At 66.2% G+C, this 224,220-nt stretch carries 215 protein-coding genes, 12 tRNA genes, 1 other RNA gene, 2 pseudogenes and 1 riboswitch (2 of these 231 only partly in view); of the genes and pseudogenes, 127 read left to right on the plus strand and 103 right to left on the minus strand.

The features are described 5' to 3' along the window. From ribBA to HWX36_RS07835, 6 genes are all read right to left on the minus strand, one after another. Window positions 1-783, minus strand: partial view of a bifunctional 3,4-dihydroxy-2-butanone-4-phosphate synthase/GTP cyclohydrolase II gene (ribBA, locus tag HWX36_RS07810; RefSeq protein ID WP_175951592.1) — the 5' portion only. It extends 360 nt beyond the left edge of the window; only the first 783 of its 1,143 coding nucleotides appear in the window; it begins with the start codon at window positions 781-783; the stop codon falls past the left edge of the window. Between the two features lie 193 nt (window positions 784-976). Beyond that, window positions 977-1,495, minus strand: a complete 519-nt coding sequence (locus HWX36_RS07815; RefSeq protein ID WP_175951593.1) for a DUF1993 domain-containing protein — start codon at window positions 1,493-1,495, stop codon at window positions 977-979. Window positions 1,496-1,650: 155 nt separating this feature from the next. Next, the gene (locus tag HWX36_RS07820) at window positions 1,651-3,999 is read right to left on the minus strand and encodes a tetratricopeptide repeat protein (protein WP_175951594.1); all 2,349 of its coding nucleotides are present in this window, start codon (window positions 3,997-3,999) and stop codon (window positions 1,651-1,653) included. Beyond that, complete coding sequence (locus HWX36_RS07825; RefSeq protein ID WP_175951595.1) at window positions 3,996-5,396, minus strand: tetratricopeptide repeat protein; 1,401 nt, start codon at window positions 5,394-5,396, stop codon at window positions 3,996-3,998. The genes HWX36_RS07820 and HWX36_RS07825 overlap by 4 nt, the downstream gene beginning before the upstream one ends. 29 nt (window positions 5,397-5,425) lie before the next feature. Then, entirely contained in the window at window positions 5,426-6,523 is a 1,098-nt protein-coding gene (gene serC, locus HWX36_RS07830) for a 3-phosphoserine/phosphohydroxythreonine transaminase (RefSeq protein WP_175951596.1), read from the minus strand. A 16-nt stretch (window positions 6,524-6,539) separates the two neighbouring features. Next, the gene (locus HWX36_RS07835) at window positions 6,540-7,508 is read right to left on the minus strand and encodes a phosphotransferase (RefSeq protein WP_175951597.1); all 969 of its coding nucleotides are present in this window, start codon (window positions 7,506-7,508) and stop codon (window positions 6,540-6,542) included. A gap of 542 nt (window positions 7,509-8,050) precedes the next feature. Between HWX36_RS07835 and HWX36_RS07840 the strand changes: the two genes are divergently transcribed. Then, a complete protein-coding gene (locus tag HWX36_RS07840) occupies window positions 8,051-9,403 on the plus strand; it encodes a sulfotransferase (RefSeq protein ID WP_175951598.1) in 1,353 nt (450 codons plus the stop codon). Window positions 9,404-9,482: 79 nt separating this feature from the next. On the opposite strand, the gene HWX36_RS07845 is transcribed toward HWX36_RS07840, so the two are convergent. The 4 genes from HWX36_RS07845 to HWX36_RS07860 form a co-directional block, all read right to left on the minus strand. Then, window positions 9,483-10,508 carry a dienelactone hydrolase family protein gene (locus HWX36_RS07845; protein ID WP_175951599.1) on the minus strand — a complete coding sequence of 342 codons (1,026 nt, stop codon included), beginning with the start codon at window positions 10,506-10,508 and terminating at the stop codon, window positions 9,483-9,485. 212 nt (window positions 10,509-10,720) lie between these two features. After that, entirely contained in the window at window positions 10,721-11,842 is a 1,122-nt protein-coding gene (ribD, locus tag HWX36_RS07850) for a bifunctional diaminohydroxyphosphoribosylaminopyrimidine deaminase/5-amino-6-(5-phosphoribosylamino)uracil reductase RibD (RefSeq protein WP_175951600.1), read from the minus strand. A gap of 15 nt (window positions 11,843-11,857) precedes the next feature. After that, entirely contained in the window at window positions 11,858-13,141 is a 1,284-nt protein-coding gene (gene hemL, locus HWX36_RS07855) for a glutamate-1-semialdehyde 2,1-aminomutase (RefSeq protein ID WP_175951601.1), read from the minus strand. A gap of 177 nt (window positions 13,142-13,318) precedes the next feature. After that, a complete protein-coding gene (locus HWX36_RS07860; RefSeq protein WP_175951602.1) occupies window positions 13,319-13,783 on the minus strand; it encodes a hypothetical protein in 465 nt (154 codons plus the stop codon). 247 nt (window positions 13,784-14,030) lie between these two features. On the opposite strand from HWX36_RS07860, the gene HWX36_RS07865 reads away from it, so the two are divergent. Then, window positions 14,031-15,248 carry a Bcr/CflA family multidrug efflux MFS transporter gene (locus HWX36_RS07865; protein ID WP_175951603.1) on the plus strand — a complete coding sequence of 406 codons (1,218 nt, stop codon included), beginning with the start codon at window positions 14,031-14,033 and terminating at the stop codon, window positions 15,246-15,248. Between the two features lie 95 nt (window positions 15,249-15,343). Here the strand turns inward: HWX36_RS07865 and HWX36_RS07870 are convergent, their stop codons facing one another. The 3 genes from HWX36_RS07870 to zwf form a co-directional block, all read right to left on the minus strand. Further along, complete coding sequence (locus HWX36_RS07870; protein ID WP_175951604.1) at window positions 15,344-17,272, minus strand: bifunctional transcriptional regulator/glucokinase; 1,929 nt, start codon at window positions 17,270-17,272, stop codon at window positions 15,344-15,346. Continuing rightward, entirely contained in the window at window positions 17,250-17,930 is a 681-nt protein-coding gene (pgl, locus tag HWX36_RS07875; RefSeq protein ID WP_175951605.1) for a 6-phosphogluconolactonase, read from the minus strand. Before pgl ends, HWX36_RS07870 begins: the two co-directional genes overlap by 23 nt. An 88-nt stretch (window positions 17,931-18,018) precedes the next feature. Continuing rightward, window positions 18,019-19,488: a glucose-6-phosphate dehydrogenase gene (gene zwf, locus HWX36_RS07880; RefSeq protein ID WP_175951606.1), complete on the minus strand. Its 1,470-nt coding sequence runs from the start codon at window positions 19,486-19,488 to the stop codon at window positions 18,019-18,021. Window positions 19,489-19,919: 431 nt separating this feature from the next. Between zwf and HWX36_RS07885 the strand changes: the two genes are divergently transcribed. From HWX36_RS07885 to ugpC, 4 genes are all read left to right on the plus strand, one after another. After that, the gene (locus tag HWX36_RS07885; RefSeq protein WP_175951607.1) at window positions 19,920-21,167 is read left to right on the plus strand and encodes an ABC transporter substrate-binding protein; all 1,248 of its coding nucleotides are present in this window, start codon (window positions 19,920-19,922) and stop codon (window positions 21,165-21,167) included. Between the two features lie 138 nt (window positions 21,168-21,305). Beyond that, window positions 21,306-22,244 carry a sugar ABC transporter permease gene (locus tag HWX36_RS07890; RefSeq protein ID WP_175951608.1) on the plus strand — a complete coding sequence of 313 codons (939 nt, stop codon included), beginning with the start codon at window positions 21,306-21,308 and terminating at the stop codon, window positions 22,242-22,244. Further along, a complete protein-coding gene (locus HWX36_RS07895; protein ID WP_011544828.1) occupies window positions 22,234-23,091 on the plus strand; it encodes a carbohydrate ABC transporter permease in 858 nt (285 codons plus the stop codon). Before HWX36_RS07890 ends, HWX36_RS07895 begins: the two co-directional genes overlap by 11 nt. A gap of 112 nt (window positions 23,092-23,203) precedes the next feature. After that, window positions 23,204-24,322, plus strand: a complete 1,119-nt coding sequence (gene ugpC, locus HWX36_RS07900; RefSeq protein ID WP_175951609.1) for a sn-glycerol-3-phosphate ABC transporter ATP-binding protein UgpC — start codon at window positions 23,204-23,206, stop codon at window positions 24,320-24,322. A gap of 86 nt (window positions 24,323-24,408) precedes the next feature. On the opposite strand, the gene HWX36_RS07905 is transcribed toward ugpC, so the two are convergent. The 3 genes from HWX36_RS07905 to trxB all read right to left on the minus strand — a co-directional run bounded on the left by HWX36_RS07905 (window position 24,409) and on the right by trxB (window position 26,898). After that, window positions 24,409-25,032, minus strand: coding sequence for a trimeric intracellular cation channel family protein (locus HWX36_RS07905; protein WP_124613300.1), 624 nt, complete (start codon window positions 25,030-25,032; stop codon window positions 24,409-24,411). Further along, entirely contained in the window at window positions 25,019-25,798 is a 780-nt protein-coding gene (locus HWX36_RS07910; RefSeq protein ID WP_175951610.1) for a Smr/MutS family protein, read from the minus strand. Before HWX36_RS07910 ends, HWX36_RS07905 begins: the two co-directional genes overlap by 14 nt. A 137-nt stretch (window positions 25,799-25,935) precedes the next feature. Beyond that, on the minus strand, window positions 25,936-26,898 hold the full coding sequence (gene trxB / locus HWX36_RS07915; RefSeq protein WP_175951611.1) for a thioredoxin-disulfide reductase: 963 nt from the start codon (window positions 26,896-26,898) through the stop codon (window positions 25,936-25,938). A gap of 439 nt (window positions 26,899-27,337) precedes the next feature. Between trxB and HWX36_RS07920 the strand changes: the two genes are divergently transcribed. The 3 genes from HWX36_RS07920 to HWX36_RS07930 all read left to right on the plus strand — a co-directional run bounded on the left by HWX36_RS07920 (window position 27,338) and on the right by HWX36_RS07930 (window position 31,867). Further along, entirely contained in the window at window positions 27,338-29,647 is a 2,310-nt protein-coding gene (locus HWX36_RS07920; protein WP_175951612.1) for a DNA translocase FtsK, read from the plus strand. Between the two features lie 46 nt (window positions 29,648-29,693). Further along, entirely contained in the window at window positions 29,694-30,383 is a 690-nt protein-coding gene (gene lolA / locus HWX36_RS07925) for an outer membrane lipoprotein chaperone LolA (protein WP_105817564.1), read from the plus strand. Between the two features lie 173 nt (window positions 30,384-30,556). Then, window positions 30,557-31,867 carry a replication-associated recombination protein A gene (locus tag HWX36_RS07930; protein WP_089445121.1) on the plus strand — a complete coding sequence of 437 codons (1,311 nt, stop codon included), beginning with the start codon at window positions 30,557-30,559 and terminating at the stop codon, window positions 31,865-31,867. Window positions 31,868-31,912: 45 nt separating this feature from the next. Here the strand turns inward: HWX36_RS07930 and HWX36_RS07935 are convergent, their stop codons facing one another. Then, window positions 31,913-32,179: a DUF2164 domain-containing protein gene (locus HWX36_RS07935; RefSeq protein WP_114176381.1), complete on the minus strand. Its 267-nt coding sequence runs from the start codon at window positions 32,177-32,179 to the stop codon at window positions 31,913-31,915. 263 nt (window positions 32,180-32,442) lie between these two features. Between HWX36_RS07935 and serS the strand changes: the two genes are divergently transcribed. The 4 genes from serS to HWX36_RS07955 all read left to right on the plus strand — a co-directional run bounded on the left by serS (window position 32,443) and on the right by HWX36_RS07955 (window position 36,816). Continuing rightward, on the plus strand, window positions 32,443-33,744 hold the full coding sequence (gene serS, locus HWX36_RS07940; RefSeq protein WP_175951613.1) for a serine--tRNA ligase: 1,302 nt from the start codon (window positions 32,443-32,445) through the stop codon (window positions 33,742-33,744). Window positions 33,745-33,880: 136 nt separating this feature from the next. Continuing rightward, window positions 33,881-33,971, plus strand: a tRNA-Ser gene (locus HWX36_RS07945). A 230-nt stretch (window positions 33,972-34,201) separates the two neighbouring features. Then, complete coding sequence (locus tag HWX36_RS07950; protein WP_244136338.1) at window positions 34,202-35,134, plus strand: phosphatase PAP2 family protein; 933 nt, start codon at window positions 34,202-34,204, stop codon at window positions 35,132-35,134. A 146-nt stretch (window positions 35,135-35,280) separates the two neighbouring features. Beyond that, window positions 35,281-36,816, plus strand: coding sequence for a methyl-accepting chemotaxis protein (locus HWX36_RS07955; protein ID WP_175951614.1), 1,536 nt, complete (start codon window positions 35,281-35,283; stop codon window positions 36,814-36,816). Window positions 36,817-36,918: 102 nt separating this feature from the next. Here the strand turns inward: HWX36_RS07955 and HWX36_RS07960 are convergent, their stop codons facing one another. Beyond that, window positions 36,919-38,079: an alkane 1-monooxygenase gene (locus HWX36_RS07960; protein WP_175951615.1), complete on the minus strand. Its 1,161-nt coding sequence runs from the start codon at window positions 38,077-38,079 to the stop codon at window positions 36,919-36,921. A gap of 658 nt (window positions 38,080-38,737) precedes the next feature. On the opposite strand from HWX36_RS07960, the gene HWX36_RS07965 reads away from it, so the two are divergent. From HWX36_RS07965 to HWX36_RS07985, 5 genes are all read left to right on the plus strand, one after another. Beyond that, entirely contained in the window at window positions 38,738-39,250 is a 513-nt protein-coding gene (locus HWX36_RS07965; RefSeq protein ID WP_174968547.1) for a GNAT family N-acetyltransferase, read from the plus strand. Between the two features lie 169 nt (window positions 39,251-39,419). After that, window positions 39,420-40,193, plus strand: a complete 774-nt coding sequence (minC, locus tag HWX36_RS07970) for a septum site-determining protein MinC (protein ID WP_175951616.1) — start codon at window positions 39,420-39,422, stop codon at window positions 40,191-40,193. Window positions 40,194-40,252: 59 nt separating this feature from the next. After that, complete coding sequence (gene minD, locus HWX36_RS07975; RefSeq protein ID WP_042978309.1) at window positions 40,253-41,068, plus strand: septum site-determining protein MinD; 816 nt, start codon at window positions 40,253-40,255, stop codon at window positions 41,066-41,068. A 12-nt stretch (window positions 41,069-41,080) separates the two neighbouring features. Continuing rightward, window positions 41,081-41,335 carry a cell division topological specificity factor MinE gene (minE, locus tag HWX36_RS07980; protein WP_006400798.1) on the plus strand — a complete coding sequence of 85 codons (255 nt, stop codon included), beginning with the start codon at window positions 41,081-41,083 and terminating at the stop codon, window positions 41,333-41,335. Window positions 41,336-41,495: 160 nt separating this feature from the next. Continuing rightward, entirely contained in the window at window positions 41,496-41,897 is a 402-nt protein-coding gene (locus HWX36_RS07985) for a YXWGXW repeat-containing protein (protein WP_175951617.1), read from the plus strand. Between the two features lie 116 nt (window positions 41,898-42,013). Here the strand turns inward: HWX36_RS07985 and HWX36_RS07990 are convergent, their stop codons facing one another. Next, the gene (locus HWX36_RS07990) at window positions 42,014-43,564 is read right to left on the minus strand and encodes a chloride channel protein (RefSeq protein WP_175951618.1); all 1,551 of its coding nucleotides are present in this window, start codon (window positions 43,562-43,564) and stop codon (window positions 42,014-42,016) included. A gap of 177 nt (window positions 43,565-43,741) precedes the next feature. On the opposite strand from HWX36_RS07990, the gene waaC reads away from it, so the two are divergent. Further along, window positions 43,742-44,737 (plus strand): lipopolysaccharide heptosyltransferase I, encoded by a 996-nt coding sequence (waaC, locus tag HWX36_RS07995; RefSeq protein ID WP_175951619.1) that lies wholly within the window; start codon window positions 43,742-43,744, stop codon window positions 44,735-44,737. 15 nt (window positions 44,738-44,752) lie between these two features. Here the strand turns inward: waaC and HWX36_RS08000 are convergent, their stop codons facing one another. From HWX36_RS08000 to rph, 9 genes are all read right to left on the minus strand, one after another. Beyond that, complete coding sequence (locus HWX36_RS08000; RefSeq protein ID WP_175014032.1) at window positions 44,753-44,932, minus strand: hypothetical protein; 180 nt, start codon at window positions 44,930-44,932, stop codon at window positions 44,753-44,755. Window positions 44,933-45,036: 104 nt separating this feature from the next. Further along, entirely contained in the window at window positions 45,037-46,347 is a 1,311-nt protein-coding gene (locus tag HWX36_RS08005; RefSeq protein ID WP_175951620.1) for an MFS transporter, read from the minus strand. A gap of 293 nt (window positions 46,348-46,640) precedes the next feature. Then, window positions 46,641-47,132: an energy transducer TonB gene (locus HWX36_RS08010; RefSeq protein WP_175951621.1), complete on the minus strand. Its 492-nt coding sequence runs from the start codon at window positions 47,130-47,132 to the stop codon at window positions 46,641-46,643. Between the two features lie 297 nt (window positions 47,133-47,429). Further along, window positions 47,430-47,723 carry a hypothetical protein gene (locus HWX36_RS08015; RefSeq protein ID WP_175951622.1) on the minus strand — a complete coding sequence of 98 codons (294 nt, stop codon included), beginning with the start codon at window positions 47,721-47,723 and terminating at the stop codon, window positions 47,430-47,432. Window positions 47,724-47,854: 131 nt separating this feature from the next. After that, window positions 47,855-48,250 carry a hypothetical protein gene (locus HWX36_RS08020; protein ID WP_175951623.1) on the minus strand — a complete coding sequence of 132 codons (396 nt, stop codon included), beginning with the start codon at window positions 48,248-48,250 and terminating at the stop codon, window positions 47,855-47,857. A gap of 142 nt (window positions 48,251-48,392) precedes the next feature. Continuing rightward, window positions 48,393-48,480 (minus strand) — tRNA-Ser (locus tag HWX36_RS08025). A 44-nt stretch (window positions 48,481-48,524) separates the two neighbouring features. Further along, complete coding sequence (gene hemW, locus HWX36_RS08030; RefSeq protein ID WP_175951624.1) at window positions 48,525-49,739, minus strand: radical SAM family heme chaperone HemW; 1,215 nt, start codon at window positions 49,737-49,739, stop codon at window positions 48,525-48,527. 34 nt (window positions 49,740-49,773) lie between these two features. Next, window positions 49,774-50,400 (minus strand): RdgB/HAM1 family non-canonical purine NTP pyrophosphatase, encoded by a 627-nt coding sequence (rdgB, locus tag HWX36_RS08035; protein ID WP_027788105.1) that lies wholly within the window; start codon window positions 50,398-50,400, stop codon window positions 49,774-49,776. Window position 50,401: 1 nt separating this feature from the next. Beyond that, on the minus strand, window positions 50,402-51,133 hold the full coding sequence (gene rph, locus HWX36_RS08040) for a ribonuclease PH (protein WP_175951625.1): 732 nt from the start codon (window positions 51,131-51,133) through the stop codon (window positions 50,402-50,404). Window positions 51,134-51,305: 172 nt separating this feature from the next. Between rph and HWX36_RS08045 the strand changes: the two genes are divergently transcribed. From HWX36_RS08045 to HWX36_RS08060, 4 genes are all read left to right on the plus strand, one after another. Then, on the plus strand, window positions 51,306-52,229 hold the full coding sequence (locus HWX36_RS08045) for a YicC/YloC family endoribonuclease (protein WP_175951626.1): 924 nt from the start codon (window positions 51,306-51,308) through the stop codon (window positions 52,227-52,229). A 6-nt stretch (window positions 52,230-52,235) separates the two neighbouring features. Then, on the plus strand, window positions 52,236-52,919 hold the full coding sequence (gene gmk / locus HWX36_RS08050; RefSeq protein ID WP_089439459.1) for a guanylate kinase: 684 nt from the start codon (window positions 52,236-52,238) through the stop codon (window positions 52,917-52,919). Window positions 52,920-52,977: 58 nt separating this feature from the next. Next, window positions 52,978-53,181: a DNA-directed RNA polymerase subunit omega gene (rpoZ, locus tag HWX36_RS08055; protein ID WP_006025620.1), complete on the plus strand. Its 204-nt coding sequence runs from the start codon at window positions 52,978-52,980 to the stop codon at window positions 53,179-53,181. 63 nt (window positions 53,182-53,244) lie between these two features. Then, entirely contained in the window at window positions 53,245-55,611 is a 2,367-nt protein-coding gene (locus tag HWX36_RS08060; RefSeq protein ID WP_175951627.1) for a bifunctional (p)ppGpp synthetase/guanosine-3',5'-bis(diphosphate) 3'-pyrophosphohydrolase, read from the plus strand. Between the two features lie 200 nt (window positions 55,612-55,811). Here the strand turns inward: HWX36_RS08060 and HWX36_RS08065 are convergent. The 3 genes from HWX36_RS08065 to HWX36_RS08075 all read right to left on the minus strand — a co-directional run bounded on the left by HWX36_RS08065 (window position 55,812) and on the right by HWX36_RS08075 (window position 56,168). Beyond that, window positions 55,812-55,888 (minus strand) — tRNA-Arg (locus tag HWX36_RS08065). Window positions 55,889-55,948: 60 nt separating this feature from the next. After that, window positions 55,949-56,025 (minus strand) — tRNA-Arg (locus HWX36_RS08070). 66 nt (window positions 56,026-56,091) lie between these two features. Further along, window positions 56,092-56,168: transfer RNA gene (locus HWX36_RS08075), tRNA-Arg, on the minus strand. A gap of 129 nt (window positions 56,169-56,297) precedes the next feature. On the opposite strand from HWX36_RS08075, the gene greB reads away from it, so the two are divergent. Further along, window positions 56,298-56,861 (plus strand): transcription elongation factor GreB, encoded by a 564-nt coding sequence (greB, locus tag HWX36_RS08080; RefSeq protein WP_175951628.1) that lies wholly within the window; start codon window positions 56,298-56,300, stop codon window positions 56,859-56,861. An 83-nt stretch (window positions 56,862-56,944) separates the two neighbouring features. On the opposite strand, the gene HWX36_RS08085 is transcribed toward greB, so the two are convergent. Beyond that, window positions 56,945-58,090, minus strand: coding sequence for a porin (locus tag HWX36_RS08085; RefSeq protein ID WP_175951629.1), 1,146 nt, complete (start codon window positions 58,088-58,090; stop codon window positions 56,945-56,947). Between the two features lie 501 nt (window positions 58,091-58,591). Then, a complete protein-coding gene (locus HWX36_RS08090) occupies window positions 58,592-58,864 on the minus strand; it encodes a hypothetical protein (RefSeq protein ID WP_175951630.1) in 273 nt (90 codons plus the stop codon). A gap of 393 nt (window positions 58,865-59,257) precedes the next feature. Here HWX36_RS08090 and HWX36_RS08095 point away from each other — a divergent pair, with 393 nt between their 5' ends. Beyond that, a complete protein-coding gene (locus tag HWX36_RS08095) occupies window positions 59,258-59,461 on the plus strand; it encodes a cold-shock protein (protein ID WP_011351289.1) in 204 nt (67 codons plus the stop codon). A gap of 141 nt (window positions 59,462-59,602) precedes the next feature. Then, a complete protein-coding gene (locus HWX36_RS08100) occupies window positions 59,603-60,739 on the plus strand; it encodes an exonuclease domain-containing protein (RefSeq protein ID WP_175951631.1) in 1,137 nt (378 codons plus the stop codon). Between the two features lie 34 nt (window positions 60,740-60,773). Here the strand turns inward: HWX36_RS08100 and HWX36_RS08105 are convergent, their stop codons facing one another. Then, window positions 60,774-61,367 (minus strand): chorismate mutase, encoded by a 594-nt coding sequence (locus tag HWX36_RS08105; RefSeq protein WP_175951632.1) that lies wholly within the window; start codon window positions 61,365-61,367, stop codon window positions 60,774-60,776. Between the two features lie 224 nt (window positions 61,368-61,591). After that, entirely contained in the window at window positions 61,592-61,738 is a 147-nt protein-coding gene (locus tag HWX36_RS08110; protein ID WP_175606914.1) for a hypothetical protein, read from the minus strand. Window positions 61,739-61,935: 197 nt separating this feature from the next. Here HWX36_RS08110 and HWX36_RS08115 point away from each other — a divergent pair, with 197 nt between their 5' ends. From HWX36_RS08115 to HWX36_RS08125, 3 genes are all read left to right on the plus strand, one after another. Continuing rightward, window positions 61,936-62,325, plus strand: a complete 390-nt coding sequence (locus HWX36_RS08115) for a DUF2946 domain-containing protein (protein ID WP_175951633.1) — start codon at window positions 61,936-61,938, stop codon at window positions 62,323-62,325. Window positions 62,326-62,449: 124 nt separating this feature from the next. Beyond that, on the plus strand, window positions 62,450-64,789 hold the full coding sequence (locus tag HWX36_RS08120; protein WP_175951634.1) for a TonB-dependent receptor: 2,340 nt from the start codon (window positions 62,450-62,452) through the stop codon (window positions 64,787-64,789). Between the two features lie 83 nt (window positions 64,790-64,872). Then, window positions 64,873-65,289 carry a TlpA family protein disulfide reductase gene (locus tag HWX36_RS08125; RefSeq protein ID WP_244136345.1) on the plus strand — a complete coding sequence of 139 codons (417 nt, stop codon included), beginning with the start codon at window positions 64,873-64,875 and terminating at the stop codon, window positions 65,287-65,289. 79 nt (window positions 65,290-65,368) lie between these two features. On the opposite strand, the gene HWX36_RS08130 is transcribed toward HWX36_RS08125, so the two are convergent. The 3 genes and pseudogenes from HWX36_RS08130 to HWX36_RS37735 all read right to left on the minus strand — a co-directional run. After that, window positions 65,369-65,623, minus strand: a complete 255-nt coding sequence (locus tag HWX36_RS08130) for a GlsB/YeaQ/YmgE family stress response membrane protein (RefSeq protein WP_114176412.1) — start codon at window positions 65,621-65,623, stop codon at window positions 65,369-65,371. Between the two features lie 261 nt (window positions 65,624-65,884). Continuing rightward, on the minus strand, window positions 65,885-66,097 hold the full coding sequence (locus HWX36_RS08135) for a hypothetical protein (protein WP_175951828.1): 213 nt from the start codon (window positions 66,095-66,097) through the stop codon (window positions 65,885-65,887). 33 nt (window positions 66,098-66,130) lie between these two features. Then, window positions 66,131-66,303: pseudogene (locus tag HWX36_RS37735) on the minus strand (LuxR family transcriptional regulator); the annotation flags it as partial. Window positions 66,304-66,538: 235 nt separating this feature from the next. Here HWX36_RS37735 and HWX36_RS08145 point away from each other — a divergent pair. Beyond that, window positions 66,539-67,291, plus strand: coding sequence for a KilA-N domain-containing protein (locus HWX36_RS08145; protein ID WP_175951635.1), 753 nt, complete (start codon window positions 66,539-66,541; stop codon window positions 67,289-67,291). 274 nt (window positions 67,292-67,565) lie between these two features. On the opposite strand, the gene HWX36_RS08150 is transcribed toward HWX36_RS08145, so the two are convergent. From HWX36_RS08150 to pepN, 3 genes are all read right to left on the minus strand, one after another. Continuing rightward, window positions 67,566-67,641, minus strand: a tRNA-Thr gene (locus tag HWX36_RS08150). Between the two features lie 207 nt (window positions 67,642-67,848). Continuing rightward, window positions 67,849-68,862 carry a class 1 fructose-bisphosphatase gene (locus HWX36_RS08155; RefSeq protein ID WP_175951636.1) on the minus strand — a complete coding sequence of 338 codons (1,014 nt, stop codon included), beginning with the start codon at window positions 68,860-68,862 and terminating at the stop codon, window positions 67,849-67,851. Window positions 68,863-69,141: 279 nt separating this feature from the next. Continuing rightward, a complete protein-coding gene (gene pepN, locus HWX36_RS08160) occupies window positions 69,142-71,835 on the minus strand; it encodes an aminopeptidase N (protein ID WP_175951637.1) in 2,694 nt (897 codons plus the stop codon). Between the two features lie 187 nt (window positions 71,836-72,022). On the opposite strand from pepN, the gene HWX36_RS08165 reads away from it, so the two are divergent. Continuing rightward, window positions 72,023-72,721, plus strand: coding sequence for a DUF4136 domain-containing protein (locus tag HWX36_RS08165; protein ID WP_175951638.1), 699 nt, complete (start codon window positions 72,023-72,025; stop codon window positions 72,719-72,721). Window positions 72,722-72,775: 54 nt separating this feature from the next. Here HWX36_RS08165 and HWX36_RS08170 read toward each other — a convergent pair whose 3' ends face one another. The 8 genes from HWX36_RS08170 to HWX36_RS08205 form a co-directional block, all read right to left on the minus strand. After that, entirely contained in the window at window positions 72,776-73,348 is a 573-nt protein-coding gene (locus HWX36_RS08170; RefSeq protein ID WP_175951639.1) for a TMEM165/GDT1 family protein, read from the minus strand. Window positions 73,349-73,426: 78 nt separating this feature from the next. Then, window positions 73,427-73,564: riboswitch (yybP-ykoY riboswitch) on the minus strand. 162 nt (window positions 73,565-73,726) lie between these two features. Further along, window positions 73,727-75,043, minus strand: coding sequence for a guanine deaminase (guaD, locus tag HWX36_RS08175; RefSeq protein ID WP_175951640.1), 1,317 nt, complete (start codon window positions 75,041-75,043; stop codon window positions 73,727-73,729). Then, the gene (locus HWX36_RS08180; protein ID WP_175951641.1) at window positions 75,040-75,387 is read right to left on the minus strand and encodes a hypothetical protein; all 348 of its coding nucleotides are present in this window, start codon (window positions 75,385-75,387) and stop codon (window positions 75,040-75,042) included. The genes guaD and HWX36_RS08180 overlap by 4 nt, the downstream gene beginning before the upstream one ends. A gap of 27 nt (window positions 75,388-75,414) precedes the next feature. Further along, a complete protein-coding gene (locus HWX36_RS08185) occupies window positions 75,415-76,440 on the minus strand; it encodes an adenosine deaminase (RefSeq protein ID WP_175951642.1) in 1,026 nt (341 codons plus the stop codon). A gap of 18 nt (window positions 76,441-76,458) precedes the next feature. Next, the gene (gene xdhC, locus HWX36_RS08190) at window positions 76,459-77,463 is read right to left on the minus strand and encodes a xanthine dehydrogenase accessory protein XdhC (protein ID WP_175951643.1); all 1,005 of its coding nucleotides are present in this window, start codon (window positions 77,461-77,463) and stop codon (window positions 76,459-76,461) included. Between the two features lie 575 nt (window positions 77,464-78,038). Beyond that, window positions 78,039-78,551 carry a disulfide bond formation protein B gene (locus tag HWX36_RS08195; protein WP_175951644.1) on the minus strand — a complete coding sequence of 171 codons (513 nt, stop codon included), beginning with the start codon at window positions 78,549-78,551 and terminating at the stop codon, window positions 78,039-78,041. Between the two features lie 139 nt (window positions 78,552-78,690). Beyond that, window positions 78,691-80,067, minus strand: coding sequence for an amidase (locus HWX36_RS08200; RefSeq protein ID WP_175951645.1), 1,377 nt, complete (start codon window positions 80,065-80,067; stop codon window positions 78,691-78,693). A gap of 7 nt (window positions 80,068-80,074) precedes the next feature. Further along, a complete protein-coding gene (locus tag HWX36_RS08205) occupies window positions 80,075-80,755 on the minus strand; it encodes a GntR family transcriptional regulator (protein ID WP_175951646.1) in 681 nt (226 codons plus the stop codon). Between the two features lie 268 nt (window positions 80,756-81,023). On the opposite strand from HWX36_RS08205, the gene HWX36_RS08210 reads away from it, so the two are divergent. Together HWX36_RS08210 and HWX36_RS08215 are read left to right on the plus strand one after the other, a co-directional pair. Beyond that, on the plus strand, window positions 81,024-82,199 hold the full coding sequence (locus HWX36_RS08210) for a type 1 glutamine amidotransferase (RefSeq protein ID WP_175951647.1): 1,176 nt from the start codon (window positions 81,024-81,026) through the stop codon (window positions 82,197-82,199). Window positions 82,200-82,314: 115 nt separating this feature from the next. Then, window positions 82,315-83,007: a DUF2968 domain-containing protein gene (locus tag HWX36_RS08215; protein ID WP_175951648.1), complete on the plus strand. Its 693-nt coding sequence runs from the start codon at window positions 82,315-82,317 to the stop codon at window positions 83,005-83,007. A 74-nt stretch (window positions 83,008-83,081) separates the two neighbouring features. Here the strand turns inward: HWX36_RS08215 and HWX36_RS37050 are convergent, their stop codons facing one another. Beyond that, the gene (locus HWX36_RS37050) at window positions 83,082-83,339 is read right to left on the minus strand and encodes a hypothetical protein (RefSeq protein WP_244136339.1); all 258 of its coding nucleotides are present in this window, start codon (window positions 83,337-83,339) and stop codon (window positions 83,082-83,084) included. A gap of 1,038 nt (window positions 83,340-84,377) precedes the next feature. On the opposite strand from HWX36_RS37050, the gene HWX36_RS08225 reads away from it, so the two are divergent. After that, a complete protein-coding gene (locus tag HWX36_RS08225; RefSeq protein WP_175951650.1) occupies window positions 84,378-85,673 on the plus strand; it encodes an MFS transporter in 1,296 nt (431 codons plus the stop codon). A gap of 85 nt (window positions 85,674-85,758) precedes the next feature. Here HWX36_RS08225 and HWX36_RS08230 read toward each other — a convergent pair whose 3' ends face one another. After that, a complete protein-coding gene (locus HWX36_RS08230; protein WP_175951651.1) occupies window positions 85,759-87,672 on the minus strand; it encodes a tetratricopeptide repeat protein in 1,914 nt (637 codons plus the stop codon). A 58-nt stretch (window positions 87,673-87,730) separates the two neighbouring features. On the opposite strand from HWX36_RS08230, the gene HWX36_RS08235 reads away from it, so the two are divergent. Further along, complete coding sequence (locus tag HWX36_RS08235; protein WP_175951652.1) at window positions 87,731-89,374, plus strand: FAD-dependent monooxygenase; 1,644 nt, start codon at window positions 87,731-87,733, stop codon at window positions 89,372-89,374. Window positions 89,375-89,382: 8 nt separating this feature from the next. Here HWX36_RS08235 and HWX36_RS08240 read toward each other — a convergent pair whose 3' ends face one another. From HWX36_RS08240 to HWX36_RS08255, 4 genes are read right to left on the minus strand one after another with little or no spacing between them, the layout of a single operon-like run. After that, the gene (locus HWX36_RS08240; protein ID WP_175951653.1) at window positions 89,383-89,634 is read right to left on the minus strand and encodes a formate dehydrogenase subunit delta; all 252 of its coding nucleotides are present in this window, start codon (window positions 89,632-89,634) and stop codon (window positions 89,383-89,385) included. Window positions 89,635-89,641: 7 nt separating this feature from the next. Further along, window positions 89,642-92,593, minus strand: a complete 2,952-nt coding sequence (gene fdhF, locus HWX36_RS08245) for a formate dehydrogenase subunit alpha (RefSeq protein ID WP_175951654.1) — start codon at window positions 92,591-92,593, stop codon at window positions 89,642-89,644. Window positions 92,594-92,610: 17 nt separating this feature from the next. Then, window positions 92,611-94,188 carry a formate dehydrogenase beta subunit gene (locus HWX36_RS08250; protein ID WP_175951655.1) on the minus strand — a complete coding sequence of 526 codons (1,578 nt, stop codon included), beginning with the start codon at window positions 94,186-94,188 and terminating at the stop codon, window positions 92,611-92,613. Then, complete coding sequence (locus tag HWX36_RS08255; RefSeq protein ID WP_175951656.1) at window positions 94,185-94,685, minus strand: NAD(P)H-dependent oxidoreductase subunit E; 501 nt, start codon at window positions 94,683-94,685, stop codon at window positions 94,185-94,187. The genes HWX36_RS08250 and HWX36_RS08255 overlap by 4 nt, the downstream gene beginning before the upstream one ends. A 131-nt stretch (window positions 94,686-94,816) precedes the next feature. On the opposite strand from HWX36_RS08255, the gene HWX36_RS08260 reads away from it, so the two are divergent. The 3 genes from HWX36_RS08260 (at window position 94,817) to HWX36_RS08270 (ending at window position 97,027) form a co-directional block, all read left to right on the plus strand. Further along, window positions 94,817-95,923, plus strand: a complete 1,107-nt coding sequence (locus tag HWX36_RS08260; RefSeq protein WP_175951657.1) for a substrate-binding domain-containing protein — start codon at window positions 94,817-94,819, stop codon at window positions 95,921-95,923. A 101-nt stretch (window positions 95,924-96,024) separates the two neighbouring features. Further along, window positions 96,025-96,294, plus strand: coding sequence for a hypothetical protein (locus HWX36_RS08265; RefSeq protein ID WP_175951829.1), 270 nt, complete (start codon window positions 96,025-96,027; stop codon window positions 96,292-96,294). 385 nt (window positions 96,295-96,679) lie between these two features. Then, on the plus strand, window positions 96,680-97,027 hold the full coding sequence (locus HWX36_RS08270) for a DUF4148 domain-containing protein (RefSeq protein WP_175951658.1): 348 nt from the start codon (window positions 96,680-96,682) through the stop codon (window positions 97,025-97,027). A gap of 275 nt (window positions 97,028-97,302) precedes the next feature. Here HWX36_RS08270 and ssrA read toward each other — a convergent pair. From ssrA to ompA, 4 genes are all read right to left on the minus strand, one after another. Next, window positions 97,303-97,672: a transfer-messenger RNA gene (ssrA, locus tag HWX36_RS08275) on the minus strand. Window positions 97,673-97,689: 17 nt separating this feature from the next. Then, window positions 97,690-98,406, minus strand: a complete 717-nt coding sequence (gene gph, locus HWX36_RS08280; RefSeq protein ID WP_175951659.1) for a phosphoglycolate phosphatase — start codon at window positions 98,404-98,406, stop codon at window positions 97,690-97,692. 13 nt (window positions 98,407-98,419) lie between these two features. Next, on the minus strand, window positions 98,420-99,118 hold the full coding sequence (ubiG, locus tag HWX36_RS08285) for a bifunctional 2-polyprenyl-6-hydroxyphenol methylase/3-demethylubiquinol 3-O-methyltransferase UbiG (RefSeq protein WP_175951660.1): 699 nt from the start codon (window positions 99,116-99,118) through the stop codon (window positions 98,420-98,422). Between the two features lie 154 nt (window positions 99,119-99,272). After that, complete coding sequence (gene ompA, locus HWX36_RS08290; RefSeq protein ID WP_175951661.1) at window positions 99,273-99,941, minus strand: outer membrane protein OmpA; 669 nt, start codon at window positions 99,939-99,941, stop codon at window positions 99,273-99,275. A gap of 541 nt (window positions 99,942-100,482) precedes the next feature. On the opposite strand from ompA, the gene gyrA reads away from it, so the two are divergent. From gyrA to cysM, 16 genes are all read left to right on the plus strand, one after another. Further along, window positions 100,483-103,086, plus strand: coding sequence for a DNA gyrase subunit A (gene gyrA, locus HWX36_RS08295; RefSeq protein WP_175951662.1), 2,604 nt, complete (start codon window positions 100,483-100,485; stop codon window positions 103,084-103,086). A gap of 83 nt (window positions 103,087-103,169) precedes the next feature. Next, window positions 103,170-103,769 carry a DUF2059 domain-containing protein gene (locus tag HWX36_RS08300; RefSeq protein WP_021157463.1) on the plus strand — a complete coding sequence of 200 codons (600 nt, stop codon included), beginning with the start codon at window positions 103,170-103,172 and terminating at the stop codon, window positions 103,767-103,769. Window positions 103,770-103,925: 156 nt separating this feature from the next. Further along, window positions 103,926-105,008, plus strand: a complete 1,083-nt coding sequence (serC, locus tag HWX36_RS08305) for a 3-phosphoserine/phosphohydroxythreonine transaminase (protein WP_175951663.1) — start codon at window positions 103,926-103,928, stop codon at window positions 105,006-105,008. 33 nt (window positions 105,009-105,041) lie between these two features. Next, window positions 105,042-106,124: a prephenate dehydratase gene (gene pheA, locus HWX36_RS08310; protein WP_175951664.1), complete on the plus strand. Its 1,083-nt coding sequence runs from the start codon at window positions 105,042-105,044 to the stop codon at window positions 106,122-106,124. A gap of 182 nt (window positions 106,125-106,306) precedes the next feature. After that, window positions 106,307-107,233, plus strand: a complete 927-nt coding sequence (locus HWX36_RS08315) for a prephenate dehydrogenase/arogenate dehydrogenase family protein (RefSeq protein ID WP_175951665.1) — start codon at window positions 106,307-106,309, stop codon at window positions 107,231-107,233. Window positions 107,234-107,246: 13 nt separating this feature from the next. Continuing rightward, window positions 107,247-108,551 (plus strand): 3-phosphoshikimate 1-carboxyvinyltransferase, encoded by a 1,305-nt coding sequence (aroA, locus tag HWX36_RS08320; protein ID WP_175951666.1) that lies wholly within the window; start codon window positions 107,247-107,249, stop codon window positions 108,549-108,551. Window positions 108,552-108,564: 13 nt separating this feature from the next. After that, window positions 108,565-109,251, plus strand: coding sequence for a (d)CMP kinase (gene cmk / locus HWX36_RS08325; RefSeq protein WP_175951667.1), 687 nt, complete (start codon window positions 108,565-108,567; stop codon window positions 109,249-109,251). A 124-nt stretch (window positions 109,252-109,375) separates the two neighbouring features. Further along, window positions 109,376-111,106, plus strand: coding sequence for a 30S ribosomal protein S1 (gene rpsA / locus HWX36_RS08330; protein WP_319000483.1), 1,731 nt, complete (start codon window positions 109,376-109,378; stop codon window positions 111,104-111,106). Between the two features lie 22 nt (window positions 111,107-111,128). Further along, on the plus strand, window positions 111,129-111,452 hold the full coding sequence (locus tag HWX36_RS08335) for an integration host factor subunit beta (protein WP_006486894.1): 324 nt from the start codon (window positions 111,129-111,131) through the stop codon (window positions 111,450-111,452). A gap of 210 nt (window positions 111,453-111,662) precedes the next feature. After that, window positions 111,663-111,956, plus strand: a complete 294-nt coding sequence (locus HWX36_RS08340; protein ID WP_021157458.1) for a LapA family protein — start codon at window positions 111,663-111,665, stop codon at window positions 111,954-111,956. A gap of 53 nt (window positions 111,957-112,009) precedes the next feature. After that, window positions 112,010-113,182 (plus strand): lipopolysaccharide assembly protein LapB, encoded by a 1,173-nt coding sequence (lapB, locus tag HWX36_RS08345; protein WP_175951668.1) that lies wholly within the window; start codon window positions 112,010-112,012, stop codon window positions 113,180-113,182. A 90-nt stretch (window positions 113,183-113,272) separates the two neighbouring features. Next, complete coding sequence (locus HWX36_RS08350; RefSeq protein ID WP_175951669.1) at window positions 113,273-114,673, plus strand: UDP-glucose/GDP-mannose dehydrogenase family protein; 1,401 nt, start codon at window positions 113,273-113,275, stop codon at window positions 114,671-114,673. Window positions 114,674-114,680: 7 nt separating this feature from the next. Further along, complete coding sequence (rfaE1, locus tag HWX36_RS08355) at window positions 114,681-115,631, plus strand: D-glycero-beta-D-manno-heptose-7-phosphate kinase (RefSeq protein WP_175951670.1); 951 nt, start codon at window positions 114,681-114,683, stop codon at window positions 115,629-115,631. Window positions 115,632-115,694: 63 nt separating this feature from the next. Then, window positions 115,695-116,687: an ADP-glyceromanno-heptose 6-epimerase gene (gene rfaD / locus HWX36_RS08360; protein WP_175951671.1), complete on the plus strand. Its 993-nt coding sequence runs from the start codon at window positions 115,695-115,697 to the stop codon at window positions 116,685-116,687. A gap of 73 nt (window positions 116,688-116,760) precedes the next feature. Then, window positions 116,761-117,105, plus strand: coding sequence for a helix-hairpin-helix domain-containing protein (locus HWX36_RS08365; protein WP_175951672.1), 345 nt, complete (start codon window positions 116,761-116,763; stop codon window positions 117,103-117,105). A 198-nt stretch (window positions 117,106-117,303) separates the two neighbouring features. Then, window positions 117,304-118,206, plus strand: a complete 903-nt coding sequence (cysM, locus tag HWX36_RS08370; RefSeq protein ID WP_175951673.1) for a cysteine synthase CysM — start codon at window positions 117,304-117,306, stop codon at window positions 118,204-118,206. A gap of 79 nt (window positions 118,207-118,285) precedes the next feature. On the opposite strand, the gene mltB is transcribed toward cysM, so the two are convergent. Further along, entirely contained in the window at window positions 118,286-119,629 is a 1,344-nt protein-coding gene (gene mltB, locus HWX36_RS08375) for a lytic murein transglycosylase B (protein WP_175951674.1), read from the minus strand. Between the two features lie 43 nt (window positions 119,630-119,672). Between mltB and HWX36_RS08380 the strand changes: the two genes are divergently transcribed. Next, window positions 119,673-120,596 (plus strand): histone deacetylase family protein, encoded by a 924-nt coding sequence (locus tag HWX36_RS08380; RefSeq protein ID WP_011351344.1) that lies wholly within the window; start codon window positions 119,673-119,675, stop codon window positions 120,594-120,596. A 30-nt stretch (window positions 120,597-120,626) separates the two neighbouring features. Here the strand turns inward: HWX36_RS08380 and HWX36_RS08385 are convergent, their stop codons facing one another. Continuing rightward, a complete protein-coding gene (locus HWX36_RS08385) occupies window positions 120,627-121,547 on the minus strand; it encodes an alpha/beta hydrolase (RefSeq protein WP_175951675.1) in 921 nt (306 codons plus the stop codon). A 216-nt stretch (window positions 121,548-121,763) separates the two neighbouring features. Between HWX36_RS08385 and HWX36_RS08390 the strand changes: the two genes are divergently transcribed. The 6 genes from HWX36_RS08390 (at window position 121,764) to HWX36_RS08415 (ending at window position 128,084) form a co-directional block, all read left to right on the plus strand. Continuing rightward, a complete protein-coding gene (locus tag HWX36_RS08390; protein ID WP_175951676.1) occupies window positions 121,764-122,798 on the plus strand; it encodes a methionine ABC transporter ATP-binding protein in 1,035 nt (344 codons plus the stop codon). Next, window positions 122,788-123,441, plus strand: a complete 654-nt coding sequence (locus HWX36_RS08395; protein WP_006486982.1) for a methionine ABC transporter permease — start codon at window positions 122,788-122,790, stop codon at window positions 123,439-123,441. The genes HWX36_RS08390 and HWX36_RS08395 overlap by 11 nt, the downstream gene beginning before the upstream one ends. Window positions 123,442-123,470: 29 nt before the next feature. Beyond that, on the plus strand, window positions 123,471-124,265 hold the full coding sequence (locus tag HWX36_RS08400) for a MetQ/NlpA family ABC transporter substrate-binding protein (RefSeq protein WP_175951677.1): 795 nt from the start codon (window positions 123,471-123,473) through the stop codon (window positions 124,263-124,265). 228 nt (window positions 124,266-124,493) lie between these two features. After that, on the plus strand, window positions 124,494-125,243 hold the full coding sequence (locus tag HWX36_RS08405) for an electron transfer flavoprotein subunit beta/FixA family protein (protein ID WP_175951678.1): 750 nt from the start codon (window positions 124,494-124,496) through the stop codon (window positions 125,241-125,243). Between the two features lie 16 nt (window positions 125,244-125,259). Next, entirely contained in the window at window positions 125,260-126,195 is a 936-nt protein-coding gene (locus HWX36_RS08410) for an electron transfer flavoprotein subunit alpha/FixB family protein (protein ID WP_175951679.1), read from the plus strand. Between the two features lie 98 nt (window positions 126,196-126,293). Continuing rightward, window positions 126,294-128,084 (plus strand): acyl-CoA dehydrogenase, encoded by a 1,791-nt coding sequence (locus HWX36_RS08415; protein WP_175951680.1) that lies wholly within the window; start codon window positions 126,294-126,296, stop codon window positions 128,082-128,084. Between the two features lie 92 nt (window positions 128,085-128,176). On the opposite strand, the gene HWX36_RS08420 is transcribed toward HWX36_RS08415, so the two are convergent. Then, the gene (locus HWX36_RS08420; protein ID WP_175951681.1) at window positions 128,177-129,463 is read right to left on the minus strand and encodes a D-amino acid dehydrogenase; all 1,287 of its coding nucleotides are present in this window, start codon (window positions 129,461-129,463) and stop codon (window positions 128,177-128,179) included. Between the two features lie 145 nt (window positions 129,464-129,608). Between HWX36_RS08420 and HWX36_RS08425 the strand changes: the two genes are divergently transcribed. Together HWX36_RS08425 and HWX36_RS08430 are read left to right on the plus strand one after the other, a co-directional pair. After that, window positions 129,609-130,097, plus strand: coding sequence for an Lrp/AsnC ligand binding domain-containing protein (locus tag HWX36_RS08425; protein WP_175951682.1), 489 nt, complete (start codon window positions 129,609-129,611; stop codon window positions 130,095-130,097). Between the two features lie 90 nt (window positions 130,098-130,187). Beyond that, window positions 130,188-131,375 (plus strand): PA0069 family radical SAM protein, encoded by a 1,188-nt coding sequence (locus tag HWX36_RS08430; protein WP_175951683.1) that lies wholly within the window; start codon window positions 130,188-130,190, stop codon window positions 131,373-131,375. Window positions 131,376-131,424: 49 nt separating this feature from the next. Here the strand turns inward: HWX36_RS08430 and HWX36_RS08435 are convergent, their stop codons facing one another. Both HWX36_RS08435 and HWX36_RS08440 read right to left on the minus strand, forming a co-directional pair. Next, entirely contained in the window at window positions 131,425-131,892 is a 468-nt protein-coding gene (locus HWX36_RS08435; protein WP_039370986.1) for a TM2 domain-containing protein, read from the minus strand. Window positions 131,893-132,001: 109 nt separating this feature from the next. Further along, on the minus strand, window positions 132,002-133,141 hold the full coding sequence (locus HWX36_RS08440) for a PQQ-dependent sugar dehydrogenase (RefSeq protein WP_175951684.1): 1,140 nt from the start codon (window positions 133,139-133,141) through the stop codon (window positions 132,002-132,004). Window positions 133,142-133,294: 153 nt separating this feature from the next. Here HWX36_RS08440 and rpsP point away from each other — a divergent pair, with 153 nt between their 5' ends. From rpsP to HWX36_RS08470, 6 genes are all read left to right on the plus strand, one after another. Beyond that, the gene (gene rpsP / locus HWX36_RS08445; protein ID WP_006476550.1) at window positions 133,295-133,549 is read left to right on the plus strand and encodes a 30S ribosomal protein S16; all 255 of its coding nucleotides are present in this window, start codon (window positions 133,295-133,297) and stop codon (window positions 133,547-133,549) included. 42 nt (window positions 133,550-133,591) lie between these two features. Beyond that, window positions 133,592-134,269: a ribosome maturation factor RimM gene (rimM, locus tag HWX36_RS08450; protein WP_175951685.1), complete on the plus strand. Its 678-nt coding sequence runs from the start codon at window positions 133,592-133,594 to the stop codon at window positions 134,267-134,269. 1 nt (window position 134,270) lies between these two features. Then, complete coding sequence (gene trmD / locus HWX36_RS08455) at window positions 134,271-135,065, plus strand: tRNA (guanosine(37)-N1)-methyltransferase TrmD (protein WP_175951686.1); 795 nt, start codon at window positions 134,271-134,273, stop codon at window positions 135,063-135,065. A 133-nt stretch (window positions 135,066-135,198) separates the two neighbouring features. Next, window positions 135,199-135,591, plus strand: a complete 393-nt coding sequence (gene rplS / locus HWX36_RS08460) for a 50S ribosomal protein L19 (RefSeq protein WP_006753174.1) — start codon at window positions 135,199-135,201, stop codon at window positions 135,589-135,591. 87 nt (window positions 135,592-135,678) lie between these two features. After that, window positions 135,679-136,365, plus strand: coding sequence for a CoA pyrophosphatase (locus HWX36_RS08465; RefSeq protein WP_175951687.1), 687 nt, complete (start codon window positions 135,679-135,681; stop codon window positions 136,363-136,365). A 120-nt stretch (window positions 136,366-136,485) separates the two neighbouring features. After that, entirely contained in the window at window positions 136,486-137,424 is a 939-nt protein-coding gene (locus HWX36_RS08470) for a CobD/CbiB family protein (RefSeq protein WP_043181898.1), read from the plus strand. 64 nt (window positions 137,425-137,488) lie between these two features. Here the strand turns inward: HWX36_RS08470 and HWX36_RS08475 are convergent, their stop codons facing one another. The 3 genes from HWX36_RS08475 to HWX36_RS08485 all read right to left on the minus strand — a co-directional run bounded on the left by HWX36_RS08475 (window position 137,489) and on the right by HWX36_RS08485 (window position 140,068). Beyond that, window positions 137,489-137,806, minus strand: coding sequence for a hypothetical protein (locus HWX36_RS08475; RefSeq protein WP_011351362.1), 318 nt, complete (start codon window positions 137,804-137,806; stop codon window positions 137,489-137,491). 64 nt (window positions 137,807-137,870) lie between these two features. Beyond that, complete coding sequence (rsgA, locus tag HWX36_RS08480) at window positions 137,871-138,812, minus strand: ribosome small subunit-dependent GTPase A (protein WP_175951688.1); 942 nt, start codon at window positions 138,810-138,812, stop codon at window positions 137,871-137,873. Further along, window positions 138,809-140,068 (minus strand): M48 family metallopeptidase, encoded by a 1,260-nt coding sequence (locus HWX36_RS08485; RefSeq protein WP_175951689.1) that lies wholly within the window; start codon window positions 140,066-140,068, stop codon window positions 138,809-138,811. The genes rsgA and HWX36_RS08485 overlap by 4 nt, the downstream gene beginning before the upstream one ends. A 92-nt stretch (window positions 140,069-140,160) precedes the next feature. On the opposite strand from HWX36_RS08485, the gene orn reads away from it, so the two are divergent. Beyond that, on the plus strand, window positions 140,161-140,781 hold the full coding sequence (gene orn / locus HWX36_RS08490) for an oligoribonuclease (protein WP_175951690.1): 621 nt from the start codon (window positions 140,161-140,163) through the stop codon (window positions 140,779-140,781). A 32-nt stretch (window positions 140,782-140,813) separates the two neighbouring features. On the opposite strand, the gene mog is transcribed toward orn, so the two are convergent. Then, a complete protein-coding gene (gene mog, locus HWX36_RS08495; RefSeq protein WP_175951691.1) occupies window positions 140,814-141,431 on the minus strand; it encodes a molybdopterin adenylyltransferase in 618 nt (205 codons plus the stop codon). Next, on the minus strand, window positions 141,415-142,017 hold the full coding sequence (gene yjgA, locus HWX36_RS08500; RefSeq protein ID WP_279613070.1) for a ribosome biogenesis factor YjgA: 603 nt from the start codon (window positions 142,015-142,017) through the stop codon (window positions 141,415-141,417). Before yjgA ends, mog begins: the two co-directional genes overlap by 17 nt. Before the next feature lie 127 nt (window positions 142,018-142,144). On the opposite strand from yjgA, the gene pmbA reads away from it, so the two are divergent. After that, a complete protein-coding gene (gene pmbA, locus HWX36_RS08505; protein WP_011351368.1) occupies window positions 142,145-143,515 on the plus strand; it encodes a metalloprotease PmbA in 1,371 nt (456 codons plus the stop codon). Between the two features lie 82 nt (window positions 143,516-143,597). Here pmbA and HWX36_RS08510 read toward each other — a convergent pair whose 3' ends face one another. After that, entirely contained in the window at window positions 143,598-144,098 is a 501-nt protein-coding gene (locus tag HWX36_RS08510; protein WP_175951693.1) for a dihydrofolate reductase, read from the minus strand. 25 nt (window positions 144,099-144,123) lie between these two features. On the opposite strand from HWX36_RS08510, the gene HWX36_RS08515 reads away from it, so the two are divergent. Continuing rightward, window positions 144,124-144,378, plus strand: a complete 255-nt coding sequence (locus HWX36_RS08515; RefSeq protein ID WP_175951694.1) for a hypothetical protein — start codon at window positions 144,124-144,126, stop codon at window positions 144,376-144,378. Here HWX36_RS08515 and HWX36_RS08520 read toward each other — a convergent pair. Next, a complete protein-coding gene (locus HWX36_RS08520; RefSeq protein WP_175951695.1) occupies window positions 144,372-144,701 on the minus strand; it encodes a hypothetical protein in 330 nt (109 codons plus the stop codon). The genes HWX36_RS08515 and HWX36_RS08520 overlap by 7 nt on opposite strands. A 502-nt stretch (window positions 144,702-145,203) precedes the next feature. Between HWX36_RS08520 and HWX36_RS08525 the strand changes: the two genes are divergently transcribed. Together HWX36_RS08525 and HWX36_RS08530 are read left to right on the plus strand one after the other, a co-directional pair. Further along, complete coding sequence (locus HWX36_RS08525) at window positions 145,204-146,601, plus strand: sigma-54 dependent transcriptional regulator (protein ID WP_175035625.1); 1,398 nt, start codon at window positions 145,204-145,206, stop codon at window positions 146,599-146,601. 41 nt (window positions 146,602-146,642) lie between these two features. Next, window positions 146,643-147,614, plus strand: a complete 972-nt coding sequence (locus tag HWX36_RS08530; protein ID WP_175951696.1) for a thymidylate synthase — start codon at window positions 146,643-146,645, stop codon at window positions 147,612-147,614. Window positions 147,615-147,714: 100 nt separating this feature from the next. Here the strand turns inward: HWX36_RS08530 and HWX36_RS08535 are convergent, their stop codons facing one another. Both HWX36_RS08535 and HWX36_RS08540 read right to left on the minus strand, forming a co-directional pair. Further along, entirely contained in the window at window positions 147,715-150,198 is a 2,484-nt protein-coding gene (locus tag HWX36_RS08535; protein WP_175951830.1) for a DUF6600 domain-containing protein, read from the minus strand. A 162-nt stretch (window positions 150,199-150,360) separates the two neighbouring features. Then, entirely contained in the window at window positions 150,361-151,068 is a 708-nt protein-coding gene (locus tag HWX36_RS08540) for a helix-turn-helix transcriptional regulator (RefSeq protein WP_175951697.1), read from the minus strand. Window positions 151,069-151,260: 192 nt separating this feature from the next. Between HWX36_RS08540 and HWX36_RS08545 the strand changes: the two genes are divergently transcribed. Together HWX36_RS08545 and HWX36_RS08550 are read left to right on the plus strand one after the other, a co-directional pair. Beyond that, window positions 151,261-151,401, plus strand: a complete 141-nt coding sequence (locus HWX36_RS08545; protein WP_163008963.1) for a hypothetical protein — start codon at window positions 151,261-151,263, stop codon at window positions 151,399-151,401. Window positions 151,402-151,531: 130 nt separating this feature from the next. After that, window positions 151,532-152,044, plus strand: coding sequence for an acyl-CoA thioesterase (locus HWX36_RS08550; protein ID WP_039370920.1), 513 nt, complete (start codon window positions 151,532-151,534; stop codon window positions 152,042-152,044). A gap of 30 nt (window positions 152,045-152,074) precedes the next feature. On the opposite strand, the gene fumC is transcribed toward HWX36_RS08550, so the two are convergent. The 3 genes from fumC to HWX36_RS08565 all read right to left on the minus strand — a co-directional run bounded on the left by fumC (window position 152,075) and on the right by HWX36_RS08565 (window position 155,367). Next, window positions 152,075-153,469 (minus strand): class II fumarate hydratase, encoded by a 1,395-nt coding sequence (gene fumC / locus HWX36_RS08555; RefSeq protein WP_047850516.1) that lies wholly within the window; start codon window positions 153,467-153,469, stop codon window positions 152,075-152,077. Between the two features lie 155 nt (window positions 153,470-153,624). Then, window positions 153,625-155,013 carry a multidrug efflux MATE transporter NorM gene (gene norM / locus HWX36_RS08560; RefSeq protein ID WP_175951698.1) on the minus strand — a complete coding sequence of 463 codons (1,389 nt, stop codon included), beginning with the start codon at window positions 155,011-155,013 and terminating at the stop codon, window positions 153,625-153,627. Between the two features lie 135 nt (window positions 155,014-155,148). Continuing rightward, window positions 155,149-155,367, minus strand: a complete 219-nt coding sequence (locus tag HWX36_RS08565) for an RNA-binding S4 domain-containing protein (RefSeq protein WP_006486208.1) — start codon at window positions 155,365-155,367, stop codon at window positions 155,149-155,151. Between the two features lie 270 nt (window positions 155,368-155,637). Here HWX36_RS08565 and HWX36_RS08570 point away from each other — a divergent pair, with 270 nt between their 5' ends. After that, window positions 155,638-156,024, plus strand: coding sequence for a hypothetical protein (locus tag HWX36_RS08570; RefSeq protein WP_175951699.1), 387 nt, complete (start codon window positions 155,638-155,640; stop codon window positions 156,022-156,024). Window positions 156,025-156,147: 123 nt separating this feature from the next. Here the strand turns inward: HWX36_RS08570 and HWX36_RS08575 are convergent, their stop codons facing one another. The 8 genes from HWX36_RS08575 to fdxA form a co-directional block, all read right to left on the minus strand. After that, the gene (locus HWX36_RS08575) at window positions 156,148-156,930 is read right to left on the minus strand and encodes a DUF4088 family protein (RefSeq protein ID WP_175951700.1); all 783 of its coding nucleotides are present in this window, start codon (window positions 156,928-156,930) and stop codon (window positions 156,148-156,150) included. A gap of 161 nt (window positions 156,931-157,091) precedes the next feature. Next, a complete protein-coding gene (locus HWX36_RS08580) occupies window positions 157,092-157,430 on the minus strand; it encodes an AzlD domain-containing protein (RefSeq protein ID WP_104768634.1) in 339 nt (112 codons plus the stop codon). Then, window positions 157,427-158,194 carry an AzlC family ABC transporter permease gene (locus tag HWX36_RS08585; RefSeq protein ID WP_175951701.1) on the minus strand — a complete coding sequence of 256 codons (768 nt, stop codon included), beginning with the start codon at window positions 158,192-158,194 and terminating at the stop codon, window positions 157,427-157,429. The genes HWX36_RS08580 and HWX36_RS08585 overlap by 4 nt, the downstream gene beginning before the upstream one ends. A 122-nt stretch (window positions 158,195-158,316) precedes the next feature. After that, a complete protein-coding gene (locus HWX36_RS08590) occupies window positions 158,317-159,216 on the minus strand; it encodes an AraC family transcriptional regulator (protein ID WP_175951702.1) in 900 nt (299 codons plus the stop codon). A gap of 62 nt (window positions 159,217-159,278) precedes the next feature. Next, a complete protein-coding gene (locus HWX36_RS08595) occupies window positions 159,279-159,764 on the minus strand; it encodes a CreA family protein (protein WP_011351383.1) in 486 nt (161 codons plus the stop codon). A 112-nt stretch (window positions 159,765-159,876) separates the two neighbouring features. Further along, window positions 159,877-159,952: transfer RNA gene (locus HWX36_RS08600), tRNA-Asn, on the minus strand. Between the two features lie 75 nt (window positions 159,953-160,027). After that, window positions 160,028-160,103: transfer RNA gene (locus HWX36_RS08605), tRNA-Asn, on the minus strand. A gap of 101 nt (window positions 160,104-160,204) precedes the next feature. Next, window positions 160,205-160,528 (minus strand): ferredoxin FdxA, encoded by a 324-nt coding sequence (fdxA, locus tag HWX36_RS08610; RefSeq protein WP_011351384.1) that lies wholly within the window; start codon window positions 160,526-160,528, stop codon window positions 160,205-160,207. A 320-nt stretch (window positions 160,529-160,848) separates the two neighbouring features. On the opposite strand from fdxA, the gene pncB reads away from it, so the two are divergent. From pncB to rmuC, 5 genes are all read left to right on the plus strand, one after another. Then, on the plus strand, window positions 160,849-162,048 hold the full coding sequence (gene pncB, locus HWX36_RS08615) for a nicotinate phosphoribosyltransferase (protein ID WP_175951703.1): 1,200 nt from the start codon (window positions 160,849-160,851) through the stop codon (window positions 162,046-162,048). Window positions 162,049-162,136: 88 nt separating this feature from the next. Further along, window positions 162,137-162,799, plus strand: coding sequence for a lactate utilization protein C (locus tag HWX36_RS08620; RefSeq protein ID WP_175951704.1), 663 nt, complete (start codon window positions 162,137-162,139; stop codon window positions 162,797-162,799). 42 nt (window positions 162,800-162,841) lie between these two features. Continuing rightward, entirely contained in the window at window positions 162,842-164,272 is a 1,431-nt protein-coding gene (locus HWX36_RS08625) for a sodium:proton antiporter (protein WP_175951705.1), read from the plus strand. Window positions 164,273-164,353: 81 nt separating this feature from the next. Continuing rightward, a complete protein-coding gene (locus HWX36_RS08630) occupies window positions 164,354-165,343 on the plus strand; it encodes a D-glycerate dehydrogenase (protein ID WP_175951706.1) in 990 nt (329 codons plus the stop codon). Continuing rightward, a complete protein-coding gene (gene rmuC / locus HWX36_RS08635) occupies window positions 165,340-166,818 on the plus strand; it encodes a DNA recombination protein RmuC (protein ID WP_175951707.1) in 1,479 nt (492 codons plus the stop codon). Before HWX36_RS08630 ends, rmuC begins: the two co-directional genes overlap by 4 nt. A 90-nt stretch (window positions 166,819-166,908) precedes the next feature. Here the strand turns inward: rmuC and HWX36_RS08640 are convergent, their stop codons facing one another. From HWX36_RS08640 to HWX36_RS08665, 6 genes are all read right to left on the minus strand, one after another. Further along, window positions 166,909-167,394, minus strand: a complete 486-nt coding sequence (locus HWX36_RS08640) for a GNAT family N-acetyltransferase (protein ID WP_175951708.1) — start codon at window positions 167,392-167,394, stop codon at window positions 166,909-166,911. Beyond that, window positions 167,391-167,666: a hypothetical protein gene (locus HWX36_RS08645; protein WP_006401288.1), complete on the minus strand. Its 276-nt coding sequence runs from the start codon at window positions 167,664-167,666 to the stop codon at window positions 167,391-167,393. Before HWX36_RS08645 ends, HWX36_RS08640 begins: the two co-directional genes overlap by 4 nt. Before the next feature lie 39 nt (window positions 167,667-167,705). Then, entirely contained in the window at window positions 167,706-169,004 is a 1,299-nt protein-coding gene (glp, locus tag HWX36_RS08650; protein ID WP_175951709.1) for a gephyrin-like molybdotransferase Glp, read from the minus strand. A 112-nt stretch (window positions 169,005-169,116) separates the two neighbouring features. Beyond that, window positions 169,117-169,734 (minus strand): molybdenum cofactor guanylyltransferase MobA, encoded by a 618-nt coding sequence (mobA, locus tag HWX36_RS08655; RefSeq protein ID WP_175951710.1) that lies wholly within the window; start codon window positions 169,732-169,734, stop codon window positions 169,117-169,119. 28 nt (window positions 169,735-169,762) lie between these two features. After that, window positions 169,763-170,875, minus strand: a complete 1,113-nt coding sequence (moaA, locus tag HWX36_RS08660; protein ID WP_175951711.1) for a GTP 3',8-cyclase MoaA — start codon at window positions 170,873-170,875, stop codon at window positions 169,763-169,765. Between the two features lie 131 nt (window positions 170,876-171,006). Next, a complete protein-coding gene (locus HWX36_RS08665; RefSeq protein ID WP_175951831.1) occupies window positions 171,007-174,045 on the minus strand; it encodes an Rne/Rng family ribonuclease in 3,039 nt (1,012 codons plus the stop codon). Window positions 174,046-174,770: 725 nt separating this feature from the next. Here HWX36_RS08665 and HWX36_RS08675 point away from each other — a divergent pair. From HWX36_RS08675 to HWX36_RS08690, 4 genes are read left to right on the plus strand one after another with little or no spacing between them, the layout of a single operon-like run. After that, entirely contained in the window at window positions 174,771-175,775 is a 1,005-nt protein-coding gene (locus tag HWX36_RS08675; RefSeq protein WP_175951832.1) for an RluA family pseudouridine synthase, read from the plus strand. 5 nt (window positions 175,776-175,780) lie between these two features. After that, window positions 175,781-176,440: an HAD-IA family hydrolase gene (locus HWX36_RS08680; RefSeq protein WP_069620561.1), complete on the plus strand. Its 660-nt coding sequence runs from the start codon at window positions 175,781-175,783 to the stop codon at window positions 176,438-176,440. Further along, the gene (locus tag HWX36_RS08685) at window positions 176,437-176,856 is read left to right on the plus strand and encodes a Rieske 2Fe-2S domain-containing protein (RefSeq protein WP_175951712.1); all 420 of its coding nucleotides are present in this window, start codon (window positions 176,437-176,439) and stop codon (window positions 176,854-176,856) included. Before HWX36_RS08680 ends, HWX36_RS08685 begins: the two co-directional genes overlap by 4 nt. A 12-nt stretch (window positions 176,857-176,868) precedes the next feature. Beyond that, window positions 176,869-177,861 (plus strand): S49 family peptidase, encoded by a 993-nt coding sequence (locus tag HWX36_RS08690; RefSeq protein WP_175951713.1) that lies wholly within the window; start codon window positions 176,869-176,871, stop codon window positions 177,859-177,861. Window positions 177,862-177,931: 70 nt separating this feature from the next. On the opposite strand, the gene HWX36_RS08695 is transcribed toward HWX36_RS08690, so the two are convergent. Continuing rightward, entirely contained in the window at window positions 177,932-178,654 is a 723-nt protein-coding gene (locus HWX36_RS08695; RefSeq protein WP_175951714.1) for an SAM-dependent methyltransferase, read from the minus strand. Beyond that, on the minus strand, window positions 178,651-179,283 hold the full coding sequence (locus HWX36_RS08700) for a Maf-like protein (protein WP_175951715.1): 633 nt from the start codon (window positions 179,281-179,283) through the stop codon (window positions 178,651-178,653). The genes HWX36_RS08695 and HWX36_RS08700 overlap by 4 nt, the downstream gene beginning before the upstream one ends. 220 nt (window positions 179,284-179,503) lie before the next feature. Here HWX36_RS08700 and HWX36_RS08705 point away from each other — a divergent pair, with 220 nt between their 5' ends. The 22 genes from HWX36_RS08705 to nagZ all read left to right on the plus strand — a co-directional run bounded on the left by HWX36_RS08705 (window position 179,504) and on the right by nagZ (window position 199,311). After that, on the plus strand, window positions 179,504-180,142 hold the full coding sequence (locus HWX36_RS08705; protein WP_175951716.1) for a DUF177 domain-containing protein: 639 nt from the start codon (window positions 179,504-179,506) through the stop codon (window positions 180,140-180,142). A 98-nt stretch (window positions 180,143-180,240) separates the two neighbouring features. Beyond that, complete coding sequence (gene rpmF, locus HWX36_RS08710) at window positions 180,241-180,420, plus strand: 50S ribosomal protein L32 (protein WP_006051932.1); 180 nt, start codon at window positions 180,241-180,243, stop codon at window positions 180,418-180,420. Between the two features lie 129 nt (window positions 180,421-180,549). Next, the gene (gene plsX / locus HWX36_RS08715; protein WP_175951717.1) at window positions 180,550-181,656 is read left to right on the plus strand and encodes a phosphate acyltransferase PlsX; all 1,107 of its coding nucleotides are present in this window, start codon (window positions 180,550-180,552) and stop codon (window positions 181,654-181,656) included. Next, window positions 181,657-182,646 carry a beta-ketoacyl-ACP synthase III gene (locus HWX36_RS08720; RefSeq protein WP_175951718.1) on the plus strand — a complete coding sequence of 330 codons (990 nt, stop codon included), beginning with the start codon at window positions 181,657-181,659 and terminating at the stop codon, window positions 182,644-182,646. It abuts the gene before it with no gap. 83 nt (window positions 182,647-182,729) lie between these two features. Beyond that, window positions 182,730-183,662 (plus strand): ACP S-malonyltransferase, encoded by a 933-nt coding sequence (gene fabD / locus HWX36_RS08725; protein WP_089472412.1) that lies wholly within the window; start codon window positions 182,730-182,732, stop codon window positions 183,660-183,662. Window positions 183,663-183,698: 36 nt separating this feature from the next. Further along, on the plus strand, window positions 183,699-184,448 hold the full coding sequence (gene fabG, locus HWX36_RS08730; RefSeq protein WP_006476504.1) for a 3-oxoacyl-ACP reductase FabG: 750 nt from the start codon (window positions 183,699-183,701) through the stop codon (window positions 184,446-184,448). Between the two features lie 144 nt (window positions 184,449-184,592). Beyond that, complete coding sequence (gene acpP, locus HWX36_RS08735) at window positions 184,593-184,832, plus strand: acyl carrier protein (RefSeq protein ID WP_004197638.1); 240 nt, start codon at window positions 184,593-184,595, stop codon at window positions 184,830-184,832. A 167-nt stretch (window positions 184,833-184,999) separates the two neighbouring features. Further along, on the plus strand, window positions 185,000-186,232 hold the full coding sequence (gene fabF / locus HWX36_RS08740) for a beta-ketoacyl-ACP synthase II (RefSeq protein WP_175951719.1): 1,233 nt from the start codon (window positions 185,000-185,002) through the stop codon (window positions 186,230-186,232). 12 nt (window positions 186,233-186,244) lie between these two features. Further along, window positions 186,245-186,709: a hypothetical protein gene (locus tag HWX36_RS08745; protein WP_175951720.1), complete on the plus strand. Its 465-nt coding sequence runs from the start codon at window positions 186,245-186,247 to the stop codon at window positions 186,707-186,709. Window positions 186,710-186,800: 91 nt separating this feature from the next. Further along, window positions 186,801-187,400, plus strand: a complete 600-nt coding sequence (gene rpoE, locus HWX36_RS08750) for an RNA polymerase sigma factor RpoE (RefSeq protein WP_006490873.1) — start codon at window positions 186,801-186,803, stop codon at window positions 187,398-187,400. Between the two features lie 86 nt (window positions 187,401-187,486). Further along, window positions 187,487-188,104: a sigma-E factor negative regulatory protein gene (locus tag HWX36_RS08755; RefSeq protein ID WP_175951721.1), complete on the plus strand. Its 618-nt coding sequence runs from the start codon at window positions 187,487-187,489 to the stop codon at window positions 188,102-188,104. Between the two features lie 5 nt (window positions 188,105-188,109). Continuing rightward, window positions 188,110-189,162, plus strand: coding sequence for a MucB/RseB C-terminal domain-containing protein (locus HWX36_RS08760; protein WP_175951722.1), 1,053 nt, complete (start codon window positions 188,110-188,112; stop codon window positions 189,160-189,162). A 16-nt stretch (window positions 189,163-189,178) separates the two neighbouring features. Beyond that, entirely contained in the window at window positions 189,179-190,681 is a 1,503-nt protein-coding gene (locus HWX36_RS08765; RefSeq protein WP_175951723.1) for a DegQ family serine endoprotease, read from the plus strand. 7 nt (window positions 190,682-190,688) lie between these two features. Continuing rightward, window positions 190,689-190,931 (plus strand): glutaredoxin family protein, encoded by a 243-nt coding sequence (locus HWX36_RS08770; protein ID WP_175951724.1) that lies wholly within the window; start codon window positions 190,689-190,691, stop codon window positions 190,929-190,931. 194 nt (window positions 190,932-191,125) lie between these two features. Then, window positions 191,126-192,919: a translation elongation factor 4 gene (lepA, locus tag HWX36_RS08775; RefSeq protein WP_175951725.1), complete on the plus strand. Its 1,794-nt coding sequence runs from the start codon at window positions 191,126-191,128 to the stop codon at window positions 192,917-192,919. A 16-nt stretch (window positions 192,920-192,935) separates the two neighbouring features. Then, window positions 192,936-193,829: a signal peptidase I gene (gene lepB / locus HWX36_RS08780; protein ID WP_175951726.1), complete on the plus strand. Its 894-nt coding sequence runs from the start codon at window positions 192,936-192,938 to the stop codon at window positions 193,827-193,829. A 153-nt stretch (window positions 193,830-193,982) separates the two neighbouring features. After that, window positions 193,983-195,209 carry a ribonuclease III gene (gene rnc / locus HWX36_RS08785; RefSeq protein WP_175951727.1) on the plus strand — a complete coding sequence of 409 codons (1,227 nt, stop codon included), beginning with the start codon at window positions 193,983-193,985 and terminating at the stop codon, window positions 195,207-195,209. A 60-nt stretch (window positions 195,210-195,269) separates the two neighbouring features. Next, window positions 195,270-196,169 (plus strand): GTPase Era, encoded by a 900-nt coding sequence (era, locus tag HWX36_RS08790; RefSeq protein ID WP_069256156.1) that lies wholly within the window; start codon window positions 195,270-195,272, stop codon window positions 196,167-196,169. Further along, window positions 196,156-196,992 (plus strand): DNA repair protein RecO, encoded by an 837-nt coding sequence (gene recO, locus HWX36_RS08795; protein WP_011351416.1) that lies wholly within the window; start codon window positions 196,156-196,158, stop codon window positions 196,990-196,992. Before era ends, recO begins: the two co-directional genes overlap by 14 nt. Then, on the plus strand, window positions 196,989-197,765 hold the full coding sequence (gene pdxJ, locus HWX36_RS08800) for a pyridoxine 5'-phosphate synthase (protein WP_031400031.1): 777 nt from the start codon (window positions 196,989-196,991) through the stop codon (window positions 197,763-197,765). Before recO ends, pdxJ begins: the two co-directional genes overlap by 4 nt. Window positions 197,766-197,837: 72 nt before the next feature. Further along, window positions 197,838-198,266, plus strand: coding sequence for a holo-ACP synthase (gene acpS, locus HWX36_RS08805; RefSeq protein WP_175951728.1), 429 nt, complete (start codon window positions 197,838-197,840; stop codon window positions 198,264-198,266). 16 nt (window positions 198,267-198,282) lie between these two features. Continuing rightward, window positions 198,283-199,311, plus strand: a complete 1,029-nt coding sequence (gene nagZ / locus HWX36_RS08810) for a beta-N-acetylhexosaminidase (RefSeq protein WP_175951729.1) — start codon at window positions 198,283-198,285, stop codon at window positions 199,309-199,311. 189 nt (window positions 199,312-199,500) lie between these two features. On the opposite strand, the gene HWX36_RS08815 is transcribed toward nagZ, so the two are convergent. From HWX36_RS08815 to earP, 3 genes are all read right to left on the minus strand, one after another. Beyond that, window positions 199,501-200,886 carry a sigma-54 dependent transcriptional regulator gene (locus tag HWX36_RS08815; protein ID WP_175951730.1) on the minus strand — a complete coding sequence of 462 codons (1,386 nt, stop codon included), beginning with the start codon at window positions 200,884-200,886 and terminating at the stop codon, window positions 199,501-199,503. A 268-nt stretch (window positions 200,887-201,154) separates the two neighbouring features. Then, window positions 201,155-201,712 (minus strand): elongation factor P, encoded by a 558-nt coding sequence (efp, locus tag HWX36_RS08820; RefSeq protein WP_011351421.1) that lies wholly within the window; start codon window positions 201,710-201,712, stop codon window positions 201,155-201,157. A gap of 128 nt (window positions 201,713-201,840) precedes the next feature. After that, the gene (gene earP / locus HWX36_RS08825; RefSeq protein WP_175951731.1) at window positions 201,841-203,031 is read right to left on the minus strand and encodes an elongation factor P maturation arginine rhamnosyltransferase EarP; all 1,191 of its coding nucleotides are present in this window, start codon (window positions 203,029-203,031) and stop codon (window positions 201,841-201,843) included. Window positions 203,032-203,107: 76 nt separating this feature from the next. Between earP and uvrC the strand changes: the two genes are divergently transcribed. The 13 genes and pseudogenes from uvrC to HWX36_RS08890 all read left to right on the plus strand — a co-directional run bounded on the left by uvrC (window position 203,108) and on the right by HWX36_RS08890 (window position 212,524). After that, a complete protein-coding gene (gene uvrC, locus HWX36_RS08830) occupies window positions 203,108-205,141 on the plus strand; it encodes an excinuclease ABC subunit UvrC (protein WP_175951732.1) in 2,034 nt (677 codons plus the stop codon). A gap of 90 nt (window positions 205,142-205,231) precedes the next feature. Continuing rightward, complete coding sequence (pgsA, locus tag HWX36_RS08835; RefSeq protein ID WP_175951733.1) at window positions 205,232-205,819, plus strand: CDP-diacylglycerol--glycerol-3-phosphate 3-phosphatidyltransferase; 588 nt, start codon at window positions 205,232-205,234, stop codon at window positions 205,817-205,819. 135 nt (window positions 205,820-205,954) lie between these two features. Further along, window positions 205,955-206,030: transfer RNA gene (locus HWX36_RS08840), tRNA-Gly, on the plus strand. Window positions 206,031-206,083: 53 nt separating this feature from the next. Beyond that, window positions 206,084-206,159, plus strand: a tRNA-Gly gene (locus HWX36_RS08845). A gap of 52 nt (window positions 206,160-206,211) precedes the next feature. Further along, window positions 206,212-206,287: transfer RNA gene (locus HWX36_RS08850), tRNA-Gly, on the plus strand. 100 nt (window positions 206,288-206,387) lie between these two features. Then, window positions 206,388-206,461, plus strand: a tRNA-Cys gene (locus HWX36_RS08855). Window positions 206,462-206,816: 355 nt separating this feature from the next. After that, window positions 206,817-207,107: pseudogene (locus HWX36_RS37055) on the plus strand (DNA adenine methylase); the annotation flags it as partial. Window positions 207,108-207,610: 503 nt separating this feature from the next. Further along, window positions 207,611-208,063 carry a TadE/TadG family type IV pilus assembly protein gene (locus HWX36_RS08865; RefSeq protein WP_175951734.1) on the plus strand — a complete coding sequence of 151 codons (453 nt, stop codon included), beginning with the start codon at window positions 207,611-207,613 and terminating at the stop codon, window positions 208,061-208,063. A gap of 21 nt (window positions 208,064-208,084) precedes the next feature. Continuing rightward, window positions 208,085-208,534, plus strand: coding sequence for a TadE/TadG family type IV pilus assembly protein (locus HWX36_RS08870; RefSeq protein ID WP_175951735.1), 450 nt, complete (start codon window positions 208,085-208,087; stop codon window positions 208,532-208,534). A gap of 34 nt (window positions 208,535-208,568) precedes the next feature. Further along, complete coding sequence (locus HWX36_RS08875) at window positions 208,569-209,876, plus strand: pilus assembly protein TadG-related protein (RefSeq protein ID WP_175951736.1); 1,308 nt, start codon at window positions 208,569-208,571, stop codon at window positions 209,874-209,876. A 682-nt stretch (window positions 209,877-210,558) separates the two neighbouring features. Then, entirely contained in the window at window positions 210,559-211,620 is a 1,062-nt protein-coding gene (locus HWX36_RS08880; protein WP_175951737.1) for a TadG family pilus assembly protein, read from the plus strand. A gap of 38 nt (window positions 211,621-211,658) precedes the next feature. After that, window positions 211,659-211,949, plus strand: coding sequence for a hypothetical protein (locus HWX36_RS08885; RefSeq protein ID WP_175951738.1), 291 nt, complete (start codon window positions 211,659-211,661; stop codon window positions 211,947-211,949). Window positions 211,950-212,011: 62 nt separating this feature from the next. After that, complete coding sequence (locus HWX36_RS08890; protein ID WP_175951739.1) at window positions 212,012-212,524, plus strand: hypothetical protein; 513 nt, start codon at window positions 212,012-212,014, stop codon at window positions 212,522-212,524. Here the strand turns inward: HWX36_RS08890 and HWX36_RS08895 are convergent. Then, entirely contained in the window at window positions 212,482-213,030 is a 549-nt protein-coding gene (locus HWX36_RS08895; protein WP_175951740.1) for a GNAT family N-acetyltransferase, read from the minus strand. The two genes, HWX36_RS08890 and HWX36_RS08895, sit on opposite strands and share 43 nt — an antisense overlap. 58 nt (window positions 213,031-213,088) lie before the next feature. Next, the gene (locus HWX36_RS08900; protein WP_175951741.1) at window positions 213,089-213,712 is read right to left on the minus strand and encodes a helix-turn-helix domain-containing protein; all 624 of its coding nucleotides are present in this window, start codon (window positions 213,710-213,712) and stop codon (window positions 213,089-213,091) included. A gap of 148 nt (window positions 213,713-213,860) precedes the next feature. On the opposite strand from HWX36_RS08900, the gene HWX36_RS08905 reads away from it, so the two are divergent. Further along, window positions 213,861-214,097 carry a ParD-like family protein gene (locus tag HWX36_RS08905; RefSeq protein ID WP_175951834.1) on the plus strand — a complete coding sequence of 79 codons (237 nt, stop codon included), beginning with the start codon at window positions 213,861-213,863 and terminating at the stop codon, window positions 214,095-214,097. Continuing rightward, the gene (map, locus tag HWX36_RS08910; protein WP_175951742.1) at window positions 214,097-214,903 is read left to right on the plus strand and encodes a type I methionyl aminopeptidase; all 807 of its coding nucleotides are present in this window, start codon (window positions 214,097-214,099) and stop codon (window positions 214,901-214,903) included. The genes HWX36_RS08905 and map overlap by 1 nt, the downstream gene beginning before the upstream one ends. A gap of 152 nt (window positions 214,904-215,055) precedes the next feature. On the opposite strand, the gene HWX36_RS08915 is transcribed toward map, so the two are convergent. Next, entirely contained in the window at window positions 215,056-215,559 is a 504-nt protein-coding gene (locus HWX36_RS08915) for a GAF domain-containing protein (protein WP_175951743.1), read from the minus strand. Window positions 215,560-215,661: 102 nt separating this feature from the next. Beyond that, on the minus strand, window positions 215,662-216,579 hold the full coding sequence (locus HWX36_RS08920) for a LysR family transcriptional regulator (RefSeq protein ID WP_175951744.1): 918 nt from the start codon (window positions 216,577-216,579) through the stop codon (window positions 215,662-215,664). A 109-nt stretch (window positions 216,580-216,688) separates the two neighbouring features. On the opposite strand from HWX36_RS08920, the gene HWX36_RS08925 reads away from it, so the two are divergent. Continuing rightward, window positions 216,689-217,561, plus strand: coding sequence for a pirin family protein (locus HWX36_RS08925; RefSeq protein WP_175951745.1), 873 nt, complete (start codon window positions 216,689-216,691; stop codon window positions 217,559-217,561). A 124-nt stretch (window positions 217,562-217,685) separates the two neighbouring features. Beyond that, window positions 217,686-218,171, plus strand: coding sequence for a GNAT family N-acetyltransferase (locus tag HWX36_RS08930; protein ID WP_175951746.1), 486 nt, complete (start codon window positions 217,686-217,688; stop codon window positions 218,169-218,171). A gap of 22 nt (window positions 218,172-218,193) precedes the next feature. On the opposite strand, the gene HWX36_RS08935 is transcribed toward HWX36_RS08930, so the two are convergent. From HWX36_RS08935 to HWX36_RS08945, 3 genes are read right to left on the minus strand one after another with little or no spacing between them, the layout of a single operon-like run. Then, window positions 218,194-219,063, minus strand: coding sequence for a cytochrome c oxidase assembly protein (locus HWX36_RS08935; protein ID WP_175951747.1), 870 nt, complete (start codon window positions 219,061-219,063; stop codon window positions 218,194-218,196). A gap of 10 nt (window positions 219,064-219,073) precedes the next feature. Beyond that, the gene (locus HWX36_RS08940; RefSeq protein WP_175951748.1) at window positions 219,074-219,520 is read right to left on the minus strand and encodes a copper chaperone PCu(A)C; all 447 of its coding nucleotides are present in this window, start codon (window positions 219,518-219,520) and stop codon (window positions 219,074-219,076) included. Window positions 219,521-219,532: 12 nt separating this feature from the next. Then, complete coding sequence (locus HWX36_RS08945) at window positions 219,533-220,168, minus strand: SCO family protein (protein ID WP_175951749.1); 636 nt, start codon at window positions 220,166-220,168, stop codon at window positions 219,533-219,535. Window positions 220,169-220,449: 281 nt separating this feature from the next. Between HWX36_RS08945 and otsB the strand changes: the two genes are divergently transcribed. Together otsB and otsA are read left to right on the plus strand one after the other, a co-directional pair. Continuing rightward, on the plus strand, window positions 220,450-221,202 hold the full coding sequence (otsB, locus tag HWX36_RS08950; RefSeq protein ID WP_175951750.1) for a trehalose-phosphatase: 753 nt from the start codon (window positions 220,450-220,452) through the stop codon (window positions 221,200-221,202). Then, window positions 221,199-222,578, plus strand: a complete 1,380-nt coding sequence (gene otsA, locus HWX36_RS08955; RefSeq protein WP_175951751.1) for an alpha,alpha-trehalose-phosphate synthase (UDP-forming) — start codon at window positions 221,199-221,201, stop codon at window positions 222,576-222,578. Before otsB ends, otsA begins: the two co-directional genes overlap by 4 nt. A gap of 77 nt (window positions 222,579-222,655) precedes the next feature. Here the strand turns inward: otsA and HWX36_RS08960 are convergent, their stop codons facing one another. Then, window positions 222,656-224,220, minus strand: partial view of an ABC transporter ATP-binding protein gene (locus tag HWX36_RS08960; RefSeq protein ID WP_175951752.1) — the 3' portion only. It continues 268 nt past the right edge of the window; only the last 1,565 of its 1,833 coding nucleotides appear in the window; its start codon lies beyond the right edge, outside the window; the stop codon is at window positions 222,656-222,658.

Raw genomic sequence — 224,220 nt, forward strand, 5'->3', positions numbered from 1 at the left:
GTCGAGCACCGACAGCGGCTCGTGCACGCGCACCGGCGTATCGACGTCGGGCGACGGCGCACCGCGCACCAGCGCGATGTGCGGCGAGCCGCTCGGCTGGTCGCGGTACAGCACCGCGCGGAACGTGCCGTGCGCGGTCTGCATCGTGCGCTCGGCGATCCGCTCGATGATCGATTCGGTGCGGCTGCGGTACTGGATCAGGTCGGCGATCGTGCCGATCTTCAGGTTGTGTTCCTGCGCGAATTCGATCAGGTCGGGCAGGCGCGCCATCGTGCCGTCGTCCTTGATGATCTCGCAGATCACCGCGGCCGGCGTGAGGCCCGCGAGCGCGGTGAAGTCGCAACCGGCCTCGGTGTGGCCCGCGCGCACGAGCACGCCGCCGGGCTGCGCCATGATCGGGAACACGTGACCCGGCTGCACGATGTGCTCGGGGCGTACGTCGTGCGCGACCGCCGTGGCGATCGTGTGCGCACGGTCGGCAGCCGAGATGCCGGTCGTCACGCCTTCTGCCGCTTCGATGCTGACCGTGAAGGCGGTGCCGTACTGCGTGCCGTTGCGGTAGGTCATCAGCGGCAGGTGCAACTGCTTGCAGCGTTCCTGCGTCAACGTCAGACAAACCAGGCCGCGGCCGTACCTGGCCATGAAGTTGATCGCTTCCGGCGTGACGAATTCGGCGGCGATCACGAGGTCGCCCTCGTTTTCGCGGTCTTCTTCGTCGACCAGGATCACCATCCGGCCGGCTTTCAGCTCGGCGATGATGTCGAGCGTGGAGGCGAGCGTCATAAGGGGGCGAGAAAGAGGAAAGTGCGTATTTTACGCCAGCCGGGCGGCGTTTCGGCTGGCATGGGCCGCGCGCCGCCGGCAGGCGCTCCGGAAAGCGCTCCGGCCGGCTTGCGCGGCAGGCCCGGCGCCGCCGCCGCGCGTTGCCTGCACGCGGGTGCCGGCGGCGGCGGGCAGGGCATTGCCCCGCCGCGCGTCAGGCGTGCTGGTCGCGCCCGCCCAGGTAGTCGAGCTTGCCGAGCTCGACGCCGTTGTGGCGCAGGATGTCGTACGCGGTCGTCACGTGGAAGAAGAAATTGGGCAGCACGAAATTCAGCAGGTACGACTGGCCGCTGAACTCGATCGGGCCGACACGCATCTTCAGCACGATCTGGCGCGCCTCGCTGCCGTCGATCTGCGCGGCGTCGAAGCTTTTCAGGTAGTCGATCGTCTTCTGGATGCGCGCGTGCAGTTCGTCGAAGGTCTGCTCGACGTCCGGGAAGCTCGGGATCTCGACATCGGCGAGGCGCGCGGCGCAGCCCTTGGCCGTGTCCGTCGCGATGTAGACCTGGCGGACGAGCGGCAGCATGTCCGGGTACAGGCGGGCGCCGACGAACACCGACGGATCGATCTGCTTTTCGGCCGCGTGCGCCTGCGCCTTGCCGAGGATGTGCTGCAGGTTGGTCAGGCCACGGATCAGGACAGGCACGGAGGCCTGGTACATCGAAATGGACATGGGTTGCTTCCTCGAAAGGGGACAGTGTGCACGACGGCGCGTGCGGCAATGGCGCGGCGTGATCGCCGTTGCAACATCATAGCGCGGGCGCGCCGCGCGGTGCGCGACCGGCGGCTATACCGTTCGGCCAGTCCCCGGCCGGACGCGTGGGCCGGTCAGGCGCTGCACCACATGTGCCGGTACGCCGCCTCCATCTCGCGTGCGAAGCGCGCGCCGTCCATCAGCGGCGAGCGCGCGACGCGCGCACGCAGTTCGCCGCGCAGTGCGGCCAGCGCGGGCAGGTCGCGGGCGAGGCCGGCGGCGATGTCGACGAACGCGGCGTCGCTGCCGGCGGCAAGCGCCTGGAGCCCGAGGTTCGCGAGCTGGGACAGCCCGCCCCGGCCGACGGCGGTGCGCCCGACGCGCGACACGACCGGCACGCCCATCCACAGTGCATCGAGCGTCGTCGTGTGGCCGTTGTAAGGGAACGTGTCGAGTGCGATGTCGATGCCGCGATAGGTGGCGAGATAGTCGGCGCGTGGCCGGTACGGCACGCAGTCGACGCGTGCCGGCTCGATGCCGTGCGCGCGCAGCCGCTCGACCAGCCGGATCTGCCCCGCGCCCTGCGGCGCCATCACGACCAGCCGTGCATCTGGCAGGCGTGCGAACAGCCCGGCCCACAGGCGCAACGTGCGGTCGGTCAGCTTGCACGGATTGTTCAGGCAGCCGAACGTCACGTGGCCGGTGGCGAGCGCGGGCGGCGGCCCGACCGCCGGCGTGTCGGTCAGCGGGTCGTAGCACCAGAAGGTATCCGCGAGCCGGATCGAGCGTTCGCGATAGAAATCGTCATGCCCGGGAGGATCGAGATGGGGATCGGTCAGCCGGAAGTCGATCGACGCCAGGCCGCTCGTGCCCGGGTAGGCGAGCCAGATCGCCTGGATCGGCGCGGGCCGGTGCGCGAACAGGCCCGGCCGGCCTTCCGCCATGTGCATGGTCAGGTCGACGAGGATGTCGATGCCGTCGTCGCGGATGCGCTGCGCGAGGGCGTCGTCGTCGAGCCCATGCACGTCGCGCCAGCGATCCGCGTAGCCGGCGAGCCGCGCGGTGAGCGCGTCCGGCCGCGCGACGCTCGCGTAGCAGGTGATCTCGAACGAGCGGCGGTCGTGATGCGACAGCAGCGGCACGAGGAACAGCGCCTGGCAGTGCTCGCGGAAATCCGCGCCGACATAACCGATCCGCAGCCGCGCGTCCGGCGCCCGTGCGCGCGCCGGGGGTGTCGCAACCGCGCCGCGGGGCGTCTCGTGCCGTGCAGACCAGTTCAGCGCTTCCGCGAGCACTGCCTCCGGGTGTTCCGATTGGAAATTCAGTGCATAGACGAGGTTGCTGTGCGCGACTGCGTTGCCCGGATCGTCGGCAAGCGCGCGCCGGTAGCTGTCGACGGCGGCGTCGAGCGCACCGTCGTCCTTCAGCACGTTGCCGAGGTGGTTGTGTGTGGCCGAGTGGCCGGGGACGCTGGCCAGTGCGGCGCGCAGGTGCGCAATCGCGTCGTCGTGCCGGCCCAGCCGCCGCAGCAGGTTCGCGGCGTTGTTGTGCGCCGAGACGAAGCCGGGCCGCGCGTGCAGTGCGGCGTCGAACGCGCGGGCGGCCGCCGCGGTATCGCCGAGGCGCTCGCACACGGTGCCGAGATTGTTCAGCGCGTCGGCGTGACCGGGCCGCAGCGCAATCGCGCGCCGGTACTGGTCGGCGGCCTGCGCGTGGCGGCCGAGCCCCAGCAGCGCGTTGCCGAGGTTGTAGGCCGCGTCGGCGTCGTGCGGCGCGAGCGCCGCCGCGTGCGCGAGATGCGTGGCCGCCGCGGCGAACGCGCGCTGGGCGCACAGCGCCGCGCCGAGGTTGATCAGGCCGGCGGGTGCGTCCGGCGCGGCGCGTACGGCTTCGTGCAGCAGCATGAGCGCGTCGTCGTGCAGGCCGCGCGCGTCAAGCAGCGTGCCGAGGTTGGTCAGCGCGAGCGCGTGGGCGGGCTGCGCGGCGAGCGCGGTGCGGTACGCGCGTTCGGCCGCGTCGGTCGCGCCGAGCTGCCGGTGGCTGTTGCCGAGGTTGTTCGCGACATCCGCGTTCGACGGGGCGAGCGCGAGCGTGTGACCGTATGCATCGATCGCACCCGCGTGATCGCCGAGCGCCTGCAGCGCGTTGCCGAGCGCGGCGTACGTGTCCGCGTTCAGGGGATCGATCGCGAGCGCGGCGCGCAGCGCATCCGCCGCGCCGGCATGCCGGCCGAGCGTGTGCAGGACGTGACCGCGCGCCACATGGTGGCGGGCGTCGTGCGGCGCAAGCGCGACCGCGCGGTCGAGCTGTGCGAGCGCACCGGCGGCGTTGCCGCATTGCAGCTCGAGGATGCCGAGCCGCATCCGGAGTTCGTCATTGCCGGGATCGTCGGCGAGCAGCGCTTCGTAGAGCGTGCGGGCGCCGGACAGGTTGCCGGCGAGATGCTGCTCCCTGGCGTGGGCGAGCGTCGGGGCGGGTGTCATGGCTGGCCGGGTGCCGGATGGGAAGGGGGCGTGCCACAGCGCGCGTCGAGCATGCGCACGAATGCGTGCGCGATCCGCTCGATGTGCGGGTTCTTGTGCGCGAGCGGCCCGTCGGCCGCTTCGCGGTGGACGAGCATCGTCGCGTTCGCTTCGAAGACGACCACCCGGCCGTCGTCGGTCAGTGCGAAGTCGACGCCGCCGTAGTCGAGATCCAGTCGCCGGCCGATCGCGGCGAGCGCGCGCAGTGCCGTATCGCCGAGCGCCGCACGCGGCTCGTCGAGGAAGCGGCGCTCCTCGTCGAGCTTCCACCGCGCCGAGGTCATGTCGGCCGAGAAGTAGTGGACGAGCCAGTGCGAAGAAATCGCGAGGTGGTACGGGTAAGGCACGCGATCGACGAAGATCGCGCGGTACTTGCGGAAGTAGCCGTCGGCGTTGCGGGTGTCGCGGTAGGCCGTCGCGTAGGCCGGGCCGTCAAGCCGCGCGAGCGCGGCGGCGAGCGTGTCGGGCGCCACGTGCCGGGTCACGCCGTCGCCGCCATGCGCGCCGGCGGGCCGCAGCAGCAGCGGAAACGCGACGCCTTCCCGCGCGAGGCGGCGCAGTAGCGCGTCGAGCGGCGTGCGTGGGTCCGCGATGCGCACGCACGGCGGCACCCGCACGTCCGGCAACGCCGCGAGGCGTGCGGCGATGCGGTCGCGATGGGTGTGCGCGATCGCGCCGGGCGGGTTCAGCACGGGCACCGCGCTGCGGCTCGCGAAACGGGCGAGACGAGCGGCGAGCGGCGCGGCGATGTCCGGATCGCCGATCGCGTTGAATGCGAGATCGTGGGGCGGCAACAGCGCATCCTCGGCATCGGCCGCATAGTCGATCGCGTACTTGATGCGGGTCGTCGTGCGGAACGGCAGCAGCGCATCGAGCGGGACGTTGCCCGTGCCGCCGCCGACGCCGACGATCAGCAACCGCCGCGTGTCGCCATCGCCGTCGAGCGCCGGTTCGACGAACACGCGCTGCAGCCGGTACGCGTGTTCGCGATGCGCGCGTGCTTCGGTCGCGCGCCCGAGCGTCGCGTACAGCGCGGCGAGGTTCTGGTGCGCGCTCGCGAGTGCCGGGTTCACGGCGAGCGTGTGCCGGTACCAGCGCACCGCGTCGTCGTGGCGGCCTTTCATCGCGTAGATGGTCGCGAGGTTGTACAGCGCGAGCGCCCGGGTGGCGGGCGGCGTGCCGTCGAGCACATCGAGCGCGGCGACCGCTAGCTGGTGCGCGGTGAAGCCGTCATGGTCGCCGGCCGTCTGCAGCGCGTCGCGCATCCGCGCGTGCAGCGCGACGTCGAGCGGCGCCGCGTCGAGTGCGCGTGCCAGCGGCGCCAGCCGGATCGGCACGCCGGGAAAGGGCGATGACATCGGCGTGGCGGGGCGGCCGGCAGCGCGGTTCATGCGTGCGCGACGGCGAATTCGGTCAGCGCGTCGCACAGCGTGTCCACGGCGGCGGGCGTGACGGCGTTGTAAAGCGACGCGCGCAGCCCGCCGAGCGAGCGATGGCCGTCGAGCCCGATGATTCCGCGCTGCGCGGCAGCGGTGGCGAACGCATGGTCGAGCCGTGCATCGCCGAACGTGAACGCGGCGTTCATCCGGGAGCGCCACGGCCGCTCCGCGTGCACGGTGACGGCATCGCTCAGCGCGTCGAGCGTGCCGTACAGGCGCTGTGCCTTGCGATCGTTGATGCGCTGCATCGCCGCGAGCCCGCCGATCTCGTCGCGCAGCCAGCGCGTGACCAGCGTCAGCACGTAGATCGCGAACACCGGCGGCGTGTTGTAGTTCGAGCCGTGCGCGACGTGCGTGCGGAAGTCGAGGATGCCGGGCAGGTTGTCCGGAATCCGCTCGAGCAGCGCGCGGTCGATCAGTGCAACCGTGACGCCGGCTGGCCCGAGGTTCTTCTGCGCGTGCGCGTAGATCATCGCGAAACGGCTCGCATCGAGCGGCCGCGACAGGAAATCGGACGACATGTCGACGACGAGCGGCACATCGTGCGGCGCGGCCGCCGGCGGCTCGAACTGCAGCCCCTCGACGGTTTCGTTAGACACATAGTGCAGGTACGCGGCGTCGGGCGCGAGGGCGAGCTGCTCGAGCGCGGGCAGCCGGCGAAAGCCGCCGTTCTGCCCGCTCCATGCCACGCGCGCGGCGCCGACGCGCGCCGCCTCGGCGCTTGCGCGACTGCTCCAGTAGCCGGAATTCACATACTCGGGCGGCGCATGGCGGCGCGTCGCGAAGTTCATCGGGATCGTCGCGAACAGCAGGCTGCTGCCACCCTGCAGGAAGATCAGCGCATGGCGATCCGACACGCCGAGCAACGCGCGCAGGTTGCGCTCGGCTTCGTCGAGCAGCGCCTGGAACCAGTCGGAGCGATGGCTCATGCCGAGCACCGACACGCCGGTTTCCGGCAACGCGACGATCGCTTCATGCGCGTGGCGCAGCACGGCCTCGGGCAGGGCGCCCGGGCCGCCCGAGAAGTTCAGGGCATTGGGTGTCATCGATGGCATTCCGTTGTCAGCAGGTTTCGGCGGCGTCCAGCAAGGCCCGCGCCGCCGGTTCGAGCGTGCGGATCCGCCATGCGTCGCCGGCGGTTTCGGCCGCGGCGAGGAAACCCGTCGCCCACAGGCCCGCATAGAAGTACATCGCGCGGCGCGCATCGCCGGACGGTGACCAGCAGTCGACCAGCGCATCTCCGTACGCGCGGCCTGCGTCGCCGACATCGGCAGCCAGGTACGCGAGCGTCGTGCCGACCTGCAGCAGCGGATCGCCGTAGCAGACGAAATCGAGGTCGATGAAGCCGCTCAATGCGCCGTTGTCGACGATCACGTTGCGGGTCGTGAGGTCGTCGAGAAAGCACACCGGCGTGCGGGCTGCGAAGTAGGGCTCGAGTGTCGACCGCATCGCGCGCAACCGCGCACGCAGGTGATTCAGCGGGGTGGCCTCGAAGGCGGCGGGCGCGCTGGCCGGTGCGCCGAACAGGTCGGTCCAGCGCGCATGCGCTGCATCCCGGCCGATCGGCGCCCAGCCGAAGCCGCGGCTCGCAGGCAGGCCGGCGACGCGTTGCTGGCAGTCGGTCACGCGTTCGGCGACGGCGGCCATCTGATCCGGGCGCATGGCCGGCAGCGCGAACTTCAGGTCGAACCCGTCGAGCCAGTTCAGGATCACGAACGATTGGCCCGGCGCGGCGGGGCCGGCTGCCAGCACCTGCTGGACCGGCAGGCCCAGCACGCGCAGCGCGTCGAGGTTGGACGCGGTGTGCGCGAACGCGGCGGGCTGCGGGCTGACGCGCAGCACCACCGTTCGACCGTCCGCGAGCTCGACACGATGAATCGTGTTGCCGCTTTGCGTCAGCAGTTGCGGCACGAGGGCGACGGGTTCGATTTGCAGTGCGCGCCAGACCAGCGCCGCGGCGGTGTCGGCGCCGTCGGCGCGCATGTGTGGCGACGCGTCGTCGTGCGCCGTCGTTGCTGTCTGAATGGCCATGCCCCGATTTCCCCGTGCGTTTCAAGTGTCGCACCCGCCCGGCATCGCACCGGCGAGTGGCGCTGCATCGTGACAGCGCGTGGCGTCGGACTATAGGTCGCGCGGCTTTGGATCACCTTTCTGCCTGGATTACACGTATTACCGGCGATGACACGATGCGGGCCGGCGCGGTCGTCCGCATGCACGGCGTGACGGTGCATCACGCCTGACGACGAGGTGTCCATGAAGGGCGCTCGGGCCCGCCCGATCTGGCTGGCCGGGTCGGGTACGCGTGCGGGCCGCCGGGCTCGCAGGGTGCCGGCCCCGGTCGTGCCCGCCGGCCGTGCGTGTTACGTCGGTAATACGTCCGTATCGGTTCGTTACGCAGCGCGCGGGGAATTTCCCGATACTGCGGCCCTTTGACGGCCCGCCGCCGTCGCAGCGAATGACGACGCGGCCGCGTACCGGATTGAAAGGGGATCCCACATGAACGCAACCACAGTCTGGCGCGCCGGCGCACACGATGGCCCGCGCGCGCGGGCGATGCGCAAGCGCGGCCGCGCATGAGCGCGTCGGCCGATTCGCGCGATGCCGCGCGTGCCGCTGCGCTCGCGAGTGCGCAGGCGGCGCTGGCGCAGACGCCGGATGATGCGCAGGCATGGCATCGGCTCGGGATGGCGTGGGAAGAAGATCACGCGTTCGCCGAGGCGGTGGATTGCTACCGCCGCGCGACCGAGCTCGATCCGCACGCCGACGGTTCGTACAACAATCTCGGCAACTGCCTGAACGTGCTCGGCGAGCTCGGCGGCGCGCTGGCCGCGTGGCGCACCGCGATCGAACTGATGCCGGACAGCGCGGCGTACTACCGCAATCTGGTCCAGTTCACGACGCTCGCGGCCGACGATCCCTGTTTCGTGCTGCTCGAGCAGCAGGTCGCGCAGTCGGAGCAATGGCCGGCCGCCCGGCAGGCCGACCTGCATTTTGCATACGGGCAAGCGCTCACGGGAATCGGCGAGCCGGTGCGCGGCTTTACGTTCCTGTCGCGCGCGAATGCGCTCTACCGGTCGCTGACCCACTACGACGAAGCGGCGATGCTCGGCCTGCTCAAGCAGGTGAGCGGCGCGTTTGGTGCGGAACTGTTGCGTGCGAAAGGCGGCCTGGGCGATCCATCGGCGTCGCCGGTGTTCGTGTTCGGCATGCCGCGTTCGGGCACGACACTGGTCGAGCAGATTCTCGCGAGCCATCCGCGCGTATTCGGCGCGGGCGAAAGCGACGCGTTCGCGCAATGTCTCGTGCAGGCGGTGACGTCGGGCGCGGGCGCGCTGGCGCTCGATGCGCTCGACGCTGCGACGCCGGCGTCGCTGCGCGCGCTCGGCGCGGCGTATCTGCAGCGTGTCGCGCGCAACGCGCAGGGTGGCCCGTATGCGCGGATCGTCGACAAGTATCTGTTCAACTACATCAGCGCCGGCTACATTCATCTCGCGCTGCCGAACGCGCGCCTCATCCATGTGCGGCGCGACCCGGTCGACACCTGCCTGTCGGTCTTCGCGCGGCGTTTTCACGACGTGCCGTTCAGCTATGACCTCGGCGAGCTCGGCCGTTTCTATCGCGCCTATGACGCCTTGGTCGCGCACTGGCGCGCGGTATTGCCGCCAGGGGTGTTGCTGGAGGTTCGGTACGAGGATCTGGTCGAGGATTTCGAGGTCCAGGTGCGGCGGATGCTCGCGCATTGCGGGCTGGACTGGAGCGACCGGTGCATGGCGTTTCACGAGACCCGGCGACAGGTGACGACGGCGAGTGCTGCCCAGGTGCGCCGGCCGCTCTACCGTGACGCGCTGCACCCCTGGCGTCCCGATGCGGATACGTTGCGGCCGCTGCTCGACGCGTTGGGGCCGGCGCTGGCCGGCGGCGGCTGACCGGACGCGCCGTGCGCCGGCGAGCCTGCGGTGCATCGGCCGTGACGCCGGGTCGGCCGCACCGGGGCCGGTCAGAAGTCTATTGGAAAGCGGCTTTGAGAAACGCCGCGACCTCGGCCGGGGATTTCGCCTGCGCGTCGGGATCGCCGCCGAGCGTGACGCCCGTGGACAGGCAACGCTTCGACTCCGCCACGGCTGAAGCGCCCGAGAGCGTCTGGCCATTTTGAATCATCGTGAACGTCCGGCTGTCGAGATCATACGAGCCGTGACAATCTCGCGCGCTCGTCGCAAGCGGTATCGTGTGCACCCGTGTCGGTCGGTCGAATCCGTGCCAGGCATCCGGATATTCCTTCACGGCGACCCGGGCGCCTTCCGACCGGAGCTTGTCGGCATAGGCAATGCAGGGGGCCGCCGGCGTATAGTCGTCCTTGCCGCCTACCAGCATCAGGACGGGAGAACCGTCGAGATGCGCCGACTCGTAGGAGATGCCGCAGGACGGATAGAAAGCGACATGGGCGGCGAAGCGCAGGTTGCCTTCCATCGCGGCCAGGCGGAACGGCTCCAACACCGAGTACAGCGCCGCGACGCCGCCGCGCGAGAAGCCCATGACCGCGATTCGGTTCTGGTCGATACGCGGATCGGTCGCCAGCAGACGCAAGGCGGCGTACGCATCGGCGATATCGGCGGTCATCGCAAGCTGCGTCTGATCCTTTTCGGTGTTCCTGATACCGCGTCCGGTAAAGCTGTCCACGACGAAGCTCGCATAACCGAGCGCATTCATGCGCCGGGCCCAGACCCGTTCACCCTGATTCACGCCGCTGCTTCCGTGCAGGATGATCACGGCGGGCACGATGTGCGGCCCGTCGGCGGGCATGCTCAGCTCTCCGGTGACGACGACCTTTTCACTCGTGGCATGGTGCGAGAGATAGTCGCCGGTACTTCTGGGCGTGACCGACGCGAACGTGACGAGGCCGCTGCGACCGTCATCGAGGGACGTCGTGATCGCGGAGTCGACCGTAGCAGACGAACTGCACGCCGCCATCATGCCCGCGGCGAAAGCGGGCAGCAGGCGCAGCGCGGCGCGATGAACAGTCGTTGTATGCATGCGTGGCGCGTTGGCCGCAGATAGGGTTGGCGGGACGACAGTCGATAGTCGAGTCGTGAAAATAGCGCTATTTCAACGGCTTGTGGTCGTCCCTGGGTGAAGTGGTCATCCGCTCCACATACCGCGCAATCATGCCGACTTCGAGATTGACCTTGTCGACTCGATGCAACCGACAGCCGCGACAATCCCGGCAAACATCGTGACGATCCCGTTCAGTGAGTGCCGTCGGGCGGCGTGAAGCGCGCGAGGATCCGCAGATCGTCGCCGACCCGCTCGAACCCGTGGAACGACAGCCGCGTACGCGCCGCGAGGTTCGCCGGCGCGGCGAGGTCGAACATGCCGGCCGCATTGGCGCCCAGCAGGCTCGGCGCGAGGTAGACGAGCAATTCGTCGACGCACTGCTCGCGCAGCAGCGAGCCGTTCAGCTTGTGGCCGGCCTCGACGTGCAGCTCGTTGACGCCGCGCGCGCCGAGCGCCGCCAGCATCGCGGGCAGGTCGACCTTGCCTTGCGCATTCGCGATCGGCACGATTTCCGCGCCACGCGCCTTCAGCACGTTCGCGCGCACTTCGCCGGCGGCGTCGAGCCGGCCGCAGAAGATCAGCAGCGGCGCGCCTTCGAGCAGCCGTGCGTCGAGCGGCAGGTCGAGGCGGCTGTCCACCAGGATGCGCTGCGGCTGGCGCGGCGTGTCGATGCCGCGCACGGTCAGCAGCGGATTGTCTTCGCGTACGGTGCCGATGCCGGTCAGTATCGCGCAGGCGCGGGCGCGCCACGCGTGCCCGTCGAGGCGCGCGGCCTCGCCGGTGATCCACTGGCTTTCGCCGGACGGCAGCGCGGTGCGGCCGTCGAGCGACGCGGCGGTCTTCATCCGCACCCACGGGCGGCCGCGCGTCATCCGCGACACGAAGCCGATGTTCAGTTCGCCCGCTTCATGCGCGAGCAGCCCGCAGCGCACGTCGACGCCAGCATCGCGCAGCATGCCGAGGCCGCGCCCCGACACCTGCGGGTTCGGGTCTTCCATCGCGGCGACGACCTTCGCGACGCGCGCGTCGATCAGCGCGTTCGCGCACGGCGGCGTGCGGCCGAAATGGCTGCACGGTTCGAGCGTCACGTAGACGGTCGAGCCCGCGACCTCGTAGCCGCGCGAGCGCGCGTCCTTCAGCGCCTGCACTTCCGCGTGGTCCTGGCCGGCCGGCTGCGTGAAGCCTTCGCCGATCACGTCGCCGTCCTTGACGATCACGCAACCGACACGCGGGTTCGGTGCCGTCGTATACATGCCGCGCGCGGCGAGCGCGAGCGCACGCTGCATGTGGGCGAAATCGATATCGGAAAACATGCGCGCGGACCCGGGTCAGGCAGCGAGTGCCGTGAATGCGCGGCGCGCGGCCGCGAGCGTCGCGTCGATCACCGTGTCGTCGTGCGTGCTCGACACGAAGCCGGCCTCGTACGCGGACGGCGCGAAGTACACGCCTTCGTCGAGCATCAGGTGGAAGAAGCGGTTGAAGCGCTCGGTATCGCTCTTCGTGACTTCCGCGAAGCTGGTCGGCACGCGCTCGGCGAAGTAGAGGCCGAACATCGCGCCGATCGAGTCGGCCGCGAACGGCACGCCGGCCGCGCGCGCTTCGGCCGCGAGGCCGTCGGCGAGGCGCTTCGTCTGCGCGGTGAGCGCGTCGTAGAAGCCGGGCGCCTGGATCAGTTGCAGCGTCTTCAGGCCCGCGGCGACCGCGATCGGGTTGCCCGACAGCGTGCCGGCCTGGTAGACGCCGCCGAGCGGCGCGAGGTGGGCCATGATGTCGCGGCGGCCGCCGAACGCGGCAGCCGGCATCCCGCCGCCGATCACCTTGCCGAGGCAGGTGAGGTCGGCCGTGATCCCGTAGTAAGCCTGCGCGCCGCCGAGCGCGACGCGGAACCCGCACATCACTTCGTCGAAGATCAGCACGGCGCCGTGCTTCGTGCACAACGCGCGCAGCGCGTTCAGGAATTCGGGCGTGCCGCGCACGAGGTTCATGTTGCCCGCGACCGGCTCGACGATCACGGCGGCGATCTCGTCGCCGAACGCGCCGAACGCTTCTTCGAGCGCGGCGACGTTGTTGTATTCGAGGACGGTCGTGTGCTTCGCGATGTCGGCAGGCACGCCGGCCGACGTCGGGTTGCCGAACGTCAGCAGGCCCGAGCCGGCCTTCACGAGCAGGCTGTCCGCGTGGCCGTGGTAGCAGCCTTCGAACTTGACGATGCGGCTACGGCCCGTGAAGCCGCGCGCGAGACGCAGCGCGCTCATCGTGGCCTCGGTGCCGCTCGACACCATCCGCACCTGCTCGATCGACGGCACGAGCTTGCAGATTTCCTCGGCGATCTCGATCTCGGCTTCGGTCGGCGCGCCGAACGAGAAGCCGTCGGCGAGCACGTTCTGCACGGCCGACAGGACTTCCGGATGGACGTGGCCGACGATCATCGGGCCCCACGAGCCGATGTAGTCGATGTACTGCTTGCCGTCGGCATCCCAGAAATACGGGCCTTGCGCGCGCGCGACGAAGCGCGGCGTGCCGCCGACCGAACGGAATGCGCGCACCGGCGAGTTGACGCCGCCGGGAATGGTCTTCTGGGCGCGTTCGAAGAGGATCTGATTGTTGGACATGGACGAAACCTGCGAGAGAAGGGCGCGGGGGCCTGTGCACGGGCCGCGGCGCCTGGGCGGAACGATCCGTCCGATTGTACCGGAGACGCGCGCGGCGGGCCCGCGGCGCGGTCTGCGGCCTTTCGGCGCGTGAAGGATCGCGCAGTCCGGGACGGAAGACGGCGTGATTCGGCCCCGTTACCGACCCGGCAACGGTGGCGGCTTGCGCTTGCCGGTCAGCTCGGCCCAGCGCTTCTCGAGCGGGCCTTCGACCATCGGCTTGATCACCGTGCCGGAGCTCTGCGCATCCCAGGTCTGCACCGAGTACGGATGGACGCGCAGAGCGTCGCGCGCGATCACCACGTCCTGGTGCGCATCGACCAGCCAGTCGTACACGAAGTCGATGCACAGCCGGTAGCCGCGCTTCGTCGACGGATCGGGCACCTCGTACGGCGCGCGCGTCACGTAGCCGGAGCCGAATACGCCCTTGGGCGCTTTCGCGACGCGATGCAGGAACACGCGGTCGCCGGGCAGGATGCCGCGCGCGAAGCCGCAGCCCCACACGTCATGCACGGCCTCGCCGGCCTTCACGCGCGCAGCGACGTCGGGCAGCTCGGGCCATGGCCATTTCTTGGGGCTCCAGATCAACAGGAAAGCGGTCATCGGGTCGGTCGTGCGTCGAAGTGGTCAGACAAGAGGCGGGAAGAACTGCAAGCTTAATCGAATCCCGGCGCGCGATTCCGCGCGGCGGCCGTCGCACCGGTGTTTTCCCACCTGCCGCGCACTTGGCCACCGGCGCGTAAAAAAGTTGCGCGTACAATCATGGGCCTGGGCGCGCCGTTCGCGGCGCGGCTTCCCGTCTTCACCGCCACGCGCGCCCCGATGCGCGCGGGCTCCAATCCGGATACCCATGTCTCACGTCATCCGACGCCGGCCCGATGCCCGGCTGATCCTGTTGCTCGGCGCGCTCGCCGCCTGCGGGCCGATCGCTACCGACATGTACCTGCCGAGCCTGCCGTCGATCGCCGACGGCTTCTCCGTCAGCCCCGGCGCCGCGCAGCGCACGCTGACGAGCTTCATGGCCGGTTTCTCGGTCGGCATGCTGCTGTACGGCCCGCTGTCCGACACGTGGGGCCGACGCCCCGTGCTGCTCGGCGGCATCGCGCTGTTCACGCTTGCGAGCATCGGCTGCTTCGTGTCGACTTCGATCGACATGCTGATCCTCGTGCGCTTCCTGCAGGCGCTCGGCGCCGGCGCGGCGTCGGTGCTGTCGCGTGCGATCGCGCGTGATGCGCACGAGCCGACCGACGCGGCAAAGGTGCTGTCGATGGTCGCGATCGTCACCGCGGTCGGGCCGCTGCTCGCGCCGCTGATCGGCGGACAGATCCTGCGCTTCTCCGGTTGGCGCGGCGTGTTCGTCGTGCTGGCCGTGTTCGGCGCGGTGTGCGCGGCGACCGCGTACCTGCGCGTGCCCGAAACCTGGCCGAAGGAGCGGCGCAAGAGCGCGGCCGTGCTCGCGTCGTTTGCGTCGTACGGGCGCATCCTGTCCGATCCCGTTGCCTGGGGACACATGCTGTGCGGCGGGATGGCGTTCGCGTCGATGTTTTCGTACATCACCGCCACACCATTCGTGTACATCGAGTATTTCCACGTGTCGCCGCAGCACTACGGGCTGCTGTTCGGCCTGAACGTCGTCGGGATCATGATCGGCAACTTCACGAACACGCGGCTCGTCGGCCGCATCGGTTCGCTGCGCATCATCTCGGCCGCGTCGCTCGTGAGCTGCATCGCGTCGCTCGCGGTCGCGCTCGTCGCGCTGACCGGGTGGGGCGGGCTGTGGTCGATCGTCGTGTGCCTGTTCTTCGTGGTCGGCGTGGTCGGGATCCTGTCCGCGAACTGCACGACCGACCTCATGCATCGCTATCCGCACAACGCGGGCGCGTCGGCCGCCGTGTTCGGCGCGATGCAGCTCGCGCTCGGCGCGCTCGCGAGCGTCGCGATCGGCGCACTCGCGGACGGCACGCCGTTCGCGATGGGCGTGACGATCGGCGTCACGGGCGTGCTGTGTTTCGCCGGGCGCTACCTCGTGCTGCGCTGGCACGGGCGGCCCGTCAAAGCGGGCGCGTGAACCTTGGCCTGACGGCAGAATGAAAAACGCCACCGCGCGCTGCGCCGGTGGCGTTTTTGTTTCGAGCGGCGGAAAGCGGCTGCCGCCGAGCGGTGTCAGTCGCGCGCGACGTCCTTCGCCGCCGGCGATGCGCCGTGGCTCAGCCAGTCGAGCACGTCGGCCGTTTCGTCGTCGCTCGCGCGTGCCTTCGCCTGCGCGACGGCCTCGGGCAGTTCGCCGTTCGTCGACGCACGGCGGATCGCGACGCCGACCGCGAGGATGTCGATCATCAGCAGATGCAGGATCCGCGAGATCATCGACAGCTGCGATTCGCGCATCTCGATGTGGTCGGTTTCGAGCGCGACGGTCGCACGCTTGGCGAGCGGCGTGTTGCTCGACGTGATCGCGATCACCTTCGCGCCGGCCTGCATCGCGACGTCGAGCACGCGCAGCAGCTCGGGCGCGCGCCCCGACTTCGACACCGCGACGATCACGTCGCCCTTGCCGAGCAGCGCGGCCGACGCGGCCTGCATGTACAGGTCGCCGTACGCGATCGTCGGGATCCCGAAGCGGAAGAACTTGTAATGCGCGTCCTGCGCGACGATGTTCGAGTTGCCGAGCCCGTAGAACTCGATGCGCCGTGCGCCGTTCAGGATCTCGATCGCGTTCTCGACGTGCTCGAAATTCAGGTGCTCGCGCAGTTGCAGGATCGCGGACACGGTGTTGTCGAGCACCTTCGCGCCGAAGTCGGTGGCCGTGTCGCCGAGATGCACCTGGCTGTGGCTCATCGGGATCGTGCCGGTGAGGCCGGTGGCGAGCTTCAGCTTGAAGTCGGACAGCCCCTGGCAGCCGAGCGAGCGGCAGAAGCGGATCACCGTCGGCTGGCTCACGTCGGCCTTGCGCGCGATGTCGACGATCGGATCGTTGATGATCGAGCGCGGATGGTTCAGCGCGAGGTCGGCGACGCGGCGCTCGGCCGGCGTCAGTGCGTCGCGCATCTGGCGGATTCGCTCGAACACGGCCGACGACGCACCGCCCGAGCGGTTCGACAGCTGCTCCGCGAGGATTGCCGACACGCCGAGGAACGCCGGGTATTCGGCGGTGATCAGGTAGGTCGGGATGTTCTCGAGATAGTGCGTGAAACGGCCCTTCGCCTCGAAGCGCGCGCGGAACGACGAGCGCGTGAACAGTTCGCCGAGCTTCAGCGCGACACCGCCGCCGATGTACACGCCACCGAGTGCGCCGAGCGTCAGCGCGACGCTGCCCGCGAACGCGCCGAGAATCCCGCAGAAGCATTCGACCGTCTCGAGCGCGAGCGCGTCGCCCGCATGCGCGCGTTCGACGATCTCGACCGTGTCGACGGTCGCGGCGACGCGCTTCTTGTCGCGCGCGGCGAGCGCGCGATAGATGATCTCCATGCCGGGGCCCGCGCACACGCGTTCGAACGACACGTGCGGGAACTTCTTGCGCGCGTACTGCAGCACCAGGTCCTCGCGCTCATCCTGCGGCGCGAACGATGCGTGGCCGCCTTCGCTGCCGAGCGCGATCCAGCGGTCGTCGGCCGGAATCAGCCCCGACACGCCGAGCCCGGTGCCGGGCCCGAGCAGCCCGATCACGCTGTTCTGGCGGCGCGTGCCGCCGCCGACCTGCACGCGCTGCGCGTCGGTCAGGCCCGGCAGCGCCATGGCCAGCGCGGTGAAATCGTTGACGACGAGCAGCGTGTCGAAGCCGAGCGCGCGGCGCGTCGCCTCGATCGAGAAGCTCCAGTCGTGGTTGGTCATCGTGACCTGGTCGCCGTCGACCGGATTGGCGATCGCGATCGCCGCGTGGTTCACGCGGCTGATCTTCACGTCCTTCAGGTATTTGCGGATCGCGTCGGTGATCGTCGGATAGTCGGCGCCGGGATACACGCGGATCTGCGTGATCTCGCCCGGGCCGGTTTCCAGCGCGAAGCGCGCGTTGGTGCCGCCGACGTCCGCGAGCAGGCGCGGGCCGTCGGCATGCTGACCCGCGACGACCGCCTTACTTTGCGCACCAGTAGACATCGAGCTGGGTCCCCTTGTCGTTGGCCAGTTGGGAAATCGCGTTCTTCTGCAGCGATGCGGCCGCGGCGTCGAGCACCGCGCGCTTGCGTTCGCCCGCGATCAGCAAAAACAGCCGGTCGACGCGCTTGAGCGCATCGAGCGAAAAGCTTACGCGCGCGTGCGGCGCGGCGCCCGGATGCACGGCGACGAAACGCTCGGGCGTCGTGATCGCATGATCCCATTCGGGCGCATCGGCGAAGATCGACGCGGTATGGCCGTCCTCGCCCATGCCGAGCACCGCGACATTCGGCACGCGGTAGTCGGCGTTCGCGTTCAGCGCGGCGACGTGCGCGTCGAGCGCGGCGCGCGTGTCGACGAGCGGCAGGAAGCGGGCAGGGGCGGCTGCATGCAGCAGCAGCGTGTCGCGCACGAGGTGCGCGTTGCTGGCTGCGTCGTCCTCCGGCACCCAGCGGTCGTCGACCAGCGTCACGTCGACGCCGGCCCAGTCGAGCGCCGCGTGCGACAGCGTTTGCAGGAACGGGCGCGGGCTCGTGCCGCCGGACACCGCGAGCGTCGGGCGCGCGGGGCCGGCGAGCGCGGCGCGCAGCGCATCGCCGACGGCGCGCGCGAGCGCTTCGCTTTGCGCTTCCTGGGTGTCGAAAGCGTGGATCTCGATCACATCTCCTCCGGACTGCTTTGTCTGTTCAAATCGTACGAATCGTGGGGCACGTTGCCGCGGACGGTGGCGCGCGCGGCAACGGCTTGCATCAGTTTTCTTCTTCGAGCCAGCAGGTGTCGTGCTGCGCGAGCATCGCGCTCGCCGCGGCCGGCCCCCAGGTGCCCGCCGCGTACGGCTTCGGCGGTTTCAGCGAGCGCGCCCATTCGTTCAGGATCGGCTCGACCCAGCGCCATGCGGCTTCCTGTTCGTCGCGACGCACGAACAGCGCGAGCCGGCCGTTGATCACGTCGAGCAGCAGGCGCTGGTACGCCTCCATCTGCCCTTCCTTGAAGAACCGGTCGAACGCGAGGTCGAGGTGCACGCTCGCGAGGTTCATCCCTTCGCCGGGCTGCTTCGCGAGGCAGTACAGGCGGATCGTCTCGTTCGGCTGCAGCCGGATCACGAGGCGGTTCGAGCCGGGACGCAGCGCGGTGGGGCCGAGCGCCGAATGCGGCACCGGGCGGAAATTGACGACGATCTCCGCGACGCGGTCGGCAAGCCGCTTGCCGGTGCGCAGGAAGAACGGCACGCCGGCCCAGCGCCAGTTCTCGATCTCGACCTTCAGCGCGACGAAGGTTTCGGTCTGGCTGTCGGACTTCACGCCCGGCTCGGTCGCGTAGGCCGGCACCTGCGCGCCCTTGATCACGCCCGCATGATACTGGCCGCGCACGGCAACCTTGCCGATGTCGCGCGGATCGACCGGCTTCAGCGCGCGCAGCACGCGCAGCTTCTCGTCGCGCACCGAATCCGAATCCATCGAATGCGGCGGCTCCATTGCGACGATCGACAGCAGTTGCAGCAGGTGGTTCTGCACCATGTCGCGCAGTGCGCCGGTATTGTCGTAGAAATCGCCGCGCGCCTCGACGCCGAGCTCCTCGGCGATCGTGATCTGGATGCTCTCGACCCATTCGCGGCGCCACAGCGGCTCGAACAGCGCATTGCCGAAGCGCAGCGCGAGCAGGTTCTGCACGGGTTCCTTGCCGAGGTAGTGGTCGATCCGGTAGATCTGGCCTTCCGCGAAGATCTCGCCGACCGCGTCGTTGATCGCGTTCGACGACTTCAGGTCGTAGCCGAGCGGCTTCTCGAGCACGATGCGCGAGCCTTCGCTCAGGCCGACCGACGCGAGCGCGTTGCAGATCGGCACGAACAGCGACGGGCCCGTCGCGAGATAGAACACGCGGATGCCGGGCAGCGATGCGATCGCGTCACGCAGCACGGCGTAGTCTTCCGCGCGGCCGAGGTCGAGCTTCACGTACTGGATGCGCTGGAGAAAGGACTTCCACGCGGCTTCGTCGAAGGCCTTGCCGGCCGCCTTGACCGCATGCGGCTTCACATGCGTGTCGACCCACTCGAGATAACCCGCCTGATCCGATTCGTGCCGCGCCACGGCGACGATCCGGCCGCTCTCCGCCAGCATGTTCGCACGATGCGCCTCGAACAGCGCGGGCAGGATCTTGCGCATCGACAGATCGCCGGTGCCGCCGAAAAGTACGAAGGTAAAGCTGGAATCGGTATGCATGTGTCTCCGCCGGTTTTGGGGTGCTGGGAAGCGATCCGTAGTGCGATAAAAATATTTTTGACACTGAATTGTAGTTTAACTACAATCCGCCGCAAGGGGTAGCACCTGGGTGAAGAAAAAAAGAAGTGTGGTCGATGAACTGCGCGAGCTTCGCCTTCGGGAACGCCATGTGCCGAATGTTATCGGACATTGACGGCGCGCATCGTCAGCGCGACGTCGACCCCGGGCTCGCGCCGCATCATCGCGGCGGGCCAGAAACACAAAGAGGAGACACGCCGTTGAATCTCGATTCACGCTTTCTGTAAGAGCCCGGCCGGTCATCGGCCCCGTACGCTGCATGCGTCCCGCGGCTCGATTTCCCCGTCGTTATCAAGAAGCCGGTTCCCCGTCAGGGAACCTCACGAGTTGATTCAGTCTGGAGGAGATAAGTAATGAAAGTTCGCTCGATCATGGGCGCGCTCTGCGCCGCAGGCCTGATGGCTGGCGCCGTGGCGGCGCAGGCAGCCGAGAATGTGACGGTGCTGCACTGGTGGACCTCGGGCGGCGAGTCGAAGGCCGTCGGCGTGCTGAAAGACGACTTGCAGAAGCAGGGCTACGTGTGGAAGGATTTCGCGGTCGCGGGCGGCGCCGGCGCCGCGGCGATGACCGCACTGAAGACCAAGGTGATCAGCGGCGACGCACCATCGGCCGCGCAGATCAAGGGCCCGCTGATCCAGGACTGGGCCGACCAGGGCGTGCTCGTCAACATCGATTCCGCTGCCGGCGACTGGAAGCAGAACCTGCCGCCGGAAATCGACAAGATCATCAAGTACAAGGGCCATACCGTCGCGGCGCCGTTCTCGGTGCACCGCGTGAACTGGCTGTACATCAACAAGGCCGCGCTCGACAAGGTCGGCGCGAAGGTGCCGACCACCTGGCCTGAATTCTTCGCGGTGGCCGACAAGCTGAAGGCCGCGGGCATCCAGCCGGTCGCGATGGGCGGCCAGCCGTGGCAGGACCTGACGCTGTGGGAAGACGTCGTGCTGTCGCAAGGCCCGGCGTTCTACAAGAAGGCGCTGGTCGACCTCGACCAGGCGACGCTGACGTCGCCGCAGATGCTGTCCGTGTTCGACACGGTGCGCAAGATCCAGGGTTACTTCGATACCGGCCGTAACGGCCGCGACTGGAACCTCGCGACCGCGATGGTGATCAACGGCAAGGCCGGCATGCAGTTCATGGGCGACTGGGCGAAGGGCGAGTTCGAGAACGCCGGCAAGAAGGCGGGCAAGGACTACATCTGCGCGGCGGTGCCGGGCACGGCGAATTCGTACACGTTCAACGTCGATTCGTTCGTGTTCTTCCAGCAGAAGGGCCAGAAGGCCGCGACGCCGGGCCAGCTCGCGCTCGCGAAGACGATCATGACGCCGGACTTCCAGGAGCAGTTCAGCCTGCTGAAGGGGTCGGTGCCGGTACGTCTCGGCGTGAAGATGGACAAGTTCGACGACTGCGCGAAGAAGTCGTATGCCGACGAGCAGACCGCGATCAAGTCGGGCGGCTTCGTGCCGTCGCTCGCGCACGGGATGGCGCAGAGCGATGCGACCGCCGGCGCGATCACGGACGTCGTGACGAAGTTCATGAACTCGCAGCAGGATTCGAAGAGCGCGGTCGCCGCGCTCGCGAAGGCCGCGAAGGTCAAGTAACGCGCGGCAGGCGCCCGGCCGGACACGCTTCATCGGCCGGGCGTTTTCGCATGTGCAGCAAACGGGCTCGCCCGCGGGCTCGCGCCGTACCCGGCGCCGGCCCGGCCCGCGCCGCCCTCGTTCCAGGAGTCGAATCAAGTGGCTGCCCCTCTTAGCGGAAACGGATCCGGCGCTGCCGCCGCACGGCGCACGTCGCCGATGTCGGCCTTCGCCGATCGCTGGATCCCGAAGCTCGTGCTTGCGCCGAGCGTCGCGATCGCCGTGGTGTTCATCTACGGCTTCATCCTGATTACCGGCTATCTGTCGCTGACCAATTCGCGACTGTTGCCGAACTACGAATTCGACGGCTTCGGCCGTTACACGGACCTGTTCCAGAACGACGTGTGGTGGACTTCCGCCGCGAACCTCGGCTGGTTCGGGATTCCGTTCATCGCGATCTGCGTCGCGCTCGGGCTGTTCCTCGCGATCCTGCTTGACCAGCGGATCCGCAACGAAGGCGCGCTGCGCGCGGTCTTCCTGTATCCGATGGCGCTGTCGTTCATCGTGACCGGCACCGCGTGGCAGTGGATCCTGAACCCGGGCCTCGGCCTCGAGAAGGTGATGCACGACTGGGGCTGGACGAGTTTCTCGTTCGGCTGGCTCGACGATCCGGACAAGGCGATCTTCTGCGTGGTGATCGCGGCCGTGTGGCAGTCGACCGGCTTCGTGATGGCGCTGTTCCTGGCAGGGCTGCGCGGTGTCGACGCCGAGATCTTCAAGGCCGCGCAGGTGGACGGCGCGACGCTGCCGACCATCTACCGCAAGATCGTGATCCCGAGCATGCGCCCGGTGTTCTTCTCGGTGCTGCTGATCCTCTGCCACATCACGATCAAGACCTTCGACCTCGTCGTCGCGCTGACGGCAGGCGGCCCGGGCACGTCGTCGTCGCTGCCGGCCATGTTCATGTACACGTTTTCGTTCAACCGCGGCCAGCTCGGGCTCGGCGCGGCGTCGTCGGTGATGATGCTCGCGACCGTGGTCGCGGTGCTGGTGCCGCTGATGTATATGGAATCGAGGAGCACCCGCAATGCAGCCTAAGATGACGATCAGCCGGGCAGTGATCTATGCGGCGCTGATCCTGTTCGCGCTGTATTTCCTGTTCCCGATCTACGTGATGCTGTCGACGTCGTTCAAGGATCTCGACCAGCTGCGCACCGGCAACCTGCTGACGCCGCCCACCACATGGACCGTCGACCCGTGGGTGAAGGCCTGGAGCGGGGCATGCACCGGCGTGCGCTGCGACGGCATGAAGCCGTTCTTCCTGAACTCGCTGCAGATGGTGATCCCGGCCGTGCTGATCTCGTCGCTGATCGGTGCGTTCAACGGCTACGTGCTCACGCACTGGCGCTTTCGCGGCGCCGACGCGCTGTTCACGATGATGCTGGTCGGCTGCTTCATCCCGTTCCAGGTGATCCTGCTGCCGATGGCGCGCCTGCAGGGGATGCTCGGCCTCGCCAATACGATTCCGGGCCTCGTGTTCGTGCACGTCGTGTACGGCATCGCGTTCACGACGATGTTCTTCCGCAACTTCTACGTGAGCGTGCCGGCCGAACTGGTGAAGGCCGCGCGCATCGACGGCGCGGGCTTCTTCACGATCTTCACGAAGATCCTGCTGCCGGTGTCGCTGCCGATCTTCATGGTGTGCCTGATCTGGCAGTTCACGCAGATCTGGAACGACTTCCTGTTCGGGATCGTGTTCTCCGGCGTCGATTCGATGCCGATCACGGTTGCGCTGAACAACCTCGTCAACACGTCGACGGGCGTGAAGGAATACAACGTCGACATGGCCGGCGCGATCATCGCCGCGCTGCCGACGCTGCTCGTCTACATCGTCGCCGGCCGCTACTTCGTGCGCGGGCTGACGGCGGGCGCGGTGAAGGGGTAAGCGCGGCTTCATCCGATACGACGAACCGGCCGCGCTTCGCGCGCGGCGCATCGAAACGAACCCGACGCGGCGCCGGAGTGCGCCGCGCGAGACGAGACAGAGGATTCACAGCATGGCAAGCCTTTCCATCCGTGACGTGTACAAGACCTACCCGAACGGGGTGCCGGTCCTGAAGGGTGTCGACATCGAGATCGAGGACGGACAGTTCCTGATCCTGGTCGGCGGGTCGGGCTGCGGGAAGTCGACGTTGCTCAACATGATTGCCGGGCTCGAAACCGTGACGAGCGGCGAGATCTGCATCGACGGCAAGGTCGTCAACGACCTGTCGCCGAAGGATCGCGACATCGCGATGGTGTTCCAGTCGTACGCGCTGTATCCGTCGATGACGGTGCGCGAGAACATCTCGTTCGGCCTGAACATCCGCAAGGTGCCGAAGAGCGAACAGCAGCAGATCGTCGACCGCGTGTCGCAGATGCTGCAGATCCAGCACCTGCTCGACCGCAAGCCGGGCCAGCTGTCGGGCGGCCAGCGCCAGCGCGTCGCGATGGGCCGTGCGCTCGCGCGCGATCCGTCGCTGTTCCTGTTCGACGAGCCGCTGTCGAACCTCGACGCGAAGCTGCGCATCGAGATGCGCGCGGAAATCAAGCTGCTGCACCAGCGCCTCGGCACGACGATCGTCTACGTGACGCACGACCAGATCGAGGCGATGACGCTCGGCGACCGGATCGCGGTGATGAAGGACGGCGTGGTTCAGCAGTTCGGCGCGCCGCAGGACATCTACGATTCGCCGTCGAACCTGTTCGTCGCGGGCTTCATCGGCGCGCCGCCGATGAACTTCATCAACGGCAAGCTGGTCGAGCAGGGCAGCGGGATCGCGCTCGAAGTCGACACGGGCGTCAAGCGCGGCGCGCTGAACCTGCCGTTCGATGCGGCGAAGCTGAAGTCGCACGTCGGCCGCGAGGTGATCCTCGGCCTGCGCCCGGAGCGCATCACCGACGTGCGCCACGCGCACAACGGCGACGCGTCGCACCTGCAGCCGTTCGACGTGCGCGTCGACGTGACCGAGCCGACCGGGCCGGACACGCACGTGTTCGCGCAGGTGAACGGCAAGCGCATCGTGAGCCGAGTGCATCCGGCCGCGAACCCGCAGCCCGAACAGACGCTGTCGCTGCTGTTCGACGTATCGAAGGCGGTGCTGTTCGATCCGGCGTCGGAAGAGCGGATCGCGTAACGGTGCGCGCGCGCTGAATGAAGCAAGGAGGGGCCGTCTTCGGACGGCCCCTTTGTTTTTGCGCTGCGCTGTCGCTGGGTTGGCCGTCAGTGCGGCAGCCGCACGTCGAACTTGAACGTCGCGAGCCGTGCGACGAGGATGAAGCCGGTCGCGAGCAGCACGCTGTACACCGAGTCGAACTGCAGCCACGCGAGCAGCAGGTAGAACCAGCAGCCGACGAACGCGCAGGTCGCGTACGGCCGCGAATCGCGCAGGATCAGCGGGATGTCGTTGCACAGCACGTCGCGGACGATCCCGCCGACCACGCCCGTGATCACGCCCATCATCACCGCGATGAAGCGCGGCATCTCGGCATCGAGTGCGATCGCCGTACCCGAAATGCTGAAGATCCCGAGCCCGATCGCATCGGCGACGAGCAGCAACCGTTCGGCCGACAGCCGCGACAACATTCGCAGCACGAACGGCGCGAACAGCGCGAGCACGAAGATCGCGATCACGTAGTCGTCGTGCACGACCCAGTAGAACGGCCGGCGCTCGAGCAGGATGTCGCGCAGCGTGCCGCCGCCGAACGCGGTGGCGAGCGCGACGACGAACGTGCCGACCGAGTCGAGGCGGTTCTTGCGCGCCTCGATGAAGCCCGAGATCGCAAAGGCCAGCGTGGCGATCGCCTCCAGTATCGCGATCGCGAGCGTCAGCCTAGGATGCGGCACGCGGCCCCCGGTCGCCAGGCGCCGCGAACGGCTGCAGCAGCACCAGCACCGCGCCCGCGCCGCCGTCGTGACCGCGCGCCTCGCAGAATGCGATCACTTCTTCCTTCTGCACGAGCCACGCGCGCACCTTGCCTTTCAGCACGGGTTCCTTGCCGATCGAGCCGAGCCCCTTGCCGTGGATCACGCGCAGGCAGCGCAGCCCTTTCTTGCCGGCTTCGCGGATGAATTCGGCGAGCGCATCGCGCGCCTCGTCGCGCCGCATCCCGTGCAGGTCGATCTGGGCCTGCACGATCCAGGCGCCGCTGCGCAGCTTGCGCACGACGTCGCGGCTGATGCCCGGACGGTGGTAGTACAGCGAGTCGTCGCTGTCGAGTAGCGTCTCGGGATCGAATTCGTCGGACAGCGTCGCGTTCAGCACGGCTTCCTCGTCGCGCTGCGTCTGCTTCGGCACCGGGTCGGGCGGCGTGCGGCCGGCCGCCGCGCGCGGCGGCGCCTTCAGCGGCTGGATCGCGCCGATCTCGTTGCGGAACAGGTTCGCATCGGCTTCCGCCTTGCGTTCGGCCTTGGCCGTTTCGATGCGCTCGCGGTCGCGGCGATCGGCTTCGCCCTGCAGCGACTTGCGCAGCGCGCCGAGGCCGGCGAGCCCCTGGCCGCGCAACGCGGCGGGATCGGGCGCGGGCGGCGGTGCGTCGGGCGCGGGGTTTGCGGGACGGGCGGCGATCTGCCGCTTCGCGGGATCGCTCGGATGGGGCTGGTTCTTCGCCATGATTCGGTACGCAGGGCAGGCGCGTTCGGGCGCGCGGGCAAAAAAAAGCCGCTGCACGGCGGCAGCGGCTTGTCCGGCCAGACCCGCTTCGCGGCAGCGGACGCCATTGTAGCGCCCGGCGCGACAGGTCTCGCGGCTTACTTCTTGTCGTGCAGGCTTTCGAGGTAGCGCTGCGCGTCGAGCGCGGCCATGCAGCCCGTGCCGGCGCTGGTGATCGCCTGGCGGTACACGTTGTCCTGCACGTCGCCCGCGGCGAACACGCCCGCGACGCTCGTCGACGTCGCGTTGCCGTGCAGGCCGCTCTTCGTCAGGATGTAGCCGTCCTTCATCTCGAGCTGGCCCTGGAACAGGTCGGTGTTCGGCTTGTGGCCGATCGCGACGAACACGCCCTGCACGTTGAGGTCTTCCGTTGCGCCGGTCTTCACGTTCTTGATGCGCAGGCCGGTGACGCCCGAATCCTCGCCGGTCACTTCGTCGAGCACGTGATCCCACTTGATCACGACGGCGCCTTCCTTTTCCTTCTCCAGCAGGCGGTCGATCAGGATCGGTTCCGCGCGGAACTTGTCGCGGCGGTGGATCACCGTGACCTTCTTCGCGATGCCCGTCAGGTAGAGCGCTTCCTCGACGGCCGTATTGCCGCCGCCGATCACCGCGACTTCCTGGCCGCGATAGAAGAAGCCGTCGCAGGTCGCGCAGGCCGAGACGCCCTTGCCCATGAACGCTTCCTCGGACGGCAGGCCGAGATACTGCGCGGACGCGCCGGTCGCGATGATCAGCGAATCGCACGTGTATTCGCCCGAGTCGCCGATCAGGCGGATCGGCTTTTCGTGCAGCTTCGCGGTGTGGATGTGGTCGAACACGATTTCGGTGTTGAAGCGCTCGGCGTGCTCGAGGAAGCGCGCCATCAGCTCCGGACCCTGCACGCCTTTCGCGTCTGCCGGCCAGTTTTCGACGTCGGTCGTGGTCATCAGCTGGCCGCCCTGCGCGATGCCGGTGATCAGCACCGGGGACAGGTTGGCGCGGGCCGCGTAGACGGCAGCCGTGTAGCCGGCGGGGCCGGAACCGAGAATCAGGACTTTGGCGTGTTTGGGCGTGGACATGTGCGAATCCGTAAAAGGCGGCCGCGGCGGGCGGGGTAGGGCTCGCCGTACGATCCGGGTTGACCGGGATGCCGTCATAGATGGGTATCAGACGCGCATTATAAAGGTCCCGTTGCTGCGTTGCCGAACGAGAGTTTCAATCGAGGCGATAGTGTCGCGCGGCGCAACGGCCGCGCACGCGGGGCGGGCGGGGCGCGCGGCGGCGCGTCGCCGCACGGGGGCTGCGGGGCGGGACGCCGGCTCGAGGCGGTACGGCAGCGGTGCCCGGCGGGGAGCCGGACCGGCGCAAAAGGGCCGCTGCGGCGCACTTGCGCCGGGCCGGCCGTACCCCGGCCCCGTTATGTAACCGTCATTTACACTTGGCGGCCCGGTGCAGCGTTTACAATAAGCGGGATCGAACGACAGGCGGGCGCACGGCCCGTCCTCTTTATACGGATTCATGGCAAAAGCTCCTTATTCCGCCCAGGCACAGGCGTTGCCGCACCGGATGTCGAAGCTCCTCACGGAGATCCGCTGGATTCTCCAGGTCGCGCTCTGCGCATTTCTGGTGATGGCCCTGCTGAGCTACAGCCGGCGCGATCCGAGCTGGACGCACGCGGCCCAGGTGGACCACATCACGAACTGGGCCGGCCGCGTCGGCGCCTGGACGGCCGACATCATCCTGCTGCTGTTCGGCCTGTCGGCCTACTGGCTGATCGTGCCGCTCGCGCGGCGCATCGCCGTCAACTATCGCCGCATCACGCGTCACGAGGCGGTCTCGGACGAAGCCGAGCGGCCGATCGGCTGGCTCACCGAAATCCTTGCGTTCATGCTCGTCGTGCTGGCGTGCGACGGCATCGAGGCGCTGCGCATGTGGTCGCTGAAGGTGCAGTTGCCGCGGGCGCCCGGCGGCGTCGTCGGCGAGGCCGTGGCGGGTGCGATGTCGCATGCGTTCGGCTTCACGGGCGGCACGCTGCTGCTGCTGATCGCGCTGGCGATCGGCCTGTCGCTGTATTTCCGCTTCTCGTGGCTGTCGGTGGCCGAGCGTGTCGGCGGCGCGATCCTGTCCGCCGTCAACGTCGCGAAGCTGCGCCGCGAGGCCGAGCTCGACCGCAAGCTCGGCGAGGCCGCGGCGGTGCGCCGCGAAGGCAAGGTCGAAGAGGAGCGTGTGCGCATCGAGGATCACGAGCCGGTGACCATCGTGCCGCCGGTCGTCACGCCCGTGAAGTCCGAGCGCGTCGAGCGCGAGCGTCAGGTGCCGCTGTTCACCGACCTGCCGGGCGATTCGACGCTGCCGGCGGTGTCGCTGCTCGATCCCGCGCCGAAGGCCCAGGAGGCGATCTCGGCCGACACGCTGGAATTCACGTCGCGCCTGATCGAGAAGAAGTTGAAGGACTTCGGCGTCGAGGCGAGCGTCGTCGCCGCGTATCCGGGCCCGGTCGTCACGCGCTACGAGATCGAGCCGGCCACCGGCGTGAAGGGCAGCCAGATCGTCAACCTCGCGAAGGATCTCGCGCGCTCGCTGTCGCTCGTGTCGATCCGCGTCGTCGAGACGATTCCCGGCAAGAACTACATGGCGCTCGAGCTGCCGAACCAGCGCCGCCAGACGGTGCACCTGTCCGAGATCATCGGTTCCGAGGTGTACGCGGCCGCGTCGTCGGCGCTGACGCTGAGCCTCGGCAAGGACATCGGCGGCAAGCCGGTGTGCGCGGATCTCGCGAAGATGCCGCACCTTCTGGTCGCCGGCACCACCGGTTCCGGCAAGTCGGTCGGGATCAACGCGATGATCCTGTCGCTGCTGTACAAGGCGACGGCTGACCAGGTGCGCCTGATCCTGATCGATCCGAAGATGCTCGAAATGAGCGTCTACGAAGGCATTCCGCACCTGCTGTGCCCGGTCGTCACCGACATGCGCCAGGCCGGCCACGCACTGAACTGGACGGTCGCGGAAATGGAGCGCCGCTACAAGCTGATGAGCAAGCTCGGCGTGCGCAACCTCGCGGGCTACAACAACAAGATCGACGAAGCCGCGAAGCGCGAGGAGAAGATTCCGAACCCGTTCAGCCTGACGCCGGAGGATCCGGAGCCGCTCGGCCGCCTGCCGAACATCGTCGTGGTGATCGACGAATTGGCCGACCTGATGATGGTCGTCGGCAAGAAGGTCGAGGAACTGATTGCACGGATCGCGCAGAAGGCGCGCGCGGCCGGCATCCACCTGATCCTCGCGACGCAGCGTCCGTCGGTCGACGTGATCACCGGCCTCATCAAGGCGAACGTGCCGACCCGGATCGCGTTCCAGGTGTCGTCGAAGATCGACTCACGCACGATCCTCGACCAGATGGGCGCCGAATCGCTGCTCGGGATGGGCGACATGCTGTACCTGCCGCCGGGCTCCGGGCTGCCGGTGCGCGTGCACGGCGCGTTCGTCGGCGACGATGAAGTCCATCGCGTCGTCGAGAAGCTCAAGGAGCACGGCGAGCCGAACTACGTCGAGGGCCTGCTCGAAGGCGGCACCGCCGACGGCGACGAGGGCTCGGCCGGCGCGGGAACCGGCGAAGGCGGCGGCGAGTCTGATCCGCTGTACGACCAGGCGGTCGAGATCGTCATCAAGAACCGCCGCGCGTCGATCTCGCTCGTGCAGCGCCACCTGCGCATCGGCTACAACCGCGCGGCGCGGCTGCTCGAGCAGATGGAGCAGTCGGGGCTCGTGTCGGCGATGTCGTCGAGCGGCAACCGCGAAATTCTTGTGCCGGCGCGCGACGCGGAATGAGTCCGCGGCGTTCGCAGCGCCGGCCACCCAGGGAGAAAACCGCAATATGCAGCAACATTCGTTCGCAATGTCCCTTCGTTCGACGCGGCGCTGGCTCGGCGCGGCGCTCGCCGGCGCATCGCTGATGCTCGCGGCGACGCACGCGTTCGCGGGCGGCACCGAGCAACTGAAGGCGTTCGTGTCGCAGGTGCGTTCGGCGAAGGGCGACTTCACGCAGCAGATCGTCAAGGCGCCGGCCAAGGGGGCCAGCGCCGCGCAAGCCGTACCGAAGCCCACCGACAATTCCAGCGGCACGTTCGTGTTCGCGCGCCCGGGCAAGTTCATCTGGACGTACCAGAAGCCGTACCAGCAGGTGCTGCAGGCCGACGGCGAGAAGCTCTACGTGTACGACCGCGACCTGAACCAGGTCACCGAGCGCAAGCTGAACGGCGCGCTGGGCGCGAGCCCGGCCGCGATCCTGTTCGGCAGCAACGATCTCGACAAGAACTACACGCTGCGCGATGCCGGCGAGAAGGGCGGCATCGAGTGGCTCGAGATGCTGCCGAAGGCGCAGGACACGCAGTTCCAGCGGATCGGCATCGGCTTCAAGAACGGCACGCTCGCCGCGATGGAGCTGCACGACGTGTTCGGCAACGTCACGCTGCTGACGTTTACGAACATTCAGACGAATCCGCCGCTGAAGGGCGATACGTTCAAGTTCGTCGTGCCGAAGGGCGCCGACGTGATTACCGGCTGACCGGCGCCGCGCGCTGCTGTGTCCCCGACGGGCCTGCCGGCGACGGCAGGCCCGTGTTGTTTCCGGGGTTTGCGGGCACGGGCACCCGGTGCGGCGGTGCTTTCGCGCGGCTGTCATAATGTCGGGTCCGGCGGCCGGTTCGGCCGCCATTGTTAGATGTGGAGCGAGGGTTCATGTCCGACCTGTTTCAAGTCGAGCCGCGCCGCCCGCTCGCCGAGGCGCTGCGGCCGAAGACGCTCGCCGAGGTGATCGGCCAGACGCATTTGCTGGGCGAAGGCAAGCCGTTGCGGCTCGCGTTCGAATCGGGCAAGCCGCATTCGATGATCCTGTGGGGGCCGCCCGGCGTCGGCAAGACGACGCTCGCGCGGCTCACCGCGCTCGCGTTCGACTGCGAGTTCATCGCGCTGTCCGCGGTGCTCGGCGGCGTGAAGGACATCCGCGAGTCGATGGAGCAGGCGAAGGACACGCTGAACCGCACCGGCCGCCACACGATCCTGTTCGTCGACGAGATCCACCGTTTCAACAAGGGGCAGCAGGACGCGTTGCTGCCGTTCGTCGAGTCGGGGCTCGTGACCTTCATTGGCGCGACGACCGAGAATCCGAGCTTCGAGGTCAACTCGGCCTTGCTGTCGCGTGCGCAGGTGTACGTGCTGAAGTCGCTGGACGACGACGAGATGCGCCAGTTGCTGAAGCGCGCGCAGGAAATCGCGCTCGACGGCCTTTCGTTCGACGACAAGGCGATCGACACGCTGGTCGGCTATGCGGACGGCGACGCGCGGCGTTTCCTGAACCTGCTCGAGCAGGCGCAGACGGCGGCCACCTCGGCCGGCACCGCGACGATCGACGCCGAGTTCGTCAGCAGCGCGATGACGCTGAACGCGCGGCGCTTCGACAAGGGCGGCGACAACTTCTACGACCAGATCTCGGCGCTGCACAAGTCGGTGCGAGGTTCGAGCCCGGACGGCGCGCTGTACTGGTTCTGCCGGATGATCGACGGCGGCGCGGATCCGAAATATCTCGCGCGGCGGATCGTGCGGATGGCGTGGGAAGACATCGGCCTCGCCGATCCGCGCGCGCTGCAGATGGCGAACGACGCGGCCGAAACCTACGAGCGGCTCGGCTCGCCTGAAGGCGAGCTTGCGCTCGGGCAGGCGGTGATCTATCTCGCATGCGCGGCGAAGAGCAACGCGGGCTACAACGCATTCAACCAGGCGATGGCGTTCGTGAAGCAGGACAAGTCTCGCGAGGTGCCCGTGCATCTGCGCAACGCGCCGACCAAGCTGATGAAGGAACTCGGCTACGGTCACGCTTACCGTTACGCTCACGACGAGCCGAATGCGTATGCGGCCGGCGAGACGTACCTGCCGGACGGGATGCGCGAACCGCGCTGGTACAAGCCGGTGCCGCGCGGGCTCGAATCGAAGATCGCCGACAAGCTCGCGTGGCTGCGCGAACTCGACCGCGAGGCCGGCAAGAAGGACTGACGGGCGGGTGCGCGGTGCGGTCCGGCCGGCGCCGTCGCGAACGCGTCAGCGCTTGCGGCCCGGCTGCTTCTTCCAGTAGTCGAACGGCTCCTCGTGGCATTCGATGTCGAGCTCGGCGACCCGCGCATGCAGGCGCTCCTGCGCATCGGCGATCGCGAGGTTGTAGATCGCGGGTGCGATCTCCTCGACGAAGAAGTGCAGCAGCGCGCCGGCCTGGATATTGCCGATCGGCTCGTCCATGTTTTCTGTGAAATAGCGTTGCAGCGACGCGATCGCGCGGTCGCGTACGTCCTTGTCCAGTTCGATGGCCATCGGGTTCCTTGAGTAGCGGTGACGTGTGGCGGGTGTCTCGTTCGATGCGCTGCCGCGGGCGCGCACGGGTGTTTCGCGATCCGCTGCGCGTCGATGCCGCGCGATTTCGCGGGGGCTGGCGGGCGGAGCGGCAATGCGATACTGCCATGGCCGTCGCACCACGGTCATCGCCCGTTTGCAGCATTGTCCGTCCGGCCAGTGCCGTGGCGGCCCCGCGGTGCGTTAGAATTCCCGTCTTACACAACGATTCTCCAAGTCCTCCCATGCTCGACATCCAGTTGCTGCGCAAAGACCTCGACGGCGTCGCCCAGCGCCTCGCCGATCGCGGCTACACCCTCGACATCGCCGCGTTCTCCGCCCTCGAAGCGGAACGCCGCGCGATCCAGACCCGCACCGAAGAGCTCCAGGCGCGCCGCAACAGCCTGTCGAAGCAGATCGGCGCGATGAAGGGGAAGGGCGAGGACACGTCGGCCGTGATGGCCGAGGTCGGCGGGATCGGCGACGAAATGAAGGCGTCGGAAGCCAAGCTCGGCGAGATCCAGGCGCGCCTGTCCGACCTGATGCTGGGCATGCCGAACATCGCGCATGAAAGCGTGCCGGTCGGCAAGGACGAAGCCGACAACGTCGAGGTGCGCCGCTGGGGCACGCCGCGCCAGTTCGATTTCGAGGTGAAGGATCACGTCGACGTCGGCACGCCGCTCGGCCTCGATTTCGAGACCGGCGCGAAGCTCGCCGGCGCGCGCTTCACGATGCTGCGCGGCTCGATCGCGCGCCTGCACCGCGCGCTCGCGCAGTTCATGATCGACACGCACACGCAGCAGCACGGCTACACCGAGACGTATACGCCGTACATCGTGAATCCCGAGATCCTGTACGGCACGGGCCAGTTGCCGAAGTTCGCGGACGACATGTTCCGCGTCGAGAAGGGCGGCGAGGAGAACAAGGTCACGCAATACCTGATCTCCACGTCGGAAATTTCGCTGACGAACACCGTGCGCGAGTCGATCGTCGACGCGTCCGCGCTGCCGATCAAGCTGACCGCGCATTCCCCGTGCTTCCGCTCGGAAGCCGGTTCGTACGGCCGCGACACGCGCGGGATGATCCGCCAGCACCAGTTCGACAAGGTCGAGATGGTGCAGGTCGTCGCGCCGGAAGTGTCGTACGCGGCGCTCGACGAGATGGTCGGTCATGCGGAAGCGATCCTGCAGAAGCTCGGCCTGCCGTACCGCGTGATCACGCTGTGCACGGGCGACATGGGCTTCTCGGCCGCGAAGACGTTCGACCTCGAGGTGTGGCTGCCCGCGCAGAACACCTATCGCGAGATCTCGAGCTGCTCGAACACCGAAGCGTTCCAGGCGCGCCGGATGCAGGCGCGTTTCCGCAACGCGCAGGGCAAGCCGGAGCTCGTGCATACGCTGAACGGCTCGGGTCTCGCAGTCGGCCGCACGCTCGTCGCGGTGCTGGAGAACTACCAGAACGCGGACGGCTCGGTCACCGTGCCGGAAGTGCTGCGTCCGTACATGGGCGGCATCGAGCGCATCGACGCGCCGGCACAGGCGTCGTAAGCGCGCGCTTCGGCAAGCGCTTGGAGTCCTCGCAAGAAATTTTGCAAAAAGGGCTTGTGCGTTTCGAAGAGATCGTTCTATAATCTTTTCTTTCGCGGAAACGACCAAACGCGAAATGCAGTAAAGCAGCAAGGAAGGAGAGGTGGCAGAGTGGTCGAATGTACCTGACTCGAAATCAGGCGTACGGTTTCCCCGTACCGTGGGTTCGAATCCCACCCTCTCCGCCAGAATACGAAGCCCCTTGATCCGGAAGGATCAAGGGGTTTTTCGTTTGGGGCTTGCGGTGCGTGTGTCGTGTCGCAAGCCATTGCAGCGAGCAACAGCTCGACCGTCGACACATCGTATCGTGCTGATACGATGCGACTCACTGCGTGCATGATCGTGCCGCGTCCTCGATGCAGTTGCGCTGAACGGCATCCACCCCAATCCGATGACGAACCGAGTGTCGAAAGTCCTGATGGGCATTGTGCTGCTGACTGCCGTCATTGCCGTCGTGGACATCTGCGGCGCGCACGGCATCGGCATGGCGCTGGCGCTGGCGCTCGGTAACGCGGCGTATTTCGCGGGGCTGGCAGGATGCGTGGCCATCGCAGTTGCGGCGGCATTGATCGTGCTGTCGCACACATCGCGCTACCGCGAGCGCGCGCTTGCCTGGCGATGGCGTGAGTTGGCGCTCGCGTTGCTTTGCATCGTGACGATCGCCGCCTTCAGCCAGGCGATCGTGGTACTCGACTACTTGTGCGTGGCCCTCGCCCCGCCGTCGATCGAAGCCGATCTCGTCCGGTTCGATGCGTTGCTCGGCTTTCACTGGCCCGACCTGTATCGCTGGGTGAGGGCCCATGCCGAGTGGCAGAGCGTGCTTGCGTTCGCGTATCACGGCAGCATCGTGCAGCTGATCGCCGTCCCGTTCATTCTCTCGACCGCACGGCGACATGACGACCTCGCCGAATTCATGGCGCTGTTCGCATTTGCGTTGCTCGTCGTTGTCGTCGTCTCGACGCCGTTTCCCGCGCAAAGCGCATTCGTCCATTTCGGTATCGCGGATGCCAACACCGCGTCGACCGTGTCTCACTACGACCTGCTGCGCAGCGGGCAGCTTCGGCGGTTCAACCTGTCCGAATCGCAGGGGCTCGTGTCGTTGCCGTCGTTCCACGTGATGCTGGCGCTGCTGTTCGCGTATGCGGTCCGGCACGTCCGTTACGTGTTTCCCGCATCGATCGTGCTGAATGCCGCGATGATCGTGTCGACGCCGACGCAGGGCGGCCATTACCTGGCCGACGTGATCGCCGGGATCGCATTCGGCGTGCTGTCGATCGTTGTCGTGCGCCGCTGGATGGCGGGCCCGCGCAGGGCCGCGACCACCGGGCCGCGCGCGACGCATCCGACCTGATGACCTGATGCGCGGCCGGCCTTTTCGCACGCGTCCGGTCTTTACCGTTTTCTTCAGCTTTAAGCGCGCGCTTCCGGCGCCGTTAACACGGTGCGGCGGCCGGCGCTCGTGCCGAGCCGCATCGCTCCCCGTCGATTCAAGGTCCCATGAAGCTGAGCTACAAGATTCCCCTCGCATTCGCCGTCGCGCTGCTGCTGATGTTCTGTGGCGCGCTGTACGGTATCCATATTCTCAATCGGTCGATCGATACGTTCGCCGAAGACGTGCAGACGAACGTCGGCGACGAACGGCTCGTGTCGGCCACGCTCGTGCAGTTCAAGCTGCAAGTGCAGGAGTGGAAGGACACGTTGTTGCGCGGCAAGCAGCCGGACAAGCTCGACCAGTATTGGCAGGCGTTCCAGACGCGCGAGCGGACGGTCGCTACGCTCGCCGCGCAACTCGTTCACCAGTTGCCGCCCGGCGAGAGCCGCTCGCTCGTCGAGCAGTTCATGCGCGCACACACGGCGATGGGTGAAGGTTATCGGCGCGGGTTCGACGCGTTCAAGGCCGCAGGCTTCGAGCCGTCGGCCGGCGATGCCGCGGTGGCGGGCGTGGACCGCGAACCGGCGGCGCTGCTGGAGCGGGCCGCGAAGTCGATCGCCGACGAGAGTGCCGCCGTGTCGGAGCAGGCGAGCCGCGACGCGCAGCACGCAACCATCGCGAGCCTCTTGCTGATGCTGGTCGTGCTCGGCGTCGCGATGGTCGGCGCATTCCTGTTCAGCCGCGCGATCCTGCGTCCGCTCGACCGTGCGGTGGCGTGCGCGCAGGCCGTCGCCGAAGGCGACCTGACCCGTGACGTCGAAGCGGCCGGCCGCGATGAGATCGCCGATCTGCTGCGCGCGTTGCAGACGATGCAGGCGAGCCTGTCGGGCGTCGTGCTCGAAGTGCGTACGCACGCCGAAGCCGTCGCGACGGCGAGCGCACAGATCGCATCGGGCAATCATGACCTGTCGGCGCGTACCGAGGCGCAGGCTGCGTCGCTCGAGGAGACGGCGGCCAGCATGACCGAACTGACGGGCATCGTCCGCCAGTCGGCCGAGCACGCGCAGCACGCGGCGCAGTTGGCGCACGACGCGTCGAACATCGCGGCGGCGGGCGGCGGCGTGATGACGGATGCCGTCGGCACGATGAACGGCATCGCCGACAGCTCGGCCAAGGTCGGCGAGATCATCGCGGTGATCGACGGCATCGCGTTCCAGACCAACATCCTCGCGCTGAACGCGGCGGTCGAGGCGGCGCGCGCGGGCGAACAGGGGCGTGGCTTCGCGGTCGTCGCGGCGGAAGTGCGTACGCTCGCGCAGCGCAGCGCCGCCGCCGCCAAGGAGATCAAGGGGCTCATCGAGCAGTCGACGAAGCGGATCGACGAGGGTGCCGTGCTGATCGGCCGGGCGGGCGAATCGATTCACGAGATCGTCGGTGCCGTGCAGCGCGTCACGACGATCGTCGGTGAGATCTCGTCCGCATCGCAGGAGCAGAGTGGCGGCATCCAGCAGGTGAACATCGCGGTGACGCAGATGGACGAAGCAACGCAGCGCAACGCGGCACTCGTCGAGCAGGCCTCCGCCGCGACGCAGGCGCTGGCCGAGCAGGCGAGCGCGCTGCGGCATGCGGTGGCGGTGTTCAGGCTGCCGGAAATGGCGTGACGGCTGCGCCGCCGCGCCGGACTTCGACGGAACCGGGGTGCGCCGCGCCGCCGGCTTTCAGCGGTGCGTCGGCGCCAGTCTCCACCGGTCCGTCCCCCGCGATCACGCCGCGGCCGGATATTGCGCGAGCACCCGGGCGCGGATCGACGGCTTGATGTTCGATTGCGCCATGTTGCCGCCGTAGTGCGCGACGACGCGCGGATTCATCACGCGATACCAGAGCGGCGGCACATAGGCGAACAGGATCATCGTCGCGTAGCCGGCCGGCAGTTGCGGCGCATCGTCGAAGTGGCGCAGCGCCTGATACGAGCGCGTCGGATTCGCGTGATGGTCGGCGTGCCGCTGCAACTGGTACAGGAACAGGTTGGTGACGACGTGATTGCTGTTCCACGAATGCTGAGGCGTGCAGCGTTCGTAGCGGCCGCTCGGCAGCTTGCGGCGGCCGAGCCCGTAATGTTCGACGTAGTTCACGACTTCGAGCAGCGACGCGCCGTAGACGGCCTGGATCATGAGGAACGGAATCACGACCTTGCCAGCCATCGCGATCGCGATGCCCCACACGACGACGGTCATCGCCCACGCGTGCAGCACCTCGTTGCGCCAGGTCCACGGCGAATGCCCGAGCCGTTCGAGGCGGGCCTTCTCCAGCCGCCACGCCGAGCGGATGCTGCCGGTCACGGTGCGCGGCAGGAATGCCCAGAACGATTCGCCGTAGCGCGCGCTCGCCGGATCCTCGGCCGTCGCGACGCGCACGTGGTGCCCTCGGTTGTGCTCGACGTAGAAGTGGCCGTATGCGACCGGCGCGAGCGTGATCTTCGCGAGCCAGCGCTCGAAGCGGTTGGTCTTGTGCCCGAGTTCGTGCGCGGTATTGATCGAGATGCCCGTCGCGGCGCCGAGCGACAGCGCGAAGCCGACGTAGTCGTACCATGCGAGCGCGTGCGTGCCGACGATCCACACGCACACGAAGAACGCGACGTATTCGACGAGGGTCGCGAGATAGACGATCAACCGGTAGTAGCGCTCCTGTTCGAGGTGCGGCACGACGTCCTCGGGCGGATTGTCGCGATCGTCGCCGATCAGCGTGTCGAGGACTGGTATCACGCCGAACGCGAACAGCGGGCCGAACCACCAGAACACGTGCAGGCCCGTCGACAGCGCGAGCTGGGCGGCGAGGATCGGCAGCGTGATCGTCAGCGCGCCGAGCAGCCACAGGTAACGCTTGCCATCCGACCAGCCCGAAGCCGATCCGTCGGTGATTGCCATTGTCTCCCTCCTGTCGGCCGGCCCGAGGGCGGCTGCCTGTACGGTTGTTTGAATTCTCGTCGATCCGCGACGCACGCGCGGTAGTGCCGGATCGTCACCCGCTTCTGCCTGTTATACGACCCATGTGCACGCTTGCCAAATTCCGGCGCTAGGCGCATGGCTCCAAACGGAGGGGCGCGTGCGGCGCGGGCAGGGAAGGCCCCGTGCAAGCTGATTGAAACATGCCGGAATCGCCGGATCGACCCGCACGGGCGGCCGGTTCGTCAGACGGATGGCGCGCCGTGACGGGGGCGGGTGCCGATGCCGCCGGTTCGCAACAAATGGTGCGACGCAATATAAGGAAGGCGGCAGGCTCCCGTGACACATGTTTTCGGGGTGCCAATCTTACGGATCGTGACGACTTCCGCGCTGAATTCAGGAGGGAACTGCCTCATGTCGCAAGGCGGCAGGCACCACGCGTCGAATGAAGCCGCCGCGACCGTCATTCGGCGGCAGGCACCGACATGGCGATGCTGCACCTGCACATCAACTGGGCGCATGGCCGCGGGCGGTGCATGCTGCCTTTCGATTCGCGCCGCCATTTGAAAATAACGATTTGACTCATGCCCCGCTTTCGGTTGAAGCTAGTAGCTTGCTGTCCGAAGGGGGCTGTGCCTGCATGAGTTCGACCTTGACCGTTCGTCGTATCGTTGCCGACCAGGGCGGCGTGTATCGCGAACTCCGCGCCGCATCGCTGCGTGAGCCCTACGCGCCCGGCGAAGCGCCGGAAGCCGAATTGCTGAACGTCGAAACGGACGCAGCGTCGGCGATTGCCGCGCAGCGCGCCGTGTCCGACGAGTCGACGACTTTCCTGCTGTATACCGAAGGCCATCCGGCCGGCATGATCGGCGCGTATTTCGACAATACGCCCGATCGGCGCGCGTTCGTCAGCGAGCTGTGGGTGGCGCACGCGGTGCGTCATCTGCGCGGCGGCGTGCTGCTGCTGGAGACGGCCACTGCGTGGCTCGCCGAGCGCGGCGCCCAGGACGTCTACGCCTGGATTGCCGATGCGAACCGCAACGCGATCCGCTTCTACGAGCGCGCGGGTTTCGGCAACACCGGCGAACACGCGCCGATCGCGCGGATGCCCGGCGCGATGAAATCGCTGTACGTGTCGCAGATGAAGCACTAACGTGATGTCAGCGCGCGGATTGCGTGGCGCGATGAAGATCCGGCCGCCCGCTTGTCTGCCCGCCTGCCGGTAGCGCGCCCGCCCGGGCCGCCGCCACCCGGTTTCCCAAAAATAATGGCCGCGCGCGTGGACGCCTGTAAAATACGCAAAAAATTTTTGCAGAGTGTCCATGTCGCTTAAAAAATCGCCATTCTTCGAGCTGCGCAGCGGATCGGTCGATACGTTGCTGTTCACCGTGAAGACGACCGATCTCGATGCGTTGCGTACCGAACTGGTCAAGCGCTTCGAAGCGACTCCCGAGTTTTTCGCCGACGATGTCGTCGTGATCGACGTCCGCCGCCTGGCAGACGGCGAACGCGTCGCGCTGGCGGACATCCGCCAGATGCTGAACGACGTGCGGATGCGCCCGGTGGGCGTCGTCGCGCTGGCAACGCAGGGCTGGGCGGGGGAAGCCGGCCTGCCGTTGCTCGAGGCGCGCGATCGCCGCGCGCCGGCCGCGAAGCACGCCGACGAAGCGGAACCGGTGCCGGCGCCCGTCGTCGAAGCTGCCGCCGCTCCGGCAGCCGAACCGGCGCAGGAGCCCGCACCGACGCTGTTGCACTCAGGTGGCCAGACGCTCGTGATCGACCGGCCGTTGCGCTCGGGGCAGCAGATTTACGCGAAAGGAGACCTCGTGGTGCTCGCGCCGGTCAGTCACGGCGCGGAGATCATCGCGGAAGGCAATATCCACATCTACGCGCCGCTGCGCGGCCGCGCACTCGCGGGCGTGCACGGCAATCACGACGCGCGCATTTTCTGCACGTGTCTCGAGCCGGAACTGATTTCGATCGCGGGTATCTATCGAACAACCGAGAACCCGTTGCCCGCCGAAGTACTGGGCAAATCGGTGCAGATCCGGCTCGAAGAGGAAAAACTGATGATCGAACCGCTGCGGCTGACGTAATACACGCGGCGCGCTCCGGATCGATCGGCTCTCATTGACGAACACAGGGTATTGGGTAAATGGCAAAAATCATCGTGGTGACCTCGGGCAAGGGCGGCGTGGGCAAGACGACGACGAGCGCGAGCTTTGCGTCCGGTCTCGCGCTGCGCGGCCACAAGACGGCTGTCATCGACTTCGACGTCGGCCTGCGCAACCTCGATCTCATCATGGGCTGCGAGCGCCGCGTGGTGTACGACCTCGTGAACGTGATCCAGGGCGAAGCGAACCTGAACCAGGCGCTGATCAAGGACAAGAAGTGCGAGAACCTGTTCATCCTGCCGGCATCGCAGACGCGCGACAAGGATGCGCTGACGCGCGAAGGCGTCGAGAAGGTGCTGAACGACCTCGCCGCGATGGATTTCGAATACATCGTCTGCGATTCGCCGGCCGGTATCGAGGCAGGTGCGCTGCACGCGATGTACTTCGCGGATGAAGCGCTGATCGTCACGAACCCGGAAGTGTCGTCGGTGCGTGACTCGGATCGCATTCTCGGCATCCTGTCGTCGAAGACGAAGCGCGCGACCGAAGGCAAGGATCCGATCAAGGAACACCTGCTGATCACGCGCTACAGCCCGAAGCGCGTCAGCGAAGGCGAGATGCTGTCGCTCGAGGACATCAGCGAGATCCTGCGCATCAAGCTGATCGGCGTGGTGCCCGAGTCGGAAGCCGTGCTGCATGCATCGAACCAGGGTCTGCCGGCCGTGCATATCGACGGCACCGACGTGGCGGAAGCGTACAAGGACGTCGTCGCGCGTTTCCTCGGCGAAGACAAGCCGCTGCGCTTCACCGATTACCAGAAGCCGGGCCTGCTGCAGCGCCTCTTCGGCAGCAAGTAACGGAGGCCGCCCATGTCCATCCTTTCGTTTCTCCTCGGCGAGAAGAAGAAGTCCGCATCGGTCGCGAAGGAGCGCCTGCAGCTCATCATCGCGCACGAGCGCGTCGGCGGCCGGCCGCCGGCCGATTACCTGCCGGCGCTGCAGAAGGAGCTGGTCGCGGTCATCTCGAAGTACGTTCAAATTTCGAACGATGACATCCGCGTGAGCCTCGAGCGCCAGGACGATCTCGAAGTCCTCGAAGTGAAGATCGAGATCCCGCAAGCCTGACCATTGCAGGTATCCCACCGCACGGCGGCACGCGCCGCCGTGCGCGTCTTACGCCCTGTTGCACTTTCGGGCATGCCGTAACACGGTGTCTGTCGGCCGTTACCGCTCCTCCCGCATTGAACGAATACGCTCGCGTAACTTGTTCAACCAGGAGGTTGTGATGGCTGTCTCTACTGCTCAACGTCGTATCGTTTCGCTCGCATTGATTGCTGCGAGCCTGTCAGCCATCGTCGCGCCGTTTGCCGCGCACGCAGACGAGATTCTCGTCGGCGCGCCCATGATCGCGCCGCAGGGCCGCGTGGTCGTCGCCGAGCCGGTCGCCGTGCGCACCGGGGAAATCGTCGTCGTCGCGCCGAATGCGCCGCCGCCGGTGCGCTACGAGGTCGTGCCGGCCTCGCGCGTCGGCTACGTGTGGGATCGCGGGCACTGGCACTGGGATCATGGCCGCTACGTGTGGATCGGCGGCCACTGGGAAGCCGAGCGCGTGGGCATGCAATGGGTGCCGGGCCATTGGGACCAGCGCGGTCCGAACTGGTTCTGGACCCGTGGCCATTGGGCCTGATGGAGGCGGGCGATGAAAAGAACCGCAATCGCCGTCGCGCTTGTCGCGATCACGCTGGCCGGGTGCATCGTCGTGCCGGCGCGGCCCGTGTACTACCGGCCGGCACCCGTCGTGATCTACTGAGCGTCGCGCGGGCCGGGCTGTGCCGGGCCGTTCGTCCCGGCTGCGGCCGGCTCGTCGTCGTGCCGTGCCGGTGCATGCGCTGCGCCTTCGACCGGCGCGGCGGCGGCCGGCGCTTCGCTGCTTTCGTCGCGCAGCGTGTCGAGCGGATCGGCGGGCGCTGCGGCCGCATCCTGCGGCTCGGTGACGCCGGTTGCCGCCGCCGCGCTCGCCGCGGTTGCAGCGGCCGGTTCCGCGGCCGCGACGGGCGGCGCGAGATAGCGCAGGGCGAGTGTTTCGTAGAGCGGCGGCGCGAAGAAGCGCGAGACGCGGCTCGACACCAACGCGGTGGCCATCAGCGAAATCACGAGCGCGTGACCGTTGATCATCTCCATCACGATCACGAACGACGTGATCGGCGACTGCGTGACGGCCGCCATGTAGCCGACCATCGCGAGCGCGATCAGCATCGGCAGGCTCATGTTGCTGAACACGACGTGCAGCAGGTTGCCGAACCCGGCGCCGATCGACAGCGACGGCGCGAAGATCCCGCCCGGGATGCCCGGCAGGTACGACGCGACCATCGATATCATTTTCAGGAACGGGTAGAACACCGACAGATGCTGGCTGCCGTCGAGCAGGCCGCGCGCCTCGGCATAGCCGCTGCCGAAGGTCGTGCCGCCCGACACGAGGCCGACGACGGCGATCGCGAAGCCGCACAGCGCGGCGAACGTGATCGGCCGCTCGCGGTACAGGCCGAGCAGTTGCGCGGGCAGCCAGCGTCCCGTGTTGAGCAGCAGCCAGCAGAACAGGCCGCCTGCGATTCCCGTCACGATCGCGGTGACCAGCACGGCGAGCGCGAGCAGTTTCGGGAAATGGGGGCCGGCATCGATCGTGCCGAAATACGTGTAGTTGCCGTTCAGGCCGAGCGCGACGACGCCGGCGAGGATGATCGCGGTGATCAGCACGCCGCTGGCGCGGGCGGAGAAGCTGCGCGTCAGCTCCTCGATCGCGAAGACGATCCCGGCGAGCGGCGTATTGAACGCGGCCGACAGCCCGGCCGCCGCGCCGGCGAGCACCAGTTGGCGTTCGATCTGCGCGTTCGAGCGCGGGTAGAAGCGTCGCAGGTTGAACATCAGCGCCGCGCCGACCTGCACGGTCGGCCCTTCGCGGCCGATCGTGAAGCCGCCCAGGATGCCGAGGAACGAGACCAGCACCTTGCCGAACAGGATGCGCAGCGTCAGCAGCCGGGAGCCGAACGCACTCGGGCGCGCATGCAGCGTCGCGATGACCTGCGGGATGCCGCTGCCCTCGGCGCCGCGGAAGAAGCGGCGCGTGATCCATACCGACACCGCGGCGATGGCCGGCGTCAGCAGCAGCGGCAGCCACGCGGCGTGATCGCGCATCGTGCGGAAGGTTTCGTAGCCCCAGTCGATCAGTCGCGCGTAGAGTACGGCCGTGAGGCCGACGACGATCGCGCCGAGCCAGAAAACGCCGTACTGGCGCCAGATCCTCATCGAACGACGGGTGAGGGCGGGAAACAGGGCGGGAAGGGCGTGGCGTGGCATTGGCAGGGGCTGGAAGGCAACGACACGATTACAACAGAGAACCCGGGCGACAATACGCTCTACAATTCTCGACTGACTCCAACGTTTTGTTACAAATGTAATTCAGCCGTAATTCTAAAGTGCACCCAGTCTTATTAGCATGCCGAAATGCACCGCTCTATGTACGTCCCCGCAAACGTGAAACGCATTCTGATCGTGAAAGTGACATCGCTCGGCGATGTCATCCAGACGCTGCCTGTTGTTGCGGATCTCCACCGCGCCTTTCCGGGCGTCAAGGTCGACTGGGCGGTAGACGAGTCGTGTGCCGAGATCGTGCGCTGGCATCCGGGCGTCAGCGCCGTGTTGTGCGCGCCGCTACGCCGCTTCAAGAAAATGAGAAATGCCGGCGACCTGAGGGCGATATCGGCATCGATCGGCGCGTTGCGCCGGCATCGCTATGATGCGGTGATCGACCTGCACGGCGTCTACAAGAGCGCGATCATTGCGGCGCTGGCACGTGCCCGACGCCGGGTCGGTTACCGCACACCGGATCTCGGCGAAACGGGCGCACGCTTCGCGTATTCGCACCGCTTCGGCCCGAAGCCGGTCTGCAATGCGTGGCACGGCATGCGTATCAGCGCGGGCGAGGCGCTCGACTACGCGCCCGAAGGCATGCCGTCGTACGGGATCGTTGTGCCAGACGTACCGTTGCCGCCGATTGTTACCGAAGGCGCGCCATTCATGTTGTTGTTCCATGCAACGTCGAATCCCGACAAGAAATGGCCGGTCGATCACTGGGCCGAGCTCGCGACCCGAATGGCGGCGCGCGGCTTGCGCGTGCTGTTGCCGTGGGGTTCTCCCTCCGAGCATCTCGACGCGCAGGACATCGCTGCGCGCGTGCCTGGTGCGGTCGTGCTGCCGGCGATGTCGCTGGGCGAACTCGCTGCGACGATCAGCCGGGCTGCGCTGGTCGTTGGTGTCGACACGGGGCTGGTGCACCTGGCGCATGCGCTGGGGCGCCCGACCGTGATGATGTTCGTGGCCACGTCGCGGGTCCATTTCGGTATCGATGGCGTGCCGCATTCGTTGTCGATCGGCGAAGCCGGCGTGCCGCCGAGCATGGCCGACGCACTCAATGCAATCGATGCCGTGACCCCGGTCTGCAATGTGTTGCCGGTGCAGGCCGTCGCCTGACGGTTGCTGACGGGCTTACGCCAGCATCGCTTCAATGGTGATCACGGCGGCAATCGCCGCCAGGTTCGCCAGCAGCGCCTCGAACACGAGGCCGCGCCACGTCTTCGGCCGAAAGCGCAGCGCGAGCAGCAGCGCGCCACCCAGCGCGAGCGCGAGGATCAGGACGAGATCGGCATTGCCGAGGCGGATGTTCATGGCGGCGGCTCCTTCGGGGCGGGATCCCGGGGGCGCGCAGCGGCGCACCCGGGATCGAGTATAGGCAGCGCGGGCCACCGCACAACCCGGGGCGCCCCGGAGTCTCAGACGAGCGATGTGTCGCGCGTTTCGCGCATCAGCAGCACACCGATCAGGCTGATTGCCGCCGCAACCGATACATAACCGCCGACCCACGACAGCCCGCCGCGCGCTGCCAGCAGTTGCGCGATATACGGCGCGATCGACGCGCCCAGGATCCCGCCGAGGTTGTACGCGACGCCCGCGCCCGTATAGCGGACGTTGGTCGGGAACAGTTCCGGCAGCAGCGCGCCCATCGGCGCGAACGTCACGCCCATCAGGAACAGCTCGATCGTCAGGAACAGCGCGACGAGCGGCATGGAGCCGCTGCCGAGCAGCGGCTCCATCGCAAAACCTGACAGCAGCGCGGCGATCGCACCCACGACGAGTACCGGTTTGCGGCCGAAGCGGTCGGATGCCCACGCGGACAGCGGCGTCGCGAGTCCCATGAACACGACCGCGAAACACAGCAGGCCGAGGAAACTCTGGCGCGGAATATGCAGCGCCGATACGCCATACGACAGCGAGAACACCGTCGAGATGTAGAACAGCGTGTAGCAGACGACCATTGCAAGCGCACCGAGCAGCGTCGGCTGCCAGTGTTGCGTGATCAGTGTCGCGACCGGCACGCGCACGCGCTCGTTGCGATCGAGTGCGGCCTGGAACGCGGGCGTTTCGGTGATCTTGAGCCGCACGTACAGGCCGAGCGCGACGAGCACCGCACTGACCAGGAACGGGATGCGCCAGCCCCAACTGCGGAACTGCTCGTCCGACAGCGACAGCGCGAGCGCGAAGAACAGGCCGTTCGACATCAGGAAGCCGACCGACGGTCCGAGCTGCGGGAACATCCCGAACCAGCCGCGCTTGCCCTGCGGCGCGTGCTCGGTCGCGAGCAGCGCTGCGCCGCCCCATTCGCCGCCGAGGCCGATCCCCTGGCCGAAGCGCAACACGCACAGCAGCACCGGCGCGAGCGTGCCGATCGCGTCGTAGCCGGGCACGAAGCCGATCGCGGTGGTGGACACGCCCATCACGAGCAGCGACGCGACGAGCGTCGATTTGCGGCCGATGCGGTCGCCGAAGTGCCCGAACAGGAACGACCCGATCGGGCGTGCGATGAACGCGATGCCGAACGTCACGAACGCGGACAGCGCCTGTGCGGTCGCGGAGCCGTGCGGGAAGAACACGGGGCCGATGACGAGCGCGGCGGCCGTTGCGTACACGTAGAAATCGTAGAACTCGATCGCGGTGCCGATGAAGCTCGCGAACACGATGCGCCGGTGGCTGACGGCGCCGGCCGAACCGGTTGCATGTGCAACGGCCGGGGGGGATGCGGACATGGATGTCTCCGTTTTGTCGTTGGGGCGGTCGGCTGGGCGTGCGGTCGGGCAGGCGGACGCCTGCCGGGGGCAGCCGAGCGGATGATGCGGTGGCGGCGTGGACGCGCGCCGTGGCGCGGACGTCACCCGCCGGTCGACGATGGAGACGGGTGCGTCGCCGCCGCCCGGTGCCGGCGTGGTCGGCTCGCATGCCGGGTGGGGCGCGCGAACGCGCGCGCGGCGTGGTGGTCGCGCGATTGCGGAAAATTATAGCCAGCGCCGCCGCGCACCGGCAATCGCGGTGCGGCGACCGGTCAGTCGATCGATTGCGCCTGCGCCGACGCGGTGCTTTGCAACTGGAAGTGGCCGTCGTCGTTGAAGAGCCAGCCTTCCATCAATTCGAGCCGGCCGTTGCCGTCGAGCAGTCGCGACGGTGGTGGCGGCAGCGGCGCCGAGCGGCGCAGCGACGCGAGCGCGAGTGCTTCCGCTTCGCTGTCGCCATTGCTGCGATAGACGGACGCGTTGACGAGCCGGCCGCTGCCATCGACGGTGAAGGCCACGACGACGAGCGAGCGGAGCATGGCTTGCGGTGTGCCGTGCAGCACGCCGGCGGGATTGCGTTCGGCGACACGCTGCGCGACCTCGACGCGGTACTGGTCGAGGCTGCCGCTGCGGGTGATCGACGGAATCGTCAGGACCGAGCGCAGCGATGGAGGCGGCGTGATCGTGCACGCCGCGAGCATGGCGACGACGGCCAGCGCAACGGCACGCAGCCGGTCGACGCGCGGACGGGGAAGGGGGCGCATGGGAGGCTGGCCAGAAGTGACTATAAAAAAATGATAGGCGCACGGACGCGAGCCGATATCGGGAGAAACGCATAATGCGCGATGCCGGATGATGCGATCGCTGATGACGAGAAGGCGTGCGCTCGCGCATCGCGATGTGACGCGACATGTGACAGCGCGCTCGCGAGGCTGCCGTACGTGTGCGGCCCTGCGTGCGTGTTGCAAGGTTGAAAGAAAGACGGGGAACGCGAGTGGCGCGCAGGCGTGTGACGATCGTCCGGCCGCCCGTGCACGCTTCAGCGATGCGTGCCGTCCGGTTCAGAAGCCGTGCGTGACGAGCGACAGGATCGACAGGTCGGGATGCGTGCCGTCGATGATGCTCTTGCCGATGTGCACGGCTTCGTGGACGGCTTCATCGAGGCTCGTGAAGCTTTCCTCGCCGTCCGCGTGGAACGGCACCGCGTGACCGGGCAATGCGGGATTCGCGCCCGGATGGCACACGTAGCCGGTGTAGGTGTAGCGCGTGTCGCTGCCGGGCACGACGGCCGGCACGACATGGACCTCGAAGCCTTCGTAATCGACGTGTTCCGCCGGTGTCGACAGTTCGGTCATGGCGATCTCCGTGTACCGCGCGCAGGGGTGGCGCGCGCGGCATCGAGTACGCGGCGGCGGTCGTGTCGCCGTGTTGATCGAATTCTAGGTGATCGAGCGGCCGGCCGGGAGGCTTCCAGCGCGGCGCTGCATCATTGCTTGCAGCGTGCGTCCTTGCGCTGCACGACGATGATCACCGGGTATTTCTGGCCGTGGTCGAGCTCCACGCGCGCCACGACGGTCAGCGTCGCCGGATCGGAATCGTCGTACACGCTGACCTGTTCGTTCCGGAGGTAGGTCACACCGGTGCAGTTCGACGTGCGTCCGTCATCTCCCACCTTGCACTGGAGGTCGTTGTCCTTCAGGTAGTTGTAGGGCGACGGACTTGCAAGGTATTCGCTCAGGCCGCGCGGCGAGCCGCCGACGCCGGTCACGTATGCGATCGCGCACGACGCTTGCGTATCGCTGCCGGAGGCGGTGTCCGCTGTCGCCTGCGTGCTGACGGCAACCAGCAGCGCGGCGAGCGACGAGACGATGAAGGGCTTCATGACGTGGTTTTCCCGTTTCGCGAATCGGAGCGCCGGATTGTAACGGCATCCGGCGCGACGCGTCGGAACGTTAGGGAAGGATGCGCGCGGGCCAACAAAAAACCCCGTCATTCGGTGAATGGACGGGGTTTGGCGAATTTCCTGGCGGAAGCGGTGAGATTCGAACTCACGGACAGTTTCCCGTCGCCGGTTTTCAAGACCGGTGCCTTAAACCGCTCGGCCACGCTTCCACACGAGGCGGCATTGTAACCGAAATGCCGCGAGGTTCATTCCTTCAATCGTCGCGCAGGAACAATTCCTGCAGGTCGTTGAGGAAACGCTGGCCGAGCGGTGTCGGTGCGATCTGCGCGAAATCGCGTGCGATCAGGCCGCGTCGCTCCGCTTCCTGCAGCGCCGGTTCGATCGTGCTCATCGGCAGGCCCGTGCGTTCGGCGAAGCTGTGCACGGGGAAGCCCTCGACGAGCCGGAGCGTGTTCAGCATGAACTCGAACGGCAGGTCGCGCGCGCCGACTTCACGTTCTTCCTGTACGGCCGTGCCGGCCATCGCTTGCTCGATGAAGGTTGCCGGGTGCTTGTAGCGTGCCTGCCGCAGGATCCGGTTCGGGAACGACAGCTTCGTGTGGGCGCCCGCACCGATCCCGAGATAGTCGCCGAAGCGCCAGTAGTTCAGGTTGTGCCTGCACTGATGATTCGGCCTGGCATACGCGGAAACTTCGTAGCGTCCGTAACCGGCCTCGGCCGTGCGCGCGTGAATCCATTCCTGCATGTCGGCCGACGCGTCGTCGTCGGGCACGACCGGCGGGAACTTCGCGAACAGCGTATTCGGCTCGAGCGTCAGGTGATACAGCGACAGATGCGGCGGCGCGTACGACAGCGCGGTCTCGATGTCGGTACGACATTCGTCGAGCGTCTGGTTCGGCAGCGCGAACATCAGGTCGAGGTTGAAGTTGTCGAAGTTCTTCGCGGCGATCTCGACGGCCGCGCGTGCCTGCGTGGTGTCGTGAATCCGGCCGAGCGCCTTCAGGTGCGTTTCGTTGAAGCTCTGGATGCCGACCGACAGGCGATTCACGCCGCTCGCGCGGAACTGCGCGAACTTCGCGGCCTCGAACGTGCCCGGATTCGCCTCGAGCGTGATCTCGGCATCGGCGTCGAGCGGCAGCAGCGCCCGCACGTCGGACAGCATCCGGTCGAGGCCGGCCGCCGACAGCAGGCTCGGCGTGCCGCCGCCGATGAATACCGTATGCACCTGCCGGCCCCACACGAGCGGCAGCGCCTGCTCGAGATCGGCGCGCAGCGCGTCGAGATATTCGGTTTCCGGAAACCGTTCGCCCTTCCACTCGTGCGAATTGAAATCGCAGTACGGGCACTTGCGCACGCACCACGGGAAATGCACATACAGCGCGAGCGGCGGCAGCGACGTGAGCCGCACCTGGCCGGGCGACGTGAAGGTCGCGACGACGCGCGCGCCGGTTTCCGCGGCCTGGCTCATGCAACCTCCGTTGGCGAACGGGTATCGAGCGCGCTCATGCTTCCTCCGCGAGCCGCGCCAGCAGCGCCTTCAGCGCCAGCGCGCGATGGCTGTGCGTGTTCTTCACGGCCGGCTCGAGTTCGGCGGCCGTCGCGCCGAGCGACGGCAGGTAGAAATACGGGTCGTAGCCGAATCCGTGCTCGCCGCGCGGCGTATCGACGATCTCGCCCGCCCAGCGCCCTTCGGCGAACAGCGGTTCGGGGTCGTCCGCATGGCGTACGAGCGCGAGCACGCAGCAATAGTATGCGCGCCGGTCGTCGACGCCGCGCAGCTGCTCGACGAGATACGCGTTGTTCGCTGCGTCGCCCTTGTCGCGGCCCGCGCGCTGCGCGTAGCGCGCCGAATAGACGCCCGGTGCGCCGCGCAGCACGCGCACGCACAGCCCTGAATCGTCGGCGATCGCCGGCAGCCCGGTGAGCCGCGACGCGTGGCGCGCCTTCGTCAGCGCGTTTTCGATGAAGGTGCCGAACGGCTCTTCCGCTTCCGGCACGGCAAGGTCGCCCTGCGGGACGATCTCGATGCCGACCGTCGAGAACAGCGCGGTGAATTCGCGCAGCTTGCCGGCGTTGTTCGACGCGAGAACGATACGCGACAGCGGGGCGATGGTGTGGTCGTCCGGCATCTCAGGCGCCCAGCACGTCTTTCTGGAGCTGCACGAGCTCGGCGATCCCGCCTTGCGCGAGGTCGAGCAGCGCGTTCATCTCGGCGCGCGAGAACGGCACGCCTTCGGCCGTGCCCTGAACTTCGACGAAACCGCCGGCGCCCGTCATCACGACGTTCATGTCGGTATCGCACTGCGAATCTTCCGCGTAATCGAGGTCGAGCACGGGTGCGCCTTCGTACACGCCGACCGAGATCGCGGCGACGTGGTCGGTGATCGGCGAGCGCGTGAGCTTGCCGGCCGCGATCAGCGTCGACACGGCGTCGTGTGCGGCGACGAACGCGCCGGTGATGCTCGCCGTGCGCGTGCCGCCGTCGGCCTGGATCACGTCGCAGTCGATGTGGATCGTGCGCGGGCCGAGCGCCTCGAGATCGAACACCGCGCGCAGCGCGCGGCCGATCAGGCGCTGAATTTCCTGCGTGCGGCCGGTCTGCTTGCCGCGGGCGGCTTCGCGGTCGCTGCGCGTGTGCGTCGCGCGCGGCAGCATCCCGTATTCGGCGGTCAGCCAGCCTTGCCCGCGGTCGCGCAGGAAGTCGGGGACGCGTTCGGAGACGCTCGCGGTGCAGAGCACCTTGGTGTCGCCGAATTCGACCAGCACCGAGCCTTCGGCATGTTTCGTGTAGTGGCGCGTAAGGGCGACCTTGCGCAGTGCGTCGGCGCGGCGGCCGCTCGGGCGGGAAACGGAGGACGTCATGTGGGAATCGCGGAACGAGAGGAAACCCCGATTTTAGCGCCGAACGGCGGGCGTGCCCGGCGGGGTGGTCCGCAAAAATGGGATAATGCGCGCTTCCCGCCCCGCGCTTTCCGATGCGCCGGGCGCCTCGACATATCCCGCCCGCGAGGGCACCCAGACGGCGAGACGAACCATGATCTACAGCATGACGGGCTACGCGAGCGCGACGCGCGAACTCGCGACGGCCACCGGCAACGGCGGCACCAGCGTGTCGGTCGAACTGCGCACCGTGAACTCGCGCTTCCTCGACCTGAATTTCCGGATGCCGGACGACGTGCGCGCGTGCGAACCCGCGCTGCGCGAAATGCTGATGAACAAGCTGTCTCGCGGCAAGGTCGACATCCGCATCAACCTGCAGCGCGGTGAGCAGAGCATCGGCGCAGGCGCGCTGAACCAGTCCGCGCTCGGCCAGCTCGCCGAGCTCGAGCGCTCGGTGCTCGATACGTTTCCGGGCGTCGGCCGCCTGCGCGCGGGCGAGATCCTGCGCTGGCCTGGCGTGATCGCCGAGAGCGGCGTGTCGGCGGAAGCGATCCGCGACGCGGTGCTCGCGTGCGGCAAGGAAGCGATCGGCGAGCTCGTCGTCGTGCGCTCGCGCGAAGGCGCACAGCTGGCGACGATGCTGCTGACGAACGTCACCGAGATGGAGGCGATCGTCGCGCGCATCACGCCGCTCGTGCCGGAGCTGATCGCGAAGCACCAGCAGAAGATCGTCGAACGGCTGCAGGAGGCGCTCGGCATCGCGGCGCCCGAAGGCAGCTCGACGATCGTCACGCGCGAGGAAGCCGCGGAGCGCATTCGTCAGGAAGTGACGATGTACGGGATCCGGATCGACATCGCGGAAGAGCTGTCGCGGCTCACCGCGCACCTGAACGAAACGCGCCATGTGATCGAGAAGGGCGGCCGCGTCGGCAAGCGTCTCGACTTCATGATGCAGGAACTGAATCGCGAAGCGAACACGCTCGGCTCGAAGGCGGCGGCGAAGGAACTCGCCGACGCGTCGATGGCGCTCAAGCTGTTGATCGAGCAGATGCGCGAGCAAGTGCAAAACCTGGAGTAAAGCAACATGACGGAATCTACTCGCGACGCGCACGCGTCGCATTCGCTGCACGGCGGCGTCTATCCCGGCAACCTGTTCATGGTCGTCGCGCCGTCGGGTGCCGGCAAGTCGACGCTCGTGAATGCGCTGCTGTCGAAGGACAGCGACATCTGCCTGTCGATCTCGTACACGACGCGCAAGCCGCGCCCCGGCGAGCAGGACGGCCAGCACTATCACTTCACGACGGTCGAGGATTTCCGCGCGCGTCACGCGGCGCACGAATTCCTCGAGAGCGCGGAAGTGCACGGCAACTACTACGGCACGTCGCGCGTCTGGATCGAAGAGCAGATGAAGAACGGCCACGACGTGCTGCTCGAGATCGACTGGCAGGGCGCGCTGCAGGTGAAGAAGCAGTTCCGCAACGCGGTCGGCATCTTCATCCTGCCGCCGTCGCTCGACGCGCTCGAGGAGCGCCTGAAGAAGCGCGGCCAGGACGAACCGAACGTGATCACGCGCCGCCTGCTTGCCGCCGGCAGCGAGATCGCACACGCGTCCGAAGCGGAATACGTGGTGATCAACGAGAATTTCGAGCGTGCGCTCGCGGAACTCGAATGCATCGTCGCGGCCACGCGCCTGCGCTTTGCTTCGCAGTACGCGCGACACACGGAGCTGTTCATCGAGCTCGGCATCCATCTGCCCCACGCGGAATGACGCGGGGGACGAGGGACATAAGGTAGAATAAGCACTATATTCAGAAGGAATTACCAACATGGCTCGCATTACCGTCGAAGACTGCCTGAAGCAAATCCCGAACCGCTTCGAACTGGCGCTCGCCGCCACCTATCGCGCGCGGCAGCTCGCGCAAGGCCATACGCCGAAGATCGAAAGCCGCGACAAGCCGACCGTCGTCGCGCTGCGCGAAATCGCTGCCGGCCAGGTCGGCGTCGAGATGCTGAAGAAGGTGCCGGTGTAACGCGCATCCGGCCCGTTCCAGCCATGTAATCCACGCGCGCAACGACTCGACCTGGAGGCGAATATGAGCACCACCCCATCGTCCGCCTCCGCGGATTCGACCACCGAAGCCACGGCCCAATCGCCTGCGCGCCAGTACATCGACGCGGTCCTCGAACAGTCCTTCCGGCATCTGTTCGGGCCGACCGCCACACCGGAGCAGCCTCGCAAGCACGGCGTCGTTTCGATCGCGAAACTGACCGCCGCGCTTGCCGAGTATCTTCCTCCGGAGGAAATCAAAGAGGTCAAGGCGGCGTTCCACTTCAGTGACGAAGCCCACCTCGGTCAATATCGCCAGAGCGGCGAACCCTATATCACCCATCCCGTCGCCGTCGCGGAAATCTGCGCCGGCTGGAAGCTCGACGCGCAGGCCGTCATGGCGGCGCTCCTGCACGACGTGATGGAAGACCAGGGCGTGACCAAGAACGAGCTGGCCGAACGGTTCGGTCCGAAGGTCGCAGAGCTGGTCGACGGCCTGTCGAAGCTCGACAAGATGGAGTTCCGCAGCCGCGAGGAAGCGCAGGCGGAAAACTTCCGCAAGATGCTGCTCGCGATGGCGCGCGACGTGCGCGTCATTCTCGTCAAGCTCGCCGACCGGCTGCACAACATGCGCACGCTCGGCGCGGTGCCGATGGAAAAGCGCCGCCGCGTCGCGCGGGAAACGCTCGACATCTACGCGCCGATCGCGCACCGCCTCGGGTTGAACAACACGTATCGCGAGCTGCAGGACATGAGCTTCGCGAACTTCAACCCGCATCGCTACGCGACGCTCGAGAAGGCCGTGAAGGCCGCGCGCGGCAACCGCCGCGAAGTGATCAGCAAGATCCTCGAGGCCGCGCAGCGTGCGATGGCCGATGCGAAGATCGACGCCGAGATCACCGGCCGTGAAAAGACCATCTACAGCGTCTACCGCAAGATGCGCGACAAGCAGCTGTCGTTCTCGCAGGTGCTCGACGTGTACGGCTTTCGCGTCGTCGTCGACAGCCCGCTCGACTGCTACACGTGCATCGGCGCGCTGCACGCGCTGTACAAGCCCGTGCCCGGCAAGTTCAAGGACTACATCGCGATCCCGAAGATCAACGGCTATCAGTCGCTGCACACGACGCTCGTCGGCCCGTTCGGCGCGCCGATCGAGTTCCAGGTGCGCACGCGCAAGATGCACGAGATCGCCGAGGCGGGGGTCGCCGCGCACTGGCTGTACAAGAACGGCAGCGCGGATCTCAGCGACGTGCAGAAGCGCGCGCACCAGTGGCTGAAGTCGCTGCTCGACATCCAGAGCGAAGCCGGCGATTCGAGCGAATTCCTCGAGCACGTGAAGATCGACCTGTTCCCCGACGCGGTCTACGTGTTCACGCCGAAGTCGAAGATCATGGCGTTGCCGCGCGGCGCGACGGCACTCGATTTCGCGTATTCGATCCACAGCGATCTCGGCAACCAATGCGTTGCCGTGAAGATCAACAACGAACTGCTGCCGTTGCGCACCGAGCTGAAGAGCGGCGACATCGTCGAGGTGATCACGGCGCCGTATTCGAAGCCGAACCCCGCATGGCTTGGCTTCGTGCGTACCGGCAAGGCGCGCTCGGCGATCCGTCACTACCTGAAGACGATGCGCCTGAACGAATCGGTGCAGCTTGGCGAGCGGCTGGTCGACCAGAGCCTGAAGGGCTACGGTCTCGCGCTGGCCGATGTCGAGCCGGAAGTGTGGGAGAAGCTCGTGCAGTGGACGGGCAACAAGAGCCGCCAGGAAATCTTCGCGGACATCGGCCTCGGCCGCCGCGTGGCCGCGGTGATGGCCAAGCGCATCGAGGTGCTGATGAGCGGCCGCGATGCGGACGACGACCTGCCGAAGTCCGAGCGGCATCCGGCGCACCATGCGCCGCCGGTCGTGATTACCGGCACCGAAGGGATGTCCGTGCAACTGTCGGCATGCTGCCGGCCGATTCCGGGCGACGCGATCATGGGTTATATCGGCATTGGCCTGGGGATGGCGATTCATACGACCGATTGCCGCGTGGCGCAGCGTATCCATCGCCGCGATCCGGGCCGCTGGATCGATGTCGAATGGGCGCCGCAGCCGGGCCGCCTGTTCGATGTCGCGGTGAAGGCGCTCGTGAAGAACACGAAGGGTATCTTTGCGCGCGTGGCGGCGGACATCACGTCGGCCGATGCGAATATCGTGCATATCGCGATGGATGAGGATCTGACGCACGAATCGACGGTGCTGCGCTTCGTGATCCAGGTCAGCGACCGTGTGCATCTCGCGAACGTGATGCGACGCGTGCGAACCAATCCGGACGTGATGCGGATCATGCGCGAGCGTTCGACCGACGACGGTGCGCATGCGCGCCATGACGGCGGCATGCGCATCGAGCGCGAGCGGCAGGATTATTGACGCTTGGGGCCCGTGTGGGCGATCGATCGACGGCGGCCAGTGGTCGCCGTTTTCATTTGCGCTGCCGGAGAGCGAACGTGTGGTGTGGTCGACGTTCTTCCGAAAAGGGGCGCCACGCAACCGTACGTTGCCGGACCGTGAGCAAGGGAAGGGCAGGCGGAAAAGAAAAAGGGCTTTCCCGGAGGAAAGCCCTTTTAAGGTGGCGCGGCTGGCAGGATTCGAACCCACGACCCCTTGGTTCGTAGCCAAGTACTCTATCCAACTGAGCTACAGCCGCACGCAAAACGGTACTGCTTGACTGTCGGAACCTTCTGCGATGGGAAGGTCCCCAAAAAAGTGGCGCGGCTGGCAGGATTCGAACCCACGACCCCTTGGTTCGTAGCCAAGTACTCTATCCAACTGAGCTACAGCCGCACGCAAAACAAAACTTCTACTGCTTCGAACTGAAAGGGCCTTCGGTTCGGAAGGCCCTCGAAAAAGTGGCGCGGCTGGCAGGATTCGAACCCACGACCCCTTGGTTCGTAGCCAAGTACTCTATCCAACTGAGCTACAGCCGCACGCAGAAGCGAAATTATAGCAGGGTTGTATAAAAAGGGAAGCCTTATTCGCGAATTGTTCAGCGCGGCCTTGCCGGGGCGCCCTTCGTGTACCCTTGGAGCATCAGTCATCCATGTTGAATCCGCATCATGAACAAGGCGTTTGTCAAAGAGTCGGACGGCGACGACGACGATCTCGACCAGACCCAGCCAGCAATCCCGGCGGGTGCGAAGAACTACATCACGCCGGCTGGCCACAAGCGGCTGCGGGACGAACTGCTGAACCTGATCGACGTCGAGCGTCCCGAGGTCGTGCGGCTCGTGTCGTGGGCTGCGTCGAACGGCGACCGGTCGGAGAACGGCGACTATATCTACGGCAAGCGGCGGCTTCGCGAGATCGATCGCCGCATCCGCTTCCTGACGAAGCGGCTCGATCTGGCCGAAGTCGTCGATGCAAGCCGGCAGGAGAACGTCGACCAGGTGTTTTTCGGCGCAACGGTCGATTACGAGACGCTGGACGGCGAGGATCACACGATCACGATCGTCGGGATCGACGAGGTCGATCTCGATCACGGCTGCGTCAGCTGGATTTCGCCGATCGCGCGCGCGCTGATCAAGGCGAAGATCGGCGATACCGTGATGCTGATGACGCCGGCCGGCCCGCAACCGATCGACGTGCTCGACGTCCGTTACCCGGCGCCGGATAACGCCTGAGCGGCGCACGGCGCAGCCAGGTAAAGAAAAAGCGCCCCGGTGGGGCGCTTCGTCATTCGGCGTGCGGCTGATGTGCCGACCGCTTAGAAGCGGTGGCGCAAGCCGGCCGTGACCGCGATCTGCTTGTTGGTCGATGACGCGGCGCCCAGCCCGTTGATATTGGCGCCGAGGTCGAGGCCGTCGTTGTTGACCTTCTGGAACTCGCCCTGCAGGTAGACATCGGTGCGCTTCGACAGTGCATAGTCGGCTTGCAGGTTGAACTGGTGCCAGGTCGGCTTGTCGCCGGCCAGGCGGCCCTGCGTATATGTGTAGGAGCCGGCGAGCGACAGCGCCGGTGTCAGCGCGTAGCGTCCGTTGAGTTCGTAGTTGCTGAAGCGCGCGGTTCCGCCGAGGCCCGTGATGCCGCCGGACACGCCGGACTGCCCCGCGCTGATTGCCCGGATGCCGGTCAGGCGCGTTTGCGTGAACACGAAGCCGACTGTGGCCGGGCCGAACCCGTAATTCAGGCCGGCGCCCCAGGTGCGCTGCACGCGCGATGCGAAGGTCCATTCGCCGGTCACTGCGCCCGGATCGGACACCGCCTGCGCGAGCGCATTCACGTCGCTGTTCAGCTGCAAATAGGCCGCGGCGAAGTTGAAGCCCAGGTAGCTGTACGACACGCCGCCGCTATAGGCGCGGTTGTTCGCGAAAGCGGTCGAGTTCGAGAACCCGTACAACGCACCGAACTTGAGGCCGCCGTAGTTCGCGCTCTGATACTTGACCGAGTTGTTGATCCGGAACGAGTTGTTCAGGTTGTCGTTGTCGAACGGGTGGGCGAACTGCGTGCCGCCGTACTGGGTACCGGTCAGCGATAGCGGCCCGAGATAGTCGACGACGCTGTCGTACTGCCGGCCCAGCGTCAGCGAACCGTAGCTGTCGTTGGCGAGGCCGACAAATGCTTGCCGGCCGAATTCCCGGCCGCTCTGTTTCAGCGCGCCGTTATTGATGCCGAAACCATTTTCCAGCGTGAAGATTGCTTTCAGGCCGCCGCCGAGATCTTCGGTGCCGCGCAAGCCCCAGCGGCTGCCGTTGACCGAACCGCTTGTTTCCTGCCAGGCGCTATGGCCGCCCTGATTGTTCGTGTAGGTGATGCCTGCGTCGATCAGGCCATAGAGCGTCACGCTGCTTTGGGCATGAGCTGCCGTAGCGAATACCCCCGACAACGCGGTGACGATCAGGGTTTTTTTCATGGATCTGTCTCCAAACAGGATGATGTCGATCGAACCTGCTGCGGACTGGCATGTTTTGCTTGACGTTGCGGCCGGTCCGGCAGAGCGGCGCTGCGCTTATCAAAAAGCCACCTGCAGTGTACGGAGTGCTTGGAGTGGGGGAAGGATGCGCTTTAAGCAATAATATATTTTGTAATCCGCAAAGATCGATAAGGCAGCGCAAACGATTGTCCATCAAGGGTTTGCGGCAGTGCAGCGAAGGAAAAGGGCAATCAGGAGTGCGCAATGGGCGTTGCGCGATCGCGACAGGCAGTCAGTAGCAGACGGGGATGGTCGTAGTCCGATTATTGACACATCGGCAATAGAGGTTTGTGTGGAGCATGGCTAATGAAAGGTTGTTCTCTCGCTATACTGCGATCTCTGCTTTCCGAAGCAGACTTTTTCGTTGACGGAAAAGATCTCCAAACCTTTGTCGGCGCGACTTCCCAGTCGCGCTTTTTTTTTGCCCCGTCTGTCCGCGCGCTATTGCGCGAACGAGCGCCGCTTGCGCTTGGCCGCAGGCGCGGCCTCCCTGGCGTCGTTGGGGGGCGGCGTGTATGTCCAGTCTTCCATCACGTAGTGACGGGCATCGAGCGGCGATGAGAGCAGGTTCTGCCAGTGATCGCCGTGCCAGGTCGTATCGAATTCAGTGTCGCATGGCGCTTCGCGCGAGGACGCGGGCTCGACCAGGGCGCGGGACTTGCGGCGTACGCGTCCGAGCCGGCTCGCGAAGCGCTTGATTCCGTCCAGCCACATGACCTTCTCCTTCCTTCCGGCGTTAAGTGAGCATCGCAAGGTCCCGGGATTTCCGCAACCCGGAAAAAACCCGAGGATTTTACCGATCAGATTTGTCCTCGGTAGGAATTTCATGGTTGAAAATATCGGAACTATGATCCCGGTAATATTGACAGGTTTTTGATGCGAATCAATTAATAGAAAGCGACGGTGTACCGATTCCAATGGCATTAGCGCTTTTTTGATAAAACGATCGTCAAAAATTTCCTTGACGCACCCGGATTGTCCAATTTATAAAGTCAGCACACCGTCCTCGGGCGGCGTGCTGGTGCAGGTGCTGGCGCAATGTTTCGGGATTTCGGGAAACGGCTATAAAAATAGCTTTTTTGATCTAATCGAGTGGGGAACGAAGACATGGATACCGGTATCGTGAAATGGTTTAACGATGCTAAAGGTTTCGGCTTTATTACGTCGGACAATGGTGGTGAAGATTTGTTTGCACACTTTTCCGAAATCAAGATGGACGGCTTCAAGACGCTGAAGGAAAACCAGCGTGTTTCGTTCGACGTGAAAGTCGGGCCGAAAGGCAAGCAGGCAGCGAATATCCAGGCGGTCTGACGCGCCGCGCATTGCCGATCACGTCCGGCCCCCGCATTGCGGGGGCTTTTTGTTTTCCGGGGACGGAACACTCCGGTTCGGGCTGGCCGCGAATGGGGATGCCGGTGCATACTCACGGAAGCATCGTTTCCCCGTCTTTTCATGTCTGATTCTCCCCGTCCGTCCGATCCCGCCAGCGAACAGCCGCTCGTTTTCGTCGACCTTGAAACCACTGGCGGCTCGCCCGCCGAACACCGCATCACCGAAGTCGGCGTGGTCGAAATCGGCCCGTTCGGCGTGTCGACGTGGACGACGCTCGTCAATCCGGGGCAGCCGATTCCGCCGTTCATCCAGCAACTGACGGGTATTTCGGACGAGATGGTGCGCGACGCGCCGTCATTTGCGTCGCTGGCGCCGGCGTTGTTCGAGCGGCTCGACGGCAAGCTGTTCGTCGCGCACAACGCGAGCTTTGATCGCGGCTTCCTGCGGGCCGAATTCGAGCGCGCCGGCTTCGCGTTCAATCCCGATGTGCTGTGTACGGTGCGGCTGTCGCGAGCGCTGTTCCCGCGTGAATCGCGGCACGGGCTCGACGCGTTGATCGAACGTCACGGCCTCGTGCCGGCTGCGCGCCACCGGGCGCTGGCGGATGCCGACCTGCTGTGGCAGTTCTGGCGCCTGTTGCACGACATCGTGCCGCTCGAGCGGCTGCGCGACCAGATCGCACGCACGACGCGCCACTTCCGCCTGGGCGGCGACCTGACCGAAGCCTGGCTCGATACCGCGCCGGCCGGGTGCGGCGCGTACGCACTGTTCGGGGAGGAGGACCTGCCGCTGTATGTTGGCCGCAGCGTGCGTGTGCGGCAACGGCTGCGTGCGTTGCTGACCGGCGAGCGCCGTTCGTCGAAGGAAATGCGGCTTGCGCAGCAGGTGCGGCGTGTCGAATGGCGCGAGACCGGCAACGAACTGGGGGCGATGCTCGCCGAAGCGCAATGGATCGCCAGGCTACGGCCGTCGTACAACCGGCGCCCTGCGGCCGACGCTCGTGCCGGCGTTGCGCCCTGGCCGTTCGAAGGTGCCGTCGCGTTCGAGGCGAGCAGCGAGCGCCGCCTGTTTCATGTGATCGACGGCTGGCGCTATCTTGGCGCGGCGGAATCGCTCGACGCGGCCGCGCAGCTCGCAGCCGACGGGACGGACGGTACGTTCGAACCCTTCACCCACCGCCTGCTGCAGACGCATCTCGCGCGCGGCCTGCAACTGATTCCGCTCGCCGCGCTCACGCCTGCGGGGCAGGTGGGCTAATCAGGCGCGGTCGCGCGACCCGCGCCCGCTGTCGTCAGCTGATCGCGCTCGCGCCGCCGGCCGTGCAGACGTGTGACAGCGCAGTGTCGAGTGCCTGCGTCTGCGTGGAGTCGTAGCGCGTGAGCGTCTTCCAGTTGGCGATACTGCGCGCGAGCCGCGCCTGGCAATCAGGCGCATCGCGCAGCGGTGCAACCTGCGCGAGCTCCGCGAGCATTTTCTGCGTCAGCCGGTCGAGCGCCGGGCGCGTGCTGGTCGCGAGATCGGGCGGCGTGCCTTCTGGCGGCCGCGTCGCGCGCCAGGTCGCGAACAGCGCGTTCTGCACGTCCTTGCTCGCGGCGATCTGATCCTCGAAGAACGTTCGTGCGAACGCGGGATCGACGCCGGCCTGTGCCGCGCGCCTCTCGACCGATACGAGCAGTTCCGCCTCGCGCGGCCGGTCCTCGATTGCCTTGTGATTTGCCCATTTCCATCGAGCGACCGGTTCGGCGAGCGCGAGGCGCTGCGACGCGAGCGCGACGATGTTGGTGAGGGCGGTGTCGTCACCATCCGCATTGGCGACGCGCGGGGACGAAATGAGGGCGACGCCGAGCGCGGCGACAGCGAGGCTGGCACGAATGGCTTGCTTCATCGGAACGATCGGGGGACCCGGAGCGGGCTGACGGTGGAAAACCAGAAGGATAGACGAAGACAGCCGCGCGGCGTAGCGCAGCGACCGGAGAATCAGCAGGCGAGCTGATCCGGCACCGTCAGGCTGTTGCGGCCCGGGTGCGAGGCGAATTGCGCGTGATGCGCAGTGACGAATCGCACGATAGCGATGATCGACACGTAGCGGTTACAGAACCGAACAGGCGTTCACTTCGGCGCGTACAGCTTGTGCTGCTCGTCGAAGAATGCCCGCACGTGGTCAGGCAATTCGGCGAGGAATTCCACGCCGACGGGTTCCGGATCCGGGCTCATCACTTGCTCCGGCGGTGGCATGCGGGTTGGTCTTTCGTCCATGGTCATATCTCCAGCAGGTTCGATAATTATCAACCTCGCGATTGGATTTATGCCAGTGGCGAATCGTTAGATTTTGTCTCTGTTGTATTAACGGCACATGCGCTCTGACGCGCGCTGCGATGCCGACTATTGCATCGTGCAGGATCGGCAACAATCGGTCCGCTTGTTATACTTTCGCGCACTTTTTCTGGACCGTAATGAAACGAACGACGCGATGGATCGGCCTCATATGGCTGGCGCTGGTACTGAACGTACTGTCGCCCGTCATCGGCTATGCGCGTCTTGCATCGAGCGGCGCCGGCGAGCTCACGCTCGAGTTGTGCAGTGCAGCGGGTGCCCGCCAGGTCGTGCTCGCGCAGGCGGGCGGCGATCACGATGCGTCGTCGTTCGACCATGCCGGCGTGCCGCACTGCGTGTACTGTCCCGGCTTCGCGGCGAACGTGGCGCTCGGGGCGAGCCTGCCCGCGCTGCCGGGCTTCGTGCGGACGTTCGCCTATCGTGCGGCCGTGCCGGCCATTCCCGCATTTCCCTGCAAGGGCATCCGTTTCGCGCAGCCTCGCGCCCCGCCTGAAAACGCCCCGATCTGATTGATGTCGTCCGCGCGCCCCGGTGGCGCGCGTGCCGTCCGCGGCCGGGCCGCGTGCCGCGCCGTCCGTGCGCGGTGCGCGCTCGTGTCCGGCGGCGTCCGATCACGTTTTCAGGAATTCCCTCATGTCCTCTCCCTTCGCCGCGCGGCCGTCGCGCGGCCGGCTCGCGCTCGCATGCGCGGCCGCATTCGCGTGGTCTGCCGCTCATGCGGCCTCAACCGACGATGCGCGCGGCGCTACCGATGCCGCCGCTCCCGCTTCGGCTGTCGCACCCGTGCCGCCGGCGCGGGCGGCCGGCGATACGCTGACCGCCGTCAGCGTGACCGCGCAGCGGCAGCCGGTCGATCCGGATACGCCGGCCGTCGTCACGTCGATCACGCGCGAGCAGATCGAGTCGCACACCAACGTCACCACCGAGGACGCGCTGAAGTACGCGCCGAACCTGATGGTCCGCAAGCGCTATATCGGCGACCGCAACAGCGTGTTCGCGGGCCGCGACTACAACGAACTGCAGAGCGCGCGCGGACTCGTCTATGCCGACGGCGTGCTGCTGTCGAACCTGCTCGGCTCGAGCTACGCGTACCCGCCGCGCTGGTCGCTGATTCCGCCTGACGATATCGCGCGCGTCGACGTGCTCTATGGCCCCTTTTCCGCACTGTATCCGGGCAACTCGATCGGCTCGACCGTGCTGCTCACGACGCGTCGCCCGGAAAAGCTCGAGGCGTCGCTATCGACGCAGTTCTTCACGCAGCGCTACCACGACGGCTACGGATTCGCGGACAGCTTCGGCGGCAATCACCAGACCGCGCGGATCGCGAACCGCGTTGGCCGGTTCTGGTTCGCGCTGTCGCTCGACCGGCTCGAGAACAACAGTCAGCCGATGCAGTATGCGAGCCCCAATTCGGCATACAACCCGAAGCTCGGCGTTGCCGTGCCCGTGACGGGCGCCGCGACCGACATCGGGCCCAACGGCCAGCCGCGGACCATCGTCGGCGCGCAGACGATCGAGCGGACCGAGCAGCTCAACGAGACGGTCCGGATGGGCTATGCGTTTACCGACCACGTCGATGCGACGCTCACGCTCGGGCATTGGGAGAACCATTACCGGCAGCACGGCGAAACCTTTTTGCGCGATGCGGCCGGCAATCCGGTCTACGGCGGCAATGTGTCGATCGGCGGCCAGAACATGACCGTCGCGCCGAACGCATTCGCGCCGCAGCGTGGCGACCAGGAGAACTGGCTGTACGCGCTCGGCCTGAACGGCCGGCTCGATTCCGGCTGGCGCCTGTCGGGCGTCGTGTCCGCGTACGACGTGTCGCGCGACGTGCAGCGCTCGGCGTCGACCGTGCAGGGCGGCGCAGGCACGCTGTTCCAGGGCGACGGCACCGGCTGGCGCGCGCTTGACCTGAAGGCCGAGGCGCCGGAAGTGAAGGGCCATACGTTCACGTTCGGCTATCACTACGACAACTACTTCCTGCGCAACATCACGTACAACACGGCCGACTGGCTGGCCGGGCCGACCACGTCGCTGTCGAGCGTCTATCGTGGCGACACGCGCACGCAGGCGCTGTTCGGACAGGACGCGTGGCGCTTCGCGCCGGGCTGGCTCGCGACGCTGGGGCTGCGCTACGAGCGCTGGGATGCGTACGGGGGCGCGCTCGGCAATGCAACGGGCACGCTCGGCTACGCGGACCGGAGCGCGAACGCGCTGTCGCCGAAAGTCGCGCTGCAATGGGATGCGACCGACGTCTGGCGCTTCCGGCTGTCGTTCGCGACCGGCACGCGTTTCCCGACGGTCGGCGAACTGTTCCAGGGCACGATCTCGAACAACGCGATCGTCAACAACAACCCGAACCTGCGGCCGGAAAAGGCGATCGACTGGGACTTCACGGCCGAACGCGACGTGGGTGTCGGCGTCGTGCGTGCCAGCGTGTTCCAGAGCGACCTGCGCGATTCGATCTACAGCCAGACGACGGTCTCGGGCGCGACGACGGTGACCAATATCTCGAACGTCGATCGTGTGCGTGTGCGCGGCGTCGAACTCGCGTTCAGCGGCGAGAACGTCGGGCTGCGCGGGCTCAATCTCGACGCGAACGTGTCGGCGAGCAACGCACAGATCCTTGCCGATGCCGCGAATCCCGCGTATGTCGGCTCGCGCTTTCCGCGAATTCCGCGCATGCGTGCGAACCTGCTCGCGTCGTATCGCTTCGACGAACACTGGCTTGCGAGCGTTGGCGTGCGCTACTCGGGCCGCCAGTTCAACACGCTCGACAACAGCGACGTGAACCCGGATGTCTACGGGGGCACGAGTTCGTTCACGGTCGTCGACTTGAAGGCGCGCTACCGTTTCGACCGTCACTGGACCGCGTCGCTCGGCATCGACAACCTGACGGATCGACGCTACTACGTGTTCCATCCGTATCCGGGTCGTACTTTCTATGGAGAACTGAAATGGTCGCTGTGAGATCGCTCGCGGCAGGCGGCGCGCTGTGGTTCGCGTTGCCGGGCATCGTGCTCGCGAGCGTGTCCGCGTAGGCCGGCGGCGAACTGTGGCCGCTGCGGGCGGCCGACGTCGCGCGCCTGTATGCGGCCGCGCACGAGCGGCCGCTGGCGGTCGGGATCTGGTCGCTCGATTGCGGATACTGTCGCGAGAACGCCGCGCATCCGGTTGCGTGGCAGCGTCGTCATCCGGACGTACAACTCGCGATGGTCGCGACGGACGCGTACGACGACAACGGCGCGGCCATCTCGCATGCGCTCGCGCAGATGAAATTGCCGCCGCAGGTCGCGCAGTACGCGAACGCGGAGCCGATGCCCGAGCGTCTGCGCGCGGCGCTCGATGCGGGATGGAGAGGGGAAATGCCACGCACCGTGTGGATCGGGTGCGATGGCGCACGCGAAGCGCGCAGCGGATTGCTGACGGCAGACGTGCTCGAGAACTGGTTGCGGCGCGCGGAGCGCTGAACGGGCCGACGGCGCGCGGCGAACGGGCCGCGCGCCGCCCTGATGCGAAAACGCGCCCGAAGGCGCGTGGAGAGAAGTGTCAGGCCGCTCGCTTGAATAGCCGGATCACGAACAGCAGGATCACCGCGCCGACGACCGCGACGATCACCGAACCGATGAAGCCGCTGCCGATGCTGATGCCGAGCAGCCCGGCGAGCCAGCCGCCAATCACCGCGCCAACGATCCCGACGATGATGTCGACGATCAGCCCGAAGCCGCCGCCCTTGACGAGCAAGCCGGCAAGCCAGCCGGCGATCGCGCCGATGATGAGCCACATAATCAAGCCATGAGCCATGGTTGTCCTCTCCTTGAGTTGTATCGAATGACCGGACGTCGGCTGTGTCGCCGCAAGCTGAATGAATGCGGCATCGCGACCCGCCGTGCCGCCCACGCAATGTACCGCGATAGACGGGTCGGAATCGTTAAGTAATGTTATGCACCCTTAACGGGATTTTCCAGGGAATTCGTCTGCGTAGGGTGACGCTCGCGCACGGGCAATGCGTGACGAAATGGATCTGTAAGAATGGCCGCCGGCGAAGGCTGTCGACCGTGAGCGTCATCGTTCGCGCGTCGATGACTGCATGCCCGCGTCGGGCAATCCGTCGCTTGCGTCTGCGATCAGCCGCGCGACGGTCGTGGCATCGCCGATCGCCTCGATCGACAGCAGGGCGAAGCGGGCGAGAGAGAGCGATGCATCGGCTTCATCGATTCGCGTCATCGTGCGGCAGAGGTCGGTGTAGAGCGTGTCGCGTTCGGTATCCGTCATCATGCGGTCTCCTGAGGATCGGTTGATGCGTGCGGACTCGTACGCGAAGATCGTGCATTGCGCGACCGACGGCGCGTCGTCGAACAGCTTCAGCACTTCGGCTGCGAATGCGTTCAACTCGCTGTCGCCGATCACGGCGACGAGGCGCGCCGCACGCGATACGTCCAGTTGCCCGGTGAGTTCGGTCGCTCGAGACGCCAGGTGCGCATGATGTTCGGAGAGGGCTGATCGGTTCGTCGATTGTGATCGGCGTGGTGTGGCGCGGGAGTCGGGTGATGCCCGCAAGCGGAGCGGACGCGGGGAGAAGGAGGACGGGGGTTGTTAGATACTGGAAGCTGAAGTGGGTGCTGCTTTCAAGGCATGGCCGTCTATAGCGGTGTTATGCTGTATTTGGCCGTAATGTGGTGCCATAGAAGTCGGCCGCTCTTATGATAAGGATAAAATATGCAGCAGATCGCGTTGATTCCGCGTGTTGAGGAAGGGAGCATTATTCCTCAGCGGATCGGGGATGGTTATATCAGTGCTACTGCGCTTTGCCAGTCGGTTGGTAAGCGTTATTCAGACTACAAAGCATTGAAGACGACCGGTGAATTCATCGCGGAGCTTACGGCGCAGACGGGGATGCCGGAGAACCAGTTGATCCACGTCATCAGTGGAGGTAATCCGAGCCTTCAAGGTACGTGGGTTCACCCGTATCTCGCCATCAATCTGGCGCAGTGGCTGTCTCCGAAGTTCGCGGTAAAGGTTTCTCAGTGGGTCGTCGAGTGGCAGCAGGGGCGCGCGAAAGCGGTAATGCCCGTGCATATCGAGCGATATATGCAAAATCGCGCGAAGGTCCCGTACACTCATTTCTCGATGCTGAATGAGTTGACGCTTAACCTGATTGCTCCGCTTGAGCAGGCTGGTTACACGATGCCGCAAGAGATGGTTCCGGATATCTCGGAGGGAAGAATTTTTTGCAAGTGGCTTCGCGAGGTTCGAGGCATTGAACCGAACACTTTCCCGTCGTACAACCACGAGTATCCGGATGGGCGCGTGGTTCCGGCGAGGTTGTATCCGATTGAGCTGTACGAGGACTTCAAGCGTCATTTCAACGAAATTTGGCTTACGCAGCATGCGCCGAAGTACTTCGCGCAACGGGATCAGCAGGCGCTTACATTCGTGAAGACGCTGCTGCTGCCGGCAGCAACGATCTAAAAGTAAGGCCAGACGAGTGCCGCGTTGCGGCACTTTTAGTTTGAGGGTGGCGAGTTCAGGTCCGCTTTCGTTGGGTCTAGCCTGCGCTTGAAATCGAGTCAGATCAGCTTGAAGTGGTGTTGGCGGGTTGCGGTCGACAGTCGAGTCACGCCAAGTGGTCGACGATTCGTTCGGCGAGGGGGAGGGGGGCGCGAGTGAAGTCGTCGCGTTGACACTTCGTTGACAAGCTGAAAGTAAAAAGGGCCTAGCCTTGCGGCTAAGCCCTTGAAATACTTGGTGCCGGAGATAGGAGTCGAACCTACGACCTTCGCATTACGAATGCGCTGCTCTACCAACTGAGCTACACCGGCATCAGAGAAACGAAATTATAAGGTGAAATTTGAAACCTTGGCAATAGGTTTTGCGAATTTTTTTCAGCTTGCTGCTGCTGTTTCGCGAAACTCATCGACTCGGCAAACTTCCCGCTTCGTTTCACTGCAATGTAACCCGTTGGGGCCACATCGAGAGGCGCGATTGTACGTACGTTGCGCGACCCTGTCTAGTGCTGCAGTGCAAATTTATTGCTTTTCCTGATGGTAACCCGTCACGCGCGCGACTTCGTTCTTCGAACCGAGGAACACCGGGACGCGCTGATGCAGGCCCGTCGGCTGCACTTCCATGATGCGCTGCGTGCCGGTCGTCGCGGCACCGCCTGCCTGTTCGACGATGAACGACATCGGGTTCGCTTCGTACATCAGGCGCAGCTTGCCCGGACGATCGGGCGTGCGCTTGTCGGCCGGGTACATGAAGATGCCGCCGCGGTTCAGGATCCGGTGCACGTCGGCAACCATCGATGCGATCCAGCGCATGTTGAAGTTGTCGCCGCGCGGGCCGTCCTTGCCGGCGTTCAGTTCGTCGACGTAGCGCTTGACCGGGTCGTACCAGTGGCGCGCGTTCGATGCGTTGATCGCGTATTCACGCGTGTCGGCCGGAATCTGCATGTTGCTCTGCGTGAGCACCCACGAGCCGACTTCGCGGTCGAGCGTGAAGCAGTTCACGCCGTTGCCGGTCGTCAGCACGAACACCGTTTGCGGGCCGTACACGGCGTAGCCGGCCGCGACCTGCTGCGTGCCGGGCTGCAGGAACGATTCCTCGGTTGCCTGCTTGCCGTCCGGGCAGCGCAGCACCGAGAAGATCGTGCCGATCGACACGTTCACGTCGATGTTCGACGAGCCGTCGAGCGGATCGAACACGAGCAGGTATTCGCCGCGCGGGTAATTCGCGGGGATCGGGAAGAACGTTTCCATTTCTTCCGATGCCATCGCGGCGAGGTTGCCGCCCCATTCGTTCGCGTCGAGCAGGATCTCGTTCGACAGGATGTCGAGCTTCTTCTGCACTTCGCCCTGGACGTTCTCGCTGCCGGCGGTGCCGAGCGCTTCGCCGAGCGCGCCCTTCGACACGTTGTAGCTGATCGCCTTGCACGCGCGTGCGACGACTTCGATCAGCAGGCGCAGGTCGGCGGGAAGGTTGTTGGTCTCACGCTGCTGTTCGATCAGGAACTTCGACAGCGTGGTGCGGCGGGCAATGGACATGACAGACTCCAGAAGGCAAAAGAATCCTTGAATGGCCGCAATTTTACCCGTCGCGCCTCCCGTACCGCCGGGTTTTTTCGTCCGGTTACACGGCCGGGCGGCCGGCCCGGCCCGGTTTCCGGAGGGGGAGACAGGCGGGACGCGCGTTGTCGCGGCGGCAGGCGGCGCGGTCAGACCCCGCGATTGCGAACGGGTCCGGCAGTAGTCACACGTAAAAAAAGCCGGTGCCGCGACGGGCGGCACCGGCTGTATCGCGCAGGCGCGATGCGGGCGAGGGCGTTACGCGAGCGCCTTCTCGACGATCTCGCGCACGTCGCGCGATTTCGCACCGGCGGCAACCTGCTCGAGCGCTTCGCGCATCCGGTCGCGCAGCGCCGGCGTGAAGCGGCGCCACAGTTCGAGCGAGCGGGCGAGGCGCGCCGCGACCTGCGGGTTGATCGCGTCGAGCGCGAGCACCTGTTCGGCCCAGAACGCGTAACCCGAGCCGTTCGCCGCGTGGAATTGCGCGGGGTTGGCCGCGCAGAAGCTGAAGATCAGCGAGCGTGCGCGGTTCGGATTCTTCAGGTTGAACGCAGGGTGCGCGAGCAGCTTGCGGACCTTCGCGAGCGTCGGCTGCGCGGGCGTACCGCGTTGCGCGGCCTGCATCGCGAACCACTTGTCGATCACGAGCGCTTCCTTCTCGAAGCGGCGATAGAAATCGTCGAGCGCGTGCTCGGCCGGTTCGTTCGCGCCGGCGGCCGCGGCGGACAGCAGCGCGCCGAGCGCCGCCGCGCGATCGGTCATGTTGTTCGCCGCATCGTATTGCGCAGTCGCGAGGCGCACGGCATCGGCCGGATCCTCGAGTTCGGCGAGATACGCGAGCGCGAGGTTCTTCAGCGCACGGCGGCCGGAGGCTTCCGGCGTCGGTTCGTAGGCGCCGGGCGTCTGGTGCTGCTCGATTGCGGCGAGCCAGTCGGCGCGCAGCGCGGTGGCGAGCTGGCGGCGCACGAACTGGCGCGCTCGATGCACGGCAGCCGGATCGGCTTCCGCCATCTGGTCGGCGAGGTAGGTTTCCGACGGCAGCGTCAGCGCGAGTTCGCGGAACGCCGGCGACAGCGTCGCGTCGGTCAGCACGCGGCGGAATGCGGCGACGAAGTTCTCGCCGAGCGTGAGCGGCTCGTTCGCGGCCGCACGCGCGGCGAGCGTCAGCAGCGCGCGCGTCGCGAGGCGCTGGCCGGCCTCCCAGCGGTTGAACGGATCGCTGTCGTGCGCGAGCAGGAAGGCGAGGTCATCGTCGCTGTAGTCGTACTCGACGATCACCGGCGACGAGAAATTGCGCAGCAGTGACGGCAGCGGTTGTTCCGGTACGTCGACGAACGTGAAGGTCTGCTCGGTGTCGGTGAAGTCGAGCACGCGCGTCGTGCCTGCAGCGGCGGCTTCGCCGTCGAGACGCAGCGGCAGGTCGCGGCCGTCGCGACCGATCAGGCCGATCGCGAACGGAATCAAGAGCGGCCCTTGCTGCGTTTCGCGCGCGGCGGGCGATCCTTCGCCGTAACCCTGCGCGAGCGTGACCGTATAGCGGCGCGCGGCCGCGTCGTACGCGGTGCGCACCGACACGCGCGGCGTGCCGGCCTGGCTGTACCAGCGCTCGAACTGCGCGAGATCGCGCCCGTTCGCGTCGGCCATCGCGTGACGGAAGTCGTCGCAGGTCACTGCATGGCCGTCGTGGCGCTTGAAGTACAGGTCCATCCCCTTGCGGAAGCCGTCGCGGCCGAACAGCGTCTGGTACATCCGCACGACTTCCGAGCCTTTCTCGTAGACGGTCATCGTATAGAAGTTGTTGATCTCGACGTAGCTCTCCGGGCGCACCGGGTGGGCCATCGGGCCCGCGTCCTCGGCGAACTGCAACTGGCGCAGCACGCGCACGTCCTCGATGCGCTTGACCGCGCGGGCCGCCGATTCGATGTCGTCGCCCGCGGCCATGTCGGCCGAGAATTCCTGGTCGCGGAACACCGTCAGGCCTTCCTTCAGGCTCAGCTGGAACCAGTCGCGGCAGGTCACGCGGTTGCCGGTCCAGTTGTGGAAGTACTCGTGGCCGACCACCGATTCGATGTTCGCGAAGTCGGTGTCGGTCGCGGTCTCGGGGTTCGCCAGCACGTACTTCGTGTTGAAGATGTTGAGCCCCTTGTTCTCCATCGCGCCCATGTTGAAGTCGCCGACCGCGACGATCATGAAGCGGTCGAGATCGAGCTCGAGGCCGAAGCGCTTCTCGTCCCAGCGGATCGAGTGGATCAGCGAGTCCATCGCATGACGTGTCTTGTCGAGGTCGGCCGGTTCGACCCACACCTGCAGCAGCTTTTCCTTGCCCGAGCCGGTCGTGATTTTCTCCTCGATCGCGACGAGCTTGCCCGCGACCAGCGCGAACAGGTAGCTCGGCTTGCGGAACGGGTCTTCCCACTTCGCGAAGTGGCGGCCGTCGGGCAGGTCGCCCGAATCGACGAGGTTGCCGTTCGACAGCAGCACCGGGTACGCGGCCTTGTCGGCGCGCAGCGTGACCGTGTACGACGCCATCACGTCCGGGCGGTCGAGGAAGTAGGTGATGCGGCGGAAACCTTCGGCTTCGCACTGCGTGAAGAAGTTGCCGCTCGACACATAGAGGCCGGACAGCGTCGTATTCTGGTCGGGCGCGCATGCGCTTTCGAGCGTCAGCTCGAAAGATTCGGGGACGTTCTCGACGGTCAGCCCGTGTTCGTGCGCGCGCACGGCGCCATGCGGCGCGCCGTCCACGTGTGCGCCGAGGAATTCAAGCGCTTCGCCCATCAGCTCCAGGTGCGGCGCGGGCGCGGCGTCCGGATTGCGGCGCACGCGCATCGTATTCCTGACGATCGTACGGGCCGGCGCGAGATCGAATTCGAGCGCGACGGAATCGATGAGGAAGGCCGGCGGCGTGTAGTCGGCGCGGCGGATCACGGTGGAAGAGGCGTTGTCGGACATGGTCGTCGAGATCGGTGGAGTGGGGGACGGGCCCGTGGCACGGGCCGGGCGAACCGGGCCATTGTACAAAGGCTGGCGGCCGCGTGCCGGGCGAACTTTTTACCTGTTCCGGGAGTCCGCGTATTATCGGCATCCCGTTACGGTTCGCGCGGTGCGACGAACGGGTGACGGATCGAAGAGGATCAACATGAAACGCCAATGGATTCAACGCGGTGCGGGCTGGGGGGCGGTGCTGTGCGTGGCGCTGCTGACCGGCTGCACCAGCTACGTGACGACCCAGGTCACGGCCTTCTCCGACTGGAGCGGCAGCGACGCGACACGCACCTATGCATTCACGCGCACCGATGCGCAGAAGAACAGCATCGAGCAGTCGACCTACGAGCCGATCGTCGCGAACGAACTGTCCACGTATGCGTTCCGGCAGGTGCCGCAGGCGCAGGCGCGGTACCTCGTCGGGCTGACCTATGCGGTCGGCAGCGATCTCGTGACGGTGCCGCAGCCGGTCTATTACGATCCGTGGTTTGCGCCCGGGCCGTACTGGCGGCGCGGGCCGTGGGGCCCGTGGGGGCCCTGGGGGCCGATGCCGGCCGGCTACGTCGCGCAGACGTACCAGGTGTTCGACTACACGCTCGGGATCCGCATCACCGAGCGCGCGACGGGCAAGGAGGTGTATAACGTGTCCGCGCGTACGACCGGCGACAACGGCACGCTGCTGTACGCGATGCCGTTCCTCGCGCGCAGCGCGCTCGCCGATTTCCCGCTGTCGAACGGCGCGGTCCGTTCGGTCCGGCTGCCGGTCGACAAGCGCGGCGGCCCGGCGGCGCCGGCCGCCAACGAGCGCGCGGTGCCGGTGGCGCCTGCCTCGGGCGCAGCCGCCGCGAAGTAACGCGGCTTCAGTCTCGGCGCGGCCGACCGGCCGCGCCTGCCATCTTCCTCCCCGTCAGGCCCCGATGCCCAGCAGCGCCAGCGCGCCGAGCACGACGAACAGCACGGCCGCGATCCCGTGGACGAGCTTCGTCGGCAGCCGGTGCGCGAAGCGGTCGCCCAGCAGGATCGCGGGCACGTTCGCGAGCATCATCCCGAACGTCGTGCCGGCCACGACACCGATGTAGTCCTGGAAGCGCGCGGCCAGCGCGACGGTCGCGATCTGCGTCTTGTCGCCCATTTCCGCGAGGAAGAATGCGACGAGGGTCGCACCGAACACGCCGAGTCGCGAACGGTTGGCATTGGCTTCGTCGGCATCGAGCTTGTCCGGCACGAGGATCCACAACCCCATCGCGATGAACGAGAACGCGAGCGCCCAGCGCATGATCGACGGGGTGACGAGCGCGCCGAGCCATTCGCCGAGCGCGCCGGCGAAACCGTGGTTCACGAGCGTCGCGACGAGCACGCCAAGAATGATGGGGATCGGCTTGCGATAGCGCGCGGCCAGCACGAGGGAAAGCAGTTGGGTCTTGTCGCCGATTTCAGCGAGCGCGACGGCGCCGGTGGAGATCAGGAAGGCTTGGGACACGTATGGGGTTCCACGGGCCGATGTTGTGCGTGCGAGCGACGATCCACGGCGCGCCGGGCCCTGATGCGGCGCACTGTGAACCATCGGTCTCGCCAGGCCTAGGTGGCTGCGCCCGCCATGGCCGTACGGCCAAGTCTGTTGACGGACGCCTCCGTCACGATGCGCGCCGGGGGCGCGGGACATCGAGCGGAGCGGCTACTCCCCAATGAGGGGCGAATTCTAGCATGGCGCGTTACGCGCGGGAAAGCGGTTGGCGGGCGCTGCGCTGGGCGTCGGGACGGGGTCGGCTTACGGCAATTTTCGGCGGTCCGGCCCGCCCCGCCCCGGCCCGCGCGGCGGCGGATGCCCGCGCGGGCCTGGCGAACCACCGGCAGGCCGTTACGCGGCAGGGCGGCGTGCCGCGCCGCGTTCGTGGACGAGGTTGCCGGCCGCATAGGTGCGGTATACCGCGCGGTCGTCACCGAGCAGCGCGAATGCGAACAGCAGCTCCTCGAGCGAATCCGCACGCTTCGTGCGGCGCGCGAGCAGCGGCGTGGCCTGCGGATCGAGCACGACGAAGTCGGCTTCGGTGCGCGGTGCGAGCGTGCCTACCGTCTCGGTGAGGTCGAGCGCCTGCGCGGCGCCGGCCGTCGCGAGCCAGAACATCCGCGTCGCGGTCAGGTGGTGGCCCGACAGCCGCGCGACCTTGTGCGCTTCGTTCATCGTCTGCAGCATCGAGAACGACGTGCCGCCGCCGACGTCGGTCGCGAGCGTGACGGGCACGTCGTATTCACCGGCCTTGTCGAAATCGAACAGCCCGCTGCCGAGGAAGAAATTCGATGTCGGGCAGTGTGCGACGACGGTGCGCGTCTCGGCCATCCGGCGGCGGTCCTCGTCGTCGAGGTGGATGCAGTGGCCGTACACCGCGCGCGGGCGCAGCAGCCCGTAGCGGTCGTAGATGTCGAGATAGCTGCGATGGCCGGGGAACAGCTCGGCCACCCATTTCACCTCGTCGACGTTCTCCGCGACATGGCTCTGCACGAACACGTCCGGATGGCGGCGCGCGAGTTCGCTGCACGCCTCGAGCTGCGCCTCGGTCGACGTCGGCGCGAAGCGCGGCGTGAGCGCGTACATCTGTCGACCCTTGCCGTGCCAGCGGCCGATCAGCTCGGCGCTGTCGTCATAACCCGATTGCGCGGTATCGCGCAGGAATTCGGGGCAGTTGCGGTCCATCAGCACCTTGCCCGCGATCATCCGCAGGTCGCGCGCGTCGCTGGCCGCGAACAGCGCATCGGCCGACTGCTTGTGCACCGTGCAGTAGACGAGCGCGCTCGTCGTGCCGCAGGCGAGCAGTTCGTCGACGAAGAAGTCGGCGACTTCGCGCGCATGCTCGGGATCGCCGAACTGGCGCTCGGTCGGGAACGTGTACTTGTCCAGCCACGGCAGCAGGCCCGGCGCCGGCGACGCGATCATGTCCGTCTGCGGATAGTGGATGTGCGTGTCGATGAAGCCGGGGACGATCAGCTTGTCGCGCAGGTCATGGACGATCGCGTCGCGCGCGAACGTCGCCGCGAGCTGCGCGTACGGGCCGGCCGCGACGACCTTGCCGTCGTCGACGACCAGGAGGCCGTCGGTCTCGTAGTTCGCGGCCTGGCTCGATTGCGCCGGGTCGCCGTTGAAGGTCAGCAGCTGGGAACGAAAAGCGGTTTGCGTCATGACGAATGGTCCTGCATCAAGGTAAGGCGAACAGAAGAAAACGAGCGACGTCGCACGAGGGCAACGCGGCGCATGGCGAGCGGGCGTGGCACGCTGCGTGCGGCACGACCGGATGCGCAAGCGCGGGCGAACGTGGCGGCCGAAGCCGCCAGCGAGTGGTTGCCGGCGGGCCTCGCAGCCGTTGTGCTCGCGACCGGTGTGGTAGCGAGCGCAACGGCAAATCGCAACGGCAGGCACGCGCGTGCGACGGCGAACGGCGCCGTCGCCGCCCGGGCACGCACGCGATCGTCCCGGCGCACGGCCGGGCCGGTGGTCGCGAAGCGGATGCCGTTGCCGTCTTTCATCTGTCTAGCGTTCCTCGATGCCGGCCGTCACGCGGCCTGCCAGTACGCGTCGAGGCGCGCGAACAGCGCGTCGCGCTGCGCCGGTTCAATGAACGAGGCCTCGAAGCCGTTGCGGATCACCGCATGGACTTCGGCATCCGTGAGTTGCAGCCCTTCGGCCGTCGCGAAGTAGTTTTCGTTGACGTAGCCACCGAAATAGGCCGGATCGTCGGAGTTGATCGTCACCGCGACGCCGCGATCGAGCAGCGCCTTCAGCGTGTGCTTCGCCATGTCGTCGAACACGCAAAGCTTCAGGTTCGACAGCGGGCACACGGTGAGCGCCGTGCGCGTCCTGGCGAGGCGCTCGACGAGTGCCGCGTCCTCGATGCTGCGCACGCCGTGGTCGATCCGGTCGACCTTCAGCACGTCGAGCGCTTCGTAGATGTACGCGGGCGGGCCTTCCTCGCCCGCGTGTGCGACGAGTTTCAGCCCGAGCGCGCGCGCTTTCTCGAATACGCGTGCGAACTTCGTCGGCGGATGGCCGAGCTCGGACGAATCGAGGCCCACGCCGATCAGGCGATGGCGATAGCGCTCGAACAGCGGCAGCGCGGATTCGAACGTCGCGAGCGCGTCCTCTTCGGACAGGTGGCGCAGGAAGCACAGAATCAGCTTGCTCGACAGCCCGCGTTGTTCGGCATCGGCGAGTGCGCGCTCGATGCCCGCGACCACCGTCTTGATCGGCACGCCACGCTCGGTGTGCGTCTGCGGATCGAAGAACAGCTCGGTGTGGACGACGTTGTCGGCGAGCGCGCGTTCGCAGTACGCGGCCGTCATGTCGTAGAAATCCTGCTCGGTCAGCAGCACGCTCGCGCCTGCGTAATAGATGTCGAGGAACGACTGCAGGTCGGTGAACGCGTACGCGGCGCGCAGCGCGTCGATCGAGTCGTACGCGAGCTTCACGCCGTTGCGCTGCGCGAGCGCAAAAATCAGTTCGGGCTCGAGCGAGCCTTCGATATGGATGTGCAGCTCCGCTTTCGGTGCGCGGGCAATCTTGTCCTTGAATGTCGGGGTCATGGCGTCGTTCTTGGTCGGTCAATAGGTAGGGGAAGCCTGCGCGGACGCGTTCGCCTCGACGGCCTGCAGCAATTGCGCCGCCACCGAGATCGCGATCACTTCGGGCGCCTTGTCGATGATGCCTTCGACACCGATCGGGCAGCGCATCCGGGCGACCTGGGCCGGGTCGATGCCGATGGCAGCGAGGCGATGATCGAACTGCGCGCGTTTCGCGCGCGAGCCGGTCATCCCGAAGTACGCATAGTCGCCGCGCCGCAGGATGCGCTCGGCCAGCACGAAATCGAGTGCGTGGTCGTGCGTCATCACGATGAAGTAGGACTGCGGCGGTGCTGCGTCGACCGCGTCGGCCGGGGCAGCGGCCGCTTCGATCGCGAGGTTGCTGATGCCGGCGAGCGCGTCGGCCGGCGGGAACGCCGCATCGGGCCCGTCGATCCAGCGCACGTGGCACGGCAGCGTCGCCAGTACCTTCACGAGCGCGGTGCCGATGTGCCCGGCGCCGAACAGGACGACGGGGAACGCATACGGCGCGATCGTCTCGGTCATCAGCGACACGCCGCCGGTTTCCCACAGCAGGCAGTTGGCACGCGCGGCTTCCGATTCGGGCTCGCTCAACAGCGGCGCGCCCGGCGAGGGGCCGAATGATACGCTACGCACGGTCGCGGCGCCGGCCGCGACACGCTTCGCGAGCGACATGATCCAGCCGAGATCGCCCACATCGAGCCGCTCGAACGCGAGCACCACCGCGCCGCCGCAGCACTGGCCGAGGCTCGGGCCGAGTGCGAGCCGCTCGAGCCGGCGCGCGTGCGGCACGTGCGCGCCATCCTTCAGCAGATGCCGCGCGATCTCGATCGCCTTCCATTCCAGATGACCGCCGCCGATCGTATGGCGGGCCGTGTCGCGCGTGACGAGCATCTTGGTGCCGGCTTCGCGCGGTGCGGAGCCGTCGGTGTGCGCGACCGTCACGAGCACGGCCGCTTCGCCATGCGCGAGCAGTTGCTGCAGATCGCCGAGCCAGGCTTCCATCAGCACGCTCCGTTCGGGGCGATGCGGCAGGACACGCGGCGCGGGCTGGCGAGCGTGGCGGCAACGATGGCGAAAGGGAGCGGCGCGGGCCGGCCGCGCGGCCGATGCGGTGCGGCGGCGGCGCGCCGACGGCGTTCGTGGACGGCACCGCCGGATGTGCGGACGCGACGAGGGTGGCGGATGCGGATGGTTTGCGTTGTCATGATGAATCCAGTCGACATTGCGGATCGGGCGCGCGTTACGCAGGGGGAGTGAGACCGCCTGGCCTCGCGCACGTAGATCGCCATCCGGTCATGAAGATAGCACCGCAGGGCGACGGGAACATCGCGGGGCGGTGATCCGGGCTATCAGGCGGCGATCATGTCGATCATAGGCCCGCCGCGCGGGATCGGGGCGCCGATGCGTGCACATCGGGCTGAAACGCAGGCGTGGCGGGGCGGGGCGCGGAAGTCGCACGATGCGCGTTCGCCCGGAGATCCGGGCGGTGGCGGAGTAGGTGTTTACGCTTGATGGCCCAGATGCGGCCCGGGCGAGCAGGCGAGCGGGCCGCGTGCAGGCCGGTCGAAACCGGCCGGTCAGCCCGCGAGCTTGCGGCGATGGCGCCAGAGGCTCGTGACGACCGCGATCAGGATCGCGGCGAAGCCGATCAGCGCCCAGCCGGGCAGCAGGACGCCGAAGATCGGCGGGTAGACGGTCTCGCACAGCCCGGCGACCTTGAACATGCCGGGGAACCAATGCGCGGGCGGCAGGCTGTCGACGATCGGCTGCAGCGTGTCGAAGCCGCAGCTGAAGCCCGGATTCATCTGGATCGACAGGTGCCGGGCGGCCGTGCCGACGCCGCCGGCCGCCGCGATTGCGATCAGCAGCTCGAGCACCCAGACGCCGCGCCAGTTGCGGATCCCGGCGGCCAGGAACGCGAAGATCCCGATCGCGCAGAAGAAGTAGCGCTGGATGATGCACAGCGGGCACGGATCTTCGTTCTTCACGTACTGCAGGTAGAGCGCACCGGCCAGCAGGGCGATGCACACCCATCCGAGCAGCATCAGCAGGCGGCGTTCGCGGCGGAGAGCGAGCGTGTAGTTGTTCATGTCGGCGGGGTTCCTCGTGGGTCGGTCCGGAAAACAATCGCGCGATTTTAGCGCGAACGGTCTGGCACGAAACTGACAGCGTGCGTGCGGCAACCTGCTGCACCGCGCGTCCTGTCTGCCGGCGGTTGGTTGGCTGCGGTCAGCGGATCGTGTTCAGCACGGCCTCGACCGCCTGGCCGATCGAGAGCAGCGCGTCGTCGCGATGCGGTGCGGCCGCGAGCATCAGCCCGACCGGCGCCGCGTCGCGCGGATGGCAGGGCAGCGACAGCGCGCACGCATCGAGGAAGTTGAACGCGCTCGGGTTGCGCAGGATCAGTGCGTTGGTGCGCGTGAACGCGGCGTCGTCCGCTTCGAGTTCGGCGATGCGCGGCGGCACGACCGGCACCGTCGGCGCGACGAGTGCATCGAAGCGCGACCAGACCGTGCGGGCCGCTTCGTCGAGCATCGCCGCGCGCGCGGCGAGCAAGTCGAGATAGTCGGCCGCGGTCGCGGGTTCGCCCTTCAGGATCCGCGTGAGCACGCGCGGGTCGTACTGGTCGCGGTGCTTGGCGAGCAGCGGGCGATGCCACGCGTAGGCTTCGATCGGCGAGAAGCCGAAGCGGTTGATGTCCGGCAGCCGGTCGAGCGCGGGAAAGCGTACTTCCGTGACGATCGCGCCGGCGGCTTCGAGATGCTTGAGCGCGGCGTCGAGCGCCGCCACGACGTCGGCATCGACGCCGTCCGTCACGTAGTTCGTCAGCACGCCGAGCCGCACGCCTTCGAGCGGCCGGGCGGCCGGCACGTGCGGTTCGAGGCCCGCGAGTATCCGGTCGACGAGCGCGCAGCAGGCGACCGTCAGGCCGATCGGGCCGAACGAGTCGAGCGTCGTCGACAGCGGCACGCCGCCTTGCGTCGGGATCCGGCTCGCGGTCGGCTTGAAGCCCGTCAGCCCGCACAGCGCGGCCGGAATGCGAATCGAGCCGCCGGTGTCGGTGCCGAGCGCGATGGCGGCCATCCCGTCGGCGACGGACGCGGCCGCGCCGGACGACGAGCCGCCGGAAATCCGTGCGTCGCCCGGCACGTCGCGGTGGTACGGCGAGCGCGGATGGCCGAAGTGCGGATTCAGCCCGAGCCCGGAGAATGCGAACTCGCTCATGTTGGTGCGGCCGACCAGCACCGCGCCCGCGCGCTTGAGTCGTGCGACGGCGACTGCGTCCGTGCGGGCGGCCGGCGCGCCGTCGAGCACGCGCGAACCCGCGCGCGTCACCTGGCCCGCGACGTCGAACAGGTCCTTGACCGACACGGGAACGCCCGCGAGCGGCGACAGCACGGTGCCCGCGGCGCGCAGCCGGTCGTGCGCGTCGGCGGCCGCGCGCGCGTTGTCGGCATCGACTTCGGTGAAGACGACCGCGCCCTGGCCCGACGGATCGGTGATCCGGTCGAGCGCGGTATCGACGAGCGCGCGGCTCGTGGTCCGGCCGGCGGCGAGGTCGGCGGCGAGCTGGGCGAGCGGGGGGAAGGGCGTGAAAGTGGTCATGGGCGGCTCAGGGGCGAAGATGTTGAAGAAGCGTGGAGCGGAACGAATCGATATGGCTTTCGACGGCCGCGCGCGCGCCGGCGGCGTCACGCGCGGATAGCCGGTCGAACAGTTCGCGATGTTCGTGCTGGACGTCGGCGAGATGGTGAGGTTCGGACAGCGTGACGAACCAGAAGCGCAGCGAGCGCTCGTGCAGTGCGCGCAGGATGTCGGCGAGGACCGTATTGCGCGCGGCCGTGGCGATCGCCTGGTGAAACGCGCGGTCGAGTTCCATCATGCCTTCGACGTCGTGCGTGTCGACGCACGCCTGCCCAGCGTCGAGCAGCGCGGCCAGGCGCGCGAGATCGTCGGGGGTTGCATGGCGCGCGGCGAGGTCCGCGCAGTGTGCTTCGTTGATGCGCCTCACGTCGATCACCGCGACGATGTCGTCGAGCGACAGCGGCTGCACCATCAGTCCCTTGCGGGGCATCACGGACAGCAGCCCTTCGAGCACGAGCCGATGCACGGCCTGATGTACCGGCGTGCGGCCGATGCTGGTGCGGGCGACGAGGTCGGCTTCGTTGAGGGCGGCGCCGGGCTTCAGGCGCATCGTGATGATGTCGCGCTGGATCAGCGCGTACGCCCGGTCGGCGAGGCTGCCCGACGGTGCGGCTGGGCGCTTGCGGGTGACGTCGGTCAGGGCATTCATGCGGGGTGCGGACGGCGCACGATCATGGCGCAGGCAATCGGGAAGCGTGGACGATGTCTGGATATTATTGTGATATATCACTGGTGTCCAGTACCGGCCGTGATGCACCCGCGTTGCCGGCGCGCGGGCGGGGACGCCCAGCGACGCAGTTTGTCGCCGACTTGCAACAATATCGACAGGATGTTGCCGGTTTGCCGCTCGATCGTGCGCTGAAGCATAATGAATCCTCGTCTATCCATACGCGTGAGCGACGTACCAGACCATCGTCATGAGCGAAAACACGCCTTCCCCGGCCGGTCTGCCCGGCACCTCCTCCGTTTCTTCCGATTCTCCCCGTCCCGATCCGGCGAAAGCGCCCGATGCGCCGGCAGCCCAGGCCGCCGCGCAGAACGTCGCTGCTGACGGCGCGTCACCGGTTACGGCTGCGTCCGGTGCGACAGGCGCTGCCGTCGATGGCGCTGCTGCGGCCGCGCCGTCGAAGGCCGGAACGCCGCCACCCGGATTCGGCGCGCAGCCCGATTTCGACACGCCGCGCCCACCGCCCGCGAGCGCGCAGCATGCACCGCCGGCCTACCTGAAGCAGAGCGACACGCCGTGGTCGGTGTTCGGCCGGATCGTGGCCGCGCGCGCCCGCCGCCTGTTCGACCGTGCCGGCCAGCGCATCACGCAGCGCACGCTGCGCATCGGCGTGTCGGCGCGGATCTTCCATCCGGAACCGGGTGCGAAGGGGCTGCGGGGCAAGACGCTTCAGTATCTCGAGGAATCGATCGCGCACTGGGTGATGTCGCGTGACGTGCTCGTGTTCATGATTCCGACCGTCGGCCACCAGGGCATGATTCACCCGAGCAACATCCGCCTGCGCGACTACGCGAAGCATCTCGACGGCCTGTTGCTGCAGGGTGGCGCCGACGTATCGCCGCAAACCTACGCGGCGTCGGACGCCCGCCCGGAATGGCCGGGTGATCGCGTGCGCGACATGTACGAGCTCGAGCTGCTGCACGAGTTCGTCGAATCCGGCAAACCCGTCCTCGGCGTGTGCCGTGGCTGCCAGCTGATCAACGTCGCGTTCGGCGGCTCGCTGTACCAGGACATCGCCACCGATGTGCCGACCGCGAATGCGCACGTGAGCGAGCATTACGACCAGCATCGTCACGCAATCCGCTTCCCGGATTCGTCGACGCTCGCGAGCATGTTCCCCGGGCGCAGCGAAGCGATCGTCAACTCGATTCACCATCAGGCGATCCGCGATCTCGGCCGCGACTTGAACATCGAGGCCGTGTCGGCGGGCGACGGGATCATCGAAGGCATTCGTCATCGGCGTTCGCCGTTCGTCGTCGGCGTGCAGTGGCACCCCGAGTTCCATCGGGCCGGCGGCTCGGAGCTGCTCGACTGCACGCCGCTACTCGATGCGTTCCTGCGCGCGGCGCGCGAAACCCGCCTGTAGCAAGCTGCATGCTTCGCGTGGTACGAAGGCCGGCCGCATCCCGATAAATTCGAGATGCGGCCGTTTCGTTTTGAACGATAATCGCGAGTTCCGATTCGTTCGCCGGAGTCTGACGTTGGCTTTCCGAAATTTTTCCCCTGCACGATGCGCCACGTGGATCGTTGCGCTGGTTGCCTGCACGCAAGCAGGCGCCGCCTGGTCCGCCGACGTGACCGCACCCGCCGCCGGCACGCGTCCGGCTGTCACGAGCCTGCGCGGCGACGCGGCGGCATCCAATGCGGCTGCGGCGGATGCGTCTGCGCAAGGCAACGTCGCCGAGCTGACGCAGATGCTGCACGACGGACGGATCGTCGAGATGCGCACGACGTACAACGGCAGCTACGGTGCGAGCCTGATGTTCGATTCGCGCGAGATGACGTACTACGTCGCGTTGTTCCAGGACAAGCACCTGTGGCGCGTGATCCGGTCGCAGGAAAAGAATCGCGCGGAGATGGTGTATGCGAACTTCGTTCAGCAGACCGTACAACTTGCCGATATCGAGATCCGCCGTACCGAGCTCGAGGCACAGAAGGCGTTTCTCGAGCGCGTGATTGCGCTGCAGGCGAATCGTGCGCAGCAGTTGCAGGCCGACCTGAGCGTTGCGCGCAGCCAGCAGGCTGAAGTCGCGCAGCGGCAGCGGTCGGCGCAGGAGCAGGCGCAGGCGCTGCAGGTCGAGAAACGGGCCGCGCAGATGCAACTGCGCGATCTCCAGGAGCAGGTGCGACAGCTCGAGAAGCAGACCGAGACGGGGCTGCCCGCGCAGAAGTAGCGATTCGTCGGACGGAGAGAGACGAGCAAAACCCGGCGAAGCGAGCTTCGCCGGGTTTTTTTATGGCGCGGCCGTCAGCGCGCGAACGCGCCCGGAGTATCGGTCAGGCGGCGGTGGGACAGTTGCGCCGTCCAGTCGAAACCGGTGGCGGGCGCGTGCGTGGCGCGGGCAGGCTGGGCGCGCCACGCGCTTGCCATTGCGATCAGTGTGAGCGGATCGTCGAGCGTGTCGAGCGTATCGCCAGTTGCACGTGGCGATGCGGCGAGCCGATCGCGTGTGCGGACGTCGACCGTGCTGCTCCGGCTCGGCTGACGCGTGGCCAGCCGCGACACGGTCGGTGTTCGGACCGGCGCCGCCGCCATGCGCTTGCCGCTCGGACGAGGCGGCGCGGAAGTGGCTGTCGGCGGCGCGCTGGATGTTGCCTTCGGACGAGGCGATGCGGGACGACGCGTAACGTGGCGCGTGGCCGGCGGTGATTCGGCCGTTGTCGCGACAGGCGCGGCCATCTTGCGCTGAGGTGGCGCGCTCGTCGACGTATGCTGCTGAACCGCAGCGACCCGCAGGGTACCGGACGACATAGCGTGATCCGGTACGCCACCGGCCGTGTGAATCGCGTATGCCGGCCCGAACCCCGCAATGGGTTCATGCGCGGCAATCAGCCAGCCGATGATGCCGAGCGCGCCGATACTCCAGCAGATTGCGTACTTCGCACGCCGGTCGCGAATGCCGCTGGCGGTACGGCGGGAACACTGGCCCGCGGCGGCAGGCAGTGCAACCGGCGATCCCGCACGAACTGGTGCAGACCCCGAGATGGGCAGCGGCTGCCAGTGGCATGTGCGGTGCGGCCGGTTCACGTCGATGCAGGACGTCGCCAGTGTCGCGAGGCAGTGCCTGCCGGGCCGCGCACCGGGTGCGCCGCGAAAGATCCAGTCGTGGGCGAACGACGGCACGTGATCGAGTGGCGCGACGCGAGGGCAGGCGAGTGCACCTGTCACGGGGACGAGGGACGATGGGGTCATGAGGGCGGTGCGCTATGTGACACGGGCAACCGTGCCGGTGCGGCGCGGAACCGTCGTTGCAAATCAAGACATTGTGGTCAGCCGGCGAAGGCCAGTCGATCAGATCAATCTGATTTTTGCATCCGTTTCGGGACGACTCGTACGAGGAGAGCGCCGCGACGGCAACGGCAGGGGAGACACAAGGCAAATGTCGGGTTGGCGTGGCATGATGCACGAACCATACCGGTGCGTGCGTCGTTGCGCGGTGCACCGCTGGTGGGCAGCGATGCCCGTGCGCGCCGGCCCGGCGCCGCGTGCGTCGTCGGATCCATACGGCGCGGATTCGCGCCATCCGAGCTGAGCGAGAAAAACATGACCACAGCTTCACACGCCGTCGCGCAGGAATCGAAATTCCGCACCGTATTCCGGGTCGTCAGCGGCAACTTCCTGGAAATGTACGATTTCATGGTCTACGGGTATTACGCGTCGGCCATCGCGAAAACCTACTTCCCGAGCGGCAACGCGTTCGCGTCGTTGATGCTGTCGCTGTCGGTGTTCGGCGCGGGCTTCCTGATGCGGCCGGTCGGCGCGATCGTGCTCGGCGCGTACATCGACCATCACGGCCGTCGCAAGGGGCTGATCCTGACGCTCGGGCTGATGGCGCTCGGCACGCTCACGGTGGCCGCGATACCCGGCTACGCGACGATCGGCGTGCTCGCGCCGGCGCTCGTGCTGCTCGGCCGGCTGCTGCAGGGCTTTTCGGCGGGCGTCGAGCTCGGCGGCGTGTCGGTCTACCTGTCGGAGATCGCGACGAAGGGGCACAAGGGGTTCTATACGTCGTGGCAGTCGGGCAGCCAGCAAGTGGCCGTCGTGTTCGCCGCGTTCGTCGGCGTGCTGCTGAACCGCGTGCTGCCGGCCGAGGAGATGACCGCGTGGGGCTGGCGCATTCCGTTCCTGATCGGCTGCCTGATCGTGCCGTTCCTGTTCCTGATCCGGCGTTCGCTGAAGGAGACCGACGAGTTCCTCGCGAAGCGTCATCGTCCGACGATGGGCGAGATCATGCGCTCGATGCTCGACAACTGGGGCGTCGTGGTGGCGGGGATGGGGATGGTGATCATGACGACGGTGTCGTTCTACATGATCACCGCCTATACACCGACGTTCGGCAAGGAAGTGCTGCACCTGTCGTCGCTCGACGCGCTCGTCGTGACCGTCTGCGTCGGGATTTCCAATCTTGTGTGGCTGCCGCTGTCCGGTGCGTTGTCCGACCGCATCGGTCGCCGCCCGGTGCTGATCGCGTTCACGGTACTGACGCTGTTGACGGCTTACCCGGCCGTGCTGTGGCTCGTCGGCGATCCGTCGTTCCTGCGGTTGCTCGCGGTCGAGCTGTGGCTGTCATTCCTTTATGCGTCGTATAACGGGGCGATGGTCGTCGCGCTGACCGAGGTCATGCCGGCCGACGTGCGTACGGCCGGTTTCTCGCTCGCATACAGCCTGGCGACGACGATCGGCGGCTTCACGCCCGCGATCTCGACGCTGCTGATTCATCAGACCGGGAACAAGGCGGCGCCGGGGCTGTGGCTCAGCGTTGCCGCGATTTGCGGCCTGATTGCGACACTCGTGCTGTATCGCACGTCCGAGGCGCGCAACCAGTACAAGGCGGCCTGACCGGCACCGGGCTAACGCGCGGCGCCGGCCGCACGCTTTGCAATGAGAAAGGGAGCGCGGCGCGCTCCCTTTTTTTCGTCTGCGCTCAGGCTTCGCGCAGCATGCCGGCGATGGCCGCCGTGACGTCGAGCCATTGCCCCGGCGCGGGCTGGCGGGCGAGCCTGGCCTGCGGATACCACGGGCAGTCGTCGCCGGTGAACCAGCGCCAGTCGGGCGCGAACGGCAGCATCACCCACAGCGGCTTGCCGAGCGCGCCGGCGAGGTGCGCGACCGCCGTATCGATCGTGACGACGCCATCGAGCCGCTCGATCAGCGCGGCCGTGTCGGCAAAGTCGTTCAGCCGGCCGTCGAGCCGGTGCACGCGCGGATGCGCGTCGACGCGCGCGCGTTCGTCGTCGTCGAGTGCGGGCTGCAGCACGATCCAGTCGATGTCGGGCAGCGCGAGCAGCGGTGCGAGCGCGTCGAACGGCATCGAGCGGTTTTCCTGCGTCTGCCGGCGCCCCGACCACGCGAGGCCGAACTTGCGCTTCGACTGGCCGCCGAGCGAGCCACGAAAGCGCCGGCCGGCGCCGTCGGGCGCATCGAGGTAGCGCGAGCCTGCGACGATGTCCTCCTTCGTCTGAAGCCCGAGCAGGAACGGCAGGCTCATCAGCGTGCACGCGACATCCGCGGCAGGCGGTTTCGCGGCGCCCTGAGCGACGAGCGTCACGCGCCAGCGCGACGCGGCCGGCGCCAGCAGCGTAACGAGTTCCGGCTGGACTTCGAGCACGACGCGCGCGCAGCGTGCGCGGGCAAGCGGCACGAAGCGGACGAACTGCAGCGTATCGCCGAAGCCCTGTTCCGCGCGGACCAGCAGCGTGCGCGATGCGATCGGCTCGCCTTGCCAGCGCGGCAGTGTGCCCAGCGGCGTCGCGCCCGGCGTGTCGTGGCGCGCTTCATAGGCGGGCAGGCCGCGCGCGAAGTCGCCGAGCGTCAGCAGCGTGACCGCGCGGTGCAGCCGTGCCAGCGTGAGATCGGGCGCGACGCGCAGCGCCTGGTCGAATGCGCGCAGCGCCATCTCGTGCGCACCGAGCGCGTGGTGTGCGTTGCCGAGGTTCAGCCACGCCAGGCTGAATGACGGATCGAGCCCGACGGCGCGCTCGTAGTAGGGCAGCGCATCGCGGTGGCGTGCCTGCGCGCTCAGTGCGTTCGCGAGCCCGAACAGCGCGAGCGGAAACGGCGGATGCAGCGCGAGCGCGGCTTCGAACGCGGCCGCCGCCTCGGCATGCCGGCCGACCGCATCGAACGTGTTGCCGAGATTGAAATGGGCGGCGACGAAACGCGGCTGCGCGGCAATCGCTGCCTGGAAGTGCGCGATCGCTTCGTCGGCGCGGCCCATCGCGTTCAGCGCCATCGCGAGGTTGTTGTGTGCCCCCGCATGCCCGGGCCGCAGCTCGAGCGCACGATGGAACGCGGCGAGCGCGTCGTCGTGGCGGCCGAGCGCGTTCAGCGCGTTGCCGAGATTGTTGTGGATCGATGCATCGTCGGGCGTCAGCCGGAGCGCGCGGCCAAATGCATCGATCGCATCGTCGTGGCGCTGCAGCGCCGCATACGCGTTGCCGAGGTTGTAGTGCGCAAGCGGAAATTCGGGCGCGAGCGTCAGCGCGTTGCGAAAGCGGTCGACCGCTTCGTCGAGCCGGCCGAGTGCCTTCAGCGTGTTGCCGAGATTGAGCTGCAGCGCGGCATCGTTCGGCCGCAGCGCGACGGCGCGGCCGACGAGATCGGCTGCCTCGGCGTGCTGGCCCTGCTGGTGCCGCAGCACGCCGAACAGGTGCAGCGCGTCGGCGTCGGCGGGGTTGGAGGCGAGCGCGTTGCGATAGCCGTGCTCGGCCTCGGCGAGGCGGCCCGCGCGGTGTGCGGCATACGCCCGGTCGAATGCGGAATCCATAACGCGATAACTGACGGAAAGCGCGTATTTTCCCACACCGCGCGGCGCCGCCGCGCATCGGCCGTTCGGCATATGGCCCCGTCACGCGGAGCGGCGTAGACTTGCAGGGTCGCGTGTCATCGAGGTTCTCATGGCTGACACACTGCCCGATATCCCGCCCGTGCTGATCGTCGGCGCGGGGCCGACCGGCCTTGCCGCGGCGATGAGCCTCGCGCGGGCCCGCGTGCCGGTGCGCGTCATCGATCGGCTTGCTGCGCCCGCGCCGCACTCGCGTGCGATCGGCATCCAGCCGCGCACGCTCGAACTGCTGGAGCAGCATCGCGCGGTCGAACCGTTTCTCGCGCTCGGCCATCGTGCGCATGCGGCCGCGCTGCATGCCAACGGCCGCGTGATCGCGCGGCTCGATTTCGATCCGCTGCAAACGCGCTATCCGTACCTGCTGTTTCTCGACCAGACCGTCACCGAGCGCCTGCTCGCCGAGCACCTGGCCCGGCTCGGCGTGACGGTCGAGCGCGGCGCGACGCTGACCGCGTGCGATGCGGGCGGCGCGTCGCTCGACGTGTCGATCCGCTGCGCCGACGGTCGCGACGAATCGTTCGCCCCGTCGTACCTGATCGCGGCCGACGGCGCACACAGCACGGTCAGGCATCTGCTCGGCCTGGGCTTCACCGGGCATGCGTTCGAGCAGACTTTCCTGCTTGCCGATTTCGCGGCGATACCCGACTGGCCGGACGAAGAGATCCACCTGTTCACGACGCCCGAAGGCATCGCGGGCCTGTTTCCCATGGGAGGCGGCCGTTACCGGCTCGTGGCCGACCGGCCGCCCGGCAGCGAAGCGTCACCCGATGCGCCGACTCCGTCGCTGGCGGAATGCGACGCGATCGTGCGTGCTCGTGCCGGTGCATCGATCGCGCCGAGCGATCTCGCGTGGTCGTCCTATTTTCACCTGCATAGCCGGATGATCGACCGGCTGCGCGACGGCCGCGTGTTCTTCGCGGGCGACGCCGCGCACGTCCACAGCCCGGCGGGCGCGCAGGGCATGAACACCGGCATCCAGGAAGCATTCAATCTCGGCTGGAAGCTCGCGCGCGTGCTCGGCGCGGGCACGCCGGAGCGGCTGCTCGACACGTATCACGCAGAGCGTCATCCGATCGAGCGCGACGTGTTGCGGCAGACCGGTTTCGTCACGCAGATCGTCGAAGCCGAGCGCGGCGCGATGAAATTGCTGCGCGATCATGTCGTGCCGCTGCTGGCGTCGTTCGGGCCGATGCGCGACGCGGTGCGACGCACGGTCAGCGAGCTCGGCGTGCAGTACAGGAAGAGTCCGCTCACGCTGGAGCGTGTGCTCGACGGCGGGCCGCGTGCAGGCGAGCGGGCACCCGACGCGCACGTGCGTGTGCTCGACGGGCCGCTCGGTCAGGCGCCCGGAACGGCGCGGCTATACGACCTGCACGATCCGGCGAGCTTCACGTTGCTGCTGCTGGAAGAGCCGGTCAATGCCGACACCGGCGCGGTGCCGCCGATGCCGGCCGATGCACAGGCACTCGTGCAGGGGCTCGAACGCATCATGCCGGATGCGGTGCGCGTCTGGCGCGTCACCGATGCCGAAGGCGGCGACGCCGGGCTTGCGCAGGAATACGGCCGCTCGCGGCCGTCGTTTTACCTGCTGCGGCCGGATGGCTACGTCGCCGCGCGCGGGCGCACGGCGACCGACGCGAACGCGCTGCTGCGCCACTGCGAAAGCTGGTTCGCGGGCATGTCGCGGTCCGCGTAACGGTGCGGTCAGGCGCTCGCCGCGGCGGGCACGAGTGACGCGCGATGCGCGGCGATCGCGTCGCGCACGATTGGCGCCGCGCGCTGCGCGGCTTCGCACGACGGATCGTCGAGCGCCGCGAGAAGCGCGCGGCGCATCCGCGGCTCCCAGAAGCGCCGGATATGGTCGGCGATCCCGGCCAGCGCTTCGTCGCGGTCGGGCATCGATTCGAAGAATGCGCCGATCTGGTTGGCCATGTCGATCAGGTGTCCGATGTCCATCGCTTCCTCACTTGCCTGCCGTCACGCTGGCGGTCGCGGCTGCGCGGCGCTCGAGCAGGTCGAGCTGCTCAGCGTTGAAGCGCGCATACGCTTGCTGCCAGTCGGACGGCTGCGCGACGGGCAGCACCTGCACGGCCGTCACCTTGTACTCGGGGCAGTTCGTCGCCCAGTCCGAGCTGTCCGTCGTGATCACGTTCGCGCCCGATTCGGGGAAGTGGAACGTCGTGTACACGACACCCGGCTGCATGCGTTCGGTCACGAGCGCGCGCAGCACCGTCTGCCCCGCCCGCGATTCGATGCCCACCCAGTCGCCGCTGCGGATGCCGCGATCCTGGGCGTCGTGCGGATGAATCTCGAGGCGATCCTCTTCGTGCCACTGCACGTTCTCGGTGCGGCGGGTCTGCGCGCCGACGTTGTACTGCGACAGGATGCGGCCCGTCGTCAGGATCAGCGGATAGCGTTGCGTGACCTTCTCCGGCGATGCAATGAACTGCGTGATCACGAACTTGCCCTTGCCGCGCACGAATGCGTCGATATGCATCGTCGGCGTGCCTTCCGGCGCGTGCTCGTTGCACGGCCACTGAATACTGCCGAGCGTGTCGAGCTTCGCATACGACACACCCGAGAAGGTCGGCGTGAGCCGTGCGATCTCGTCCATGATTTCCGATGGATGCGCATAGTCCATCTCGTAGCCGAGCGCGCGCGACAGCATCAGCGTGACTTCCCAGTCCGCGTAGCCCGCGAGCGGCGGCATCACCTTGCGCACGCGCGAGATGCGGCGCTCCGCATTCGTGAACGTGCCGTCCTTTTCGAGGAACGACGAGCCGGGCAGCAGCACGTGCGCGTATTTCGCGGTCTCGTTCAGGAAGATGTCCTGCACGACGATGCATTCCATTGCCGACAGCGCGGCCGCGACGTGCTGCGTATTCGGGTCCGACTGGACGATGTCCTCGCCCTGGCAGTAAAGCCCCTTGAAGCTGCCGTCGAGCGCTGCATCGAACATGTTCGGGATGCGCAGCCCCGGTTCCGGTTGCAGCTTCGCCGACCACGCTGCCTCGAACTGCGTACGCACGACCTCGTCGCTGATGTGCCGGTAGCCGGGCAACTCGTGCGGGAACGAGCCCATGTCGCACGAGCCCTGCACGTTGTTCTGGCCGCGCAGCGGATTGACGCCGACGCCTTCGCGGCCGATGTTGCCGGTCGCCATCGCGAGGTTGGCAATGCCCATCACCGTCGTCGAGCCCTGCGCGTGCTCGGTCACGCCCAGCCCGTAGTAGATCGCGGCATTACCGCCCGTCGCATAGAGGCGCGCGGCTTCGCGTACCAACTCGGCGGGCACGCCCGTCACGTCGGCGGTCGCCTCGGGCGAGTTGTCGGCACGCGAGACGAAGTCGCGCCATTGCTCGAACGCGCGCGTCTCGCAGCGCTCGGCGACGAACGCGTCGGCGACGAGCCCTTCGGTGACGATCACGTGCGCGAGCGCATTGACGATTGCGACGTTGGTGCCGGGGCGCAGTTGCAGGTGGTAGGTGGCCTTCACGTGCGGGCCGTCGACGACATCGATGCGGCGCGGGTCGATCACGATCAGCTTTGCGCCTTCACGCACGCGCCGCTTCAGCCGCGAGCCGAACACCGGGTGGCCGTCGGTCGGGTTCGCGCCCATCACGACGATCACGTCGGCCTGGCCGACCGATGCGAACGTCTGCGTGCCGGCGGATTCCCCGAGTGTCGTCTTGAGGCCATAGCCTGTCGGCGAGTGGCACACGCGTGCGCAGGTGTCGACGTTGTTGTTGCCGAACGCGGCGCGCACCAGCTTCTGCACGAGGTAGGTTTCCTCGTTCGTGCAGCGCGACGACGTGATGCCGCCGATCGAGTCGCGGCCGTACTTCTGCTGCAGCTTGCGGAATTGCGTCGCCGCGTAGGCGAGGGCTTCGTCCCAGCTGACTTCGCGCCACGGGTCGGTGATCTTCTCACGGATCATCGGCTTCGTGATGCGGTCCTTGTGCGTGGCATAGCCCCACGCGAAGCGTCCCTTCACGCACGCGTGGCCCTCGTTCGCGAGGCCGTTCTTGTGCGGCGTCATGCGCACGACCTGCGTGCCCTTCATCTCTGCCTTGAACGAGCAGCCGACGCCGCAGTATGCGCAGGTCGTGACGACCGAGTGTTCGGCCTGCCCGAGCTGCACGACGGATTTTTCCTGCAGCGTGGCGGTCGGGCAGGCGGCGACGCATGCGCCGCACGACACGCATTCCGACGCCATGAACGATTCGCTTTCGCCTGCGGCGACGCGCGATTCGAAGCCGCGTGCGGCGATCGTCAGCGCGAACGTGCCCTGCGTTTCCTCGCAGGCGCGTACACAGCGGTTGCAGACGATGCACTTCGACGGGGCGTACGTGAAGTACGGATTCGATTCGTCCTTTTTGTCGCGCAGATGATTCGCGCCGTCGAAGCCGTAACGCACTTCGCGCAGCCCGACGACGCCTGCCATGTCCTGCAGCTCGCAGTCACCGTTGGCGGGGCAGGTGAGGCAATCGAGCGGATGGTCGGAGATGTACAGCTCCATCACGTTGCGACGCAGCGACTGCAGCCGGTCCGACTGCGTGCGCACCTTCATGCCCGCTTCGGCAGGTGTCGTGCACGACGCCGGATAGCCGCGCCGGCCTTCGATCTCGACGAGGCACAGCCGGCACGAGCCGAACGGTTCGAGCGAATCGGTCGCGCAGAGCTTCGGGACGTTGACGCCGGCTTCGATCGCCGCACGCATCACCGACGTGCCGGCCGGCACCGTGACCGCCTGGCCGTCGATTTCGAGCGTGACGTCGGTATCGGCATGCCGCTGGGGCGTGCCGTAGTCGGTATCTTCGAACGGGTCGCGGGTGCGCGCCTGTGCGGCGCTCTTGCACGCGCATTGGCCCGAGCCGCAGCCGCCTTGGCGGACGTTGTTCGTGTCGAGGGACATGCAGGGCTCCTTCTGGGTCAGGCCGCAGCCTTGACCGGACCCGACGCGGCATTCTTGCCGGCAGCGAGCCCGAAATCTTCGGGGAAATGGTCGAGCGCGGACAGCACCGGGTAGGGTGTCATGCCGCCCATTGCGCACAGCGAACCGGCCAGCATGGTGTCGCACAGGTCGCGCAGCAGCGTGACCTGCCGCTCCGACGTGTCGCCGTGACGGATGCGCGCGATCGTCTCGACGCCGCGCGTCGAACCGATTCGGCACGGCGTGCACTTGCCGCACGATTCGATCGCGCAGAACTTCATCGCGTATTCGGCCAGCTCGGCGAGGTTCGATGTGTCGTCGTGGAGCACGATGCCGCCGTGGCCGACCACCGCGCCGATCGCCGTATACGCTTCGTAGTCGAGCGGCACGTCCCACTGATGGTCGGGCAGGTAGGTGCCGAGCGGGCCGCCCACCTGCGCGGCGCGTGCGGGCCGGCCGCTGGCCGTGCCGCCGCCGAAGTCGAACAGCAGCTCGCGCAGCGTGACGCCGAACGCGAGCTCGACGAGGCCGCCGTAGCGGATGTTGCCTGCGAGCTGAAACGGCAGCGTGCCGCGCGAGCGGCCCATCCCGTAGTCGCGATAGAACGCGGCGCCGCGCGCGAAGATCACGGGCGCCGTTGCGAGCGTGATCACGTTGTTGATGACGGTCGGCTGCCCGTACAGGCCGGCGAGCGCGGGCAGCGGCGGTTTCGCACGGACGACGCCGCGCTTGCCTTCGAGCGATTCGAGCAGCGCCGTTTCCTCGCCGCACACGTACGAGCCCGCGCCTTTCGCGACGTGCAGCTCGAACGCATGCGCGGAGCCGAGCACGTGCTCGCCGAGCCAGCCGGCTTCGCGTGCGCGGACGATCGCGGCTTCGAGCGTGGCGATCGCGTGCGGGTATTCGCTGCGCACGTAGATGTAGCCGACCGTCGCGCCGGTCGCGATACCCGCGATGATCATTCCTTCGATCAGGCAATACGGATCGCATTCCATGATCAAGCGGTCGGAGAAGGTGCCCGAATCGCCTTCGTCTGCATTGCAGACGATGTATTTCTGCGCGGCGCTTGCTTGCCGGACCGTGCGCCACTTGATACCGGCCGGGAACGCTGCACCACCACGGCCGCGCAGCCCTGATTCGATCAGCGTTTCGCACGCCGCGTCGCCGTCGAGCGCGAGCGCGTTTTTCAGGCCGGCGAGGCCTTGGTATTGCAGGTAGTCGTCGATCGACAGCGGGTCGGTCAGGCCGATGCGTGCGAACGTGAGGCGTTGCTGGCGCGCGAGATAGGGCAGTGCGTCGACGAGGCCGACGCCGCTCGGATGCGTGCCGCCTTCGAGCCAGTTTGCGTCGAACAGGGCCGGCACGTCGGCGGCCGACAGGTTCGCATAGCCGACACGGCCGGCGGCCGTGCCGACCTCGACGAGCGGCTCGAGCCACAGCAGCCCGCGCGAACCGTTGCGGACCAGTTCGACGGCGACGCCGCGGCGTTCGGCTTCCGCTGTAATGGCAGCGGCGAGCGCGTCGGCGCCGAGTGCCAGCGCGGACGAATCGCGCGGGACGTAGATGCGGGTCGTCATGCGGCCTCCGGGGTATGGGCGACCGCGTCGGCAAGCAGCGCGTCGAATTTCTCCGGCGTGACCTTGGCATGCAGCACGCCGTTGACCGTCAGCGACGGCGACTGCGCACACAGTCCGAGGCAATAGACCGATTCGAGCGCGACGTCACCCGGTGCATGCGCATCGGCGGCATTGCCGTGCGCCGCGTCGAACCGGCAACCCGTACGGGCTTCCGCATGCGCGGCCAGCGCTTCGCAGCCCATGCTGCGGCACGCTTCGGCGCGGCACATCTGGATCGTCACGCGCGCGGGCGGCGCGGTGCGGAAGTGGTGGTAGTAAGTCAGGACGCCGTGCACTTCCGCACGCGACAGGTTGAGTGCGCGGGCGAGCGGCGCGACGCAGCCTGGCGGTACGTAACCCGTGTCGTCCTGGATCGCGTGCAGGATCGCCACGAGCGACCGGCCGGCGCGTGCATGGCGCTCGACGAGCGCGTCGGGCGCTTGGGAATTCGGGGACATCAGCTGTGCTCCTCCAAAGTCTCATATGCGCTCGATATTCATATAGTGCGCATCGCGACTTCGTTCTGATTGATTTTGATCAACGATAAGCGGAAGATTTGGCGGTCGCAATAGGAAATCGGAGTGCATAATTGATTCGAATCGAATGCGACGCGTATCTGACCGTACGCGACACGGAGGGTCGTGCGGCCAGCCTGTCGGATGTCGCGCCGTTGCTCGAACTCGTGGCCGACACGGGCAGCATTGCGAAGGCCGCGCAAGCGAAAGGCCTGTCCTACCGGCACGCGTGGGGCATGCTGCGCGCGCTGGAGGCGTGCATCGGCGGGGAACTGATCGAAACCGCGCGTGGCAAGGGCTCGACGCTGTCGGCGCTCGGGCAGGCGGTCGTCGATGCGCAGCGCCTCGCGCGCAGCCGGCTCGACGGGAACCTGCGCACGCTGGCGGCCGAAGTGGCGAGTGACCTGAACCGGCGGCTTGCTCAGCGCGACGGCGCCGTGCGCATCCACGCGTCGCACGGCTACGCGGTCGCGACGCTCGTATCCGCGCTCGTCGATGCGCAGGCGGCTGTCGACATCAAGTATCGAGAGAGCGTCGAGGCCGTGCAGGCGCTGGCCCGCGGCGAGTGCGACCTGGCCGGCTTCCATCTGCCGAGCGGCGCGTTTCGCGCGCAGTGCGCACAGATCTACCGGCCGTGGCTCGACGATACGCGCCACGTGCTGATCCACCTGACACGGCGCCAGCAGGGGCTGTTCGTGGCGCGCGGCAACCCGAAGCAGGTTCGCGGGCTCGCGGATCTCGCGCGCAATGACATCCGCTTCGTCAACCGCCAGCCGGGGTCGGGCACGCGCATGCTGCTGGATCTTGCGCTGCGCGCGATCGGCATCGATCCCGAGCGCATCGACGGCTACGCGTCGGCCGAGCTCACGCATTCAGCGATCGCGGCGTTCGTCGCCAGCGGAATGGCCGATCTCGGCTTCGGCGTCGAGCCGGCCGCCCACCATTTCGGGCTCGATTTCATCCCGGTCGTCGACGAAGACTATTACTTCGCATGCGAACGCGCGCGACTCGACGCGCGGCCGCTTGCCGGCGTACTGGCGCTGCTGCGCGACGCGCGCTTCGTCGAGCGCGTCGCGCATCTCGACGGCTACGATCCGGCCGCGTGCGGAACGCTGACGAGCATCGCGACGGGGCTGGCCGGCGGCGACGGCGCGAGCGTGCCGGCGGGCAATTCCCGGTAACGCGGGCGCGATCGCGCCTCGGTGCAGCAGCGAGGGATTTGCGCTACGCTTGCCGCTTGACCAACGTTCCAACAAGCACGCCGTTCAAGCGTCATCCCGCCATGAAATTTTCCGTTCCCCTCGCCGCGGCAGCGTTGACCGCGGGGCTGCTGATCGCTGTTTCGCCGTTTGCGCTCGCGCAGAATTCCCCCGGTGTGCCCGGCGGTATCCTGAGCGAACAGTTTCGCCTGAACGAGCATCCGCAGATGCCGTTCGCGGCGTCAACGCCGTCGCAGAAATACCAGAGCGGCAAGAAGTCGGCCTTGCGCCGCAAGGGCGACATGGGCGATCCGAACGGCTGCAACCTGAAGTGTCCGATGGATACTCAGTAACGCGGCTGGCGGGCGCGTCCGCACGATAGTCGTGCGGCACCAGTTCGACTGGCGTGCATTGCGCCTGCCCGCGCATCGGCCTGGCTCACTGGCTACTGCCGGAATCCCGTGCGATCCCGATTCTGTCCGAGCCCCGCGAAGCGTTGCCGCTTCGCGGGGCTTTTGCTTTCCGTCGAATCTTCATGCGATTTGACGCCGGGCGATGCCCGCGCATGCACATCGCCGACCTGACAGGTGATTTAGATTTAGGGTTAACCCTTAAATCAGGAAGGATGTCTTCCAGAAACCTGCCTTATTCTTAAGCATCTGCCTACATAAACTTCGGGTTGTCGGCGATGAACAAGGTGTTCACCGCGAACACAGACAAATCTGGAGGTAGGTCATCATGAAGTCGCTCGTTCAAGCCGTTGTCATTGCTGCCGCTCTCGTTGCCCCGGTCGTGTCGTTTGCTCAGTCGGGCTCGACGATCACCCGCGCGCAGGTTCGTGCCGAACTGGTCCAACTGCAGCAGGCAGGTTACAACTCCGCTCGCGGTGAAGATCCGCATTATCCGGAAGCGATCCAGGCTGCAACGGCGCGTGTTGCAGAGCAACAGCGCAGCGCGCTGGCGCAAGGCGCCGACGCCAGCGGTTACGGTGCACAGGCGCAGGGCGTATCGGCATCGGGTTCGCGCGCAATGGGCGTGCGTCCGGCCACCGCTGAGGAAATGAAGTCGCTCTATCGCGGCAGCTAAACCGCGCATCGCCCGGTGTGCGTGAATGCCGGGTGCGACGACGCGTCGCGCCCGGCACTGCAGTGCCCGGGCGGGCCACTGCCTGGTGCGATCGACGATTGCGTGGGCGGGGCAGGACATCCGCCACCTCCTGTCGCCGGAAGTCCGGCGGCATTCCGTCGGTCCCATCCGTGGCTGGGCGCTTTTTCGGAAGGAGAGGGGCGCATGCGTTCCGCCGGCAACAAAAAACCCCGCAGACTTGCGTCATGCGGGGTTCGTGCGGCGAGCGCGGAATATGGTGGAGGCGGCGGGAATCGAACCCGCGTCCAGAAGCGCTCTACGACTAGTTCTACATGTTTAGTTCAGTCATTTGATTTAACCGCAGCGACGCGGACGAACACGCTGCACTACGGCGATTCGCTAGGTTTTCGACCCTGGCGTCGCGACGCCGACAGGGCTTAACTGACGTAAATGACCTCTGGCGGTATTGCTACCGGTCTTGCGACACTAGCCCGTCAGTGAACTAGGCAGAGGACGGCGGCCCTTAGGCTGCCAGTGCGAACGTATCGTCGTTTGCAGTTACGATTTTCCCATTGATTAACGAGGTGACGGGTCCTCGACATGCCCTAGCCGCTTCACAACCCCTGTCGAAACCAGGTCGCCCCCGCGGATAAGATCAATCATTATAGCCCAACATCGCGCAGCAGTTCGCGCAGTTGCTGCGTTGTGTCGACGAGATGCTGCGCTTGCCAGTCGGCCGGCGCGGCGCCGTCGCCGCAATAGCCGTACGCAGCCGCGACCGTCGCCATGCCGGCGGCGCTGCCGGCTTGAATATCGCGCAGATCGTCGCCGACGTAGACGATGCGCGCAGGCGCGAGCGTCAACTGGTCGGCCGCATGCAGCAGCGGGGCCGGGTGCGGCTTCGGATGCGGTGTCGTGTCGCCCCCGACGACGCAGGCGGCGCGCGGCGCGAGGCCGAGCAGGTCGACGAGCGGCGCCGTGAGCCGCATTGCCTTGTTCGTGACGATGCCCCAGCGCACGCCGCGCGTGTCGAGTTCGTCGAGCACGTCGCCAATGCCGGGGAACAGCGTTGTATGCACGCACAGATCCGTCGCGTAGTTGGCCAGGAACTCGTCGCGCATCGCTTCATAACCGGGCGTGGCCGGATCGATGCCGAACGCGCCGCCGAGCAGGCCACGCGCGCCGGCCGAGGCCAGCGGCCGCAGCACGTCAAGCGGTGTTTCGGGCAGGTCGCGCACGCGTTGCATCTTGTTGACGGCAGCCGCGAGATCGGGGGCCGTGTCGGCGAGCGTGCCGTCCAGATCGAACAGCACGGCATCGCAGTGCAGCAGGCGCGGTTCGTCGAGTGCAGCCCGAGCGGTCGAGAGGGGAGTCGTCATGCCGGTTGGAAGGTCACGCGCCACGACGGCACGCGACGAGGTAGTTGATGTCGGTGTCGTTCGACAGCGCGAAGCGCTTGCCGATCGGGTGATACGTTATGCCCTTGATCTCCACGATGTGCAGATCCGTTGCCCGCACGAAGCCGGCCAGTTCCGACGGGCGGATGAAGCGCGCGTAGTCGTGCGTGCCCTTCGGCAGCATTTGCGCGATGTACTCCGCGCCGATCACGGCGAACAGGTAAGCCTTCAGGTTGCGGTTCAGCGTCGAGAAGAACACCCAGCCGCCCGGCTTCACGAGTGTTGCACACGCGGCGACGACATCGCCGGGCGACGGCACGTGCTCGAGCATTTCCATGCACGTGACGACATCGTAGGTGCCCGGTTCGCGCGCGGCGATCGCCTCGGCGGCGATGGCCTCGTAATCGACCGAGATGCCGCTTTCGAGGCTGTGCAGGTCGGCGACGCCGAGTGCCTCGGTCGACAGGTCGATGCCTTTCACCTGTGCACCGATTCCGGCCATCGATTCGGACAGGATGCCGCCGCCGCAGCCGATGTCGAGCGCGCGCTTGCCGGCGAGGTGCGCGTGGGCATCGATCCAGCCGAGCCGGACCGGGTTCAGGTCGTGCAGCGGCTTGAATTCGGCATTCGGATCCCACCACCGATGGGCGAGGTCGCTGAATTTCTGAAGTTCGTGCGGATCGGCGTTGGTCATGTCGGCAAACGGGCTACGGGAGGAGGGCGGTGCTGCGGTTCGTCAGCCCCGAGTATATAAGAAGCGGACGAGCGGCGAAGCGGCGAGCGCCTGGACGGGCATCAAAGAAAAAGCCCCGCCGGAGCGGGGCTTTGAAGCAGTCGAAAACCGCGGCTTAGTTTGCCGGAACGGTCGTCTTCTGGACTTCTTGCGTACCAACCACTTCGACTTCCACGCGGCGATCCGGTGCGAGGCAGGCGATGAGTTGCTTGCGGTTCTTCTGGTTGCAGCCAGTCGTAACCGGGTTGCGCTTGCCCTTGCCTTCCGTGTAGATCTTGTTGGCCGGCACACCCTTGCTGACCAGGTACGACTTCACGGCTTGCGCACGGCGCAGCGACAGACGGTCGTTGTACTTGTCCGAACCGATGCGGTCCGTGTAGCCCGTTGCGACGACCACTTCCGTGTTCATGCCTTCGATCTTCGCAGCCAGTTCGTCCAGCTTTTGCTTGCCCAGCGGCTTGAGCGTTGCCTTGTCGAAGTCGAACAGAGCGTCAGCTTGATACGTGATCTTCTGGCTCGAGATGACCGGAGCGACCGGAGCGACCGGCGGTTGCGGTGCTGTAGCGACCAGTGCGCCATCGCACTTCGCATTGGCGGTGGCCGGCGTCCAGAACGCATCGCGCCAGCAGAGCTCGTTCGTACCGTTCATCCACACCCATTCGCCCGTGCCGTTCACCCAGTTGTCATTGACGGCTTGACGCGACGCCGGCACCGACTGTGCCGAAGCGGATGCAGCCATAACTGCGGTAGCTGCAATGAACGCGAGCTTTGAAAGTTTATTCATATTTCTCCTCTCGAAATTGAGATTACCGCAGGTTTACTGCGAGCCTGTTGACGGTGACAAGTCATACATTGCTCGAAGTATAACATTGGTGCGGCACAAAAACGCGGCACCGCTCTGTGTAGACTTCGAGCAGCGTCTAACTTTCAGTGCGTTGGCATTTTGCCATATCGTTCCCTTCCTACGAAAAAAAATCCTCCCCACCCTAAGATCGCCTCAACGTTTGTGGTGCATGCGCAACACCGACCTGCCGTAACTTTCAGAGATTGTCAAGAGTGTGGTGGCGAAATTGCGCTGGTGACTGCATTTGTTTACTCGCGTGCGAGCAACAAGTGCGAGGCGATCGCCGGTGGCGCCGAGTCGGGTGCAATTGCGGTGGGCAAGTTCCGGCCAGTTCGCCGCGGCTGCGATTTTCGCTATTTATATATAGAGGGGGAGGCGAATTGGCGGCTGATGGGCGCATGTTAGAATCTCGCGTTGCGTTGCGCATGCAGCGCCCACGCGAAAGGCGTTCGCCGTCTTCGCTCCGAAACGATACGGATACATGGATCAATTCGCCAAAGAGACCCTGCCCACCTCCCTCGAGGAGGAAATGCGCCGTTCGTATCTCGATTACGCGATGAGCGTGATCGTCGGACGTGCCCTCCCGGATGTCCGCGATGGCCTGAAGCCCGTGCATCGGCGCGTGTTGTTCGCGATGCACGAACTGAACAACGACTGGAACCGCGCGTACAAGAAGTCGGCGCGTATCGTCGGTGACGTGATCGGTAAGTACCACCCTCACGGCGACACCGCGGTCTACGACACGATCGTGCGGATGGCGCAGGATTTCTCGCTGCGCTACATGCTGATCGACGGGCAAGGCAACTTCGGCTCGATCGACGGCGACAATGCCGCGGCGATGCGTTACACCGAAATTCGCATGGCGAAGATCGGTCACGAGCTGCTCGCCGACATCGACAAGGAAACGGTCGATTTCGAGCCGAACTACGACGGCAATGAAACGCAGCCGTCGGTCCTGCCGTCGCGCATCCCGAACCTGCTGATCAACGGCTCGTCGGGTATTGCGGTCGGCATGGCGACCAACATCCCGCCGCACAACCTGAACGAAGTCGTCGACGCGTGCCAGCACCTGCTGGGCAACCCGGAAGCGACGATCGACGAGCTGATCGAGATCATCCCGGCGCCGGATTTCCCGACGGCCGGCATCATCTACGGCGTCGCCGGCGTGCGCGACGGCTACCGCACCGGGCGCGGGCGCGTCGTGATGCGTGCGGCCACGCACTTCGAGGAGATCGACCGCGGCCAGCGGATGGCGATCATCGTCGACGAGCTGCCGTACCAGGTGAACAAGCGTTCGCTGCTCGAGCGGATCGCCGAGCTTGTCAACGAGAAGAAGCTCGAAGGCATTTCCGACATCCGCGACGAGTCCGACAAGAGCGGCATGCGTGTCGTGATCGAGCTCAAGCGCGGTGAAGTGCCGGAAGTGGTGCTGAACAACCTGTACAAGGCGACGCAGCTCCAGGATACGTTCGGCATGAACATGGTCGCGCTCGTCGACGGCCAGCCGAAGCTGCTGAACCTGAAGGAAATCCTGCAGTGCTTCCTGTCGCATCGGCGCGAAGTGCTGACGCGCCGCACGATCTACGAACTGCGCAAGGCCCGCGAACGTGGCCACGTGCTCGAAGGTCTCGCGGTCGCGCTTGCGAACATCGACGAGTTCATCGCGATCATCAAGGCTGCGCCGACGCCGCCGATCGCGAAAGCGGAGTTGATGGCGAAGCCGTGGGATTCGTCGCTCGTGCGCGAGATGCTCACGCGCGCCGAGAGCGAGAACGCGGCGGTCGGCGGCCGCTCCGCGTACCGCCCGGAAGGTCTGAATCCGGCGTTCGGCATGCAGGGCGACGGCCTGTACCGCCTGTCCGACACGCAGGCCCAGGAAATCCTGCAGATGCGTCTGCAGCGCCTGACCGGCCTCGAGCAGGACAAGATCATCGGCGAGTACCGCGAAGTGATGGCGCAGATCGCCGACCTGCTGGACATCCTCGCGCGCCCCGAGCGGATCACGACGATGATCGGCGAGGAACTGACCACGGTGAAGGCCGAGTTCGGCGACGCGCGCCGCTCGAAGATCGAACTGAACGCGACCGAGCTGAACACCGAAGATCTGATCACGCCACAGGACATGGTCGTCACGATGTCGCATGCGGGCTACGTGAAGTCGCAGCCGCTGTCCGAGTACCGCGCGCAGAAGCGCGGCGGTCGCGGCAAGCAGGCGACGCAGATGAAGGAAGACGACTGGATCGAGACGCTGTTCATCGCGAACACCCACGATTACATCCTGTGCTTCTCGAACCGCGGCCGCGTGTACTGGGTCAAGGTCTATGAAGTGCCGCAGGGCTCGCGCAACTCGCGCGGCCGCCCGATCGTCAACATGTTCCCGCTGCAGGAGGGCGAGAAGATCAACGTCGTGCTGCCGGTCAAGGAATTCTCGGCCGACAAGTTCATCTTCATGGCGACGTCGCTCGGCACCGTGAAGAAGACGCCGCTCGAAGCATTCAGCCGTCCGATGAAGAAGGGCATCATCGCGGTCGGCCTCGACGACGGCGATTTCCTGATCGGTGCGTCGATCACAGACGGCGCGCACGACGTGATGCTGTTCTCCGACGCCGGCAAGGCCGTGCGCTTCGACGAGAACGACGTGCGTCCGATGGGGCGCGAGGCGCGCGGTGTGCGCGGCATGCAGCTCGACGACGGGCAGCAGGTCATCGCGATGCTGGTCGCGGGCAGCGAGGAGCAGACCGTGCTCACCGCGACCGAGAACGGCTACGGCAAGCGCACGCCGATCACCGAGTACACGCGCCACGGCCGTGGTACGAAGGGTATGATCGCGATCCAGACGTCCGAGCGCAACGGCAAGGTCGTGGCCGCGACGCTCGTCGACGCCGAGGATCAGATCATGCTGATTACGACGGCCGGCGTGTTGATTCGCACCCGCGTCTCCGAGATTCGCGAGATGGGGCGTGCCACGCAAGGTGTTACACTCATCAGTCTCGATGAGGGTACCAAGCTCTCTGGCCTGCAGCAGATCGCGGAGGCCGAAGAGGGCGATGGCGAGGCCGACGAGGCGTCGGACGGCGAAGCCTGAAGAACGGATGAGACTCTGGCCGCCGCGGGCGTGAAGCGCCGCGGCCGGCGAGCAACCATTCATATTTCCAAAAGGGAGTGATGATGCAAAAGCAATTCAAGCAACTGGTCCTGCTGGCTGCACTGGTGCCGACGTTCGCGATGGCGCAAGCGCTGTCGAATTCCGCACCGGCACCCGCCGCGGCAGCTGCGCCGATCGACGCCGACAAGAAGGCAGCGATCAAGGATCTGCTCGACGCGATCGATGCGCCGAAGCTCGTGTCGGCAATCGGCAACAGCGCCGAAATGCAGGCCAAGCAGCTCGTGCCGGCGATCCTGTCGGACGCACTGTCGGAAAACAAGACGCTGAACGACAAGCAGAAGCAGGCTGCCGTTCCGACGCTGCAGAAGAACGCAGTGCCGAAGCTGGTTGACGGCGCAGGCAAGGTGTTCGGTACGCAACAGTTCCAGAACGACGCGATGTCGGCTCAGTACGACGCATACGCGAAGTACTACAGCACGTCGGAGATCAAGGATCTGACGACGTTCTACAAGAGCCCGACGGGCCGCAAGTTCATCCAGGTTCAGGATCAGGTCGGTCGCGACGTGGTCAACGGCCTGATGCAGAAGTACATGCCGCAAGCTATCCAGGCAACGCGCACGCAGGCTGACAAGGAAGTCGCAGCAGTCAAGCCGGGCAAGTAAAGCCGTCCAGGCACGCCCCCCGGCCGTTCGGCCGGGTTTGGCGGGAGCCTGGCGACAGTGCGATAATGGCCGTTTGCGCGCGAGCGCAAGCGGCCATTTCTTTTCTGGCGCGTTCTGCCGGCGGCGAGCCGGTCGCGTCCCTCCGAGGTTTTCACGATGCGCGTCTTTAATTTCTCCGCCGGCCCTGCGGCGATGCCCGAGGAAGTGCTGCGGCAAGCTGCCGACGAAATGCTCGACTGGCACGGCAGCGGCATGAGCGTGATGGAGATGAGCCATCGCGGCAAGGAATTCATGTCGATCCACGAGGCCGCGCTGACCGACCTGCGTGACCTGCTCGGCGTGCCGGCCAGTCACCGGATCCTGTTCCTGCAGGGGGGCGGTATCGCGGAAAACGCGATCGTGCCGATGAACCTGCTCGGGTCGCGCAAGACGGCCGACTTCGTCGTCACGGGCTCGTGGTCGCAGAAGTCGTTCAGCGAAGCCAGGAAATACGGCACGCCGCATCTCGCCGCGACCGGCAAGACCGAAGACGGCTTCACGCGTGCGCCCGCGCGCGCCGAATGGCAGCTGTCGGACGATCCGGCGTACGTGCATCTGTGCACCAACGAGACGATCGACGGCGTCGAGACGTTCGAGATTCCCGATCTCGGTGACGTGCCGCTGGTCGCGGACGTCTCGTCGCACATCCTGTCGCGTCCGATGGACGTCGCGAAGTACGGCGTGCTGTTCGGCGGCGCGCAGAAGAACATCGGGATGGCCGGCGTGACGCTCGTGATCGTGCGCGAGGATCTGCTCGACCGCGCGTTGTCGATCTGCCCGTCCGCGTTCGAATGGAAGACCATCGCCGCGAACAACTCGCTGTACAACACGCCGCCCACCTACGCGATCTACATCGCGGGCCTGGTATTCCAGTGGCTGAAGCGGCAGGGTGGCCTCGAAGCGATCGAGGCCCGCAATATCGAAAAAGCGAAGCTGCTCTACGACACGATCGATGCGAGCAGCTTCTACCTGAACAAGGTCGAGCCGGCAGCGCGTTCGCGGATGAACGTGCCGTTTTTCCTGGCCGACGAAACGCGCAACGAAGACTTCCTTGCCGGCGCAAAGGCGCGCGGGCTGCTGCAGCTGAAGGGCCACAAGTCCGTCGGCGGCATGCGGGCGTCGATCTACAACGCGGTGCCGCTCGAGGGCGTGAAAGCGCTCGTCGAGTACATGAAGGACTTCGAGCAGCGCGGCGCCTGACGGCGGCGCTGTTCAAACAGCACGGCAAAACGCATGGACGACGAACTGAATTCCCGCCTGAAACCGCTGCGCGATCGCATCGATGCGATCGACGCGCAGCTGATCGCGCTCCTGAACCAGCGCGCCGCGGTGGCGCTGGAGGTGGGCGAGGTCAAGAAGCATTTCAACGCGCCGGTGTTCCGGCCGGAGCGCGAGCTGCAGGTGATCGCGCGGCTGCAGGACATGAGCGCGGGGCCGCTCGCGAGCGAACATATCAGTGCCATCTGGCGCGAGATCATGGCCGCGAGCCGTGCACTCGAGCAGACGATCCACGTCGCGTTCCTTGGGCCGGTCGGCACGTACAGCGAGCAGGCGATGTTCGAGTACTTTGGCCAGTCGATCGAAGGGCTGCCGTGCCCGTCGATCGACGAGGTGTTCCGCTCGGTCGAGGCCGGCGCATCCGCTTTCGGCATTGCGCCGGTCGAGAACTCGACCGAAGGCGCCGTGTCGCGAACGCTCGACCTGCTGCTGCAGACACAACTGCTGATCAGCGGCGAGCTCGCGCTCCCGATCCATCACAACCTGCTGACGCAGAGCGGCACGCTCGACGGCGTGAAACGCGTCTGTGCACATGCGCAGGCGCTCGCGCAATGCCAGCAGTGGCTCGCGGCGAATGCACCACAGCTCGAGCGGCAGGCGGTAGCGAGCAACGCGGAGGCCGCGCGTCTCGCGGCGGCCGATCCGACCGTCGCGGCGATCGCGGGCGACCGCGCGGCCGCGCATTACGGCTTGCAGATCGCGTTCTCGCTGATCCAGGACGATCCGCACAACCGCACGCGTTTCGTGATCATCGGCAAGCAGCCGGCGGGGCAAAGCGGTCATGACCAGACGTCGCTGATCGTGTCGGTGAAGAACGAGCCGGGCGCCGTATTCAAGCTGCTCGAGCCGCTCGCACGGCACGGCGTGTCGATGACGCGCTTCGAGTCGCGCCCGGCGCGCGTCGGCACATGGGAGTACTACTTCTACATCGACATCGAAGGGCATCGGGACGATGCGGCAGTTGCGGCCGCGCTCGCGGAACTCGGCCAGAAGGCCGCGTTCCTGAAGATACTCGGTTCGTATCCGCGCGCACGCTGATGCGCCGCGGCCCGTCGCTTGTTCGCGCAGGCGTTGGGGGCGGGCAGGGCAGGCCGGTCGGCGCTGCCGAAGGCGGGTTCGGGCGGCATCCGGCGCAGGTTGTGCCGGATGCGGGCCTGTTGCCCGGAATCTGGAATTCCGCGTGGCGGGCGTCGTCCCGCGCGCGTAACTTGGCTCTTGTCGTGTCAGGCTTTGCATTCAACAAACTGGTCATCTTCGGCGTCGGCCTGATCGGCGGATCGCTGGCCCGCGCACTGCGCGAGCGCGCGCCAGGCGGCGCGGGCGAGGTTGTCGGCGTGGGCCGTTCACGTCCTTCGGTCGAGCGTGCGCTTGCGCTCGGCGTGATCGACCGGGCGGCGGCGCTCGACGACGACGTGCAACTGCGTGACGCGCTCGCAGGCGCCGATCTCGTGCTGCTGGCGGCGCCCGTCGCGCAGACGGGGCCGTTGCTCGCGCGCATCGCGCCGTGGCTTGAAGCGGCGACGATCGTCACCGATGCGGGCAGCACCAAGTCCGACGTCGTCGCGGCCGCGCGCGAAGCGCTCGGCGCGCGGATCGCGCAGTTCGTGCCGGGGCATCCGATCGCCGGTCGTGAGTCGAGCGGCGTCGAGGCCGCGTTGCCGGATCTGTACGTCGGCCGCAACGTCGTGCTGTGCCCGCTGCCGGAGAATGCAATCGAATCGGTCGCGCGGATCGACGCGATGTGGCGCGCGACCGGCGCTGACGTGCGCACGATGAGCACGGAGCAGCACGATCGCGTGTTTGCGTCGATCAGCCATCTGCCGCACGTGTTGTCGTTCGCGCTCGTCGAACAGATCCTCGGCGAGGCCGATGCGGAACTGAAATTCTCGTACGCGGCGGGCGGCTTCCGCGATTTCACGCGCATCGCGGCGTCGAGCCCGGAGATGTGGCGCGACGTGTGCGTCGCGAACCGCGCGGCGCTGCTCGACGAACTCGATGGCTATACGCGCGTGCTCGCGCGGCTGCGCGCGGCGATCGACGCCGGTGACGGCGCGGCGCTCGAAGCGGTGTTCACGCGCTCGCGCGCGGCGCGCAAGGCATGGCAGGAGCGCGGTGGTGCGCCCGCTGCCGAACCGGTCAAGAAATAACAGGACGATTCCCATGGACTATCTCGATCTCGGCCCATACTCCAGCGCATCGGGCACCGTGCGCCTGCCCGGCTCGAAGAGCATTTCGAACCGCGTGCTGCTGCTCGCGGCGCTTGCCGAAGGCGAAACGACGATCACCAACCTGCTCGACTCCGACGACACGCGCGTGATGCTCGACGCACTTGGCAAGCTCGGGGTGAGGCTCGCGCGCGATGGCGACACCTGTGTCGTCACGGGCACGCGCGGTGCGTTCACCGCGAAGACGGCCGACCTGTTCCTCGGCAACGCGGGCACGGCCGTGCGGCCGCTGACCGCCGCGCTCGCGGTGAACGGCGGCGACTATCGCGTGCACGGCGTGCCGCGCATGCACGAGCGGCCGATCGGCGATCTTGTCGACGGCCTGCGGCAGATCGGCGCGCAGATCGACTACGAGCTGAACGAAGGCTACCCGCCGCTGCGAATCAAGCCCGCGAACATTTCCGTCGACGCGCCGATCCGCGTGCGTGGCGACGTGTCGAGCCAGTTCCTCACGGCGCTGCTGATGACGCTGCCGCTCGTGAAGGCGAAGGACGGCAAGGTCGTCGTCGAGGTCGACGGCGAGCTGATCTCGAAGCCGTACATCGACATCACGATCCGGCTGATGGAGCGCTTCGGCGTGGCCGTCGAGCGCGACGGCTGGCAGCGCTTCGTCGTGCCGGCCGGCGTCCGCTACCGCTCGCCGGGGCGGATCATGGTCGAGGGCGATGCGTCGTCCGCATCGTACTTCCTCGCGGCCGGCGCACTTGGCGGCGGCCCGCTGCGCGTCGAAGGCGTGGGGCGGGCGAGCATCCAGGGTGACGTCGGTTTCGCGAACGCGCTGATGCAGATGGGCGCGAACGTGACGATGGGCGACGACTGGATCGACGTGCGCGGTATCGGCCACGACCACGGCAAGCTCGAGCCGATCGACATGGACTTCAACCTGATCCCCGATGCGGCGATGACCATTGCAGTCGCGGCGTTGTTCGCGAACGGCACGAGCACGCTGCGCAACATCGCGAGCTGGCGCGTGAAGGAAACCGACCGCATCGCCGCGATGGCGACCGAGCTGCGCAAGGTCGGCGCGATCGTCGAGGAAGGCCCTGACTACCTCGTCGTCACGCCGCCGGAAAAGCTCACGCCGAACGCGGCGATCGACACGTACGACGATCACCGGATGGCGATGTGCTTCTCGCTCGTCAGCCTGGGCGGCGTGCCCGTGCGGATCAACGATCCGAAGTGCGTCGGCAAGACGTTCCCCGACTATTTCGACCGCTTCGCCGCGCTCGCCAAAGCCTGACCCATTTGTTCCGATGAAATCGACCCGACCCTTTCACCCGACTCCCGTCATCACGATCGACGGCCCGACTGCTTCCGGCAAGGGCACCGTCGCCGCGCTCGTCGCCGCGCACCTTGGCTTCCACCTGCTCGACAGCGGCGCGCTGTACCGGCTCGCCGCGCTCGCGAGCGTGCGCTACGGCATTGACGCGGAGGACATCGACGCGCTGGTGAAACTGATCGACGATCTCCACATCACGTTCCGCGAAGGCTGCGCGCAGCTCGACGGTGTCGATGTGTCGAACGACATCCGTGCCGAAGCGGTCGGCAACCGCGCATCGGCGATTGCCGTGCACGGGCCCGTGCGCACCGCGCTCGTCGCGCGCCAGCGCGCGTTCCGCAAGACGCCAGGCCTCGTCGCGGACGGGCGCGACATGGGCACCGTGATCTTCCCGGACGCCGTGCTGAAGGTGTTCCTGACGGCCAGCGCCGAGGCGCGCGCGACCAGACGGCATAAGCAATTGATGCAAAAAGGTTTTTCTGCTAATATAGATGACTTGCTCCGGGATCTTCGTGATCGTGACGCGCGCGACAGCAATCGCGCGGCCGCACCGCTGAAGCCCGCGGCAGATGCCAAGCTGCTCGATACGTCGGCACTTTCGGTCGACGAAGCAGTCGGCCAGGTGCTGCAGTGGTATCGGGCGCTCGGCCAGCCCGCCTGAGAAGGCGAGCAGCGGTAGGTGCCCCGCGTCGCAAGCGCGGAGCGTGTTTCGAACCCTTAACCCCGTGTGGTCTTCGATCTGGCCCTTTCAGCCTGCCATTCCGGCCGGCGTGGCACAGCGAGCCATGCACAATCAGATTTTTATGTCCGACCTGCAAACCTCCAACCCGAATACTGAATCTTTCGCGGCTCTGTTCGAAGAGTCGCTGACCCGCCAAGACATGCGCGCCGGCGAAGTGATTTCCGCCGAAGTCGTGCGCGTCGACCACAACTTCGTGGTCGTCAATGCAGGCCTGAAGTCCGAGGCTTACATTCCGATCGAGGAATTCCTGAACGATCAGGGCGAGGTTGAGGTGCAGTCGGGCGATTTCGTGTCCGTCGCGATCGACGCACTCGAAAACGGCTATGGCGACACGATCCTGTCGCGCGACAAGGCGAAGCGCCTTGCATCGTGGCTGTCGCTGGAAAAGGCTCTCGACAACAACGAACTCGTCACCGGCACGATCACCGGCAAGGTGAAGGGCGGCATGACCGTGATGGTCAACGGCATCCGCGCGTTCCTGCCGGGTTCGCTGGTCGACACGCGTCCGGTCAAGGACACGACCCCGTACGAAGGCAAGACGCTCGAGTTCCGCGTGATCAAGCTCGATCGCAAGCGTAACAACGTCGTGCTGTCGCGTCGTGCAGTGATCGAAGCCACGCAAGGCGAAGAGCGCGCGAAGCTGCTCGAGACGCTGAAGGAAGGCGCGATCGTCAACGGCGTGGTCAAGAACATCACCGACTACGGCGCGTTCGTCGACCTCGGCGGCATCGACGGCCTGCTGCACATCACCGACATCGCATGGCGTCGTGTGCGTCACCCGAGCGAAGTCCTGTCGGTTGGCCAGGAAGTCACCGCGAAGATCCTCAAGTTCGACCAAGAGAAGAACCGCGTCTCGCTGGGCATCAAGCAACTGGGCGACGATCCGTGGGAAGGCATCTCGCGCCGTTACCCGTCGGGCACGCGCCTGTTCGGCAAGGTCACGAACATCACCGACTACGGCGCATTCGTCGAAGTGGAATCGGGCATCGAAGGCCTCGTCCACGTGTCGGAAATGGACTGGACCAACAAGAACGTCGCACCGTCGAAGGTTGTCCAGCTGGGCGACGAAGTCGAAGTCATGGTCCTCGAGATCGACGAAGACCGTCGTCGTATCAGCCTCGGCATGAAGCAGTGCAAGCCGAATCCGTGGGATGACTTCAGCCGCAACTTCAAGAAGGGCGACAAGATCACGGGCGCAATCAAGTCGATCACCGACTTCGGCGTGTTCATCGGTCTGCCGGGCGGCATCGACGGCCTGGTTCACCTGTCGGACCTGTCGTGGAGCGAAGCTGGCGAAGAAGCTGTTCGCAAGTACAAGAAGGGCGACGAAGTCGAAGCCATCGTGCTCGGTATCGACGTCGAGAAGGAACGTATTTCGCTCGGCATCAAGCAGCTCGAAGGCGACCCGTTCAGCAACTACGTTGCAATGAACGACAAGGGCTCGATCGTCGACGGCGTCGTGAAGACGGTCGATGCGAAGGGTGCGGTCGTTACGCTGACGGGCGACATCGAAGGCTACCTGCGCGCATCGGAAATCTCGCAGGATCGCGTCGAAGACGCACGCAACGTGCTGAAGGAAGGCGACAAGGTCAACGCGATGGTGATCAACATCGATCGCAAGTCGCGCGGCATCAACCTGTCGATCAAGGCGAAGGATTCGGCTGAACAACAGGAAGCGATCCGCGGCCTGCAGTCGGACTCGAGCGCTGCTGCGACCGGTACGACCAACCTCGGCGCGCTGCTGAAGGCGAAGCTCGACGGCCAGAACCAGTAAGCCTTACGAGGTCTGCTGAAGTATGACCAAATCCGAGTTGGTCGCGCAGCTGGCATCGCGATTTCCGCAACTTGTCCTCAAGGATGCGGATTTCGCGGTGAAAACGATGCTCGATGCGATGTCTGACGCCCTGGCGAAAGGGCATCGCATTGAAATTCGGGGTTTCGGCAGCTTTGGCCTCAACCGTCGCCCGGCACGCGTCGGACGCAATCCGAAGTCAGGGGAGAAAGTGCAGGTGCCCGAGAAGTTCGTGCCGCACTTCAAGCCTGGCAAGGAATTGCGGGAACGCGTCGACGGCCGCGCCGGTGAACCGCTGAAGGCTGACGATCCGGACGACGAGCGTTGAGCGTCATCCGGTTTGCCCGGAACCCATCCGGCGAAGGCTGAAAAGAAAAGCGCCCCTTGCGGGCGCTTTTTTCATTTTCGGCGATCGCCGCGCAACGGGTGCGCGCAGGATCTGCGCAGGCGCGGAAACGCATCCTTTACAATACGGGTCGATTCGGTGCGACGAAGGGGAGTCGCGCGCCGCGGCAAACCTCAACAAAGAGAGGGCTTCATGAAGTTTATCGTCTGGCTGATCCGGGTATTGGTGTTCGTACTGCTGCTGGTGCTTGCGCTGGCCAATACGCAAACCGCGACGCTGAATTTCGTTGCCGGCTATTCATGGCAAGCGCCGCTGATCCTGATCGGCCTCGCGTTCTTCGCCGTGGGGCTGCTGGCCGGCCTGCTGTCCGCGCTGCCTTCGATCTTTCGCCTGCGTCTCGAGAACGGGCGCCTGAAGCGCGATCTGCGTGCGGCACGCGAAACGCCGGCCGTCATCGACCAGCCGCCGATGCCGCCCGTCATTTAACACGGACGCCGCGCGATAATCGCGCGGTTTTCGTCTCTGCTTCGATATTTCGCATGGATCTGGATTTCTGGTGGTTGCTCGCGATTCCGGTGGCGTTCGCGCTGGGTTGGGCGGCGTCACGCTATGACCTGAAGAATCTCCTGTCGGAGAGCGCCAACCTGCCGCGATCGTATTTTCGCGGCCTGAATTTTCTGTTGAACGAACAACCCGACAAGGCGATCGACGCGTTCATCGAGGTCGCCAAGCTCGATCCCGAGACGGTCGAACTGCACTTCGCGCTCGGTAACCTGTTCCGCCGCCGCGGCGAGACCGACCGCGCGATCCGGGTGCACCAGAACCTGCTGAGCCGCACGGACCTGCCGGTCAACGAGCGCGACCACGCGCTGTACGAGCTCGGCCAGGATTTCCTGAAAGCCGGCCTGCTCGATCGTGCCGAGGAGGCGTTTCACAAGCTCGCCGACGGCGATTACGCGCTCGGTGCGCAGCGGGCGCTGCTGACGATCTACGAGATCGAGAAGGACTGGAACAAGTCGATCGATACGGCGAAGCGCATCGAGTCGATGAGCGACAAGCCGCTCGGCGTCGAAATTGCGCAGTTCCACTGCGAACTCGCGCAGGACGCGCTGCAGCGCAAGAACGCGGCAGCGGCAGCCGAGCAGCTGCGCCTGGCGCTGACCGTGAACCCGCAGAACGTTCGCGCGACGGTCCTGTCCGGCGACGCGGCGCAAGCGGAGGGCAATCATGCGGCCGCGATCGAGCACTGGAAGCGCGTCGAAGCGCAGAATCCGGCGTATCTGCCGCTCGTCGCCGACAAGCTGATGAAGGCGTATATCGCGCTCGGCAAGAACGCCGAAGGCGCCGAGCTGCTGATGGGGTATGTTGACCGCTATCCGTCGAACGACCTGCTCGACATCGCGTACCAGCACCTCGCGGGGTTGCGTGGCCAGGAGGCGGCGCACACGCTCGCGCGTGCGCAAATGGAGAAGTCGCCGAACCTGTCGGGGATGCTGCATCTGCTCGATGCGCAAATCGCCGCAGCCGACGAGCCGCGCCGTAAGGAACTTGAAATGATGCGTGCGCTGATCAAGCAGCGCACGAAGAATCTGCCACGGTATACGTGCCAGAATTGCGGTTTCCGGGCACGGCTTTTCTATTGGCAGTGCCCCGGATGCAGCGGCTGGGAAACCTATGCGCCGCGCCGCGTCGAACCTGCGATGCCGGGCTGATCCCGGCACGCGGAGCCAACGCGCTGCGGTTGCCGCCGGGCTCGTCCCGGCGGCCAAGTTAGTCAATTACCGGGAAGTACCGGAACATCTATGAAAATCACCATCATCGGCACCGGCTATGTCGGTCTCGTCACGGGCGCCTGCCTCGCTGAGATCGGTCACGACGTATTCTGTCTCGACGTCGATCCGCGCAAGATCGACATCCTGAACAACGGCGGGATGCCGATTCACGAACCGGGGCTGCTGGACATTATCGCGCGCAACCGCGCGGCCGGGCGCCTGCGCTTCTCGACCGACATCGAGGCGAGCGTCGCGCACGGCGAGATCCAGTTCATCGCCGTCGGCACGCCGCCCGACGAGGACGGCTCGGCCGACCTGCAGTACGTGCTCGAAGCCGCGCGCAACATCGGCCGCCACATGACGGGCTTCAAGGTGATCGTCGACAAGTCGACGGTGCCGGTCGGCACCGCGCAGCGCGTGCGCGGCGTGGTCGACGAGGCGCTTGCCGCCCGTGGTCTGGCAGGCAGCGTCGCGCATCGCTTCTCGGTCGTATCGAACCCGGAGTTCCTGAAGGAAGGCGCCGCGGTCGAAGACTTCATGCGTCCGGACCGGATCATCATCGGTGTCGACGACGACGAGACGGGCACGATCGCGCGCGAGAAGATGAAGAAGCTTTACGCGCCGTTCAACCGCAACCACGAGCGCACGATTTACATGGACGTGCGCTCGGCCGAATTCGCGAAATATGCGGCGAACGCGATGCTTGCAACGCGTATCTCGTTCATGAACGAGATGTCGAATCTCGCCGACAAGGTCGGCGCGGACATCGAGGCCGTGCGCCGCGGGATCGGCTCCGATCCGCGCATCGGCTATCATTTCCTGTACGCTGGCGTCGGCTACGGCGGCTCGTGCTTCCCGAAGGACGTCCAGGCGCTGATTCGCACCGCAGGCGAGAACGGCCAGCCGCTGCGCATCCTGGAAGCCGTCGAGGCGGCCAACCATGCGCAGAAGGACGTGCTGATCGGCAAGATCGAGCAGCGCTTCGGCGTTGACCTGACCGGCCGCGAGTTCGCGGTCTGGGGCCTGGCGTTCAAGCCGAACACCGACGACATGCGCGAGGCGCCGAGCCGCCGCCTGATCGCCGCGCTGCTCGAACGCGGCGCGACCGTGCGTGCGTACGATCCGGTCGCGGTCGACGAGGCACGGCGCGTGTTTGCGCTCGATTTCGGCACCAATCCGGACGCGCTGGCGCGGCTGCATCTCGTCGAGACGCAGGACATCGCCGTGACGGGCGCGGACGCACTCGTGATCGTGACCGAGTGGAAGGAATTCCGGAGCCCCGACTTCACGCGCCTGAAGGCCGAATTGAAGGCGCCGGTGATCTTCGACGGGCGCAACCTCTATGAGCCGGATGCGATGGCCGAACTGGGCATCGACTATTACGCGATCGGCCGGCCGTATGTCGATCCCCAGTTGTCCACCCGTGGCTGACCCTACGATGAATACTCTTCGCGAAGTCGTTCCGGTGCCGCGCGAGCAGCTCGCGCGCTCGCGCGTGCTGGTCGTCGGCGACGTGATGCTCGACCGTTACTGGTTCGGCAACGTCGATCGCATTTCGCCTGAAGCGCCGGTGCCGGTCGTGCACGTGCAGCGTCAGGAAGAGCGCCTTGGCGGTGCAGCGAACGTTGCGCGCAACGCCGTGACGCTCGGCGGACAGGCCGGGCTGCTGTGCGTCGTCGGTTGCGACGAACCCGGCGAGCGGATCGTCGAACTGCTCGGCAGCAGCGGCGTGACGCCGCATCTCGAGCGCGACCCGGCGCTGCCGACCACGATCAAGCTGCGCGTGCTCGCGCGCCAGCAGCAACTGCTGCGCGTCGACTTCGAGGCCATGCCGACGCACGAGGTGTTGCTCGCGGGGCTCGCGCGTTTCGATGCGCTGCTGCCGCAGCATGCCGTCGTGCTGATGTCGGATTACGCGAAAGGCGGCCTGACGCACGTCACGACGATGATCGAGAAAGCGCGTGCGGCCGGCAAGTCCGTCCTCGTCGACCCGAAGGGCGACGACTGGGCACGCTATCGTGGTGCGTCGCTGATCACGCCGAATCGCGCGGAACTGCGTGAAGTGGTCGGGCAGTGGAAGTCGGAAGACGATCTGCGCGCGCGCGTTGCGAAGCTGCGCGCGGAGCTCGACATCGACGCGCTGCTGCTCACGCGTTCGGAAGAAGGGATGACGCTGTTTTCCGCCGACGGCGAACTGCACGCACCAGCGCTCGCGCGCGAGGTGTTCGACGTGTCGGGCGCGGGCGATACCGTGATCGCGACGGTCGCGACGATGCTCGGCGCAGGTGTGCCGCTCGTCGATGCCGTCGTGCTCGCGAATCGCGCGGCAGGCATCGTGGTCGGCAAGCTCGGCACGGCCACGGTGGACTACGACGAACTGTTTCACTGAGCGCATGCGGTGGCGCGACGAGCGCGCCGCACGCATGGCTCGCACTTTTCAGGCAGGACGATCATGACCCTCATCGTCACCGGCGCAGCCGGTTTTATCGGCGCGAACATCGTCAAGGCGCTCAACGAGCGCGGCGAGACGCGCATCATCGCGGTCGACAACCTGACGCGCGCGGACAAGTTCCGGAATCTCGTCGATTGCGAGATCGACGACTATCTGGACAAAACGGAATTCGTCGAACGCTTCGCACGCGGCGATTTCGGCAAGGTACGCGCGGTATTCCACGAAGGCGCCTGTTCGGACACGATGGAAACCGACGGCCGCTACATGATGGACAACAACTTCCGCTACAGCCGCGCGGTGCTCGACACCTGCCTCGCGCAGGGCACGCAGTTCCTGTACGCGTCGTCGGCGGCGATCTACGGCGGCTCGACGCGGTTCGTCGAGGAGCGCGACGTCGAGGCGCCGCTGAATGTCTACGGCTATTCGAAGTTCCTGTTTGACCAGGTGATCCGTCGCGTGCTGCCGACCGCGAAGAGCCAGATCGCCGGCTTTCGCTATTTCAATGTGTACGGTCCGCGCGAAACGCACAAGGGGCGCATGGCGTCGGTCGCGTTCCACAACTTCAACCAGTTCCGTGCGGAAGGCAAGGTGAAGCTGTTCGGCGAGTACAACGGCTATGCACCGGGCGAGCAGACGCGCGACTTCGTGTCGGTCGAGGACGCGACGAAGGTGAATCTGTTCTTCTTCGATCATCCGGAGAAGTCGGGCATCTTCAATCTCGGCACGGGCCGTGCGCAGCCGTTCAACGATATCGCGTCGACGGTCGTGAATACGCTGCGCGCGCTCGACAACCAGCCGCCGCTGACGCTCGCACAGCAGGTCGAGCAGGGGCTGATCGAATACGTGCCGTTTCCCGATGCATTGCGCGGCAAGTACCAGTGCTTCACGCAGGCCGACCAGACGAAGCTGCGCGCGGCCGGTTACGACGCGCCGTTCCTGACCGTGCAGGAAGGCGTCGACCGCTACGTGCGTTGGCTATCCGGCCAGGTTTAAGCGGAAGCGTTGAATCGATAGACTGGGTCTCACGGTCGGCAGCCGCCGGCCGAATTCATCGGAGATCCAGCACATGATCAGGAAATGGTTGGCCGCAGCGGCAATGCTCGGCACGATCGCGTCGGCCTGGGCGGCCGTCGACGTCAACACCGCGAACGAGGATGCGCTCGTCGGCATCAAGGGCATCGGCCCGGCGCGCGCGAAAGCGATTCTCGACGAACGCGGCGCACGCGGTCCGTTCAGGAATGCGGAAGATCTCGCATCACGCGTGAAAGGCATGGGTGGCCATACCGTCGAGCGGCTTCAGCAGGAAGGGCTGACGATCGGCGCGGCCGGCACGAGTGCCGTGCAGCCGTCTGCGGGCAAGCCGTCTGCCGGCAAGCCTGCGGCTGCACCGGCCCGCACCGCACAGAAGTAACGCGCTACGCGCGATCGACAACGAGCTCCTTCAGTCGCCGTCGTTGCGACGGCTTCCCGCGGCATGCCGCGGGTTTTTTGCGTGGGCACGGCGTGTGGCGGCCACGCGTATTCCATCGTCGCAATGGGGTTGCCGGCGCGAGCAGCGGTGCTGGTTTACAATCGATCGATTGATCGGCCTCGTACTCACGGTATATCCATGGCTTACAAAACTATCGAAGACACGATCGGCAATACGCCGCTCGTCCAACTCGTCCGCTTGCCGGACGAGGAGATTCGCGCGCGCAACAACGTGGTGCTCGCGAAGCTCGAAGGCAACAATCCGGCCGGTTCCGTGAAAGATCGTCCGGCACTGTCGATGATCAGCAAGGCGGAGGCGCGCGGGCGCATCAAGCCGGGCGATACGCTGATCGAAGCGACGAGCGGCAATACGGGTATCGCACTCGCGATGGCAGCGGCGATCCGCGGCTACAAGATGGTGCTGATCATGCCGGAGGATCTGTCGGTCGAGCGCCGCCAGAGCATGGCCGCCTACGGTGCCGAAATCATCCTGACGCCGGTGAAGGGCGGGATGGAGCTGGCACGTGATCTCGCGGACCAGATGCAGCGCGAAGGCAAGGGCGTGATCCTCGACCAGTTCGCGAACCCCGACAATCCGATTGCGCACTACGAAGCGACGGGTCCGGAAATCTGGCGCGATACCGAAGGCCGCATCACGCATTTCGTGTCGGCCATGGGCACGACGGGCACGATCATGGGTACGTCGCACTATCTGAAGGAACAGAATCCGGCGATCGAGATCATCGGTGCGCAGCCGGAAGACGGTTCGCGCATTCCGGGCATCCGCAAGTGGCCGGAGGCATACATGCCGACCATCTTCGATCGCAGCCGCGTCGACCGCGTCGAGAGCGTGAGCCAGGCCGCGGCGGAAACGATGGCGCGCCGGCTCGCGGCTGTTGAAGGCATCTTCGCGGGCATTTCGTCGGGCGGCGCATGTGAAGTCGCGATGCGCATCGCGCGTCAGGTCGAGAATGCGACGATCGTGTTCATCGTCTGCGATCGTGGCGACCGCTACCTGTCCACGGGCGTGTTTCCTGCCTGAACGCGGGCAGGCGCGCGTCGAGCGCGTGCGAAAAAAAAAGCGCCGCATGTGCGGCGCTTTTTTGTTGGGCGGGCGATGCTTACTGCGATTGCGTTTCGGTGGCGCTCGGCTGAAGTGCGCCGCTCGCTTCCATCTGCGCCTTCACGGCCTCGCCAAGCTGGTACACGGTGAGCGCGTAGAAGAAGCTGCGGTTGTAGCGCGTCAGCACATAGAAATTCTTGAGACCGAGCATGTACTCGGTCGCGCGCCCCGGTGACGGCAGGTCGACCACCGTCACGGGCGTACCGGCTTCGGTGGTGATGTTGACCGCCGGCTCGTTCAGCGTCATGCCCGCGCGCAGCAGTTGCGACAGCGCCCAGTGCGGTTCAGGCTGGCCGTCGGCGGCGGCCTGGGCGATCCCCAGGCTGCCCGTATCGGGCGTGATCTGCCAGACCACCGGGCGGTCGGTTTCCCAGCCGTGCTGCTTCAGGTAGTTCGCGACGCTGCCGATCGCATCGGCAGGGCTGCTGCGCAGGTCGACATGGCCCGTGCCGTCGAAGTCGACCGCATATTCGCGGATACTGCTCGGCAGGAACTGCGGAATCCCGATCGCGCCCGTATACGAGCCGAGCACGGTGGTCGGGTCGAGTTGGTTATCGCGGGTCCAGACCAGGAAATCCTCGAGGTTCTTGCGGAACGTCGCCTGGCGGCTGTCGCGATTCGGCGTGTCCGGATAGTCGAACGTCAGCGTCGTCAGCGCGTCGAGCACGCGGAAATTGCCCATGTAGCGGCCGTAGATCGTCTCGACGCCGATGATGCCGACGATTACCTCGGGCGGCACGCCGAATTGCTCGGATGCGCGCTGCAGCGTTGCCTGGTTCGCCTTCCAGAATTTCACGCCCGCGTTGATGCGGATCGGCTCGATGAAGCGCGAGCGATAGACGCGCCAGTTCTTGACCGTCGGCGACGGGGCCGGCTTCACGAGCTTGACGGCCGTTGCCGAATAGCTGATGCGCGAGAACAGCGCATGCAGGCTCGCGGAGTCGAAGCCGTTGCGAGTCACCATCTCGTCGATGAACGCGTCGACCTTCGCGTTGTTCGCGTAACGCTGCGGAACGATTTCCTCTTCGAAGGTCTGGCCTTGCGGCGTCGGCTGCTGCGGTTGGGCCTGTGCGACGAGCTTGCCCGCGGACTTCGCGGGTTGCGTCTGCGCGCTGGCAGGCGCGGCGCCGAGGGCCGCGACCACAGCGGCCGCAACGAGCGGGACGCGAGCACGGAACAGCACGGAGAGAAGGGCGGCGGGCTTGCTGGAATTCATGTCGAAGCGGGCGGACAGGGCGATTGGGTTCGGCGCAGTATACCCGACGGATCCGGCGCGCCGGGGCGTTGCGGGCCACCGTTGTGGTAAGTTAGCGGCGAATTCGCGGCAGACGATGGACATCATTGATGGAGACCTGCGGCGCACCGTGCGCCGTGGATGACAGCTTATGGCAACCGCTTTCTATACGCACCCCGACTGTATGCTGCACGAGATGGGGGAATGGCATCCGGAATGCCCGGCCCGCCTCTCGGCGATCCAGGATCAACTGATCGCGAGCCGCATCGACGACCTGATCGTGCACGAAACCGCACCGTTCGCGAGCGAGGTGGCGCTGGGCCGGGTGCATACGCAGGCGCACATCGACTACATCCGGAGCATGACGCCGGTGGACGGCTACGTCGAGATCGATCCCGATACGCTGATGAACCGCGATACGTGGCGCGCGGCGCTGCGCGCGGCCGGCGCCGCGATCGCGGCGACCGACGCGGTGATCGAAGGCCGCTATGCGAATGCGTTCTGCGGCGTGCGCCCACCCGGCCACCATGCGGAGCCCGCGCGCGCGATGGGTTTCTGCTTCTTCAACAACGTCGCGATCGCCGCGCGGCATGCGCTCGATGTACACGGTCTCGAGCGTGTGGCGATCATCGATTTCGACGTGCACCATGGCAACGGCACCGAGGCCGCATTCGCGAACGACGAGCGCGTGCTGATGTGCAGCTTCTTCCAGCATCCGCTGTATCCGTTCTCGGGCGTCGATCACCAGGCCCCGAACATGGTCAACCTGCCGATGCCCGCGCGCAGCAACGGGATGGCGATCCGCGAAGCCGTCGACATGTTCTGGCTGCCGCGCCTCGATGCATTCAAGCCGCAGATGCTGTTCGTGTCGGCGGGTTTCGACGCGCATCGCGAGGACGACATCGGCAACCTCGGCCTCGTCGAAGCCGACTTCGAATGGCTGACCGCGCAGATCGTCGACGTGGCGCGGCGGCATGCGCAGGGCCGCATCGTGAGCTGTCTCGAAGGCGGCTACAACCTGTCCGCGCTCGGGCGCAGCGTGGTCGCACACCTGCGCGTGCTGGCCGGCATCTGATGGCCGACTGACCGGCCGGGCCGGGCGCGCTCAGCGCGCCGGCACGCGTGCGTGAATCCACGCAATCAGCGCGTCGATCACGCGATCGCGTTCGAGATCGTTCATCGTTTCGTGAAAGCCGCCTTCGTATAGCGTCAGCGTGCGATCGGGCGAGCCGACGCGCGCGCCGAACGCCCGGCTGCCGTCGGGCTCGGTCAGCTTGTCCTCGGTGCCGTGATAGACGAGCACCGGAACGCGGAGCCCAGCGCGGCCGCTTTCGATGCGTGCCATCGCGTCGAGAATCTCCGCACCGGTGCGCGCGGGTACCGCGCCGTGATGCACGAGCGGATCGGCGCGATTGGCCGCGACGACGGCCGGATCGCGCGACAGCAGCGCTGCATCGATCTTGATTGCGGGGAAGGTCGGCCATATGCGGCTGATGACGCGGCTCACCGCGAGCATCCAGCGCGGCACGTCGCGCCCCGGCGCGAGCGCCGGGCTCGACAGCACGAGGCCCGTCAGCGCGTGGCCACGTGCCGGCGCACGTTCGATTGCGTAAAGCGCCGCGACCGCGCCACCCATGCTGTGCCCCATCAGGAACAGCGGCGAATTGCTGCGCGCGGCTTCGGCGACCAGCGCGTCCGCATCGTTCAGGTAGCCGTCGAAGCGCTCGACCCAGGCGCGCTTGCCGGGTGACTGGCCATGCCCGCGCAGGTCGATCGCGAGCACGTCGATGCCGGCTGCATTCAACCGGCCGGCGAGTGCGGCATAGCGGCCCGCGTGTTCGGCAAGACCGTGCACGAGCGCGATTGTCGCGCGCGGCGGCGTGGTGCCGTCGCCGGCTGGCCAGCGGTACGACGCCAGTTCGAGCCCGTCCGCGGTACGCAGCCGGCCCATGGTCGGCGCGGGCGACGACGAAGGTGCCGGTCCGGCGGTGGCGGGTGCGGCAGCCGGCGAAGTGGTGGCGGTCATCTGGCGTGTCCCCTGTCGGTTGGTCGGTGTTCTGGATCATAGTCGCGGCACCGTCGCGGCGCGCCAGCGGCGCTCCTCTAATTTCGTGTGGTTATGAAAAGATCGAAATCGATTATTAAGGGGAATGAGGGGTTTGCGGTAAAATCGCCGGCTATTCCAGATGCATCGGTGGCCGACTGGCGGGCCTGCTCGCCAGCCGGCCATCGTTTTGTTTACATGATCGAATTACGCAATCTTTCGCAGCGATTTCCCGGGCCGAGCGGCTGGGTCGAGGCGCTGCACAACGTCAACCTGACGATCCCGCAGGGCGAGGTGTTCGGCATCATTGGCCGAAGCGGCGCCGGCAAGAGCACGCTCGTGCGCACCATCAACCTGCTCACGCGGCCGACCGAAGGCAATGTCGTCGTCGGCGGGCGCGATCTCACGCTGCTGCCGGCTGGCGCGCTGCGCGAGGCGCGCCGCGAGATCGGCATGATCTTCCAGCACTTCAACCTGCTGTCGTCGCGCACGGTGTTCGACAACGTCGCACTGCCGCTGGAACTGGCCGGCGCAAGCCGTGCCGAGATCGAGGCCGCCGTGCTGCCGCTGCTCGACCTCGTCGGGCTGTCCGCGCAAAAGGATCGCTATCCGTCGCAGATCAGCGGCGGGCAGAAGCAGCGCGTCGGCATCGCACGCGCGCTCGCGAGCCAGCCAAAGGTGCTGCTGTCGGACGAAGCGACGTCCGCGCTCGATCCCGAGACCACGCGTTCGATCCTCGACCTGCTGAAGCGCATCAACCGCGAACTCGGCCTGACGATCGTGCTGATCACGCACCAGATGGAAGTGATCAAGCAGGTGTGCGACCGCGTCGCGGTGCTCGATGCAGGGCGCGTGGTCGAGGAAGGCCGCGTGATCGACGTGTTCCTGCAGCCGCATCACGAAGTGACGCGCGCGCTGATCGGCGACGTGATCGCGCAGGAACTGCCGCCCGCGCTGAAGGCGCGCGTGGCCGAGCGGCTGAAGACCGGCAGCGGGCATCTGCTGCGGCTCGCGTTCACGGGCTCGGGTGTCGATCAGCCGATCCTGTCGGAGACGATCCGCCGGTACGAACTCGATTTCAACATCCTGCACGGCCAGATCGACGAGATCCAGGGGCAGGCATTCGGTTCGCTCGCGGTGCTCGCGGGCGGCGAGCCGGGCAAGGTCGGGCAGGCGCTCGCGTTCCTGCGCGAGCAAGGTGTGGTGGTAGAGGAGCTTTCGTATGTTGAGTGAGATGTTCGATATGTTCGTGCAGTCGTTCTGGGAGACGCTGATCATGGTCGGCATCTCCGGGGCGGTCGGCGCGCTCGTCGGCCTGCCGCTCGGCGTGCTGCTCTACCTGACCGACCGCCAGGGCGTGCTGCAGAACCTCGCGGTGAATCGTGTGCTCGGCGGCATCGTGAATGCCGTCCGCTCGACGCCGTTCATCATCCTGCTGGTCGCGGTGATTCCGTTTACGCGGCTCGTCACGGGTTCGTCGATCGGCACGGCCGCGGCGGTCGTGCCGCTGACGCTCGCTGCCGCGCCGTTCATCGCGCGTCTCGTCGAGACGGCGTTGCGCGAAGTCGACCGCGGGCTGATCGAGGCTGCGCAGTCGATGGGCGCGACCACGTCGCAGATCGTCTTCAAGGTGCTGCTGCCCGAATCGCTGCCGGGCGTCGTCGCGGGCCTGACGATCACGTTCGTGTCGCTGGTCGGCTATTCGGCAATGGCGGGCGCGATCGGCGGCGGCGGCCTCGGCGATCTCGGGATCCGCTACGGCTACCAGCGCTATCTGCCCGAAGTGATGTGGACGGTGGTTGCGATCCTGATCGTGTTCGTGCAGATCGTGCAGTCGTTCGGCGACTGGCTCGTCCGCCGGCTGAGCCACAAGTAAAACAAGGTTGATTCGCTAGGGGACACTCGATGCAACGACGCTTCATGCTGAAATTCGCGGCGGCACTGGGCGCGGCCGCGCTGTTCGCGGGCGCGCACGCGCAGGCCGAAACCATCAAGGTGGGCGTGACGGGCGGGCCGCACGCGCAGATCATGGAGGCGGTGAAGAAGGTCGCGGCGAAGAGCGGCCTCGACATCCGCATCGTCGAATTCTCCGATTACGTGCAGCCGAACGCCGCGCTCGCGTCGGGCGACCTCGACGCGAACAGCTACCAGCACGATCCCTATCTGCAGGCGCAGGTGAAGGATCGCGGCTACAAGCTGATCAAGGTCGCGGATACCGTCACGTTTCCGATGGGCATCTATTCGAAGCGCGTGAAGTCGCTGGCCGAACTGAAGCCCGGCGCGCGCATCGCGATTCCGAACGATCCGACCAACGGCGGTCGTGCGCTCCTGTTGCTGCAAAAGCAGGGCCTGCTGAAGCTGCGCGCGGATGCGGGGCTGAAGGCGACGCCGCTCGATATCGTCGACAATCCGCGCAAGCTGAAGGTCGTCGAACTTGATGCGGCGCAGATTCCGCGCTCGCTCGGTGACGTCGACGCGGCCGCGATCAATACCAACTACGCGATGGAAGCGGGGTTGAAACCGAAACAGGACGCGATCGCGATCGAGGGCCCGAACGGCCCGTACGCGAACATCCTCGCGATCCGCGAGGCGGACCGGAACAAGCCGTGGGTCGCGAAACTGGTCGCGGCCTATCATTCGGCCGATGTGAAGCAGTTCATCGAAGGCAAGTTCGGCGGCGCGGTTATTGCCGCCTGGTAACGGGCGAGGCACGGGGCGCCCGGCGGGATTAGAGTTGATGATCGAAAACCCGGGCTTTGCGTCCGGTTTTTTTCTCTTTTAAAATAGAACGACCGTTCGCTATCATTGGCGCGTCGCCAAGAAGCGGTATCCTCGACAGCCACGAAGGTTGGGTCCGCTTGGCCGCGCAGTCATGAGGCCTCGCTATAGAATGGCCTCTGGTCGTATTCGTAACTTTGGAGCGTGTGCATGAAAATCCTGGTGCCAGTGAAAAGAGTGGTCGATTACAACGTGAAGGTCCGCGTGAAGTCGGACAACACGGGTGTCGACATTGCGAACGTGAAGATGTCGATGAACCCGTTCGACGAAATCGCGGTTGAAGAAGCCGTGCGCCTGAAGGAAGCGGGCGTGGCGACCGAAGTGATCGCCGTGTCGGTGGGCGTCGCGCAAGCGCAGGAAACGCTGCGTACGGCGCTGGCGATCGGCGCGGATCGTGCGATCCTCGTCGAGTCGACCGACAGCGTCGAGCCGCTGGGCGTCGCGAAGATCCTGAAAGCGCTGGTCGACAAGGAACAGCCGCAACTGGTGATCCTCGGCAAGCAGGCAATCGACGACGATTCGAACCAGACGGGCCAGATGCTGGCGGCGCTGGCAGGCCTCCCGCAAGCGACGTTCGCATCGAAGGTCACGGTGGCCGACGGTAAGGCAACGGTCGCACGCGAAGTCGACGGCGGCGCGGAAACGCTGTCGCTGACGCTGCCGGCGGTGATCACGACCGACCTGCGCCTGAACGAGCCGCGTTATGTGACGCTGCCGAACATCATGAAGGCGAAGAAGAAGCCGCTGGAAACCGTGAAGCCGGAAGACCTGGGCGTGGACGTCGCGCCGCGTCTGAAGACGCTGAAGGTGGTCGAGCCGCCGAAGCGCGCGGCCGGCGTGAAGGTGCCGGACGTGAAGACGCTGGTCGAGAAGCTGAAGACCGAAGCCAAGGTGCTGTAAGAGGGAGCGCAAAGAAATGACGATTCTGGTGATTGCAGAACACGACAACGCGTCGATCAAGGCCGCGACGCTGAACACGGTGGCGGCGGCAGCGAAGATTGGCGGCGACATTCACGTGCTGGTCGCGGGCCACAATGCGCAGGGTGCAGCCGACGCGGCAGCGAAGATCGCAGGCGTGTCGAAGGTACTCCTGGCCGACGCGCCGCAACTCGAAGCGGGCCTCGCGGAAAACGTCGAAGCGACCGCGCTGAACATCGCGAAGGATTACTCGCACATCCTCGCGCCGGCTACGGCCTACGGCAAGAACATCGCGCCGCGTATCGCTGCGAAGCTCGACGTCGCGCAGATCTCGGACATCACGGCGGTCGATTCGGCCGACACGTTCGAGCGCCCGATCTACGCGGGCAACGCGATCGCGACGGTGCAGTCGAGCGACCCGATCAAGGTCATCACGGTGCGTGCGACGGGTTTCGATCCGGTGGCAGCCGAAGGCGGCAGCGCGGCGGTCGAGAAGATCGAAGCGGCGGCAGATGCAGGCAAGTCGCAGTTCGTGAGCCGTGAAGTGACGAAGCTGGACCGTCCGGAACTCACGAGCGCGAGCATCATCGTGTCGGGCGGCCGCGGTCTGGGCAGCGGCGAGAACTACACCAAGGTGCTGGAGCCGCTGGCGGACAAGCTGAGCGCGGCACTGGGCGCCTCGCGCGCGGCAGTCGACGCCGGATACGTGCCGAACGACTACCAAGTCGGTCAGACCGGCAAGATCGTCGCACCGCAGCTGTACATCGCGGTCGGCATCTCGGGTGCGATTCAGCATCTGGCTGGCATGAAGGATTCGAAGGTGATCGTTGCGATCAACAAGGATCCGGAAGCGCCGATCTTCAGCGTGGCCGACTACGGCCTCGTCGGCGATCTGTTCGCGCTCGTGCCGGAGCTCGTAGCCGAGCTCGGCTAAAGCAGTGTGACGCTTCGGCGGTAAGCACACGAGAAGAGGGGCGCGACGAGCGCCCCTTTTTTTCGCCATCGACAGAAGGGAGAAGAGGGAGACACGCCATGAGCTATCACGCCCCCGTCAAGGACATGCTGTTCGTGCTGAAGGAACTGGCCGGCATCGACGCCGTTGCGCAGTTGCCGGGCTTCGAGGATGCCGGTTACGACACGGCGCAGGCCGTGCTCGACGAATCCGCGAAATTCTGCGGCGAGGTGCTGGCCCCGCTGAACGTCGAAGGCGACCGCAACCCGAGCAGTTGGAAGGACGGCGTCGTGACCGCGACGCCGGGCTTCGGCGACGCGTTCCGCCAGTTCGTCGAAGGCGGCTGGCAGGGGCTGCAGCATCCGGCCGAGTACGACGGCCAGGGGCTGCCGAAGCTGATCGCGACGCCGTGCATCGAGATGCTGAACGCGTCGAACCTGTCGTTCGCGCTGTGTCCGCTGCTCACCGACGGCGCGATCGAGGCGCTGCTGACGGCCGGCACCGACGAGCAGAAGCAGCGCTACGTGCCGAAACTGATCTCGGGCGAATGGACCGGCACGATGAACCTGACCGAGCCGCAGGCGGGCTCCGATCTGGCGCTGGTGCGCTCGCGCGCGGAGCCGCAGGGCGACGGCACGTACAAGGTGTTCGGCACGAAGATCTTCATCACGTGGGGCGAGCACGACATGGCGGAGAACATCGTCCACCTGGTGCTGGCGCGCACGCCGAACGCGCCGGAAGGCGTGAAGGGCATCTCGCTGTTCATCGTGCCGAAGTTCATGGTCAACGACGACGGCTCGCTGGGCGCGCGCAACGACGTGCACTGCGTGTCGATCGAGCACAAGCTCGGGATCAAGGCGAGCCCGACGGCGGTGCTGCAATATGGCGACCATGGCGGCGCGATCGGCTACCTGGTCGGCGAGGAAAACCGCGGCCTCGAATACATGTTCATCATGATGAACGCGGCGCGCTTCGGGGTCGGGATGCAAGGGATCGGCGTGGCCGACCGTGCGTACCAGAAGGCGGCGGAATTCGCGAAGGAGCGCGTGCAGAGCCGCCCGGTGGACGGTTCGGCCAGGCAGTCGGTGACGATCATCCATCACCCGGACGTGCGCCGCATGCTCGGCACGATGCGCGCGCTGACCGAAGGCGCGCGGGCGCTGGCCTACGTGGCCGCCGCGCACAGCGACATTGCCCACCGCCATTCGGACGAGGCGACGCGTGCGCGTCATCAGGCAATCTACGAGTATCTGGTGCCGGTCGTGAAGGGCTGGAGCACGGAGATGGTGAACGACGTGGCGAGCCTGGGCGTGCAGGTGCACGGCGGGATGGGCTTCATCGAGGAGACGGGTGCGGCGCAGTATTACCGCGATGCACGTATCCTGGCGATCTACGAAGGCACGACGGCGATCCAGGCGAACGACCTGGTGGGCCGCAAGACGATGCGCGACGGCGGCGCGGTGGCGAAGGCGCTGATCGCGGAGATCGGCGAGACGGTGGCGGCGCTGGGCAAGCTGGACGGCGCGGCGGCCGCGTCGGTGAAGGCGCAACTGGAGAAGGGGGCGAAGGCGCTGTCGTCGGTGGTGGATTACGTGGTGGCGAACGTGAAGCAGGACCCGAACGCGGTGTTCGCGGGCAGCGTGCCGTACCTGAAGCTGGCGGGCGTGGTGCTGTGCGGGTGGCAGATGGGCCGCGCGCTGGTGGCGGCGCAGGCGAAGCGCGCGAGCGACCCGGCGTTCTTCGATGCGAAGATCGCGATCGCGCAATGCTACGCGGAGCACGTGCTGGTGCAGGCCGGCGCGCTCGAAGCGTCGATCGTCGGCACGAAAGGCAACGAGGGCGTGCTCGCGTTGACGGAAGACCAGTTCTGATCGGCTGACGATTCGATGAAATGAGAAAGGCGCCACCGAGGCGCCTTTCTATCTGATGCCTGCCGGCCTGTATGGCCGCGGGCGTCGTCGGCTTATGCGTATGCCGGGCGCGTCTGGCCGGCCACGTCCTTCAGGTAACGATGCACCGACAGGTCGTCGGCCTGGATCGCGGGCATCTTGCCCGAGATCAGATCCGCGAGCAGCTGGCCCGAGCCGCACGACATCGTCCAGCCGAGCGTGCCGTGGCCGGTGTTCAGGAACAGGTTCGACACCGGCGTGCGGCCGACGATCGGCGTGCCGTCCGGCGTCATCGGGCGCAGGCCCGTCCAGAACGTCGCCTTTGACGTGTCGCCGCCACCCGGGAACAGGTCGTTCACGCACATTTCGAGCGTTTCGCGGCGCGCGGCGCGCAGCTTCTTGTCGAATCCGACGATTTCCGCCATGCCGCCGACGCGGATGCGCTGGTCGAAACGCGTGATTGCGATCTTGTAGGTCTCGTCAAGCACGGTCGACACGGGCGCGGCCGCTTCGTTGACGATCGGCGCGGTGATCGAATAGCCCTTCAGCGGATAGACGGGGATCTTCATCAGGTTCGAGATGAAGCGGGTCGAGTACGAGCCGAGCGCGACGACGTACGCGTCCGCGCGCACCGTCTCGCTGCTGCACTGCACGCCGGCGATCTTGCCGCCCGCGATCGCGAGCGCATCGATCGGCGTGTTGTAGCGGAATTTCACGCCGAGCGATTCCGCGAGCGCTGCCAGGCGCGTCGTGAACAGCTGGCAGTCGCCCGTTTCGTCACCCGGTAGTCGCAGGCCGCCCGTCAGCTTGTGCGAGACGGCGGCGAGTGCCGGTTCGGCTCTCTTCAGGTCGGCCGGCGACAGCAGTTCGAACGGCACGTTCGCTTCCTGCAGGACGGCGATGTCCTTCGCCGCGCCGTCGAGTTGCTGCTGCGTGCGGAACAGCTGCAGCGTGCCGCCCGTGCGCCCTTCGTACTGGATGCCGGTATCGGCGCGCAGTGCCTGCAGGCAGTCACGGCTGTATTCGGCGAGGCGGACCATGCGACCCTTGTTGACTGCATAGCGCTCGGCCGTGCAGTTGCGCAGCATCTGGTACATCCACTGGAGCTGGAAGCGCGTGCCGTCGAGGCGGATTGCGAGCGGCGCATGCTTTTCGAACATCCACTTGACGGCCTTCAACGGCACGCCGGGTGCGGCCCACGGCGCGGCATAGCCGGGGGAGATCTGGCCTGCGTTCGCGAAGCTCGTCTCGAGCGCCGGGCCTGCCTCCCGGTCGATCACCGTGACTTCATGACCGGCGCGCGCGAGGTAATACGCGCTTGCCACGCCCACCACACCGCTGCCCAGAATGACGACTCGCATAGCTGCTCCAGATGGAAGGGACCAGATCGAGGCCGGGCGCACATGCGGCTCGGTGTAACCTCTAGCTGATCTAGTTTTTTGCGCTATGGTATTGTCGAATGTGTAGGTTTTGTTATCGTATTTTTCAGGTTTTCAGCATAAACAAATGAGAACGCAACGTCAGCCCGTACGCTCGCTCGACAAGCTCGACCGGCGCATCCTGAAACTGCTCCAGAACGACGGCCGGATGGCGATGAAGGACCTCGCGGAACAGGTCGGACTGACCGTCACGCCGTGTATCGAGCGCGTGCGGCGCATGGAGCGGGATGGCGTGATCACCGGCTATCACGCGCGCGTCGATCCCCACCAGCTCGATGCCGCGCTTCTGGTGTTCGTCGAGATCACGCTCGGCCACAAGGGCGGCAACATGTTCGAACAATTCCGCCGGGAAGTGATGAAGATCGACGAGGTGCTCGAATGCCATCTTGTGTCCGGTGATTTCGACTACCTGATCAAGGCGCGGATCGGCGAGATGGCCGACTACCGGAAGCTGCTCGGCGACATCCTGCTGCAGTTGCCCGGCGCCGTGCAGTCGAAGAGCTATGTCGTGATGGAAGAAATCAAGGAGACGCTGACGATCGCGGTGGGTGACTGACGCGCCTGCGGCAGGCAGTCGGGCCCTTTATCCTGCCCTTGGCATGCTGCGCCCAATACTGTATAAATGTACAGTATTGGGCGCAGGCGAATGGACGGGCACATGGACGATCGATCCGACAACGAATTTCCGGTAGCGCCGCCCGTGCCCCGCAAGGGGCGCGGTGCGGTCGACAACCTGCAGGGGCGATACGAAATCGCGCAGCGTGAAGCGGTCGACGACGGCTGGACACACGAGTCGGATGATGCCGATTTCCCCGCGCCCTTGCGCACGCAGGTCTTCGAGGAGCGTGCGAAGAGCATCCTGACGCACAACCAGTCGCCCGACATTCCGTTCAGCGTATCGCTCAATCCGTATCGCGGCTGCGAGCACGGTTGCATCTATTGTTTCGCGCGGCCGACGCACAGTTATCTCGGCCTGTCGCCGGGGCTCGATTTCGAAAGCCGCATCTATGCAAAGGTCAATGCGGCCGAACTGCTCGAGCGCGAGATTTCACGCAAGCGCTACGTGCCGGAGCCGATCGCGCTCGGCGTCAACACCGACGCCTACCAGCCGGTCGAGCGCGACCTGCGCATCACGCGCAGCGTGATCCAGGTGATGCACGATCGCGGGCTGCCGTTCGCCGCGATCACGAAGTCATCGCTGATCGAGCGCGATCTCGACCTGCTTGCGCCGATGGCCGAACGCGGGCAAGTGATGGCGGCGGTGACGATCACGACGCTCGATGCCGATATTGCGCGCACGCTCGAGCCGCGCGCGGCAACACCGGCGCGACGGTTGCGTACGATTCGCGCACTGAGCGAAGCGGGCGTGCCGGTCGGCGTGAGCATTGCACCGGTGATTCCGTTCGTCACCGAGCCCGATATGGAGCGTGTGCTCGAGGCGTGCGCGGAAGCGGGCGCGACGCATGCGAGCTACATCATCCTGAGGCTGCCGTGGGAAGTCGCGCCGCTGTTCAAGAACTGGCTTGCCGCGCATTTTCCCGATCGCGCGGAGCGCGTGATGAACCGCGTGCGCGACATGCGCGGCGGGAAAGACTACGACTCGGATTTCTCGAAACGGATGAAGGGCGAGGGGATCTGGGCCGACCTGTTGCGGCAGCGCTTCCGCCAGGCCGTTAAGCGGCTCGGGCTGAACGAGCGCACGAACGGCATTCTCGATCTGTCGCAGTTTCGCGGTGCGCCGGCCACCGCTGAGCCGGCGCTGCGCGTTGCTGTTCGTTCAGCCGCCAAGTGGTCGACGCAGTCGCGTGACGACACGCAATTGAATCTGTTCTGACCAGCGTGCTAAACCGGCGTGCGGCGCCGGTGCGTAGCGGTCGTTACACTTATTGCGAAATCTGCTTGGCCGCTTCGACCTGCGACTCGAAATACGTCTGGAACGACAGTGCGAGTGCGGTCATCAGCAGGAATGCACCGATCAGCAGCGAGAAGATCACCACGAAGATCACGGTCCAGCCCGACTTGCTGTGCTTGCCCGTCTCCGCGTTGAATTGCGCGTCCCATTTTTCGTCGGGACGCAGCCCGTAGACGAGCGCGGCGAGGAATGCTGCCAGCAACGAGATTGCGCCGGGTACCGCGAGCCACCAGCCGAGGCCGGCGCTGCGCTGGGTTGCGGCGAGCAGTAGGAAGCCCGGGATGCCGACGATCGTCGCGAGCAGGTGCGCCCAGCCGAACACGTCGCGGAAGCCATATAGATAGAAGCGGTGCGCGCCGAGCGATCCGAACAGGAACGCAAGGGCGGCGGTGAGCGTCTTGGAACGAAAGCGGCGGGACGGTGCGGTGCTGCTGGACATGGATGGCGGCGTATTGGCGTTGGCATGGGCGGCCGGCAGGCCGGCGCGGGCACGCGGCCCGGCCCGCATTCTACGATGCCCGATCGGGCCCGGTCACCCCTGTCCTGCGTCAAGGTGCCGCATAGGTCACACGGTAGATCGCGCCCGCGTAGTCGTCGCTGACGAGCAGCGAGCCGTCCGGCAGCGGCAACACGTCGGCCGGGCGTCCCCATACCGTGCCGTCGGGCCGCAGCCAGCCCGTAACGAACGGGGTCTGGCGCGCCTGGCTGCCATCCGCCGAGACGACGACGCGCATCACGCGGTACCCGACCTTCGTGCTGCGATTCCACGAGCCGTGTTCGGCGATGAAGATGTTATTGCGATACGACGCCGGAAACATCGGCCCTGTATAAAAGCGCATGCCGAGTGCTGCGACGTGTGCGCCGAGTTTCAATACGGGCGGCACATAGCGGCGGCATACGTCGGCGCTGCCGAATTCGGGGTCGGGCGTATCGCCGCCGTGGCAGTACGGAAAGCCGAAGTCGAGGCCGGCGCGTGGCGCGCGGTTCAGTTTATCGTCGGGCACGTCGTCACCCATCATGTCGCGCCCGTTATCCGTAAACCAAAGCTCGCCTGAATCGGGGTGCCACGCAAAGCCGACCGTATTGCGTACGCCGCGGGCAACAACCTCGCTCCCGCTGCCGTCCGCCTTCATGCGCGCGATGATTGCATAGCGGCTGCGATCGGCGAGACACACGTTGCACGGTGCGCCGGTCGGCACATACAGCTTGCCGTCGGGGCCGAACGCGATGAATTTCCAGCCGTGATGGTGTTCGGTCGGCAGCGTGCCGGTGACGACGGCGGGTGCGGGCGGTGTGGCGAGCCGGTCGTCGATATGATCGAGACGCAGGATGCGCGATACGGCGGATATGTAGAGTGCGCCGCCACGGTAGGCGACGCCGACGGGCATGTCGAGCCCGGACGCGATCACGTAGCGCGCGCTGATCCGTCCCTCGTGCAACACGAACGCATGCACGCGGCCTTCCCGTGTGCCGACATACAGGATGCCACGCGGCGACCACGCCATTTCGCGGGCGGTCGGTACCGCGTCGGTCAGTACTTCGACGTGGAAGCCGGATGGCACGACGAGTTCGCCCACCGGCAACGGCGCGGCAGGCGTCGGTGCGGACGCGAGGCAGGCAAGGCCGGCAAGCAGCGCCGCGAAACGGTGCTGCGCACGGCGCATCGAGGCGGCGCGTAGGGGCGGCATGACGGTGTGAAACGTCCCGGACACGACGATTGTATGCCCGGCGGGCAGGCCGCCTCCGGATTTTTTGCGCGTAAGTGTTTGTTGTACCTCCGGTTTCCGGCTATAATCGCGTGTTTCAGTAGTTTCGAACCCGGTTTTCCCGAAGGACATCATATGGTTATCATCCGTCTGGCTCGTGGCGGCTCGAAGAAGCGCCCGTTCTACAACATCGTTGCTACCGATTCGCGCAACCGTCGTGACGGCCGCTTCATCGAGCGCGTCGGCTTCTACAACCCGGTCGCTACGAAGGGCGAATCGCTGCGTATCGCTCAGGATCGCCTGACGTACTGGCAAGGCGTTGGCGCGCAACTGTCGCCGACCGTCCAGCGTCTCGTGAAGGAAGCGCAAAAGGCGCAACCGGCTGCCTAACATGGCACGGTGTGCCGGTCGTGCCGGCTGTGAGGTGCATTAATGGCGGGTCACGATTCCGGTAATGCAAAGCGCGGGCGTGCGTCGTTTGGCGCATTCGTCCGCAAGCCGGTCGAGCGCGACGCTGTCGCGAACGCCGGTCAGGCCGCAGAGCAGGGCGGTCTTGAAGTGGTGCAAGCCTGGCCCGACGATGCCGTCGAGGTCGGGGCGGTGGTCGACGCCTATGGCCTGAAGGGTTGGGTCAAGGTGGCGACGCACGCCGACGCCGGTCGCGGTGGCGATGCGCTGCTCAAGGCACGTCACTGGTGGCTGGAGCGTGGTGCGGAGCGGCTTTCCGTTCGCATCATGCAGTCGAAGACGCACAGCGACACAGTCGTTGCGCAACTCGCTGGCGTCAGCGACCGCGATGCCGCGCTGGCTATGCGCGGCTTTCGCGTGTTCGTGCGCCGGGAAGATTTCCCGGCATTGGCCGCGGACGAATTCTATTGGGTCGACCTGATCGGTCTCGACGTCGTCAACGAGCAATCGGTGGCACTCGGGAAGGTGAGCGGGATGATCGACAATGGTGTGCATTCGATCATGCGTGTCGAGTATCCGGCGACCGGCAAAGATGGTCAGCCGACCACCGACGAGCGGTTGATTCCGTTCGTCGGCGTATACGTCAAAACGGTGGATCAGGCGGCGCGTCGTATCGTCGTCGACTGGGAAGCCGATTACTGAAATGAACCAGGTTACCGAGAGCGCGGTGCAGTTCGACGTCGTCACGCTCTTCCCCGAGATGTTCCGTGCACTGACCGACTGGGGGATCACCAGCCGGGCCGTCAAGCAAGGGCGCTTCGGGCTGCGCACCTGGAACCCGCGTGATTTCACGACGGACAACTACCGCACGGTCGACGATCGTCCGTACGGCGGCGGTCCGGGCATGGTGATGCTGGCCAGGCCGCTCGAAGCCGCGATCGGTGCCGCGAAAGCGGCGCAGGCTGAGCAGGGTATCGCGAGCACGCGTGTCGTGATGATGTCGCCGCAGGGCGCGCCGCTCACGCATGAGCGTGCGGTGCGGATGGCGCAGGAACCCGGTGTCGTCGTGCTGTGCGGCCGCTATGAGGCGATCGACCAGCGCCTGCTCGATCGTTGCGTCGACGAAGAAATCAGCCTCGGCGATTTCGTCCTGTCCGGCGGGGAATTGCCGGCGATGGCGATGATGGATGCCGTCGTGCGGTTGTTGCCCGGTGTGCTGAACGATTCGCTGTCGGCCGTGCAAGATAGTTTCGCTGACGGCCTGCTCGATTGTCCGCACTACACGCGCCCCGAGGAATACGACGGCGTGCGTGTGCCGGACGTGCTGCTCGGCGGGCATCATGCCGAGATCGAGCGGTGGCGGCGCCAGGAAGCATTGAGGAATACGTTGCGGAAGCGGCCGGACCTGATCGTCCGGGCGCGCCGCGAGAAGTTGTTGAGCCGTGCCGACGAGGCGTGGCTTGCGAACCTCGCACGCGAAGCGAAGGACGCCTCCTGAGGCGGTGTCGCGAGCGGGAATTGGCGGTGCCGTGCATGCGTGCGCGGCGCCTGATGTGAATCCATCCTCTATCGGGGCCATGCCTGGAAGCAGGCAGGCGCAAACGCCGACACGATGGCAATAGGAGTCAGTGATGAACCTCATCGCAAAACTTGAGCAGGAAGAAATCGAGCGCGCGCTCGCCGGCAAGACGATCCCCGAATTCGCCCCGGGCGATACGGTGATCGTGAACGTGAACGTGGTTGAAGGTAACCGCAAGCGCGTTCAGGCTTACGAAGGCGTCGTGATCGCGATTCGCAACCGTGGCCTGAACTCGAACTTCATCGTCCGCAAGATCTCGTCGGGCGAAGGTGTCGAGCGTACGTTCCAGACGTACTCGCCGCTGCTGGCAAGCATCGTCGTGAAGCGCCGCGGTGATGTGCGTCGTGCGAAGCTGTACTACCTGCGCGAGCGTTCGGGCAAGTCGGCTCGTATCAAGGAAAAGCTGGTGTCGAAGGATCGCGCCGCAGCAGCTTCCCAAGAGTAAGAGCTGTAAGGAAAAAGCACCCAACCGGGTGCTTTTTTCATTCTGGCGCGAGAATATGCTCGATACGACACGAACCCGAGAGCCCCATTGAATCGCCGCCCCATCATCGATCCCGAAGTCCTGCCGGTCGAAGGCACCGGCGCCGGCCTGCCGGCCATCGATTCCCGCCTGATGACGCCGTCCGGCCTGCGCGACCGTTTCGCGCGCACGCTCGAATGGAGCGTCGAGCCCGGTGAAGCGAGGCTGCAGGAGGGCGTCGATCCACGCAGCGCGGCCGTCCTCGTGCCGCTCGTCGTCCGCGAGTCTGGCCTCACCATGCTGCTGACCCAGCGCGCCGACCACCTGAACGACCACGCCGGACAGATCAGCTTCCCCGGCGGTCGTCGCGAACCGTTCGATCACGATGCAACCGCAACCGCGTTGCGCGAGGCGAAGGAAGAGATCGGGCTGGCAGCCGAACGGGTCGAGATCCTCGGCGCGCTGCCCGACTACCTGACCGGCACAGGTTTTTGCGTGACGCCGGTGGTGGGCCTCGTGCATCCGCCGTTCACCGTGCAGGCCGACACGTTCGAAGTTGCCGAGATTTTCGAGGTGCCGCTCGCGTTCCTGATGAATCCCGCGAACCATCAGGTCCGCGTGTTCCGCTGGGAAGGCGGCGAGCGTAGTTTTTTTGCGATGCCCTATCCGAATGGCGAGCCCGGCGGGCATTACTTCATCTGGGGCGCAACTGCCGGCATGTTGCGCAATCTGTACCGCTTCTTGGCCGCCGGCTAGGTGCATGCGGCGGCGGGCGCTCGCGGCTGGTGGCCGTGCGACCGCACCGGCAGCCATCCGGCGCTTACGCTGTGCTATCGTTATGCAAAAAATGACATAACTCCGAAGACGGCGCCACGCATGACTTTCTTTTCGGTTCTTCTCGCCCTCATCATCGAACAGGTCCGCGCGTTGTCGCCGAACAATCCGGTGTTCGCGCTGTTCCAGTTTCATGCGGAAACCGTCGCGCATGGTCTCGACGCGGGCAAGCAGAAGCACGGCATCCTCGCCTGGCTTGCGGTCGTGCTGCCGTGGGTGCTGATCGTCGCGCTGATCTACTTCCTGCTGTACAAGGTGAGCTTCGTGCTCGCATTCATCTGGAACGTCGTTGTCGTGTATTTCACGCTCGGCTTCCGTCAGTTCAGCCATTACTTCACCGACATCCACCTCGCGCTCAATAACGACGACGTGCCGCGTGCACGCGAAATCCTGCACGAGTGGACAGGCATCGACACGGTCGACATGCCGGTCGGCGAAATCGTCCGCCATACGCTGATTCATGCCGTTGTCGCATCGCATCGCCACGTGTTCGGCGTGTTCTTCTGGTACGTGTTGCCGATCGGCCCGGCCGGTGCCGTGCTGTACCGGATTTCCGAATACCTCGCGCGCAGCTGGTCGACGCCGGGCGACGACCGCACGGCGGCCTTCTCGACGTTCGCGCAGCGCGCGTTCTTCGTGATCGATTGGATTCCCGCGCGATTGACCGCGCTCGGCTTCGCGATCGTCGGCAATTTCGAGGATGCGATCTATGCGTGGCGCAACCATACGCGCCAGTGGCCCGATCCGAACGATGGCGTCCTGCTGGCAGCCGGCAGCGGAGCGCTCGGCGCCCGCCTCGCGGGGCCGCTCGCGGAACCGTCGAGCCTCGATGCGCTGGCAGTCGGCGACAGCGGTCCGTTGACGGTCGGTGACGATTGCACGCCGCGGACGCTGCAATCCGCGGTTGGCCTCGTCTGGCGTGCGGTGATCCTGTGGATGATTCTGCTGCTGATGCTGACGCTTGCCGTCTGGGTGTCGTGACGGGGCAGTGCTGTACCCGATGAAAGGCAAAAGGCCGGCTGGATGCCGGCCTTTTTGCTGTGGGTCAGTCGTCTAGCGGGTCGCGCACGGCGCCGCATTGCCAGCACGCGGTGAACTGGGCTTCGAGCGCCTCGCCGCACTGCCGGCAGCGCCACGGCGCGGCGCCGGCCGACGGGCCGTGCGACGCGGCATCGAGGAGCCGGCGCGCGAGCGCGTCGTCGCGTTCGTCGTCGAGCCACAGTTCGGGCGTGCACGCGTCGGCGGGCAGGCCGCCGAGCGCGCCGGTCGCGTAGCAGTTATGCAACTCGCAACCGATGCCGGCCACCTGAAGCACGTTGGCCCAATGCTGCGCCGTCGCGAGATCGGGTGCCTTGAAACGCATCGCGGCTCCTGTCGGTGAAAGCCGGCGCATGGCACCGGCTGGCCGCCGCGCGCGTGCCGCGCGATCAGCGGACGATCTGGCTCGCCTCGTGCACGAGCTGCGCGTACAGCGCATGCCGCGACGTCGCGATACGGCCGTCTGCGACAGCTTCGAGAATCGCGCAGCCGGGTTCGTGCAGATGATGGCAATTATAGAAACGGCAGTCGGCGAGCAGCGGCCGGAACTCCGGGAAGGCGCGCTCGAGACGGCCTTCCGTCAGGTGGTAGAGGCCGAATTCCTGGAAGCCAGGTGAATCGATCAACGCGCCGCCGCCGTCCAATGGATAGAGGCGCGTGAACGTCGTCGTATGACGGCCGCTGTTGAGCGCGGCCGAAATCTCGCGCGTGGCGGCTTCGGCATCGGGAACGAGCAGGTTCACGAGCGTCGACTTGCCCATCCCGGACTGGCCGAGCAGGATCGTCGAATGCCCGGCAAGGTGCGGCATCAGTTGCGCGCGCGCGTCGTCGGGCGAGCCCTTCACCGACAGCTCGAGCACGTCGTAGCCAAGGGCGCGGTAGGGCGCGAGGCGCTCGCGCGCGACCGGCAGCGCGGCTTCGACGTCGATCTTGTTCAGCACGACGAGCGGCTTCAGCTCGTTCGCCTCGGCGGCGATCAGCGCGCGGCCGAGCAAGTCCTCGCTGAAGTAGGGCTCGGTCGCGAGCACGATCAGCAACTGGTCGAGGTTGGCCGCGAACAGCTTCGACTTGAACTGGTCGGAACGGTACAGCAGGTTGCGCCGCTCGCCGATCTCCACGATGACGCCCTGGTCGGCGGACGCGAGTTCGTACGCGACACGGTCGCCAACCGCGATATCGCTCTTCTTCCCGCGCGGGAAGCACTGCAGCATCGGGCCGCCATCGTCGGGCGCGACGATGTAGTGGCGCCCGTGCGCCGCGATCACGCGGCCTTCGGCACGTTGCGCGCCCGACGCGCGCGGGGCCGGCTTGCGGGAGGTCGGCCGGCTCATGCGTGCTGCATCAGGCGGTCGATCCGCTGCGACGCAGGCGGATGCGAGTAGTAGAAGGCCGTGTAGACGGGGTCGGGTGTCAGCGTCGACGCGTTGTCCTCATAGAGCTTCACGAGTGCGCTGACGAGATCCTGCGCGTCGGTCTGGCTGGCCGCGAATGCGTCGGCCTCGAATTCGTGCTTGCGCGACGTGAGGCTGCCGAACGGCGTCGCGAAGAACAGGAACACGGGAATCGCGAGGAAGAACAGCACGAGTGCGGCACCCGCGTTGCTCGTGTCGAGCGACGGCGTGACGCCGAGCCCCGTGTAGAACCACGTGCGTTGCGCGAGCCAGCCGAGCAGCGCGAGCAGCACGAGGCTCAGCACGAACGATACGAGCATCCGCTTCATCACGTGGCGGCGCTTGAAGTGGCCGAGTTCGTGCGCGAGCACGGCCTCGATTTCCTGGCCGGACAGGCGCGCGAGCAGCGTGTCGAAGAACACGATCCGCTTCGACGCGCCGAAGCCCGTGAAGTACGCGTTGCCGTGCGCGGAGCGGCGGCTGCCGTCCATCACGAACAGCCCCTTCGCCGCAAAGCCGCAACGCTTCATCAGCGACTCGATGCGCGCGCGCAGCGCGTCGTCCTTCAGCGGCTCGAACTTGTTGAAGATCGGTGCGATGAAGGTCGGGTAGATCAGCAGAACGAGCATCTGGAACGCGACCCAGACGATCCAGGCCCACAGCCACCACAGGCTGCCGGCCTGGTTCATCAGCCACAGCACGACGAACAGCAGCGGCAGGCCAAGTGCGGCGCCGAGCAGCGAGTTTTTCAGCATGTCGGTGAAAAACAGCCGCTTCGTCATCCGGTTGAAGCCGAAACGCTGTTCGATCCCGAACTGGCGGTAATACTCGAACGGGACGTCGATGACGCTCGTGATCACGAGCACCGCCGCGACGAGCGCGACCTGCTGCCCGTAGCCGCGGCCGAGCCAGCCGGTGAGCAGCGTGTCGAGTGCGCCGACGCCGCCGAGCAGCGTGAGGCCGACCAGCACGGCCGCGCTGACGACGATCTCGAGCATCGTCAGCCGGGTGCGCTCAACCGTATAGTCGGCCGCGCGCTGGTGGGCGGTCAGCGGGATGGTTGCGCTGAATTGCGCGGGGACGACGTTGCGGTGCGCCGCGACGAAGCGGATCTGCCGCGACGCGAGCCACAGCTTGGTGACGACCATCGCGAGCACGGCGAGCGCGAACAGCAGGGTGAACGAAAAGGGTGACATCGAAGGCGCCAAAGGGTTCTATGCGAGAATTATATGTTCTTGCGGACCGGCCTCGCTGATGCGATGCCGGCCGCCATTTTCCAGGATGACTCATGACCGATACCGCCGCTTCCACCAGCCAGCCCGCGCTCGTGCGCAACGAGTTGAACCTCGTCTGGCTCGACATGGAGATGACGGGCCTCGACCCGGATAACGACCGCATCATCGAGATCGCGGTCGTCGTGACCAATTCCACGCTCGACATCGCCGTCGAAGGCCCGGTGTTCGCGATCCACCAGAGCGACGAAACGCTCGCGAAAATGGACGACTGGAACAAGTCGACGCACGGCCGTTCGGGCCTGATCGACCGCGTGCGCGCGTCGACCGTGACCGAGGCGGAAGCCGCCGAGCAGTTGCAGGCGTTCCTCGCGCAGTACGTGTCGCCCGGCAAGTCGCCGATGTGCGGCAACTCGATCTGCCAGGACCGCCGCTTCATGGCGCGCTGGATGCCCGAATTCGAGCGGTTCTTCCACTACCGCAACCTCGATGTCAGCACGCTCAAGGAGCTGTGCCGACGCTGGCAGCCCGCGATCTACAAGGGTTTCCAGAAGCGGGCGATGCATACGGCGCTCGCGGACATCCACGAGTCGATCGACGAGCTGAAGTACTACCGCGAGCATTTCCTGATTCCGGCCACGTCTGCTTCGGCAGGCGAGTCCGCGCCGGCCGCCTGAGCGGGCCGGCACACGCTTAGCGCGGGGCACGCTTAGCGCGGGGCGCGCTGAGCGCTTTTCGGGCGGAACGCCGCGACCACCGCGGCGTCGGTCTCGATGTACGGGCCGCCGATCAGGTCGATGCAGTAGGGCACTGCGGCGAAGATGCCGGGCACGGTCGACTTGCCGTCGGCATCGCGCAGCCCTTCGAGCGTTTCCCGTATCGATTTCGGCTGGCCTGGCAGGTTGATGATCAGCGCCGCATGGTCGGCCGTCTCGCGGATCACCGCGACCTGCCGCGACAGGATCGCGGTCGGCACGAAATTCAGGCTGATCTGCCGCATCTGTTCGCCGAATCCCGGCATCTCCTTCGTCGCCACGGCCAGCGTGGCCTCGGGCGTCACGTCGCGGCGCGCGGGGCCCGTGCCACCCGTCGTCAGCACGAGGTCGCACCCCGCGACGTCGACGAGCTCGGCGAGCGTGGCGGAGATCGTGGGCGCATCGTCCTGGATCAGGCGCGTTTCGGCGCGCCACGGCGACACCAGCACGCCGGCGAGCCACTCCTGCAGCGCCGGAATGCCCTTGTCTTCGTAGACGCCCGTGCTCGCGCGGTCGCTGATCGACACGAGGCCGACGACGAGCTCGTCCGGATGGTTAGGCTTCGTCGTCATGGTCGTCTCCGGCGTCGTCCGCCGCTTCGTCGTCCGCATTGGACGTGCCGCCAGCAGTCTTGATCCACTGGAACAGCTCGCGGAAATAGCGCGGCGGCTTGCCTTGCTGCGCTTCCTTGCGTGCGTTGCGGATCAGCGTGCGGCCTTCCTGGATATCGGCTTCCGGATGCTGGCGCAGGAATTCGGTCAGCGCGTCGTCGCTGGCGAGCAACTGTTCGCGCGTGCGTTCGATCCAGTGCAGGCGGGCCGTTGCGGCCTTGTTCACGCCGCGCTGCGCGTCGAGTGCGGTGCGCAGCGCGGCCGTTTCGTCGTCGGTCAGCGAGCGCATCACGCGGCCGACGTACTGGAGCTGGCGGCGCTTGCCTTCGTGATCGGTGATCCGGCGTGCCTCGCGAACGGCGTCCGCGAGACTTTCGGGCATCGGCATGCGCTTGAGGGCGTCTTTCGGCAGATCGACGAGCGCCTGGCCGAGCACCTGCAACTCGTGCATCTCGCGCTTCAACTGGGATTTGCTGGGACGATCGTAGCCATTGTCGTCGTCTTCGACGGCATGCTCGATCGGCTGGATTCGGGTTTTGCGTGTCATGGGCGGCATTGTATCGCGCCGCGGACACCCCAAGCTTGTCGGTGTCCGGCCCCGGACCTTGCTATGATCGCGGGATACGCAATATTTTGAACATGCGGGCGCCCGCCCGCCACCGGATATCAAGACGATGGCAGCCAATCTCGACGTACAAGCGCGCTATTTCCCGCACACGCAGGACCAGCTCAAAGAAATCGCCTCGGACATCCTTCGCCATGCGAAGGCGCTCGGCGCGACGGACGCCGCGACCGAAATCTCCGAGGGCGACGGCCTGTCGGTGTCGGTGCGCCGCGGCGAAGTCGAAACGATCGAACACAACCGCGACAAGATGGTCGGCGTGACCGTGTTCATCGGCAAGAAGCGCGGCAACGCGAGCACGTCGGATTTCTCGCCGGGCGCGATCAAGGATACCGTCGCCGCCGCGTACAACATCGCGCGCTTCACGGCCGAGGACGAGGCGGCCGGCCTGGCCGAGGCCGAACTGCTCGAAACCGACCCGCGTGACCTCGATCTGTACCATCCGTGGGCGCTGACGGCCGACGAGGCCGTCGAGCTCGCCCGCCGCGCGGAAGACGCCGCATTCGCGGTCAGCCCGCAGATCCGCAACTCGGAAGGCGCGAGCGTGTCGGCCCAGCATTCGCAGTTCGTGCTGGCCACGTCGCGCGGCTTCCTGTCCGGCTACCCGTACTCGCGCCACTACATCGCATGCGCGCCGATCGCGGGCAGCGGCCGTCACATGCAGCGTGACGACTGGTATTCGTCGAAGCGCAGCGCGATCGATCTCGCGGCACCCGAAGCGGTGGGCCGTTACGCGGCCGAGCGCGCACTTGCACGGATGGGCGCGCGCCGCCTCGACACCCGCAAGGTGCCCGTGCTGTTCGAGGCGCCGCTCGCGGCCGGCCTGCTCGGCGCATTCGTGCAGGCGGTAAGCGGCGGCGCGCTGTACCGCAAGACGTCGTTCCTCGTCGACAGCCTCGGCAAGCCGGTGTTCGCACCGCACATCCAGGTCGTCGAGGATCCGCACGTGCCGCGTGCGATGGGTAGCGCGCCGTTCGACGAGGAAGGCGTGCGCACGCGTGCGCGCAGCGTCGTCAAGGATGGCGTGGTCGAAGGCTACTTCCTGTCGACCTATTCGGCGCGCAAGCTCGGCACCCAGACCACCGGCAACGCGGGCGGCTCGCACAACCTCGCGCTGCGCAGTTCGAACACGCAGGCGGGCGACGATTTCGACGCGATGCTGAAGAAGCTCGGCACGGGCCTGTTGCTGACCGAGCTGATGGGGCAGGGCGTGAACTACGTGACGGGTGACTATTCGCGCGGTGCGGCGGGCTTCTGGGTCGAGAACGGCGTGATCCAGTATCCGGTCGAGGAAATCACCGTCGCGAGCACGCTGCAGGAAATGTTCCGGCATATCGTCGCGATCGGCGCCGATTCGATCGTGCGCGGCACGAAGGAAACGGGCTCGGTGCTGATCGAGCAGATGACGATCGCCGGGCAGTAAGCGGCGCGCAGCTTCGGCCGCCATCAAACGAAAAAGCCCGACCGGTATGAGCCGGTCGGGCTTTTTCATTGTGCGTGATGCGTCAGCCGCGCTTGCGCTCGTAGACGACGAACGCATAGCCGAACGTATTCGGCGCGGCCGCCTGATGCGCATCGCGCGACACTTCCTGCCACTGCGCGGCGTCGGGCGCCGGGAACGAGGCGTCACCGTCGAAGTCGGCATCGATCTCGGTGACGACCAGCTTGTCGGCGAGTGCGAGACCTTCCGTGTAGAGCTGCGCGCCGCCAATCAGGAACACCTCGGGCACGCCGTCGCGCGCGGCGAGCGCCAGCGCATCGGCGAGCGACGTGACCGTGTCGCAGCCGTCGAAGCGACGCGTCGCGTCGCGCGTGACGACGATATTGCGGCGGCCCGGCAGCGGCCGGCCGATCGACTCGTGGGTCTTGCGGCCCATCACGATCGGTGCGCCCATCGTCGTGCGCTTGAAGAAGGCGAGATCCTCGGGAAGTTTCCAGGGCAACTGGTTGTCGCGGCCGATGATGCCATTGCGGGCACGCGCGACGATCAGGGTCAACGTCGTCATGAAGGTCGGGGAAAGGAAAACCGGAATGGCGCCGATTTTACCGGAACGGCGACGCGCGCCGGTTCCGGGTGCGCGCATCCATTTTTCTGCGCTGCGCGCCGCGACGCTCGAGGCAATGCGTCGCGGCGACGGAATGAATAAAAAGCGTGCCCGCCGGGGGACGGAGCACAAAACCGTTCCGTGTTGCGAGAGCGTCGATGCCGGCCTCCGATCGATGCTGTCCGGCCCGCTCAAATCTATACGTGATCCTTATCAAATGAATCGACTCGTGCATCACTGATGCGTACTGCCTTGCGCGGCGCCTTCCATCGCGTGCTGCGCGTCGCCCGGCTGCGGTACCGGTACTGGAAGCGGCATCGGCAATTGAGGTGGCGGAATCTCGTCCCACAGCGTCACCGAAGTCCTGCCGGCCGGCAGCAGTTGCGGTGACGACACGGTCACGATACCGAACCCGTTGCCGTGCTGCATGCTCGGCGCGTTTGCTGCAAGCAGCATGGCGCGATCCGGATTCGCGCTTTCGTCTGCGCGTACGAGCGTGGGCGGGCCGACTGCGACGGCCGCAATGGCCATCGACACGAAAGAAAGTAAAAGATGTTTTCGCATGGTCGCTGTCTCCGACGGTTTCCATATTCAGCGAAATGCATGCCATCGCGCCGCGACCGTTGTCGAGGCTGCGATTCGTGCTCGAGCGTTGCGAATTGTGTTGGAAAACGGCCGAAAATGTTTCAGGCCTGAAACGAGGGGGCTTGGGAATTCTGCGGATTCAATCCATACGCAGCAAGGATGAAAATCGTCGCAAGTGTTGATGACAGAGCGTATCGCTGCGCACGTGCTATGTGCAGACGATTGACGCGCATCGACCTCCTGAGCGATACGGCCGCGTCGCTCGCCGCGCTGAAATCGGATTGTCGTATTCAGTGCCTATAACTAAGCTGTCTTGATCAAAATAACTGGACGCAAGATAAGCGCCATCATGCGAGGCGATGTGATCGCCTCGTATCGGCATGGCGAATCGAGCCGCCTTCGGCTGACCCGATTCGATCCTTTTCGCCCGTGACCTGGCGGGCACGGCAATCGTTAGACGGTTGATGAACGGGGTGAGCATATGGGAGCCGATCAGCGGCACGTGATCTACTATTCGCGCGAACCGAACGACGCGTTGCGTGGCCATTTCGACGAATGCGGTTGGCGTGTCGATCTCGCGGAGACCGTGCGAGACGTACGACGTGTCGTGCAGCATGGCGTCGCAACGGCCGGGCTGCTCGATTTTTCGCCGGGCTTCAAGCCCTCCGACCTGCGCGAACTTGAATCCTGCCTGAGCATTCAGCACATCGGCTGGATCGCGGCGACGCGCCGCGGCCAGTTGCAGGACGCTACGCTGCGCCATCTCATTCGCGACTACTGTTTCGACTACGTGACGATGCCGTACGAGACGTCGCGGATCGTCGAGACCGTCGGTCATGCGCACGGGATGGTCGCGCTGACCGAACCCGTTGCGCCGCCCGTCGGCGCCGGACGCAGCGAAGGCGAAATGGTCGGGACCTGCGATGCGATGCTGGGGCTCTTCAGGACGATACGCCGCGTCGCGGCAACCGACGCGCCGGTGTTCATCTCCGGCGAATCGGGTACGGGCAAGGAACTGACGGCGGTCGCGATTCACGAACGTTCGTCGCGCGCGCAGGCGCCGTTCATCGCGATCAATTGCGGTGCGATCCCGTCGACATTGCTGCAGGCCGAACTGTTCGGCTATGAGCGCGGCGCGTTCACCGGCGCGAACCAGCGCAAGATCGGCCGCGTCGAGGCCGCCAACGGCGGCACGCTGTTTCTCGACGAGATCGGCGACTTGCCGCTCGAAAGCCAGGCAAGCCTGCTGCGCTTCCTGCAGGAAGGCAAGATCGAGCGGCTGGGCGCCCACGTGTCGGTGCCGGTCGACGTGCGCGTGATCTGCGCGACCCACGTGGACATGGAAGCGGCGCTGCGCGAAGGGCGGTTCCGCGAGGACCTGTTCCATCGCCTGTGCGTGCTGAAGATCGAGGAGCCGCCGCTGCGCGCGCGCGGCAAGGACATCGAGGTGCTCGCGCGCCACATGCTCGAGCGTTTCAAGGGCGATGCGCATCGTCGCCTGCGCGGCTTTTCCCCCGATGCGGTCGCGTCGCTGTACGGCTATTCGTGGCCGGGCAACGTGCGCGAGCTGATCAATCGCGTGCGCCGCGCGATCGTCATGTCGGAGGGCAGGATGATCACCGCGGCCGACCTCGAGCTGAACGACTTCGCGACGCTCGCACCCGTGTCGCTGCTGGAGGCGCGCGAGGCGGCCGAACGGCAGGCGATCGAGCAGGCGCTGTTGCGCCATCGCGGTCGATTCGCGGATGCCGCGCGCGAACTCGGCGTGTCGCGCGTCACGCTCTACCGGCTGATGTGCGCACACGGCATGCGCGATCGCGGCGACACGCTGGCAGGGTTTTCGGCGCCGTTGCCGGAGCTTCCGCATCACGCTTGCTAAAATTGGCGGGTACGGCCGCCCTCGCGGCCGAAGGAACCCGCATGAAACAGTACCTCGATCTCGTTCGTACCATTCTCGATACCGGCACCTGGCAGGAGAACCGCACGGGGATCCGCACCATCAGCATGCCGGGCGCGATGCTGCGCTTCGACCTGCAGCAAGGCTTCCCGGCCGTGACGACCAAGAAGCTCGCGTTCAAGTCCGCGATCGGCGAGCTGGTCGGCTTCCTGCGCGCGTCGCGCAGCGCGGCCGATTTCCGCGCGCTCGGCTGCAAGGTGTGGGACGCGAATGCGAACGAGAACGCGCAATGGCTCGCGAACCCGTATCGCCAAGGCGTCGACGATCTCGGCGACGTGTACGGCGTGCAATGGCGCCAGTGGCCGGGCTACAAGGTGCTCGACGCGGGTGCCGACGCGCAGATCGCCGATGCGACGCGCCGCGGCTTCCGGATCGTCACGCGTTTCGACGAGGACGGTGCGCCGAAGGTGCTGCTGTACAAGGCGATCGACCAGTTGCGCCAGTGCCTGGACACGATCATGGAGAACCCGGCTGACCGCCGCATCCTGTTTCACGCGTGGAATCCGGCCGTGCTCGACCAGATCGCACTGCCCGCGTGCCATCTGCTGTACCAGTTCCTGCCGAATGCGACGAAGCGCGAAATCTCGCTGTGCCTGTACATCCGCAGCAACGACGTTGGCCTCGGCACGCCGTTCAACCTGACGGAAGGGGCTGCACTGCTGTCGCTCGTCGGCCGGCTGACGGGCTACACGCCGCGCTGGTTCACGTACTTCATCGGCGACGCGCACATCTACGAGAACCAGCTCGACATGCTGCAGCGCCAGCTCACGCGCGAGCCGTACGACAGCCCGCGGCTCGAGATTGCCGAGCGGGTGCCGGAATACGCGAAGACTGGCGTCTACTCGCCCGAGTGGCTGGAGCAGATCGAGCCGTCCGATTTCTCGCTCGTCGGTTATCGCCACCATGAACCGCTGACCGCGCCGATGGCGGTCTGATCGCGCGACCCGGGCCGCGCGGATGCATCGATCCGCGCCCGCAGGAAAAAGGCCCGACCGGTATCAGCCGGTCGGGCCTTTTGTTTCACGTTTGCGGCACTTACTGGTGATGTCGCTCTTCGTGACCGCCCTGCGGCGGGCTGCTCGGGTGTGGCGCCTCGACGTGTGGCGCCGGTTGCGGCCGCGGCTCCATGTGCGGTGCGGGCATCGACGGGCGCGGTTCCATGCGTGGTGCCGGTTGTGGCCGCGGATCCATGCGCGGCATGTCATGCACGGTGGGCGCCGGCGGCCGGTACTCGTTCACACGTGGCGGCGCGATTTCGCGATGCGGCGCCGGTTGCGCGAATTCGGGGCGAGTTTGCGGCTGCCCATGCTGGGCCGGCGTCGCGAAATCGGGGCGCGGACGCGGCTGCGGAATCTGCGCGGTATTGTCGAGCCGCGGTTGCGGCAGCGCCCGCGGTGCTGCGTTCCGGTCACCGGGCTGCGCGCCCTGCGGAGCCGGCACGCCTTCCGGATGCGGCACCGCTGCGCTGCGCACGGGCGGTAGCGCATTCTGTCCCGCCGCGTGGAGTGCGGTCGGCGGAGCAGGGCGCTGACGTTCCATCGGCGCGTGCGGCTGCATCCACGCGGGCGATGGCGCCTCGGCTGCGCGTGCGTTGCCGATGCCCGCCGGACCGTTGTTCGCTGCCGGCGGATGCGGGACGCCGTTGCCGGGCCCGACTGCCTGATGCGGCATCGGGTTGCCGGGGGCCTGCGGCACGCCGCCGGTGGCGAAGCGCGCTGCGTTGGGGTTTTCGCCGTTCGCCGGCCGCGCGACATTCGGCATGCCCGGCATCGGTGCTCCCGGCCGCCCGGCCTGCACGGCGGCCGGCTGGCCTTCGCGAGGCGCGCGAGCCGGTTGCACGACGGGGCCGTGCGGATTCACGAGCTGCACGTTGTGCATCGCCCATGCGCCGCCGCCCGGCTTGCCCGGAACTCGGATCGGGCGAGCCGTATAGTCGGCCGGCACGTTCGTCTTCACGACGGGGGCGCCGGCACCCGGTACACGCCCGCCTTGCTGCGCGAGGTGGGCTGCGGCCTGGTCGCGATACGCGGCCGGCACGGCGGGATTGCGCGTCGCGACGTACGGGTGCTGGGCAATCGCCGCAGGCGGACGGTAGCTCGCGTTGCGCAGCCCGCCAGTGAAGCTCTGGCGCACCGGCGCAATGCCCGGCGTCCCCGGCGTGACGTGCGCGTTGCGCCATTGCTGCGGATCGACGTGCTGCGAGAAATGTGCGACCGGCTGGCCGTGCACGAACGCGGAGGCCGGTACGGCCGTGATCGCGTGCGGCGCGCGGAAGTTCACGTATGTATTGTTGATGTTGGTGATGTTCGTCACGTTCACGGTGTTGTTCACGTTGACGTTGTTCACCACGATGTTGCGGTTCACGCGGTCGTAGTAGTGCGGGCTCCAGCCGCCCCAGCCCGGATGCCACGGTTCGCCCGGGCCGAGCGCGAACCATGCGCAGCCGGCCGCGGCGACGCCGCCTACCGTGAGCGCGACGCTCCAGTCGGGGCCGCCGCCACCGCCCACGAACGCGACGAGCGCTGGCGCATAGACCGGCGGCTGGCTGACGACCAGCGGGCCCGGTACCCACGCCCAGCTGTCGTCCACGTATGCCCAGCGGCCGTAGTGATACGGCGCGAAACCCCACGGCGCGTCGTCGACCCACGTCCAGCCCCACGGCGCCTGCCAGATCCAGTGGCCGTCGTGGTACGGCGCCCAGTCTGCCGGCGTGTCGTTCGGCACCCATACCTGGCCGTAATTCGGGGTTTCGCGCCACGTGCCGTTCGCGTCGAGATCCTGGTAGCCGGGAATGTCGCGCGACACATAGCGGGCCGACACCGAGCGCTCTTCGGCCGCGTCGCGGCTGGCGGCCCACTGGTCGAGCGGATCGGGGCCCGGGGCGGCGGATTGCCGCGCGACCTGCAGGTCGGTGCCCGTGAATGCGACCTGCTGCCCGGGCGACAGCGGGTACTGGCCGTTGCTGCCGTAGACGGTTGCACTGCCGCTGCGCACCGTGACCGTCGTGCTCGCGCCGTTCGGCGCGACGTCGACGCGATAGTCGCCGGGGCCCGTGATGCCGAGCGCGAGATTGGGCGTGTCGATTTCGTACGATCCGCCGGCCGGCAGATCGCGCACGTGCGTCGACACGGTGCCGAGCCCCACTTTCAGCTGGGTTGTCGTGTCGTCGAGGTTCAGTACCGACAAACTCGTCGACTCGCCGAGCCGTACCGCGGTCGAGCCGATGTGCAGTTCCGAGCGCGCCCCGGCATCGTTCCAGAGCTGGTCGCCGGTCGTCAGCGGCCGGTTTACGTCGGCATACGACCACGTATCGGTGCCGGCCGGCTCGGTCGTCACGGCGCCCGACAGGTAATTGAGCCGCGCGACACGGCTGGGCGGATCGCCGCCCGGTTGCCGTGCTGCGGCGGCATAGGGCGGGGCGCCGGCCGATTGCGCGAATGCGGGGGGCAGTGCCGCAAGCGCGACGAACGCGAGCAGCGTGCAGCGGGCGGTTCGCTTGAGCGTGAACAGGGTGGCCATGGTGAGCGTCTTCGTCATTATCGCGGCGCGTCGATTCGTGCCGTTGCGTTCACAATATCCGCTCGGCCTGTTTCAATGCTCGGTGTTTTGTAAGGCGAATGGCACGGGATGTAACAAAACCTGTCGATCGTGCGCTGCTGTCGCGCAGATGCAATGCTGGCGTCAAGCGGACGTAAGCCACTCGTCCAAAACCTGCTGTCCGGGCACGGTGACGCGCAGCACGCGAGGCCGTGCTGCGCGTTCGATCCAGCCGTGCGCGCAGAAGCTCTCGAGCAGCGCTGCACCGAGCGCGCCGCCGAGATGCGAGCGCCGTTCGCTCCAGTCGAGACAGCCGCACGCGAAGCGGCGCCGGCGCGTGCGCTGCTGCGCGACGTCGATGCCCCATTGCGCGAGCGCCTGGGTGCCGAGTTCGGTGGCCTCGATCGCATCGCCGTCGGCAAGCAGCCAGCCGCGCGCGGTGAGCCCGTCGAAGATGCGCACCGCGAGTTCGCCGGCCATGTGGTCGTAACAGGTGCGCGCATAGCGCAGTTCGGCCGGGACCGTGCGGGACGGCGCCGGAACCGGGCGATGCGGCGCGGCCGCGCGGGCGACGTTCGCGAGCGCCTCGAGCGATGCCGCGATGTCGGCCGATGCGATCCGGTAGTAGCGATGTCGGCCGCGCACGTCGAGCGCGAGCAGGCCGCCTTCGGTCAAGCGCGCGAGGTGGGCGCTTGCAGCGGACGGCGACAGCCCCGCGATCATCGTCAGTTCGCCTGCCGGTCGCGCGCTGCCGTCCATCAGCACCCACAGCATCGCGGCGCGCCCGGGGTCGGCGATCAGTGAGCCGATGCGGCTCAGGCCCGGAAAATGGTGGTCGTCTTGGTCGGTCATCGTCGTGTCTCGTCAGGCGGGATGATCTTCAGTGTAGTGGGCGCGCGCATTCGATGTTTCGCTTCTGGCTGAAATGTCGGATGCAGTGGCGCGGGCGCCGTCGATGCGAACCGGGCTGCGGCCGCTCGCGGCGCGCGCGTAGAATGGCCGGAAGCGGCCGCAGCGGGCTGCCGCACGTGACACGACGCAACGATGAAGACGATTTTCTGTTTGCTGGCGGCCGCACTCGTCTGCGCGGCCTGTGCGCAGGGCGGTGCGGGCGCGGCCGGCGAGCGCGGCGGCAGCATCGAGATGTACGGAACGATCGATCAGGGCATCACGGTGCGCCGCTGAACGGTGCCGGCCGTGCGTGTGCCGGGCACAGCCCCGGCAGCCGCGCCACACGGGGCGCCCCGCGACGCGTTGCCGCAGTGCAACGTATAATGGCCCGATTACAGCGCCCCTGCCGCCTGGAGCCAACAAGATGTCCCAACCATCCCCCGTACCGGCCGCCCTCGACCGCACCGAAACCGTATTCCGCTTCCTCGCCGAGCCGTCGTCCGTGAACTTCGGCGGCAAGGTGCATGGCGGCGCGCTGATGAAGTGGATCGACGAGGTCGCCTATGCATGCGCGGCCGTCTGGTCGAGCCGCTATTGCGTGACGGTCAGCGTCGGCAACATCCGTTTCCAGCGGCCGATCATGGTCGGCAATCTGGTCGAGCTGAAGGCGCGCGTCGTGGCGACGGGCCGCACCAGCATGCACATTCACGTGTCCGTGCATGCCGGCGATCCGAAGGGCGGCATGCTGCGCCAGACAACCGATTGCCTCGTCGTGTTCGTCGCAGTCGACGAGAACGGCAATCCGGTGCCGGTGCCGCCTTTCGTGCCCGAGACCGACGAGCAGAAGGTGCTCGCGAAATATGCGGCCGACGTGCGGGCCGCGCTCGACAAGATCGTCGAGATGAAACCGGAAGAGGTCGCGAAGGGCGCGGTCTGAGCGCCGCGGGCGCCGCGCGTCGTCCTGCCGTTACTGCGAACCGATCATCTGCTCGGGACGTACCCACGCATCGAATTCCGCCTCGGTCAGGTAGCCGAGCGCGAGCGCGGCCGCCTTCAGCGTCGTGCCTTCCTTGTGCGCCTTCTTCGCGATCTGCGCCGACTTGTCGTAGCCGATGTGCGGATTGAGCGCCGTCACGAGCATCAGCGATTCGTTCAGCAGCAGGTCGATCCGCGAACGGTTCGGCTCGATGCCCACCGCGCAGTGATCGTTGAAGCTCTGTGCGCCGTCGGCGAGCAGCCGCACCGACTGCAGCACGTTGTGCGCGATCATCGGCCGGAACACGTTCAGCTCGAAATTACCGCTCGCGCCGCCGACGTTGACCGCGACGTCGTTGCCGAACACCTGGCAGCACAGCATCGTCACTGCTTCGGACTGCGTCGGGTTCACCTTGCCCGGCATGATCGAGCTGCCCGGCTCGTTTTCAGGAATCGACAGCTCGCCGAGCCCGCAGCGCGGCCCGCTCGCGAGCCAGCGTACGTCGTTCGCGATCTTCATCAGGCCGGCCGCGACCGTCTTCAGCGCGCCGTGCGCGAACACCAGCGCGTCGGCGGCGGCCATCACCTCGAACTTGCTCGGCGCCGTCACGAACGGCAGCTTCGCGAGCCTGCCGATTTCATCGGCGACGCGCACGGCGAACTCCGGATGCGCGTTCAGTCCCGTGCCGACCGCGGTGCCGCCGAGCGCGAGTTCGTACAGGTGCGGCAGCGCCGATTCGACGTGACGGATGCCCTGGTCGAGCTGCGCAACGTAGCCGGAAAACTCCTGGCCGAGCGTGAGCGGCGTCGCGTCCTGCAGGTGCGTGCGGCCGATCTTCACGATGTCGGCGAACGCCTTCGACTTCGCGTCGAGCGTCGTGCGCAGCGTGCGCAGCGCCGGCAGCAGGTGGTTGACGATCGCGTACGCGGCCGCGACGTGCATGGCGGTCGGGAACACGTCGTTCGACGACTGGCCGCGGTTCACGTCGTCGTTCGGATGAACCTTGCGCGCTTCGCCGCGCTCGCCGCCCATCAGTTCGCTCGCGCGGTTCGCGATCACCTCGTTGAGGTTCATGTTGGTCTGCGTGCCGGAGCCCGTCTGCCAGACCGCGAGCGGGAATTCACGCGGATGCTTGCCGGCGATGATTTCGTCGGCCGCGTCGATGATCGCGCGCGCCTTGTCGTCGGCCAGCACGCCGAGCGACTGGTTCACGGCCGCTGCGGCGCGCTTGACGATCGCGAGCGCGTGGATCAGCTCGGGCGACTGCTTCTCGGTCGAGATCCGGAAATTCTGCAGCGAGCGCTCGGTTTGCGCGCCCCAGAGCCGGTCGGCCGGCACGGCGATCTCGCCAAACGTATCGCGTTCCATCCGAACTGCTTCGTTCATGATCCACTCCTCCAGGAAAGGGGAAAGGCCACGCGTCGTCGCGCGGCATCAGACGTAATCAGACGTATCGTGAGGCAGTTGCGCCGCTCGCGCGGCATCTTGGGGTCTTCAGCCGACTAGCATAGCGCCGGCCCGGATTTCGTGTCTTGTCGCGCTCAGCGCGATGACGTCACGAGCGACGCGCTCTTCAGATGGAAGCGCCATGCCATCAGCACGGCCACGCTTGCGAGGCCGGCCGCGAGGCCCCACCAGAGGCCGCGGGCGCCGAGGCCCACGTGGAAAGCGAACCAGTAGCCGGTCGGAAAGCCGATGCCCCAGTAGCCGAGGGTCGCCGCGAGCATCGGGATGCGCGTGTCCTTCAGGCCGCGTAGCGCACCCGACCCGACAGTCTGCGCGCCGTCGACGATCTGGAACACCGCGGCGATGCCGAGCAGCGACGCGGCGAGCGACACGGTGGCCGCGTTGGCCGGATCGTCGAGGTTCAGGTACAGGCCGACGATCGCATGCGGCGCGACGACCAGCACGATGCCCGACAGCGTCATGAACGCGACACCGAGGCCGAGTGCGACGAAGCCCGCATGCCGCGCGGCGACGGGTGCCCCGGCGCCGACCCAGTAACCGACCCGCACGTTGGCGGCCTGGCCGATCGCGAGCGGCACCATGAACGCCACCGACGCGACGTTCAGCGCGATCTGGTGGGCGGCCAATGACGTCGCGCCGAGTACGCCGATCGTCAGGCCGGTCGCGAGGAACAGCGTCGACTCGACCCCGTACGTGATCGCGACGGGCCAGCCGATACCGATCAGCTCGCCCATCATCGGCAGCTTCGGGCGCGCGGCGGTGACGAAATGACGGAAGCGTTGCCGGCCGTGCAGCAGCCAGATCAGTGCGAGCGCGGTGAGCCAGATCGTGATCGTCGTCGCGACCGCCGAACCGAGGAAGCCGAGGCGTGGCAGCCCGAACGCGCCGTGGATCAGCCCGTAGTTCAGTACGCCGTTGACGCCGACGCCGCCGATCGACACCCACAGCAGCCGGCGCGCCGCGCCGATCGCCGGCAGGAAGGCGCGCATCAGCCCGACGCCGATCAGGCTGCCGAGCGCGGCGAAGCGCAGGATGCCCGTGTATTCGCCGACGTGATGGGCGAGCAAGGGCGGCTCGTGGAACATCAGCAGGATCGGTTCGGACAGCGACAGCGCGATGATGGCCGGAATCGCGAGCAGCACGGACAGCGCGAAGCCGGTCCAGTAGATGTGCGGTACGCGCTCGTCGGCCTTGGCGCCGCGCGCGTGCGCGACGCTGACGCTGACCGACGACAGCACGCCTTGCAGCACGGTCACGATGACGAAGAAGAAGTTCGCGCCGAGCCCGCCCGCCGCGAGCGAATCGGGGCCGAGCGAGCCGAGCAGCACGGTGTCGGTGACGCTCATCGCCATCTGCGACAACTGTGCGATCGCGAGCGGCGCAGCGAGGCGCGCGGTATCGGCGGCGTGACTGGACAGGGACGGCGGGGTGGCAGCCGTCCGCGTAAGACCGGAATGCGACATGGAATGGGCGCTCGCGCGGGTGCGGGCCCGCGCTATATGTATTTATTTTGAGAGAGGGCTAGCTTACGGCTTTATTCGAACCGTGTCGAACGCGCGCGCCGATGGCCATGTCGCAGGCAGGGGGAACCGTCGGCCCTAGGCTTCGCGCACGGCAATGCGCGTGTCGCCGAGCAGGACGACCTGGCCCGCGCGGATCTTGCAGGTCTTGCGCAGTTCGACCGCGCCGTCGACTTTCACCGCGCCGGACGCGACGATCAGCTTCGCGGTGCCGCCGCTGTCCGCGAGGCCGGTGATCTTGAGAAGGTTATGCAGCTCGACGTATTCGCCGGTCAGCGTGAAATCCAGATTGGGCATGACGAAGAGGGGGCGCAATGCGCGGGAGGAGTCGCCCCGCATCATACGGCACCGCGGGCCGGTGCGCGAGCGCGGCCGGCTGCCGCACGCAGTTGTCAGGGAGTGTGAGCCATTCGTCAGCAAATGAAACGGTGGGTAACAGTCTGAGAGATTCGAGAACCGGCCGCGCGGGCCGCGGGTCTTTTGTCGTACCTGCCGCGTATTGCGGCGGGGGATGCAACGGGCCGCATCGTTGCGGTCCGGGCTCACGACTTCCTGAGGAGAATTGCCATGTCCAAGATTCGTACGATGCTGATCGGTGCCGCGCTGACGGCGTTCGCCACTTCGGCCGCATTGGCCCAGACGGGCGCGGCGGTGCAGGGCGCAGCCGGTGCCGGCGTACAGGCGCAGACGCCGGCTGCGGGTGCCGGTGCCGGTGCCGGCATGCAGGGCAGTGCGGGCGCGAACGCGCCGGGCAATGCGGTCGGCGCGGCGGCCGATGGCGCGAAGGATATGGCGTCGTCGGCCGTCCACTCGGCCAAGAAGCACACGAAGCACGCTGCGAAGTCGGCCAAGAGCCATGTCGGCTCGGCCAAGGCGAAGGCTGGTGAAGCGACCGAAGGCGGCGCATCGGTCGGCGCGGAGGGCGGTGCGTCGGCCCAGGGCGCCACGCAGTAAGCGGTGCCCGGCGCCGCGCGACGTTCGTCCTGGACGGTGCGTCGCGACGGCGGCCATCCGACGGCCCGGTTCGCGTTGCGCGAGTCGGGCCGCTTTCATGGGTTGATGCGACCGGGCGCGGCGTTACGGCCGCCGTTGGCTTTGCCCTTGTCCCTGACCCTGCGCCGGCCGCGCGGCGGCCGGGGTGAATACGCTGCGCAGCCACGCGGCGAGGCGGGCGAAGACGTCGTAAGGCTCCTCGACGAAGATCTCCGGCTTCAGCAGCCGCAGGTATTCCATGATCTGCTGCGCTTCCTGTTTCTGGAACGAGCCGTGCGCGAGCCCGAGCCGCAGCAGTCCGCGCAGCTCGCCGAGCTTGTCGCGCGCGGTGCTGCCGACGCTCATCTCGCACGCGAGCTTGGCCTCGTAGACCCGTTGTCGCAGCGATTCCGCGAGTCGCCATGCAGGCGTCTGCATCAGTTCCTCGAGCGCCTGGATGTCTTGCGCCGCCCCCTTGATCTGCGATGCGAGCGGATCGATCAGCGACGGGTCGCCCTGCGCTTCGGCGACGATCGCCTTCGCCCAGTCGCGGCAAGCCTTCGCGAGTTCGTCGGGGGTCCATTCGGAGCGTGACGCGAAGCCGAATCCGAATTCGCCGGCCTGCCGCATCAGGATCGCGACGACGTCCGGAAATTCCTTGTCGAGCGTGCGTTTTGCCCACGCGTACTGACCGCCCTGCAGCATCCGCTGCACCGCGTGCTCGGTCAGCGGCACCATGTTGTCGAGCAGTTTGGCGCGCAGGAAATCCTCGAACGACGGCGTCGCGAACTGCGGGTCGAGTTTCAGCGACACGCGCACGAACGCGTCGTAGTCCTTGCGCAGGGACTCGAGCGTGTCGTCCTTGAGGGAAAGGGTGATCTGGCCCATGAATCGTCTCGATGGCGGCCCGCGCAAGCCGGCGGCCGGCGCGGCGCACCGGGACGGGCGCCGCGTCGACTGACCGGTGCGCGCCGAGGCCGGTGGCGGGTCTTCATCTCCTATATCGGCGTGCCGTACGGAAACTTGAGCGCGCGTGACCGAGCGTGTACTCAGGCGGGTAGCCAGTGGGGCAGCACGACCCCTTGCCAGAAAAAGAACACCGCGAGCCCTGCCGCGATCGTCACGAGCGGGCGGCGGGTGGCTGCCGACACGAGCACGGCAGCGAGCGCGCCGACGAGCTGTGGATTGCGCCAGGTCAGCTCGGCCGTGCCGCCATGCGGCGAGACGGTCATCGGCACGATGATCGCGGTCAGCACGGTGACGGGCACGAAGCCGAGCGCGGTCCGCACGAGCGGCGGGAAGGTCAGCCGTTCGCCGAACAGAAACAGCGTCGAGCGGATCGCGTAGGTGATGACGGCCATCCCGAGAATCAGCAGCGCGTAGCTCACGATGCCGCCTCCGTGCGCGAGCCGGCGCGCGTGCGTTCGTGCAGCAGCGTGAGTGCGACGCCGATCGCGACGCCGGCGGCGACCGCACCGAGCAGCCCGAGCTTGTACGGCCAGCCCTGCCAGAAGTACGCGAGCGTGCCGGCCGTCACGGCCGCCGCAAAATAGCGCAGCGTGCCGAGTTGCGGGACGACGATCGCGATGAAGGTTGCCGCCATCGCGAAATCGAGACCGAGCGTCTGCAGGCCTGGAAATGCCGCGCCGAAGCCGATCCCCGCGAGTGTCCAGACCTGCCAGTTCAGGTACATCGCGAGCCCCGAGCCGAAGAAATAGTGAGGGCCGATCGCGCCCGGCGGGAAATGCCGGTAGTGCGCATAGGCGACCGCGAACACCTCGTCGGTCATCAGTGCGCCGAGCGTCGCACGCCAGCGCAGCGGCAGGTGTGCGACATAGGGCGCGAGCGTCGCGCTGTACAGCAGGTGACGCAGGTTCACGATCAGCGTGGTCGCGAGCACGACGGCGAAGCTGGCGCTGCCCGCGATCAGGCCGAGCGCGATGAATTGCGCGGAGCCCGCGAATACGGCGAGCGACATCAGCGCGCCATGCCATGCGGCGAGCGGGCCGCCGCCAACGAGCGTGCCGAAAATCACGCCGAACGGGGCGGCGCCGATCATCATCGGGATCGTGTCGCGCGCGCCGTCGAGCCATTCGTTCAATGGGCGGCGGGCAGGTGATACGGGTGTCGGGTTCAAAGGGGGCTCCTCCATCAACGGGAGGATAGCGGCCAGGGGGTGTGCCGGCTTGTATGTTCTTGCGCTCGCAGGATCGGGGCGGTGCTTGCCCGCCTGCCGGCGCCGACGGTATCGCGGGGCCGGCCGGACGCTGCGCGTCAGCTCGCCTGCCAGCGCCCGGGCGGCACGCCGAACATGCGTTTGAAATGCCGTGTGAAGTGGCTTTGGTCGACGAAGCCGCTGGCCGCCGCGACGTCGGCGACGGGCACGCCCGCGCGCAGCGGCGCCAGCGCGCGCTGCAAGCGCAACTGGTTGCGCCAGGCATGCGGCGGCATGCCGGTCGTGCGGGTGAACAGGCGCGCCGCGTGGAACGGTGACAGGCCCGCAGCCTGTGCGACTTCGTCGAGCGTCACCGTGCACGTGAGATCGGCGGCGAGCCGCTCGCGCATCGCGTCGACGCGCGGTTCGTCTGCCGCGAACGGCGCTGGTCGCGGCAGTGCGTCGGCATGGCGCACGATCAGCGTCGACAACGCGTCGAGCATCGCCGTTTCGGCGGCGAGCGGATCGTAGATGCGCGGTGCGCCGCTCGCCGGATCGTCAGCTGGCTGCCCGTGCGCCTGCGAGGGCAGTGCGCGCTCGCTGCCGGCTTCCATCATCCGGTGCGCCAGCGTGAGCCTGGTCGCAAGATCGGCGTCGCGAATCACGCCGGGCGCAAACCACGGCGCGTCCTGCGGGCGGCCGGCGATCGCACTGGTGAGTTCGCGGATGAATTCGACCGGCATGTAGCTGACGCGATAGCACCAGCCCTCGTCGGCCGCGCGCGAACCCGTATGCACTTCGCCGGGATTGATCACGGGTACGGAGCCGGTTTCGGCGACATAGCCGCTGCCGCGATAGGTAAAGCGTTCCGCGCCTTCGAGAATCACGGGGATCGTGTACGCGTCGTGCCAGTGGGGGGCGAACGAGTGATCGCGATAGGTGGCCGTGACGAGATCCGCATCCGGCAGCAGCGGCGTGCGCCAGTAGCGTGCGGAGTCGGGAAGGCGGGTGGCGGACATGATCGGGCGCGGAAGCGGTCGAATCGACAGTGTATCGTTCGCGCGCCCGGCAGGCGCGGGCTTTACTTGACCGGAATCGTCGTGCCGGCCGGCATCGGTACCGCGGTGACGGCGTTCTTCGGGCTGCCACTGACGATGCGGTCGCTGTAGGTCAGGTAGACGATCGTGTTGCGCTTGGCGTCGACCACGCGCACGACGTGCAGGGTCTTGAAGATGAACGACATGCGCTCGCTGAACACGTCGGTCTGCTGCTTGAGCGGCTCCTTGAAGCTGATCGGGCCGACCTGGCGGCATGCGATCGACGCTTCGCTCGGATCCTCGGCGACGCCGAGCGTGCCCTTGATCCCGCCGGTGCGGGCGCGCGACACGTAGCAGGTCACGCCGTTCACGACCGGATCGTCATACGCTTCGACGACCACGCGATCGGAGCCCGTGACGCGGAAATGGGTGTTGACGCTGCCGACCTCCTCTGCGTGCGCGAGCGGCGCCGCGGCGAACGCGGAAAGCAGGAGGGCGAAGGGGGCCGAGCGGAGGAGGCGGTGCTTCATCGATGGAACCGGATGCGAATGCGGGACAGAGACTCTAGCATGCGCGCGACCGGGCGACGAAAGTCGGACCGGAAAAACAAAAGGCCCGTCGATTGACGGGCCTTTCGCTATTTGGCTCCCCGACCTGGGCTCGAACCAGGGACCTACGGATTAACAGTCCGGCGCTCTACCGACTGAGCTATCGGGGAATAAATCGGTACATCTGCATGCTTGTTTGTCTACCAGGAAAAAGCCCGTCCACTTTCAATGGGCCTATGCGTTTTTGGCTCCCCGACCTGGGCTCGAACCAGGGACCTACGGATTAACAGTCCGGCGCTCTACCGACTGAGCTATCGGGGAACAAACATCAACAGCAGAGAAACGAGATTATATGGAGCGTTGATCAGGTCGTCAATACTTTTGAGCCACGGCGCACAAAATTTTTTGCGGCCGCTGCGCGATCAGCGCTCGAGCAGGTGCAGCTTGTCCTGCACGTCTTTCCACTCGTCTGCGTCGGCCGGTGCCGGCTTGGTCTTCGTGATCGACGGCCAGTCCTTCGCCAGCTCGGCGTTCAGCGCGGTGAACTGCTGCTGGTCGCCCGGAACGTCTTCTTCGGCATAGATCGCATTGGTCGGGCACTCGGCGACGCACACGGCGCAGTCGATGCACTCGTCCGGATCGATGGCGAGAAAGTTGGGACCTTCACGGAAGCAATCCACCGGGCACACATCCACGCAATCCGTGTATTTGCACTTGATGCAGCCTTCGGTCACAACGTGAGTCATTAAAACGCTCCTGCTTGGCGGTATATATGGGGTGGCGTATGCGCCAAAACCGGCATTGTAACTGAAGCGCAAAACCCGCATGGCGTGGTCGGCTATCCGGCTTATATCGTTTCGTGATTAGTTTATAGGGGCGTCCGGGGGGCTCGCCGAAGGGGCGCACCAACGGGGCGCCTGTCCCGTGCGCCGGTAGGGCGGGGCGACCGGCGCCGGGCGGCAGGCGGTTTCACGATGGTCGGGCCCGCATTCGGGTAACATGGCCGACAGACCGGGCGGCGCGGGGTGCGCCGAGGCCCTGTCACGATATTGGCGGTGCCGTAATCATGATCATCACTTCGCTGCTCGACACGGATCTCTACAAGTTCACGATGATGCAGGTCGTCCTGCATCACTTCCCCGCTGCAAGCGTCGAATACCGTTTCCGGTGCCGCACGCCCGGCGTCGATCTCGTGCCGTACATCGACGAGATCCGCGACGAGGTGCGCGGCCTGTGCGCGCTGCGTTTTTCGGACGTCGAACTCGACTACCTGCGGCGGATGCGTTTCATCAAGAGCGATTTCGTCGATTTCCTCGCGCTGTTCCACCTGAACGAGAAATACATCTCGATCACGCCGTCGCCGAAGGGCAACGGTGAAATCGACATCGAGATCACGGGGCCGTGGCTGCACACGATCCTGTTCGAGATCCCGGTGCTCGCGATCGTCAACGAAGTGTATTTCCGCAACACGCAGCGCGAGCCCGACTATCGCGAAGGCCGCGAGCGGCTGCGCGAGAAGATCAAGCTGCTCGGCGCGAAGCCCGAATTCGCCGACTGCAAGATCGCCGACTACGGCACGCGCCGGCGCTTCTCGAAAGTCTGGCACGAGGAAGTCGCGCTCACGCTGCGCGACGGCCTCGGCCCGCAGTTCGCGGGCACGAGCAACGTGCTTTATGCGATGAAGCACGACATCACGCCGCTCGGCACGATGGCGCACGAGTATCTGCAGGCCTGCCAGGCGCTCGGCCCGCGGCTGCGCGATTCGCAGATCTACGGCTTCGAGATGTGGGCGAAGGAATATCGCGGCGACCTCGGGATCGCGCTGTCGGACGTCTACGGGATGGATGCATTCCTGAACGACTTCGACATGTACTTCTGCAAGCTGTTCGACGGCGCGCGCCACGATTCGGGCGATCCGTTCGAATGGGGCGAGCGGATGCTGCGCCATTACGAGTCGAACCGTTGCGACCCGCGTACCAAGGTGCTCGTGTTCTCGGACGCGCTCGACATCCCGAAGGTCATGCAGCTGTACGAACGGTTCCGTGGCCGCTGCAAGCTCGCGTTCGGCGTGGGCACGAACCTCACCAACGATCTCGGCTACGTGCCGCTGCAGATCGTGATCAAGATGGTCCGCTGCAACGGCCAGCCGGTCGCGAAGCTGTCGGATTCGCCGGGCAAGAGCATGTGCGACGACAAGGCGTATCTCGCGTACCTGCGCCAGGTGTTCGGCATCGCGCAGCCGGTCGAGGAAGACGCGTCGAAGTAGGCGTCGGCCGAACGGCCAAAACTGCGTTGCGGAGAGGTCCGCCGGTATAATCCGACGGTATCGCCCGCCAACGTCACGAGGACCGTTCATGGACACTTCCGCTGCCCGTCGTCAGATCCTCGCGCGCATTCGCGCGGCACAGGGGCGTGCGGCCGAACCCGATTCGGCCGAGCGCGACGGCGTTGCCGACTACCTCGCCCGTCATCCGGAGGGCCCGCGCCCGCCGGCGCCGGCCGATCTCGTCGCTGCATTCGTCGACGAAGCGGCACGCCTGTCGACGACGGTCGACGAAGTCGCGACGCTTGCCGAGGTCCCGGCCGCCGCGGCTCGCTACCTTTCCGCTCACGGCCTGCCGACGCAGGCCGTCGCGTGGCGCACGCTGGCCGATTTCGACTGGGCGGGCGCAGGCCTGTCGGTCGAATGCCGCAAGCCGCGCGACGGCGATCTGGTCGGCCTCACCGGCTGTTTTTGCGCGACCGCCGAAACGGGCTCGCTGGTGCTGCTGTCCGGCCCCGACACCTATGCGTCGGCCGGCCTGCTGCCGGAAACGCACATTGCAATCGTTCCCGCGTCGCGGATCGTCGCCGGTCATGAAGACGCATTTGCGCTGATCCGCTCGGAGCGTGGCGAATTGCCGCGCGCGGTCAATTTCGTGTCGGGCCCGTCGCGCACGGGCGATATCGAGCAGACCATCGTACTGGGCGCGCACGGCCCGTACCGCGTTCACGTGATCGTTGTACGGGGCGCGTGACGCGCCGCTGCATTCACTACCACTCGAACAAGGAAGTTCCGCATGAAACGACATGCCGCCTGGGCGGGCATGGCGTCGGGGATCGCGCTTGGCGCCGTTCCCGCGCTTGCATCGGCCGCAACGCTCGACGGTGCCACGCTGTCCGCACTCTGGGGTATCCCGTTCGCCGGGATCCTGCTGTCCATCGCACTGTTCCCGCTCGTCGCCCCCGTGTTCTGGCATCACCACTTCGGCAAGATTGCGGCCGGGTGGGCGGTCGTGTTCCTGATCCCGTTTGCGTTCGCGTTCGGCGCGGGCACCGCGTTCGGCACGCTCGTGCATGCGCTGCTCGAGGAATACATCCCGTTCATCGTGCTGCTCACCGCGCTCTATACGGTCGCGGGCGGCATCTGCGTGAACGGCAACCTGCACGGCACGCCGAAGCTGAACACCGCGATCCTCGCGCTCGGCACGCTGCTCGCGAGCGTGATGGGTACGACGGGCGCCGCGATGCTGCTGATCCGGCCGCTGCTGCGCGCCAACGACAACCGCAAGCATGTCGTGCACGTCGTGATCTTCTTCATCTTCCTCGTCGCGAACGCGGGCGGCTCGCTGTCGCCGCTCGGCGATCCGCCGCTGTTCCTCGGTTTCCTGAATGGCGTGAGCTTCTTCTGGACGACCACGCATCTCGCACTGCCGATGCTGTTCATCTGCGTTGTGCTGCTGGCGCTGTTCTTCGCGCTCGATACGTACTTCTACCGCAAGGGCGACGAGGAGCGGCCGGCCGTGCTCGATCCGACGCCGGACAGCGACAGGCTGTCGATCGACGGCAAGATCAATTTCGTGCTGCTCGCAGCCGTGATCGGCCTGGTGCTGATGAGCGGCGTGTGGAAGCCGGGCATCACGTTCGACGTGTGGGGCACGCATGTCGCGCTGCAGAATCTCGTGCGCGATGTCGCGCTCGTGGTCGTAACGCTCGCGTCGCTCGCGCTGACGCCGCGCTCCGCGCGCGAGGGCAACGCGTTCAACTGGGCGCCGATCGAGGAAGTCGCGAAGCTGTTCGCGGGGATCTTCGTGACGATCGCGCCGGTGATCGTGATCCTGCGCGCAGGTGCCGACGGCGCATTCGCGCAGATCGTCCATCTCGTCACGGGGCCGGACGGCAAGCCGATCGACGCGATGTACTTCTGGGCGACCGGCATCCTGTCGTCGTTCCTCGACAACGCGCCGACCTATCTCGTGTTCTTCAACCTCGCGGGTGGCGATGCGCAGTCGCTGATGACGACCGGCGCGTCGACGCTCGCCGCGATTTCCGCGGGCGCGGTGTTCATGGGCGCGAACAGCTATATCGGCAACGCGCCGAACTTCATGGTGAAGGCGATCGCCGAATCACGCGGCGTGAAGATGCCGAGCTTCTTTGCGTATCTCGGCTGGGCGCTGGTCGTGCTGATACCGGTATTCCTGCTGACGTCGTGGATCTTCTTCACGGCGTAAGCTGACGATTTTCAACCTAGGGTGGGCGGTCCCGGCGGCGCACGGTGCGCTGCGATCCGTCCGCGGCATGCGGAGATGGCGATGCAGAAGATCCTGGTCGCGCGTCCGATCTTTCCGGACGTGATCGAGCGCCTCAAGCAGTATTTCGACGTCGACTGGAACAACGGCGACGCACTCGCACCCGATGCGCTCGCCGCGCGTCTGGCCGACAAGGACGGCGCACTGACGGCCGGCGACCCGGTCGGCGCGGCCGAACTCGCGGCGGCGCCGCGCCTGCGCGTCGTGGCGAACATGGCGGTCGGCTACAACAATTTCGACATGACCGCGTTCAACGCGGCGAACGTGCTCGGCACCAACACCCCCGACGTGCTGAACGAGTCGACTGCCGATTTCGGTTGGGCGCTGATGATGGCCGCTGCACGCCGGATTGCCGAATCCGAGCACTGGCTGCGGGCCGGCCATTGGCAGAAGTGGGCGTACGACGGTTTCCTCGGCACTGACATTTACGGCTCGACGCTCGGCGTCATCGGGATGGGGCGCATCGGCCAGGCGCTCGCGCGCCGTGCGCGCGGCTTCGGCATGCAGGTGATCTATCACAACCGGTCGCGGGTCGCGCCCGAGATCGAGGCCGAGCTGAATGCCGAATACGTGTCGAAGGATGCGCTGCTCGCCCGTGCCGATCACGTCGTGCTCGTGCTGCCGTACACGAAGGAGAACCATCACACGATCGGCGCGGCCGAACTCGCGAAGATGAAGCCCACCGCGACGCTGACCAACATCGCGCGCGGCGGGATCGTCGACGACGCGGCGCTGGCCGTCGCGCTGCGCGACGGGACGATCGCCGCGGCCGGCCTCGATGTGTACGAAGGCGAGCCGACGGTCCATCCGGCGCTGCTCGAGGTGCCGAACGTCGTGCTGACGCCGCATATCGCGAGCGCGACCGAAAAAACGCGCCGCGCGATGGCGAACCTCGCCGCCGACAACCTGATCGCCGCGCTGGGCGAAGGGCCGTGCGCAGGGCAGCCGTCGAATCCGATCAACCCTGACGTGATCGGGAAGCCGCGCGTATGACGATGACGTTGTTGCTTGCGGCGGTCGTCGTGCTGGCCGTTGCGCTTGCGGTGGCGATCGTCGCACTCGTGCGTGGCGGTGGCCGCCACGACGATGCGGCGGTACTGGGCGACCAGATCGAGGACGCCGCGCATGCGCAGGCGCGCGCGGTCGAGCGGCTCGAACGCGAATTGCGCGGCGAGATCGTCGAGAACGCGCGCGGCTCGCGCACCGAGCTGGCCGGCAGCTTCGCACAGCTTCAGCAGACGCTCGCCGCGCAGCTGACGAGCGTGGCGACCGTGCAGAACAACCAGATCGAAGGTTTTGCGCAGCAGCTCGGCAAGCTCGTCGCCGGCAATGCGCAGCAGTTCGACGCGATGCGCGAGAGCGTGCAGCGGCAGGCGCAGCAGGCGCGCGAGGAGCAGACGGGCGCACTCAGGCTGTTCGGCGACACGTTGAACCGGCAGCTCACGCAACTGACCGAAGCGAACGACCGCCGGATCGGCGAGGTGCGCGCGACGCTCGAACAGCGGCTGAAGGAAATCGAGACGAACAACGCGGCGAAGCTCGAGGAGATGCGCCGCACCGTCGACGAGAAGCTGCACGCGACGCTCGAGCAGCGGCTCGGCGAATCGTTTAAGCTCGTGTCGGACCGGCTCGAGCAGGTGCATCGCGGGCTCGGCGAGATGCAGACGCTCGCGGCGGGCGTTGGCGACCTGAAGAAGGTGCTGACCAACGTGAAGACGCGCGGCACCTGGGGTGAAGTACAGCTCGAGGCGCTGCTCGAGCAGATGCTGACGCCCGAGCAGTACGCGAAGAACGTCGCGACGGTGCCGAAGAGCAGCGAGCGCGTCGAGTTCGCGATCCGGCTGCCGGGGCGCGATGCCGGCACGCGCGACGCGCCGCCCGTGTGGCTGCCGATCGACGCGAAATTCCCGCGCGAGGATTATGAGCGGCTGATCGACGCACAGGAGCGCGCCGATGCGGTGGCGGTCGAGGAAGCGGCCCGCGCGCTCGAAGCACGCGTGCGGCTGGAGGCGCGCACGATCGCCGAGAAGTACGTCTCGCCACCGCACACGACCGATTTCGCGCTGCTGTTCCTGCCGACTGAAGGACTCTATGCGGAGATCCTGCGTCGCCCGGGGCTGACCGACCTGCTGCAGCGCGACTATCGCGTGACGGTGGCGGGACCGACGACGCTCACCGCACTGCTGAACAGCCTGCAGATGGGGTTCCGCACGCTCGCGATCGAGCAGCGCTCGAGCGAGGTGTGGCAGGTGCTCGGCGCAGTGAAGACGGAGTTCGGCAAGTTCGGCGACGTGCTCGCGCGCACCAAGGCGCAGCTCGAAACGGTCACGCGCTCGATCGAGTCCGCCGAGCAGCGTACGCGCGTGATGAGCCGCAAGCTGAAGCAGGTCGAGGCGCTGCCGGGCGACACGGCGGCCGGGCTGCTCGGCGCGGAAGGTAGCGATGGCGCCGATGCGGACGACGCATGACACACTTGGTCGACATCGGCCGGAAAGCAAAAACGGGCGCTGCGGCGCCCGTTTTCTTTTGAATCACTTGACGACGCGGCCGGCCCGCGATCAATGCCCGGCGAGCGTGCCCAGCGCGTCGCCCGTGACGCGGACGATGCGCCAGTCGGGCAGCACGGTCGCGCCCATCTTTTCGTAGAAATCGATCGCCGGTTGGTTCCAGTCGAGGACCGACCATTCGAAGCGCCCGCAACGTCGCTCGACGGCCAGTGCCGCGAGGTGACGCAGCATCGCGGTGCCGAGGCCCGTGCCGCGCTGCGACGGCTGCACGTACAGATCCTCGAGATAGAGGCCGCGACGGCCGAGGAACGTCGAATAATTGTGGAAGAACAGCGCGTACGCGACGATCGCGCCGTCCTGTTCGGCGACCCGCGCCTCGGCGGCAGGCTGCGTGCCGAACAGCGCGTCGGCGAGATCGGCTTCGGTCGCGACGAACAGGTGCGTGAGCTTCTCGAACGCCGCCAACTCGCGCATCAGCGCGAGGATCGCGCCGACGTCGCGTGCCTGCGCCGCGCGGATCAGCGGTGTGCCGCTCACGCTTCCTCCGGCGGATCGGACAGCACGATCTCGATGCCGCCGAAGCGCGATGCGACCCAGTTGTACGCGTGGCAAGCGATCCACAGCAGCACGAAGCCGAGGATGGCGTTCAGCAGCAGCGCGCTCAGGATCGTGCTCAGTTCGACCATCCCGTAGCGGACGTACGCGACGAGGATGCCGAGCAGCACGATCGGCACGCTGAACGTCAGGTAGACGAGGATCAGCGCCTTGGCGGTCTGCCCCGCGGCGATCGACGAAATTTGTTTCTTCATGTGCGGATTGCCCCCGTAGAGATTTACCGATAGTGGAATTCAGATCAGGCCGTCGAGCGGCAGGATGTCGACCGGGGTGCCCGCGTCGACTGCCGCGGTATCGTGGCCCAGGACGATGAAACAATTGGCGGCCGAGAGGCCGCTCAGTGACGCGGAACTCTGCGAGCCGGCCGGTGCGACGTGCCAGCGGCCGTCGGCGGCGCGCGTCGCGATGCCGCGCAGGTAGTCGGTGCGGCCCGGGCGCGTCTTCAGCGCGTGGGTGCTGAGTGCCGTATGCATCGACGGCGGCTGGGCCTGCGCGCCGGCCAGCGTCAGCAGCGCGGGGCGCACGATTGCATAGAACGTCACGGCAGACGCGACCGGGTTGCCGGGCAACCCGAAAAACAGCGTATGACCGGCGCCGTCGGCCGCGCGTGTGAGCGTGCCGCACGCGAGCGGCCGCCCGGGGCGCAGCGCGAGACTCGCGAATGTCACGTCGCCGAGCCGGGCCATGACGTCGCGCGTGAAGTCGGCTTCGCCGACCGATACGCCGCCGGACGTGATCACTGCGTCGGCCTGCGCGGCGACCGCACCGCGCAACGCGGCTTCGAGCGCGGCCGGGCCGTCGCGGACGATCCCGAGATCGACCGCATCGACATGCAGCCTTTCGAGCATCGCGATCAGCATCCCGCGATTGCTGTCGTACAGTGCGCCGGGGCCGAGCGGCTCGCCGGGCTCGCGCAGTTCGTCGCCGGTGGAGAACACGGCGACCCGCACGCGCCGGCGCACCGAAACCTCGGTGATGCCGAACGACGCGAGCAGGCCGAGATCGGACGGCCGCAGGATGCGGCCCGCGGCAAGCGCGCACGCGCCGCGCGCGAGATCCTCGCCGGCCTTGCGGCAGTTCGCGCCGCGTGCGATGTCGTGTGCGGCGAAGTGAATCGTGTCGCCGTCGACGCGCACGCGTTCCTGCGGAATCACCGTATCGCAGCCGGCCGGCATCGGCGCGCCCGTCATGATGCGCACGCATGATCCGGCGGCGATGGCGCCGTCGAACGGATGGCCGGCGAGCGCGGTGCCGGCGACCGTCAGCGTGAGCTCCGCTTGCTGCGATGCGTGCGTGCCGGCGCTGCCGTCGAACGCATAGCCGTCCATCGCCGAGTTGTCGTACGCGGGAAAGTCGAACGGCGCGTTCACGTCGGCCGCGAGCACGCGATCGAGTGCGTCGCGCAGCGTCACCGTGTCACACGCGTCGACGGGCACCGCGAAGCGGCACGCGAGCGCCTGCGCGTCGGCGAGCGACAGCGGAGCATCGGAATCGGGTGTGGTTCGGGGGGCGGGCGAGGATTGCGTGATCATCAGTCGGACTGCGCCGCAAGGCGTATCGGGTTCGTGGCCGGTGGCGCGAGGAGGGTGCCTGGGCGCGGGTGTCGCGTGCGGCGGGCGCCGGGCGGGAACCGTACGAGCGCCGTCAGCGGCGGGCCAGCGCGGCGAGTTCCTGCCAGGAGTTGGCATTGTAAAACGCACGCTCGTCGTGGAACTCGACTTCGACCGTCTTGTGGCGTGCGTACCACGCACGCACCTTGCGGTCGCCGGCGGCGAGCCGGGCGGCGAGATCGTCGGCCAGCGACGTGCGCAGCAACGCGAACGTCGGCTGCGGCGAGCGTGCCTGTCGTGCGTCGACGGTCACCGCCATGGCGATGTCGGCCTGCTGCGCGTCGAGCGCTGCCTGCAACCGTGCGACGAGGTCGGCCGGCAGATAGGGCGTATCGCACGGCGAGCACGCGACGAGCGGCGTGCGTGCCGCCCGCATGCCGGCGAGCAGGCCCGCGAGCGGGCCGGGGAAGTCGGGCGTTTCGTCCGCGACGACGCGCGCGTCGAACGGCGCACCGAGTTCGGCATAGCGATCGGCATGGCGATTCGCGCTGATCAGCGTCTCGTCGACCTGCGGCGAGAGCCGGCGCAGCACGTGCAGCGCGAGCGGTGTGCCGTCGAGCAACTGCAGGCCCTTGTCGACGCCATCCATGCGTGTGGCGCGCCCGCCTGCGAGCAGCAGGCCGGCGATCGAGGGAGAGGCGGAAGCAGGCATGGTAAGAGGGCGGGAAAGGCAGCGAGCATCAGCCGCCGATATACGACATCTCGACCCGCTTGCCGGCGCCGTCGGGCACGGCGTCGGCGGACGCGCTGCCGCGCAGTTGCGAATAGCGGTCGGTGCGGGCCTGCCAGATGCGGGCGATCGCGGTCGCGATCTCGGCGTCGCTTGCGCCACCGCGCACGAGCGCGCGCAGGTCGTGGCCCGTCGACGCGAACAGGCACAGGTACAGCTTGCCCTCGGTCGACAGCCGCGCGCGCGTGCAGTCGCCACAGAAGGCCTGCGTGACGCTCGAAATCACGCCGATCTCGCCGCTGCCGTCCGCATAGCCCCAGCGCTGCGCGGTCTCTGCCGCCGTGTGCGGGTCGAGCGGCACGAGCGGGAAGTGTTCGGCGATCCGTGCGATGACGTCCGCCGATGGTAGCACCTCGGTCATGTTCCAGCCGTTCGACGTGCCGACGTCCATGTATTCGATGAAGCGCAGGATCACGCCGGTCCCGCGGAAACGCTCGGCCATCGGCAGAATCTCGCTGTCGTTGGTGCCGCGCTTCACGACCATGTTGACCTTGACCGGCGCGAGGCCCACGGCCTGGGCCGCGAAGATGCCGTCGAGCACGTCGGCGCTCGCGAACTCGGCATCGTTCATGCGCTTGAACAACGTATCGTCGAGCGCGTCGAGGCTGACTGTCACGCGCGTGAGCCCGGCGTCCTTCAGCGCGCGCGCCTTGCGTGCGAGCAGCGAACCGTTGGTCGTGAGCGTCAGGTCGAGCGGGCGCCCGTCATGCGTGGTCAGGCGCGCGAGGCGCTCGATCAGGAATTCGAGATTCTTGCGCAGCAGCGGCTCGCCGCCCGTGATGCGGATCTTCTCGACGCCGTGTGCGACAAAGAGTCGCGCCACGCGTTCGATTTCCTCGAGCGTGAGCAGCGCGCTGTGCGGCAGGAACGGGTAGTCCTTGTCGAAGACGGCGCGCGGCATGCAGTACACGCAGCGGAAGTTGCAGCGATCCGTCACCGAAATGCGCAGGTCGCGCAGCGGCCTGGCGAACGTGTCGGCCAGCGTGCCGTCCGGGGCATGCGCGACGCCGGAGACGTCCGGCATCCCGCTGACGTCGGCGAGAGGAATGATGCGTCGGGACATGTTGAAAGAAGTGCGAACCAGATCTCTATTTTAGCCGCAAGCGGCGGCCGGGTCCGGTGGGCGGAAACCCGTAGCGCGGACGTGAAAAAGCCCGCCGGAGGCGGGCTTTTCCTGGTCGGACGATGCGTCGGTCAGTGATGCGTCGTTTCGACCTGCTGCATCGGGGTCGTATCAACCGGCGGCAGCGCCTTGCGTTCGCGCGGCACGCGAGCCGGACGCGGGAGGCGCGACGCGGCTTCCTGCGCAGCGGCGAACTTGTCGGCGTCCGTGTTCACCCAGACGAGACCGGCCTGCTCCAGCACGGTATCCAGGCTCGCCGAAGCGGGCGCGGCCGCCGGTTGGGCGGGAGCCGGTGCCGGTGCTGCGACGGCCTCGACCGGCGCTGCTTCGACATGGGCCGGCTCGGCAGCCACCGGAGCGGCTTCGGTCGTCACGACCGGTGCAGCTTGCTCGGCGGGTGCCGGCTGCGGCGCCTCGACGGCGACAGGCGCTGCCGGCACTTCGAACGCGTCGGTCGGCGAAACCGTGACCGGCGCCGGACCGGCTTCCGTGGCGACGGCCGGTGCGATCGGTGCCGGTTCCGCTGCCTGGGCGACAACCGGTGCTTCGGCCGGCGCTGCTTCGACGTGTACCGGTGCCGGCTGCGGCTCGACAGCGGCCGGTGCGGCCGTGTGGGCCGGTTCGGCAGCAGCCGGTGCTTCCGGCGTCACGGCGTGCACCGTCACTTCGCCCTCTGCGCCTTGCTCGGCGTGGTCGACGACTGCGCCGTCTTCCTCGCGCTCGCGACGACCGCCGCGGCGGCCGCGACGGCGGCGGCGACGTTCCTCGCCGTCACGCGCGCCGGCTTCCGCGTCGACTGCCAGCTCGGCGCCGGGCAGGGCTTCTGCGAGGGCCTTGTCGGCTTCCGGTTCCGGATGGGTTTCGCCACGGGTGACGGTTTCCAGCGTTGCTGCATGCTGGGTCGGCTTGCGGCGCTCGCCGCGCTCGCGACGTTCGCCGCGTTCCTGGCGCTCGCCACGACCGGCTGCTTCGACGCCTTCCGGCTGCTCGACGCGCTCGCGCGGTTCGCGGTTCTCACGCGGTTCGCGCGGCTCACGGCTTTCACGCGGCTCGCGGCCTTCGCGCGGCCCACGGCCCTCGCGACCTTCGCGCGGTTCACGACCCTCGCGCGGTTCGCGGCCTTCGCGCGGCTCACGTGCTTCACGCGGCTCGCGTGCTTCCTTGCCTTCGCGTTCCTGGCGTTGCGGCTGGCCACGTCCTGCTGCGGCCTGGTCGCGGCCGCCTTGCACCTGCTGGGCGCCGCCACGACGATTGCGGTTGCGATCGCCGCCGCGTTCGCCGCGCTGTTCGGACTTCTCGGTGCGCTCGCCGCGAGCCGGACGGGCTGCCTGCTCCTTCGCCGGTGCCGGAGCAACCGGTGCGGGTGCGGGCGCCGGCGACACGCCGAACAGACCCTTCAGCCAGCCGATGAGGCCGCCGCTTGCCGGCGCGACCGGCGCGGGCGCCGCAACGGGTTCCACCGGGCGCTGCGGTGCCGGGCTCGGGGCCGGACGCTCGGGCGTGATGCCCTTGACCGCGGCTTCCTGCTTCGGCTTCACTTCCGCCGCGCGCTTGCTGTAGCCGGTTTCCGACTCGAGTTCGCGGGCTGCTTCCTCGGCCATCTTCCAGGACGCGCGCGGATCGTCGAGACGTGCGTCGTCGTGGCGCAGGCGCTCGAGCTTGTAGTGCGGCGTATCGAGGTGCTTGTTCGGAATCAGCACGATGCCGACCTTGAAGCGCGACTCGATCTTGTTGATTTCCTGACGCTTTTCGTTGAGCAGGAAGGCGGTCACCTCGACCGGCACCTGGCAGTGGATCGCCGCGGTGTTTTCCTTCATTGCCTCTTCCTGAATGATCCGCAGGACCTGCAGCGCGGACGATTCGGTATCGCGGATGTGGCCGGTGCCGTTACAACGCGGGCAGGTCACGTGGCTGCCTTCCGACAGGGCCGGGCGCAGGCGCTGGCGCGACAGTTCCATCAGGCCGAAACGGGAGATCTTGCCCATCTGGACGCGCGCGCGGTCATGCTTGAGCGCGTCTTTCAGGCGCTGCTCGACTTCGCGCTGGCTCTTCGCCGATTCCATGTCGATGAAATCGATCACGATCAGGCCGCCGAGGTCGCGCAGGCGGAGCTGGCGGGCAACTTCGTCGGCCGCTTCGAGGTTCGTGCGGGTGGCCGTTTCCTCGATGTCCGCGCCCTTGGTCGCGCGTGCCGAGTTCACGTCGATCGCGACGAGTGCTTCGGTGTGGTCGATCACGATCGCGCCGCCCGACGGCAGCGGCACCGTGCGCGAGTACGCGGTCTCGATCTGGTGCTCGATCTGGAAGCGGGAGAACAGCGGCACGTCGTCGTGGTAGCGCTTCACCTTCGCGACGTTGTCCGGCATCACGATGTCCATGAATGCGCGGGCCTGATCGTGAATTTCGTTCGTATCGATCAGGATTTCGCCGATATCGGGCTGGAAATAGTCCCGGATCGCGCGGATCACGAGGCTCGATTCCAGGTAGATCAGCATCGGCTGGCCGGCGTTGCCGTTTTGCGACGCCGCTTCGATCGCGCGCCACAGCTGCAGCAGGTAGTTCAGGTCCCACTGCAGTTCCTCGGCGCTGCGGCCGATGCCCGCGGTACGGGCGATCATGCTCATGCCGTCCGGGATCTGCAGTTGCGCCATCGTTTCGCGCAGTTCCTGACGCTCGTCACCTTCGATCCGGCGCGACACGCCGCCGCCGCGAGGGTTGTTCGGCATCAGCACCAGGTAGCGGCCGGCGAGCGAAATGAACGTGGTGAGGGCTGCGCCCTTGTTGCCGCGTTCTTCCTTCTCGACCTGGACGATCAGTTCCTGACCTTCGCGCAGGGCATCCTGGATGCGCGCGGAGCGCATGTCGATGCCTTCCTTGAAGTACTGGCGGGCGACTTCCTTGAACGGCAGGAAGCCGTGGCGGTCTTCGCCGTAGTTGACGAAGCACGCTTCGAGCGACGGCTCGATACGGGTGATGACACCTTTGTAGATATTGCCTTTGCGCTGTTCGCGCCCGGCTGTCTCGATGTCGATGTCGATGAGCTTCTGCCCATCTACGATGGCGACGCGCAGCTCCTCCTGCTGCGTCGCATTGAACAGCATGCGTTTCATGAACGACTCCAGGCGGCTCTGCTGGCGGCGCCTCGCGGTTGTCAGTCGCGAGGGCGGGAACGACGGCAGGCCGCACCTTGTTGTGTTGTCACAAGCACGCTGGAGCGGGAACGATGGCGGGGAGAATTGCCTGAAGAGGCGCTTGGGCCCGAAAGACGGGGCCGGCGGCCATAGGGCACCTGCGAACACGGCTTCAAAGCACGGCGTCCACACACCGCACGCTGTCAAAGCGCGCTAAGCCTGAGGCCGGGCACTGCCGCGGGGCGCGTCGTCATGCGACGCGCGTGCCAACGGGCGGCAGATGCTGCGGCTTGGGCCGCAGCGGGGAGTATCGAATCCAGCCCGACTTTCCCGCCTGGGGTGTACTTCCCTGGTTTGACGTCGCCAGGCCCCACACGCTTCGTGGAGCCAAATCGGGCGCAACGCCGTAATTTTCGCAACCAGCAGCCTGCCCGGACGCACTTCGCGCCGTCGGGCTGCCAATCAAATTCTTTTCAACCAACTTTCCGTTACCGCGGCGCCTTGCCGACCGAATCCGCCTGTGGGCGCGATCCTTGCCGACGGGCGGCGCCGTGCGTGCAACTTGCTGCTTCTCTTTGATTAGGGGCGAGCAGCAGACCCCCGGCGCAAGTAAAATAGCGGTTTGCGCTTGCGCCTTGCCCGGTTGGTCCGGGCCGGCCGGTGAGGCCGCCCGCAACGTCAGGCTGGGCAAAATTATATTCAGTATGAACGAGTTAGGCAAAATATCCCAGAATTCGGTCGCAAGCGGCCAGGTATCGATGCTCGAGATCGACGAAAGCTCGGTCGGTCAGCGTATCGACAACTTCCTGTTGCGCGTCTGTAAAGGCGTGCCGAAAAGCCATATTTACCGGATCCTGCGCAGCGGCGAAGTGCGCGTGAATAAGGGCCGGGTCGATGCGCAGTACCGGCTCGCGTTCGGCGACATCGTCCGCGTGCCGCCCATACGCGTGGCCGCAGCCGATCTCGCGCGCGCCGAAGCCACCATCGTGCCGCCCGCGCACTTCGACGTACTGTTCGAGGACGACGCGATGCTCGTCATCAACAAGCCGGCCGGGGTCGCCGTTCACGGCGGCAGCGGCGTTGCGTTCGGCGTGATCGAGCAGATGCGCCAGGCGCGGCCGCGCGCGAAATTCCTCGAACTCGTGCACCGGCTGGACCGCGAGACGTCCGGGATCCTGATGCTGGCGAAGAAGCGCACGGCGCTGGTGGGCCTGCACGAACAGATTCGCGAGAACAAGATGGACAAGCGCTACTTCGCGTGCGTCCACGGTGAATGGCAGTCCGACTGGGGGCGTCGCCGCGCGGTGAAGGCGCCGCTGTTCAAGTATTCGACCCCGGAAGGGGAGCGGCGCGTGCGCGTGCAGGACGACGGGCTGCCGTCGCATACGGTGTTCAACCTCGTCGACCTTTGGCCCGAGTACGCCCTTCTCGAAGCGGAACTCAAAACGGGTCGGACCCATCAGATCCGTGTGCACCTCGCGCATCTCGGCCTGCCGATCGCCGGCGACGCCAAGTATGGCGATTTCGCACTGAACAAGGCGCTGGCGCGCGCGAATGCGCAGCCGTCGCTGAAACGGATGTTCCTGCATGCGTACCGGCTGCGGCTCGCCCACCCGCTGACCGGTGAGGCACTGCAGTTCGATGCGCCGCTGCCGGACGAATGCCGGCGCTTCCTCGATCAACTCAGCGCATTGCGCGATACCGCCTGAACCGCATGGCTCGACAGCAATTTGACCTGATCGTCTTCGACTGGGACGGCACGCTGATGGATTCGACTGCGCACATCGCGCACAGCATCCAGGCGGCATGCCGCGATCTCGGCCTGCCCACGCCGTCCGACGAGGCGTCGCGCTACGTGATCGGCCTCGGCCTGCGCGATGCGCTGCAGATTACGGCTCCGACCCTCGATCCGTCCGACTATGCGCGGCTCGCCGAGCGCTACCGCTACCACTATCTGCTCGACGACCAGCGCATCGAGTTGTTCGCCGGCGTGCGGGAACTGCTCGCCGAGCTGCGCGACACGGGCTACCTGCTCGCCGTTGCAACCGGCAAGGGGCGAGTCGGGCTGAACCGCGTACTCGACCAATCGAAGCTGACGAGCCTGTTCGATGCGACGCGCTGCGCCGACGAAACCTTCTCGAAACCCCATCCGGCGATGTTGCATGAGCTGTCCCGGGAATTGGGGCAGGACCTGTCTCGCACCGTGATGATCGGCGACACGACGCACGACCTGCAGATGGCCGCGAGTGCCGGGGCGGCCGGCGTCGGCGTCGCGTACGGCGCGCACACGGCCGACGCACTGGCTGCGCTCGCGCCGCGCTTCGTCGCGCCGGATGTCGGCGCGCTGGCCGCATGGCTGCGGGAGCACGCATGAGCGCGGCGCCGGACGCCGTGCGCGTGTGCGCATCGGATGCCCTGGCCGACGGCGGTGCCGGCGTGCGCGTCGACGCGACGCTGCGCGGCGAGCAGGCCGTGGTGTTCTTCGTGCGTTACGAGGGCCAGGCATACGGTTACCTGAATCGCTGCGCGCATGTGCCGATGGAACTCGACTGGGCAGAAGGGCAGTTCTTCGAATCGTCGGGCCTCTATCTGATGTGCGCGACGCACGGCGCGATCTACGAGCCGAACACCGGCAAGTGCGTCGGCGGCCCGTGCCGTGGCGGCCGCCTGCGGCCGGTGGAGGTCGACGAGCGCGACACGTCCGACGGGCGTGCGGTATTCTGGGTGCCCGACGCTGACCTGCGTCCCGCCATTCCCGCCATTCCCGCCATTCCCGCCACGACCGACTAACGACAACACTGCATGGCCGACCAACCGAATTCCCCGGATTCCTCCTCCCGTCCCGACAGCCGTGAACCGAACTGGGAGCGTGCGGCACTCGAGCGGATCGCGCTCGCGGCCGTCAAGGAGCAGCGCGCGGCGCGGCGCTGGAAGATCTTCTTCCGCTTCGCGTTCCTCGCCGTGTTCGTGCTGTTCGCGTTCGCGTTGATCGATTTCTCGAGCGATTCGAAGTTCTCGGCGGGCGGGCGGCATACGGCGCTCGTGACGATCGACGGCGAGATCGCGGCCGGCGTCAACGCAAACGCCGACGACATCAACACGGCGCTCGATGCGGCGTTCGACGACGACGGCACGGCCGGTGTCGTGCTGCGGATCAACAGCCCGGGCGGCAGCCCGGTGCAGGCCGGGATGGTCTACGACGAGATCCGCCGGCTGCGCGCGAAGTATCCGGACAAGCCACTGTATGTCGTCGTGACCGACATGTGCGCATCGGGGGGCTATTACATCGCCTCTGCGGCCGACAAGATCTTCGTCGACAAGGCGAGCATCGTCGGATCGATCGGCGTGCTGATGGACGGGTTCGGCTTTACTGGGCTGATGGGCAAGCTCGGCGTCGAGCGGCGTCTGCATACGTCGGGCGAAAACAAGGGCTTCTACGACCCGTTCTCGCCGGAAACGCCGAAGATGGACGCGCATGCGCAGGCATTGCTCGACCAGGTGCACGCGCAGTTCATCAAGGCAGTGAAGGATGGCCGTGGCAAGCGGCTGCACGAGACGCCCGACATGTTCTCGGGCCTGTTCTGGACCGGCGAGAAGAGCGTCGAGCTCGGGCTTGCGGACGGCTACGGCACGACCGACACGGTCGCGCGCGACGTGCTGAAGGCGCCTGATCTCGTCGACTATACGGTGAAGGAAAGCCTGACGAACCGCGTCGCGCGCAAGTTTGGCGCGGCCGTCGGCGGCGCCGCGATGAAGGCGCTGACGGCCGGCGGCGCATCGGTCAGCTTGCGCTGACCAGAAGCGGGCGGGCCGCGATGGCCCGCCGCCCGCCGTTCGCCGCTTACTTGGCGGATCGCCGTTGCGTTTAGTTCGCCAGCAGCAGGAAGATCGCAGGGCGCTTGTGCAGATTCGGCGCCGGCGCCTTTTTCCAGTCTGCTACGGTACGGCTCGCGATCGTCTCGGTCGCGAGGGTCAGGTCGGCCGCGACGCAGATCTGCGTCGACGGTGCGCAGGTCGCGACCAGCGTGTCGAGCATCGCGTGATTCCGGTACGGCGTTTCGATGAAGATCTGCGTCTGGCGGGCCTTGCGTGACAGTTGCTCGAGTTCGCGCAGGCGTTTGGCGCGCGCGGCCGCGTCGACCGGCAGGTAGCCGTTGAACGCGAAGCTCTGGCCGTTCAGGCCCGATGCCATCAGTGCGAGCAGGATCGAACTCGGTCCGACGAGCGGCACGACCTTCACGCCGCGCTCGTGCGCGCGGCGCACCAACAATGCACCGGGGTCGGCGACGGCCGGGCAGCCGGCTTCGGACACGAGGCCGGCGTCTGCGCCGGCGAGCACGGGCGCGAGGAGCCGGTCGATTTCGCCGGCCGGCGTATTGACGTTCAACTCGCGGATCTCGATTTCCTGGATCGGGCGCGTCGTGCCGATCTTCTTCAGAAACGCGCGCGTCGTCTTCGCGTTCTCGCCGATGTAATAGCCGAGCGTGCCGGCGCGCGCCTGTACGGCCGCGGGCAGGACGGCCGCGAGCATCGATTCGTCGCCTTCGCCGAGCGTGTTCGGGACGAGGTAAAGCGTGCCGGCGGTCATGCGCGGTCTCCACGGGTGGGTGCAAACAGCGGATATTCGGCGGCGCGCAGCATGCGCGTGAGCGCGATCAGCGGCAGGCCGACGAGCGCGGTCGGGTCGTTCGAGTCGATCGCGTCGAGCAGTGCGATGCCGAGCCCTTCGGACTTTGCGCTGCCGGCGACGTCGTACGGCGTTTCCGCGCGCAGGTATGCGTCGAGTTCGGCCTCGGGCAGCGAGCGAAAGCGCACGCGCGTGACGATGTCCTCGACCTGCGCCTCGCCCGTCCGGCTGTCGTACAGGCAGAGCGCGCTGTGGAATTCGACTTCGCGGCCCTGCATCGACACGAGTTGCGCAAGCGCGCGCTCATGGGTGCCGGGCTTGCCGATCTGGAGGCCGTCGAAGGTCGCGACCTGGTCCGACCCGATCACGAGCACGCCGTCCGGCGCGTCGATCGTCGCGGCGACGGCGCGCGCTTTTGCCCCGGCGAGCCGCAGGGCGGTCGCGGCCGGCGTTTCGCCGTCGTGCGGGGTTTCGTCGAGGTCGGGCGACACGACGTCGAAGGGGATGCCGAGGCGCTCGAGGAGCGCGCGGCGGTAGCGTGAACTGGAAGCAAGAATCAGCCGCGGCGGGCGGCAAACGGTATCCGGCATGGTCGGTTGGATCGGTGAGTCGTCGGTTGTTGCGCGGACGCAAGCTTAAGTGATTGACTGCAAAAGGTAAAACAGGTATACTTTCCCGCTTTTCGTCGGCAGGCTTCCGTTGTGGTGGCGCCTGCCGGGTCTTCGGAAGTAAAGTACGTCATCCGCGGATGAGCCGTACGCGAGCGGTGCCAAGCCGGATTCGCAAGTCAGCCTGTAGGCAGGAGCGCACATGAACACTTCTTCTTCTGGCAAACCTGCTGCGGCGCTTGATCCGCGTGCAATCGACCTGTTCGAGTTCGCCCGCAGCGGGCGGCAGGCTGCAGGTGCGGTGCGCCTCTCGCAACTGCCGCGCATGTTAAACGAAGTGCCTGCGGACGCGCCAGATCGCGACACGGTCTTCACATGGCAGGCGGAGGGGTTCACCCAGAAGGAGTTGCAGGACGACGGCGCCGACGGGCAGCAGCCGTATCTGCGCCTTGCGGTGCACGGCCATGCGTGGCTCACGTGCCAGCGCTGCATGACCCCGTACGACCAGACGTTCGACGTCGACATGACGTACCGGGTGGTCGCGACCGAAGAAGAGGCTGAAGAATTTCCGCTCGACGACGATGAAGCCGATGTGATCGTGGGCTCACGCCAGTTCGATCTCGTCGACTTGATCGAAGAGGAGTTGCTGCTTTCGTTGCCGCTCGTGCCCAAGCACGAGGTTTGCCCGGCAGTTCACGAAAGCCTCGTGTCGGGTGCGAGTGGTCCCGCGGAAGAGGCGGACGAAGAGTCCGGCGAAGCCGGGGACGAAGGCAAACGGCCGAATCCGTTCGCAGCGCTGGAAGCGCTGAAGAAGGACGGTGACGGCACCAAGAAACACTAAGCAGTTGTGGCGCGGGAAGGCGTAAAGGCTTTGGGCCAGGGTAGTTAAGCGCCGGATCGGGCTGTGTTAGAATCCGGAAAATTATTTAGGAGTTAGTCATGGCAGTCCAGCAAAACAAGAAGTCGCCGTCGAAGCGCGGCATGCATCGTTCGCACGATTTCCTGACGGCAGCGCCGCTGGCAGTCGAGCCGAGCACGGGTGAAGTGCACCTGCGTCACCACGTCAGCCCGAACGGCTACTACCGCGGCAAGAAAGTCGTCAAGACGAAGAACGACTAAGCGTCAAGTCACGCGTTGCGCGCTACGCTTGCCGTTCGCGTGACAACTGGTTCGCTTGACACTTTCCTGGCTCAACAAAAAGGCGGCATTCAACTGCCGCTTTTTTGTGCCTGAAATTCGTCGCATTCCATGACCGTAAAGCTCACAATCGATTGCATGGGAGGCGACCACGGCCCGTCCGTGACCGTTCCCGCGGCAGTCAAGTTCGTCCGCGCGCATCCCGATGCGCACCTGATGCTAGTCGGCATCGAAAGCGCGATCCGCGCTCAGCTGAAAAAGCTGAAAGCCCTCGACGATCCCGCGCTGACCATCGTTCCCGCCACCGAAGTCGTGGCGATGGACGACCCTGTCGAAGTGGCGCTGCGCAAGAAGAAGGATTCTTCGATGCGCGTCGCACTCAACCACGTCAAGGAAGGCGCGGCGCAGGCCTGCATCTCGGCCGGTAATACCGGCGCGCTGATGGCCGTTTCCCGTTACGTACTCAAGACGCTGCCCGGCATCGAGCGGCCCGCGATCGCGTTCGCGCTGCCGAACCCGACCGGCTACACGATGATGCTGGACCTCGGCGCGAACGTCGACTGCGAGCCGCAGCACCTGCTGCAGTTCGCGGAAATGGGGCACGCGCTCGTGGCCGCGCTCGAAGGCAAGGAGCGTCCGACGATCGGCCTGCTGAACATCGGTGAAGAGGTGATCAAGGGCAACGAGACGATCAAGCGCGCGGGAGAGCTGCTGCGCGCCAGCACGCTCAATTTCCGCGGCAACGTCGAAGGCAACGACATCTACAAGGGCACGGTCGACGTGATCGTGTGCGACGGCTTCGTCGGCAATGTCGCGCTGAAGACGTCCGAGGGGCTTGCGCAGATGCTGTCCGACATCATCCGCGAGGAGTTCGGCCGTTCGCTGATGTCGAAGCTGATGGCGCTGCTCGCGCTGCCTGTCCTGATGCGTTTCAAGAAGCGCGTCGACCACCGCCAGTACAACGGCGCGGCGCTGCTGGGGCTGAAAAGCCTCGTGATCAAGAGCCACGGTTCGGCGGATGCCTACGCGTTTGAGTGGGCGATCAAACGCGGGTATGATGCCGTCAAAAACGGCGTGCTGGAGCGCCTCGCGCGCGCGATGGCGGATAATTCAGTGTCGCTCGGCGAAGGCGAACACGACACGGGCGGCGCGGGCCATGCAAGCCCCGCCGCAGGCCATCACGCCGAACCTTCCGCTGCGCAATCCTCTAAAGCATAAATGGCCCAATCGACTCTCTATTCCCGCGTGCTCGGCACGGGCAGCTACCTGCCGCCTGACCGCGTCACGAACCAGCAGTTGACCGATCGCCTTGCGAAGGATGGCATCGAGACGAGCGATGAATGGATCGTTGCGCGCACGGGTATCCACGCGCGCCATTTCGCCGCACCCGACGTCACGACCAGCGACCTCGCGCTCGAGGCGTCGCGTCGCGCGATCGAAGCCGCCGGCATCGATCCGCAGTCGATCGACCTGATCATCGTCGCGACTTCGACCCCCGATTTCGTGTTCCCGAGCACCGCGTGTCTGCTGCAGAACAAGCTCGGCATCAAGAACGGCGGCGCGGCATTCGACGTGCAGGCCGTGTGTTCGGGTTTCGCGTATGCGATGGCGACGGCTGACAGCTTCATCCGCAGCGGCCAGCACCGCACGGCGCTCGTCGTCGGAGCGGAGACGTTCTCGCGCATTCTCGACTTCAAGGACCGCACGACCTGCGTGCTGTTCGGCGACGGCGCGGGCGCGGTGATCCTGTCCGCGTCGGAGGAGCCGGGCGTGCTCGGCAGTGCGCTGCACGCAGACGGCAGCTATTCGCACATCCTCTGCACGCCGGGCAACGTCAACCGCGGCGTGATCGAAGGCAGCGCGTTCCTGTACATGGACGGGCAGGCCGTGTTCAAGCTCGCGGTCAACGTGCTCGAGAAGGTCGCGATCGAGGCGCTCGCGAAGGCGAATCTCGCGCCCGAGCAGATCGACTGGCTGATTCCGCACCAGGCCAACATCCGCATCATGACCAGCACCTGCCGCAAGCTCGGCCTGCCGCAGGAGCGCATGGTCGTGACGGTCGACCAGCACGGCAACACGTCGGCCGCATCGATCCCGCTGGCGCTCGACACCGCGGTGCGCGACGGTCGCATCCAGCGCGGCCAGCACGTGCTGATCGAAGGCGTCGGCGGCGGCTTCACCTGGGGCGCGTCGGTCTTCCGCTACTGATCCGCGGCGCGCGACTGCTGCGCGCGGATCCCATCGGCGCGCCATTCGTGCGCGCCGTCCGAATCGATTCAATTGGGGACGATATGAAATTTGCATTCGTTTTTCCGGGGCAGGGCTCGCAGGCAGTCGGCATGCTCAACGCATTCGCCGATCTGGCCGTCGTGCGCGAGACACTCCAGGAAGCGTCCGATGCACTCAATCAGGATCTCGGCAAGCTGATCGCCGAAGGCCCGGCCGAAGAACTGAACCTCACCACCAACACGCAGCCCGTGATGCTGACCGCGGCCTATGCGTGCTATCGCGCGTGGCAGCAGGCAGGGGGCCCGGCGCCGGCGATCGTCGCCGGCCACAGCCTCGGTGAATACACGGCGCTCGTCGCTGCGGGCGCGCTCGCGTTCAAGGACGCCGTGCCGCTCGTGCGCTTCCGCGCGCAGGCGATGCAGACGGCCGTGCCGGTCGGCCAGGGCGGCATGGCCGCGATTCTGGGTCTCGATGACGACACGGTGCGCGCGGTCTGCGCCGAAGCCGCGGAAGCGGGCGTCGTCGAAGCGGTGAACTTCAATGCACCCGCACAGGTCGTTATCGCAGGCAACAAGGCCGCGGTCGAAAAGGCCTGCGAGATCGCGAAGGCGAAGGGCGCGAAGCGCGCACTGCCGCTGCCGGTGTCGGCGCCGTTCCATTCGTCGCTGCTCAAGCCGGCGTCGGACCAGCTGCGCGACTATCTCGCGAACGTCGACGTCAAGGCGCCGCAGATTCCGGTCGTCAACAACATCGACGTCGCCGTGGTCAGCGATCCGGCTGCGATCAAGGATGCGCTGGTGCGCCAGGCCGCGGGCCCGGTGCGCTGGGTCGAGTGCGTGCAGCACATCGCCGGCACGGGTGTCACGCATGTGATCGAGTGCGGTCCGGGCAAGGTGCTCGCGGGCCTGACGAAGCGCATCGACGGCAACCTGACGGGCGCGTCGGTATTCGATCCGGCTTCGCTCGACGAAGCGCTCAAGCTGGTGACCGCCTGACGCGGCGCCATTTCTCAAGAGACGGATATTCGATTCATGGACAAGACTCTCGATAAACAGGTTGCGATCGTCACCGGCGCGTCGCGCGGCATCGGCCGTTCGATCGCGCTCGAACTCGCGCGCCTGGGCGCGACGGTGATCGGCACGGCGACGAGCGAGTCGGGCGCCGCTGCGATCACGGCCGCGTTCGCGGAAGCGGGCGTCACGGGCCGCGGTGCGGTGCTGAACGTCAACGACGCGGCAGCCGCCGAGGCGCTGATCGACGCGACCGTGAAGGAATTCGGCGCGCTGAACGTGCTCGTCAACAACGCGGGCATCACGCAGGACCAGCTCGCGATGCGGATGAAGGACGAGGACTGGGACGCGGTGATCGACACCAACCTGAAGTCGGTGTTCCGCCTGTCGCGCGCGGTGCTGCGCCCGATGATGAAGGCACGTGGCGGCCGCATCATCAACATCACGTCGGTGGTCGGCTCGGCCGGCAACCCGGGTCAGGTCAACTACGCGGCTGCGAAGGCCGGCGTGGCGGGCATGACGCGTGCGCTCGCGCGTGAAATCGGCAGCCGCGGCATCACCGTGAACTGCGTGGCGCCGGGCTTCATCGACACCGACATGACCAAGACGCTGCCGGAAGAGCAGCAGGCCGCGCTCAAGACCCAGATTCCGCTCGGCCGCCTCGGCAGCCCGGAAGACATCGCCCATGCCGTCGCGTTCCTCGCATCGCCGCAAGCCGGTTACATTACCGGTACGACGCTGCACGTGAACGGCGGCATGTACATGTCGTAACGATTTTCGTTTACCATCCGCGCCGTATCCCGTTTTTCAGGCGGATCGGCGCTTGATCGACCATCAAGCCAACGCGCGTTTTCGCGTCAGCAAACCTGATAAAATGCGCGCACTTGTAAATCTGAACTTTCCCTCGGAGGGGTAATGGACAACATCGAACAACGTGTCAAGAAGATCGTCGCTGAACAACTGGGCGTCGCGGAAGCAGAGATCAAGAACGAAGCTTCGTTCGTGAACGATCTGGGTGCCGACTCGCTCGACACGGTCGAACTGGTGATGGCTCTGGAAGACGAGTTCGGCATGGAAATCCCGGACGAAGAAGCAGAGAAGATCACGACCGTTCAGCAAGCGATCGACTACGCTCGCGCAAACGTCAAGGCGTAACGAGCGCCTTTCGCGCTTGTCCGCCACGTCGCCGCGATCTTCGCGATTGACGCGCCATCCTGCCGGCTTCGCGCCGGACGGACTAACAGCCACAGGGCTCGCAGGGCTGGTTCCTGTGGCCACTGTGGCTTTTGTTTTTGTCATCCAATAATGGAAAAGAGGTTACCGTGAGCCGCCGTCGTGTTGTTGTTACAGGCCTGGGGCTGATTTCGCCTGTTGGCAATAATGTTGCCGACGGCTGGGCCAATCTCGTCGCCGGCAAGTCCGGTATTGCCACCGTCACGAAGTTCGATCCGTCGAACCTTGCCGTCCACTTCGCTGGCGAAGTGAAGGGTTTCGTCGCCGAGGAGTACATCCCGGCGAAGGAAGCCCGGAACATGGATACGTTCATCCATTACGGTATCGCTGCCGGCATCCAGGCCGTCAAGGACAGCGGGCTGGAAGTGACCGAAGCCAATGCGGAACGCATCGGCGTGCTGGTCGGTTCCGGCATCGGCGGCCTGCCGATGATCGAAGATACGCACCAGACCTACGTCGATCGCGGCGCGCGCCGGATTTCGCCGTTCTTCGTGCCGGGCTCGATCATCAACATGATCTCGGGTCACCTGAGCATCATGTTCGGCCTGAAGGGACCGAACCTCGCGGCCGTGACGGCCTGCACGACCGGCCTGCACAGCATCGGCCTCGCCGCGCGCCTGATCCAGGCCGGCGACGCCGACGTGATGGTCGCGGGTGGCGCTGAATCGACGGTGTCGCCGCTCGGCATCGGTGGTTTCGCGGCAGCGCGTGCGCTGTCGACCCGCAACGACGATCCGGCCAGCGCATCCCGTCCGTGGGACAAGGACCGCGACGGCTTCGTGCTGGGCGAGGGTGCCGGCGTGATGGTGCTCGAGGAGTACGAAGCGGCGAAGGCACGCGGTGCGAAGATCTACGCGGAAGTCTCGGGCTTCGGCATGACGGGTGACGCGTACCACATGACCGCGCCGAACATGGACGGCCCGCGCCGCTGCATGGTCGCGGCACTGCGCGACGCCGGCGTGAACGCGGACGAGGTCCAGTACCTGAACGCGCACGGCACGTCGACGCCGCTGGGCGACAAGAACGAGTCCGACGCGGTGAAGGCGGCCTTCGGCGAGCATGCGTACAAGATCGTCGTGAACTCGACGAAGTCGATGACGGGCCACCTGCTGGGCGGCGCGGGCGGCCTCGAGTCGGTGTTCACGGTGCTGGCGCTGCACAACAACGTGTCGCCGCCGACCATCAACATCTTCAACCAGGACCCGGAGTGCGATCTCGATTACTGCGCGAACACCGCGCGTGACATGAAGATCGACGTCGCCGTGAAGAACAACTTCGGCTTCGGCGGTACCAACGGCACGCTGGTGTTCAAGCGCGTCTGACGCCGCAATCGCTTGACGAGTCCATTCGATGCTCCGGCCGGGCGTCCGCAGCGCTTTGCGTTGCGGGCCTCGGCCGTGTCGTATCTCGTGCTGGCCGTGTTAGTCGCGTCAGCTACCGCGTCGGCTTACCTGTTCTGGGCGCCGCGCGCGGGCGCTGCCGCCGGCGCAGGCGTGTCGGCCGTGACGGCCGCGCTGCTGGCCGTGTGCGCTGCGCGGGCTTGTGCCCGCCGGCTGCCGGCCGAGTTGCGGATCGACGCGTTCGGGGAAGTCGCGGCGTTTGGCCGCACCGGGCGCCTGCTGGCCCGCGGCCGCGTGACGGGTCATGCGCACTGGAGCAGCCTGTTGCTGGTGCTGTCGGTCGGGCAGGGTGCCCGGCGGGCCCGGCCGCTGCTGATTCCGGCCGATGCGCTCGACGCCGCATCGTTCAGCGCGCTTTCCGTGCTGGCGAGAACGGCGGGCGCGGCGGGGCGGGCATGACGGCGGCGCGGTTACCGACCGTAACCAGCGTCCGGCCCGGGAACGCTACAATATCGCTCCGCGTTGCATCCCTAGTTAACGGATTTGTCAGGTGAGTGAAAAAGAAATCGATCAGGCTCTGGTCGAGCGCGTACAGAAGGGCGACAAGGCAGCGTTCGAACTCCTGGTCTCCAAATACCACCGCAAGATCATTCGGCTGATCTCGCGCCTCGTGCGGGATCCCGCCGAGGTCGAGGATGTGGCCCAGGACGCGTTCATCAAGGCGTATCGTGCGCTGCCGCAATTCCGCGGTGAATCGGCGTTCTATACGTGGTTGTACCGAATTGCCGTCAACACGGCGAAGAACTACCTTGCGACGCAAGGCCGCCGGGCGCCGACCTCGACCGAGGCCGATGCGGAGGAAGCGGAAACTTTCTCCGACGCAGACCAACTAAGGGATATCAACACGCCTGAGTCGATGTTGATGAGCAAGCAGATTGCCGAGACGGTCAACGCTGCAATGGCTCTGCTGCCCGAAGAACTGCGTCAGGCAATTACGCTGCGCGAGATCGAGGGCCTGAGCTACGAAGAGATCGCGGAAATGATGGGCTGTCCGATCGGAACGGTCCGATCGCGAATCTTCCGTGCACGCGAGGCAATCGCTGCCAAATTGCGTCCGCTGCTCGATACGCCCGAAGGCAAGCGCTGGTGAGCGCGACAGGCGGAGCGACGCGGGTCGGGGTCTAGTTACGGATAGAGTCGTGAAGTCACGACGGGGTGTGCAAGATGGGGAGCATCATGGGGTCGGTCAATACGCAGTCGCAAGCGTGCTCGCGCGGCGAGCGCCTTTCCGCGCTGGTCGACGGCGAAATGTTCGATGGCCCGGACAACGGGCAGTTTCTGGCTGAGCTCAACCGCGCGGATCGCGCAGCGTGGGCCCATTACCACCTGATCGGCGATGCGCTGCGCTCGGACGAGCTCGCGCTGTCGCCTGCGCTGAGCGTTGCGTTCACCGCGCGCATGTCGGCTGCGCTCGAAAGCGAGCCGCACCTGCTTGCGCCGGCGGCCGCACCCGTCGCACGCAAGCTGCTGTCGCTGCGTCGGCGTGTCGTGCCCGCGTTCGCGATCGCTGCCGCGGCGGCCACGCTGACGTGGATCGTCGTCCCCCAAATGCAGACGGCCGGTGCCCCGGGCGCCGTCCAGGTCGCGTCGGCCGGTGCGCCGCAAGGCGGCAACCTGCAGCGCGTGACGGTTGCGCAGGCATCGGCCCAGCCGGGCCTGCAGGACGTCAACATCATCCGCGACGCCAGCCTCGACCAATACCTCGAAGCGCACCAGCAATTCGCGCAGCAGCCCGTCGTCACGGGTTCGATGCCGCTGATCCGCGCTGCCGTGACCACCACGCCAGGCCAATAAACCCGATGCGGACATTGCAGTTGAATCACGCCATCTCCGGATGGAAGCGGCTGCCGGCCCTCCTGCTTTGCGCAGCCGCCCTGTTGTCCGTTCAATCCCTTCCTGCCAGCGCCCAGCAACCGGACGATCCCGTCGCGACCCGCAAGGGTGCCGCCGACTGGCTCGACCGCGTCCAGCAAGCGGCGCAGCAGCAGAGCTACGAAGGCACGTTCGTCTACCAGCGCGGCGGGTATGTGCAGTCGTCGCGCATCGCGCACGTTGCGTCCCGCGATGGCGAGTTCGAGCGCATCGAGACGCTCGACGGCAAGCCGCGCAAGCTGCTGCGCCATAACGACGAGCTGTACACGTTCGTGCCCGAGCGCAAGCTGTGCGTCGTCGAGCGCCGTCAGACGCGCGACTCGTTCCCCGCGCTGCTCGGCGCGAGCGGCGAGCACGTGATGTCCGTCTACGACGCGAAGTCGCTCGGCAAGGATCGCGTGGCGGGGATCGACGCGCAGGTCGTCGAGCTCGTGCCGAAGGATGCGTACCGCTTCACGTACAAACTGTGGGCCGACGCGCGCACGGGGCTGCTGCTGCGCTCGCAGACGCTCGATGCGAACGATCACGTGCTCGAGCAGATCGCGTTCTCGCAACTGCAGGCGGGCGGCGCCAGCGGCGACAGGGCCGCGATCGCGGCCGGCATGCGTAACCTGAACGGCTGGACGATCGTACGTCCGCCGGTCGCGACGGTCGACATGGAAGCGCAGGGCTGGCAGCTCGCACCGAGCGTGGCCGGTTTCCAGAAGATTCGTGAAGTGCGCCGGCCGATGGCTGCGCGTGACGCGGGTGAGCCGCCGATCCCGGTCGATCAGGCCGTCTTCACCGACGGTCTCGCGACGATCTCGGTTTTCATCGAGCCGGCCGAAAAGAATACGCGCAAGGAAGGCGCGGGCAGCACCGGTGCAACGAACGTTCTCGTGAAGCGCCGCGGCGACTACTGGATCACCGTGCTTGGCGAAGTGCCGCCGGCTACGTTGCAGCAGTTCGCGTCTGCCATAGAATACAAGGCTTCCAAGTAACGCTACGGCTTCCGACATGATTAAACTCACGCTGCGCAAATGGCTCGCGGCGGCGGCGCTGTCTGCCTGCCTGCCGCTCGTGCCGCATACCGCGTTCGCGGTGACGGCTCCCGCTGCAGGCTTGCCCGACTTCGCCGATCTGGTCGAAAAGGTCGGGCCGGCCGTCGTGAACATCCGGACTACGGCCAACGTCCCGACGAGCAGCGGCCCGCGCGGGATGCTCCCGCCGGGTTTCGACAACGGCGACATGTCGGAATTCTTCCGGCGCTTCTTCGGCATCCCGCTGCCGCAGGCGCCCGGCAACGGTAGCGACAATGGCGGCGGCAATCCGAAGAACGCGCCGACGCCGGACAATCCGCCCGACACCGAACAGAATCGCGGTGTCGGCTCGGGCTTTATCGTGTCTGCCGACGGTTACGTAATGACCAATGCGCACGTCGTCGACGATGCGGACACCATCTACGTGACGCTGACCGACAAGCGCGAATTCAAGGCGAAGCTGATCGGTGTCGACGATCGTACCGACGTCGCGGTTGTCAAGATCCAGGCGTCGAACCTGCCGGTCGTCGCGATCGGCGATTCGACCAAGGTGCGCGTCGGCGAGTGGGTCGTCGCGATCGGTTCGCCGTTCGGCCTCGACAACACGGTGACCGCCGGCATCGTCAGCTCGAAGAGCCGCAATACGGGCGACTACCTGCCTTTCATCCAGACGGACGTCGCCGTGAACCCGGGCAACTCGGGCGGCCCGCTGATCAACATGCAGGGCGAGGTGATCGGGATCAACTCGCAGATCTACAGCCGTACCGGCGGCTTCATGGGCATCTCGTTCGCGATTCCGATCGACGAGGCGATGCGCGTGGCCGACCAGCTGAAGGCGACAGGCAAGGTCACGCGCGGCCGGATCGCGGTGGCGATCGGCGAGGTGACGAAGGACGTGGCCGACTCGATCGGGTTGCCGAAGGCCGAGGGCGCGCTCGTCAGCAGCGTCGAGCCGGGTGGCCCGGCCGACAAGGCAGGCATCCAGCCGGGCGACATCATCCTGAAGTTCAACGGCCGTTCGGTCGATACGGCGTCGGACCTGCCGCGCATGGTCGGCGACACGAAGCCCGGCACGAAGGCGACCGTCAGCGTATGGCGCAAGGGTCAGGCACGCGATCTGCCGATCACGATCGCGGAAACGCCGGCTGAAACGACGGCAAAGGCTGAGCAGCGCAAGAACGCGCCGCAGAAGCCGCGCCAGACCAATTCGCTCGGCCTGACGGTCAGCGACCTGACGGCGGAGCAGATGAAGACGCTGAAGCTGAAGAACGGCGTGCAGATCGACGGCGTCGACGGCCCGGCCGCCCGTGCGGGCCTGCAGCGCGGTGACATCGTGCTGCGTGTCGGCGATACCGACATCACGAACGCGAAGCAGTTCGCCGACGTGACCGCGCAGCTCGATCCGCAGAAGGCGGTCGCGGTGCTCGTGCGCCGTGGCGACAATACGCAGTTCGTGCCTGTGCGGCCGCGCCAGAAGTAACGCGCCGATGTTCACGCTCTACGGTCGCGGCTGGTGCCACCTGTGCGACGACATGCGCGACGCACTGGCGCCGGTGGCGGCCGAATTCGGTGTCGCGGTCGATTACATCGACATCGACACCGATGCGGCACTCGTCGCCCGCTACGACGAGGACGTGCCCGTGCTGCTGCTGGACGGGGCGGAGGTATGCCGCCACCGGTTCGACGACGCGCGGGTGCGCGAGGTGCTGACCGCCCGGCGCCGAGCCTGACCTGCCGCTGGCGGCCATCGTTTCGTACGGGACTTGGCCCGGCGGGCGCCCCCGGCGGGCCACCGCGCGGCCCGGCGTTGGAAATACCGCCCGGCTGAAGGCCTTTTCGGCTAAAATAACCTGTTTTTGCACCGACTTACACAAGGCGTGCTCCGCAGTCGTCGAGCGCGCCTTTTTCGCTTGATCGGCACTGAATGGATCATATTCGCAATTTCTCGATCATCGCGCACATCGACCATGGCAAGTCGACGCTCGCGGATCGCATCATCCAGGTATGCGGCGGCCTCGCCGATCGTGAAATGGAGGCGCAGGTGCTCGATTCGATGGATATCGAGCGCGAGCGCGGCATCACGATCAAGGCGCAGACAGCCGCGCTGTCCTATCGCGCGCGCGACGGCAAGGTCTACAACCTGAACCTGATCGACACGCCGGGGCACGTCGACTTCTCGTACGAAGTCAGCCGTTCGCTGTCCGCGTGCGAAGGCGCGCTGCTGGTCGTCGATGCGAGCCAGGGCGTCGAGGCGCAGACGGTCGCAAACTGCTATACGGCGATCGAGCTCGGCGTCGAGGTCGTTCCCGTGCTGAACAAGATCGACCTGCCGGCGGCGAACCCCGAGAACGCGATCGAGGAGATCGAGGACGTGATCGGCATCGACGCGACCGACGCAACGCGTTGCAGCGCGAAGACGGGCCTCGGCGTCGAGGACGTGCTCGAGTCGCTGATCGCGAAGGTGCCGCCGCCGAAGGGCGATCCGGCCGCGCCGCTGCAGGCGCTCATCATCGACTCGTGGTTCGACAACTACGTCGGCGTCGTGATGCTGGTGCGCATCGTCAACGGCACGCTGCGCCCGAAGGACAAGATCAAGATGATGGCGACCGGCGCGCAGTATCCGGTCGAGCACGTCGGCGTGTTCACGCCGAAGTCGCGCAATCTCGATTCGCTGTCGGCGGGGCAGGTGGGCTTCATCATCGCGGGCATCAAGGAACTGACGGCCGCGAAGGTCGGCGATACCGTCACGCACGTGGCCAAGGCCGCCACCGAGCCGCTGCCGGGCTTCAAGGAAGTGAAGCCGCAGGTGTTCGCGGGGCTGTATCCGGTCGAGGCGAACCAGTACGACGCGCTGCGCGAATCGCTCGAGAAGCTGAAGCTGAACGACGCATCGCTGCAGTACGAGCCGGAAGTGTCGCAGGCGCTCGGGTTCGGTTTCCGCTGCGGCTTCCTCGGGCTGCTGCACATGGAAATCGTGCAGGAGCGGCTCGAACGCGAGTTCGACATGGATCTCATCACGACCGCACCGACGGTCGTCTACGAGGTCGTGCAGAGCGACGGATCGACGATCATGGTCGAGAACCCGGCAAAGATGCCGGAGCCGGGCCGCATCGCCGAAGTCCGCGAGCCGATCGTCACCGTGAACCTGTACATGCCGCAGGATTACGTGGGCTCGGTGATCACGCTGTGCGAGCAGAAGCGCGGCTCGCAGATCAACATGCAGTATCACGGCCGCCAGGTGCAGCTCACGTACGAGATCCCGATGGCCGAGATCGTGCTCGACTTCTTCGATCGCCTGAAGTCGGTGTCGCGCGGCTATGCGTCGATGGACTACGAGTTCAAGGAATACCGTTCGTCGGACGTCGTGAAGGTCGACATGCTGATCAACGGCGACAAGGTTGATGCGCTGTCGATCATCGTGCACCGTTCGCAGTCGCAATATCGCGGCCGCGAAGTTGCGGCGAAGATGCGCGAGATCATCCCGCGCCAGATGTATGACGTGGCGATCCAGGCCGCGATCGGCGCGCACATCGTTGCGCGTGAGAACATCAAGGCGCTGCGCAAGAACGTGCTCGCGAAGTGCTACGGCGGCGACATCACGCGAAAGAAGAAACTGCTCGAGAAGCAGAAGGAAGGCAAGAAGCGGATGAAGCAGGTGGGTTCGGTCGAGATCCCGCAGGAAGCGTTCCTTGCGATCTTGCGCGTCGAAGACAAATAACAGGGCTGATCCTTTTATGAATTTTGCGCTGATTCTTTTTGTGCTCGTCATCTTGACGGGCGTAGCGTGGGTGCTGGACAAACTGGTGTTCCTGCCGCGGCGACGCAAGGCGGCCGACTCGGCGATCGAGGAGTTCGATCGCCAGCAGTCGCGCATCGACAAGCGTTTCGCGGATGAAAACGCGGCGCAGACGCGTTCGAAGCTGCGCGACGAGAAGCTGCGCCAGCCGTGGTGGCTCGAGTACACCGCGAGCTTCTTCCCGGTGATCCTGGCGGTGTTCGTCGTGCGTTCGTTCGTCGTCGAGCCGTTCAAGATTCCGTCGGGCTCGATGGTGCCGACGCTGCTCGTTGGCGATTTCATCCTCGTCAACAAGTTCGAGTACGGGCTGCGCCTGCCGGTCACGAACACGAAGATCACGCAGGGCAGCCCGCTGTCGCGCGGCGACGTCGTCGTGTTCCGCTATCCGAAGGACGAGTCGGTCGACTACATCAAGCGCGTGATCGGCCTGCCGGGCGATACCGTCGCGTACCAGGACAAGCAGCTCACGATCAACGGCCAGCCGGTGCCCGAAACGCCGCTGCCCGATTTCTTCGACGACGAGCGCCAGAATTACGCGAAGCAGTTCGAGGAAACGATCGGCAACAAGAAGAACGCGATCCTCAACAACCCGGCCGTGCCGCCGTTCGTGATGGGCGCATACGACTATCCGTTTCGCGACAACTGCACGTACAACAGCCGCGGCGTGATCTGCAAGGTGCCGCCCGGCCACTACTTCATGATGGGCGACAACCGCGACAACAGTGCGGACAGCCGCTACTGGGGTTTCGTGCCGGACCAGAACATCGTCGGCCGCGCGTTCTTCATCTGGATGAACTTCAGCGACCTGAAGCGCATCGGTTCCTTCAACTGATCGCATTCGAATCACTCGCACTACGCGACGCACGGGCCGCGTCGCGTATTGCCGAACTACTTTAAGAACCGGCGGTAACACCGCCTCGTCACGCCTTTTCGTGTCCGGCCGTGCCGTTTCGGCCCGACCGGCGCCCGCGTTATACTCCTGCACATGCCCTCATCCCAGTTGGAAAGCCGGCTGCGCTACGAATTTCGCAATGCGGAATTGTTGCGCCAGGCTTTGACCCATCGTAGTCACAGTGCCACGCACAACGAACGGCTCGAGTTTCTCGGCGATTCCGTTCTGAATTGCGCGGTGGCTGCCCTTTTGTTCCAGCGTTTCAGCAAGCTGGACGAAGGCGATCTGTCGCGCGTACGCGCCAACCTCGTCAAACAGCAGTCGCTATACGAAATTGCTCAGGCCCTGAATATCTCGGACGGGCTGCGGCTTGGCGAGGGCGAGCTGCGCAGCGGCGGGTTCCGCCGCCCGTCGATCCTCGCGGACGCGTTCGAAGCCATCATCGGGGCCGTGTTCCTCGATGGCGGCTTCGAAGCCGCCCAAGGGGTCATCAAGCGCCTCTATATCCCGATTCTCGACCACATCGATCCGCGCACGCTCGGCAAGGACGCGAAGACGCTGCTGCAGGAGTACCTGCAGGGGCACAAGATCGCGCTGCCGACCTACACGGTGGTCGCGACGCATGGTGCGGCGCACAATCAGCAATTCGAAGTCGAATGCACGGTGCCGAAGCTCGACGTGAAGGTGTCGGGCTCCGGTGCAAGCCGGCGTGCGGCCGAGCAGGCCGCCGCGAAGAAGGCGCTCGATGAGGTGATGGCAGCCGCGCCGATGCTGGCCGCCAAACCGAAGCGCTCGAAGAACGCGCGCGGGTCGAAGCATGTCGAACCCGAAATCGTGCCGGGCGTGAAGGGCGTGCAGGAAGCGCTCGACCTGCGCTCGCCGGAGCGGAAGGAACGTGCGGCAGCGCGCGAGGCGAGGGCGGCCGGTGCGGCGCCCGCGGCAAGCGCTGCGGCCGGTTCCGAGCCGGCCGCGGCGCCGATGGCCGCGATTCGCGCGGCGCATGTCGACGCGGCTGCGGAGAAGGGCGAACGGGCGGCAAAGCCTGCGGCCGACAAGGTAGTCGACAAGCCGGCCGAGCGAGCCGACAAGACCGCTGAGAAGCCCGCCGAAGCCGTGCCCGCTGCCCGTGCGGCCGACAAGCCGGCGGGTCAGGCAGCCGATCCGGCAGCGTCGTCCGCCGACAAGTCTTCCGCCGGTACCGACTCCGCTTCGCGTGCGGCCGCGCGTACACGCGACGCCGCGGCACCGGATTCCGAGACGCCGCCGGGCCGCGCAAGCCTTGCCGCCGCGCAGGCGCGCGTGGCCGATGCCGACCACTGAATTGCCCATCGATCGTGCCGCGCGCCGCGCGGCCGTTTCCGAACCAGTCTCCCAAACGATATGAACACTCCCGCTCCTACCGGTTTCCGTTGCGGCATGATCGCGATCGTGGGCCGCCCGAACGTCGGCAAGTCGACGTTGATGAACGCACTCGTCGGCCAGAAGATCAGCATCACGTCACGCAAGGCGCAGACGACCCGCCACCGCATCACCGGCATCAATACGTTCGACGACGCGCAATTCGTGTTCGTCGACACGCCGGGATTCCAGACCCGTCACAGCACCGCGCTGAACCGCTCGCTGAACCGCGCGGTCACGTCGACGCTCACGTCGGTCGACGTGATCCTGTTCGTGATCGAGGCCGGCCGCTTCGGGCCCGACGACCAGAAGGTGCTCGACCTGATCCCGCCCGGCATGCCGACGCTGCTGATCGCGAACAAGATCGACCGCGTGACCGACAAGGCGACGCTGTTTCCGTTCATGCAGCAGATGAGCACGCTGCGCGAATTCACGGAGCTCGTGCCGCTGTCGGCCCAGCGCCCGGAAGACATCAAGCGCCTGCTGGACACGATCAAGCCGTACCTGCCGGAAGGCGAGCCGATCTACGGCGAGGACGAACTGACCGACCGCAGCTCGCGTTTCCTCGCAGCCGAAATCCTGCGCGAGAAAGTGTTTCGCTGGACCGGTGACGAACTGCCGTACACGAGCACCGTGCTGATCGACAAGTTCGAAGAGGAAGGGCGCCTGAAGCGTATCTTCGCGACGATCCTCGTCGAGCGCGATTCGCACAAGGCGATGGTGATCGGCAAGAAGGGCGAGAAGCTCAAGCAGATCAGCACCGAGGCGCGGATGGACATGGAGAAGCTGTTCGACGGCCCCGTGTACCTCGAGACCTTCGTGAAGGTGAAGAGCGGCTGGGCCGACAACGAGGCGGGGCTGCGCGCCTATGGGTACGAATGACGCGCTGACGTCGACTGAAGACGCGGTGACGGCCGGCGCGAACGACGCGCCGCTGCCGGCGCCGCCTGAACCGCCGCGCAAGGCGCGGCGCGCGACGTCTCGCACGTCCGATTTCCGTGTCGCCGAGCAGCCGGCGTACGTGCTGCACAGTTACCCGTATCGGGAAACGAGCCTGATCATCGACGTGCTGACGCGTGATCATGGCCGGCTCGCGCTCGTCGCGAAGGGCGCGAAGCGCCCGCATTCCGCGCTGCGCGGCGTACTGCAGACCTTCCAGCCGCTGCTGCTGTCCTGGTCCGGCAAATCCGAAGTGCGCACGCTGACGGGCGCCGAGTGGGTCGGCGGGATGCTGCCGCTCGGCGGCGACGGTTTGCTGTGCGGTTTCTACGCGAACGAACTGCTCGTGAAATTCTGCGCGCGCGAAGATCCTCAGCCGCCGCTCTTCAATCATTACGTGCTGACCCTCACGCGCCTCGCGCACGGCGAGCCCGCGGTGCAGGTGCTGCGCTCGTTCGAGCGCGTGCTGCTGCGCGAGACCGGTTACGCGATGGCGCTGAACCGCACGGTCGCGCGCCGCGCGGTCGAGCCTGACCGTCGTTACGTGTTCGATCCCGAGCGCGGCGTGCGCAATGCGGACGATGAAGTCCCATCGCACTGGCCGGTGATTTCCGGGCAGACGTTGCTCGATATGGAGCAGGACGATTACCATCGAGCCCAGACGGTTGCGCAAAGCAAGACGCTGATGCGCTTCCTGCTGAACACTTATCTCGGCGGTACGCCGCTTGCCACGCGTCAGATCCTGATCGACCTGCAGAACCTATGAGCTTCTTCCTGACAACGCCCACCGCCATCGACCTCGGCGTGAACATCGACCACGTCGCGACGCTGCGCAATGCGCGCGGCACGACCTATCCCGATCCGATCCGCGCGGCGCTCGCCGCAGAAGAAGCGGGTGCGGATGCGATCACGCTGCACCTGCGCGAGGATCGCCGCCACATCGTCGATGCGGATGTGCGCAAGCTGCGCCCGCTGCTGAAGACGCGCATGAACCTCGAATGCGCGGTGACGGCCGAGATGCTCGATATCGCATGCGAAGTGCGCCCGCACGACGCGTGCCTCGTACCCGAGAAGCGCGAGGAACTGACGACCGAAGGCGGTCTCGATGTCGCCGGCCACTTCGAGGCCGTACGTGCGGCATGCAAGCAGCTTGCCGACGTGGGGGTGCGTGTATCGCTGTTCATCGACCCGGACGAGACGCAGATCCGTGCCGCGCACGAAGCGGGCGCGCCGGTGATCGAGCTGCATACGGGACGTTACGCCGAAGCGCACGACGAAGCCGAACAGCAGCGCGAATACGAGCGCATCGTCGCGGGCGTTCAGGCCGGCGCGCAACTCGGTCTGAAGGTCAATGCCGGTCACGGGCTGCACTACACGAACGTGCAGCAGATCGCCGCGATCGACGGCATCGTCGAACTGAACATCGGCCACGCGATCGTCGCGCACGCGATTTTCGCGGGCTGGGACAACGCGGTGCGCGAAATGAAGGCGATCATGGTCGCCGCACGCGTTGCCGCGCTGCATGGCGGCGCGCGTTGAAGATGACGTGCTGCCGCGCGTCGCGCGTCATGCCTGACCCGGCCCGGCCGGTTCGTATCGGCGGGTACTGACATGGCGATCTACGGCATCGGTACCGATATCGCCCAGGTGAGCCGCATCGCGGCCGTGCTCGAACGCACGGGCGGCCGGTTTGCCGAGAAGGTGCTGGGCCCCGACGAACTGCGCGTGTTCCATGCGCGCCGTGCCCGCTCCGAGGCGCGCGGCATCGCGTTCCTCGCGACGCGCTTTTCCGCGAAGGAAGCGTTCTCGAAGGCGATTGGGCTCGGCATGCACTGGCCGATGACGTGGCGTGCGCTGCAGACCCTGAACCACCCGAGCGGCGAGCCGTACGTGATCGCGTCGGGCGAGCTGGCCGACTGGCTTGCCGCCCGTGGCATCACGGCGCGCGTGACGGTCAGCGACGAACGCGACTACGCGGTGTCGTTCGTGGTCGCCGAGACGGACGCCGCGCCTGCACCTGTTTCCCGAACCTCCTCCTGACGGAATTCCCGATTCGATGAAAACGACTCCCGGCCCGGTCATGCTCGACGTCGTCGGCACGGCCCTGTCGCGCGACGATGCGCGGCGTCTCGCGCATCCGAATACCGGCGGCGTGATCCTGTTCGCGCGGCACTTCCAGAATCGCGCGCAGCTGACCGCGCTGACCGATTCGATTCGCGCGGTGCGCGAAGACATCCTGATCGCCGTCGATCACGAAGGCGGGCGCGTGCAGCGTTTTCGCACCGACGGTTTCACGGTGCTGCCGGCGATGCGCCGCCTCGGCGAGCTGTGGGATCGCGACGTGCTGCTCGCGACGCAGGTCGCCACGGCCGTCGGCTACATCCTGGCCGCCGAGCTGCGTGCATGCGGAATCGACATGAGCTTCACGCCCGTGCTCGACCTCGACTACGGGCACTCGAAAGTGATCGGCGATCGCGCGTTCCACCGCGATCCGCGCGTCGTCACGCTGCTCGCGAAGAGCCTGAACCACGGGCTGTCGCTCGCCGGGATGGCGAACTGCGGCAAGCATTTCCCGGGGCACGGCTTCGCGGAGGCCGACTCGCACGTCGCGCTGCCGACCGACGACCGGACGCTCGACGCGATTCTCAAGGAGGACGTCGCACCGTACGACTGGCTCGGCCTGTCGCTGTCCGCGGTGATTCCCGCGCACGTGATCTACACGCAGGTCGACAAGCGGCCGGCCGGTTTCTCGCGCGTGTGGCTGCAGGACATCCTGCGCGGGCGGCTCGGCTTCACCGGCGCGATCTTCAGCGACGACCTGTCGATGGAAGCCGCGCGCGAAGGCGGCACGCTCACGCAGGCGGCCGACGCCGCGCTCGCGGCCGGTTGCGACATGGTGCTCGTCTGCAACCAGCCGGACGCGGCTGAGGTCGTGCTGAACGGGCTGAAAGCACGGGCAACGGACGAGTCGGTGCGACGCATCAAGCGGATGCGCGCGCGTGGCAAGGCGCTCAAGTGGGAGAAGCTGATCGCGCAGCCCGAGTATCTGCAGGCGCAGGCGCTGTTGAGCAGCGCACTGGCCTGAGCGGGGAGGAGGCGGTTCGGTCTGCGCCGTTCCGGTCACGGAAACAACGAGCCGCGCAATCGCGCGGCTTTTTTATGGATTGCTGCCGGTACGAACCGAGCAGCCTCAGGAATCAAGCAGGTTGGCGAAGCGAGTCTAGATGCAACTAACGGTCAACGCCTGCCAGTGCCTTCGAGCATCGCCGCCCGCTCAGTTCACCTTCATCCGCTGCAGCTTGTTGTACAGCGTCTTCGGGCTGATGCCGAGCAGCGTTGCCGCTCGGTGGCGCGTGCCGCCGACTGCGTCGAGCGTCGCGCGGATCAGCAGATCCTCGACGTCGGACAGCGGCGTGCCGACCTTGATCTGCACGCTGCTGCCGTTCAGCGCGGCGCCGGCCGAGAAGCTCGGCTCGCCCGCGCGCAGCGTCTCGATGAAATCGCCCGACGCGTCGTACGCAAAGCGCACGCGCTCCTGCAGTTCGCGCACGTTGCCCGGCCATTCGTAGGACAGGCACTCGCGCACGAAGCCAGGCGCCGCGCGCTTGTCGGTCGTGCTGCGGCCGGTTGCGCGCGCTTCGCGGTTCAGCTCGTCGATCAGCGCATCCGCGATCGCGAGTGCGTCGCCGTCGCGCTCGCGCAGCGGCGGCATCGTGATCGACGCCGCATCGAGGCGCAACCAGAGATCCTCGCGCAGCGTGCCGTTCGCGACCGCTTCGCGCGCCGGGCGCCGCGTGGTCGCGATCAGCCGGAAATCGCTCGTGATCGAGCTCGTGCCGCCGATCCGCATGAAGTTCTGCGAATCAAGCGCATGCAGCAGCGCTTCCTGCAGCACGAGCGGCAGCGCGGTGATTTCGTCGAGGAACAGCGTGCCGCCGCCGGCCTGCTCGAACAGACCCGATTCGCGGCGCTCGGCACCGTCGAACGCGCCGCGCTCATGGCCGAACAGTATGCTGTCGAGCGATGCGCCATGCCGGCCGGCCTGTGCGATCGTCCGGCAGTCGAACGACACGAACGGCCCCTTGCGGCGCCGGCTCAGGTCGTGCAGCGTGCGCGCGGCCAGCTTCTTGCCGGTACCGGCTTCGCCCGCGAACAGGACGGCCGTTTCGGTGCGCGCGTTGTGCTCGATCATGTCGTACACGTGCTGCATCGCGTCGCTGCGGCCGACCAGCGCGCCGAAGCGGCCGAGATGGCGCAGCGAGGCGCGCAACGACTGCACTTCGTCGATCAGTTCGTACGGGCGCGGAATCCGCGCGAGCAGGCTGCGCAGGCGCGGAATGTTGATCGGCTTCAGCAGGTAGTCCCAGATACCGTGACGCAGGCCCTCGATGGCGCTTTCGACCGTCGCATTGCCGGTCAGCACGATGACGGGCAGCGAGCCGTTCGGCTGTTGCTGCGGCAGGTGCTGGAGCAGGTCGAACCCGCTGCCGTCCGGCAGATTCAGGTCGACGAGAACGACATCGGGAATCGAGCGGCCGAGCGCCGTGCGCGCTTCGGCGAGCGACGTGGCCGTGTCGACCGAGAAGCCGTCCGCGGCGAGCAGCGCGGTGAGACCGGACAGACTGTTGGGATCGTCTTCGACAATCAGGGCGTGTGGCATGGTGGACGCGAGTCGAGTCAAGAGAGGCGGGCTGTCGGCCAACGGGGCCGCAGCCGCATGTCAGATTAAAAACTGATTTTATGCCCCGCTGAACGCGTAACGAGCATTATTTCTCCGGCGCTATAAAACAGTTACCGATGATACAAATTGAATATCTTTACCGGTGGATTTTGTGCTTTACATCAGCCTGACTTCCGTCCGGTTGTTGGCGCCGGACAAACAAAAAGCGCCCCGAAGGGCGCTTTGTTCGATGCGGTATCGCTCGCGATTACGCGCGGCTGCGGTATTCGTTCGTACGCGTATCGATTTCGATCTTGTCGCCGGTGTTGCAGAACAGCGGCACTTGCAGTTCGAAGCCCGTTGCGAGCTTGGCGTTCTTCAGCACCTTGCCCGACGACGTGTCGCCCTTGACGGCCGGCTCCGTGTAGGTGATCTCGCGAACGAGGACCGTCGGCAGTTCGACCGAGATGGCCTTCTCGTTGTAGAACACGACTTCGCAAGCCATGCCGTCTTCGAGGTAGTTCAGCGCTTCGCCCATCATTTCCGCTTCGACTTCGAACTGGTTGTAGTCGGCGTCCATGAACACGTACATCGGATCGGCGAAGTACGAGTACGTCACTTCCTTGCGGTCGAGCACGACGACGTCGAACTTGTCATCAGCCTTGTAGACCGCTTCCTGGCCTGCGTTCGTCAGCAGGTTCTTCATCTTCATCTTGACGACGGCGGAGTTACGGCCCGACTTGTTGTATTCGGCCTTGGCGATGACCCATGCGTCGCTGCCGATCTGCACGACGTTGCCTACGCGGAGTTCCTGTGCGGTTTTCATAAAAAAACTGTCCTGATCAAATCAAATAAATAGGTGCCTGAGCGTTGCGCAACGGGTGAGGCGCCAAGCTTACTTTTCCGGTGGACGCCAAAAGCGAGCGCTTGCCTGGTCAGCCGTCGGATAACCGCTTATTTTAACTGAGATTTTGCGTATTCCGCCAGCTTTCCGGCGAGATCGCCGACGGCCGCGAGCGCATCGGCCCAGCGGGCCGCGTTGGCGTCCAGTGCGGCGCGGTGCTGCCAGAAATCGGCCCAGTCGGGCGTGCCGACGCCGTTCCATGCGTGCCAGAATCGCTCGAGCGCCGCGCGCGGCGCGTCGGCGAGGCCGGCCGACAGGTGCGCGAGCGCGGCGTCGAGCTTCGGCAGGTGCACGTCGTCGGCCTGCGGGTAGATGTGCCACACGAACGGCTTGCGTGCCCACTGCGCGCGGACGAACGAATCCTCGCCGCGCACGAAATTGATGTCGGCCACCCACAGCAAGGGATCGTAGTCGGCCTGGGGGACGAACGCGAGCCCGTGAGCCGCCAGGTTACCGCTGCGCGCATGCGCGCCCGCGCCGAATGACTCGACCCCGAAAAAACGGGCGACGGCAGGCGACACGCGGCCGGCCGGCACGAGTGCGACGACCGGCGACGGGCCGTCGCGCCACTGCGCGAGCAGTGCATCGACGGCCGGATTCTCGTACGCGAACAGGCTGACGACCGTCGTGCCGGCGGCCGGCGGCGCGCCGCCGGTCGCGCGCTGCCACCAGGCGTCGCGTGCCGCCGCGTCGGTTTCGAAGGCCGTGCGGCGCGCATCGAGGTCGTGCTCCTTCGGGACGCCGCCGGTGCCTGCCGACAGGCCGGGGAAGAAAAACGTCTTCAGCAGCGGATAGCGCGGATGCGGCGATGGCCGCAGATGAAAATCGGCGACCCAGTCCTCGGCGCTCAGGTATTCGAGGTTGATCCACACGGGGCGACGCGCCCGGCGCGCCATCGCCGCGAGATACGCGCCGGGCAGCTCGCACGCGAATGCTTCGATCACGACGTCGGCGATCTCCAGCGCGTCGCCGGCTTCCGCATGCCAGTGCTCGATCACGATCGCATCGACCGTCTGCCGCCCCGCGTCGGCATCGACCCCGGGCAGCAGGCGCGCGAAGGTGCGCAGGTCGTCGACGAACAGGCGAACCTGCCAGCCGTGCTCGTGCGCGAGCTGGCGCGCGACGCGCCAGCAGACGCCGATGTCGCCGAAATTGTCGATTACCGTACAGAAGAGGTCGCAGGCGATCGGTTCGCCCGGCGCGAGCGGCGCGGCGGGCAGGGGGGCGGTGGTGCGGGGCATCGAAGCGGGCCGGTGAATGCTCTAAACTGGCGATTCTAATAGACCCGTTCCGCGTTACAAGGCGCCCGGATCACGCATGACATCCCCTGAAGCTTCCGATACCCCGTTCGAACCGAAGAAGATCCTTGCGCAGTTGCCGCACATGCCGGGCGTCTATCGCTATTACGACACGGCGGGTGCCGTGCTCTATGTCGGCAAGGCGCGCGACCTGAAGAAGCGCGTATCGAGCTATTTCACGAAGACGCAGCTGTCGCCGCGCATCGCGATGATGGTCACGCGCATCGCGCGTATCGAGACGACCGTCACGCGCTCGGAGGCCGAGGCGCTGCTGCTCGAGAACAACCTGATCAAGGCGCTCGCGCCGCGCTACAACATCCTGTTTCGCGACGACAAGTCGTATCCGTACCTGAAGCTCACCGCACACCGCTTTCCGCGGATGGCCTACTACCGCGGCTCGGTCGACAAGCAGAACCAGTATTTCGGGCCGTTCCCGAGCGCCTGGGCCGTGCGCGAGAGCATCCAGATCCTGCAGCGCGTGTTCCAGTTGCGCACCTGCGAGGATTCGGTCTTCAACAACCGCACGCGGCCGTGCCTGCTGCACCAGATCGGGCGCTGCACCGCGCCGTGCGTCGGCGCGATCTCCGACGAGGATTACGCGATCGACGTATCGAACGCCGCGCGTTTCCTGCTCGGCCGGCAGTCCGAAGTGATGAAGGAGCTCGAGCAGAAGATGCACGTGTTCGCGGCCGAACTGAAATTCGAGCAGGCGGCGGCCGTGCGCAACCAGATGAGCTCGCTCGCGACAGTGCTGCACCAGCAGGCGATCGAGGTCGGCGGCGACAGCGACGTCGACATCCTGGCCGTCGTCGCACAGGGCGGGCGCGTATGCGTGAACCTCGCGATGGTGCGCGGCGGCCGGCATCTCGGCGACAAGGCGTATTTCCCGACGCACGTCGAAAGCGCGCTGACGCTCGCCGAGGGCGGTCTCGGCGACGAGTCCGAGCTGGCGGAGGCGGCCGATGCGGCCGCCTCCGCCATGCCCGACCTGCCCGCGGAAGAAACCGGCCGCGCGCGCAGCGATGCGGCGGCGTCGGTCGAGGCCGAGGTGCTCGACGCGTTCATCGCGCAGCACTATCTCGGCAATCGCGTGCCGCCGGTGCTGGTCGTGAGCCATGCGCCCGCGAGCCGCGACCTGCTCGAGCTGCTGTCCGAACAGGCTGGCCACAAGGTGTCGCTGGTGCGGCAGCCGCAGGGGCAGCGGCGTGCGTGGTTGTCGATGGCCGAACAGAATGCGCAGATCGCGCTCATGCGGTTGCTGTCCGAGCAGGGCTCGCAGCAGGCGCGCACGCGTGCGCTCGCGGAAACGCTCAGCTACGAATGCGACGATCTCGCGACGCTGCGGATCGAATGCTTCGACATCAGTCATACGATGGGCGAGGCGACGCAGGCGTCGTGCGTGGTCTACCACCATCACAAGATGCAGTCGGGCGAATACCGCCGCTACAACATCACCGGGATCACGCCGGGCGACGACTACGCGGCGATGCGGCAGGTGCTCACGCGCCGCTACGAGAAGATGGTCGAGCAGGCCGCGCAGGCGGCTGCCGCCGACGATGCGGCCGGCATCGACGGCGAGTCGACGCGCCAGGCCGAGGCGTCGAGCCTGCTGCCGAACATCGTGCTGATCGACGGCGGCAAGGGTCAGGTCGAAATCGCGCGCCAGGTATTCACCGAGCTCGGTCTCGACACGTCGATGCTGGTCGGCGTCGCGAAAGGCGAGGGGCGCAAGGTCGGCCTCGAGACGCTTGTGTTCGCGGACGGCCGCACGCCGCTCGAGCTCGGCAAGGAGAGCGCCGCGCTGATGCTGGTCGCGCAGATTCGCGACGAGGCGCACCGCTTCGCGATCACCGGCATGCGCGCAAAGCGGGCGAAGGCGCGCCAGACGTCGCGGCTCGAGGAACTCGAGGGCGTCGGCGCGAAGCGCCGGCAGCGGCTGCTCGCGCGATTCGGCGGGTTGCGCGGCGTGGTTGCCGCGAGCGTCGAGGAACTCGCGAGCGTCGAGGGCATTTCGCACGCGCTCGCCGAGCAGATCTACAAGCAGCTTCACTGACGCGGCCGTGCGGCCGGCTGCCTTGCCAGCGTTCTTGTGGCAGGCCGGTCGACACGGCACAATTGCGAATCCTTTACTGTCCCGCATGCCATGCCGTTCAATTTCCCGATTTTCCTGACGTGGGTACGGATCGTGCTGATTCCGCTCGTCGTCGGCGTGTTCTATCTGCCGGACACGGTGATAGGCGGCGCGCACCGCAATCTCGCGGCGGCGGCGATCTTCATCCTCGCGGCGCTGACCGACTGGTTCGACGGCTATCTCGCCCGCAAGTGGAACCAGACGTCGTCGTTCGGCGCATTTCTCGACCCGGTGGCGGACAAGCTGATGGTGACGGCCGCGCTGCTGATCCTCGTGCAGATTTCGCGGGTCGACGCGGCGATTGCACTCGTGATCGTCGGCCGCGAGATCGCGATTTCGGCGCTGCGCGAGTGGATGGCGCAGATCGGCGCATCGAAGAGCGTCGCGGTGAACCAGCTCGGCAAGTTCAAGACCGCATGCCAGATGGTCGCGATCCCGATGCTGCTGTTCTATGGGCCGCTGCCGCTCGGCGTCGTGACGATCGACACGCGTGTGTGGGGCGAATGGCTCATGTATCTCGCCGCGGTGCTGACGATCTGGTCGATGCTGTACTACATGAAGCTCGCGTGGCCGCAAATTCGGGAGCGCGGCGGCGCGTGATGCGTCCGGTCGAGCGGGTTTTTGTAAAAAGGGCTGGAAAAGCCCTTGACACACGAATGCGCCTTCGACATAATCTCGCTTCTCCGCTGCACGACGAAGTAAGTGTGTGACGGGGAAGCAGTAGCGTAGTGATACGCGGGAGTAGCTCAGTTGGTAGAGCGCAACCTTGCCAAGGTTGAGGTCGCGAGTTCGAGACTCGTCTCCCGCTCCAGATTTTTTCTGGCAGCGTGTTGTACGGCAAAGCGCTGCAGATGCAGGACACATGCGGGAGTAGCTCAGTTGGTAGAGCGCAACCTTGCCAAGGTTGAGGTCGCGAGTTCGAGACTCGTCTCCCGCTCCAGATTTTTTCTGGCAGCGTGTTGTACGGCAAAGCGCTGCAGATGCAGGACAATGCGGGAGTAGCTCAGTTGGTAGAGCGCAACCTTGCCAAGGTTGAGGTCGCGAGTTCGAGACTCGTCTCCCGCTCCAAGTAATGGGGAAGCCACGCTTCCCTTTTTATTTGATGGACTTTCGGTCCTCGAATAAAAAATCTGTCGCTTGCCTCACGGCATCCGGACAGTCCGCTTTTGGCGCGATAGCAAAGCGGTTATGCAGCGGCCTGCAAAGCCGTTTAGGCCGGTTCGACTCCGGCTCGCGCCTCCAAGTAAGAAGAGAAAAAGCCCTGAGAAATCAGGGCTTTTTCTTTTTCCAGCTCCGCTTCATCCTTGTAAGAGAGCCGCCGAGCGTGGTACGAAGTCGCCTCTAACCGCTCAAGAAACACGCGTAACCACACCGAAGTCGGCGCTTTGGCCGTATAGGCGGGTTCGCGTCAGTACACGGCGACCAAGCGATTACGCCCCGCTGAAACGTGGGAATACATCATCCGACGTTTGAAGCTCCCCCCAAGCCGCTTTCCCTGACGCTCCAATCCGAAGAAGAGCGCGACGCGTATGTTGCTCGTCTCGAGCAACTGCTCGATGCCTGCATCGTGCCGGCGGATATAGTCGAACAGCGGGAGATGATTTCAACGACGCTGGATGCAATTCGCGAGTATCCGCGTCGTGTCATCGCGCGTTTCCCGGCACATGACCGCTACGTCGAGGTGTTCGTGGGCGGGGCCCGGTTGTACTGCCTTCGACCGCCAGCAAAGGTCGAGGTGGTCAACGATGTCAGTGGCGAATTGATCAATCTGTATCGTCGTGTCGTGGAGCACCACCCGGAGGCGTTCGTGCGCCAGCTCAAATGGGCGCTGACGAGCCGGCAGGTGTTCGAGTGGCTAATGCAGGCGATCCCGGAAACACTCGCCGATCCAACTTGCGGGCTTGTTCTAAAGACGAAGGAGTCGGACGGTGATCGTGCCGATCATCCGATATTCATATGCTCGCCGCATCAAAGCGTGTTTGCGTGTAAGGGCACTAACGTTTCGGCGTTGAAACATCCCCCCGGCTGGATGCAGATTTTTCCCTGGCTGCGTCGCGGTGCGTCCAGTGTGTTCGGCCATCTGGCCGCATGCGCAAATCCTGTCAAATAGCTTTCGCATTATCTCAGCCCAGCCACTGGCTTGCTTGTGGAGATTCGCGGTCTCTTTCAGTCAGCGGTCTCCACGCATCAACGCTTCCGGAAAATGCGTTTCAGACCTGAAACAAGGCGGCGCTGAGGACTGGTTCGCACGCCGCTTAGGCGTTGCGTTTCCTTAAGCGACGCGCATTGGCACGAATCTGGCATAGAACCGGTCGGCCTGGTTGTAGCTCGATAGCGTGAATGTGATCCAAGAATCCACGCATCACCTTCAAACGTCAAACGGGGACCGTCATGCGAAAAAGAATACAGCGGGGAGTTGTGACGGTTGAATTTTCGCTATTGCTCCCGGTTCTGTTGCTGATACTTCTTGGAATTGCACAGTTCTCGTGGATGATTTCAAATTTTATTATCGTAACGTACGCGACGTCGGTCGGTGCGCATCAACTTGCCTCTGAGCGCGGATTTTCGACTCCGTATTCTGACACGGTATCCAGCATTACAAATGCGCTCGGCCCAATTCGTACCGGGATTAATATTTCAACTTCCGTGAACGGATCACCTTGTACATCCGATTCTACCTGCAAAGCTGCATTAGGGACAATGGCCAATGCGCTGGCGGCCGGCTCAACCGTGACAGTAACAATTGCCGAGACATTCAGTCCGTTGTATTCCGGCTCCTGGGGTTCATTGGCTAATATCATGCCGAAAAACATTACGTCGACGATGATTGAGGTGATTCAGTAATTTCGCGAAGGGGCTAACACTATGAAATCTCAAGAGGGATCTGCGGCCATCGAAATGGCGGTGACGATGCCGGTCATCCTTTTGGTTCTATTGGGTATCGCGCAATTCGGATGGCTCCTTGTCAATTATATAGCGGTTGGTAACGCTGCTTCATCCGCGGCGCGAACGTTCGCTTCGCAGAGAGGCACGACAACGCCGTACACCACAACATTGGCGCAAGCAAAGGCGGCGGCTTCATTCCTTAACCAGAGCAGCATTACGATTTCCACATCCGTCAATAGCATTGCATGTACGGACGACGCGGGTTGTGCAGCTGATCTTGCCCCGGCCTCGAGCGCGGCAGTAAACGTGCCCATCACGGTCAGCGTGAATTATTCGGGTTTCAATCCTGTTGTCTCGGCAAATTATCTCAACTTGAAATCGATGATGCCGTCACTGTTGGCTGCGACTGTTACCGCGCGTGTGCAATGACGATAGATCAAAAAAAGGAAAAAAGGGGAGCGGCATGAATACTTCAAAACCACGTGGCAGGACAATTCGTCATCAGCGCGGCGCAGTCGCCATCGTCGTTGCTGCATCTTTGATCGCTATTCTGGGCTTTGCCGCAATTTGCGTCGATGTCGGGTATTTGATCTACGCGCAACGGCGCTTGCAGGCGGCCACAGACGCCGCGGCACTCGCGGGTGCGACAGATCTCTGGAGTCAGTCGTGGAATACGGCATATAGCGACGCAGTCGCCTATTCGGCGGGCCAGGCCAACCAACTTCCAGGGGGGGCGACCGTCAGCTCAACGTCCGTAACCGGGCTGACTCTGACAAGTATTCAGCTTCCCTACAAACAGGCGGTGTCCGGCTATAACGGCATTCAAGTGACGCAAAAGGCGAGCGTTCCAACGTTCTTTGCGCGCGTGTTCGGTATCAAGGCGACGACTGTTTCCGCGACGTCGACCGCAGCCGCCGGTGGTGCGGGTGGACCGGCCCAGTACAACGTGATGATCATCCTCGACACGACTGCGTCGATGAACACCAACGACAGCAATTGCACGAACTCGAAGGGCGTCGTGCAAACACGTCTCGCATGCGCAAAAGCCGCCGCGTTGCAGCTTCTTCTGACGCTTACCAATGCCGGAGATAACGTGGGATTGATGGCGTTTCCTCCCATGTCCTCCAATTACTCGTTCTCGTGCAGTAGTAGTGCGCCCAGCATCGCGGGAAGCTATTCTGCGGCAGCAAGTGCCGGTTACCAATACAGCAAACTGGGAACAGGATTCCTGGGTAGCAGTGGCAGCGCCAATACAAGCTCGGGATTGGTCCAGGCACTCGGTGGTGGCTCATGCAGCGGACTCGCCGCCCAGGGTGGACTAGGGACTTACTATGCGCAGGCCATATCCGCTGCCCAGCAGTCGTTGCAGTCTCTGTCCTCGACGCAGCACCCGCCCGGTCAAAACGTCATCATTTTATTGAGCGACGGCGATGCATCGTCAAGTCAAACGCAACTTGGCGCGACATATAAGTCGAACTATGGATCAGAGTGTCAGGAGGCAATAAACATTGCCGCCACAGCGAAAGGGGCAGGGACGCTTATATACACGGTGGCATATATCGGTGGTGGTAGCGCATCGTCTACCTGTAGTGATGGAAGCGACCCTTTGTCGCCGTGCGCAACGATGCAATCCATCGCCACCGGGTCGGCTTATTTTTATTCCGACACCTGCACGAATTCAAATGGAGGTGTCGCTAATCTCAGTTCAATTTTCAGTACTATTTCTTATAGTCTGACGAAGCCGCGTCTGATTCCGGTGTCCGCCACGTGATTATTCTCGTTAGGGTTGTCGGAGGTGTGAGGTGGATAATGATCTATCCGATTCTCGCGGGCAGGGTGACCCCCGTGCGCTCACAAGAGCTTGTATTCATTGCAATGGTTTGTTGAGGGTTGGTTCAATTCGCTGTCGAATTTGTGGCTCCGAAGATCCTTTTGGCAGCAAGATGGCGCGGAAGAGGGGGGCGCTGTTTCATGGTCTGGTGGCGGTGAGTATTTTCTCGATGCTTTTCTTGGTGGTCTATGAGGCTCTGCCAATTTTTTCATTATATATTCGTCTTCGCAAATGAATTATTGGGGTGTTAATTCCGCGGTGACGCCTTGGTTGGCAGTGGGAATCTTGTCAGTCAGGGGGGCTGTAGAGCACGGAGCTGTGGGGTGAGTGTTTCGAAAAAGTGTACAATCCGTCGAAGGACTTGAAAAGTCATCGTTCGGGTTTCATGCTGCGGAGCCAGTAAGGCCTTTTTTCTCTAAGCTGATTTGGCTGGATAGTAATTTTCTTGAAAAAAACCGAGATGTTGACTATACATCGATAATTTGCAGAATATTGGCTGCAACCGCGTTTAATGGATATATGAGCTTTAGTTTCCGTTATTCATTGGATTGCTTGTATTCTTGAAAGAATCGCTCGATATCGTTGTCGCCGACGCGATCGTGGACAATGGGAACTGCAATTTATGCAATGTGTCCCCTACTGGGCCAGCAAGACACTTGACCTCAACCGGAACCCAGTGTCGAGCGAGCGAGAGCGCGGATCGGTTGCGCTCTTCTTCCTGCTGTTTTTGATTCCGCTACTGATGTTCGGCGCGTTGGCCATCGACGTTGCGTGGGTTGCGGTTGTCACCAACCAGTTGCAGAACGCGGCCGATGCGGCTGCGCTAGCGGGCGCCCGATCCTTGATGTCAGGGGCGACACTGAACTGGTCGCAGGCGGTCACGGCGGCGAACCAGGCAGTGGCACTCAACACGGCAGCAGGCGCTCAGCTATCGACCGGCACGGTTACGGCTGGCTATTGGAATTTGACACAAACGCCGTATGGAATGCAGGCCACTACGATTACGCTTGGCACTTACGATGTACCCGCCGTACAAGTCACGGTGTCGCGTAAGGCCAATGTGAACGGCGGCAATATCCCGCTTTTGCTGGGAGGCTTGCTTGGAATCTCGAGCACGCCAGGGAGCGCGACCGCGGTTGCTGTCGTAACTTCGCCAGCGGCGATCGGTGCGGGAGGGGTGTTTCCGATAGCGCTGGACCAGTGCATCTTCAACCAGTACTGGAATTCGGCGACCAACGAGCCGCTCTATTACCCGCTGACGAACATTCCGTACGAACTCACCATCACGAACGGGCAAGTGTATGGCTCGTCTTGCATCGCCGGTACCTGGACGTCATTTCTCGTCAATGCGAGCGACGTGCCAACACTCACGGGCCTCATGCAGACGGGTAATCCAACCCAACTCAGCATCGGCAATAGCATCTACCTTGCTCCTGGCGCAAAGACGGCTTTATACGGCTCGGTGCCAGTAGGTGCGACCGTGCTAATGCCTGTCGTTACAAATAGTTCGAGTTCGTCCTATGTACCCATCGTCGCGTTTGCTCCGTTTGCAATCGATGCGTCTGTCGGCGGAAGTGGCAAGTACATCATGGGGCATTTTGTGACCGGATACAGAATTCCCGCGACGGTGAGCGGTGCTGGTCCGAATTACGGTGCCTATGGCGCTCCAAAGCTTGCGTTTTGAAAGATGCGGTGTGGAAGTCAGAGGTTTCGATTCGACTCTTGAACTATATCGACAATGTTGCAGCTGTAATTTTGCAAACTCCAAAGAAAACGGGAGTGGACATGTGCCGCAACTGTGCGATTGAAAAAGAATTGGGGCATGTGCAAAGCGCGATTTACACTCTTGACAGTAAGCGAGGGGCGTTCCCGCATGGGACGATCATTGGTGACCTTGCGTATTGGCTCGCGAGACTTCAATCGATTCGTGGTATGGCCGAGCGCTGCAACTTCCCGGGGCTCAGAGATCAAGCTGACGAGCTACTAGATCAAATCTTGACGCCGCAGTATTAAGCTTGCTTGGCAGGGAACAAAAGAGCCGCACTAAATGCGGGCTCGCACCAGGAGAGCAGCGCATGGACGTTTCCTCCGCCTGCTCGATAGCTGTCGATGATCGGCAACCCGAGGCGATCCGGCCGGCGGCGGTTGCCGTCGAGAATGACGGCGAGGTGCCGGAGAGGGGCGCTGGTGTCGGAGATCGGCGTGTCGGGCATGCCGATCGTGCAGGCGTCGCGGGCCTACAGTGCCACGGCTTGAGTCATCGCCACACCTTCGATCAGGAAGTTTGCGTCGACGATGCGATGCCGTTGCATCCACCCGATGAATCCGACAATGCGCAATGGAAAAGAAACGGTTGGGGAGACCGTTTGCAACTCACATTATTCGTAATTGTCCGGGATTTTCAAGCCGATAAAGCGGATGTTTTATTTTTCGACAAACCGATTCAAATCATTCCAGTCATGGAAATGACGATTGCTCGTGTTATCGGCGCCGGTGACCGGCGCCGCCCGTCAAGGCGGGCGGCGGTCGAACGCGGCGATGCCGCTCAACCATCCACCGGCTGCGCCGGCGTTTCGAGCGTCAACTGATAGAACGCCGCGTCGAGCCACCGGCCGAACTTGAATCCCGCCTGCGTGATCGTGCCCGAGTGCACGAATCCGAGCTTCGTATGCAGTGCGATGCTTCCTACATTGGTCGCATCGATGCAGCCGACCACCACGTGCACCTGCGCTTCGCGCGCGCGCCGGACCACTTCGCGCAGCAGCACCTCGCCAAGCCCGCGGCCGCGCTGGTCGCGATGCACGTACACGCTGTGTTCGACCGTGTACTTGAAGGCCGGAAACGCGCGGAACGTACCCCAGCTCGCAAAGCCGAGCAGCGTGCCGGACGCGTCGATGGCGCCGATGACCGGGAAGCCGCCCGAGCGCTTCGCCGCGAACCACGCGACCATCGCTTCCGGCGGACGCGGCTTGTAGTCGTACAGCGCGGTCGAGGTCGCGATCGCGTCGTTCAGGATCTCGAGGATGGCCGGCGCATGCTCGGCCTCGCTGCAATCGATCAGGCGCACGTCGTCGCGCTGTTTCGGGGAATTCATACGGGCTCCTGTGGGCAGTAAGTAGGGCGCGCGCACGGCGGCTGCGATGACGCGCTCGTCAGAGGTTCCGCACGCCGCCGGCGGCAGGCGCATCGCAGATCGCGACGACATAGCGCGCGGCATGCGACGACGGATTGCTGAAAATCAGCGGCTGGTCGAGCCGCATGGCCAGGCAGTCGCCTTCGTAAAGTTCGTGAAGCTCGTCGCCGAACGTGACGTCGACGCGGCCGCTGATGATCCACACCTGCTGATGCAGCGCGCTTTCGCGTCCGCCGCTGTCGTACGCGACGCGTGCACCGGGCGGGAAATCCACTTCGACGAGCTGGATCGGCGACGGCCAGCCGGCCGGGGACAGGTTGCGGCGCACATAGCCGGACGCCGGATCTCGCCATTCGGCCTGCTGCGCGCGGCGTGCCAGCGGCTGCGCGGGCGTGTCGTGCGGGTCGCCGCTGAACAGCCCGGCCAGCGATACGCCGAGCCCGGCCGCGAGCTTGTCGAGCACGACAGCCGTCGGGCTGGCCGATGCGCGTTCGATGAGCGAAATCATCGAACGGCTGACGCCGGAGCGCGCGGCCAGTGCATCGAGCGTGTAGCCTCGTACGGTGCGCAGGTCGCGGACGCGCCGCCCGATGCGTTCGTTGATGCCGGTGTCGTCGGTAACGGCGGTGACTGCTTCTTTCATGGTGGATTCATTTTCCAGTAAATTGGAATTTGATGTCAACGACACTGACGGCGGCCGGCCAGCGGCTCGACGGGATCTGAATGGCTTGCCCGGCAGTCGCGCGCAGCTTAATATACGAACTGACTACGTTTCGTTTAATTGGGGATATATGGGCATCATCAAGATTTCCGAGCACATGCACGAGCGGCTGCGCTCGACCAGCACGGCGCTGAGCCGCTCGATCAATGCGCAGGCCGAACACTGGCTGCGCGTCGGGATGCTGGCGGAACTCAATCCGGCGCTGTCCTACGGGGACATCTGCCGGATGCTGATCGAGGCCGAAGCACGGGGCGGTGAGACGGGGCTGGCGGAACCGGTCGAGCACGGCATCGAGCAGGTGGCGTAATGGCAAAGCGAGAAATCCCGATCCGCGGCGCCGCGGAAATCGCCAAGTCGCGCGAAGCCGCGAAGCTCGCGTCGCAGGTGCTGACGATGATCACCGAGCACGTGAAGCCGGGCGTCTCCACCGACGACCTCGATGCACGCTGCCGCGAATACATCGTCGACGTGCTCGGCGCGATTCCCGCGAACATCGGCTACCACGGTTATCCGAAGACGCTGTGCACGTCGGTCAACCACGTGGTGTGTCACGGCATTCCAACGTCGCGGCCGCTGCGCGACGGCGACATCGTGAACCTCGACATCGCGGTGATCAAGGACGGCTGGTTCGGCGATACGAGCCGCATGTATTTCGTCGGCGAACCGAACGAGTTCGCGCGGCGCCTTGTCGCGACGACCTATGAGGCGATGCACGCGGGCATTCGCGCGGTGCGTCCGGGCGCCACGCTCGGCGACGTCGGCTACGCGATCCAGCAGGTCGCGCATCGCGAAGGATTCAGCGTGGTTCGCGAGTATTGCGGGCACGGCATCGGTGATGTCTATCACGACGAGCCGCAGGTGCTTCACTACGGCCGCCCGGGCACCGGCGTGCCGCTCCGGCCGGGGATGATCTTCACGATCGAGCCGATGCTCAACGCGGGCAAGCGCGACACGCGCATGCTGGCGGACGGCTGGACGGTCGTCACGAAGGACCATTCGCTGTCGGCGCAATGGGAGCACATGGTCGTGGTGACCGAAACGGGCTTCGAGGTGCTGACCGAGGACGCGAAGCCGCAGGCGTTCCCGGCGCTGTCCGGCACGCACGCCGCCTGATACCGGCCGTGCGCCGCGAAGGGCGGTGCGGCGGCACAGTGGACGGGCCCCTTTGCGGGGCCCGTTTCGTTTTCGTTCTCGGTCGTGAGACGCGATTCACATGCGAACGCGGCGACCGGTTGCCCGATGGATGAGCGTGGCCTGGCCGCCGTTTAACCGCGCGTCTTCTGCCATGCGTGTTCGATGAACACGCGGCACAGCGCTTCCATACCCTGGCGATCTTCTTCGTCGAAGCGCGCGGCGACCGGGCTGTCGACGTCCCACACGCCGATCAGCGTGCCGTCGGCTGCCACCAGCGGCACGACGATTTCCGATTCCGATGCCGCGTCGCACGCGATATGGCCGGGGAAGTCATGCACGTCGCGCACGACCTGCGTCTCCCGCGTCTGAGCGGCCGTGCCGCATACCCCCTTGCCGAGCGCGATCCGTACGCAGGCGGGCTTGCCCTGGAACGGCCCGACCACGAGTTCCGTCCCGTCGAAGAAGTAGAAGCCGGCCCAGTTGAGACGGTCGAGCGAGTGGTAGACCAGCGCGGAGAAGTTGGCCGCGTTCGCGGTCAGGTCGCGTTCGGACTCGACGAGCGCGCGTGCCTGCTCGACGAGCGTCGCGTATTGATCGGCCTTGGAGGCGTGGGGGGCGTCGGACAGCGTGAACATGGCGGGAAAGCGATCAGGGTTGTGGAATGCGCGATGCGCGTACCGCAGTCTACGGCACGCGCGCGCGGTTTGCAGCGCAACGTCGCACGTGACGCTGCGGGTTCAATCGGGTTCGAGTTCGGCAAACCGTTTCGCCAGAAAATCCAGCAGTGCGCGCACCGCGGGCAGCAACCCCCGGCGCGACGCGAACACGGCATGCACGATCTCGCGGCGCGGCGCCCAGTCGGGCAGCACGGTCACCAGCTCGCCGCGTGCGACCGCCTCGCGCACCATCATCGTCGGCAACTGCACGATGCCGACGCCCGCGGCGGCGGCCGCGCGCAGCGCGAGCATGCCGCCCGTGACGAAGCGCGGCTGGTGATGAATTTCCGCGTAAGCGCCGTCGGGCCCGCGCAGCCGCCAAACGTGCGCCGACTGCGGGGCGCCGTGATCGAGGCTGGGCAACTGCGCGAGATCGGCGGGAACGGCCGGTGCGCCATGCTCGCGCAGCAGCGCGGGGCTTGCGACGAGGCACTGGCCGCGCTCGGCCAGCACACGCAGCGCGAGATCGCTGTCTTCGAGCGGCGGCGGGCGCACGCGGATCGCAACGTCGATCCCTTCGCCGACCACGTCGACGCGACGGTTGGTCGCTTCCAGATGAATCTCGACGCGCGGGCACGCGACCATGAACGCGGCGATCATCGTGCCGACCAGCGAATCGAGCAGCACGATCGGGCAACTGACGCGCACGATGCCACGTGGCTCCTCGTGCAGCAGCGCGATCGCCTCGTCGGCAGCATCGGCCTCGACGAGCATCGCGCGGCAGTGCGCGTAATAGGTCTGGCCGACGTCGGTAACCGTGAAGCGGCGCGTCGAGCGCTGGATCAGCCGCATTCCGAGCCGCGCCTCGAGCAGCGCGATGCGGCGGCTCAGCTTCGATTTCGGCATGTCGAGCGCACGCCCGGCCGGTGCGAAGCCCCCGTGTTCGACGACCTGCACGAAGTAATAGAGATCGTTCAGATCCCGCGCTTTATCGTTCATGAAATGGAACGCTGAGTGGGATTTTGGCAGTCTACCGGATCGATCGTTCCACCACTATATTTCCACCCAGGATGCGAAACACGTGTTTCGCCGCAATTTGGAGAAGGCAATGAAGAAGATCCAGGGTGTGTACAGTGCGCCGCGCGGCCATTGGGTCGGCGACGGTTTCCCGGTGCGTTCGATGTTCAGCTACCAGTCTCACGGTGCGCACCTGAGCCCGTTCCTGCTGCTCGATTACGCCGGCCCGACCACGTTCGAGCCGGGTTCGGCCTCGGCGCCGCGCGGTGTCGGCCAGCATCCGCACCGCGGGTTCGAAACGGTGACGATCGTCTATGACGGCGAGGTCGCGCACCGCGACTCGACCGGCGCGGGCGGCGTGATCGGCCCGGGCGACGTGCAGTGGATGACGGCCGCGAGCGGGATCCTGCATGAGGAATTCCACTCGGAAGGGTTCACGCAGCGGGGCGGCCCGCTCGAGATGGTGCAGCTGTGGGTGAACCTGCCCGCTGCGGACAAGATGGGCGCGCCCGGCTACCAGACGCTGCTGAACGCCGACATCCCCGTGGTCGAGCTGCCGGACGGCGCGGGGCGGGCGCGGATCATCGCGGGTGAACTCGACGGGCGGCGCGGCCCGGCTCGCACGCATACGCCGATCGACGTGTGGGACGTGCGGCTCGCGGCCGGCGGCCATGCGCGGTTCCCGGTCGCCGAAGGGCGCACGCTCGCGGTGGTCGTGCTGGGCGGTACCGTGCAGGTGAACGGTGAGACGGTCGCCCGCGAAGCGCAGTTCGTGCAACTTGGCCGCGACGGCAGCGATGTCGAGATCGAAGCGAACGGCGACGCGAAGCTGCTGATCCTGAGCGGCGAACCGATCGACGAACCCGTCGTCGGTTACGGGCCGTTCGTGATGAACTCGCAAGCGGAGATCCGTACCGCGATCGAGGACTTCAACAGCGGCCGCTTCGGCCGGATGCCGGCATGACGGACAGGCCCCGCGCAATGCGGGGCTTTTTTGCGCGCGGGCAGCCGGTCGCGCGGCGGGCGCGCTTCGAGGCATAATCGGCGATTGCCGTGCGCCGGCCGGCGCGCCCGAATCAGGACCGACCATGAACGCATCCGCTGCATCCCCGAGCGCCGCCGATCTCGACTGGCGCTGGAAATCCTTCGACGCGCTGACGGCGCGCGAAGTCTATGCGATCCTCGAAGCACGCAGCGCGGTGTTCGTCGTCGAGCAGAACTGCGTGTATCGCGACATCGACGACGCGGACCAGGCCGCATGGCACCTGGCCGCCTTCGATCCGGCCGGTCGCCTGGCCGGCTATCTTCGTGTGCTGCTGCCCGATGCGCAGAATGCCGACGTACGCATCGGCCGCGTGCTGACGACCGCCGCGTTCCGCGGCGCGGGCCTCGGCAACGGGCTGCTGTCGCGCGCGCTCGAGCATATCCGCGCGCAGTGGCCGGATACGTCGGTGAGCCTGCATGCGCAGGCCCACTTGCAGCGTTTTTACGGGGCATTCGGCTTCGCGCCGAGTTCGGACGTGCACGATGAGGACGGCATCCCGCACGTGTGGATGAGCCGCGCACGCGCGTAATGCGCGATGCGCCGCGCCGCGGTCAATGCGCGGCGTGCGCCGCCGACGGCCGGTCCGCGCGCTGTGCGGCCCGTTCTTCGACCAGGCGGCCGCGCGCGGACAGCCTCAGCCAGTGCCGCAGCGCGATCAACGCGCCGATCACGCTCATCATCGAGCCGGGAATCCACAGCAGCAGGCCACCGATCTGCTGATCGCGCAGCGGGCTCAGCCACGTGAACGCACGGCCGCAGATCGAATAGATCGGATACAGCTCGTGCGGCGTGAAGAAGATCAGCGCGCCGAGCGCGATCTGCGGCGGGATCGCCGCGACGACGATCAGGATCCGGCGGCCGGGCGACAACCGCGCGGGCGGCGCGGGACGCGGATCGACGACGAGCCACCAGAACAGCAGCCCGTCGATCACCATGCTCCAGTTCATCACGCGATAGAGACGCCAGTCGAGCATCGCGATGAAGTGGATCGGCGACAGCAGCCAGAAATAGATCAGCCCGACGAACAGCACGACCGCGACGACGGGATGGAACACCACGTCGAGCGTCGCGCGCACGGGCGCCCACGCGAGCGCGGGGCGCACGAAACGCTGCCGCCAGCGGAACGGGATGCCCGCTCGGATCGCCGCGCCCGGATAGGACAGCGCAATGAAGAACGGCCCGAGGTGGTGCAGTACCAGATGCTGCGCGCGATGCAGGAAGAACTCGTGCTCGAAGAAATAGTCGAGCCGCGTATGCAGCGCGACGTAGAGCGCCGTCAGCCCGAACCAGAACGAAAACTGCCGCAGCGGCGACACCTTCGCCTTCTTCACGCCGCGTGCGAACAGCACGGCGGCGGTCAGCACCGCGATCACCACGGTGGGCGACGGTTCCCACGGATCGAGCCAGTACAGGAGGTTCATCGCGCGGGCATCACTTCGCCTGGGCCGGTGACTTCACGGCGAACGGCGCATCGACCGTTTCACCGTCGGAGAACTTCAGGCGCAGGTGCACGGTGTCGCCCGGCTTGATCGCGTGCTTCGGCTCCTCGAGCATCACGTGGTAGCCGCCCGGCGCGATGTCGACCTTGCCGCGCGCCGGGATCGTCAGCTTGTCGACCATTTCCATCTTCTGCGTCGAGCCGTTCGAGACGGTCTGGTGCAGCATCGCCATCCCGTAGTCGGGGCTGTCGACGTCGACGAGATCGACCGGTTTGTCGCTCGTGTTGACGAGCGTCACATAGCCGCCGGCGGGCAGCTTGTTCGGCAGCCAGCGCACCCATGCGTTCTGCGCGGTGATCGCGCCGGCGGCATACGCGTGGGCGCCCGCGCCCAGCGCGGCGAGGAGGGCGAGCGTCTTGAGGGTCGTTTTCGTTTTCATGTTTGGATGAATTCAGGTCGTGGAGGCGGTGTCGATGATCCGGCGCACATCGGCGGCGATGGCGTCGGGCGAGTCGTGGTCGGTCGCAAGCAGGCGGGCGCGGCCGCTCGCGTCGAAGATGTAGACGGCCGAGCTGTGCGTGACTTCGTAGCCGCCGTCCGGATCGCGCTTTTCCATCTGGTACGCGACGCGATAGCGCTTCGCGAGCGATTCGATCTGGCGGTCGGTGCCGGTCAGGCCGCGCGCGTGCGCGGGGTCGAATGCGGCGACATACGATTGCATGGCCTGCGGCGTGTCGCGCGCGGGGTCGACCGTGACGAACAGGATGCGCACGTTGTTTGCCTGCGGGCCGAGCTTCGCCAGCACTTCCATCAGCCGCGCCATCGTTTCGGGGCAGACATCGGGGCAGTGCGTGTAGCCGAAGTAGACAAGTGCGACCCGGCCGTGGAACGCATCGGCGTCAATGGGGTGACCGTCGCCGCCCGTCAGCGTGAACGACAGGTCGGGCAGGTGGCCGGTGACGTTGGTCAGGTTCCAGCGCGGCTCGTCGTGCGTGCACGCGGCGAGCGCCACGGCGGCGACGAGGGCCGCGGCCGTGCGAATGAGGCGGGAGAAGCGCCGGTGCGGCGCAGTGCGGGCAGACGACATCCTGGGGCTCGATCGGACGGAATGGTGGCCGCCGGCGGCGCCATGCGTCGCGCGGCAGGCGGTTGCGACTGTAGCGCAATTCGCGCGCCCGCGTCCTTTCGAAACCCGTACGCGGCGACCGAGCGAGGCAATATGTCGCAGTTGACGCGGGCGGCGGCGCGATGCTCGCGATGTACCGGTTTCGCCCATCTCGATACGCAGGCGCGGTAAGATGCGCACAATTCCATTCGCGCAGCGGCCGCCCGGGGCGTTTGCCGGCCGACCCTCACACTATCGAATCGATGCAATCCGTTCCGGCTTCCCTGTCCCTGACCGATACCGCGTTCTTCTTCGACTTCGACGGCACGCTCGTCGAACTGGCGCCCACGCCCGACAGCATTCATGTCCCGCCGTCGCTGCCGACGCTGCTCGACGAACTGCAGCGCCGCTCGCACGGCGCGGTTGCGATCGTGTCCGGGCGCGGTATCGACAACATCGACACGTTCCTGAAGATGCCCGGCATGCCGATCGCCGGCCTGCACGGCGCGGAGCGCCGCGATGCGAACGGCGACACGCAGCGCATCGGCTTCAACGACGAACGTCTGCTGCGCATCGAGCGCGAGCTGGCGGCCGTCGTTGACCGTCATCCGGGCATGCTGCTCGAAATCAAGGGCGCCGCCGTCGCGCTGCACTACCGCAACGCGCCCGAGCGCGAGGCGGCTGCGCGCGCGGCCACCGAGCGCCTCGTCGCCGACTATGCCGACGCGTACGTGCTGCAGCCCGGCAAGATGGTGTTCGAAATCAAGCCGAAAGGCGTCGACAAGGGGCGCGCGCTCGCCGCGTTCCTCGACGAGCCGCCGTTTGCCGGCCGCATGCCGGTGTTCGCGGGCGACGACCTGACCGACGAGAAGGGCTTCGCGGTGGTCAACGCGCGCGGCGGCCTGTCGATCAAGGTCGGCGCGGGTGAGACGTCTGCCCGCACGCGGCTCGATTCGGTCGACGCGCTGCATGACCAGATCGCGCGCTGGCTCGGTGCGGGGCAGCCGGACGCATGAGTCGCCTCATCATTGTTTCAAACCGCGTTGCGCCGATTTCGGAAGGCGAACCGGCGGCGGGCGGTCTCGCGATCGGCGTCTACGATGCACTGAAGGAGACCGGCGGCATGTGGTTCGGCTGGAGCGGCGAGGTCGTCGCGTCCGGCGCGCCGCAGATTCGCGTCGAGGAGCACGGACCGGTCACGTTCGCGACCATCGGCCTGTCGCGGCGCGACTACGACCAGTATTACCGCGGCTTCTCGAACGCGACGCTGTGGCCCGCGTTTCACTACCGCACCGACCTGATCCAGTACGACCGTCACGAGTTCGAAGGCTATGGCCGCGTGAACGTGTGGCTCGCCCGGCAGCTCGTGCCGCTGCTCCAGGACGACGATGTGATCTGGGTGCACGACTATCACCTGATCCCGTTCGCGCGCGCCCTGCGCGCGGCCGGCGTGAAGAACCGCATCGGCTTCTTTCTGCACATCCCGTTTCCGGCTGCGCAGGTGCTGGTGAACGTGCCGCCGCATCGCGATCTCGTCGAGTCGCTGTGCGCATTCGACCTGCTCGGCTTCCAGACCGAGCCCGACCTGCGCGCGTTCTGCGACTACGTTGAATCGGAAGCAGACGGCGTGATCGAGCGCGATGGCCGCGTGCCGACGGTGCGCGCATTCGGCAGGACGCTGCGCGCGGCCGCCTATCCGATCGGCGTGCATCCGGACGAGATCGCGTCGCTCGCGCAGGCCGGCGAGCACGGCAAAGCGGTGCGCACGCTCGCGACCTCGCTGCGTGGTCGCAAGCTGATCATGAGCGTTGACCGGCTCGATTACTCGAAGGGGCTCGTCGAGCGCTTTCGCGCGTTCGAGAAGCTGCTCGAACACGAGCCGTCGCATCGCAATCGCGTGTCGTTCCTGCAGATTGCGCCGTCGACCCGCGCGGAGCTGCGCGCGTACCAGGACATCCGCCTGCAGCTTGAGGGGGAGTCGGGGCGCATCAACGGACGCTTCGCCGAGCTCGACTGGGCGCCGATCCTCTATATCCATCGCCAGTACGACCGCCAGCTGCTCGCTGCGCTGTACCGGCTCGCGCGGGTCGGCTATGTGACGCCGCTGCGCGACGGGATGAACCTCGTCGCGAAGGAATACGTGTCCGCGCAGAATCCGGAGGATCCGGGCGTGCTCGTGCTGTCGCGCTTCGCGGGCGCCGCACGCGAGTTGACGGGGGCGCTGATCGTCAATCCGATCGATATCGACGGGATGGCCGATGCGTTGTCGCAGGCGTTGACGATGCCGCTCGCCGAGCGGCGCGCGCGTTATACGGACATGATCGCGCAGCTTCGCGAGAACAACGTGTCGGTGTGGCGCGACAACTTCCTGCGCGATCTGCAGCACGCGTAACCGGCGCTTCATCGAGTAATAAAAAAGCCGCAGTGCGAGGCGCACTGCGGCTTTTTTGTCGGCTGCGGGCCGGTACGTCAGGCCACGCGTTCGCCGGTCGGCGTGCTGCCGTCGGGAGCCGGGTGATGACGGCCGTGCTGTTTCGCGAGCAGGTCGCGGTACAGGCCCGGGCGGTTGCGCAGCACGTCGGGTGTGCCGTCGTCGATCACCTTGCCGTTGTTCATCACGATGATCCGGTCGAAGTTGCGCAGCGTCGACAGGCGGTGCGCGATCGCGATCACCGTGCGGCCGACCATCAGGCGGTCGAGCGCGCTCTGGATCGCTTCCTCGGATGCGCTGTCGAGTGCGGACGTCGCTTCGTCGAGCAGCAGGATCGGCGCATCTTTCAGGATCGCACGCGCGATCGCGATGCGCTGGCGCTGGCCGCCCGACAGCTTGACGCCGCGGTCGCCGACGATCGTGTCATAGCCTTCCGGCATCGCTTCGATGAACTCCGCGCAGCGCGCGTCGCGCGCGGCGGCGAGCACTTCGTCGCGGGTCGCCTCGGGGCGGCCGTACGCGATGTTGTCGTAGATCGTCCGGTGCAGCAGCGAGATGTCCTGCGGCACGAGCGCGATCGCGTGGCGCAGGCTGTCCTGCGTGATCGTCTTCACGTCCTGGCCGTCGACCCGCACGGCGCCGTCCTGCGTGTCGTAGAAGCGCTGCAGCAGCGCGAGCACGGTCGACTTGCCGGCGCCCGACTTGCCGATCAGGCCGACGCGCTGGCCCGGCTCGATATGGAGGTCGAAGTGGTCGAGGATCGCGCGGCGGTGCGGATACGCGAACGTCACGCGCTCGAAGTCGACGCGGCCGCCCTTGGCCGACAGCGGCTGTGCGTCGGAGTGGTCCGGCATCCCGTGCGGCTCGAGCAGCGTCTTGACCGCTTCGGACAGGCGCGCGATGTGCTGCGTGACGTCGACGAGTGCGACCGCGAGATCGCGCGTGCCGTGCAGGATCGTGAAGCCGAGCGAGCTGACCAGCACGATGTCGCCCGACGTCGCGCGGCCCTGGTCCCACAGCCACAGCGCCCAGCCGAGCAGGCCGGCGGACAGCATCGCGGTGATCACGGCGTGCAGCAGGCGCAGCTTTTCGAGATAGAGCAGGCTCTGCTGGCGCGCATCCATCTCGGCCTTGACCGTCGCGCCGAAGCGTTTCTGTTCACGCAGCGTCATCCCGAACGCACGCACGAGCCCCATGTTGCCGATCACGTCGACGAGCTCGCCGTCGACCGCCGCCGCCTTCGCCGCGAACGCGTGGTGGCGCGCGGAGCCGCGACCGGCCAGCTTGAACAGCACGACGGAGAGCACCGCGGAGCAGCCGAGCAGGCCGGCCGCCATCATCGGATTGACGACGATGATCATCAGGATCGCGCCCATCACCGCGATGCACGGCGGCAGTACGTTCCACGCCATCGTGTTCTCCGACGTGTAGACGGCGTTCGACGTGGCCGTGATGCGGCTCGCGAGCGTGCCGGGCTGCTTTTCGGCGTAGTAGGTGGGCGAATGGCCGATCAGGTACTGGAACAGGTCGCGCCGCAGGTCGCCGGTGACCGCGACGAACGTGTGCGCGGCGAACCAGCCGCCGACGCGCCACAGCAGGTTGT

Source organism: Burkholderia sp. BCC0405, assembly GCF_902833075.1.
GTDB lineage: Bacteria > Pseudomonadota > Gammaproteobacteria > Burkholderiales > Burkholderiaceae > Burkholderia.

Excerpts from the sequence above, each read along its gene's own strand:
- HWX36_RS08230 (WP_175951651.1), bottom strand. The coding sequence starts at position 87,672 with ATGCCGAACGGCCGATGCGCGGCGGCGCCGCGCGGTGTGGGAAAATAC.
- HWX36_RS08210 (WP_175951647.1), top strand. The coding sequence starts at position 81,024 with ATGAGCGAAAACACGCCTTCCCCGGCCGGTCTGCCCGGCACCTCCTCC.
- map (WP_175951742.1), top strand. The coding sequence starts at position 214,097 with ATGGCAAAGCGAGAAATCCCGATCCGCGGCGCCGCGGAAATCGCCAAG.
- HWX36_RS08435 (WP_039370986.1), bottom strand. The coding sequence starts at position 131,892 with ATGTCCAGCAGCACCGCACCGTCCCGCCGCTTTCGTTCCAAGACGCTC.
- norM (WP_175951698.1), bottom strand. The coding sequence starts at position 155,013 with ATGTCGCATTCCGGTCTTACGCGGACGGCTGCCACCCCGCCGTCCCTG.
- rnc (WP_175951727.1), top strand. The coding sequence starts at position 193,983 with ATGCCCTCATCCCAGTTGGAAAGCCGGCTGCGCTACGAATTTCGCAAT.
- HWX36_RS08180 (WP_175951641.1), bottom strand. The coding sequence starts at position 75,387 with ATGAAAGACGGCAACGGCATCCGCTTCGCGACCACCGGCCCGGCCGTG.
- HWX36_RS08570 (WP_175951699.1), top strand. The coding sequence starts at position 155,638 with ATGTCCAAGATTCGTACGATGCTGATCGGTGCCGCGCTGACGGCGTTC.
- HWX36_RS08005 (WP_175951620.1), bottom strand. The coding sequence starts at position 46,347 with ATGTCCGCATCCCCCCCGGCCGTTGCACATGCAACCGGTTCGGCCGGC.
- HWX36_RS07865 (WP_175951603.1), top strand. The coding sequence starts at position 14,031 with ATGTCTCACGTCATCCGACGCCGGCCCGATGCCCGGCTGATCCTGTTG.
- HWX36_RS08475 (WP_011351362.1), bottom strand. The coding sequence starts at position 137,806 with ATGCGTTTCAAGGCACCCGATCTCGCGACGGCGCAGCATTGGGCCAAC.
- lepA (WP_175951725.1), top strand. The coding sequence starts at position 191,126 with ATGGATCATATTCGCAATTTCTCGATCATCGCGCACATCGACCATGGC.
- HWX36_RS08895 (WP_175951740.1), bottom strand. The coding sequence starts at position 213,030 with ATGAATTCCCCGAAACAGCGCGACGACGTGCGCCTGATCGATTGCAGC.
- orn (WP_175951690.1), top strand. The coding sequence starts at position 140,161 with ATGACCGATACCGCCGCTTCCACCAGCCAGCCCGCGCTCGTGCGCAAC.
- fdxA (WP_011351384.1), bottom strand. The coding sequence starts at position 160,528 with ATGACTCACGTTGTGACCGAAGGCTGCATCAAGTGCAAATACACGGAT.
- HWX36_RS08865 (WP_175951734.1), top strand. The coding sequence starts at position 207,611 with ATGCGAAAAAGAATACAGCGGGGAGTTGTGACGGTTGAATTTTCGCTA.
- HWX36_RS08110 (WP_175606914.1), bottom strand. The coding sequence starts at position 61,738 with ATGGACGAAAGACCAACCCGCATGCCACCGCCGGAGCAAGTGATGAGC.
- HWX36_RS08620 (WP_175951704.1), top strand. The coding sequence starts at position 162,137 with ATGGACACTTCCGCTGCCCGTCGTCAGATCCTCGCGCGCATTCGCGCG.
- era (WP_069256156.1), top strand. The coding sequence starts at position 195,270 with ATGAACACTCCCGCTCCTACCGGTTTCCGTTGCGGCATGATCGCGATC.
- HWX36_RS08545 (WP_163008963.1), top strand. The coding sequence starts at position 151,261 with ATGAAGACGATTTTCTGTTTGCTGGCGGCCGCACTCGTCTGCGCGGCC.
- HWX36_RS08145 (WP_175951635.1), top strand. The coding sequence starts at position 66,539 with ATGCAGCAGATCGCGTTGATTCCGCGTGTTGAGGAAGGGAGCATTATT.
- rph (WP_175951625.1), bottom strand. The coding sequence starts at position 51,133 with ATGACGTCCTCCGTTTCCCGCCCGAGCGGCCGCCGCGCCGACGCACTG.
- HWX36_RS08645 (WP_006401288.1), bottom strand. The coding sequence starts at position 167,666 with ATGAAGAAACAAATTTCGTCGATCGCCGCGGGGCAGACCGCCAAGGCG.
- trmD (WP_175951686.1), top strand. The coding sequence starts at position 134,271 with ATGAACCAGGTTACCGAGAGCGCGGTGCAGTTCGACGTCGTCACGCTC.
- HWX36_RS08250 (WP_175951655.1), bottom strand. The coding sequence starts at position 94,188 with ATGACGACCCGCATCTACGTCCCGCGCGATTCGTCCGCGCTGGCACTC.
- HWX36_RS07885 (WP_175951607.1), top strand. The coding sequence starts at position 19,920 with ATGAAAGTTCGCTCGATCATGGGCGCGCTCTGCGCCGCAGGCCTGATG.
- HWX36_RS08675 (WP_175951832.1), top strand. The coding sequence starts at position 174,771 with ATGAACGAGTTAGGCAAAATATCCCAGAATTCGGTCGCAAGCGGCCAG.
- HWX36_RS08755 (WP_175951721.1), top strand. The coding sequence starts at position 187,487 with ATGGGGTCGGTCAATACGCAGTCGCAAGCGTGCTCGCGCGGCGAGCGC.
- HWX36_RS08565 (WP_006486208.1), bottom strand. The coding sequence starts at position 155,367 with ATGCCCAATCTGGATTTCACGCTGACCGGCGAATACGTCGAGCTGCAT.
- HWX36_RS07955 (WP_175951614.1), top strand. The coding sequence starts at position 35,281 with ATGAAGCTGAGCTACAAGATTCCCCTCGCATTCGCCGTCGCGCTGCTG.
- HWX36_RS08165 (WP_175951638.1), top strand. The coding sequence starts at position 72,023 with ATGAAACGCCAATGGATTCAACGCGGTGCGGGCTGGGGGGCGGTGCTG.
- HWX36_RS08095 (WP_011351289.1), top strand. The coding sequence starts at position 59,258 with ATGGATACCGGTATCGTGAAATGGTTTAACGATGCTAAAGGTTTCGGC.
- HWX36_RS08335 (WP_006486894.1), top strand. The coding sequence starts at position 111,129 with ATGACCAAATCCGAGTTGGTCGCGCAGCTGGCATCGCGATTTCCGCAA.
- nagZ (WP_175951729.1), top strand. The coding sequence starts at position 198,283 with ATGAAAACGACTCCCGGCCCGGTCATGCTCGACGTCGTCGGCACGGCC.
- HWX36_RS08085 (WP_175951629.1), bottom strand. The coding sequence starts at position 58,090 with ATGAAAAAAACCCTGATCGTCACCGCGTTGTCGGGGGTATTCGCTACG.
- minC (WP_175951616.1), top strand. The coding sequence starts at position 39,420 with ATGTCGCTTAAAAAATCGCCATTCTTCGAGCTGCGCAGCGGATCGGTC.
- HWX36_RS08240 (WP_175951653.1), bottom strand. The coding sequence starts at position 89,634 with ATGGACATCGGACACCTGATCGACATGGCCAACCAGATCGGCGCATTC.
- recO (WP_011351416.1), top strand. The coding sequence starts at position 196,156 with ATGGGTACGAATGACGCGCTGACGTCGACTGAAGACGCGGTGACGGCC.
- glp (WP_175951709.1), bottom strand. The coding sequence starts at position 169,004 with ATGATCACGCAATCCTCGCCCGCCCCCCGAACCACACCCGATTCCGAT.
- HWX36_RS08590 (WP_175951702.1), bottom strand. The coding sequence starts at position 159,216 with ATGTCCGCCACCCGCCTTCCCGACTCCGCACGCTACTGGCGCACGCCG.
- HWX36_RS08010 (WP_175951621.1), bottom strand. The coding sequence starts at position 47,132 with ATGCGCCCCCTTCCCCGTCCGCGCGTCGACCGGCTGCGTGCCGTTGCG.
- HWX36_RS08900 (WP_175951741.1), bottom strand. The coding sequence starts at position 213,712 with ATGAAAGAAGCAGTCACCGCCGTTACCGACGACACCGGCATCAACGAA.
- rimM (WP_175951685.1), top strand. The coding sequence starts at position 133,592 with ATGGCGGGTCACGATTCCGGTAATGCAAAGCGCGGGCGTGCGTCGTTT.
- ompA (WP_175951661.1), bottom strand. The coding sequence starts at position 99,941 with ATGAATAAACTTTCAAAGCTCGCGTTCATTGCAGCTACCGCAGTTATG.
- HWX36_RS07935 (WP_114176381.1), bottom strand. The coding sequence starts at position 32,179 with ATGGCCATCGAACTGGACAAGGACGTACGCGACCGCGCGATCGCGTCG.
- rpmF (WP_006051932.1), top strand. The coding sequence starts at position 180,241 with ATGGCAGTCCAGCAAAACAAGAAGTCGCCGTCGAAGCGCGGCATGCAT.
- HWX36_RS08410 (WP_175951679.1), top strand. The coding sequence starts at position 125,260 with ATGACGATTCTGGTGATTGCAGAACACGACAACGCGTCGATCAAGGCC.
- minE (WP_006400798.1), top strand. The coding sequence starts at position 41,081 with ATGTCCATCCTTTCGTTTCTCCTCGGCGAGAAGAAGAAGTCCGCATCG.
- rfaD (WP_175951671.1), top strand. The coding sequence starts at position 115,695 with ATGACCCTCATCGTCACCGGCGCAGCCGGTTTTATCGGCGCGAACATC.
- HWX36_RS08195 (WP_175951644.1), bottom strand. The coding sequence starts at position 78,551 with ATGAACAACTACACGCTCGCTCTCCGCCGCGAACGCCGCCTGCTGATG.
- HWX36_RS08695 (WP_175951714.1), bottom strand. The coding sequence starts at position 178,654 with ATGACCGCCGGCACGCTTTACCTCGTCCCGAACACGCTCGGCGAAGGC.
- HWX36_RS07840 (WP_175951598.1), top strand. The coding sequence starts at position 8,051 with ATGAGCGCGTCGGCCGATTCGCGCGATGCCGCGCGTGCCGCTGCGCTC.
- HWX36_RS08225 (WP_175951650.1), top strand. The coding sequence starts at position 84,378 with ATGACCACAGCTTCACACGCCGTCGCGCAGGAATCGAAATTCCGCACC.
- HWX36_RS08625 (WP_175951705.1), top strand. The coding sequence starts at position 162,842 with ATGAAACGACATGCCGCCTGGGCGGGCATGGCGTCGGGGATCGCGCTT.
- HWX36_RS08365 (WP_175951672.1), top strand. The coding sequence starts at position 116,761 with ATGATCAGGAAATGGTTGGCCGCAGCGGCAATGCTCGGCACGATCGCG.
- HWX36_RS08520 (WP_175951695.1), bottom strand. The coding sequence starts at position 144,701 with ATGCGAAAACATCTTTTACTTTCTTTCGTGTCGATGGCCATTGCGGCC.
- HWX36_RS08680 (WP_069620561.1), top strand. The coding sequence starts at position 175,781 with ATGGCTCGACAGCAATTTGACCTGATCGTCTTCGACTGGGACGGCACG.
- gmk (WP_089439459.1), top strand. The coding sequence starts at position 52,236 with ATGACGGAATCTACTCGCGACGCGCACGCGTCGCATTCGCTGCACGGC.
- HWX36_RS08940 (WP_175951748.1), bottom strand. The coding sequence starts at position 219,520 with ATGAAAACGAAAACGACCCTCAAGACGCTCGCCCTCCTCGCCGCGCTG.
- hemL (WP_175951601.1), bottom strand. The coding sequence starts at position 13,141 with ATGTCCAACAATCAGATCCTCTTCGAACGCGCCCAGAAGACCATTCCC.
- HWX36_RS08515 (WP_175951694.1), top strand. The coding sequence starts at position 144,124 with ATGGCGCCGATTTTACCGGAACGGCGACGCGCGCCGGTTCCGGGTGCG.
- HWX36_RS08530 (WP_175951696.1), top strand. The coding sequence starts at position 146,643 with ATGAAACAGTACCTCGATCTCGTTCGTACCATTCTCGATACCGGCACC.
- rsgA (WP_175951688.1), bottom strand. The coding sequence starts at position 138,812 with ATGAGCCGGCCGACCTCCCGCAAGCCGGCCCCGCGCGCGTCGGGCGCG.
- lepB (WP_175951726.1), top strand. The coding sequence starts at position 192,936 with ATGAATTTTGCGCTGATTCTTTTTGTGCTCGTCATCTTGACGGGCGTA.
- gyrA (WP_175951662.1), top strand. The coding sequence starts at position 100,483 with ATGGATCAATTCGCCAAAGAGACCCTGCCCACCTCCCTCGAGGAGGAA.
- HWX36_RS08135 (WP_175951828.1), bottom strand. The coding sequence starts at position 66,097 with ATGATGACGGATACCGAACGCGACACGCTCTACACCGACCTCTGCCGC.
- HWX36_RS07835 (WP_175951597.1), bottom strand. The coding sequence starts at position 7,508 with ATGGCCATTCAGACAGCAACGACGGCGCACGACGACGCGTCGCCACAC.
- HWX36_RS08015 (WP_175951622.1), bottom strand. The coding sequence starts at position 47,723 with ATGACCGAACTGTCGACACCGGCGGAACACGTCGATTACGAAGGCTTC.
- HWX36_RS07820 (WP_175951594.1), bottom strand. The coding sequence starts at position 3,999 with ATGACACCCGCCCCGACGCTCGCCCACGCCAGGGAGCAGCATCTCGCC.
- minD (WP_042978309.1), top strand. The coding sequence starts at position 40,253 with ATGGCAAAAATCATCGTGGTGACCTCGGGCAAGGGCGGCGTGGGCAAG.
- HWX36_RS08575 (WP_175951700.1), bottom strand. The coding sequence starts at position 156,930 with ATGGGCCAGATCACCCTTTCCCTCAAGGACGACACGCTCGAGTCCCTG.
- HWX36_RS08265 (WP_175951829.1), top strand. The coding sequence starts at position 96,025 with ATGAAATTTTCCGTTCCCCTCGCCGCGGCAGCGTTGACCGCGGGGCTG.
- trxB (WP_175951611.1), bottom strand. The coding sequence starts at position 26,898 with ATGTCCACGCCCAAACACGCCAAAGTCCTGATTCTCGGTTCCGGCCCC.
- HWX36_RS08945 (WP_175951749.1), bottom strand. The coding sequence starts at position 220,168 with ATGTCGTCTGCCCGCACTGCGCCGCACCGGCGCTTCTCCCGCCTCATT.
- cmk (WP_175951667.1), top strand. The coding sequence starts at position 108,565 with ATGAAATCGACCCGACCCTTTCACCCGACTCCCGTCATCACGATCGAC.
- HWX36_RS07895 (WP_011544828.1), top strand. The coding sequence starts at position 22,234 with ATGCAGCCTAAGATGACGATCAGCCGGGCAGTGATCTATGCGGCGCTG.
- HWX36_RS08585 (WP_175951701.1), bottom strand. The coding sequence starts at position 158,194 with ATGGAGGAGCCCCCTTTGAACCCGACACCCGTATCACCTGCCCGCCGC.
- ugpC (WP_175951609.1), top strand. The coding sequence starts at position 23,204 with ATGGCAAGCCTTTCCATCCGTGACGTGTACAAGACCTACCCGAACGGG.
- fabD (WP_089472412.1), top strand. The coding sequence starts at position 182,730 with ATGAAATTTGCATTCGTTTTTCCGGGGCAGGGCTCGCAGGCAGTCGGC.
- HWX36_RS08595 (WP_011351383.1), bottom strand. The coding sequence starts at position 159,764 with ATGAAGCACCGCCTCCTCCGCTCGGCCCCCTTCGCCCTCCTGCTTTCC.
- HWX36_RS07920 (WP_175951612.1), top strand. The coding sequence starts at position 27,338 with ATGGCAAAAGCTCCTTATTCCGCCCAGGCACAGGCGTTGCCGCACCGG.
- HWX36_RS08060 (WP_175951627.1), top strand. The coding sequence starts at position 53,245 with ATGAGCACCACCCCATCGTCCGCCTCCGCGGATTCGACCACCGAAGCC.
- HWX36_RS08920 (WP_175951744.1), bottom strand. The coding sequence starts at position 216,579 with ATGAACGATAAAGCGCGGGATCTGAACGATCTCTATTACTTCGTGCAG.
- HWX36_RS08380 (WP_011351344.1), top strand. The coding sequence starts at position 119,673 with ATGGCAACCGCTTTCTATACGCACCCCGACTGTATGCTGCACGAGATG.
- HWX36_RS08440 (WP_175951684.1), bottom strand. The coding sequence starts at position 133,141 with ATGCCGCCCCTACGCGCCGCCTCGATGCGCCGTGCGCAGCACCGTTTC.
- HWX36_RS08155 (WP_175951636.1), bottom strand. The coding sequence starts at position 68,862 with ATGTCCATTGCCCGCCGCACCACGCTGTCGAAGTTCCTGATCGAACAG.
- HWX36_RS08630 (WP_175951706.1), top strand. The coding sequence starts at position 164,354 with ATGCAGAAGATCCTGGTCGCGCGTCCGATCTTTCCGGACGTGATCGAG.
- rfaE1 (WP_175951670.1), top strand. The coding sequence starts at position 114,681 with ATGAATACTCTTCGCGAAGTCGTTCCGGTGCCGCGCGAGCAGCTCGCG.
- HWX36_RS08705 (WP_175951716.1), top strand. The coding sequence starts at position 179,504 with ATGAACACTTCTTCTTCTGGCAAACCTGCTGCGGCGCTTGATCCGCGT.
- HWX36_RS08235 (WP_175951652.1), top strand. The coding sequence starts at position 87,731 with ATGGCTGACACACTGCCCGATATCCCGCCCGTGCTGATCGTCGGCGCG.
- HWX36_RS08420 (WP_175951681.1), bottom strand. The coding sequence starts at position 129,463 with ATGCGAGTCGTCATTCTGGGCAGCGGTGTGGTGGGCGTGGCAAGCGCG.
- HWX36_RS08395 (WP_006486982.1), top strand. The coding sequence starts at position 122,788 with ATGTTGAGTGAGATGTTCGATATGTTCGTGCAGTCGTTCTGGGAGACG.
- HWX36_RS08340 (WP_021157458.1), top strand. The coding sequence starts at position 111,663 with ATGAAGTTTATCGTCTGGCTGATCCGGGTATTGGTGTTCGTACTGCTG.
- xdhC (WP_175951643.1), bottom strand. The coding sequence starts at position 77,463 with ATGGAAGCCTGGCTCGGCGATCTGCAGCAACTGCTCGCGCATGGCGAA.
- HWX36_RS08535 (WP_175951830.1), bottom strand. The coding sequence starts at position 150,198 with ATGGCCACCCTGTTCACGCTCAAGCGAACCGCCCGCTGCACGCTGCTC.
- rmuC (WP_175951707.1), top strand. The coding sequence starts at position 165,340 with ATGACGATGACGTTGTTGCTTGCGGCGGTCGTCGTGCTGGCCGTTGCG.
- serC (WP_175951596.1), bottom strand. The coding sequence starts at position 6,523 with ATGACACCCAATGCCCTGAACTTCTCGGGCGGCCCGGGCGCCCTGCCC.
- HWX36_RS08510 (WP_175951693.1), bottom strand. The coding sequence starts at position 144,098 with ATGACGACGTTGACCCTGATCGTCGCGCGTGCCCGCAATGGCATCATC.
- HWX36_RS08000 (WP_175014032.1), bottom strand. The coding sequence starts at position 44,932 with ATGAACATCCGCCTCGGCAATGCCGATCTCGTCCTGATCCTCGCGCTC.
- hemW (WP_175951624.1), bottom strand. The coding sequence starts at position 49,739 with ATGAGCCAGGCCGCGGAAACCGGCGCGCGCGTCGTCGCGACCTTCACG.
- cysM (WP_175951673.1), top strand. The coding sequence starts at position 117,304 with ATGGCTTACAAAACTATCGAAGACACGATCGGCAATACGCCGCTCGTC.
- HWX36_RS08930 (WP_175951746.1), top strand. The coding sequence starts at position 217,686 with ATGAACGCATCCGCTGCATCCCCGAGCGCCGCCGATCTCGACTGGCGC.
- HWX36_RS08815 (WP_175951730.1), bottom strand. The coding sequence starts at position 200,886 with ATGCCACACGCCCTGATTGTCGAAGACGATCCCAACAGTCTGTCCGGT.
- HWX36_RS08770 (WP_175951724.1), top strand. The coding sequence starts at position 190,689 with ATGTTCACGCTCTACGGTCGCGGCTGGTGCCACCTGTGCGACGACATG.
- HWX36_RS08045 (WP_175951626.1), top strand. The coding sequence starts at position 51,306 with ATGATCTACAGCATGACGGGCTACGCGAGCGCGACGCGCGAACTCGCG.
- HWX36_RS08760 (WP_175951722.1), top strand. The coding sequence starts at position 188,110 with ATGCGGACATTGCAGTTGAATCACGCCATCTCCGGATGGAAGCGGCTG.
- HWX36_RS08880 (WP_175951737.1), top strand. The coding sequence starts at position 210,559 with ATGCAATGTGTCCCCTACTGGGCCAGCAAGACACTTGACCTCAACCGG.
- HWX36_RS08390 (WP_175951676.1), top strand. The coding sequence starts at position 121,764 with ATGATCGAATTACGCAATCTTTCGCAGCGATTTCCCGGGCCGAGCGGC.
- zwf (WP_175951606.1), bottom strand. The coding sequence starts at position 19,488 with ATGCATACCGATTCCAGCTTTACCTTCGTACTTTTCGGCGGCACCGGC.
- HWX36_RS08205 (WP_175951646.1), bottom strand. The coding sequence starts at position 80,755 with ATGAATGCCCTGACCGACGTCACCCGCAAGCGCCCAGCCGCACCGTCG.
- HWX36_RS08430 (WP_175951683.1), top strand. The coding sequence starts at position 130,188 with ATGGACGGGCACATGGACGATCGATCCGACAACGAATTTCCGGTAGCG.
- HWX36_RS08890 (WP_175951739.1), top strand. The coding sequence starts at position 212,012 with ATGGACGTTTCCTCCGCCTGCTCGATAGCTGTCGATGATCGGCAACCC.
- rpsP (WP_006476550.1), top strand. The coding sequence starts at position 133,295 with ATGGTTATCATCCGTCTGGCTCGTGGCGGCTCGAAGAAGCGCCCGTTC.
- rpsA (WP_319000483.1), top strand. The coding sequence starts at position 109,376 with ATGCACAATCAGATTTTTATGTCCGACCTGCAAACCTCCAACCCGAAT.
- HWX36_RS07860 (WP_175951602.1), bottom strand. The coding sequence starts at position 13,783 with ATGACCGCTTTCCTGTTGATCTGGAGCCCCAAGAAATGGCCATGGCCC.
- yjgA (WP_279613070.1), bottom strand. The coding sequence starts at position 142,017 with ATGACACGCAAAACCCGAATCCAGCCGATCGAGCATGCCGTCGAAGAC.
- HWX36_RS08765 (WP_175951723.1), top strand. The coding sequence starts at position 189,179 with ATGATTAAACTCACGCTGCGCAAATGGCTCGCGGCGGCGGCGCTGTCT.
- HWX36_RS07960 (WP_175951615.1), bottom strand. The coding sequence starts at position 38,079 with ATGGCAATCACCGACGGATCGGCTTCGGGCTGGTCGGATGGCAAGCGT.
- HWX36_RS08120 (WP_175951634.1), top strand. The coding sequence starts at position 62,450 with ATGTCCTCTCCCTTCGCCGCGCGGCCGTCGCGCGGCCGGCTCGCGCTC.
- HWX36_RS08540 (WP_175951697.1), bottom strand. The coding sequence starts at position 151,068 with ATGACCGACCAAGACGACCACCATTTTCCGGGCCTGAGCCGCATCGGC.
- HWX36_RS08425 (WP_175951682.1), top strand. The coding sequence starts at position 129,609 with ATGAGAACGCAACGTCAGCCCGTACGCTCGCTCGACAAGCTCGACCGG.
- acpP (WP_004197638.1), top strand. The coding sequence starts at position 184,593 with ATGGACAACATCGAACAACGTGTCAAGAAGATCGTCGCTGAACAACTG.
- fdhF (WP_175951654.1), bottom strand. The coding sequence starts at position 92,593 with ATGTCCCTCGACACGAACAACGTCCGCCAAGGCGGCTGCGGCTCGGGC.
- HWX36_RS07990 (WP_175951618.1), bottom strand. The coding sequence starts at position 43,564 with ATGCCACGCCACGCCCTTCCCGCCCTGTTTCCCGCCCTCACCCGTCGT.
- rdgB (WP_027788105.1), bottom strand. The coding sequence starts at position 50,400 with ATGCCGGACGACCACACCATCGCCCCGCTGTCGCGTATCGTTCTCGCG.
- otsB (WP_175951750.1), top strand. The coding sequence starts at position 220,450 with ATGCAATCCGTTCCGGCTTCCCTGTCCCTGACCGATACCGCGTTCTTC.
- pgsA (WP_175951733.1), top strand. The coding sequence starts at position 205,232 with ATGCCGTTCAATTTCCCGATTTTCCTGACGTGGGTACGGATCGTGCTG.
- rplS (WP_006753174.1), top strand. The coding sequence starts at position 135,199 with ATGAACCTCATCGCAAAACTTGAGCAGGAAGAAATCGAGCGCGCGCTC.
- HWX36_RS08130 (WP_114176412.1), bottom strand. The coding sequence starts at position 65,623 with ATGGCTCATGGCTTGATTATGTGGCTCATCATCGGCGCGATCGCCGGC.
- HWX36_RS08415 (WP_175951680.1), top strand. The coding sequence starts at position 126,294 with ATGAGCTATCACGCCCCCGTCAAGGACATGCTGTTCGTGCTGAAGGAA.
- ribD (WP_175951600.1), bottom strand. The coding sequence starts at position 11,842 with ATGTTTTCCGATATCGATTTCGCCCACATGCAGCGTGCGCTCGCGCTC.
- HWX36_RS08200 (WP_175951645.1), bottom strand. The coding sequence starts at position 80,067 with ATGACCACTTTCACGCCCTTCCCCCCGCTCGCCCAGCTCGCCGCCGAC.
- mltB (WP_175951674.1), bottom strand. The coding sequence starts at position 119,629 with ATGATGTCCATCGTCTGCCGCGAATTCGCCGCTAACTTACCACAACGG.
- mobA (WP_175951710.1), bottom strand. The coding sequence starts at position 169,734 with ATGCCTGCTTCCGCCTCTCCCTCGATCGCCGGCCTGCTGCTCGCAGGC.
- HWX36_RS08720 (WP_175951718.1), top strand. The coding sequence starts at position 181,657 with ATGGCCCAATCGACTCTCTATTCCCGCGTGCTCGGCACGGGCAGCTAC.
- HWX36_RS08690 (WP_175951713.1), top strand. The coding sequence starts at position 176,869 with ATGGCCGACCAACCGAATTCCCCGGATTCCTCCTCCCGTCCCGACAGC.
- fumC (WP_047850516.1), bottom strand. The coding sequence starts at position 153,469 with ATGAACGAAGCAGTTCGGATGGAACGCGATACGTTTGGCGAGATCGCC.
- HWX36_RS08100 (WP_175951631.1), top strand. The coding sequence starts at position 59,603 with ATGTCTGATTCTCCCCGTCCGTCCGATCCCGCCAGCGAACAGCCGCTC.
- HWX36_RS08020 (WP_175951623.1), bottom strand. The coding sequence starts at position 48,250 with ATGAAGCCCTTCATCGTCTCGTCGCTCGCCGCGCTGCTGGTTGCCGTC.
- HWX36_RS07985 (WP_175951617.1), top strand. The coding sequence starts at position 41,496 with ATGGCTGTCTCTACTGCTCAACGTCGTATCGTTTCGCTCGCATTGATT.
- HWX36_RS08550 (WP_039370920.1), top strand. The coding sequence starts at position 151,532 with ATGTCCCAACCATCCCCCGTACCGGCCGCCCTCGACCGCACCGAAACC.
- ubiG (WP_175951660.1), bottom strand. The coding sequence starts at position 99,118 with ATGACCAACGCCGATCCGCACGAACTTCAGAAATTCAGCGACCTCGCC.
- HWX36_RS07965 (WP_174968547.1), top strand. The coding sequence starts at position 38,738 with ATGAGTTCGACCTTGACCGTTCGTCGTATCGTTGCCGACCAGGGCGGC.
- guaD (WP_175951640.1), bottom strand. The coding sequence starts at position 75,043 with ATGACGCAAACCGCTTTTCGTTCCCAGCTGCTGACCTTCAACGGCGAC.
- HWX36_RS07815 (WP_175951593.1), bottom strand. The coding sequence starts at position 1,495 with ATGTCCATTTCGATGTACCAGGCCTCCGTGCCTGTCCTGATCCGTGGC.
- HWX36_RS08870 (WP_175951735.1), top strand. The coding sequence starts at position 208,085 with ATGAAATCTCAAGAGGGATCTGCGGCCATCGAAATGGCGGTGACGATG.
- pepN (WP_175951637.1), bottom strand. The coding sequence starts at position 71,835 with ATGTCCGACAACGCCTCTTCCACCGTGATCCGCCGCGCCGACTACACG.
- HWX36_RS08350 (WP_175951669.1), top strand. The coding sequence starts at position 113,273 with ATGAAAATCACCATCATCGGCACCGGCTATGTCGGTCTCGTCACGGGC.
- moaA (WP_175951711.1), bottom strand. The coding sequence starts at position 170,875 with ATGTCCCGACGCATCATTCCTCTCGCCGACGTCAGCGGGATGCCGGAC.
- HWX36_RS08385 (WP_175951675.1), bottom strand. The coding sequence starts at position 121,547 with ATGACCGCCACCACTTCGCCGGCTGCCGCACCCGCCACCGCCGGACCG.
- HWX36_RS08915 (WP_175951743.1), bottom strand. The coding sequence starts at position 215,559 with ATGTTCACGCTGTCCGACGCCCCCCACGCCTCCAAGGCCGATCAATAC.
- pheA (WP_175951664.1), top strand. The coding sequence starts at position 105,042 with ATGGACGACGAACTGAATTCCCGCCTGAAACCGCTGCGCGATCGCATC.
- gph (WP_175951659.1), bottom strand. The coding sequence starts at position 98,406 with ATGACGACTCCCCTCTCGACCGCTCGGGCTGCACTCGACGAACCGCGC.
- HWX36_RS07870 (WP_175951604.1), bottom strand. The coding sequence starts at position 17,272 with ATGTCTACTGGTGCGCAAAGTAAGGCGGTCGTCGCGGGTCAGCATGCC.
- HWX36_RS08270 (WP_175951658.1), top strand. The coding sequence starts at position 96,680 with ATGAAGTCGCTCGTTCAAGCCGTTGTCATTGCTGCCGCTCTCGTTGCC.
- greB (WP_175951628.1), top strand. The coding sequence starts at position 56,298 with ATGAACAAGGCGTTTGTCAAAGAGTCGGACGGCGACGACGACGATCTC.
- HWX36_RS08935 (WP_175951747.1), bottom strand. The coding sequence starts at position 219,063 with ATGAACCTCCTGTACTGGCTCGATCCGTGGGAACCGTCGCCCACCGTG.
- earP (WP_175951731.1), bottom strand. The coding sequence starts at position 203,031 with ATGCCCCGCACCACCGCCCCCCTGCCCGCCGCGCCGCTCGCGCCGGGC.
- lolA (WP_105817564.1), top strand. The coding sequence starts at position 29,694 with ATGCAGCAACATTCGTTCGCAATGTCCCTTCGTTCGACGCGGCGCTGG.
- HWX36_RS07910 (WP_175951610.1), bottom strand. The coding sequence starts at position 25,798 with ATGGCGAAGAACCAGCCCCATCCGAGCGATCCCGCGAAGCGGCAGATC.
- HWX36_RS08525 (WP_175035625.1), top strand. The coding sequence starts at position 145,204 with ATGGGAGCCGATCAGCGGCACGTGATCTACTATTCGCGCGAACCGAAC.
- plsX (WP_175951717.1), top strand. The coding sequence starts at position 180,550 with ATGACCGTAAAGCTCACAATCGATTGCATGGGAGGCGACCACGGCCCG.
- efp (WP_011351421.1), bottom strand. The coding sequence starts at position 201,712 with ATGAAAACCGCACAGGAACTCCGCGTAGGCAACGTCGTGCAGATCGGC.
- uvrC (WP_175951732.1), top strand. The coding sequence starts at position 203,108 with ATGACATCCCCTGAAGCTTCCGATACCCCGTTCGAACCGAAGAAGATC.
- serC (WP_175951663.1), top strand. The coding sequence starts at position 103,926 with ATGCGCGTCTTTAATTTCTCCGCCGGCCCTGCGGCGATGCCCGAGGAA.
- HWX36_RS08405 (WP_175951678.1), top strand. The coding sequence starts at position 124,494 with ATGAAAATCCTGGTGCCAGTGAAAAGAGTGGTCGATTACAACGTGAAG.
- otsA (WP_175951751.1), top strand. The coding sequence starts at position 221,199 with ATGAGTCGCCTCATCATTGTTTCAAACCGCGTTGCGCCGATTTCGGAA.
- HWX36_RS08485 (WP_175951689.1), bottom strand. The coding sequence starts at position 140,068 with ATGTCACCCTTTTCGTTCACCCTGCTGTTCGCGCTCGCCGTGCTCGCG.
- HWX36_RS08400 (WP_175951677.1), top strand. The coding sequence starts at position 123,471 with ATGCAACGACGCTTCATGCTGAAATTCGCGGCGGCACTGGGCGCGGCC.
- HWX36_RS07930 (WP_089445121.1), top strand. The coding sequence starts at position 30,557 with ATGTCCGACCTGTTTCAAGTCGAGCCGCGCCGCCCGCTCGCCGAGGCG.
- HWX36_RS08255 (WP_175951656.1), bottom strand. The coding sequence starts at position 94,685 with ATGTCCCCGAATTCCCAAGCGCCCGACGCGCTCGTCGAGCGCCATGCA.
- HWX36_RS08185 (WP_175951642.1), bottom strand. The coding sequence starts at position 76,440 with ATGACCCCGACATTCAAGGACAAGATTGCCCGCGCACCGAAAGCGGAG.
- rpoZ (WP_006025620.1), top strand. The coding sequence starts at position 52,978 with ATGGCTCGCATTACCGTCGAAGACTGCCTGAAGCAAATCCCGAACCGC.
- HWX36_RS08905 (WP_175951834.1), top strand. The coding sequence starts at position 213,861 with ATGGGCATCATCAAGATTTCCGAGCACATGCACGAGCGGCTGCGCTCG.
- HWX36_RS08300 (WP_021157463.1), top strand. The coding sequence starts at position 103,170 with ATGCAAAAGCAATTCAAGCAACTGGTCCTGCTGGCTGCACTGGTGCCG.
- HWX36_RS07825 (WP_175951595.1), bottom strand. The coding sequence starts at position 5,396 with ATGTCATCGCCCTTTCCCGGCGTGCCGATCCGGCTGGCGCCGCTGGCA.
- HWX36_RS08470 (WP_043181898.1), top strand. The coding sequence starts at position 136,486 with ATGACTTTCTTTTCGGTTCTTCTCGCCCTCATCATCGAACAGGTCCGC.
- HWX36_RS08115 (WP_175951633.1), top strand. The coding sequence starts at position 61,936 with ATGAAACGAACGACGCGATGGATCGGCCTCATATGGCTGGCGCTGGTA.
- HWX36_RS07950 (WP_244136338.1), top strand. The coding sequence starts at position 34,202 with ATGGGCATTGTGCTGCTGACTGCCGTCATTGCCGTCGTGGACATCTGC.
- mog (WP_175951691.1), bottom strand. The coding sequence starts at position 141,431 with ATGACGACGAAGCCTAACCATCCGGACGAGCTCGTCGTCGGCCTCGTG.
- HWX36_RS08700 (WP_175951715.1), bottom strand. The coding sequence starts at position 179,283 with ATGCCGGATACCGTTTGCCGCCCGCCGCGGCTGATTCTTGCTTCCAGT.
- lapB (WP_175951668.1), top strand. The coding sequence starts at position 112,010 with ATGGATCTGGATTTCTGGTGGTTGCTCGCGATTCCGGTGGCGTTCGCG.
- pncB (WP_175951703.1), top strand. The coding sequence starts at position 160,849 with ATGATCATCACTTCGCTGCTCGACACGGATCTCTACAAGTTCACGATG.
- HWX36_RS08105 (WP_175951632.1), bottom strand. The coding sequence starts at position 61,367 with ATGAAGCAAGCCATTCGTGCCAGCCTCGCTGTCGCCGCGCTCGGCGTC.
- serS (WP_175951613.1), top strand. The coding sequence starts at position 32,443 with ATGCTCGACATCCAGTTGCTGCGCAAAGACCTCGACGGCGTCGCCCAG.
- HWX36_RS08875 (WP_175951736.1), top strand. The coding sequence starts at position 208,569 with ATGAATACTTCAAAACCACGTGGCAGGACAATTCGTCATCAGCGCGGC.
- HWX36_RS08925 (WP_175951745.1), top strand. The coding sequence starts at position 216,689 with ATGAAGAAGATCCAGGGTGTGTACAGTGCGCCGCGCGGCCATTGGGTC.
- HWX36_RS08685 (WP_175951712.1), top strand. The coding sequence starts at position 176,437 with ATGAGCGCGGCGCCGGACGCCGTGCGCGTGTGCGCATCGGATGCCCTG.
- acpS (WP_175951728.1), top strand. The coding sequence starts at position 197,838 with ATGGCGATCTACGGCATCGGTACCGATATCGCCCAGGTGAGCCGCATC.
- pmbA (WP_011351368.1), top strand. The coding sequence starts at position 142,145 with ATGGCAGCCAATCTCGACGTACAAGCGCGCTATTTCCCGCACACGCAG.
- fabG (WP_006476504.1), top strand. The coding sequence starts at position 183,699 with ATGGACAAGACTCTCGATAAACAGGTTGCGATCGTCACCGGCGCGTCG.
- pdxJ (WP_031400031.1), top strand. The coding sequence starts at position 196,989 with ATGAGCTTCTTCCTGACAACGCCCACCGCCATCGACCTCGGCGTGAAC.
- HWX36_RS08665 (WP_175951831.1), bottom strand. The coding sequence starts at position 174,045 with ATGAAACGCATGCTGTTCAATGCGACGCAGCAGGAGGAGCTGCGCGTC.
- aroA (WP_175951666.1), top strand. The coding sequence starts at position 107,247 with ATGGACTATCTCGATCTCGGCCCATACTCCAGCGCATCGGGCACCGTG.
- HWX36_RS08090 (WP_175951630.1), bottom strand. The coding sequence starts at position 58,864 with ATGTGGCTGGACGGAATCAAGCGCTTCGCGAGCCGGCTCGGACGCGTA.
- HWX36_RS07845 (WP_175951599.1), bottom strand. The coding sequence starts at position 10,508 with ATGCATACAACGACTGTTCATCGCGCCGCGCTGCGCCTGCTGCCCGCT.